The sequence below is a fragment of the Thauera sedimentorum genome (genome assembly GCF_014489115.1).
Classification (GTDB): domain Bacteria; phylum Pseudomonadota; class Gammaproteobacteria; order Burkholderiales; family Rhodocyclaceae; genus Pseudothauera; species Pseudothauera sedimentorum.
In genome coordinates this window covers 1,098,586-1,327,345 of sequence record NZ_JACTAH010000002.1, presented here as the reverse complement: position 1 = coordinate 1,327,345, position 228,760 = coordinate 1,098,586, and the positions used below count along the sequence as shown (strand labels likewise).

Annotated in this window: 207 protein-coding genes, 4 tRNA genes, 1 other RNA gene and 4 pseudogenes (1 of these 216 cut by a window edge); 77 read left to right on the top strand and 139 right to left on the bottom strand. The window is 66.2% G+C overall.

The window, feature by feature from the left end:
- The 7 genes from IAI53_RS16050 to IAI53_RS16020 form a co-directional block, all read left to right on the top strand.
- On the top strand, positions 1–91 hold the end of the coding sequence (locus tag IAI53_RS16050; RefSeq protein ID WP_187719145.1) for a YqgE/AlgH family protein. Its footprint begins 476 nt before the window's first position; only the last 91 of its 567 coding nucleotides appear in the window; its start codon lies beyond the left edge, outside the window; its stop codon occupies positions 89–91.
- A complete protein-coding gene (gene ruvX / locus IAI53_RS16045; protein ID WP_187719144.1) occupies positions 84–545 on the top strand; it encodes a Holliday junction resolvase RuvX in 462 nt (153 codons plus the stop codon). The genes IAI53_RS16050 and ruvX overlap by 8 nt, the downstream gene beginning before the upstream one ends.
- Positions 532–1,032 (top strand): bifunctional pyr operon transcriptional regulator/uracil phosphoribosyltransferase PyrR, encoded by a 501-nt coding sequence (pyrR, locus tag IAI53_RS16040; protein WP_187719143.1) that lies wholly within the window; start codon positions 532–534, stop codon positions 1,030–1,032. The genes ruvX and pyrR overlap by 14 nt, the downstream gene beginning before the upstream one ends.
- Positions 1,025–1,984 (top strand): aspartate carbamoyltransferase catalytic subunit, encoded by a 960-nt coding sequence (locus tag IAI53_RS16035; RefSeq protein WP_187719142.1) that lies wholly within the window; start codon positions 1,025–1,027, stop codon positions 1,982–1,984. The genes pyrR and IAI53_RS16035 overlap by 8 nt, the downstream gene beginning before the upstream one ends.
- 19 nt (positions 1,985–2,003) lie before the next feature.
- Positions 2,004–3,281, top strand: coding sequence for a dihydroorotase (locus tag IAI53_RS16030; RefSeq protein WP_187719141.1), 1,278 nt, complete (start codon positions 2,004–2,006; stop codon positions 3,279–3,281).
- Between the two features lie 231 nt (positions 3,282–3,512).
- Entirely contained in the window at positions 3,513–5,162 is a 1,650-nt protein-coding gene (locus IAI53_RS16025; protein WP_187719140.1) for a M30 family zinc metallopeptidase, read from the top strand.
- Positions 5,159–5,485 carry a hypothetical protein gene (locus IAI53_RS16020; RefSeq protein ID WP_187719139.1) on the top strand — a complete coding sequence of 109 codons (327 nt, stop codon included), beginning with the start codon at positions 5,159–5,161 and terminating at the stop codon, positions 5,483–5,485. The genes IAI53_RS16025 and IAI53_RS16020 overlap by 4 nt, the downstream gene beginning before the upstream one ends.
- Positions 5,486–5,539: 54 nt before the next feature.
- On the opposite strand, the gene IAI53_RS16015 is transcribed toward IAI53_RS16020, so the two are convergent.
- The 5 genes from IAI53_RS16015 to IAI53_RS15995 all read right to left on the bottom strand — a co-directional run bounded on the left by IAI53_RS16015 (position 5,540) and on the right by IAI53_RS15995 (position 9,700).
- Positions 5,540–7,189, bottom strand: coding sequence for an acetate--CoA ligase (locus tag IAI53_RS16015; RefSeq protein ID WP_187719138.1), 1,650 nt, complete (start codon positions 7,187–7,189; stop codon positions 5,540–5,542).
- Between the two features lie 74 nt (positions 7,190–7,263).
- On the bottom strand, positions 7,264–7,563 hold the full coding sequence (locus tag IAI53_RS16010; RefSeq protein WP_187719137.1) for a DUF167 domain-containing protein: 300 nt from the start codon (positions 7,561–7,563) through the stop codon (positions 7,264–7,266).
- A complete protein-coding gene (locus IAI53_RS16005; protein ID WP_187719136.1) occupies positions 7,560–8,141 on the bottom strand; it encodes a YggT family protein in 582 nt (193 codons plus the stop codon). The genes IAI53_RS16010 and IAI53_RS16005 overlap by 4 nt, the downstream gene beginning before the upstream one ends.
- A gap of 3 nt (positions 8,142–8,144) precedes the next feature.
- Positions 8,145–8,957 carry a pyrroline-5-carboxylate reductase gene (proC, locus tag IAI53_RS16000; RefSeq protein WP_187719135.1) on the bottom strand — a complete coding sequence of 271 codons (813 nt, stop codon included), beginning with the start codon at positions 8,955–8,957 and terminating at the stop codon, positions 8,145–8,147.
- 53 nt (positions 8,958–9,010) lie between these two features.
- Complete coding sequence (locus IAI53_RS15995) at positions 9,011–9,700, bottom strand: YggS family pyridoxal phosphate-dependent enzyme (protein WP_187719134.1); 690 nt, start codon at positions 9,698–9,700, stop codon at positions 9,011–9,013.
- A gap of 103 nt (positions 9,701–9,803) precedes the next feature.
- Between IAI53_RS15995 and IAI53_RS15990 the strand changes: the two genes are divergently transcribed.
- Both IAI53_RS15990 and IAI53_RS15985 read left to right on the top strand, forming a co-directional pair.
- Positions 9,804–10,844, top strand: a complete 1,041-nt coding sequence (locus tag IAI53_RS15990) for a type IV pilus twitching motility protein PilT (protein ID WP_187719133.1) — start codon at positions 9,804–9,806, stop codon at positions 10,842–10,844.
- 105 nt (positions 10,845–10,949) lie between these two features.
- Positions 10,950–12,083, top strand: coding sequence for a PilT/PilU family type 4a pilus ATPase (locus IAI53_RS15985; protein WP_187719132.1), 1,134 nt, complete (start codon positions 10,950–10,952; stop codon positions 12,081–12,083).
- Between the two features lie 111 nt (positions 12,084–12,194).
- Here IAI53_RS15985 and IAI53_RS15980 read toward each other — a convergent pair whose 3' ends face one another.
- Positions 12,195–13,361 carry a THUMP domain-containing class I SAM-dependent RNA methyltransferase gene (locus IAI53_RS15980; protein ID WP_187719131.1) on the bottom strand — a complete coding sequence of 389 codons (1,167 nt, stop codon included), beginning with the start codon at positions 13,359–13,361 and terminating at the stop codon, positions 12,195–12,197.
- A 139-nt stretch (positions 13,362–13,500) separates the two neighbouring features.
- On the opposite strand from IAI53_RS15980, the gene mobA reads away from it, so the two are divergent.
- Positions 13,501–14,091 (top strand): molybdenum cofactor guanylyltransferase MobA, encoded by a 591-nt coding sequence (mobA, locus tag IAI53_RS15975; protein WP_187719130.1) that lies wholly within the window; start codon positions 13,501–13,503, stop codon positions 14,089–14,091.
- Positions 14,092–14,103: 12 nt separating this feature from the next.
- Here mobA and IAI53_RS15970 read toward each other — a convergent pair whose 3' ends face one another.
- Together IAI53_RS15970 and IAI53_RS15965 are read right to left on the bottom strand one after the other, a co-directional pair.
- Positions 14,104–14,514, bottom strand: coding sequence for a CopD family protein (locus IAI53_RS15970; RefSeq protein ID WP_187719129.1), 411 nt, complete (start codon positions 14,512–14,514; stop codon positions 14,104–14,106).
- On the bottom strand, positions 14,505–15,398 hold the full coding sequence (locus IAI53_RS15965; RefSeq protein WP_187719128.1) for an NAD(P)H-binding protein: 894 nt from the start codon (positions 15,396–15,398) through the stop codon (positions 14,505–14,507). Before IAI53_RS15965 ends, IAI53_RS15970 begins: the two co-directional genes overlap by 10 nt.
- Positions 15,399–15,422: 24 nt before the next feature.
- Here IAI53_RS15965 and IAI53_RS15960 point away from each other — a divergent pair, with 24 nt between their 5' ends.
- The 5 genes from IAI53_RS15960 (at position 15,423) to IAI53_RS15940 (ending at position 23,550) form a co-directional block, all read left to right on the top strand.
- Complete coding sequence (locus tag IAI53_RS15960) at positions 15,423–16,439, top strand: CDP-6-deoxy-delta-3,4-glucoseen reductase (RefSeq protein WP_187719127.1); 1,017 nt, start codon at positions 15,423–15,425, stop codon at positions 16,437–16,439.
- Between the two features lie 4 nt (positions 16,440–16,443).
- Complete coding sequence (locus IAI53_RS15955) at positions 16,444–17,580, top strand: EAL and HDOD domain-containing protein (RefSeq protein WP_187719126.1); 1,137 nt, start codon at positions 16,444–16,446, stop codon at positions 17,578–17,580.
- A 66-nt stretch (positions 17,581–17,646) separates the two neighbouring features.
- Positions 17,647–19,143 carry a methyl-accepting chemotaxis protein gene (locus IAI53_RS15950; RefSeq protein WP_187719125.1) on the top strand — a complete coding sequence of 499 codons (1,497 nt, stop codon included), beginning with the start codon at positions 17,647–17,649 and terminating at the stop codon, positions 19,141–19,143.
- 165 nt (positions 19,144–19,308) lie between these two features.
- Positions 19,309–21,201: a sensor histidine kinase gene (locus IAI53_RS15945; protein WP_187719124.1), complete on the top strand. Its 1,893-nt coding sequence runs from the start codon at positions 19,309–19,311 to the stop codon at positions 21,199–21,201.
- Between the two features lie 171 nt (positions 21,202–21,372).
- Complete coding sequence (locus IAI53_RS15940) at positions 21,373–23,550, top strand: putative bifunctional diguanylate cyclase/phosphodiesterase (protein WP_187719123.1); 2,178 nt, start codon at positions 21,373–21,375, stop codon at positions 23,548–23,550.
- Positions 23,551–23,612: 62 nt separating this feature from the next.
- Here IAI53_RS15940 and IAI53_RS15935 read toward each other — a convergent pair whose 3' ends face one another.
- The 6 genes from IAI53_RS15935 to IAI53_RS15910 form a co-directional block, all read right to left on the bottom strand.
- On the bottom strand, positions 23,613–23,921 hold the full coding sequence (locus tag IAI53_RS15935; protein ID WP_187719122.1) for a c-type cytochrome: 309 nt from the start codon (positions 23,919–23,921) through the stop codon (positions 23,613–23,615).
- Between the two features lie 138 nt (positions 23,922–24,059).
- Positions 24,060–24,914: an NADPH-dependent 7-cyano-7-deazaguanine reductase QueF gene (gene queF, locus IAI53_RS15930; RefSeq protein WP_187719121.1), complete on the bottom strand. Its 855-nt coding sequence runs from the start codon at positions 24,912–24,914 to the stop codon at positions 24,060–24,062.
- A 283-nt stretch (positions 24,915–25,197) separates the two neighbouring features.
- Positions 25,198–25,683, bottom strand: a complete 486-nt coding sequence (locus IAI53_RS15925; protein WP_187719120.1) for an ATP-binding protein — start codon at positions 25,681–25,683, stop codon at positions 25,198–25,200.
- A gap of 54 nt (positions 25,684–25,737) precedes the next feature.
- Positions 25,738–25,962, bottom strand: coding sequence for a YgaP family membrane protein (locus IAI53_RS15920; RefSeq protein WP_102040883.1), 225 nt, complete (start codon positions 25,960–25,962; stop codon positions 25,738–25,740).
- Entirely contained in the window at positions 25,959–29,228 is a 3,270-nt protein-coding gene (locus IAI53_RS15915; protein WP_187719119.1) for an efflux RND transporter permease subunit, read from the bottom strand. Before IAI53_RS15915 ends, IAI53_RS15920 begins: the two co-directional genes overlap by 4 nt.
- Entirely contained in the window at positions 29,225–30,280 is a 1,056-nt protein-coding gene (locus IAI53_RS15910) for an efflux RND transporter periplasmic adaptor subunit (RefSeq protein ID WP_187719118.1), read from the bottom strand. Before IAI53_RS15910 ends, IAI53_RS15915 begins: the two co-directional genes overlap by 4 nt.
- Positions 30,281–30,504: 224 nt before the next feature.
- Here IAI53_RS15910 and IAI53_RS15905 point away from each other — a divergent pair, with 224 nt between their 5' ends.
- On the top strand, positions 30,505–31,038 hold the full coding sequence (locus IAI53_RS15905) for a hypothetical protein (protein ID WP_187719117.1): 534 nt from the start codon (positions 30,505–30,507) through the stop codon (positions 31,036–31,038).
- A gap of 19 nt (positions 31,039–31,057) precedes the next feature.
- Here IAI53_RS15905 and IAI53_RS15900 read toward each other — a convergent pair whose 3' ends face one another.
- The 3 genes from IAI53_RS15900 to IAI53_RS15890 are packed head-to-tail and all read right to left on the bottom strand — an operon-like array spanning position 31,058 to position 33,231.
- The gene (locus tag IAI53_RS15900; protein WP_187719116.1) at positions 31,058–31,441 is read right to left on the bottom strand and encodes a sirohydrochlorin chelatase; all 384 of its coding nucleotides are present in this window, start codon (positions 31,439–31,441) and stop codon (positions 31,058–31,060) included.
- Complete coding sequence (locus tag IAI53_RS15895) at positions 31,438–32,250, bottom strand: tRNA threonylcarbamoyladenosine dehydratase (protein ID WP_187719115.1); 813 nt, start codon at positions 32,248–32,250, stop codon at positions 31,438–31,440. Before IAI53_RS15895 ends, IAI53_RS15900 begins: the two co-directional genes overlap by 4 nt.
- 15 nt (positions 32,251–32,265) lie before the next feature.
- Complete coding sequence (locus IAI53_RS15890) at positions 32,266–33,231, bottom strand: MBL fold metallo-hydrolase (RefSeq protein ID WP_187719114.1); 966 nt, start codon at positions 33,229–33,231, stop codon at positions 32,266–32,268.
- Positions 33,232–33,343: 112 nt separating this feature from the next.
- On the opposite strand from IAI53_RS15890, the gene IAI53_RS15885 reads away from it, so the two are divergent.
- Positions 33,344–34,495, top strand: a complete 1,152-nt coding sequence (locus IAI53_RS15885) for a MalY/PatB family protein (RefSeq protein ID WP_187719113.1) — start codon at positions 33,344–33,346, stop codon at positions 34,493–34,495.
- On the opposite strand, the gene IAI53_RS15880 is transcribed toward IAI53_RS15885, so the two are convergent.
- The 4 genes from IAI53_RS15880 to IAI53_RS15865 form a co-directional block, all read right to left on the bottom strand.
- Positions 34,492–37,017, bottom strand: a complete 2,526-nt coding sequence (locus IAI53_RS15880) for a two-component system response regulator (protein ID WP_222948322.1) — start codon at positions 37,015–37,017, stop codon at positions 34,492–34,494. The two genes, IAI53_RS15885 and IAI53_RS15880, sit on opposite strands and share 4 nt — an antisense overlap.
- Positions 36,998–37,435 (bottom strand): response regulator, encoded by a 438-nt coding sequence (locus tag IAI53_RS15875; protein ID WP_187719112.1) that lies wholly within the window; start codon positions 37,433–37,435, stop codon positions 36,998–37,000. The genes IAI53_RS15880 and IAI53_RS15875 overlap by 20 nt, the downstream gene beginning before the upstream one ends.
- Positions 37,432–39,306 (bottom strand): PAS domain-containing sensor histidine kinase, encoded by a 1,875-nt coding sequence (locus IAI53_RS15870; protein WP_225433386.1) that lies wholly within the window; start codon positions 39,304–39,306, stop codon positions 37,432–37,434. Before IAI53_RS15870 ends, IAI53_RS15875 begins: the two co-directional genes overlap by 4 nt.
- 1,271 nt (positions 39,307–40,577) lie before the next feature.
- Positions 40,578–40,820, bottom strand: a complete 243-nt coding sequence (locus tag IAI53_RS15865; RefSeq protein ID WP_187719110.1) for a helix-turn-helix domain-containing protein — start codon at positions 40,818–40,820, stop codon at positions 40,578–40,580.
- Between the two features lie 70 nt (positions 40,821–40,890).
- Between IAI53_RS15865 and IAI53_RS15860 the strand changes: the two genes are divergently transcribed.
- Positions 40,891–41,346: a hypothetical protein gene (locus IAI53_RS15860; RefSeq protein ID WP_187719109.1), complete on the top strand. Its 456-nt coding sequence runs from the start codon at positions 40,891–40,893 to the stop codon at positions 41,344–41,346.
- 42 nt (positions 41,347–41,388) lie between these two features.
- Here the strand turns inward: IAI53_RS15860 and IAI53_RS15855 are convergent.
- The 3 genes and pseudogenes from IAI53_RS15855 to IAI53_RS15840 form a co-directional block, all read right to left on the bottom strand.
- Positions 41,389–41,909: pseudogene (locus IAI53_RS15855) on the bottom strand (integrase core domain-containing protein); the annotation flags it as partial.
- Positions 41,910–42,034: 125 nt separating this feature from the next.
- Positions 42,035–42,289, bottom strand: coding sequence for an AbrB/MazE/SpoVT family DNA-binding domain-containing protein (locus IAI53_RS15845; RefSeq protein ID WP_187719108.1), 255 nt, complete (start codon positions 42,287–42,289; stop codon positions 42,035–42,037).
- Positions 42,290–42,355: 66 nt separating this feature from the next.
- Entirely contained in the window at positions 42,356–42,574 is a 219-nt protein-coding gene (locus tag IAI53_RS15840; RefSeq protein ID WP_222948321.1) for a type II toxin-antitoxin system HicB family antitoxin, read from the bottom strand.
- A gap of 506 nt (positions 42,575–43,080) precedes the next feature.
- Between IAI53_RS15840 and IAI53_RS15835 the strand changes: the two genes are divergently transcribed.
- The gene (locus IAI53_RS15835; protein ID WP_187719107.1) at positions 43,081–43,284 is read left to right on the top strand and encodes an MbcA/ParS/Xre antitoxin family protein; all 204 of its coding nucleotides are present in this window, start codon (positions 43,081–43,083) and stop codon (positions 43,282–43,284) included.
- A 570-nt stretch (positions 43,285–43,854) separates the two neighbouring features.
- Here the strand turns inward: IAI53_RS15835 and IAI53_RS15830 are convergent.
- From IAI53_RS15830 to IAI53_RS15810, 5 genes and pseudogenes are all read right to left on the bottom strand, one after another.
- Positions 43,855–44,016, bottom strand: a complete 162-nt coding sequence (locus IAI53_RS15830; protein WP_187719106.1) for a hypothetical protein — start codon at positions 44,014–44,016, stop codon at positions 43,855–43,857.
- Positions 44,017–44,594: 578 nt separating this feature from the next.
- A complete protein-coding gene (locus IAI53_RS15825) occupies positions 44,595–44,879 on the bottom strand; it encodes a YnfA family protein (RefSeq protein ID WP_222948386.1) in 285 nt (94 codons plus the stop codon).
- Positions 44,880–44,908: 29 nt separating this feature from the next.
- A pseudogene (locus tag IAI53_RS15820) lies at positions 44,909–45,495 on the bottom strand (cation diffusion facilitator family transporter).
- 376 nt (positions 45,496–45,871) lie between these two features.
- Entirely contained in the window at positions 45,872–47,227 is a 1,356-nt protein-coding gene (locus tag IAI53_RS15815) for a heavy metal sensor histidine kinase (RefSeq protein WP_187719105.1), read from the bottom strand.
- 2 nt (positions 47,228–47,229) lie between these two features.
- Positions 47,230–47,916: a heavy metal response regulator transcription factor gene (locus IAI53_RS15810; protein ID WP_187719104.1), complete on the bottom strand. Its 687-nt coding sequence runs from the start codon at positions 47,914–47,916 to the stop codon at positions 47,230–47,232.
- Positions 47,917–48,085: 169 nt separating this feature from the next.
- Here IAI53_RS15810 and IAI53_RS15805 point away from each other — a divergent pair, with 169 nt between their 5' ends.
- The 7 genes from IAI53_RS15805 to IAI53_RS15775 all read left to right on the top strand — a co-directional run bounded on the left by IAI53_RS15805 (position 48,086) and on the right by IAI53_RS15775 (position 55,977).
- Positions 48,086–48,424: a DUF4148 domain-containing protein gene (locus IAI53_RS15805; RefSeq protein WP_187719103.1), complete on the top strand. Its 339-nt coding sequence runs from the start codon at positions 48,086–48,088 to the stop codon at positions 48,422–48,424.
- A gap of 613 nt (positions 48,425–49,037) precedes the next feature.
- Positions 49,038–50,306, top strand: a complete 1,269-nt coding sequence (locus IAI53_RS15800; RefSeq protein ID WP_187719102.1) for a TolC family protein — start codon at positions 49,038–49,040, stop codon at positions 50,304–50,306.
- Positions 50,307–50,323: 17 nt separating this feature from the next.
- Entirely contained in the window at positions 50,324–50,887 is a 564-nt protein-coding gene (locus IAI53_RS15795) for a hypothetical protein (protein ID WP_002931009.1), read from the top strand.
- Entirely contained in the window at positions 50,884–51,996 is a 1,113-nt protein-coding gene (locus IAI53_RS15790; RefSeq protein ID WP_002931006.1) for an efflux RND transporter periplasmic adaptor subunit, read from the top strand. The genes IAI53_RS15795 and IAI53_RS15790 overlap by 4 nt, the downstream gene beginning before the upstream one ends.
- Positions 51,997–52,011: 15 nt before the next feature.
- On the top strand, positions 52,012–55,131 hold the full coding sequence (locus tag IAI53_RS15785) for an efflux RND transporter permease subunit (RefSeq protein ID WP_187719101.1): 3,120 nt from the start codon (positions 52,012–52,014) through the stop codon (positions 55,129–55,131).
- A gap of 41 nt (positions 55,132–55,172) precedes the next feature.
- Positions 55,173–55,559 (top strand): hypothetical protein, encoded by a 387-nt coding sequence (locus tag IAI53_RS15780; RefSeq protein WP_002931002.1) that lies wholly within the window; start codon positions 55,173–55,175, stop codon positions 55,557–55,559.
- A gap of 64 nt (positions 55,560–55,623) precedes the next feature.
- Positions 55,624–55,977 (top strand): hypothetical protein, encoded by a 354-nt coding sequence (locus IAI53_RS15775; RefSeq protein WP_002931000.1) that lies wholly within the window; start codon positions 55,624–55,626, stop codon positions 55,975–55,977.
- A gap of 129 nt (positions 55,978–56,106) precedes the next feature.
- On the opposite strand, the gene IAI53_RS15770 is transcribed toward IAI53_RS15775, so the two are convergent.
- Together IAI53_RS15770 and IAI53_RS15765 are read right to left on the bottom strand one after the other, a co-directional pair.
- Positions 56,107–56,763 (bottom strand): DsbA family protein, encoded by a 657-nt coding sequence (locus IAI53_RS15770; protein ID WP_002930999.1) that lies wholly within the window; start codon positions 56,761–56,763, stop codon positions 56,107–56,109.
- Positions 56,760–57,185, bottom strand: a complete 426-nt coding sequence (locus tag IAI53_RS15765; protein ID WP_225433332.1) for a disulfide bond formation protein B — start codon at positions 57,183–57,185, stop codon at positions 56,760–56,762. Before IAI53_RS15765 ends, IAI53_RS15770 begins: the two co-directional genes overlap by 4 nt.
- Before the next feature lie 73 nt (positions 57,186–57,258).
- Here IAI53_RS15765 and IAI53_RS15760 point away from each other — a divergent pair, with 73 nt between their 5' ends.
- On the top strand, positions 57,259–57,681 hold the full coding sequence (locus tag IAI53_RS15760; protein ID WP_021249911.1) for a hypothetical protein: 423 nt from the start codon (positions 57,259–57,261) through the stop codon (positions 57,679–57,681).
- A gap of 94 nt (positions 57,682–57,775) precedes the next feature.
- On the opposite strand, the gene cadR is transcribed toward IAI53_RS15760, so the two are convergent.
- Positions 57,776–58,210 (bottom strand): Cd(II)/Pb(II)-responsive transcriptional regulator, encoded by a 435-nt coding sequence (cadR, locus tag IAI53_RS15755; protein ID WP_002930997.1) that lies wholly within the window; start codon positions 58,208–58,210, stop codon positions 57,776–57,778.
- A 157-nt stretch (positions 58,211–58,367) separates the two neighbouring features.
- Here cadR and IAI53_RS15750 point away from each other — a divergent pair, with 157 nt between their 5' ends.
- Positions 58,368–58,949 carry a cation efflux transmembrane domain-containing protein gene (locus IAI53_RS15750; RefSeq protein WP_225433331.1) on the top strand — a complete coding sequence of 194 codons (582 nt, stop codon included), beginning with the start codon at positions 58,368–58,370 and terminating at the stop codon, positions 58,947–58,949.
- A 374-nt stretch (positions 58,950–59,323) separates the two neighbouring features.
- On the opposite strand, the gene IAI53_RS15745 is transcribed toward IAI53_RS15750, so the two are convergent.
- Both IAI53_RS15745 and IAI53_RS15740 read right to left on the bottom strand, forming a co-directional pair.
- Complete coding sequence (locus IAI53_RS15745) at positions 59,324–59,539, bottom strand: DUF4926 domain-containing protein (RefSeq protein WP_187719100.1); 216 nt, start codon at positions 59,537–59,539, stop codon at positions 59,324–59,326.
- Between the two features lie 1,114 nt (positions 59,540–60,653).
- On the bottom strand, positions 60,654–61,322 hold the full coding sequence (locus IAI53_RS15740; protein WP_187719473.1) for an SOS response-associated peptidase: 669 nt from the start codon (positions 61,320–61,322) through the stop codon (positions 60,654–60,656).
- Between the two features lie 140 nt (positions 61,323–61,462).
- Between IAI53_RS15740 and IAI53_RS15735 the strand changes: the two genes are divergently transcribed.
- Genes IAI53_RS15735 through IAI53_RS15705 form a run of 7 tightly spaced genes read left to right on the top strand, consistent with a single transcriptional unit; the run spans position 61,463 to position 68,841 of the window.
- Positions 61,463–61,687 carry a hypothetical protein gene (locus IAI53_RS15735; RefSeq protein ID WP_187719099.1) on the top strand — a complete coding sequence of 75 codons (225 nt, stop codon included), beginning with the start codon at positions 61,463–61,465 and terminating at the stop codon, positions 61,685–61,687.
- Positions 61,680–62,138, top strand: a complete 459-nt coding sequence (locus tag IAI53_RS15730; RefSeq protein WP_187719098.1) for a LexA family protein — start codon at positions 61,680–61,682, stop codon at positions 62,136–62,138. The genes IAI53_RS15735 and IAI53_RS15730 overlap by 8 nt, the downstream gene beginning before the upstream one ends.
- Before the next feature lie 18 nt (positions 62,139–62,156).
- The gene (locus tag IAI53_RS15725; protein WP_187719097.1) at positions 62,157–63,434 is read left to right on the top strand and encodes a Y-family DNA polymerase; all 1,278 of its coding nucleotides are present in this window, start codon (positions 62,157–62,159) and stop codon (positions 63,432–63,434) included.
- Positions 63,435–63,489: 55 nt separating this feature from the next.
- A complete protein-coding gene (locus tag IAI53_RS15720; protein WP_187719096.1) occupies positions 63,490–63,786 on the top strand; it encodes a helix-turn-helix domain-containing protein in 297 nt (98 codons plus the stop codon).
- Entirely contained in the window at positions 63,783–67,565 is a 3,783-nt protein-coding gene (dsr1, locus tag IAI53_RS15715; protein WP_187719095.1) for an anti-phage defense-associated sirtuin Dsr1, read from the top strand. The genes IAI53_RS15720 and dsr1 overlap by 4 nt, the downstream gene beginning before the upstream one ends.
- 9 nt (positions 67,566–67,574) lie before the next feature.
- The gene (locus IAI53_RS15710) at positions 67,575–68,516 is read left to right on the top strand and encodes a DUF4113 domain-containing protein (RefSeq protein ID WP_187719094.1); all 942 of its coding nucleotides are present in this window, start codon (positions 67,575–67,577) and stop codon (positions 68,514–68,516) included.
- A gap of 58 nt (positions 68,517–68,574) precedes the next feature.
- The gene (locus tag IAI53_RS15705; RefSeq protein WP_187719093.1) at positions 68,575–68,841 is read left to right on the top strand and encodes a helix-turn-helix domain-containing protein; all 267 of its coding nucleotides are present in this window, start codon (positions 68,575–68,577) and stop codon (positions 68,839–68,841) included.
- A gap of 293 nt (positions 68,842–69,134) precedes the next feature.
- Here the strand turns inward: IAI53_RS15705 and IAI53_RS15700 are convergent, their stop codons facing one another.
- From IAI53_RS15700 to IAI53_RS15675, 6 genes are all read right to left on the bottom strand, one after another.
- Positions 69,135–69,587: a hypothetical protein gene (locus IAI53_RS15700; protein WP_187719092.1), complete on the bottom strand. Its 453-nt coding sequence runs from the start codon at positions 69,585–69,587 to the stop codon at positions 69,135–69,137.
- Positions 69,580–71,649: an integrase gene (locus IAI53_RS15695; RefSeq protein ID WP_187719091.1), complete on the bottom strand. Its 2,070-nt coding sequence runs from the start codon at positions 71,647–71,649 to the stop codon at positions 69,580–69,582. The genes IAI53_RS15700 and IAI53_RS15695 overlap by 8 nt, the downstream gene beginning before the upstream one ends.
- Positions 71,639–73,186, bottom strand: coding sequence for a site-specific integrase (locus IAI53_RS15690; protein ID WP_187719090.1), 1,548 nt, complete (start codon positions 73,184–73,186; stop codon positions 71,639–71,641). The genes IAI53_RS15695 and IAI53_RS15690 overlap by 11 nt, the downstream gene beginning before the upstream one ends.
- Positions 73,183–74,454, bottom strand: a complete 1,272-nt coding sequence (locus tag IAI53_RS15685; RefSeq protein ID WP_187719089.1) for a site-specific integrase — start codon at positions 74,452–74,454, stop codon at positions 73,183–73,185. Before IAI53_RS15685 ends, IAI53_RS15690 begins: the two co-directional genes overlap by 4 nt.
- Positions 74,455–74,584: 130 nt before the next feature.
- Positions 74,585–75,067: a single-stranded DNA-binding protein gene (ssb, locus tag IAI53_RS15680; RefSeq protein WP_187719088.1), complete on the bottom strand. Its 483-nt coding sequence runs from the start codon at positions 75,065–75,067 to the stop codon at positions 74,585–74,587.
- A 117-nt stretch (positions 75,068–75,184) separates the two neighbouring features.
- Complete coding sequence (locus tag IAI53_RS15675; protein WP_225433330.1) at positions 75,185–76,411, bottom strand: MFS transporter; 1,227 nt, start codon at positions 76,409–76,411, stop codon at positions 75,185–75,187.
- A gap of 120 nt (positions 76,412–76,531) precedes the next feature.
- Between IAI53_RS15675 and uvrA the strand changes: the two genes are divergently transcribed.
- Positions 76,532–79,375 (top strand): excinuclease ABC subunit UvrA, encoded by a 2,844-nt coding sequence (gene uvrA / locus IAI53_RS15670; protein WP_187719087.1) that lies wholly within the window; start codon positions 76,532–76,534, stop codon positions 79,373–79,375.
- Between the two features lie 81 nt (positions 79,376–79,456).
- A complete protein-coding gene (locus IAI53_RS15665) occupies positions 79,457–79,759 on the top strand; it encodes a hypothetical protein (protein WP_187719086.1) in 303 nt (100 codons plus the stop codon).
- 24 nt (positions 79,760–79,783) lie between these two features.
- Here the strand turns inward: IAI53_RS15665 and IAI53_RS15660 are convergent, their stop codons facing one another.
- From IAI53_RS15660 to IAI53_RS15425, 48 genes are all read right to left on the bottom strand, one after another.
- Entirely contained in the window at positions 79,784–80,167 is a 384-nt protein-coding gene (locus tag IAI53_RS15660) for a DUF2237 family protein (RefSeq protein ID WP_187719085.1), read from the bottom strand.
- Positions 80,168–80,219: 52 nt separating this feature from the next.
- Positions 80,220–81,251, bottom strand: a complete 1,032-nt coding sequence (gene galE, locus IAI53_RS15655) for a UDP-glucose 4-epimerase GalE (RefSeq protein WP_349771936.1) — start codon at positions 81,249–81,251, stop codon at positions 80,220–80,222.
- A gap of 85 nt (positions 81,252–81,336) precedes the next feature.
- On the bottom strand, positions 81,337–81,744 hold the full coding sequence (gene rplQ, locus IAI53_RS15650) for a 50S ribosomal protein L17 (RefSeq protein ID WP_187719083.1): 408 nt from the start codon (positions 81,742–81,744) through the stop codon (positions 81,337–81,339).
- 28 nt (positions 81,745–81,772) lie between these two features.
- Positions 81,773–82,753 (bottom strand): DNA-directed RNA polymerase subunit alpha, encoded by a 981-nt coding sequence (locus tag IAI53_RS15645; RefSeq protein WP_187719082.1) that lies wholly within the window; start codon positions 82,751–82,753, stop codon positions 81,773–81,775.
- Positions 82,754–82,793: 40 nt separating this feature from the next.
- Positions 82,794–83,423 (bottom strand): 30S ribosomal protein S4, encoded by a 630-nt coding sequence (rpsD, locus tag IAI53_RS15640; protein WP_187719081.1) that lies wholly within the window; start codon positions 83,421–83,423, stop codon positions 82,794–82,796.
- A 14-nt stretch (positions 83,424–83,437) separates the two neighbouring features.
- Positions 83,438–83,827, bottom strand: a complete 390-nt coding sequence (gene rpsK, locus IAI53_RS15635) for a 30S ribosomal protein S11 (RefSeq protein ID WP_187719080.1) — start codon at positions 83,825–83,827, stop codon at positions 83,438–83,440.
- A gap of 12 nt (positions 83,828–83,839) precedes the next feature.
- On the bottom strand, positions 83,840–84,202 hold the full coding sequence (gene rpsM, locus IAI53_RS15630; RefSeq protein WP_187719079.1) for a 30S ribosomal protein S13: 363 nt from the start codon (positions 84,200–84,202) through the stop codon (positions 83,840–83,842).
- Between the two features lie 53 nt (positions 84,203–84,255).
- Positions 84,256–84,369 carry a 50S ribosomal protein L36 gene (gene rpmJ / locus IAI53_RS15625; RefSeq protein WP_004258276.1) on the bottom strand — a complete coding sequence of 38 codons (114 nt, stop codon included), beginning with the start codon at positions 84,367–84,369 and terminating at the stop codon, positions 84,256–84,258.
- Positions 84,370–84,391: 22 nt separating this feature from the next.
- Positions 84,392–84,610, bottom strand: coding sequence for a translation initiation factor IF-1 (gene infA / locus IAI53_RS15620; protein WP_187719078.1), 219 nt, complete (start codon positions 84,608–84,610; stop codon positions 84,392–84,394).
- Positions 84,611–84,613: 3 nt separating this feature from the next.
- Positions 84,614–85,939, bottom strand: coding sequence for a preprotein translocase subunit SecY (gene secY, locus IAI53_RS15615; protein WP_187719077.1), 1,326 nt, complete (start codon positions 85,937–85,939; stop codon positions 84,614–84,616).
- A gap of 15 nt (positions 85,940–85,954) precedes the next feature.
- Positions 85,955–86,395 (bottom strand): 50S ribosomal protein L15, encoded by a 441-nt coding sequence (gene rplO, locus IAI53_RS15610; protein ID WP_187719076.1) that lies wholly within the window; start codon positions 86,393–86,395, stop codon positions 85,955–85,957.
- Positions 86,396–86,578 carry a 50S ribosomal protein L30 gene (gene rpmD / locus IAI53_RS15605; RefSeq protein WP_107494425.1) on the bottom strand — a complete coding sequence of 61 codons (183 nt, stop codon included), beginning with the start codon at positions 86,576–86,578 and terminating at the stop codon, positions 86,396–86,398.
- Between the two features lie 3 nt (positions 86,579–86,581).
- Positions 86,582–87,106 (bottom strand): 30S ribosomal protein S5, encoded by a 525-nt coding sequence (gene rpsE, locus IAI53_RS15600; protein WP_187719075.1) that lies wholly within the window; start codon positions 87,104–87,106, stop codon positions 86,582–86,584.
- A 12-nt stretch (positions 87,107–87,118) separates the two neighbouring features.
- Positions 87,119–87,472, bottom strand: a complete 354-nt coding sequence (gene rplR, locus IAI53_RS15595) for a 50S ribosomal protein L18 (RefSeq protein ID WP_187719074.1) — start codon at positions 87,470–87,472, stop codon at positions 87,119–87,121.
- A gap of 11 nt (positions 87,473–87,483) precedes the next feature.
- The gene (gene rplF, locus IAI53_RS15590) at positions 87,484–88,017 is read right to left on the bottom strand and encodes a 50S ribosomal protein L6 (RefSeq protein WP_187719073.1); all 534 of its coding nucleotides are present in this window, start codon (positions 88,015–88,017) and stop codon (positions 87,484–87,486) included.
- A 9-nt stretch (positions 88,018–88,026) separates the two neighbouring features.
- Complete coding sequence (gene rpsH / locus IAI53_RS15585) at positions 88,027–88,422, bottom strand: 30S ribosomal protein S8 (RefSeq protein ID WP_187719072.1); 396 nt, start codon at positions 88,420–88,422, stop codon at positions 88,027–88,029.
- Between the two features lie 13 nt (positions 88,423–88,435).
- Positions 88,436–88,741 carry a 30S ribosomal protein S14 gene (gene rpsN / locus IAI53_RS15580; protein ID WP_187719071.1) on the bottom strand — a complete coding sequence of 102 codons (306 nt, stop codon included), beginning with the start codon at positions 88,739–88,741 and terminating at the stop codon, positions 88,436–88,438.
- A gap of 7 nt (positions 88,742–88,748) precedes the next feature.
- Positions 88,749–89,288, bottom strand: a complete 540-nt coding sequence (gene rplE, locus IAI53_RS15575) for a 50S ribosomal protein L5 (protein WP_187719471.1) — start codon at positions 89,286–89,288, stop codon at positions 88,749–88,751.
- A 9-nt stretch (positions 89,289–89,297) separates the two neighbouring features.
- Positions 89,298–89,615, bottom strand: a complete 318-nt coding sequence (gene rplX, locus IAI53_RS15570; RefSeq protein ID WP_187719070.1) for a 50S ribosomal protein L24 — start codon at positions 89,613–89,615, stop codon at positions 89,298–89,300.
- A 12-nt stretch (positions 89,616–89,627) separates the two neighbouring features.
- Entirely contained in the window at positions 89,628–89,996 is a 369-nt protein-coding gene (gene rplN, locus IAI53_RS15565) for a 50S ribosomal protein L14 (protein WP_114649074.1), read from the bottom strand.
- A 144-nt stretch (positions 89,997–90,140) separates the two neighbouring features.
- Positions 90,141–90,410, bottom strand: a complete 270-nt coding sequence (gene rpsQ, locus IAI53_RS15560; RefSeq protein ID WP_187719069.1) for a 30S ribosomal protein S17 — start codon at positions 90,408–90,410, stop codon at positions 90,141–90,143.
- Positions 90,410–90,601, bottom strand: coding sequence for a 50S ribosomal protein L29 (rpmC, locus tag IAI53_RS15555; RefSeq protein WP_187719068.1), 192 nt, complete (start codon positions 90,599–90,601; stop codon positions 90,410–90,412). Before rpmC ends, rpsQ begins: the two co-directional genes overlap by 1 nt.
- A gap of 4 nt (positions 90,602–90,605) precedes the next feature.
- Positions 90,606–91,019 (bottom strand): 50S ribosomal protein L16, encoded by a 414-nt coding sequence (gene rplP, locus IAI53_RS15550; RefSeq protein ID WP_136385078.1) that lies wholly within the window; start codon positions 91,017–91,019, stop codon positions 90,606–90,608.
- Positions 91,019–91,789: a 30S ribosomal protein S3 gene (gene rpsC / locus IAI53_RS15545; RefSeq protein WP_187719067.1), complete on the bottom strand. Its 771-nt coding sequence runs from the start codon at positions 91,787–91,789 to the stop codon at positions 91,019–91,021. Before rpsC ends, rplP begins: the two co-directional genes overlap by 1 nt.
- Positions 91,790–91,798: 9 nt before the next feature.
- The gene (rplV, locus tag IAI53_RS15540; protein WP_187719066.1) at positions 91,799–92,128 is read right to left on the bottom strand and encodes a 50S ribosomal protein L22; all 330 of its coding nucleotides are present in this window, start codon (positions 92,126–92,128) and stop codon (positions 91,799–91,801) included.
- A 9-nt stretch (positions 92,129–92,137) separates the two neighbouring features.
- Positions 92,138–92,413, bottom strand: a complete 276-nt coding sequence (gene rpsS / locus IAI53_RS15535) for a 30S ribosomal protein S19 (protein WP_136349061.1) — start codon at positions 92,411–92,413, stop codon at positions 92,138–92,140.
- Between the two features lie 10 nt (positions 92,414–92,423).
- Complete coding sequence (gene rplB / locus IAI53_RS15530; RefSeq protein ID WP_187719065.1) at positions 92,424–93,251, bottom strand: 50S ribosomal protein L2; 828 nt, start codon at positions 93,249–93,251, stop codon at positions 92,424–92,426.
- Between the two features lie 6 nt (positions 93,252–93,257).
- Positions 93,258–93,563: a 50S ribosomal protein L23 gene (rplW, locus tag IAI53_RS15525; protein WP_187719064.1), complete on the bottom strand. Its 306-nt coding sequence runs from the start codon at positions 93,561–93,563 to the stop codon at positions 93,258–93,260.
- A complete protein-coding gene (rplD, locus tag IAI53_RS15520; RefSeq protein ID WP_187719063.1) occupies positions 93,560–94,180 on the bottom strand; it encodes a 50S ribosomal protein L4 in 621 nt (206 codons plus the stop codon). Before rplD ends, rplW begins: the two co-directional genes overlap by 4 nt.
- A gap of 11 nt (positions 94,181–94,191) precedes the next feature.
- Positions 94,192–94,836 carry a 50S ribosomal protein L3 gene (gene rplC / locus IAI53_RS15515; RefSeq protein WP_187719062.1) on the bottom strand — a complete coding sequence of 215 codons (645 nt, stop codon included), beginning with the start codon at positions 94,834–94,836 and terminating at the stop codon, positions 94,192–94,194.
- A gap of 116 nt (positions 94,837–94,952) precedes the next feature.
- Entirely contained in the window at positions 94,953–95,264 is a 312-nt protein-coding gene (gene rpsJ, locus IAI53_RS15510; protein WP_107494444.1) for a 30S ribosomal protein S10, read from the bottom strand.
- A gap of 52 nt (positions 95,265–95,316) precedes the next feature.
- Positions 95,317–96,507: an elongation factor Tu gene (gene tuf, locus IAI53_RS15505; RefSeq protein WP_187719061.1), complete on the bottom strand. Its 1,191-nt coding sequence runs from the start codon at positions 96,505–96,507 to the stop codon at positions 95,317–95,319.
- A gap of 27 nt (positions 96,508–96,534) precedes the next feature.
- Positions 96,535–98,634: an elongation factor G gene (fusA, locus tag IAI53_RS15500; RefSeq protein WP_187719060.1), complete on the bottom strand. Its 2,100-nt coding sequence runs from the start codon at positions 98,632–98,634 to the stop codon at positions 96,535–96,537.
- Positions 98,635–98,744: 110 nt separating this feature from the next.
- A complete protein-coding gene (rpsG, locus tag IAI53_RS15495) occupies positions 98,745–99,215 on the bottom strand; it encodes a 30S ribosomal protein S7 (protein WP_187719059.1) in 471 nt (156 codons plus the stop codon).
- 33 nt (positions 99,216–99,248) lie between these two features.
- Positions 99,249–99,626: a 30S ribosomal protein S12 gene (rpsL, locus tag IAI53_RS15490; protein WP_187719058.1), complete on the bottom strand. Its 378-nt coding sequence runs from the start codon at positions 99,624–99,626 to the stop codon at positions 99,249–99,251.
- 132 nt (positions 99,627–99,758) lie between these two features.
- Positions 99,759–103,973: a DNA-directed RNA polymerase subunit beta' gene (gene rpoC, locus IAI53_RS15485; protein WP_187719057.1), complete on the bottom strand. Its 4,215-nt coding sequence runs from the start codon at positions 103,971–103,973 to the stop codon at positions 99,759–99,761.
- Between the two features lie 90 nt (positions 103,974–104,063).
- Entirely contained in the window at positions 104,064–108,197 is a 4,134-nt protein-coding gene (gene rpoB / locus IAI53_RS15480; protein WP_187719056.1) for a DNA-directed RNA polymerase subunit beta, read from the bottom strand.
- A gap of 176 nt (positions 108,198–108,373) precedes the next feature.
- On the bottom strand, positions 108,374–108,748 hold the full coding sequence (gene rplL, locus IAI53_RS15475) for a 50S ribosomal protein L7/L12 (RefSeq protein WP_187719055.1): 375 nt from the start codon (positions 108,746–108,748) through the stop codon (positions 108,374–108,376).
- A 51-nt stretch (positions 108,749–108,799) separates the two neighbouring features.
- A complete protein-coding gene (gene rplJ / locus IAI53_RS15470; protein WP_187719054.1) occupies positions 108,800–109,303 on the bottom strand; it encodes a 50S ribosomal protein L10 in 504 nt (167 codons plus the stop codon).
- A 233-nt stretch (positions 109,304–109,536) separates the two neighbouring features.
- On the bottom strand, positions 109,537–110,235 hold the full coding sequence (gene rplA, locus IAI53_RS15465) for a 50S ribosomal protein L1 (RefSeq protein WP_187719053.1): 699 nt from the start codon (positions 110,233–110,235) through the stop codon (positions 109,537–109,539).
- 2 nt (positions 110,236–110,237) lie between these two features.
- Entirely contained in the window at positions 110,238–110,669 is a 432-nt protein-coding gene (gene rplK / locus IAI53_RS15460; RefSeq protein WP_187719052.1) for a 50S ribosomal protein L11, read from the bottom strand.
- Between the two features lie 111 nt (positions 110,670–110,780).
- The gene (gene nusG, locus IAI53_RS15455) at positions 110,781–111,314 is read right to left on the bottom strand and encodes a transcription termination/antitermination protein NusG (protein ID WP_187719051.1); all 534 of its coding nucleotides are present in this window, start codon (positions 111,312–111,314) and stop codon (positions 110,781–110,783) included.
- Between the two features lie 2 nt (positions 111,315–111,316).
- Positions 111,317–111,664, bottom strand: coding sequence for a preprotein translocase subunit SecE (gene secE, locus IAI53_RS15450; RefSeq protein WP_187719050.1), 348 nt, complete (start codon positions 111,662–111,664; stop codon positions 111,317–111,319).
- A 25-nt stretch (positions 111,665–111,689) separates the two neighbouring features.
- Positions 111,690–111,765, bottom strand: a tRNA-Trp gene (locus IAI53_RS15445).
- A 63-nt stretch (positions 111,766–111,828) separates the two neighbouring features.
- Positions 111,829–113,019, bottom strand: a complete 1,191-nt coding sequence (tuf, locus tag IAI53_RS15440) for an elongation factor Tu (RefSeq protein ID WP_187719049.1) — start codon at positions 113,017–113,019, stop codon at positions 111,829–111,831.
- Between the two features lie 70 nt (positions 113,020–113,089).
- Positions 113,090–113,164: transfer RNA gene (locus IAI53_RS15435), tRNA-Thr, on the bottom strand.
- 30 nt (positions 113,165–113,194) lie between these two features.
- Positions 113,195–113,268: transfer RNA gene (locus IAI53_RS15430), tRNA-Gly, on the bottom strand.
- An 80-nt stretch (positions 113,269–113,348) separates the two neighbouring features.
- Positions 113,349–113,433: transfer RNA gene (locus IAI53_RS15425), tRNA-Tyr, on the bottom strand.
- 320 nt (positions 113,434–113,753) lie between these two features.
- Here IAI53_RS15425 and IAI53_RS15420 point away from each other — a divergent pair.
- From IAI53_RS15420 to IAI53_RS15405, 4 genes are all read left to right on the top strand, one after another.
- Positions 113,754–115,112, top strand: a complete 1,359-nt coding sequence (locus IAI53_RS15420) for an FAD-binding oxidoreductase (RefSeq protein WP_432813925.1) — start codon at positions 113,754–113,756, stop codon at positions 115,110–115,112.
- A gap of 139 nt (positions 115,113–115,251) precedes the next feature.
- Positions 115,252–118,821, top strand: coding sequence for an indolepyruvate ferredoxin oxidoreductase family protein (locus IAI53_RS15415; RefSeq protein WP_187719047.1), 3,570 nt, complete (start codon positions 115,252–115,254; stop codon positions 118,819–118,821).
- Between the two features lie 40 nt (positions 118,822–118,861).
- Positions 118,862–119,623 carry a class I SAM-dependent methyltransferase gene (locus IAI53_RS15410; RefSeq protein ID WP_187719046.1) on the top strand — a complete coding sequence of 254 codons (762 nt, stop codon included), beginning with the start codon at positions 118,862–118,864 and terminating at the stop codon, positions 119,621–119,623.
- A 96-nt stretch (positions 119,624–119,719) separates the two neighbouring features.
- Complete coding sequence (locus tag IAI53_RS15405; RefSeq protein WP_187719045.1) at positions 119,720–120,430, top strand: nucleotide-binding protein; 711 nt, start codon at positions 119,720–119,722, stop codon at positions 120,428–120,430.
- A gap of 71 nt (positions 120,431–120,501) precedes the next feature.
- Here IAI53_RS15405 and IAI53_RS15400 read toward each other — a convergent pair whose 3' ends face one another.
- Positions 120,502–121,128, bottom strand: a complete 627-nt coding sequence (locus IAI53_RS15400; protein WP_187719470.1) for a response regulator — start codon at positions 121,126–121,128, stop codon at positions 120,502–120,504.
- Between the two features lie 185 nt (positions 121,129–121,313).
- Between IAI53_RS15400 and IAI53_RS15395 the strand changes: the two genes are divergently transcribed.
- The 3 genes from IAI53_RS15395 to IAI53_RS15385 all read left to right on the top strand — a co-directional run bounded on the left by IAI53_RS15395 (position 121,314) and on the right by IAI53_RS15385 (position 124,729).
- Positions 121,314–122,234, top strand: coding sequence for an ABC transporter substrate-binding protein (locus tag IAI53_RS15395; RefSeq protein WP_187719044.1), 921 nt, complete (start codon positions 121,314–121,316; stop codon positions 122,232–122,234).
- Positions 122,231–124,138, top strand: a complete 1,908-nt coding sequence (locus tag IAI53_RS15390) for an ATP-binding response regulator (protein WP_187719043.1) — start codon at positions 122,231–122,233, stop codon at positions 124,136–124,138. Before IAI53_RS15395 ends, IAI53_RS15390 begins: the two co-directional genes overlap by 4 nt.
- 150 nt (positions 124,139–124,288) lie before the next feature.
- The gene (locus IAI53_RS15385) at positions 124,289–124,729 is read left to right on the top strand and encodes a PhaM family polyhydroxyalkanoate granule multifunctional regulatory protein (RefSeq protein WP_187719042.1); all 441 of its coding nucleotides are present in this window, start codon (positions 124,289–124,291) and stop codon (positions 124,727–124,729) included.
- Positions 124,730–124,784: 55 nt separating this feature from the next.
- Here IAI53_RS15385 and IAI53_RS15380 read toward each other — a convergent pair whose 3' ends face one another.
- The 14 genes from IAI53_RS15380 to icmF all read right to left on the bottom strand — a co-directional run bounded on the left by IAI53_RS15380 (position 124,785) and on the right by icmF (position 151,649).
- Positions 124,785–125,678: an AEC family transporter gene (locus IAI53_RS15380; RefSeq protein ID WP_187719041.1), complete on the bottom strand. Its 894-nt coding sequence runs from the start codon at positions 125,676–125,678 to the stop codon at positions 124,785–124,787.
- A gap of 82 nt (positions 125,679–125,760) precedes the next feature.
- Positions 125,761–126,927, bottom strand: a complete 1,167-nt coding sequence (locus tag IAI53_RS15375) for a CaiB/BaiF CoA transferase family protein (protein ID WP_187719040.1) — start codon at positions 126,925–126,927, stop codon at positions 125,761–125,763.
- Between the two features lie 4 nt (positions 126,928–126,931).
- Positions 126,932–128,164, bottom strand: coding sequence for a phenylacetate--CoA ligase family protein (locus IAI53_RS15370; protein WP_187719039.1), 1,233 nt, complete (start codon positions 128,162–128,164; stop codon positions 126,932–126,934).
- A gap of 109 nt (positions 128,165–128,273) precedes the next feature.
- Entirely contained in the window at positions 128,274–129,110 is an 837-nt protein-coding gene (locus tag IAI53_RS15365; protein ID WP_187719038.1) for an ABC transporter ATP-binding protein, read from the bottom strand.
- Positions 129,111–129,277: 167 nt separating this feature from the next.
- Positions 129,278–130,606: an ABC transporter substrate-binding protein gene (locus IAI53_RS15360; protein ID WP_187719037.1), complete on the bottom strand. Its 1,329-nt coding sequence runs from the start codon at positions 130,604–130,606 to the stop codon at positions 129,278–129,280.
- Between the two features lie 93 nt (positions 130,607–130,699).
- On the bottom strand, positions 130,700–131,767 hold the full coding sequence (locus IAI53_RS15355) for a branched-chain amino acid ABC transporter permease (protein ID WP_187719036.1): 1,068 nt from the start codon (positions 131,765–131,767) through the stop codon (positions 130,700–130,702).
- An 86-nt stretch (positions 131,768–131,853) separates the two neighbouring features.
- Positions 131,854–132,780: a branched-chain amino acid ABC transporter permease gene (locus IAI53_RS15350; protein WP_187719035.1), complete on the bottom strand. Its 927-nt coding sequence runs from the start codon at positions 132,778–132,780 to the stop codon at positions 131,854–131,856.
- Between the two features lie 33 nt (positions 132,781–132,813).
- A complete protein-coding gene (locus tag IAI53_RS15345; protein ID WP_187719034.1) occupies positions 132,814–133,638 on the bottom strand; it encodes an ABC transporter ATP-binding protein in 825 nt (274 codons plus the stop codon).
- 10 nt (positions 133,639–133,648) lie between these two features.
- On the bottom strand, positions 133,649–135,613 hold the full coding sequence (locus IAI53_RS15340; protein ID WP_187719033.1) for an AMP-dependent synthetase/ligase: 1,965 nt from the start codon (positions 135,611–135,613) through the stop codon (positions 133,649–133,651).
- A 296-nt stretch (positions 135,614–135,909) separates the two neighbouring features.
- A complete protein-coding gene (locus tag IAI53_RS15335; RefSeq protein ID WP_187719032.1) occupies positions 135,910–137,622 on the bottom strand; it encodes a putative bifunctional diguanylate cyclase/phosphodiesterase in 1,713 nt (570 codons plus the stop codon).
- A gap of 155 nt (positions 137,623–137,777) precedes the next feature.
- Positions 137,778–138,737 (bottom strand): diguanylate cyclase, encoded by a 960-nt coding sequence (locus tag IAI53_RS15330; protein ID WP_187719031.1) that lies wholly within the window; start codon positions 138,735–138,737, stop codon positions 137,778–137,780.
- The gene (locus IAI53_RS15325) at positions 138,734–145,576 is read right to left on the bottom strand and encodes a response regulator (protein ID WP_187719030.1); all 6,843 of its coding nucleotides are present in this window, start codon (positions 145,574–145,576) and stop codon (positions 138,734–138,736) included. The genes IAI53_RS15330 and IAI53_RS15325 overlap by 4 nt, the downstream gene beginning before the upstream one ends.
- Positions 145,577–145,625: 49 nt before the next feature.
- Entirely contained in the window at positions 145,626–147,875 is a 2,250-nt protein-coding gene (locus tag IAI53_RS15320) for an NHL repeat-containing protein (protein ID WP_187719029.1), read from the bottom strand.
- 504 nt (positions 147,876–148,379) lie between these two features.
- Complete coding sequence (icmF, locus tag IAI53_RS15315) at positions 148,380–151,649, bottom strand: fused isobutyryl-CoA mutase/GTPase IcmF (RefSeq protein ID WP_187719028.1); 3,270 nt, start codon at positions 151,647–151,649, stop codon at positions 148,380–148,382.
- Positions 151,650–151,849: 200 nt separating this feature from the next.
- Between icmF and IAI53_RS15310 the strand changes: the two genes are divergently transcribed.
- The 4 genes from IAI53_RS15310 (at position 151,850) to IAI53_RS15295 (ending at position 156,575) form a co-directional block, all read left to right on the top strand.
- Complete coding sequence (locus tag IAI53_RS15310) at positions 151,850–152,833, top strand: AraC family transcriptional regulator (protein WP_225433328.1); 984 nt, start codon at positions 151,850–151,852, stop codon at positions 152,831–152,833.
- A 258-nt stretch (positions 152,834–153,091) separates the two neighbouring features.
- Positions 153,092–155,152 (top strand): PAS-domain containing protein, encoded by a 2,061-nt coding sequence (locus IAI53_RS15305; protein WP_187719026.1) that lies wholly within the window; start codon positions 153,092–153,094, stop codon positions 155,150–155,152.
- Entirely contained in the window at positions 155,149–155,868 is a 720-nt protein-coding gene (locus tag IAI53_RS15300; protein WP_187719025.1) for a response regulator transcription factor, read from the top strand. The genes IAI53_RS15305 and IAI53_RS15300 overlap by 4 nt, the downstream gene beginning before the upstream one ends.
- Before the next feature lie 230 nt (positions 155,869–156,098).
- Complete coding sequence (locus tag IAI53_RS15295) at positions 156,099–156,575, top strand: VOC family protein (protein WP_187719024.1); 477 nt, start codon at positions 156,099–156,101, stop codon at positions 156,573–156,575.
- A 150-nt stretch (positions 156,576–156,725) separates the two neighbouring features.
- Here the strand turns inward: IAI53_RS15295 and IAI53_RS15290 are convergent, their stop codons facing one another.
- From IAI53_RS15290 to scpA, 5 genes are all read right to left on the bottom strand, one after another.
- A complete protein-coding gene (locus IAI53_RS15290) occupies positions 156,726–158,126 on the bottom strand; it encodes a KamA family radical SAM protein (protein ID WP_187719023.1) in 1,401 nt (466 codons plus the stop codon).
- A gap of 544 nt (positions 158,127–158,670) precedes the next feature.
- Complete coding sequence (accC, locus tag IAI53_RS15285) at positions 158,671–160,662, bottom strand: acetyl-CoA carboxylase biotin carboxylase subunit (RefSeq protein ID WP_187719022.1); 1,992 nt, start codon at positions 160,660–160,662, stop codon at positions 158,671–158,673.
- A 22-nt stretch (positions 160,663–160,684) separates the two neighbouring features.
- A complete protein-coding gene (locus IAI53_RS15280) occupies positions 160,685–162,217 on the bottom strand; it encodes an acyl-CoA carboxylase subunit beta (protein WP_187719021.1) in 1,533 nt (510 codons plus the stop codon).
- 68 nt (positions 162,218–162,285) lie between these two features.
- On the bottom strand, positions 162,286–163,287 hold the full coding sequence (meaB, locus tag IAI53_RS15275; RefSeq protein ID WP_222948318.1) for a methylmalonyl Co-A mutase-associated GTPase MeaB: 1,002 nt from the start codon (positions 163,285–163,287) through the stop codon (positions 162,286–162,288).
- A gap of 10 nt (positions 163,288–163,297) precedes the next feature.
- Positions 163,298–165,463, bottom strand: a complete 2,166-nt coding sequence (gene scpA, locus IAI53_RS15270; RefSeq protein WP_187719019.1) for a methylmalonyl-CoA mutase — start codon at positions 165,461–165,463, stop codon at positions 163,298–163,300.
- Between the two features lie 348 nt (positions 165,464–165,811).
- Between scpA and IAI53_RS15265 the strand changes: the two genes are divergently transcribed.
- Positions 165,812–166,483 carry a GntR family transcriptional regulator gene (locus IAI53_RS15265; RefSeq protein WP_187719018.1) on the top strand — a complete coding sequence of 224 codons (672 nt, stop codon included), beginning with the start codon at positions 165,812–165,814 and terminating at the stop codon, positions 166,481–166,483.
- A 92-nt stretch (positions 166,484–166,575) separates the two neighbouring features.
- Here the strand turns inward: IAI53_RS15265 and paeA are convergent, their stop codons facing one another.
- The 4 genes from paeA to IAI53_RS15245 form a co-directional block, all read right to left on the bottom strand.
- Complete coding sequence (paeA, locus tag IAI53_RS15260) at positions 166,576–167,892, bottom strand: polyamine export protein PaeA (RefSeq protein WP_349771935.1); 1,317 nt, start codon at positions 167,890–167,892, stop codon at positions 166,576–166,578.
- Positions 167,893–168,071: 179 nt separating this feature from the next.
- Complete coding sequence (gene fumC, locus IAI53_RS15255; RefSeq protein ID WP_187719016.1) at positions 168,072–169,475, bottom strand: class II fumarate hydratase; 1,404 nt, start codon at positions 169,473–169,475, stop codon at positions 168,072–168,074.
- A gap of 146 nt (positions 169,476–169,621) precedes the next feature.
- On the bottom strand, positions 169,622–171,301 hold the full coding sequence (locus IAI53_RS15250) for a cation acetate symporter (protein WP_187719015.1): 1,680 nt from the start codon (positions 171,299–171,301) through the stop codon (positions 169,622–169,624).
- The gene (locus IAI53_RS15245; RefSeq protein ID WP_225433327.1) at positions 171,298–171,618 is read right to left on the bottom strand and encodes a DUF485 domain-containing protein; all 321 of its coding nucleotides are present in this window, start codon (positions 171,616–171,618) and stop codon (positions 171,298–171,300) included. Before IAI53_RS15245 ends, IAI53_RS15250 begins: the two co-directional genes overlap by 4 nt.
- A gap of 216 nt (positions 171,619–171,834) precedes the next feature.
- Here IAI53_RS15245 and IAI53_RS15240 point away from each other — a divergent pair, with 216 nt between their 5' ends.
- Positions 171,835–172,614 (top strand): enoyl-CoA hydratase/isomerase family protein, encoded by a 780-nt coding sequence (locus tag IAI53_RS15240; RefSeq protein WP_187719014.1) that lies wholly within the window; start codon positions 171,835–171,837, stop codon positions 172,612–172,614.
- A 9-nt stretch (positions 172,615–172,623) separates the two neighbouring features.
- Here the strand turns inward: IAI53_RS15240 and IAI53_RS15235 are convergent, their stop codons facing one another.
- Positions 172,624–173,430, bottom strand: a complete 807-nt coding sequence (locus IAI53_RS15235) for a sulfite exporter TauE/SafE family protein (RefSeq protein WP_187719013.1) — start codon at positions 173,428–173,430, stop codon at positions 172,624–172,626.
- 321 nt (positions 173,431–173,751) lie between these two features.
- Here IAI53_RS15235 and IAI53_RS15230 point away from each other — a divergent pair, with 321 nt between their 5' ends.
- The gene (locus IAI53_RS15230; protein WP_187719012.1) at positions 173,752–175,635 is read left to right on the top strand and encodes a methyl-accepting chemotaxis protein; all 1,884 of its coding nucleotides are present in this window, start codon (positions 173,752–173,754) and stop codon (positions 175,633–175,635) included.
- 115 nt (positions 175,636–175,750) lie between these two features.
- Here IAI53_RS15230 and IAI53_RS15225 read toward each other — a convergent pair whose 3' ends face one another.
- On the bottom strand, positions 175,751–176,566 hold the full coding sequence (locus IAI53_RS15225) for an IclR family transcriptional regulator (protein WP_187719011.1): 816 nt from the start codon (positions 176,564–176,566) through the stop codon (positions 175,751–175,753).
- Positions 176,567–176,712: 146 nt separating this feature from the next.
- On the opposite strand from IAI53_RS15225, the gene IAI53_RS15220 reads away from it, so the two are divergent.
- The 5 genes and pseudogenes from IAI53_RS15220 to IAI53_RS15200 form a co-directional block, all read left to right on the top strand.
- The gene (locus tag IAI53_RS15220; RefSeq protein ID WP_187719010.1) at positions 176,713–177,894 is read left to right on the top strand and encodes an acyl-CoA dehydrogenase; all 1,182 of its coding nucleotides are present in this window, start codon (positions 176,713–176,715) and stop codon (positions 177,892–177,894) included.
- Positions 177,895–177,896: 2 nt separating this feature from the next.
- Positions 177,897–179,090, top strand: coding sequence for a CaiB/BaiF CoA transferase family protein (locus IAI53_RS15215; protein WP_187719009.1), 1,194 nt, complete (start codon positions 177,897–177,899; stop codon positions 179,088–179,090).
- 236 nt (positions 179,091–179,326) lie between these two features.
- The gene (locus IAI53_RS15210; RefSeq protein ID WP_187719008.1) at positions 179,327–180,274 is read left to right on the top strand and encodes a TAXI family TRAP transporter solute-binding subunit; all 948 of its coding nucleotides are present in this window, start codon (positions 179,327–179,329) and stop codon (positions 180,272–180,274) included.
- Between the two features lie 173 nt (positions 180,275–180,447).
- Positions 180,448–182,490, top strand: a complete 2,043-nt coding sequence (locus IAI53_RS15205; protein WP_187719007.1) for a TRAP transporter permease — start codon at positions 180,448–180,450, stop codon at positions 182,488–182,490.
- Positions 182,487–182,801 (top strand): annotated as a pseudogene (locus IAI53_RS15200) (DUF1850 domain-containing protein); the annotation flags it as partial. The gene IAI53_RS15205 and the pseudogene IAI53_RS15200, both read left to right, overlap by 4 nt.
- A 178-nt stretch (positions 182,802–182,979) precedes the next feature.
- Here IAI53_RS15200 and ssrS read toward each other — a convergent pair.
- The 4 genes from ssrS to IAI53_RS15180 all read right to left on the bottom strand — a co-directional run bounded on the left by ssrS (position 182,980) and on the right by IAI53_RS15180 (position 185,251).
- Positions 182,980–183,160, bottom strand: a non-coding RNA gene (gene ssrS, locus IAI53_RS15195) — 6S RNA.
- 35 nt (positions 183,161–183,195) lie between these two features.
- Positions 183,196–183,492 (bottom strand): cell division protein ZapA, encoded by a 297-nt coding sequence (locus IAI53_RS15190; RefSeq protein WP_187719006.1) that lies wholly within the window; start codon positions 183,490–183,492, stop codon positions 183,196–183,198.
- A 20-nt stretch (positions 183,493–183,512) separates the two neighbouring features.
- A complete protein-coding gene (locus IAI53_RS15185; RefSeq protein ID WP_187719005.1) occupies positions 183,513–183,707 on the bottom strand; it encodes a hypothetical protein in 195 nt (64 codons plus the stop codon).
- Between the two features lie 32 nt (positions 183,708–183,739).
- On the bottom strand, positions 183,740–185,251 hold the full coding sequence (locus IAI53_RS15180) for a cobyric acid synthase (RefSeq protein WP_225433326.1): 1,512 nt from the start codon (positions 185,249–185,251) through the stop codon (positions 183,740–183,742).
- A 39-nt stretch (positions 185,252–185,290) separates the two neighbouring features.
- Here IAI53_RS15180 and cbiB point away from each other — a divergent pair, with 39 nt between their 5' ends.
- The 3 genes from cbiB to IAI53_RS15165 are packed head-to-tail and all read left to right on the top strand — an operon-like array spanning position 185,291 to position 188,140.
- On the top strand, positions 185,291–186,262 hold the full coding sequence (gene cbiB, locus IAI53_RS15175; RefSeq protein WP_187719004.1) for an adenosylcobinamide-phosphate synthase CbiB: 972 nt from the start codon (positions 185,291–185,293) through the stop codon (positions 186,260–186,262).
- Positions 186,255–187,241 carry a threonine-phosphate decarboxylase CobD gene (gene cobD, locus IAI53_RS15170; RefSeq protein ID WP_187719003.1) on the top strand — a complete coding sequence of 329 codons (987 nt, stop codon included), beginning with the start codon at positions 186,255–186,257 and terminating at the stop codon, positions 187,239–187,241. The genes cbiB and cobD overlap by 8 nt, the downstream gene beginning before the upstream one ends.
- The gene (locus tag IAI53_RS15165; protein ID WP_187719002.1) at positions 187,238–188,140 is read left to right on the top strand and encodes a cobalamin-binding protein; all 903 of its coding nucleotides are present in this window, start codon (positions 187,238–187,240) and stop codon (positions 188,138–188,140) included. Before cobD ends, IAI53_RS15165 begins: the two co-directional genes overlap by 4 nt.
- A 93-nt stretch (positions 188,141–188,233) precedes the next feature.
- On the opposite strand, the gene IAI53_RS15160 is transcribed toward IAI53_RS15165, so the two are convergent.
- Positions 188,234–189,382 carry a M48 family metallopeptidase gene (locus IAI53_RS15160; RefSeq protein WP_187719001.1) on the bottom strand — a complete coding sequence of 383 codons (1,149 nt, stop codon included), beginning with the start codon at positions 189,380–189,382 and terminating at the stop codon, positions 188,234–188,236.
- A gap of 466 nt (positions 189,383–189,848) precedes the next feature.
- Between IAI53_RS15160 and coxB the strand changes: the two genes are divergently transcribed.
- The 6 genes from coxB (at position 189,849) to IAI53_RS15135 (ending at position 194,596) form a co-directional block, all read left to right on the top strand.
- Complete coding sequence (gene coxB / locus IAI53_RS15155; RefSeq protein ID WP_187719000.1) at positions 189,849–190,988, top strand: cytochrome c oxidase subunit II; 1,140 nt, start codon at positions 189,849–189,851, stop codon at positions 190,986–190,988.
- 46 nt (positions 190,989–191,034) lie between these two features.
- Positions 191,035–192,621: a cytochrome c oxidase subunit I gene (gene ctaD, locus IAI53_RS15150; RefSeq protein WP_187718999.1), complete on the top strand. Its 1,587-nt coding sequence runs from the start codon at positions 191,035–191,037 to the stop codon at positions 192,619–192,621.
- 15 nt (positions 192,622–192,636) lie between these two features.
- Entirely contained in the window at positions 192,637–192,762 is a 126-nt protein-coding gene (locus tag IAI53_RS18485; RefSeq protein ID WP_225433380.1) for a cytochrome oxidase small assembly protein, read from the top strand.
- Positions 192,759–193,322 (top strand): cytochrome c oxidase assembly protein, encoded by a 564-nt coding sequence (locus IAI53_RS15145; protein WP_187718998.1) that lies wholly within the window; start codon positions 192,759–192,761, stop codon positions 193,320–193,322. The genes IAI53_RS18485 and IAI53_RS15145 overlap by 4 nt, the downstream gene beginning before the upstream one ends.
- Positions 193,319–193,528: a DUF2970 domain-containing protein gene (locus IAI53_RS15140; RefSeq protein WP_187718997.1), complete on the top strand. Its 210-nt coding sequence runs from the start codon at positions 193,319–193,321 to the stop codon at positions 193,526–193,528. The genes IAI53_RS15145 and IAI53_RS15140 overlap by 4 nt, the downstream gene beginning before the upstream one ends.
- Positions 193,529–193,744: 216 nt before the next feature.
- On the top strand, positions 193,745–194,596 hold the full coding sequence (locus IAI53_RS15135; protein WP_187718996.1) for a cytochrome c oxidase subunit 3: 852 nt from the start codon (positions 193,745–193,747) through the stop codon (positions 194,594–194,596).
- 376 nt (positions 194,597–194,972) lie between these two features.
- Here the strand turns inward: IAI53_RS15135 and IAI53_RS15130 are convergent, their stop codons facing one another.
- Positions 194,973–195,164: a twin transmembrane helix small protein gene (locus tag IAI53_RS15130; protein ID WP_187718995.1), complete on the bottom strand. Its 192-nt coding sequence runs from the start codon at positions 195,162–195,164 to the stop codon at positions 194,973–194,975.
- Here IAI53_RS15130 and IAI53_RS15125 point away from each other — a divergent pair.
- The 5 genes from IAI53_RS15125 to IAI53_RS15105 are packed head-to-tail and all read left to right on the top strand — an operon-like array spanning position 195,163 to position 199,196.
- Positions 195,163–195,909: an SURF1 family protein gene (locus IAI53_RS15125; RefSeq protein ID WP_187718994.1), complete on the top strand. Its 747-nt coding sequence runs from the start codon at positions 195,163–195,165 to the stop codon at positions 195,907–195,909. The two genes, IAI53_RS15130 and IAI53_RS15125, sit on opposite strands and share 2 nt — an antisense overlap.
- On the top strand, positions 195,887–196,516 hold the full coding sequence (locus tag IAI53_RS15120) for an SCO family protein (protein WP_225433325.1): 630 nt from the start codon (positions 195,887–195,889) through the stop codon (positions 196,514–196,516). Before IAI53_RS15125 ends, IAI53_RS15120 begins: the two co-directional genes overlap by 23 nt.
- A gap of 2 nt (positions 196,517–196,518) precedes the next feature.
- Complete coding sequence (locus IAI53_RS15115; protein ID WP_187718993.1) at positions 196,519–197,658, top strand: COX15/CtaA family protein; 1,140 nt, start codon at positions 196,519–196,521, stop codon at positions 197,656–197,658.
- Between the two features lie 4 nt (positions 197,659–197,662).
- A complete protein-coding gene (gene cyoE, locus IAI53_RS15110; RefSeq protein WP_187718992.1) occupies positions 197,663–198,562 on the top strand; it encodes a heme o synthase in 900 nt (299 codons plus the stop codon).
- A 34-nt stretch (positions 198,563–198,596) separates the two neighbouring features.
- A complete protein-coding gene (locus IAI53_RS15105) occupies positions 198,597–199,196 on the top strand; it encodes an SCO family protein (RefSeq protein ID WP_187718991.1) in 600 nt (199 codons plus the stop codon).
- 139 nt (positions 199,197–199,335) lie between these two features.
- Here the strand turns inward: IAI53_RS15105 and rpoH are convergent, their stop codons facing one another.
- The 9 genes and pseudogenes from rpoH to IAI53_RS15060 all read right to left on the bottom strand — a co-directional run bounded on the left by rpoH (position 199,336) and on the right by IAI53_RS15060 (position 206,816).
- Positions 199,336–200,187 (bottom strand): RNA polymerase sigma factor RpoH, encoded by an 852-nt coding sequence (rpoH, locus tag IAI53_RS15100; protein WP_187718990.1) that lies wholly within the window; start codon positions 200,185–200,187, stop codon positions 199,336–199,338.
- A gap of 73 nt (positions 200,188–200,260) precedes the next feature.
- Positions 200,261–201,208: an ABC transporter ATP-binding protein gene (locus IAI53_RS15095; protein WP_187718989.1), complete on the bottom strand. Its 948-nt coding sequence runs from the start codon at positions 201,206–201,208 to the stop codon at positions 200,261–200,263.
- A gap of 55 nt (positions 201,209–201,263) precedes the next feature.
- Complete coding sequence (locus IAI53_RS15090; RefSeq protein WP_225433324.1) at positions 201,264–201,920, bottom strand: hypothetical protein; 657 nt, start codon at positions 201,918–201,920, stop codon at positions 201,264–201,266.
- A 200-nt stretch (positions 201,921–202,120) separates the two neighbouring features.
- Positions 202,121–202,930, bottom strand: coding sequence for an ABC transporter permease (locus IAI53_RS15085; protein WP_225433323.1), 810 nt, complete (start codon positions 202,928–202,930; stop codon positions 202,121–202,123).
- A 161-nt stretch (positions 202,931–203,091) separates the two neighbouring features.
- On the bottom strand, positions 203,092–203,544 hold the full coding sequence (locus IAI53_RS15080; RefSeq protein ID WP_187718987.1) for a hypothetical protein: 453 nt from the start codon (positions 203,542–203,544) through the stop codon (positions 203,092–203,094).
- Positions 203,545–203,653: 109 nt separating this feature from the next.
- Positions 203,654–203,756, bottom strand: a pseudogene (locus tag IAI53_RS18810) (prepilin-type N-terminal cleavage/methylation domain-containing protein); the annotation flags it as partial.
- Positions 203,757–204,402: 646 nt separating this feature from the next.
- Positions 204,403–204,903 carry a hypothetical protein gene (locus IAI53_RS15070; protein WP_187718985.1) on the bottom strand — a complete coding sequence of 167 codons (501 nt, stop codon included), beginning with the start codon at positions 204,901–204,903 and terminating at the stop codon, positions 204,403–204,405.
- A complete protein-coding gene (locus tag IAI53_RS15065) occupies positions 204,900–205,199 on the bottom strand; it encodes a nucleotidyltransferase domain-containing protein (protein ID WP_187718984.1) in 300 nt (99 codons plus the stop codon). The genes IAI53_RS15070 and IAI53_RS15065 overlap by 4 nt, the downstream gene beginning before the upstream one ends.
- Before the next feature lie 213 nt (positions 205,200–205,412).
- Complete coding sequence (locus IAI53_RS15060; RefSeq protein WP_187718983.1) at positions 205,413–206,816, bottom strand: MBL fold metallo-hydrolase; 1,404 nt, start codon at positions 206,814–206,816, stop codon at positions 205,413–205,415.
- A 235-nt stretch (positions 206,817–207,051) separates the two neighbouring features.
- Here IAI53_RS15060 and IAI53_RS15055 point away from each other — a divergent pair, with 235 nt between their 5' ends.
- The gene (locus IAI53_RS15055) at positions 207,052–210,435 is read left to right on the top strand and encodes a hypothetical protein (protein WP_187718982.1); all 3,384 of its coding nucleotides are present in this window, start codon (positions 207,052–207,054) and stop codon (positions 210,433–210,435) included.
- Positions 210,436–210,493: 58 nt separating this feature from the next.
- On the opposite strand, the gene IAI53_RS15050 is transcribed toward IAI53_RS15055, so the two are convergent.
- The 4 genes from IAI53_RS15050 to IAI53_RS15035 all read right to left on the bottom strand — a co-directional run bounded on the left by IAI53_RS15050 (position 210,494) and on the right by IAI53_RS15035 (position 214,999).
- Complete coding sequence (locus IAI53_RS15050; RefSeq protein WP_187718981.1) at positions 210,494–211,873, bottom strand: sigma-54-dependent transcriptional regulator; 1,380 nt, start codon at positions 211,871–211,873, stop codon at positions 210,494–210,496.
- Positions 211,870–213,435: a sensor histidine kinase gene (locus tag IAI53_RS15045; protein WP_187718980.1), complete on the bottom strand. Its 1,566-nt coding sequence runs from the start codon at positions 213,433–213,435 to the stop codon at positions 211,870–211,872. The genes IAI53_RS15050 and IAI53_RS15045 overlap by 4 nt, the downstream gene beginning before the upstream one ends.
- Positions 213,436–213,678, bottom strand: a complete 243-nt coding sequence (locus tag IAI53_RS15040; protein ID WP_187718979.1) for a PP0621 family protein — start codon at positions 213,676–213,678, stop codon at positions 213,436–213,438.
- A gap of 148 nt (positions 213,679–213,826) precedes the next feature.
- The gene (locus IAI53_RS15035; RefSeq protein ID WP_187718978.1) at positions 213,827–214,999 is read right to left on the bottom strand and encodes a pyridoxal phosphate-dependent aminotransferase; all 1,173 of its coding nucleotides are present in this window, start codon (positions 214,997–214,999) and stop codon (positions 213,827–213,829) included.
- Between the two features lie 98 nt (positions 215,000–215,097).
- Between IAI53_RS15035 and mtnA the strand changes: the two genes are divergently transcribed.
- Both mtnA and IAI53_RS15025 read left to right on the top strand, forming a co-directional pair.
- The gene (gene mtnA, locus IAI53_RS15030) at positions 215,098–216,174 is read left to right on the top strand and encodes an S-methyl-5-thioribose-1-phosphate isomerase (protein ID WP_187718977.1); all 1,077 of its coding nucleotides are present in this window, start codon (positions 215,098–215,100) and stop codon (positions 216,172–216,174) included.
- Positions 216,174–216,836, top strand: coding sequence for a class II aldolase/adducin family protein (locus IAI53_RS15025; protein WP_187718976.1), 663 nt, complete (start codon positions 216,174–216,176; stop codon positions 216,834–216,836). The genes mtnA and IAI53_RS15025 overlap by 1 nt, the downstream gene beginning before the upstream one ends.
- Positions 216,837–216,917: 81 nt before the next feature.
- On the opposite strand, the gene IAI53_RS15020 is transcribed toward IAI53_RS15025, so the two are convergent.
- Together IAI53_RS15020 and IAI53_RS15015 are read right to left on the bottom strand one after the other, a co-directional pair.
- The gene (locus IAI53_RS15020; RefSeq protein ID WP_187718975.1) at positions 216,918–217,790 is read right to left on the bottom strand and encodes an NAD(P)-dependent oxidoreductase; all 873 of its coding nucleotides are present in this window, start codon (positions 217,788–217,790) and stop codon (positions 216,918–216,920) included.
- Entirely contained in the window at positions 217,787–218,668 is an 882-nt protein-coding gene (locus IAI53_RS15015) for an NAD(P)-dependent oxidoreductase (RefSeq protein WP_187718974.1), read from the bottom strand. The genes IAI53_RS15020 and IAI53_RS15015 overlap by 4 nt, the downstream gene beginning before the upstream one ends.
- 59 nt (positions 218,669–218,727) lie before the next feature.
- Between IAI53_RS15015 and ybiB the strand changes: the two genes are divergently transcribed.
- Both ybiB and IAI53_RS15005 read left to right on the top strand, forming a co-directional pair.
- On the top strand, positions 218,728–219,645 hold the full coding sequence (ybiB, locus tag IAI53_RS15010; protein WP_187718973.1) for a DNA-binding protein YbiB: 918 nt from the start codon (positions 218,728–218,730) through the stop codon (positions 219,643–219,645).
- A gap of 172 nt (positions 219,646–219,817) precedes the next feature.
- On the top strand, positions 219,818–220,324 hold the full coding sequence (locus IAI53_RS15005) for a disulfide bond formation protein B (RefSeq protein WP_187718972.1): 507 nt from the start codon (positions 219,818–219,820) through the stop codon (positions 220,322–220,324).
- A 125-nt stretch (positions 220,325–220,449) separates the two neighbouring features.
- Here the strand turns inward: IAI53_RS15005 and IAI53_RS15000 are convergent, their stop codons facing one another.
- Both IAI53_RS15000 and IAI53_RS14995 read right to left on the bottom strand, forming a co-directional pair.
- The gene (locus IAI53_RS15000; RefSeq protein ID WP_187718971.1) at positions 220,450–220,749 is read right to left on the bottom strand and encodes a PilZ domain-containing protein; all 300 of its coding nucleotides are present in this window, start codon (positions 220,747–220,749) and stop codon (positions 220,450–220,452) included.
- A 144-nt stretch (positions 220,750–220,893) separates the two neighbouring features.
- Positions 220,894–222,324, bottom strand: coding sequence for a TolC family outer membrane protein (locus IAI53_RS14995; RefSeq protein ID WP_187718970.1), 1,431 nt, complete (start codon positions 222,322–222,324; stop codon positions 220,894–220,896).
- A gap of 278 nt (positions 222,325–222,602) precedes the next feature.
- On the opposite strand from IAI53_RS14995, the gene IAI53_RS14990 reads away from it, so the two are divergent.
- Both IAI53_RS14990 and IAI53_RS14985 read left to right on the top strand, forming a co-directional pair.
- Entirely contained in the window at positions 222,603–223,244 is a 642-nt protein-coding gene (locus IAI53_RS14990) for a transglutaminase-like cysteine peptidase (RefSeq protein ID WP_225433322.1), read from the top strand.
- Between the two features lie 178 nt (positions 223,245–223,422).
- On the top strand, positions 223,423–225,375 hold the full coding sequence (locus IAI53_RS14985) for an EAL domain-containing protein (RefSeq protein ID WP_187718969.1): 1,953 nt from the start codon (positions 223,423–223,425) through the stop codon (positions 225,373–225,375).
- A 30-nt stretch (positions 225,376–225,405) separates the two neighbouring features.
- On the opposite strand, the gene IAI53_RS14980 is transcribed toward IAI53_RS14985, so the two are convergent.
- Both IAI53_RS14980 and IAI53_RS14975 read right to left on the bottom strand, forming a co-directional pair.
- Positions 225,406–225,732: a hypothetical protein gene (locus tag IAI53_RS14980; protein ID WP_187718968.1), complete on the bottom strand. Its 327-nt coding sequence runs from the start codon at positions 225,730–225,732 to the stop codon at positions 225,406–225,408.
- A gap of 71 nt (positions 225,733–225,803) precedes the next feature.
- A partial coding sequence (locus IAI53_RS14975) for a cadherin-like domain-containing protein (RefSeq protein ID WP_187718967.1) occupies positions 225,804–228,760 on the bottom strand: 2,957 nt, incomplete at its 5' end.

Below are 228,760 nucleotides of genomic sequence, written 5' to 3'. Positions count from 1 at the left end.
CGACCTGCCTCCGGAGGAACGGCTGGCTGCCGCGATGCAACAGCTCGGCATCGATTTCGCGAACCTCAGCGACGTGGCGGGGCATGCCTGAAGCTGCGCTCGCGTCCCTGCCCGCACGCGGCACCCTGCTCGGCTTCGACTTCGGACTCGCCCGCATCGGCGTGGCGGTCGGCGAACTCGAAACCGCCCAGGCCAGTCCGCTGACCACGGTGCATGAAGAAGCCGGCGCGCTGCGCTTCGCGGCCATCGGCAAGCTGATCGCCGAATGGCGACCGGTGGCGCTGGTGGTGGGCATCCCCGCCCATCTCGATGGTACCGAACACGACATGAGCGCGCGCTGCAGGCGCTTCGCCAACCAGCTGCACGGCCGCTTCGGCCTGCCGGTGGCGCAGGTGGACGAACGCCTGAGCTCGGCCGAGGCCGAGGGTCGCCTGCGCGACGCCGGCATGGGCCGCTGGCAGGAGCGCAAGGGAGTGCTCGACGCCGCCGCCGCACAGATCATCCTGCAACACTTCCTGGACGCACACCGACATGCCAAACCTTGATGCAGAAGCCCTCTGCGCGCAGCTCATCGAACAGATGCGCCCGCAGGTCAGCGCCGACACCGCCCTGGTCGGCATCCACACCGGCGGCGTGTGGCTGGCCGAACGCCTGCACCAGGCGCTGGGCCTGAAACAGCCGCTGGGCGCGATCGACGTCTCCTTCTACCGCGACGACTACGGCTCCAAGGGCCTGCACCCCCAACCGCAGCGCACCGAGATTCCGTTCAACGTCGAAGGCGCGCACGTGATCATCGTCGATGACGTGCTGTACACCGGCCGCACCACCCGCGCCGCGCTCAACGAATTGTTCGACTTCGGCCGTCCGGCCTGCGTCGAGCTCGCCGTGCTGGTCGACCGCGGCGGGCGCGAGCTGCCGATCGGCGCGCGCTACTGCGCCCACACCCTGCCCCAACCCCTGCCCGCCTCGCAGAGCCTGCAACTGGAACGCGCCGAGGACGGTACTTTCGCCCTGAGGTTGATCGATGCGTGACCCCCAACTGAACAAGCACGGCGAGCTGCAGCACCTGCTCACCCTGGACGGCCTGCCGCGCGAGATCCTCACTGCCATCCTGGACACGGCCGCGCCCTTCACCGAGGTCGCCGAACGCGAGGTCAAGAAGCTGCCGCTGTTGCGCGGCAAGAGCGTGTTCAACCTGTTCTTCGAGAACTCCACGCGCACCCGCACCACCTTCGAGATCGCCGCCAAGCGCCTGTCGGCCGACGTGGTGAACCTCAACATCAACACCAGCTCGGCCTCCAAGGGCGAGAGCCTGCTCGACACGGTCGACAACCTGTGCGCGATGCAGGCCGACATGTTCGTGGTGCGCCACGCCGCCAGCGGCGCGCCGGTGCTGATCGCCCAGCACCTGCAGGCCACCGGGCGGGAGCACATCCACGTGGTCAATGCCGGCGACGGGCGCCACGCCCACCCCACCCAGGGGCTGCTGGACATGTACACCATCCGCCACTACAAGCGCGACTTCACGAAGCTGACGGTGGCCATCGTCGGCGACGTGCTGCACTCGCGGGTGGCGCGCAGCCAGATCGGCGCGCTGCGCACTCTGGGCGTGCCGGAGATCCGCGTCATCGGCCCCAAGACCCTGCTGCCTACCGCGCTCGAGCAGTTGGGCGTGCGCGTCTTCCACGACATGCGCGAAGGGCTCAAGGACGTGGACGTGGTGATGATGCTGCGCCTGCAGAACGAGCGCATGAACGGCGCCCTGCTCCCCACTCCGCAGGAGTTCTACAAGGTCTGGGGGCTCACCGCGGAGAAGCTCGCACTCGCCAGACCCGACGCCATCGTCATGCACCCGGGGCCGATGAACCGCGGCGTGGAGATCGACTCCGCCGTGGCCGACGGCGCCCAGGCGGTGATCCTGCCGCAGGTCACCTTCGGCATCGCGGTGCGGATGGCGGTGATGAGCATGCTGGCCGGACAATAAGCAAGGACGCAGAACGCCAATGAGAATCCAGATTGCCAACGGCCGGGTGATCGACCCGGCAAACCAGCTCGACAGCGTCACCGATCTGTTCGTCGCCGACGGCCGCATCCTCGCCCACGGCCGCGCGCCGGACGGCTTCACCGCCGAGCGCGTGATCGACGCGACCGGGCTGGTGGTCTGCCCCGGCCTGATCGACCTCGCCGCGCGCCTGCGCGAACCCGGCTTCGAATACCGCGCCACGCTGGAGTCCGAAATGGAAGCGGCGATGGCCGGCGGCGTCACCAGCCTGGCGATCCCACCCGACACCGACCCCGCGCTGGACGAACCCGGCCTGGTGGAGATGCTCTGCTACCGCGCCAAGAAGCTCAACCGCGCGCACATCTACCCGGTCGGCGCGCTCACCATCGGCCTCAAGGGCGAGCGCCTGTCGGAGATGGCCGAACTGGTCGAGGCCGGCTGCGTGGCCTTCAGCCAGGCCAACGTGCCCATCGTGGACAACGCCGTGCTGATGCGCGCCATGCAGTACGCCGCCACCTTCGACTTCCGCGTCTGGCTGCAGCCCATCGCCCCCTTCCTGTCGCGCGGCGGTTTTGCGCACGACGGCGAATACGCCAGCCGCCTGGGCCTGCCCGGCATCCCGGTGGCCGCCGAAACCGTGGCGCTGTACACCTACCTGCAGCTGGCACAGGCCACCGGCGCACGCCTGCACATCACCCGCCTGTCCTCGGCCGCGGGCCTGCGCCTGATCGAGCAGGCGCGCGCCGACGGCATCGACGTGAGCTGCGACGTGTCGATCAACCACCTGCACCTGTGCGACCGCGACATCGGCCACTTCGACGCCAACTGCCACCTGGTGCCGCCGCTGCGCAGCGACGCCGACCGCGACGCGCTGCGCGCCGCGCTGGCCGACGGGCGCATCGACGCGCTGTGCTCGGACCACACCCCGGTGGACGACGACGGCAAGCTCACCCCCTTCTCCGAATCCGAGGCGGGCGCCACCGGCCTGGAGCTGCTGCTGCCGCTGACCCTGAAGTGGGCGCAGGAAGCCGATGTCGCGCTACCCGACGCGCTGGCCCGGGTGACCGCGGACGCCGCGAAGATCGTCGGCATCACCAAGGCCGGCCATCTGGCACCCGGCGCGCGCGCCGACATCTGCGTGTTCGACCCCGCGGGCAGCACCGCGATCGACCGCCAGACCTTGCGCAGCCAGGGCAAGAACACGCCCTTCCTTGGTCGCGAACTGCCCGGCCGGGTGCGCTACACCCTGGTCGAAGGCCAGGTGATGTTCGGCGAGTAAGACCACCGGTGTAAAGACGCAGGGTCGCTGCGGGAGCCCCGCAGCGAATTACCGGCACCTTGCGCACATGTTTCCGTTGTCTTGATTCTCCAGCCTGACATCAGCATCATGTCAAGGTCATTGCCTCGATCTCCATCCCGCCCGGCAGCAGGCTACGATGATCAGCAGTGATTCGAAGGCCCGACCACAAAGGCTGCAGCCCATTGGCTTCCTATGAGAACTTCCAGAACGATGAAATCTCGTCTCTTCCGATCGCACTACGTTGCTCTTGTCGTCGCATTGCTGACCGGTTGTGGGGGCGGCGGGGGAGGAGGGGGAGGAGGTTCGGCATCGCCCGGCACAGATACCCCTGCGCCCGCGCCGGTCACCCAGGACAATGCCTTCGTGGCGGACTGCAGCGGTGAGCATTGCGGCGCACAGGGCCCCACCGACTTCATTGGCAACGGCGTCGGGATCTGGCGTTACACCAATACGGAAACCAGTACGGTCGAGGTACCGGTAAGCCTGCTGGGCACTGCTGGACGTTCGGCAACACTGGTATTCACCAACAACAGTGCAGCGGGACAAATCATGTCTCAGGTTCCGCTGGCAAATCGCGTGGCGAGCGGCATGGCTCGTCAGGAACGCAGCAGCGAGAACGACCGCCCCTACAACATCATTCCACCCCGCATCCGCGACTACAGCCCTCCATTGGCGCGGGCTGCAGCTATGCCGGCACCACCGGATGAGCGCTTGTCCCTCACTCGGAAAGCCAACCTGCTTGGCAGCGGACGGACATGGAATGACATCGATCAGGGTTCGCGTGCGACGACGCTGCGTCGAACCGCACAGGCACTGGATGGGAGGCAAGTGAACCTCTGGCTGGAGGACGGCGAATCTGGCGAACAGCGCGTGAGCGATGCCCTGCTGGACACGCTGATCAACCGTTTCGCGCAGGGAAGCGATTCGATCTACAGCCTGACGACTAGCGTAGCCGGGCAGCCTTGGGGGCCTCACGAAATCCCAGGCCTGATCGACGGCGATCAAGCGATCGATATCGTATTGTTGAACTTCGACCGCGACGGCGCACCGTACGGACTCGTGGGCTTTTTCTGGGCACTCAATAATTTCACCCGCTCGGTCGAACCAGCATCCAATGAATCACTCGCTTTCTTCCTGGACACCGAAACACTCTACCTCGCAGGCGATGCGGGTCTGCGCATCCAGTTGGACACACTGGTGCACGAGTTCGTACACATGATCCTCTTCTACCAGCGCGACGTACTGATCGGTGCGCAGGCCGCTTTTGATACCTGGCTTGAAGAGCTTTCGGCGATGATGATGGAAGACCTGCTCAACTACCGTCTCGACCCGGCCTACAACGCAATGCAGCGTGACCACATCCCAGCTTGGCTGTCGACAGGCAACTTCAACTGCGATCTCACACTCTGGGACGAGAACTACTCATCCGACTGCTTCAGCTACGTAGTCCTCCGTCCTTTCGGCGGCTGGCTGCTCCGGCACTACGGAGTGGATTTCTATCGTGATCTGTTGTCAGATCATGGCAGCGAGGAGAGTTTCGATGTTCTCGATGGCGCCATTCGCAGGGCGGGCGGTGCAGGGCTTGCAGATGCGATCCGGCGCTGGGGTACTTCGCTCGCCCTGCTGCCTGGCGAGGCTTCTCCTCAAGGTTTTGGTTTTCCTGTCCGAGTCGACCAAGGTTTCACCTTGCCGTCAGTCAATGGACCGGACTACGTGGGCATCAGACGCATCCCTGCCACCCGCCCCTTCCTGCTCAATGCCTGGGGACATTTCCCCGCACTGCGCAGCGGGCTCGATGACAGCTATAGCGAAGTCATATCCGTACCGCCCCAGACAACGCTCAGCGTGATAGTGCAGTGAATCGTATCAACCGTCGTCGCTTCGTGAGTTTGGCGCTTGCATCGCTGACGGCAGCCTGCGCCTACTCAAATCCGCCTGTCACAACCCAAGAACTGACCGGTGTCCTTACGCTGAAGGGCAACGCCCCCAAGACTTACGCGGTACTCCGCACCGACGACCACCAGTTGTGGCAACTCCGCGGAATCGAACAATCGGACGCAGCCAACCTGCAGCAACAACGCATCGTGGTGGAGGGGCGCCCGGCCCTCCACCAGGGTGCAAGCTTGCTGCCGGTGTTCGAAGTCGAACGATACAGACTCATCTCCCCTGCCTCGGGCAAGTAGCCGGGCAAGAATGGTGGATGCGCCCTAATCCAGCATATCGACGCCCGACCAACTTCATCGACGACGCGCGCGCTCCTCTTCCATCAGGCGCAGCACGCGGCGCTGCACCTTGCCGGTAGTGGTCATCGGCAGCGCGTCGATGAACTCGATCTCCTTCGGATACTCGTAGGGCGCGAGCTTGCCGCGCACATGCGCCTGCAGCTCGGCCACCAGCGCCTCGCCCGGCTCGAAGCCGGCGGCGAGCACCACGAAGGCCTTCACCAGCGCGCCGCGCTCGGGGTCGGGCTTGGGCACCACCGCGGCGTTGACCACCGCCGGATGACCGACCAGGCAGTTCTCCACTTCCGACGGGCCGATGCGGTAGCCGGCGGCCTTGAACACGTCGTCGGCGCGCCCCTTGTACCAGAGGTAGCCATCCTCGTCCTGCACCGCCAGGTCGCCGGTGCGGCACCAGTCGCCGCTGTACTTGCGCGCGGTGGCCGCCGGGTTGTTCCAGTAGCCGAGGAAGAACACCGGGTCCGGGTCGCCATGCACGTCGCAGCGATTGACCGCCACCTCGCCGGGTTCCCCCGGCGGCAGCGGGTGGCCGGCGTCGTCGATCACCGCGACCTGATGGCCGGGGTAGGCGCGCCCCATGGAGCCCGGGCGTGCCGGCCAGTCCTCGCACGAGTTGCCGACGATGTAGTTGATCTCGGTCTGCCCGAACATCTCGTTCACGGTGATGCCGAGCGCCTCGCGGCACCATTCGAACACCGTGTCGCCCACCGCCTCGCCGGCGCTCATGATCGCGCGCAGCTTGAGATCGAAGTGCTCGCGCGGGCGCGGCCAGGCCTTCATCATCGCCTTCAGCGCGGTGGGGAAGAGAAAGGTGTTGGTCACCCGGTACTCGGCCATCAGGCGGAAGGCGGTGTCGGGCGAGAAACGCCCGCGCCAGGCGACGATGGGATGGCCGAAGTACAGCGTAGGCATCAGCGCGTCCCACAGCCCGCCGGTCCATGCCCAGTCCGCCGGCGACCAGAACACGTCGCCCGGGCGCGGAAAGCCGTTCTGGCTGGCGACGAAGCCCGGCAGGTTGCCGAGCAGCGCACGATGCGGGATCAGCGCGCCCTTGGGTGGGCCGGTGGTGCCGCTGGTGTAGATCAGCACCGCGCCGTCGTCGGCCCGCGTATCGGCCGCCTCGGGCATGACAGCGCCGGGCAGCGCCTGCCAGGCCGTCTCGCCTGCGCCCGCGGGCGGCTCGTCGACCACCACCAGTTCGCGCAGATCCGGACATTGCCTGCGCATCTCGCGCAGCGCCGGCAGGGCGGCGCCGTCACACAGGGCGAGCACCGCGCCGCTGTCCTGCAGGCGGTACTCGAGCGCCTCGGGGCCGAACAGCACCGACAGCGGCGTGGCCACCGCGCCCAGGCGGGCGATCGCCATGTAGGCCACCGCGGTCTCGAAGCGCTGCGGCATGACGATCGCCACCCGGTCGCCCGGCCCCACGCCCAACGCTGCCAGCCCGGACGACAGGCGGACTGCGGCGTCGTGAAGATCGGCATAGCTGTATTGCGCGCGGCCACCGTCGGCGTCTTCGGCATACAGCGCGATACGCCCCGACTCGCCCGCCCAGCGGGCGCAGCAGGCCTGAAACAGGTTGAAGCGCTCCGGGACCTGCCAGCGGAACGCGGCGTGCAGATCGGCGTAACGATCCACGTGGCTCATGATGTCTCCTCCTGATGGTGCTGCTCTTTTTCGGAGGAGGCTAACACGGCGCCGCGGGCCGTGGCAGCTGTGGTTCAGCCCAATCGGCGCAGGCGCCGCAAGGTTTCGTCGTCGACGCCTTCGACCTGCACGCGCTTGGCACGCGAGCTTTCACCGGACAGCAGGCTGACCGCGCGACGCGGGACTTCGCAGAATTCTGCGATGAAACCGCACAGCGCCAGGTTGGCCTTGCCGTCCACCGGCGGCGCGGCCAGGCGCAGCTTCATCGCCTCGCCGTGCAGGCCGGCAAACTCGGTGCACCGGGCATTGGGCTGGACATGCAGGCTGAGCACCACGCAGCCCTCGCCGGTCTGCCGCAACCAGGGAGTGCTCATCCGCCGAACAGCAGCGGCGCAAAGCTGCCGCGCAAGCCGGAAACCACCATCAGCACGATCTGCAGCACCAGCAGCAACACCAGCGGCGACAGGTCGACGTTGGCCACCAGCGGAATGACGCGGCGGAAGGGGCGCAGGAAGGGATCGGCCAGGCGATGGAACACCCCGGCTGCGGGCGCATGCGGGCTGACCCAGGACAGCACCGCCGAGATCAGCACCACCGCGAACACCAGGTAGATGGCCATGCGCGCGAGTTCGATCAGGCCCAGCCCCCACAGCCCGAGCAACACCCCGGCGGGATGACCGCCCAGCGGCACGCCGCGCAGGCTGAACTCGATGAACACGAACAGCGTCTGCAGCAGCCAGGCCGGCAGCAGGCTGGCCAGGTCCAGACCCATCAGCCCCGGCAGGAAGCGGCGCAGCGGGCGTACCAGCCAGTCGGTGGTGGCCAGCACGAACTGGCCGACCTGGTTGTGGAAGGGCACCCGCAGCCACTGCATGAAGAAGCGCGCGAGCAGCATCAGGGTCAGCAGCCCGAAGGCGACGTCGAGCACCAGCAGGAGGATGTTGCCGAGCATGGTTCAGTCCCTGCCCAGTTCGTCGCCGAGTTCGCGCCCGCGCGCCTCGGCCGCGCGCGCGGCGGCAACCAGGGCGTCGTGCCAGCCGGCCGCGGCCAGGCTGTTCAACGCGGCTTCGGTGGTGCCCCCCTTGGAAGTGACCCGCTCGCGCAGCACCGAGGCAGGTTCGGGCGACTCCGCGGCCAGGCGGGCGGCGCCGAGCACGGTATCGATGGCGAGCTTGCGTGCGGTGGCCTCGTCGAAGCCGAAGCCCTGGCCGGCCGCCTGCAAGGCCTCGATGAAGTGGAACACATAGGCCGGGCCGCTGCCGGAGATCGCGGTCACCGCATCCATCTGCGCCTCGTCGGCGATCCACACCGTGCTGCCCACTGCGGAGAGCACGCGCTCGGCCGCGTCGCGCCCGGTGCCGTCCACCGCCGGATCGGCGAACAGGCCGGTGATGCCGGCGCCGATCAGTGCCGGCGTGTTGGGCATGCAGCGCACCAGCCGACGGTGCCCGCCGAGCCAGCGCGACAGGTCCGCCAGGCGCAGGCCGGCAGCGATGCTGACCACCAGCTGCCCGCCGAGGCGGCCGGCCAGCGGCGCGAGCGCCGCCTTCATCTGCTGCGGCTTGACCGCCAGGACCAGCACATCGCAGGCCAGCGCCGCATCGTCCAGCGCTTCGATCGCTCGCACGCCGAAGCGCTTCGCCAGGCGCTCGCGGCTCTCCGCCTGCAGATCGACGACCTGCATCGCGCTGCCGAGGAAGCCCTTGTCGACCAGACCACCGATCAATGCCGCGGCCATGTTGCCGCCGCCGAGGAAGGTAATGTTCATGTCCGTACTCTGCTGCGTCGTGAAGAGTGAGGCTTGAGCACCGGGCGGTGTGCTCAAGCCTGACGCCTCTCGCCGAAGATCGCCGTACCCACCCTGACCATCGTGGAACCCGCGGCGATCGCGGCTTCCAGGTCGTGCGACATGCCCATCGACAGGGTGTCGAGCGCCAGCCCCTCGCCGGCCAGCCTGGCACGCAGTTCGCCCAGCACGCCGAAGCGCGCCGCCAGCAGCGCAGGATCGTCGGTCGGCTCGGGAATGCACATCAGTCCACGCAGTCGCAGCCGCGGCAAGCCCGCCACGGCCTGAGCCAGCGCCGCCGCATCGGCCGGCGCCACGCCGCTCTTGCTCGCCTCGCCGCTGACGTTAACCTGGATGCACACGTTGAGCGGCGGACGATGCACGTCGCGCTGGGCAGACAGGCGTTCGGCGATCTTCAGCCGGTCTATGCTGTGCACCCAGTCGAAATGCATCGCCACCTGCCGCGTCTTGTTGCTCTGCAGGGGGCCGATGAAGTGCCACTCCAGGCCGAGTTCGGCCAGCCCCTCGGCCTTGGCGCAGCCCTCCTGCACGTAGTTCTCACCGAAGGCGCGCTGTCCGGCGGCGGCCGCCGCGCGTACCGCCTCGGCCGGCCAGGTCTTGCTCACCGCGAGCAGCACGACCTCTTCCGGCCCCCGCCCGCAAGCCTGCGCCGCTGCCCGGATGCGGTCGCGCACGGCTTGCAAGTTGGTGGAGATTGATGTCATATAGCGCCTGCCCCGGCCCCCGAAAAACGGCCGGCAGAGTATAGCACCGGGCCGTTTTCCGCCCGCTTCGCCCGCATCCGTCGCAAGGCTCCGTACCCGCCCCATGGACATCACCGAACTGCTGGCCTTCTCGGTCAAGAACTCCGCCTCCGACCTGCACCTTTCCGCCGGCCTGCCTCCGATGATCCGGGTCCATGGCGACGTGCGCCGCATCAACCTGCCGCCGATGGAGCACAAGGACGTACACGCGATGGTGTACGACATCATGAACGACTCCCAGCGCAAGCAGTTCGAAGAGACGCTGGAGTGCGACTTCTCCTTCGCGGTGCCCAACCTGGCGCGCTTCCGGGTCAATGCCTTCAACCAGAACCGCGGCGCAGGCGCGGTGTTCCGGACCATTCCGTCCAAGGTGCTCACCCTCGAGCAGCTGAACGCGCCGAAGATCTTCAAAGAGATCTCCAACCAGCCGCGCGGCATCGTGCTGGTGACCGGACCGACCGGCTCGGGCAAGTCCACCACGCTGGCGGCGATGATCGACTACGTGAACGAGAACGAGTACGGCCATATCCTCACCGTCGAGGATCCGATCGAATTCGTGCATGAATCCAAGCGTTGCCTGATCAACCAGCGCGAGGTGCATCGCGACACCATGTCCTTCTCCAACGCGCTGCGCGCCGCGCTGCGTGAGGATCCGGACGTGATCCTGGTGGGCGAGATGCGCGACCTGGAGACCATCCGCCTGGCGCTCACCGCGGCCGAGACCGGCCACCTGGTGTTCGGCACCCTGCACACCTCGTCGGCGGCCAAGACCATCGACCGCATCGTGGACGTCTTCCCGGCTGCGGAGAAGGACATGGTCCGCGCTATGCTCTCCGAGTCGCTGCGCGCGGTGATCTCGCAGACCCTGCTGAAGACCAAGGACGGCAGCGGCCGGGTGGCGGCGCACGAGATCATGATCGGCACCCCGGCGATCCGCAACCTCATCCGCGAGAACAAGATCGCGCAGATGTACTCCGCCATCCAGACGGGCCAGAATGTGGGCATGCAGACCCTGGACCAGTGCCTCGCCGACCTGGTGCGGCGCAACGTCGTCTCCGCCGCGGAAGCCAAGGTGCGCGCGCAGAACAAGGACAGCTTCATGTAAGGGTTCCGCCCGGAGCTTCTTCCGGGCGACCGGCGGGGCCGCGCGCGATGCGGTCCGTGCATCGACAGGACAACACGGCCGGGCGCCCGGCCGGAGGAACGCAAGATGGAACGCGACCAGGCACTCAAGTTCATGCACGACCTGCTGCGGCTGATGCTGCAGAAGAACGGCTCCGACCTATTCATCACCTCGGGCTTCCCGCCGGCGATCAAGATCGACGGCAAGATCGTGCCCCAGTCCAATCAGGCGCTGTCGCCGGCGCACACCGCCGAGCTCGCCCGCGCGATCATGAACGACCGCCAGGCGGCGGAGTTCGAATCCACCAAGGAATGCAACTTCGCCATCTCGCCGGCAGGCATCGGTCGCTTCCGCGCCAACGCCTACATCCAGCAGGGTCGCGTCGGCCTGGTGCTGCGCACCATCGCGCAGAAGATCCCGACCTTCGACGAACTCGGCCTGCCCACCGTGCTGCGCGACGTGGCGATGGCCAAGCGCGGCCTGGTGATCTTCGTCGGCGGCACCGGCACCGGCAAGACCACCTCGCTGGCGGCAATGGTGGACTTCCGCAACGAGAACTCCTACGGCCACATCATCACGGTCGAGGATCCGATCGAATACGTACACGCGCACAAGAACTGCATCGTCAGCCAGCGCGAGATCGGCATCGACACCGACAACTGGGAGGCGGCGCTGAAGAACACCCTGCGCCAGGCGCCCGACGTGATCCTGATGGGCGAGATCCGCGACCGCGAGACCATGGACTACGCGATCGCCTTCGCCGAAACCGGCCACCTGTGCCTGGCGACCCTGCACGCCAACAGCGCCAACCAGGCCATCGACCGGATCATCAACTTCTTCCCCGAAGACCGCCGCCAGCAGCTACTGATGGACCTGTCGCTCAACCTGCGCTCGATGATCTCCCAACGCCTGCTGCCGATGAAGGGCCGCAAGGGCCGCGTGCCGGCGGTGGAGATCCTGCTCAACTCGCCGCTGATCGCCGACCTGATCTTCAAGGGCGAAGTGCCGGGCATCAAGGAAGTGATGAAGCGCTCACGCGAGTTGGGCATGCAGACCTTCGACCAGAGCCTGTTCGACCTCTACGAAGAGGACAAGATCAGCTACGAAGACGCGCTGCGCAACGCCGACTCGATCAACGATCTGCGCCTGCAGATCAAGCTCAACAGCCGCCACGGCGACCGCGACCTGCAGTCGGGCATCCAGCACCTGGACATCGTCTGAGCCGGGTCGCGCACGGCCCGCTTCTGTCGTGGGAGCGGCCTTGGCCGCGATGCGGCCCGTGGAACAAGGCAAGCCGCATCGCGGCCAAGGCCGCTCCTACACGCGGACGTCTCACGCCGGCGGGTTGCCCTCGTCCTTGCGCCGGTTCGAACCGGCGATCATGCGGTATTCGAAGAGCCGGCATTCCAGCGCACCGTTGAACAGCGGCGTGCGCTTGCTTGCCTTGAGCCCGATCAGCTTGGGCAGGTCGGGATCGCCGCTGAACAGATAACAACGCCAGCCGCTCCAGCGCTTCTTCAGCGCATCGCCCAGCTTGGGGTAGAGCGCAGCCAGCTCTTCCGCCTCGCCGATACGCACGCCGTAGGGCGGATTGGTCACCATCACCCCTTCCGGTGCCGGCGCGGCACGTTCCAGCGCGTCCATGCGATCCAGATACACGCAGTCGGCCAAGCCGGCCGCTTCCAGGTTCACCCGGCTGCGCCGCACCTGCTCGCCGACGATGTCCGAACCGTAGAGCGCCAGCCTGCGGACCGGCTTGCGACGCGCTTCGGCGGCATTGCGCAGCGCCGCCCAGGCGCCCTTGTCGAACTGGCGCAGGCGCTCGAAGCCGAAGCTGCGCCCCAGCCCGGGGGCGATGTCGAGCGCGATCTGCGCCGCCTCGATCAGGAAGGTGCCGCTGCCGCACATCGGATCGACCAGCGGCTCGCCCGGCTGCCAGCCGGTCAGACGCAGGATGCCCGCGGCCAGGTTCTCCTTCAGCGGTGCCTCCACCGCGGCACGCTTGAAGCCGCGGCGGTAGAGCGGATCGCCCGAGGTATCGAGGTAGAGCGTGACCGTGTCGCGGGTCAGGAAGGCGTGGATGCGCACCACCGGGTTCGCGGTATCCACGCTGGGCCGCCGCCCGGCCACGGTGCGGAAGTGGTCGCACACCGCGTCCTTGATGCGCAGGGTAACGAACTCCAGGCTCTTCAGCGGCGATTGCTTGGCGGTCACGTACACCCGCAACGTGTCGTCCGCGGTGAACCACTTCGCCCAGGTCGGCGCGTAGGCGATACGGTAGATGTCCTCCTCGCCGCGGTAACGGCCGCCGGCCACCCGCCACAACACGCGCGTGGCCAGCCGGCTCTCCAGGTTCACCCGGTAGCAGGTCGTCCAGTCGCCGCCGAAGGCCACCCCGCCGGGCACCGCCTGCGGCGCCTGCGCGCCCAGGGCGGCGAGTTCGTCGACCAGCAGGGGCTCGAGGCCACGCGGACAGGGAGAAAAGAACTGCTCGGACATGTGAAATCCAGAATGACATGCGCCCGGGCGGCAGGCGCCACGGGCGACAGATGGGCAAGACGCTTGCGATCGGCGCCCATTGTAGCGGGGCACTCCACGCTGCGGGCGGGTGTGGCGCAATGCCGGCTACAATCCGCCCATGAACCCGACCACGCCCCGCCCTCCGATCAGCGGCCTCGTCCTCGCCGGCGGCCGTGGCCTGCGCATGGGTGGCGTGGACAAGGGGCTGGTCGACTTCCGCGGCCGGCCGATGGCGGCGAGCGTCATTGCCGCACTCGCGCCGCAGGTGGACGAGGTCCTGATCAGCGCCAACCGCAACCTCGACACCTATGCCGGCTTCGGCCATCCGGTGTTCGCCGACGACCTGGCCGGCTTCGCCGGGCCGTTGGCCGGCCTGCACGCCGGACTCGGACGCGCACGCCACGAGCTGGTGGCCACCGCACCCTGCGACGCACCGCTGCTGCCCGCCGACCTGGTCGCCCGCCTGCTCGCCGCCCTGCTCGCCCACGACGCGGAGATCGCCGTGGCCGCCACCGGCGGACGCAGCCACCCGGTGTTCTGCCTGTGCCGCCGCACGCTGCTGCCGGCGCTGGACGCCTATCTCGCCGAAGGCGGGCGCAAGGTGGATGCCTGGCAGCGCAGCCGCCGGCGGGTGGAAGTGGCCTTCGACGACGTCGCGGAGGCCTTCGCCAACCTCAACAGCCCGGCCGACCTGCCGCCGGCCGGCTGAACGAGCGCCGGCTCAGAACGGCTTGAGCACCACCAGGAACACCACCACGAACAGCACCAGCACCGGCACCTCGTTGAACACGCGGTACCAGCGGTGGCTGCGGGTATTGCGCCCGGCGGCGAAGTCGCGCAGCAGCCTGCCGCAGTACAGGTGGTAGCCGATCAGGCCCAGCACCAGCAGCGTCTTGACGTGCAGCCAGCCACCGGCGAAGCCGTAGCCGAACCACAGCCACAAACCCAGGCCGACCGCCAGGATGCCCAGCGGGGTCATGAAGCGGTAGAGCTTGTGCTCCATCAGCTTCAAGCGCTCGATGGTGGCTGCATCGTCGACCATCGCGTGATTGACGAACAGCCGCGGCAGGTAGAACAGGCCGGCGAACCATGACACGACGAAGATGATGTGCAGGGCCTTGATCACGAGCATGGGTGGATTTTCTCCTTGGCAAGGGCGGCGCGAAAGCCTTCGCGCACCGTCGGGTATTTCAGCCGCACGCGCAGTTCCCGCAGGATGCGGGCGTTGGACAGCACGCGCGACTCGGACATGAAGGACAAGGTCATGGGCGACAGGCGGGCGGCGATTTCCGCGCGGCTCATGCGCGGCGGGCGCGGCAGGCCGAAGGTGTCGGCGGCCAGATCGAAATAGGCGCCCATCGCCATGCGCGTGTCGTCGACCGCGTTGTAGGCACGCCCGCCCTGCGCCCTGAACAGCGCCGCACAGGCAAGCCGGGCGAGATCGTCGGCATGGATGTGGTTGGTATGCACGTCCTCGGACGCATCCAGCACGGGATCGCCGCGGCGCAGGCGTTCCAGCGGCAGGCGGTCGGCCGCATAAATGCCGGGCGCCCGCAACAAGGCGACACGCACCGCGTTGCGCCGGCCGAAGACGCGCAGGCGGTCCTCGGCATCCACCCGGCGGCGCGCGCGCGCGGTCTGTGCGCGGCGCGGACGAGTCTCGTCCACCGCCTGGCCGGCGCAGTCGCCATATACGCCCGTCGTACTGATGTACACCAGGCGCCGTGGTACACTGCCGCGGCGCGCCAGCGCGGCCAGCAGGCGCGCGGTGCGCGGGTCCGAATCGCCCCCCGCCGGCGGCGGCGCGAAGTGGAGCACGGCCTCGGCCAGGCCACCGAGGCGCCGCAGGCTGTGACGGTCGTCGAGGTCCGCAATCACGGGAACCGCCCCCAGCGCCCGCCAGGTGGATGCGGCTGCGGGGTCGCGCAGGAGCACGTATACGCGAAAGCGGCGCACCAGCCAGGGCGTGGCACGCCGCGCGACATCACCAGCGCCGACGATCAGGACTCTCTTCATATAGCCAGGATTATCTCACGCAAGATGCCGTTCAAGATTTCGCTCCAGCCCGGCGGCCAGGAATTCGAAGCCGCCGCGGACCAGACCATACTCGATGCTGCGCTGGAAGCCGGCCTGTTGTTGCCCTACGGCTGCCGCGACGGCGCCTGCGGCGCCTGCAAGGGCCAGGTCCTCTCGGGCACGGTGGATTACGGCGCGCTGTCGGCGACCGCGCTGACCGACGCCGACCGCGCCGCCGGTCGAGCGCTGTTCTGCCGCGCCATGGCGCGCTCGGACCTCGTCCTCGAAGCGCGCAGCGTCACCCGTGCCGGCGACATCCCGGTCAAGAAGCTGCCCTGCCGGGTGCAGAAGCTCGAACGCCTGGCGGACGACGTGATGGTGCTCGAGGTCAAGCTGCCGGCCAGCGAGCAGTTCCAGTTCCGCGCCGGACAGTACATCGACTTCCTGCTGGCCGACGGCCGGCGGCGCAGCTTCTCCATTGCCAACGCCCCGCACGATGCGGCGCATCTGGAGCTGCACATCCGCCTGATCCCCGGGGGGCATTTCACCACTCACGTTTTCGAAGCCATGAAGGAGCGCGACATCCTGCGCTTCGAAGGGCCTCTGGGCAGCTTCTTCCTGCGCGAGGAGTCCGACAAGCCCATCGTCCTGCTGGCCGGCGGCACCGGCTTCGCGCCGATCAAGAGCATCGTCGAGCATGCCATGCACATCGGCCTCGCCCGCCCAATGGTGCTGTACTGGGGCGCACGCACGCGCGCCGGCCTGTACATGGACGAAATGGCACGCGGATGGACGCAGACATTGCCCCGCTTCCGCTATATTCCGGTACTCTCGGATGCGGGCGGCGATGACAGCTGGGACGGGAGAACCGGCCTGGTGCACCAGGCGGTCATCGAAGACCTGCCCGACCTGTCGGGGCACGAGGTCTATGCCTGCGGCGCCCCGGCCATGATCGAGGCGGCGCGGGCGGACTTCATCGCCCGCTGCGGCCTGCCCGAAACTGCGTTCTTTGCCGACTCCTTCACCTACTCGAACAGTTGATGCCATGAGCCAGACCACCATCCTCACCCGCGAGCCCGTGGTCAACAAGAACCGGGCGATCACCGCCAACCGGCTGATCGCGCACGGCCCGAACATCGGTGCGGTGGTGGACACGCTCAACGGCCTGGCGGACATCTGGCCGTCGCGCCATACCGTGTTCGTCTGCCTCGGGCGCCTGGTGCCGACGCCCGAGCTGATGAACTGGAGCGCGCCGCAGAACGCGATGGTGGAAATCCCGGTGCAGGCGCTCGCCCATCCGCAGACCCAGGCGCTGCTGCCGCAGCTGCGCGAGGCCGGCATCAGCACCTGCCTGAGCTGGTACGCCCCGGGCACTGCCCTGCCGGCCGACGGCGACTGGCGCTTCGTGCTCATGGACGCGCGCAAGAACCCCGCCCCCAACGGTGCGCCAGGCCTCAGCCTGGCCTGGGGCCTGTCCGATGTCGGCGCCTTCCAGAAGGCGGTCGGCGCCGGCTATGACGGCGCGTCCGGCTGGTTCTTCCTGCATGGCAACCCGCCGCCCAAGGAGTTGTCGCCGGCGCATGCGCAGATCGTCCGCCTGCTCAACCTGGTGCGCAACAACGCCGACATCAAGGACATCGAGGCGGTGCTCAAGCAGGACGTCGCCCTGTCCTACAAGCTGCTGCGCTACATCAACTCGGCCGGTTTCGGCCTGATGTGCGAGATCCAGTCCTTCCGCCACGCAGTCAGCATCCTGGGCTACGACAACCTCAACAAGTGGCTGTCGCTGCTGCTGGTCACCGCCAGCCGCGACCCGAGCGCCCCGGCGATGATGCAGACCGCCATCGCCCGCGGCCGCTTCATGGAGGAGATCGGCGCGCAGTTCTTCGACAAGTCCGAGCGCGACAACCTCTTCATCACCGGCGCCTTCTCGCTGCTCAACGTCCTGCTCGGCACCTCCATGCAGGCGCTGCTCGACGAGATGAACCTGCCGGCCTCGATCACCGACGCCCTGATCTCCGAACAGGGCGAGTTCGCGCCCTTCCTCAAGCTCGCCCGCCTGTGCGAGAGTTTCGATGGCGCGGCGCTGGCGAAAGCCGCAGACGAGTTGCACCTCGAGCCGGAACTGCTCAATCGCGCACACGTCACCGCGCTCGACTTCGCCGACAGCCTGCAGGGCTGATAGCGGCAATCTGGCGCGTTTCGTGCTTGGTCGTTCCGACCAAGAACCTGCCCCTCTGGAGTGCCCGTGAACAATCTCAGGATCGGCGCCAAGCTCGGCCTGCTGGTCGCGCTGGCCGTGCTCGGCTATGTCATCAACATCGGCGCCGGGCTGATCAGCCTGCGCGACGACCTGCTCGCAGACCGCATGCTCAAGACGCGCAACGTGGTCGAGGTGGCGCATGGCGTGGTGAGCCACTACCGGGCCCAGGCCGAGCGCGGCACGCTGAGCGTGGACGCCGCGCAGGCCGCGGCCCTCGAAGCCCTGCGCCAGTTGCGCTACGACGGCCAGGAATACTTCTGGGTCAATGACATGCATCCCAGGATGCTGATGCATCCGGTCAACCCGAAGCTCGAAGGCGAGGACTTGTCGGACATGAAGGACGCCGCCGGACGACGTCTGTTCGCCGACATGGTCGACACCGTGCGCACCGACGGTGCAGGCTTCGTGAACTATCTCTGGCCCAAGCCGGGCAGCGCCGAACCGGTCGCCAAGGTCTCCTACGTCGCTGGCTTCAAGGACTGGGGCTGGATCATCGGCTCGGGCATCTACGTGGACGACGTCGACGCGGCCTTCACGGATTCGGCGCTACGCCAGGGCGCGCTGGCCGCCGTCACCCTGTTGGTGATGATCGGCCTTGCCTGGGTCGTGGTGCGCAGCGTGGTCGTGCCGGTCCGGCGCATGCAGGCGGTGATGGAGACGCTGGCCGAAGGCGACCTCACCGTGCACGCAAGCAGCCGGAGCAAGGACGAGATCGGTCAGATGATGCGTGCCACCGAGCGCATGATCGGGCGGCTCAAGGAGATCATCGTGGAGGTGCTCGGCTCGACCGAAGCGCTCGCCAACGCATCCGATCAGGTCAGCCAGACTTCGCAGCTGCTCTCCACATCGTCCAGCAAACAGGCGGCCAGCGTGGAACAGACATCCGCCTCGATCGAGCAGATGGCCGCGTCCATTGCGCACACCAAGGACAATGCCGCGAGCACGCAGGAGATCGCCACCCGCGCCGCCGACGACGCACTCAAGGGCGGCGCGGCGGTGCGCGAGACGGTCGAGGCCATGCAGCAGATCGCCGCCAAGATCGGCATCGTCGACGAGATCGCCTACCAGACCAACCTGCTGGCGCTCAACGCCGCCATCGAGGCCGCCCGTGCCGGCGAGCACGGCAAGGGCTTCGCCGTGGTCGCCACCGAAGTGCGCAAGCTCGCCGAGCGCAGCCAGGTCGCCGCCCAGGAGATCGGGGAGCTCGCGGGCAGCAGTGTGGCGCTGGCCGAACGGACCGGCATGCTGTTCGACGAGATGCTGCCCAGCATCCAGAAGAACGCCGCGCTGATCCGCGAGATCGCCCAGGCTTCCGAGGAACAGGCGGGGGGCACCGGGCAGATCAGCCAGGCGATCGGCCACGTCGGCGAGGCCACCCAGGCCAACGCCAGCGCCTCCGAGGAGCTCGCCGCCACCGCCGAGGAACTGCACTCGCAGGCCATGCATCTGCGGGACACTATCGAGTTCTTCCGCGTGCGCTGAAACGGGCGACTGCCGGCTGCGCAATCGGTCACGCGGGCCGGTGGCGATTGCCGCTAGAATCCGCGCAGACCAACGACCCCGAGAGCCAGCCCGATGGCCCATCCGGTGCCGAGCGCGCTCCGCTCCATAGCGCCCCGCCTCGCGCCTTGCGGCGGGGACGCGCTGTTGCGTCTGCTCGATGCGCCCGAGCCCGACTGGCACGCCCTGGGCGAGCTGGCCTTGCGCGACGTCACCCTGTGCCTCCCCCTGCTGGCCGCACGCCCGCTTGAAGACGACGAAGCTTCCGAGCTGAGCACCGCCCTGGCCGCCCGCCTGGAGCTTGCCGGCGCCGCGGTGCTGCGCGCCTGGCTGTTCGAGGCTGCCCGGCCGGACCCAACCCACGCGTGCAGCCCCCCGGAGCTGGCCCGCGCCGCACTGGTCTGTGCCGAGTGCGCCCACCATCTCGCAGTCGAGAGCCACTACCCGCGACCACGCGAGGCCTATCTTGCCGGCATGTGGCTGGTGCTCGGCCGCGCGCTGTCCGCCGGCACGAGCCGCTCCGCCAACGATTGTGCGGCCGCCCTCGCCCACTCCTGCGGCCTTCCCTTGCCGGTGCTCGACGCCCTGCTCATCGAGCAAGCGCTCGAAGAGACGGTGAGCGCTGCCCACCCCCTTGCCCGAATACTGTGGTCGGCGAACCGCCTTGCCGGCGACCCCGCTTGCGCCACGGAGCCCCCGCTCGCCGCCATGACCGGTCTGCCGGCGGAGACACTGCTCAGCCTGCGCACGGACGTGGGCTTCATCGCTGCCCGGGACTCCGACGGAGCGCAGCCCCCGACGCCGTGGCCCGCCGCAGCCGAGTTGCCCGCCAGCCTGCGCACCGCGGCCCTGGCCGGGCTGCTGGGCAGCGCGTTCGCCACGCTGGACGAAGACCGCAGCGCCACCCGCCTCGGCTTTGCCTGCCGGCTGCTCCACGGCATCGACGCACCGCTCGTGCTGGTGGCCGGCGACGACGGCAAGCTGTCCGCCCAGCTGACGGCCAACGCCCGACTGCGCACATGGATCGCCGAACTCGCACTGGATCGCGACGACGACACCAGCATGATCGCCCGCGCCCTGCGCAGCCAGACGCCCACCACCCAGCGCTTCGGCGACGGTTTCGGCGGGCGCAGCCCGCGCGACTGGCAGATCGCGCGCTGGCTTGGTGCAGACGAGATCACCGCGCTACCGCTTGGGGCCGGCAGCCCGACGGCGGTAGCAGTATTCCCCTTGCCGCAGGACCGCCTGCCCCGCGCCGCGCAAGATCCCACGCTCGCCATCCTGCTTGCCCACGCGAGCGCGCACCTGCTTCGCCAGCAGGCGGAAAAACAGGCCGACGCCACCCGCGGCGACGCCCTGCGTGCCCGCTACCTGCAGCACGCACGCACGCTCGTGCACGAAGCGAACAACCCGCTGACCGTGATCCGCAGCTACGTCGGCCTGCTCGAACAGCGCAACCAGGACAACGCCTCCCTGCGCGGCGACCTGCAGATGATCGGCAACGAACTCGGGCGGATCGGCGAGTTGCTGGGCCGCCTGGCGACCCCGCCCGAAGGTGAGGATGCCGAGGCCCGGTCTTGCGACGTCGGCCGTCTGCTCGACGAGGTACAGGCCCTGTGCGCGACGCCGCTGTTTGCCCGCCACGGCATTCGCTTCGACCTGCGCAAGGCCGACGCCATCCCGCAGGCCGCCATGCCCGCATCGCAGTTGAGGCAAGTATTGCTGAACCTGCTGCGCAACGCTTCCGAAGCCTTGTCGCCGGGGGGGCGGTGCGCGCTGACCGTGCCCGGCCAACTGGTGGTCGATGGCCGCCGCTGCTTGGAGATCCGCCTGATCGACAACGGCCCAGGCCTGCCGCCCGAACGCCTGACCGACCTGTTCGGCACCGGCGCTTCGACCAAAGGCGGAGCACACCAGGGTATGGGATTGGCTATCGTTCGCGATATCCTTTCGCGCTGGCAGGCCAGCATCGTCTGCCGCAGCCAAGCTGGCGCCGGCACGAGTTTTCAGCTGTTCATTCCGGTCGAAGAGGGCCGCTGAACATGCAAATTACTTTAATAAGCAGCGTTAAACTTTTGAAATAAACCGAGAGTTTTGATAAGTTCAACAGAATAATCCGCCCAGCACCGTACTGGCGGGATGTGGTCGCAGACACACCGGCCAGGCGCCGGACCCAAGAACGCTCCATAACCAGCGCACCTCAGGGGGGTCATGGTTATCCCGGCAGAGCAACCCTTCTTCGACACGGCGGCCTCCTCGCGCAACGGGGTGGAACTGCCGTGCCGCATCCTGATCGTCGATGACGACGCGGCCTTGCGGCGCACCCTGCCACATGTCCTCGCGCAGGCCGGCCGGCAGTTCGACGAATGCGGCGCAGTGGGCGAGACGCTGGACCGTCTCGAGCGCCACAGTTACGACCTGATCCTGCTCGACTACCGCCTGCCCGACGGCAATGGACTCGCGGTGCTTGAATGGCTGGCCCAGCATCACCGCGAGGAGGCGGTGATCATGATCAGCGGCGAGGATGCGATCGACGCCGCGATCGGTGCGCTGCGCGGCGGCGCGGACGACTTCGTGCGCAAGCCCTACCACGTCGCACAGATCCAGCGCGCGGTGCAGAACGTCCTGCACCGCACCGCGCTGGAGCGCGCCAACCGGGCAATGAGCCAGCGCCTGCGGGCCTCCGAGCGCCTGCACCGCTACCTCGTGGAGAGTTCTCCCGACGTCATCTTCACCCTCGACGTCGACGGCCGCTTCAGCTACCTCAACCCGCGTGTCGACGAACTGCTCGGCTTCGAGCGCAGCCAGTTGCTCAAGCGCCCGTTCATGCTGCTGGTCATGCCCGAGGACCAGGACCGCATCCAGGCCCTGCTGCAGGCCTGTCGCGACGGCAACTCAACCGGGTTCAACGTCGAACTGCGCCTGCGTCGCAACCGCCACGCCCTGCAGGACGGCGAGAGCACCTTCGTCACCGTCGCCCTGAACGGCCTGCCGATGAACAGCCGCGACCGGGACGGCGAGCGGGGCATAGGCCTGTACGGCGTGGCCCGCGACATCTCGGAGCGCAAGCGGGCCGAGGAGATCATCACCTTCCAGGCCTACCACGACCAGCTCACCCGCCTGCCCAACCGCGTGCTGTTCCGCGACCGCCTCGAACTCGCGGTCGCCCAGGCACAGCGGCGGAGCGGCACCCTGGCGGTGATGTTCATCGACGTCGACCGCTTCAAGCTGGTCAATGACACCTACGGCCACGCCGAAGGCGACACCCTGCTGCGCAACCTGGCCGAGCGCCTGAACAGCACCCTGCGCCGGGGCGACACCCTGGCACGGCTGGGCGGCGACGAGTTCACCGTGCTGCTGCCGGACATCGGCCGCGCCGAGGACGCCGAGACCATCGCCCGCAAGATCCTCGATGCCCTCGCCACACCCTTCGCCCTGAGCGCGGGCGAGTTCCGCGCCTCGGTAAGCGTCGGCATCTCGGTGTACCCGCGCGACGGCAGTACGGCCGAGGATCTCACCAAGCATGCCGACGTGGCGATGTACAAGGTCAAGCGCTCCGGCAAGAACGGCTTCCGCTTCTTCGACGCCGAGCTCAACGCCCATCACCGGCAGCGCGTCTCGCTGGAGAACGATCTCCACGGCGCACTCGAACGCGAGGAGTTCGAGCTCTACTTCCAGCCGCAGGTATCGCTGGCGCAGCGGCGGGTGGTGGGCATGGAGGCGCTGCTGCGCTGGAACCACCCCTTGCAGGGCCAGATCGGCCCCTCCACCTTCGTGCCGGTCGCCGAGGAAACCGGCATGATCGGCGAGATCAGCCGCTGGGTACTGCACCAGGCGTGCCGCCAGCTGATGAAGTGGCGGGAGGCGGGGCACGTCGACCTGCGCATGTCGCTGAACCTGTCACCGCACGACTTCGACCACCCGGACATGGTCCAGGAAGTCCTGAGCATCGTCGACCGCTACCACATCCCCCCGGCCCACCTGGAGCTCGAGATCACCGAGAGCATGATGATGCAGGACACCGAGGCCGCAGCCGCCAAGGTACGCGCCCTGCGCGCCGCAGGCCTCGGGGTGGCGATCGACGACTTCGGCACCGGCTACTCCTCGCTGTCCTACCTCCAGCAGTTCCCTGTCAACTGCCTGAAGATCGACCGCAGCTTCGTGCGCGAACTGAGCGGCCCGATGATCAACCCGATCATCTCGGCGATCACCGGCATCGCCCGCGGCTTCGGCCTGCACCTGATCGCCGAGGGCGTCGAGCAGGTGGAGCAGGTACGGGTGCTGCGCTCGCTCGGCTGCGACACCATGCAGGGTTACTACTTCGCCCACCCGGCGGCGGCGACCGAGGCCGAACGCTGGTTGATCACGCCGCCCTGCGCACTCGCGTAAGACACGCCCACAAAAAAACCAGCCCGCAGGCTGGTTTTTTCTTGTCCGGTCGGTCCGACCGATTACTTCTGGCTCAGCACCCACTCGGCCAGCGCCTTGGCGTCGGCGTCGTTGACCTGCGGGTTGGGGGGCATCGGGATCTGGCCCCACACACCAACACCACCCTTCTGGATCTTGGTCGCCAGCTTGGCAACCGCGTCGCCCTGGCCGGCGTACTTGGCCGCGACGTCCTTGTAGGACGGGCCAACCAGCTTCTTGTCGGTCGCGTGACAGGCCAGGCAGTTCTTGGACTTGGCCAGTTCGGCAGAAGCGAAAGCCGGAGCGGCGGAGAGCAGGCCGGCGGCGACCGCGGCGGCAACGAACATCTTCATGGTTTCTTCCTCATGATGGTGGTGGTGAAACATCAGCCGATACTAAACCAGACGGGCCGTTCTTGCCTACCCTGAAGCTCACCGGCCCGGGCGACGACACGCCTTGATCCGCAAGGGAAAATCATCTGCCGCGACAGCTTACTGGCGTACTTCCATCGTATTACCCGGCCCGCTGCCCCCCGGGGTGGCCCGCCACGGGTTGATGTCCAGTCCGCCGCGGCGCGTGTAGCGCGCCCACACCAGCAGATCCCGAGGGGCGCAGCGCGCCATGATGTCGCAGAAAATGCGCTCCACGCATTGCTCGTGGAACTCGTTGTGGCCACGGAACGACACGATGTAGCGCAGCAGGCCGGCCCGGTCGATCGCCGCGCCCCGGTAGCGCACCGCGACCATGCCCCAGTCGGGCTGGCCGGTGACCAGGCAGTTGGACTTCAGCAGGTGCGAGTACAAGGTTTCCTCGACCTCCTCACCCGCCCGCCCGGCACGCAGGAACTGCGGTGCCGGCTGATAGGTGTCGATGTCGATGTCGAGTTCGTCCAGACATGCACCGGCCGGCAGTCCGAAGCTGCGCGCGGAGGACGCCCCCAGCGGCGCCACCTCGACCACCACCGGGGCGCCTGCTGCGGCGGACAGGTCGCGGCGGATGGTCGCGGCCACAGCTTCCGCGCTGTCGAAGCGGCTCTGGTTGAAGGCGTTCAAGTACAACTTGAGCGACTTCGACTCCACCAGCCGGGGGGAGTCGGCCGGCACCTCGAAACGCGCCAGCGCCACCACCGGCTTGCCGCGCAGGTTGAGCCACGACAGTTCGTAGGCGTTCCACAGATCTGCGCCGACGAAGGGCAGGGCCGCTGCCGCGATGCCCAGTTCATCGCGCTTGAGCTGGCGATCGATGGGGAACAGCAGTTCCGGCGCGTAGGTGTCGCGATAGGCCACGGGCTGGCCCAGCGGCGAGGCCTCGGCGCCGTGGGAAGCAGGCAGGAGGGAGTCTTTCATCCTGGAAACCGCAGTTGGACGCACCCGAGTGTGCGTCTGGCGGGCCGTCTGGCAAGGCGCGACGAAGCCGCATGGTCATCCCCTGCAATGAGGAGCAACGCAGCCAGGCGGACCGCCAGGCGTTCAATCGGGTGCGTAGCGCGCTCACCGATGCGGTGAGGCTGGGCGAAGGCAGGCAACACAGTATTCATCTGGCTTTCTGGACATCTACAAGCGGTCAACTGCGGCTTCCAGGATTGTGGGCGCAATTGTATGCGATGCTGTGCCGGAAACGCGGCCGGCTTCAGGCCCGCTGCGTGGCGGCGTCGAACACCAGCGCGCGCACGCGATTGCCGGGCGGCAGGAAGTACAGCTCGTCGAAGCACAGGCTGCGCGCCAGCGCGATGCCGCGGCCGTTGGGCGCCGCCGCACGGGCCGGATCGGCGGCCAGCCACGGACGCCAGTCGAAGCCCGCGCCGTCGTCGGCAATCTCGAAGCACCAGCCACCGGCCATCGCCCAGGCGCTCAGCACTACCTTCCGTTCGCGGAACGCCGGCATGTCCAGCCGCCTCGCGAGCTCGGCCTCCCACTGCCCGCCGGCCAGCAACTCGGCCTTGCGGACATGATCGATGCCGAGGTTGCCGTGCTCGATCGCATTGACCAGCAGTTCGAGCAGGCCGGGTTCCACCCGGGAGGGATCGGCACACACGGCAGCCGCCTCACGCGCCGCCTCGCGCGCCTCATCCAGGGCGCGCAGCACGCGCCGATAGCGCGGCGGTGCGTCGCTCACCGGCCGCTCATCCACGGTGGCGGATACAGCCGGTGCAGGCGGCCGCGGGCCATCTCAACAACCGCCCACGCTGTCCTTGACGCCCAATTTGCGCAGGATGTTCTCTAGCGGGCACAGGCCGGTGAAGCCGCTCTGGAACAGGTTGGCGCCGACGAAGGCGGTGAACCACAGGAAGTGCTTGCTGACGAACAGCGGCGAAGCCTCCACGCCGAGCGCGAGCGAAATCAGCACGAAGGCGCCGGCGAAGATGCGCACGTACTGGTTGGTGGTGAGCGTCATGCGGATTCTCCTTGCAGCATGCCGGCACGGCGGTGCATGGCGGCATAGTAGAGCACCGGGATGACCACCAGCGTAAGCACGGTGGACACCAGGATGCCGAAGATCAGGCTGATCGCCAGCCCGTTGAAGATGGGGTCGTCGAGGATGAAGAAGGCGCCGATCATCGCCGCCAGCGCGGTCAGGCCGATGGGCTTGGCGCGCACCGCGGCGGCGCGGATCACCGCCTCGGCGAAGGCCACGCCCTCCTCGAGCTGCTGGTTGATGAAATCCACCAGCAGGATGGAGTTGCGCACGATGATGCCGGCGAGCGCGATCATCCCGATCATCGAGGTGGCGGTGAACTGCGCCCCCAGCAAGGCGTGGCCGGGCATCACGCCGATGATGGTGAGCGGGATCGGCGCCATGATGATCAGCGGCACCAGGTAGGAGCGGAACTGCGCCACCACCAGCAGGTAGATCAGCACCAGACCCACCGCATAGGCCGCGCCCATGTCGCGGAAGGTCTCGTAGGTGACCTGCCATTCGCCATCCCACTTGAGCTGGTAGCCGGCGTAAGGATCTTCCGGTGCGCGGATGAACCATTCGCCCAGCTCTCCCGCGCGCCCCGGCCCTTCCAGCTGCAGGCCGGCCAGTTTGCTGCGGATGTCGAACATGCCGTAAAGCGGCGAATCCAGCCGCCCGCCCATGTCGCCGGTCACATAGACCACCGGCAACAGGTCCTTGCGGTGGATCACCTGCTCGCGCGCGGTTTCGCTCACCTCCACCAGTTCCGACACCGACACCAGGGCGCCGTCGCGCGCGCGCACCTTGAGGCGCAGCAGTTCGCCCACATCCGCCTGGCGGGTGGCGGGCAACTGGATGCGCACCGGGATCTCGTACTTGTTGTCGCCGCCGTGGATGGGGGTGACGTTCTCGCCGGCGAGCGCCAGGCGCACCACCTCGACGATGTCGGCCTGGGCCACGCCCATGCGCGCCGCCTTGGCCTGATCCACCCGCAGCACCAGCTTGGGCGCGGCCTCGTCCACCGTGTCGTCCACGCCATGGACGTCCGCGGTGGCCTCGAAGGCGGCGCGCACCTGCTGTGCAACGGCGAGCTGGCCGGCATAGTCCGGGCCGTAGACCTCGGCGACGATGGGCGAGAGCACCGGCGGCCCCGGCGGCACCTCCACTACCTTGGCGTTGCCGCCATTGCGCTGCGCGATATCGGTCACCGCCGCGCGCACCGCGCTGGCGATCTCGTGGCTCTGCCGCGCGCGCGCCGACTTGCCCACCAGGTTCACCTGGATGTCGCCCATCTCCGGCGCAGCGCGCAGGTAGTACTGGCGCACCAGGCCGTTGAAGTTGATCGGCGCGGCGGTGCCGGCGTAGGCCTGCCAGTCGGTCACCTCGTCGATCTTCGCGAGTTCGTCGCCGATCTCGCGCAGCACCCGGGCGGTGTCCTCCAGCGGCGTGCCCACCGGCATGTCGAGCACCACCTGGAACTCGGACTTGTTGTCGAAGGGCAGCATCTTGAGCACCACCCACTGCATCGCCGGCAGCGCCAGGGACACGGCGATCAGCAGCATCACCCCCAGCCACAGCATCCCGCGCACCCGCCCGCCGCGCTGCGCATCGAGCATCGGCCCCATGATGCGGCGGAACAGTCCGTCCAGCCGGCGGGTGAGGCGGTCCTCTCCACCGGCATCGTGCCCGCCGTGCCCGCGCAGCAGGCGCAGCGCCAGCCAGGGCGTGACCACGAAGGCCACCGCCAGCGAGATGAACATGCCCATCGAGGCGTTGATCGGGATCGGGCTCATGTAAGGCCCCATCAGTCCGGTGACGAAGGCCATCGGCAACAACGCGGCGATCACGGTGAAGGTGGCCAGGATGGTCGGCCCACCGACTTCATCGACCGCGCGGGGAATGAGTGCGCGCAGCGGCGTGTCCGGCTCCAGCGTCTTCCAGCGGTGGATGTTCTCGACCACCACGATGGCGTCGTCGACCAGGATGCCGATGGAGAAGATCAGCGCGAACAGGCTCACCCGGTTGAGGGTGAAGCCCCAGGCCCAGGAGGCGAACAGCGTCGCCGCCAGGGTCAGGGTGACCGCCACGCCGACTATGACCGCCTCGCGGCGGCCGAGCGCGAAGAGCACCAGCAGCACGACCGCCGCGGTAGCGAACACCAGCTTGCCGATCAGCTGGCTGGCCTTGTCGCTGGCGGTCTTGCCGTAGTTGCGCGTCACCGTGAAGTGGACGCCTTCCGGGATGATCGCCCCGCGCAGCGACTCGGCGCGCGCGATGAGCTGCTCGGCCACGTCGGCGGCGTTGGCGCCGGGCTTCTTCGAGACCGCCAGGGTCACTGCCGGGAACACTCCGTGCTCGGGCACGCCCGCCGCCTCCGCAGCCGCCCCGGTACCGAACCACACGTAGCGCGCCGGCTGCTCGGGGCCGTCCTCCACCGCGGCGACGTCGCGCAGATGGACCGGCTTGCCGTCGGCCACGCCGACCACCAGCCGGCGCACGTCCTCGGCCGACTCCAGGTAGGTGCCGGTCTGCACCAGCACCTCGCGGTTGTCCCGCACCAGCGCACCGGCCGGCTGAGAGGCGTTGGCCAGTTGCAACGCGGCGCGGATGTCCTGCGCGGTGACGCCGTGCGCATTCATGCGCTGGCTGTCCATGTCGACCCGAACCACGCGGTCGGGGCCGCCGATGGTAGCCACGTCGCGGGTGCCGGGCAGACGCTTGAGCTCGAGCTCCACCGCACGCGCCACCTGCTGCATCTCGAAGGCCGAGCGATCGGGGTCAGCGGTCCAGAAGGTGAGGCTGAGGATGGGCACGTCGTCGATGCCCTTGGGCTTGATGATCGGCTCGCCCACGCCCAACTCAGGGCTGATCCAGTCGCGGTGCGAGTGGATGGTGTCGTACAGGCGCACCAGCGCGTCCTGGTTGGGCACGCCGACCTCGAACTGCACGGTGATCACGGCCAGTCCCGGCCGCGACACCGAGTACACATGCTCGACACCGGCCATGCGCGACAGCACCTGCTCGGCCGGGCGCGCCACCAGGGCCTCCACGTCGCGCGCCGCCGCCCCGGGGAAGGGCACGAAGACGTTGGCCATGGTGACGTCGATCTGCGGCTCCTCCTCCTTGGGGGTGATCAGCGTCGCGAACACGCCGACCAGCAGCAGGACCAGGGCGATCAACGGGGTCAGCGCATTGCTCTGGAAGGCCCGCGCCAGCCGCCCGGAGATGCCGAAGGCGGCAGCGTCTCCCGTCTCGCGGCTCATCGCGACCGCCCCGCGGCGGCGGCGATACCGGCTGCCACCGGGTCCAGGGCAATGGTCTCGCCGGCCCGCAGGCCCGCCAGCACCTCGACCCGGCCGTCCGCGCCCGGCGCCCCGACACGCACCTGGCGGAGCACGAAGCGTCCGTCACCGTCGGCGACATACAGTGCGGTCAGCTCGCCGCGGCGCAGGACCGCTTCGCCCGGCACCATCAGCCGTGCCGCCTCACCGCCGAGCAGATGGACGCGGACGAACATCCCCGGCAGCACGCCCTCCACCGCGGGCGGCAGATCGACCCGCATGCGCAGGGTATGGGTACGTGCATCGGCGGCCGGCAAGACAGTCACCGCGGCCGCATCGATGAAGCGCCCGTCGTCCACCACTTCCACCCGCGCCTGCAGCGGGCGTCCTTCCAGCCCGGCGAACTGGCGCTGCGGCAAATCGACCAGGGCGCGCATGGCGCCCGGCTGATAGACGGTCAGCAAGGGCATGCCGGGCTGGGCCATCTCGCCCGGTTCGGCATGCCTGGCGGCGACCAGGCCGTCGAACGGCGCGCGTATTTCGCCATAGTCGCGGGCCACGCCCGCCTGGCTGCGGCCGGCTTGCGCCGCACGCATGGCGGCCTCGGCCGCATCCAGGCCTGCACGCGCCTGATCCAGTGCGGCCTGGCTGATGAAGCGCCGCTCGAACAGGGCCTGGCTGCGTGTGAAGTTGGCACGCGCGTTGATCAACGCGGCCTCGGCCTGCGCGACGCCCGCTTCGGCCTGGGCCAGGCCGGCGGCGGCCTCCTCGGCATCGATACGCACCAGGACCTCGCCCCGCGCAACGCGGTCACCGGCGTCGACCTCGTAGGCGAGGATGCGGCCCGGCACACGCGCCGCCACCACGCTCTGATGCACCGCCTCGATGCTGGCTTCGAAGGGCATCGACAGCGCTGACTGCGCCGCTTCGACGCGCAGGGTCGGTACCTCGGCCAGGGCCGGCGAGGCCACGCCCGCGGCAAGAAGAACGGCGCCGCACAGCAGACGCCTGACGGAATCGAAGATATCGTTCATGTTTATAAGTATCTTCTTATATAACACGCAGTGTCAATGTACGCGCACCCGTCCGGGCACATGCCGCCGTATCGGGAAAACCCTACAGCGGATAGGACCAGACCGACGCGGCATTGGTGGGGCGCGCCGATATTACGAGGGCATTGCGCGGAGCATCATACGCCCATGCCGGAGCAACCGCCGCCGGTGCAGCCAGACTTCGGGCGCGACTCAGGAGGTGCATCATGACGCAGGACAGCCAATCTGGATTCCGGAAACCTGACTGGTTCCAAGGTACGGCCGACGCATGGGCCGATCTCTTTGCGGTGGCCGGCGCGATACTCGCCAAGGAGCGACTGCGCAGGCGACGCCTGGTCGCCGGCCTGGCCAGCAGCGCCACACTCATCGTGCTGGGCGGCATCGGTCTTTCGCAAACGGTCCAGGCGCAGGGCACCGCCCACAATGGCTCGCTGCTGACCACCGCGGTGCTGATGCTGATCGTCTTCGTCGTGGTCGGCGGTTTCCAGACGCTGCGCTATCTCGAGCAGCACGCGCTCGACATCAACGACGAGCGCCGCCTGCTGGACCTGGCCCGCTGCGCACTGCAGGCCGGAGAGATCGATACCACCGCGACCGGCGAACCGCAGGAGTGCGCGGTGACCCGTCTGGTCCGGCGTGAAGCGGCGAGAATCCGCGCCGCGGAACAGAGCGCCCGCCGCCTGGCACCCGCCCTGTGGGGGGCCGGCCTGACCACCACGAGCGGACGCGAATACAACTGAGGCGCGCGCTCGAGGCGGCTCAACGCCCCCGCACAGCGCAGGCCAGCGCCGCAGCCGCCATGGCCGCCAGCACGCCCTCGTCCTCGCCGATGGCGGGCGCCAGGGTGAAATCGGTGCCCGCATGACGGCGCCTGGCGGCATCCACCAGCAGCGGCACGTCGCGCTTGAGGTGGCCGCCCTGAGCCAGAAACATCGGCACCACGGTCACCGCCCGCGCACCGTCCGCCACCGCGGCATCGACCGCTTCGTCCAGGGTCGGGTTCATGAACTCCATGAAGGCCAGTTCCACCCGCACTCCGGGCGCGCTGTCCAGCAGGCGCTCGCGCACCCGGCGCATCGGTCCCGCCCATTCCGGGTCGCGGGCGCCGTGGCCGAACAGGATGATCGCGCGATCGTTCTTCATGTCTTTTGCCTTTCGTGGGGCTCGCCATCCGGTCCGGCCGCGGCAAGCAGGTGTTCGACTGCCCGCGCGGCGGCGGCAAGGCCGACGCTGGCGGTCATCATCATGCTGGATCCATATCCCGCACAAGCCAGCCCCTGCGGCCCGCGGCCGCTGTCGCAGGCCTGCACCGGCCTGCGCAAGGGTTCATCCACGTAGACCGCCTCGATACCGAACTTGCGCCGCGGGTCGCGCGGATAGCCGTGCTCCCGGCGCAGGCGACTGCGAAGCTTGGCAAGCAGGGGGTCCTGCGTGCTGCGCGTGAGGTCATCCACGCGGATGGCGCAGGGGTCGGTCTTGCCGCCGGCCCCGCCGGTCATCGTCAGGCCGATGCCGCGCGCGCGGCACGCCAGCGCAATGGCGATCTTGGCATTCACGTTGTCGATCGCATCGACGACGTAGTCGAAACCCTGCAGCAGCGCGGTGGCGTTGTCCGGGGTCACGAACTCCTCGACCGGGTGCACCGCGATCTGCGGATTGATGGCGTGCAGGCGCTCGGCCATGGCGACCACCTTGGCCTGCCCCAGCGTGTGCTCCAGGGCGTGGGCCTGGCGGTTGATGTTGGATTCGGCGACGTGGTCGAGATCGATCAGGCTGAGCCGCCCCACGCCGCTGCGCGCCAGGGCCTCCGCGGTCCACGAACCGACGCCGCCGACGCCCACCACGCATACGTGTGCAGCGGCCAGGCGATCCAGCGCGCGGTCGCCATAGAGGCGTGCGATGCCGCCGAAGCGGCGCTGCGGGTCGACGTCGAACAACTGATCGGCATGCACGGGAGTACCGTCCGCTCAGACCGTCTCGGGCTCGGGCACGCGCAGGCTGTCGAGCCAGACGCCCAGACCTTGCGCGTTGAGTTCGAGGTCGTCGCGCAGCACTTCCAGCATCTCGCTCTCCGGCAGGGTCCAGCCCTGCCGCGCCGCCTCCTCGCGGGCGATCTGCTCGAGCCCGGCGAGAATCTCGACGTGGCGCGCCACCCCGTCGCCGCGCGCGGCGCGCGCCACTGCCACCTGGGTGTCGATCAGCCTGTGCAGGTCGGCAGCCAGGCGCGGCACATCGGTGACCCGGCTGTAATGGGTGAGGTACATGGCCTGCGGCCCGAAGGACAGCATGCGCTCGATCGAGGCATGCATCGCGTCGGGGTCGAACTGGGTCGGGGTGGTGGTCGGGTATACGAAGGCCCGCCCGTCCACATCGAGTTCGCGGTAGGACAGCCCGAAGGTATCGCCGGTGAAGAAGGCCTTTGCCACGTCGTCCCAGATGCAGATGTGGTGACGGGCATGGCCGGGCGTATGCAGGGTGCGGAAGCGGCGTCCGGCCAGTTCCAGAACCTGGCCGTCGCCCACTGCCTCGATGCGCTCGGGCGGCACCGGCACCAGGCGGCCATAGAGCGAGAAGGCACGCTCCGCGCCATAGACCGCGGCGGTACCTTCCCACAGGCGCTCCGGATCGGCCATGTGCCGCGCGCCGCGCGGATGCACCACCAGGCGTGCATTGGGCAGCGCGCACATCAGGCTGCCCGCGCCGCCGGCATGGTCGAGATGGATGTGGGTCAGCATGACCCAGTCGACCGCCTGCGGCGCAATCCCCAGACTCGCCAGCACCGCGAGCACCCGCGGCACCGAAGCATTGTTGCCGGTATCGACCACGGCCGCGCGTCCTTCATGGACGATCACGTGGATCGCGGCAAGCTGGGGGCGTCCGTATCCGGAATCCACTGCGTAAATGCCATCCGGGTGCGCAATCACGTCCTGCACGATGGTCTCCCTCCTCGTCACTCGAATAATTTGGCGCAATTGTATCCGCAGCCCGTACCGCCTGGACACGGGCAACACGGGGTTACACTGTGCGCAACGCGGAGCGCTGCACATGACGGAATACTTCGACTTTGACCGCCGGATCGACAGGGGTTCGCTGCCGGGCGAGAAATGGGGCCGCTACGCCGGCCGCGACATCCTGCCACTGTGGGTGGCGGACATGGATTTCGCCGCCCCGGCAGCGGTCATCGACGCCCTCAAGGCGCGCATCGACCACGGCGTGTTCGGCTACACCGACCCCTGGCCCGGCCTGGTCGAAGCGGTCATCGAGGGCATCGCCCGCGACCACGGCTGGCGCATCGAGCCCGAGTGGCTGGTCTGGCTGCCCGGCGTGGTCAGCGGACTCAACATCGCCTGCCAGGCAAGCGGCGAGGCGGGCGACGAGGTATTCACCGCCACGCCGGTCTATCCGCCCTTTCTCGCCGCGCCGGCCAACAACGGCCGCCGCCTGGTGAGCTGCCCGCTGGTGCACGACGGCACCCGCTGGGGCTGGGACCGCGAGGCGGTCGAAGCGGCCATCGGCCCGCGCACCCGGCTGTTCATGCTGTGCAACCCGCACAATCCGGTGGGCCGCGCCTTCGATCGCGACGAGCTGGCCTGGATCGCCACGCTCGCCGAACGCCACGACATGGTGATCTGCAGCGACGAGATCCACTGCGGCCTGGTGCTCGACGAAGACCGGCCGCACCTCCCGATCGCCGCCCTCGACGACGCGGTGGCCCAACGCAGCATCACGCTGATGGCACCTTCCAAGACCTGGAACATCGCCTCGCTCTACTGTGCGCTGGCGATCATCCCCAATGCCGCCTTGCGGCGCCGCTTCCGCACGGCAATGCGCGGCATCGTGCCGCATGTGAACCTGCTCGGCCTGGTGGCCTGCGAAGCCGCCTACCGCGATGGCGAAGCCTGGCGCCGGGCCCTGCTGGACGTACTGCGGAAGAACCGCGCTCGGGTCGATACCGCTCTGCGCGGCATGCCCGGCGTGCACAGCACCCCGCCCGAGGCCACCTACCTTGCCTGGCTCGACTGCCGGGACACCGGGCTCGACGATCCGGCCGGGTTCTTCGAGGCCGGCGGCGTGGGCCTGTCCGACGGCAGCCCCTTCGGCGCCCCCGGCTTCGTCCGCCTGAACTTCGGCTGCCCGCCGGCCACCCTGGACGCGGCGCTGGACCGGATGCAGCGCGCGCTGCGCAGCCGGCTTTAGCCGCCGCGCAGGAAACGTCGACCGAAGGCTTCGGCCGGCACCGGCGGGCTGCGCAGGTAGCCCTGGAAAGCGGCGCAACCCAGCTCGTGCAGAAGGGCGAGCTGCCCCTCGGTCTCCACGCCCTCGGCCTGCACCGTCATCTCCAGCGCCTGCGCCATGGCCACCACCGCGGCGGCGATCGCCAGGTCGTTGCGGTCGTCGGCCAGGTCCTTGACGAAGCTGTGATCGATCTTCAGCTTGTCGATGGCGAAGCGCTTGAGGTAAGCCAGGGAGGAGTAGCCGGTGCCGAAGTCGTCGATCGCCAGACGAACGCCGAGCGACTTGAGGCCGGCCAGCAGGGCCTCGGCCTGTTCGCCCTGGGCCATCAGGCTGCTCTCGGTGATCTCCAGTTCCAGGCAATGCGGCGCCAGGCCGGTTTCTTCCAGCGCCGCACGCAGCATGGCCTGGACGTCACTGCGCCGGATCTGCTCCACCGACAGATTGACCGCGATCGCGCCCGGCTGCAGCCCCTCGTCCAGCCACGCACGCCACTGGCGGCAGGCGGTGTTCAGCACCCACTCGCCGAGCCCGACGATGAGTCCGGTCTCCTCGGCGATCGGGATGAAGTCGCCCGGCGACACCATCGGCTCGCCCGGAGGCTGCCAGCGCACCAGCGCCTCGGCGCCGATCAGCGAGCCATCGGCAACCGAGAAGGCCGGCTGGTAATGCACGACGAACTCGCCGTTGGCCAGCGCGCGGCGCAGGCGGGTTTCAAGGTCCAGGCGCCTGGCGGCCAGGCGGGTGAGATCCTCGGTGTAGAAGCGGCAGGTGTTGCGGCCCTCGGCCTTGGCCCGGTACATCGCCGCGTCGGCATTGCGGATCAGCGCGAGATGATCGTCGCCGTCGTCCGGGTAGAGGCTCACGCCGATGCTGGCATGCATGAACACCTCGGCGCCGTCGCGCAGCACGAAGGACGGCTCCAGCGCGCCGATGATGTCGCTGGCGACCAGCGCCGCGCCCTCCGGCGCGTCGAGATCCTCGAGCAGTACCAGGAATTCATCCCCGCCGAGGCGGCCCAGGGTGTCCTCCTCGCGCAGGCGCGAGCGCAGGCGCGCCGCGACCTCGCACAGCAACTCGTCGCCGGCCGAGTGACCGAGGCTGTCGTTCACCGTCTTGAAGCGATCCAGGTCCAGGCACAGCACGGCAAGCCGCTGGCCCTTGCGCTGCGCCACCTCGATGGCGTGCTCCAGGCGCGAGAGCGCGAGCAGGCGATTGGGCAGGCTGGTCAGGGGGTCGTGGTGCGCGAGATGGCTGAGACGCGCCTCGACGTTGCGCAGTTTGCTGATGTCGGTAAACACCCCCACGTAGTGCGTCGGCGCCCCGGCTTCGTTGCGCACCGCGCTGAGTGTCAGCCATTCTGGATACAGCTCGCCGTTCTTGCGCCGGTTCCACAACTCGCCCTGCCAGTAGCCGGTTTCGAGCAGGGCGGCCCACATGCCCTGGTAGAACGAGCGGTCGTGCCGCCCGGATTGCAGGAAGCGCGGATTGCGCCCGAGCGCTTCATGCGGGGCGTAGCCGGTGACCTCGGTGAAGGCCGGGTTGATCGACACGATGTTGCCATCGAGGTCGGAGATCAGCACCCCGTCGTGCGTGCTGTCGACCACCGCCGCGTGCAGCCTGAGCTTGTCGACCGCCTCGCGCAGCGCTGCGCGCTCGCGCACGAGTTCGCCGTCGCGGAAGGCCTTGTCGAGCACCAGCGGCAGTTCGTTCAGGTAGCCGGGGTGCTTGACCAGATAATCGGTCACCCCCAGGCGCAGCGCCTGCGCCGCGATCTCCTCGCTGCCCTGCCCGGTGACCATCACGATGGGCACATCCAGCCCGCGTTCCTGGCGCAGGATCTTGGCCAGGTCGAGTGCATCCATGTCGGGCAGGAGGTAGTCGAGCAGCAGCACGTCGGCGCTGCCTGCGGCCCCGCCAGCGACGGGCAAGCGCCCAAGCACCGCGGCGGCGCTGTCCACCACCTCCAGCCGCAGGTGCGGGGCGGCCTGCGCTAGCTGCCGCGTGGTCAGGTCGGCATCGAAACGGTGATGCTCGGCGTACAGCACTCGTACCGGCCGGCTGCGGCAGTCGCGGAGATGGCGGGCGCGGACCTGTGCGGCGTTGAGGGTGGCCGGCAGGCGGCGCAGGTAGTCGCCGTCCTTGACCAGATAGTCGTCCGCTCCGGCCTTGAGCGCCGCCACGGCGGCGCGCTGATCGCCCGAACCGGTCAGCACCACGAAGGCGACCGGCAGCCGGCGGTCGCGTACCCAATTGAGCAGTTCGATGCCCGAACCGTCGGGCAGGCAGAGATCGGCCAGCACCACATCGACCATGCCCTCGCCGCCGAGGCGGTCGATACCTTCGGCCAGCGACCGCGCCAGGCGCAGTTCGACATCGGGCAGTTGCCGGGCGAAGCTGCGGACCAGCAGGTCCGCGTCGACCGGATTGTCCTCGACGTACAACACCCGCAGCGGGGACGAGGAATCAGCTTCGCGGCGGGACATTGAGTGCGCACCAGTAGAGTTCGATCTGCCCCGCCACGCCAACGAAGTTCTCGAAGCCGACCGGCTTGAGGATGTAGGAGTTGGCGCCCAGGCGATAGGCGTTGTCGATATCGGCGTCCTCGTCCGAGGTGGTCAGCACCACCACCGGCAGGGCCTGGCTGACCGGATCTTCACGGAACTGCCGCAGCACCTCCAGGCCATGGACGCGCGGCAGCTTGAGATCGAGCAGGACCACCAGCGGCAGCGGTTCGCCGGCCCGCCAGTGCGGCAGGAAATCGAGCGCTTCCTGGCCGTCGCGCGCCACCAGCAGGGGATTGACCAGGTGGCTACGCTGGAAGGCGCGCCGGGTGAGATCGAGATCGGCGGGATTGTCCTCCACCAGCAGGATCGGACGGACGGCGGGCGGCGGGGCACTCATTGCGGCAACTCCACATGGAACGTGGCGCCCTCGCCCGGCGCGCTCTCGGCCCACACCTTCCCGCCCATGCGGGTAGCCGCGCGCCGCACCATGGCCAACCCGATACCGGTGCCGCCATAGTCCTCGGCACGCTGCAGGCGCTGGAAGATCTCGAAGATGCGGTCGTGGAACTTCATGTCGAAGCCGATCCCGTTGTCCTGTACCCAGATATGGCAGCTACCCTCGGCGGCGGCGGCGCCGATGCGGACGAGGGGCGAGGCCGCATCGCGCGAGTACTTGAAGGCATTGTCGATCAGGTTGCGCAGCATCTGCGCCAGGCCGTCGGCATCGGCGCGCACGGTGATGTCCGGCACCTCCAGTTCCACACGCGCCCCGCCCTGCTCCAGTTCGCCGCCGCGCTCGGCAAGTATGCCACGCACCATGTCCGGCAGCCGGATGTCGCTGTTCTGCAGGTTGCGCCGCTCCAGCCGCGCATAGGCCAGCAGGTCGTCGATCAGGCGTCCCATCTGCTTGACGCCCGCACGGATGTTGCCGAGGAACAGCCGTCCCTCCTCGTCCAGTTGCCCGGCGTGGTCCTCCAGCAGCAGGTGGCTGTAACCATCGATGCCGCGCAGCGGCGCCTTGAGGTCGTGCGAGACCGAGTAGGCGAAGGTTTCCAGCTCCTTGTTGAGCGCGGCAAGTTCCCGGGTACGCTGCTCGACGCGCTCCTCCAGCTCCGCGTTGAGCTGCTTGAGCGCCTCCTGCGCGGCATGGCGCTCGCTGATGTCGGTGATCAGCCCCTCGAAGTGCGACACCTGCCCGGCCTCGTCGCGATGCACACTGGTGAGATCCTCGATCCAGGTATAGCTGCCATCCGCAAGGCGCAGACGGTACTCCTGGACGTACTCGTTCCGCCCGTCGGCCAGGTGCGCTGCGACCTCCTCGCCCACACGGGCGAGGTCGTCCGGATGGACCAAGTCGGCAAAGCGGAAGCCGGTATCGAGCATGTCCGCGACCCTGTAGCCCCAGCGATGGACGTTCTCGGAGACATAGCGCACCGGCCAGCCGTCGGTCGGCGCCCAGCGGAACAGCACGGTCGGGCTGGCTTCGACGACTTCGGCCGCGGCGGCCAGCGCCGCACGGTCGCGCTCGCGCTCGGTCACGTCCAGCAGCGTGCCGATGACGGCAGGCCGGCCATCGATGTCGATCCGCGAGCCGAACACCTCCACCGGGAACACGCTGCCGTCGCGCCGCCGCGCACGGAAGCCATAGTTCAGGTGCTGCACGCCGGCCTCCAGGCGCTGGCGCAGCATCTCGCGCACCAGCATGACGTCCTCGTCGGCAACCAGGTCGTCGACCGGCAGGCCTGCGATCTGATCCTCCGCGTAGCCGAACCAGTCGGCCAGCCGCGGATTCGCGTAGACGATCCTGCCGTCCTGGATCAGGTACACGCCGACCAGGGAACGCTCCACCAGACCACGGAAGCGGGCCTCGCTGGCCGCAATCGCCGCGGCCGACTCCTTCTGCGCCTGGAGGTCGAAACAGCTGCCGACGAAACCGATGAACTCTCCCGCCGGGCCGAAGACCGGCTCGCCGTGGTCGGCAACCCAATGGTAGGTGCCATCCCGGTAACGCAGGCGGTACTCCAGCGAGAAGGGCCTGCGTGCGGCGAACGATTCACGCCAGGCCGCCAGACAGGCCTCGATATCCTGGGGATGCACCCCCGCCGTCCATCCCTCGCCCAACTCCTGCTCCAGCGTACGGCCGGTGAATTGTAGCCAGGCACGGTTGAGGTAGTCGCGCTGCCCGTCGCTCCCGGCCCGCCAGATCGGGTTGGGCATGCCGTCGAGCAGATGCACGTGGAAGTCCCGCGACTCGACCACCGAGCGCATCAGCGCAGCCAGCCGCTCGCCGAGTTGCCCGAGTTCGTCGCGCCCGGTCACCGGCAGCGGCAGATTGCGGCCCTCGACCTGCGAACGGGTATAGGCCAGCAGTTGCTCGATGCGGTCGGTGAGCAGCAACTTGGCCAGGAAGCCGATTCCCACCGACAGCAGGAACACCGGGATGAGGACCACCAGGGTCTGCTCGAGGGCGCGGCGCAGGGCGTCGCGCTGGATCACCGCGGTGTCGGTGACGAGGACCAGCAGGCCGGTGCGCGGTTCGCCGGCCTGTCCTTCCTCCGTCTGCATGCGGACCGGGAACGCGGCCCACAGTCGCCTGCGCGCGTCGTCATCGAGCACCTGCCCGACCATCTGCTGCCGCGCACGATCGAACAGCATGGCGGGCGGAGGGTCGACTGCGGCGAGGCGCTGGCCGACGAGTTCTTCCGCGGTGGCGTGGCGCACCACCCCTACGTCGTCGACAAAGGCCGCATAGGCGAGATGCGGCAAGGGCGCCAGGCGCTCGACCAGGCGCTGCGCATAGCGCCCGTCACCCTCCTGCTGATCCGCTTCCAGACTGGCCGCCAGGCTGCCGCCGGCAAGCCGGACCACTTGGCGAATCTCCGCCAGAAGCTCGCCGGTATAGGTGTACATGATGAAGGTGAACTGCCCGCCCGCAACCAGCAGGCCGAAAACCACCACCAGCCCGAGCAGCAACTGGCGGAGGGACAGATTGACGTTCACCGACAGCCCCTCCGCCCTTGCGGGGGGCTGTCCGACGGGGCCGCTTCGCCCGCTCGCGATGGCGCGTATCGGTGCAGCCTCAAGCCCCCTTCTCGCTCAAGCATACTCATCCCACCCGTTAGCACATGCTGACGACGTGGGAGCAGTGTAATTCAGATGCCTGCGGCATCGAACCGGAGTTTGCGCACAAGGGAGAAAAATGCAACGGGCCGCCCGAAGGCGGCCCCTTGTGTCCGTTCGCTCGGCGCGGTGCTCACGACGGTTACGCTGACCAAAAACCGTAAACAACGTCTAAAACCCATACTTCTTATAGAAGTTTGAGACTTACGATCGCGAGTCCTGTAAACAAAGATCGAAATATCGTCGATTTGTTTACAGGTCATCCGCCCAAAGCAAGCACCGATAAGTGAATCGCCTCGGGCTTCATAGTACGTGTTCACGGCAACCAGAAATTTCAGCATGCGAAATTCAGAAAGCGGTGAACGGATGCCCGCTTGGCGTAGCACGCTAGATCAGCTACTTATGGCGCCGTATGGGGCCTAAGAAGAGTGCGAGTCAAATGTGGATAGATGCACACGTAGGCTGCACCCCAGGGCCGTTGCGATACGGCTCAGTACCAGTAGGGAAGGATTGGCGATACCACGCTCAAGTTGCGAAACATAGGTGCGATCGACATTTGCCGACAGGGCAAGGGCCTCTTGAGAAAGTCCAATATTCTCGCGGGCTTGGCGGAGCTCCACTGCGAGCGCCGACCGGATTATCTCAAAGCGTTGATCGTCCATCTGCGAACAATGCAACGCTTGAGATTCTCAATCCACGGAATATACTCTACAAAACCTATGGAGGTGTCTCATGATTCATACGTACCCCGAGGCCGAACTCCCTATACCACCGTCGCTTGCCCCCAACGGGGAGCGGAGTTGGCACTGGGTTGAGTTAGGCTTGATAGTCCCGCATTTTCTCGTAAAGGTTGAACTTCTTAGCCCTGAAGGCTGGATATCTCGCCACATCCTCACCACTGAGTTTCAGTTTGTCCTCGACAATTTGAACGAAGAACACGCCAGAGTAACGACTGTATATCTACTTAGCGGCTTCGAAGCCGATGGTGCTCAGCATCCTGCGTGCCATGAGATTTCGCAGGTTTGGGCGACCGATGACGATAATGATGCACTGATAGACTTGGTCTTTGTATTGAGAACCGGCGTGGTCATGGCTAGCCTGCCTTGGTTCAGACTGGCCTATGTCGACAGCAGCACGATGCGGCTTATTGCCGACCTGAGCAAAAATGCTGGACCTCATGTCCAATGAACTGGAGTAAAGTCGACGCCGCATCCAGGGCGAGGGCACAGATCAAGTAATCACCTGACACGGGCCCCGAGCCGGCGTTGTTCTATGCGGCCTCCGCGTCTCCGGGGGCTGTTCGGTGATACCGGCCAGGAAGGCCTGAATCGGCGTCCTGCCCTCCATCATGCGGCGTTGATGCGGTCGCTCATGGTTGTAGTGATGCAGGTAGCGGTCGAGGTCGCCTTGCATCTGCTCGACCGACTCGTACCACGTGGTGCGCCCGACCACCCGGATTTGTTCATCGAGCAAGGTGCGGTCCAGTCGTTCGACGAAGCCGTTGCTTTGCGGGCGCCGCACCGGGTAGTGCGGTGCTCGATGCCGTCTAACTGCAGGAACAGTTCGAACGGATGGTGATCGGGGCTTCCGCAGTACTCGCGGCCGTTGTCCGAGAGCACTGTTTCGATCCTCTCCCCATGTGTTTCGAAGAACGGCAGCACGTCGTTGTTGAGCACATCTACCTGACCTACTCGGTAAAGCTCATTGAGGGCAGCCCGATGAACAGCCTGACGGCCGTGGCGGTCGACCAAGCGACGCGCATTCCGGTCGAGAAATAGACTTCGGACTCAGCTGGCGGTGAACCTCGGGTAGCGACGGGCACCCCCACAAGCAGATAACATGGCCGGGGAGCGCGTCGCGTCCCCTTGATCGCCCATCAGCGGACGGCCTCCGCACCAACGAACGGCGCCGCATCCCAGGCGTTGATGTCCGAAGGCGCCGGAGCTTGCTCTTCGCACAGCGCCAGCAGCTCACCGAGTGAGTACTTCTTGGTTTGGGGCCTCAGCAGGAGGACGCCGTCCCTCTCCTCGGCCTTGAGTTGCTGGCCGACCTTCAGGTTCAACGATGCAATCAGGGTTGGCGGCAAGATGACCCCCACGGCCTTCCCCAAGCGACGAATCACAAGATCCATGGCTTCTCCAAGTATTGTTCGACAGCGACTGTATAGCAACAACGCCCCTTGGCACTGCGGATTCAATCAGTTGCTACAGCTACTCCGCGCCCCGATCAAGCTAAGACGGTACCCGCCTCCTCTCGACACTTCGTCGCCGCCTTCGAAGTAAAGCGTTAGCGCTTCTTGCAGATTTGCGACAGCGTCGCGCTCAGTAACCCCGTCACTTGCTATCTCAACATCAAGGCAGCAAGCGACGAACACGCCATCTTCGGGGACCACAACGTAGCGCAGTTCGCGTTCCATCTCGGTGATCCTAGCACCTGTCGTGCAAGTCGGCCGAGGACCGCTGTCAGCGGGAGCGGAGCCCGATTGACAGCCTCCGCTCGGTCCAGGAAACGGATGACCGCTCGTAGTACGGTTCAACTCCCGTCGTTGTATGATGACTCCGCTTGCCCCGCAGGCAGTTTCACTTTTCTGCCCAGTCGCTATCGCGCCTATTTGACGGGGAGGGTCAACGAGTGAACATTGACACAAAGAGCCGTCACGTCACCGCGGTTGGCGGTAACATCTATCTGGACTTGGGTTTCCGTGCAGACGAGGCAGCCACTCTGCAGGCAGGAACCAAGAGCACCATCGCGCAGAAGCTGGATCATGAAGCTCCTCCCGAACCGCTGGTCACCGCAACGGTTAGCGCAAAGTCCAACCGGTAGCTCCATGGAACGAGTTGGGCAGCACCTGATCTGCAGCCACATGCAGCGCCAAGTTTGCGGGGCAGGCGGATCTGCTCCCGCCGCGATAGCATTGGACCGATGACCCAGCCAATTACAGACCAAGCTGTTGTGATCCGACTCGCGAAAGAGGTCTTCGGTGGGGCCGAGCGTGCCGAAGCGTGGCTCCACACGGAAAACATCGTCCTGGACGGCAAGGCGCCAGCCTCGCTACTTGACACCGATGCCGGACGGCTTGAGGTCATCCGCATCATGCATGCGATTGCGCGCGGAATGAGCGCATGAGCCGCTCGATTACCAGCACATCAAGCGATCGGATCATCGCTCACCCTAGCTCGACCACGATTCCGATATCGTTCTGACCCGCCCGGGGATTTTCGGACCACAATCGCCAATTTCTTGTCCAGTTCCGCCTTGCTCGGTGACTCCCTACCCTTTTTCGGGACAAGTTCCGAGTTTGTGCTCACTTCGGCCGGTTGTGCGAATATTGAGAAGCACGGCGGACGCGTGGAGCCGATGCCCGTCCTGGGATCTTGCAAGCTGACGGCCGATCACGCCAAGCTCGACTTGTTCGCTCAGCGCACATCTCTTCACCTGCGTGTCGATGATGAGATGAAGGCGATGGGCCTCGCAGAAAGTTCCAGCGTCAGCCGATTGACGCTTGACCACTGCCGGGAAGGTGATTTCGCGGCGGAAACGGTCGCCGGGTCCGCGTTAACGCGGCAGTCGTCCTCAAGCTCGTTCTGGTCAAGATGGCGAAGCGATGATTGTTCCCTTCGGTGAAAGCACTAGGAATGGAAGGATGACATGATGCTAACCCGCGATGCTAGGCAAACAGTAGTCGAGCGTGCCGGGTCAGATTCTGACTTCGCCAGGGCGCTTCTCGCTGAAGCCGCCACCCTCTTTCTCAGCAGCGAGACGGTAGCAGCCCGGCTCATTCTTCGTGATCTCGTACACGCGACGGTCGGCTTTGAGTACTTGGCTGAACTCACTCACAAACCCATCAAGACTCTGCATCGCATGCTATCGTCCAAAGGCAATCCCGGCGTGGACTGCCTAGCGGCCGTCTTTGACGCACTTCGCAGCCGGCTAAAGGTGGCACTTGAGGTGCGGGTGGTCGAACCGGGAAAGCTGGCAAGTATGACGACGGCACACGAGCCCGGACTCCAAAGCAGTCGAATTGGCCAGGAGAGCACCAAGCATGAAAGGTAAAGCGTAGATCATTCAACCTGAGGTTCGTCCCAAGTCTTTCGCAGCACTGTTCACCGAACGGGTGCTATCGACCCCGTGCTGCCGTTCATTCAACCGAACGACCAATGACAAGTAACAGCATCAAGCCGCCGCCTGCTACGCAACGCTTACGAATAGCTAGCTGGCACGGCGGTAGCACAATTTGAATGTCGATGATGTAGGTCCGGGTAGTGCGGGCGCCCGGGGACTATCACCTTTTGGCGACTGGTTTGCCGCTGGCGCTGCGCTGCCCGAATTGTAGGCCGCCTGCATCTCCTGCCACCTGCTGGCAGTGGAGGGGTAAGGTTAAGAAGTGGCTGACCCGCGAGGCGGATTGAAGCTCATGGCATGCGGTTGCAAACACCCTACTTGGGCTGAAACGCGATGATGCTCATGCCCGCCAGCGTCACCACTACACCGGCGACGTCCCAGGCGGAGGGGCGGATTCCGTCCACCGTCCACAGCCATAGGATGGCGACGCTGATGTACATCCCGCCGTATGCGGCATAGACGCGGCCGGAGGCCGCCTCATGCAGCGTGAGTAACCACGCGAAGGCCGCCAGGCTCACCGCCGCAGGCAGAAGTAGCCAAACCGAGCCCCCCTTCTTGAGCCACAGCCAGGGCAGATAGCAGCCGACGATCTCGGCCATCGCTGTGACGAAGTAAAGTAGCAATGTCCTCACGCGGCTCCTCCGGCAGGGCTTTCCCGAAGCCCGGCGTGGTGATAGATCTCGATCGTTGAGTGGACGATCTCCTCGTGCACCGCCAAGCGGCTCCTCACAGCGTCGGGGGTGCGTGCGCGGTCATGCGTCACCACCGCGATGGCCAGCACCGAGGTGGCCGCGTCGGCGATCACGTGAAGGTAGGCGGATTTGAGCTTGAGGCCGTGATGATCGTGACCGTGTCCGTGTGAGTGGCCGTGATGGTGAGCCTTGCCCGGGATCAGCGCACAAACGACGGTGACGGCCAAGCCCAGGATGGCGACCGCGATGGCCTCCTTGTACTGGATGGGTTGCGGCGACACGATGCGTTCGATCGAACCGATGACCATCATCACTGCCACGCCGAGCAGGAAGATGGCGCTGGCGAAGCCTCCGAGGATCTCGATTTTCCAGGTGCCGAAAGCGAAGCGCGGATCGTTCGCGCAGCGGCATAGGCCAGCGCGGCAGACACGCCGATCGCGAAGGTATGCGGGCTCATATGCCAGCCGTCGGCCAGCAGCGCCATTGAGTTGAACCACCAGCCTGCGGTGATCTCGACAACCATCGCAACGGCAGTGATCCACATCACCACCGAGGTACTGCTTTTGGCAAGCGCATTGCCGCCATCGAAGACGTGATCATGGGTCCAGGTGGACGGGTTCTCGGTGGGCACGGCAAGGCTCACTTGAGGTAGCTGCGCAGGACGCCTATCAGATCCTCGGCACCCTTGTGCGTCGGCATCGTCGGTCATTGCGGAGTCTCCGAGGTGGGTGCTGACAGACACTTAGAACACGTCAGCCATCGGCGCCGCGCACGAAGGCGATCTGGTGCAAGTTCGTGGTGTCGAGCGCACTCTACCTGGCCACGTATCCATGTGACCCCAGCACTCTCGATAGTCAGTGCCGCAAAGAGGCAAAGTTCAGCCCTTTCAGCAATGCGCCTTATCTGTCATGAGGTGCTACCTCCATTTGGCTGCACCCGCACATGGCAAGGCCAACGCTCGTCGTTCCGGCAGCTGACCGCACAAAGGTGGCGCCGCCATGCATTCGCGCGATCGCAGCTACGATCGCCAAGCCGAGCCCGTGATTATGGTCGCGATGTTCGCGGGCCCCATCAACCCGATAAAAGCGGTCGAATAGACGAGGCAAATGCTCCGGGGGGATGACAGGGCCCGTGTTGCTGACAGACAGGCAAATGCGGCCATCCGTGTCCTGCTTGATATCGACCTCGATCACCGATCCGCGCTCTGCGAAACGGGTCGCGTTGGCGAGCAGGTTCGAGAGCGCACGCCTAACCAACCCAGCATCGACTGTGCCCATGCCGTCACCGCATAAGCGCGCAGTCACGCCGGCCTCCTGCATTGACGCTTCGTGGAATTCGATGACCTCGGACACCAGTTCGGCCAGGCTATCCACACGGTGGCGACGGGCGCGCTCCCCGCGATCGGCCCGGGACAAGAACAACATGTCATTGACCAGCCCCGCTAAAAGTTGAAGATCCTCGAGGTTCGATCCGAGCACATCGCGCAGTTCGGCGACATCGCGCTGACGACTCAGAGCTAGCTCGGTCTCACCAATCAAGGTCGCCAGCGGTGTGCGCAGCTCGTGAGCGACATCGGCGTTGAACCCTTCCAGTTGTTGATATGCGCGGTTCAATCGAACCAGGAGCGCGTTGAATTGTGTGACCAACGGCTGAAGCTCCTGTGCCTGGGCGGAGCCGTCAAGCGGCTGTCCAACGCTTTCCGGGCTTAGGGCCGCTGCTTGTCGAGCCAGGTCGCGAACAGGCAAGAGCGCTCTACGAACGAGCCATGCGCCGCCCACTGAGATGGCCGCCGCTCCACCAAGGGCGCTCGCGAGTAGCGTCCAGGCCAACTGCTCCAAAAGCAGCGCGTCGGCGCTGCTGTCGAGCATCAATTCGGCGCGCAGCATGGTTGTGGGCGACCATGGCACGGAGATTTCGAACTCATCCCGCCGCAGGATTGCGCCGGGGCTTGAACGCGCCGGAGTTGCGTACAGAGGAGCGTCAGATCCCTGGATCAGTCGTAACTCGAGGTTGGCATGGCCCACAAAGAAGTCGTCGAGCTTGTGGCGCAGGCTCGGCAACGCGTCACGCGTTGCGATCTCGCCGACGAGATGGCGCACTATGTCCCGCTTGTGCCGCAGTTCGTCCGTCTGCTTGTTGGAGAAATTTAGACTCGCACCCACGTAAACGATCGAGCAGACCAAGCCGAGCCCCAGCGAGGCCAGCACGACGAGCCACCACGATAACCAGCGGCTAAGCGAACGCGGATTGCGCATTCTCAGGGCTTCCGGTCCTCAAGGACGTATCCCATGCCGCGCACGGTATGCAACAACTTCTTCTCGAAAGCGTCGTCGATCTTGCCGCGCAACCGGCGCACCGCAACTTCGACCACGTTCGTATTGCTGTCGAAATTCATGTCCCACACCTGCGCTGCGAGCGCGGTACGGGAAAGGACCTGCCCTTGCCGGCGCAGCAGCAACGTCAGCAACGTGAACTCCTTGGCGGTCAGGTCGAGGCGCTGCCCGGATCGTGACGCCTTGCGTCGAACCAGGTCGAGTTCGAGGTCCGCCAAACGGAGCACCGTTGAATCCTGGCTATCCGAGCGCAAGGCACCGCGCCGCAACAAGGCCTGCACGCGAGCGAGCAACTCGGACAGAGCAAACGGCTTCACCAGGTAATCGTCGGCACCCGCCTGCAGGCCTCTGACCCGATCCTCGACCTTGTCCCGCGCGGTCAGCATCAGGACGGGTACGTGTTTGCCCCGACGCAGTTCTTGCAAGACGGCATAGCCATCCAGCCCCGGAAGCATGACGTCGAGGAGGACGAGGTCGTAATGCCCTTCGGTCGCGAGATAGCGGCCATCCGTGCCGCTGTGCGCGACATCCACGATGTAATTGCTTTCGGTGAGCGCCCTGCGTAGGTATTCGGCGAGCTTGGGCTCGTCTTCCACAACCAGAATCTTCATGCAGCGATTATCGGGGAGATGCCGAAACCATCACATTACGAAATCGTAATCTGGCAGTTCGCGATTCGACGAGGATGGACCCTTAAAGTCCGCGACGTGTTCGGTGCAAGGCGACGTCAAGTGGCTTATGCCGAACGCCACCTCTTACGTTGAACGAAGGAGTCTCGTCATGTCGAAAACCCGCACCACTGCCCTCTTTTCGCTTCTTGCTGCCGTCCTTGTCGTTCCTGCGGCTGCACAAGCCAGCTCGCTGTGGCATCCCGCTCCCGGCGAACAGGGGTTCACGTTTCATCCGGATCACTCCACGAGCACGAAAACCCGCGCCGAGGTGTTGCGCGAGCTCGAACAGGCAAAGGCCGATGGCAGCTATTCCTACCTGCAGCGTGGCCTCGCGGTGCCCTCGCGCGCTTCAGGACCCGGCAAGACTCGTGCAGAAGTCCTCAAGGAGTTGGTCGACATGACCCCGAAAGAGCGCGCGTACATGAATGAAATGTACAGTGCTCCTTAAGCCCTCTATCGGCGCGAAACGTCGGGCTGTCCAGGCGTTTCGCCCAGCGGGTTCTCGTAAAGCGCCGGTCGGTCTGCCCATTGGCACCACCGTTGTCGACGATAGCAAATCCTTATTGATAGAATCCGCGCAATGCGTCGTTGGCTTGCGATTTTCCTCTTGGTCCTGCTGCCTGCCCAACTGGGTTGGGCGGCGGTGGGCGTTTACTGCGCACACGAATCCGGTGCCGCAGCCGATCATTTTGGCCATCACGCGCATCGTCATACCGAAGACGACAAAGGCAAGGAAAAAGGGGGCTTGACGAAGGGCGCGCACGCAGACTGCGCATCGTGCCAAGTGGTCGGCTCTTCAGTAGTGGCGAGTGAGTCCGGCGCGCTTTGCCCACAGCATCAGGCGTCCCTCCCCATCGACATAACGCCTGCGTGCTCGCTTGCGGAACATCCCGCAGAGCCCGAACGTCCTAAATGGGCCTGCCCAGCCTGATCGGCAGGGCGGTCGCCTTCATTCCTTCTTGATGTTCCTACCGCTTTGAGCGGTGGGATCACGCGTCCATTGCGATCGCTCCGATCGCCCTCAGCCGATTCCCAGTGTCTTTCCATCAACGGAGAATTGGATGTTTCAGCAACTTCATCTCAAATGGCTGCCTGCGCTAATGCTCGGCCTTGCCGTCAACGGTGTCTGGGCGCAGCAGCTGACCCCCCCGGCCCCAAGTGCCGCCCTATCCCTCAAGCACGCTTTCGAGGCAGCATGGGCACGCCAGCCTGAAGCGCTGTCGCTCACGACTCAACAGGAAGCGGCGCAGGCGCGCCGCGACAGTGCCAACAGTTGGTTTGTCGAACCGCCCGCCCTTGAGGTAGCCGGTAAGACCGATCAGTTGGACAGCAATCGCGGGAGCCGTGAGTACGAGGTCGGTATCGCGGTTCCGATCTGGCTGTCGGGCGAACGTTCGAGCACTGCAGCCCTCGCCACTGCCGAAATAGCTGCCACGGCGAGCCGGGCTCGCGGCGCGCAGTTGCGCACCGCTGCAGCGGTACGCACAGCATATTGGGATTGGCAACGCGCGCGTGTAGATGTGACGCTGGCGAGGGCGGGTCTCGCGAACGCCCGCGAACTGGCCGCCGACGTGGCCAAGCGCATCAAGGCGGGTGATCTGGCGCGCGCAGATCAGCATCAGGCCGACGGTGTCCAAGCTACAGCTGAAGCCGCCGTCGCCGAGGCAGAAAGCGCCCTTGCAGATGCTGCACAGCAGTTGCGCACGCTCACTGGAATCGGGCCAGAACGCTCATCCGGCGGGGTGTCTGCGCCGGAGCCCGTCCCTTCCGCTGCGACACCGACACAGATTCTTGAGACGGCGCACCCTGCAGTGGCCGAGCTGCGTGATCGGGTCGACGTTGCGCGGCGCACGATGACCCTTGCCAGCGTTCAGGGCCGCGCGAATCCGGAGTTGAGTGTCACGACCACCCGCGAACGCGGCGCATCGGGTGAATCCTGGGAACAGACGGTCACGTTGGGCTTGCGCATTCCGCTTGGTTCCGGTTCGCGCAGCCGGTCCCGCGTTGCAAGCGCCAATGCAGAGGCCATCGAGGCCGAGGCGCAACTGCAGATCGAACTCGAACGTCTGCTGGCCGAAACAGAGATGGCGCACCAGCGCGTCGAATCGAGACGGCAGCAGGTCGCCGCTGCTGAACGGCGCTCCGACCTCGCACAGGCTTCACGCGGCTTCTTCGAGAAGGCGTTCCGCCTCGGTGAGGCCGATCTGCCGACCCGTCTGCGCATCGAATTCGAGGCGGCCGAAGCCGAACGCGAGCTCGCTCGCGCGCGTATTGATCTGGCAGCCGCCATCTCGGCCCAGCGCCAAGCGTTGGGCCTGCTTCCCGAATGAATAACAGGATCCCCAAAATGAAATCCACTCATACCCTCGCGGCATGGAGCCTCGCTGCAGTGCTTGCCGGGCTTGCCCCGCAAACGCTGGCCGGTGACGGACACGACCATGGAGAAGCGCCCGCGACCACAGCGGGCCCGGCATTGCCGCGATTTACCGCCGTCTCGGAACTCTTCGAGCTGGTCGGCGTAGTGAATGGCAAGAACGTCACCGTCTATCTTGACCACTTCGCTGACAACAGTCCGGTCAAGGACGCAAAGGTCGATCTGGAACTCGATGGGAAGGCCGTTGCGCTCACGCCCCATGCCGACGGTGAGTTCGGGGCCACGCTCGAGGAGACGCTCAAGCCGGGTGTCGTCTCTGTCACGGCAACGGTGATTGCCGGCCAGGACGCCGATTTGCTCGCTGGTGAGCTCGACTTGCATGAGACCGCCGCCGAGGCGCACGAAGAGGTTGCCGAATTGGACATTAAACCCTACGCAATTGGGGCAGGCGCGGGGGGGCTTGTGCTAGGCCTCATCGGCTGGATTGTGCTTCGCAAGGGGAATTCGCGTAATCGCTCGACTGGAGGTGCCGCATGAAGCTGAGCGTACTGTTTGCTGCGCTGGCGCTGGTATCGGCCAGTGCCTCGTGGAATGCCTTTGCTGGCGAAGGCCATGATCATGGCGATGAAGGTCCAGTTGTGGCAGGAGGCAATGGGCCACAACGGCAAGCCGATGGCAGTGTCTTTCTGCCCAAGCCGGCACAACGCCAGATCGGTGTTCGCACGTTGGTTACGGAAGCCGGCGAATTGCCGCGTACCACCGCGCTGGCCGGCAAGGTGGTCATGGACCCGAATGCCGGCGGAAAGGTGCAGGCCATGGTGGCTGGGCGCCTGGAGGCGGGCCCGCAGGGGTTGCCAAGCGTCGGTCAGGCCGTGAAGAAGGGGGTCGTGCTGGCTTACGTCAGTCCTTCGACGGACCAGATCGAGCGGTCTAACCAGATGGCGCAATTGGCCGAGCTGCACGCGGCCAGGGCCCTTGTGGAAAAGCGCCTCGCGCGTCTGAAGGAACTCGCCGACACGGTACCGCGCAAGGAGATCGAAGCGGCCGAAAGCGAGCTTGCCAGCCTGAAGGCTAGATCGAAAGCGATCGGTGGTGGCCTCAATGCCCGTGATGTCCTGACCGCACCCGTGAGCGGTGTGATCGCATCGACTAACGCCGTGTCAGGCCAGGTGGTCGATGCGCGCGAGCTCGTGTTCGAGATCGTCGACCCGAAGCGGCTGCGCGTCGAGGCGCTCTCCTATGATCCAGAAATGGCGGCGGATGTCGCCTCTGCAAGTCTTGCGGTCGGCGACCAGCGGATCCCGCTCACCTTCATCGGCGCCGCCCGCAGCCTGCGCGAGCAGGCCTTGCCACTCACCTTTGCAGCCGAAGGTGAAGCGCTGGCCTTTCTTGCCGTGGGGCAGCCGGTCGAGGTCTTCGTCCAGTCGCGCAGCACGCAGCAGGGTGTAAGCGTTCCCGCAGCATCGGTGCTGAAGAATTCGGCAAACCAAACCATCGTCTGGGTAAAGACGGCGCCCGAACGTTTCGAGTCCCGGACCGTCACGATCGCGCCGCTGGACGGTGTGAATATTGGGGTGACGTCCGGCCTCGAAGCCGGCGAGCGGGTCGCCTCCCGTGCCGCCACGCTGATCAACCAGATCCGCTGACGGGGAGTCTATCCGATGTTCAAGTGGCTACTCGACAACAGCCTTGGTAACCGGCTGCTGGTGATTATCGCCAGCCTGGTACTGATGGCCTATGGGGCGTTCACGCTTTCGCGAACACCCGTGGACGTATTTCCGGATCTCAACAAGCCGACGGTCACGATCATGACCGAAGCCGGCGGCATGGCGGCGGAGGAGGTCGAGCAACTCATCACCTTTCCGCTCGAGACCACCATGAATGGTTTGCCCGGCGTGGAGTCAGTGCGCTCTACCTCGAGCTCGGGGCTGTCCTTCATCTACGTGACCTTCGACTGGAGTACCGAGATTTTCCGCGCCCGGCAGATGGTGTCGGAACGCCTCTCAGCCATGGAGGAAGGGTTGCCTGAAGACGTGATTCCGCGCATGGGGCCGATCAGCTCGGTCATGGGCGAGATCATGCAGATCGCGATCCCGATCGACACGGCGAAGATCTCGCCGATGCAGGTCCGAGAGTATGCGGACTGGGTTCTTCGTCCGCGCCTGATGGCGATCCCCGGCATCGCGCAAGTCATCCCGATTGGCGGGGAGGTGCGGCAGTTCCAGGTTCAGCCCGACACCCGCCGTATGGCTGAGCTCGGTGTTTCGTTGGAGCAGTTGGAAGGGGCGATTCGAGGCTTCTCGTCGAACACCTCGGGGGGTTTTCTCGAACTGAACGGGCGCGAGTATCTCATCCGCCATCTCGGTCGGACCTCGAGCCTGGAGGATCTGAAGAACCTCGCGATCACTGCGCGAGATGGCCAGCCGATCCTGCTGCGTCAGATCGCATCCGTGACCTTCGCAGCGGCGCCCAAACGGGGGGATGCGGGCTTCGAGGGCAAACCGGCCGTCATTCTCGGCATTCAGAAGCAGCCTACGGCGGACACCATTCACCTGACTCGCTCGATCGAAACCGCGCTCGAAGAGATGAAGATATCGCTCCCGGCCGGGATGGATGCGCCGGAGGTGACCTTCCGGCAGGCGACTTTCATCGAGGCATCGATCAGCACGCTCAAGGGTAAGCTGATTGGCGCATCGGTGTTCGTTGCGGCAATCCTCTTCTTTTTTCTCGGCACCCTGCGCCCGACGATCATCGCGCTCACCGCGATTCCGGTGTCCATCTTCATGACGGCGTTGGTCTTCAAGTATTTCGGGCAGTCGATCAACACGATGACCCTTGGTGGTCTCGCGATTGCGATTGGCGGCTTGGTCGACGATGCGGTTGTGGGCGTAGAGAACGTGCTGCGCCGATTGAAGGAGGACCGCGCAAAGCATCACGACCATCGGCTTCACCCGATCGAACTCGTGGCGCGCGCAACGATGGAAGTGCGCTCGGCCATCCTTTACGCGACGATCATCATCGTGCTGGTGTTCTTGCCGCTGTTCGCGCTGCCTGGCATGGAGGGGCGGCTGTTCGTGCCGCTCGGCGTGGCGTTCATCGTCTCCACGCTCGCCTCGTTGGTCGTCTCGGTGACCGTGACGCCGGTGCTGTCCTTTTACCTGCTTCCCCGGATGAAGTCCCTCGATCACGGTGACACGCGCTTGCTCGCCTGGCTCAAGGCACGTTATCGCGGGGCGTTGCAGGGGGTGCTCGAGCACCCCAGGGCGGCCGTCACAGCGGGTGCGGTTGCGGTGGCAATTGCTGCCGCTGCGGTACCGTTCTTCCCCACGACCTTTCTGCCGCCGTTCAACGAAGGCACCTTGCTGATCGGCATGCGGCTCAACCCGGGCGTTACCCTGGCGGAGTCGACCGCGCTCGCGCAGCAAGCGGAAGTGCTCGTGAAACAGGTTCCCGAAGTGACGCACGTCGGGCGCCGAAGCGGGCGGGCCGAGCTTGACGAGCATGCGGAAGGTGTCCACGTCAGCGAGCTCGATGTGGGGCTGAAACCCGCCGGTGAGCTGAGCCGCTCAATGGGTGAGATCACCGCAGACATCCGGTCGCGACTGGTCAATCTGCCAGCTGCGATCGCGATCGGGCAACCGATCTCACATCGCATCGACCACATGCTGTCGGGCGTGCGCTCGCAGATCGCGATCAAAATCTTCGGCGAGGATCTCGACACCCTGCGCGGTCAGGCTGACCTATTGCGAACGCGGCTTGCCGCCATTCCGGGGCTCGCCGACCTGGAGATCGAGAAGCAAGTGCTCGCGCCGCAGATCAAGGTGCGGATCGACTATGCGGCCGCTGCCCGTTACGGGGTGCCGGCACCGCAGATTCTGGCCGCGCTGCAAAACCTCGTCGAGGGCGAGAAGGTCACCCAGATCGTCGAGGGTGGTCGACGGTTCCCATTGGTCGTTCGCCTACCGGAAACGGCGCGCTCGGTCGACGGGCTGGCTCAGATCCTGATCGAAACGCCGACCGGACATGTGCCCTTGTCGAAGCTGGCGTCGATCGAGGATGGTGACGGTCCGAACCAAGTGAGCCGGGACGACGGTAAGCGCCGCATCGTGCTTTCGGCCAATGCGCAACAGCGTCCGCTATCGGAGGTCGTCGAGGACATCCGTGCCGTCGTGGCCGACCTTAAGTTGCCCGAGGGCTACTTCATCACCCTCGGCGGGCAGTTCCAAGCTCAGGAAGAGGCATCCCGTTTAGTCGGGTTGCTTTCGATCATCTCACTCGTGCTGATGTTCGTCGTGCTTTACAGCCGCTACAAGTCGGTTCGACTCTCGGCGCTCATCATGGCGAACATTCCGCTCGCACTGGTCGGGGCGGTGATTGGACTGTGGATCTCCGGTCAGCCGTTGTCGGTGGCGGCACTCGTCGGCTTCATCACGCTTGCAGGTATTTCGGTGCGAAACGGCATCCTCAAGGTGAGCCATTACCTCAACCTGATGCGTATCGAGGGCGAGAGCTTCGACCACACGATGATCCTGCGGGGCTCGATCGAGCGCCTGTCGCCGGTGCTGATGACCGCACTGGTAACCGCGTTTGCGCTTGCACCGCTGCTGTTCGAGGCCGAGCGCCCGGGTACCGAGATCCTGCATCCGGTGGCCGTGGTGATCTTCTCGGGCCTCATCAGTTCGACCCTGCTGGATACCTTCCTTACCCCTGCAATGTTCTGGCTCTTCGGCCGCCGCGATGCAGAGAGTCTGCTCGACGATCGAAATGCCGAAGCATTCTGACGCTGCTTAACCCGCCTCATGCAAACCAGAAAGGAAAAACCATGAAGTTCTCAAAAGTCGTCGCCCTCGCTGCTCTCGTGTCTGTGGGCCCCACCTTTGCAGCCGACAAGCATGACCATGCTCACGAGCATGAATCGATGCATGGAGGCGTGGTGGTCGAGGTCAAGGATCTCGATCTCGAACTCGTTGCCAAGCCCGAGGTGATCCAGTTGCATCTTCGCGATCACGGCAAGCCTGTTGATGTGGCAAACGGCAGTGCCAAGCTCACGCTGCTGTCTGGCGCAAACAAGCAAGATGTCGAACTCAGGCCTGCAGGTGATCGACTCGAAGCCAAGGGTAGCTTCAAGGTCGGCGCCGGCACCAAGCTGGTCGCGGTTGTCACCCTTCCGGGCAAGCCTTCCACCACGGCACGCTTCACACTGAAGTGACTCCGCCCGACCGCCTGCGGCAACGGCGCGCAGGCGGTCACCTCAGGCGCTCGGCGGTAGCAAGATGAAAGCATTGATTGGGCCAGGACTGGCCTTGGTCGTCGCTGGTGGCTTGACCGGATGTGCGGCCGCCGTCGTGTATGAAGATAAGTACGCGCAGGGCGATGGCTGGCGCAAAGGTACTGTCGTCGAGATCGGCTTGGGCAAAGAGCTTCAACGGCCATCGTTCTATGACTGCAGAGATGAGACAGTCGGAGAGGCAAGTAACGTCACCTACGTGACAATCGCGTTCAAACGCAACGGCCATCCGTATGCGCGGACTGCGAGGCTGCCAGCTGAGCCGAAGTTGCAGGTGGGGGACAAGGTTTACGTGAACTTCAGGGACTGCACGGCAGCGATCCCGAAACGTAGTTCCTGATTTGCTCGGATCGGTCGAGCTCATCTGCGTTTTGTTCTCGGGCAAACCGGAGTCGTGCCTGTAAAGCTCGCCCCCGGTTTGCGGCCGCTGCTATCACGGAAAGCAGGCCAGCGAGCCCGAACGCTTCGATCACCGCTGTAATTTCCCCACTTCCTCGGCCACGAGGCGTGTGAGTTGTTCCGGACCGAAGCTGGGCAGACTGCGTCCGTTGACAAAGAAGGTCGGCGTCTTGCTGACCTGCAACGCGGTCAGATCCTCGATGTCCTGCGCGAGCACGGCCTGGATCTCGGGCGTTTCCATGTCCTGCCGGGCGCGTTCCATGTCCAGGCCGGCCCGAGCGGCTGCTTCGAAGGCGATGCCGATGTTGGGCGCCGCGTGGTCGGCCCACTCGGGCTGTGCGGCCAGCAGCGCCTCGAGCACCGGGGTATAGAGTCCCTGCTTGCGCGCAGCCTCGATCAGTTTCACCACCTGGTCCGAGCCGTGATGGAAGGGTGCATAGCGCAGCGCAAGCCGAACCTTGTCCGGATGCTGGGCCATGATCTGCTTGACGATCGGATAGAAGGCGCGGCAGGTCTCGCAGGCGGGATCGAAGAACTCGACGATGGTGACCGGCGCGTTCTGCGGCCCGATGATCGGGGTATGCATCCGCACGAGGCGGCTTCCTTCCACAGCGATGCGCGTGTCCTGTTCGGCCTGTGTGCGGTCGCGATAGGCATCCATGCCGAAGTAAAAGGCCAGGCCGAGGATCAGCAACACGGCGAGTGCCAGGAGTTTTCGTGTGTTCATTTACGGGTCCTTATCAGATAAATCGTCAAGGCGGCGGCGATGGCGAGGAAGGCCGCCAGCGATAGCCAGGGAATCTGGATGTCGCCAAGGATGACCAGGGCTTGCTGGCTGCACGAGGGGCCAGTGCCGCACGGCACCCACCACTGTGGCACCCAGCCGGCGATCAGTGCGCTGTGATAGGCGGCCAGCGCGAGACCAGCGAGCGCGAATGGGAGCGCATACACCGCACCGCGCCGGTCCTCGGCGAACACGGCCATGCCCAGAATGAGGGCGAGCGGGAACATGGCGATCCGCTGGTACCAGCACAGCACGCAGGGCGTCATGCCCATCACTTCACCGATGAAGAGCGCGCCCAGCGTGGATACCAGAGCCACGGCCCAGGCGGCCATCAGCCACCACCATTGGGTTCGTTTGTCGTGCATCGAGTCGATCTCGAGGGTTGGTTCCCAGGCTTCGGGAGGGGCGGACGCCATAGGCAGTGCCCGGACGTCCGCAATGGAGCACACCGCCGCTACCGTGCGGCGCGCACTCGAAGAAGAGGGGAAGACAGGGGTGGGCTGCCGCTCAGGCAGCGAGGCGCCACTTGGGGCGTTCAGGCTCGGTGACCAGCGCAGACGCGTTGAAGTCCCGCCCGGCGTCGACGAGGACATGGCCCAGTCCTGTCAATGGCAGACGACCCGCATCGAGCAGTGCAGCGCTCGCAAGGATCTGGCAGAAACCGCAGTCGGCGTGAAGTTGCCCTTTCATCCCTTCATCGCCTTCATCCACCTGACAGGTATGTGGATGGTGGTCGCCGTGGCTGGTCGCGAAACCGGCCGATTCCAAGCAGTACGCCTCCAGGCCCGCCGACGCGAACTGAAGCGGAACGAGCAGCAGGAAGAAAATGGCAAGCCAACGGTGCATGGGCGACGATTTTAACCCCAGCCCGTTGGCTGACGGCTCATATCGCGACCATGAACGTACCGGAGCGCTGGCACCCCACATTGTGGTCACTCCGCCACCGAACCGCAGATCATTGCGCATGCTCATCGTGGCACACACAGACATCCCCCCGCGTCGGCGCCTCGAGCTCATGCAGGATGCCGCATTGCGCCGCACGATCGGGTGCACAGCACTGGCTGCGCAGGGCGACGAGTTGGCGCTCGAGCATTTGCAGGGTGTCGAGACGCGCGCGGACACGGGTGAGTTGGGTGTCGATCAACGCGTCGACCTCAGCACAGTCGGTTGTGGGGTCGTCCACGAAGCGCAGCAGCTGCGCGACGTCGGCCAAGGCAATGTCCAGTGCCCGGCAGTGGCGGATGAACGCGAGGCGCTCAAGGTGCCCACCCGCGTAGGCCCGATATCCATTGGGGCTGCGGGAAGGCGCCGGGAGCAGACCGATCCGTTCGTAGTAGCGGATGGTTTCGGCCTCGACGTGCGCGGCCTTGGCCAATTCACCGATCTTCATCGCCTGCATCTCCTCATTGCGACCGCCCAACAGCTTAACCGCTTGACCCTGTAGTGGCTACAGGGTGTGTGATGCACCCCTCGCCCACGTTAAGGAGAAAACCATGGCCGGCTGTTGTTCCCACTCCACCTGCGATGCCAGCGCAGCGAGCCCGCGCTTGCGCCTGGCACTGTGGATTGCATTGATCGTGAATGCGGTGATGTTCCTGGTCGAATTCTTCGCCGGCCTTGCAGTCGGTTCGGTCGCCCTGTGGGCCGACGCCCTCGATTTCGCAGGAGATGCCGCCAACTATGCGCTGTCGCTGACGGTGCTGTCTTGGGGATTGATATGGCGGGCACGCGCGGCCTTGCTCAAGGGCGTGGCGATGGTGCTTTTCGGCGCCGTTGTAATGGCACGCGCCCTGTGGGCCTTCCAGCACGGCGTGACGCCGGAGCCGATCACGATGGGCGTGGTCGGCATCCTCGCACTGCTCGCCAACGCAGGGGTGGCGATGATGTTGTATCGCTTTCGCGCGGGCGACGCGAACATGCGTTCGGTATGGCTGTGCAGCCGCAACGATGCGATCGGCAATCTCGCGGTGATCCTGGCGGCGGCAGGCGTCTTCGGTACCGGAAGCGCGTTGCCGGACCTTGTCGTTGCACTGGTGATGTCCGGGCTCGCGCTGTGGTCGGGGCTTGTCATCGTCGCTCACGCCCGGCGCGACATCGGCGACGCACGACAAGTCCATCAGAAGGGATGAGGACAGCGGAGCGACGTGCTTGAGGCAATGACAGCTTTCGAGGCCCAGCGGCCATCAGGATGGCTGCATTGTGGAGAGGAGGACGGGCAGCTGATGGCCGAACGCAGCCATTTAGGAAGCTGTAACCTACTAGCTTCGGGCGATAAACGGTTGCATACACCATACCCGCCGGTGCCATTTGCCCTGCTCGCAGTCCCTCCATCGAGCGCTACACCACGCACAGGTCTCGAGTTAGCGGGGTGGCAGGTAAATAGCGGGATCTTGTCGCGGGTGGCGGCGTCGAAGAGGACGCGCTTCATCGGCGCGAGATACTCCGGGTCGCGGTGCGCCAGCACGTCGTCTAGGATGACCGGCGTGGGGCGGCCATGCTTCGGTTAACAAGTCGGCGGAGGCCAGGCGGGCGAGTACTTCAGTTCCATCAGTTGGTTCACAGGAATGGGCGCAATCGCGTGAGTGACGCCGTACAAGTCGGCGAACTCAACGAGAACATGGTCGCGATTCAACTCCTCGACCACCGTACCAACCTGCCCTCTCCCCACTCGCTGCTCAGGAAAAGCGCGTAGCGTGGCGACTACATCAAGGACCTTCATCGCGCTCTCCAACAATGACGGAAAGATTCACGTCCGGTTCGTTGGCGACTGTAGTGTACCGGTGCACAACTTGAGACAATCTGCCGGCCGGCTACCATGTCCATTCCTGAATCTGAGCGCCTAGGTTTTGATCGTCGCGCAAGAGCAGAGACGATCGTCCTGGACGTCCGTACTATGGTTCGGCGGCGGATGAAGGCGCCCTGGCCTGTGGCCGCCGGGCGCAAAGGGCTGCCGTGATGCAAGGAGGGGGCGGGCGCCCCGGAGGTCTCAAGTTCTCCCTGGGCCTCTGCCGCTGTTGCCTTTCCGATCCATCGGACAGCTGCTGATTGGTACAAGAACCGAAACGACGGATCAGACACGGGCCAGGACCGTGCTGCGGGCACTGGCAGCCCAGAACACCGCTACTCAAGCCGCTTGGCGATGCCCACGCCCATGAGTCAGCCATCGCTGCTACCAGGCCCCTTGAGCGAACGGTTCTTTACCGTCGGACCGGCAAGTACACCGCGACCTAGCGCCCCCAACGAAGAGGCTTCGCGCAGTGCTTGAGCAAAGGCCTCGCGTGTTCGCTCCTGATAGGCTCTAGCCGCCATCAGTCGGGCGTCCTCAAGCTCCTGGGACACTGCGGGTGACACGGTTCGCTTGCGCTTTTTCACGGGCTGGAATCCTTCGTACCTCGAAGCAGGACACTCGGACCGCAGCATGCTGAGGCTACGCACTCGACGACAGTGCCTTACCCATGCACCATGCGTCCCGACCACTTCGCGTCAGCGGTCTCAATCTTTCGGTAGCTCAGTTGAACTACCGGGGTACCGATCTCGCGCCGCTGAGTCGGAGCGATCCTCCTCACGGTGTGTGGATGCGTACCAAGCAAACCCAGCAAGGAACACAGTCGCCAAGAGCAGGCTAACTAGCGACACAAATGCCATCGCGACACTCCCGCTCCGTGTTGGATATTGAAGGGTAGCACAGGGCAATCGCACAACAACGTACCCCTCACTCAGCCACGCTCCTTTGCTGAGGGCACGCGATGCCCGTGTTGGGCACCGATCGCAACATGGCGACGCGGCGAACGATGGTACCGAGGGTCAGATTTAGGCGGATGCCGACCCCCTACTCATATTCGCTCGATTAGCTCAGCGCCCTCATTTCTGACGCTGCCAACGCCCTTGCCTACGGGGTGAAGCGCGAGCAGGCCGTCAGCAAAGGGCGCGAGTCGCGCCTGCAACGCATCTGGATCACTTTCTGGCTCCAGCCACGCAACGTAGGCGTCCGCCGCGAGGATGACCGGCATGCGCTCATGCAGCGGCTGCATGAGCGTGTTGGCATCGGTGGTCAAGATGGTGAAAGTGTCGATCCGCTTACCATCGCCCGGCCGACTCCAGTGCTCCCACAACCCCGCGAGCCCGAGAAGCGCATCATCGGCCGCATGGATGTAGTACGGCTGCTTGCCGCGCGTGAGCGCCTTCCACTCATAGAACCCATTGGCCGGCACGATGCAGCGACGCTTGCGATAGGCGGCCCGAAACGAGGGCTTCTCTGCCACCGTCTCCGCGCGGGCATTGATGAGCCGGTTACCAATGGATTCGTCCTTCGCCCAGGAGGGCACGAGGCCCCAGCGCAGCAGGTGCACAACGCGTTCGCCATCCGGACGCTGCCGGATAACCGGCAGCCATTGGGTGGGCGCTGCGTTGTAGCGGGCTTCGAACTCGATCTCGTCGTCCTTGGCATCGAACTGCTCGCGGATCCGGGAGATCGGGCCGTAGAGCGCGTAGCGACCGCACATGGTTGAACCCTCCGGCAAGTGCTTGATTGCCATCCTGATCCGGGCCGCGTGCTGCGACAAGGCCCGCAGCAGGGTGATGTGTGGTGGTTTGCAGTTGTTCGAACACTGAATAGAATTACAGTTCCGGAGACGCCCTCACCATGACCGCCACCCACCACACCTGTCCGCACTGCCATCGTCCGATCGCACTCGACCGCTTCGAGTACGCAACCGATGGCGAGCATTATTTCCGAGTGTGCCCCGAGTGCGACCACACCTTGTTGATGGTCGATGACGAAGGCTGGCCAGTGCGCGCCGAGACTCTCGGGGCAAAGACGTCGGTGCAGCCGTCCGCTATCCGTGTCCGGAGGCCGGTCGATGCGTGAAGGGTGTGTCACCTTGGATCTTCCCGCGGACCTCTTGCGCGCACCGCTCGATGCTCCAGGCTGTTGGATCCCCTTGGGGCTCACGCCGGTCTCGGCCGGGTTTCCATCGCCAGCGGAGGACTACGCGGACAAGCGTCTGGACATCAACGACTACCTGGTGCGTAACCCGGTCTCGACCTTCTTCTTCCCGGTGCGCGGAGACTCCATGCAGGGGGCGGAGATTTTTGACGGAGACATTCTGGTGGTCGATCGCAGCCTGAGCGCCCAGCACGGCCATATTGTCGTGGCCTTCGTGAATGGCGAGCGTCTGGTCAAACGCCTGTACTGTCGCGCGGGGCGAATGGCGTTGCTTGCCGAAAATCCGGCCTACCCGGCACTGGATCTGGCCGAGGGCTGCGACCTTGAGGTCTGGGGCGTGGTGATCGGCAAGTTCAAGCGGCTGCCGGCCTGAGTCTCACGGGGGCCTGCCGTGTTTGCGCTCGTCGACTGCAACAACTTCTACGCGTCCTGCGAGAAGCTCTTCGACCCTAAGTTGGCTGACCGTCCGCTCGTTGTGCTATCGAACAACGATGGCTGCGTGGTGGCCCGCTCGGCCGAAGCCAAGGCGCTTGGGGTGCCGATGGGGGAGCCCTGGTTCAAGATTCAGGCGCTCGCCCGCGAACACGGCATCGTGGCGTGCTCATCGAACTATGCGCTCTACGCCGACATGAGCAATCGCGTGGTCGAGATCCTCTCGGGCTTCTCCAGTTGCATGGAGGTGTACAGCATCGATGAGTCCTTCCTCGATCTCAGCGGTTTTACGGATCGGGTGGCACACGGCCAGCGGATCCGGCAACGGATCGCGCAGTGGCTGGGGCTGCCGGTTTGCGTGGGCATCGCGCCGACCAAGACACTCGCCAAGCTCGCGAATCACATCGCCAAGAAGGATCCAGCCTTCGAGGGGGTGTGTGATCTGGCGCAGATGAGGGTTGAGGAGCGCGATGCGCGCTTCGGACGGATTGAGGTCGGCGAAGTCTGGGGCGTCGGTCGGCGCTTTACTGAGCAGTTGGCTGCGATGGACATCCACACCGTGGCCGATCTTGCTGGCACCGACCCACAAGCCATCCGGCAACGCTTCTCGGTGGTGCTCGAACGCACGGTACGAGAGCTCAACGGTACGGCCTGCCTTGAGTTGGAGGAAGTGGCGAGCCCGAAGCAGCAGATCATGGCCAGCCGCTCATTCGGGCAGTGGGTGGAGGATCTGCCCACGCTCAAAGAAGCGGTAGCCGCATATACGAGCCGCGCGGCGGAGAAGTTGCGCCAGCAGAGCTGTGTCGCCGGTGCGCTCACGGTGATGATCCGCACCAATCCCTTCAAACCCGAAGCACCTCAGTACCAACGAAGTGTGACGGTGCCGATTCCCTTCCCCACGGACGACACGCGAGCACTGGTTGGCATTGCCACCCGTACGCTGGCTGGCATCTTTCGGGCGGGGTTCGTCTATCAGAAGGCAGCGGTGATGCTGAGCGAACTCAGCCCACGCACGCAACGTCAGGCCAGTCTCTTTGAGGACGATCAGACTAGCGCTTCAGACACGCGTGCTGCACCGCTCATGGCGGCACTTGATGCCATCAACCAGCGCTGGGGGCGCGGTACGGTCAGATCGCTTGCCGCAGGTGTCGCGCAGCCTTGGCAGATGCGGCGCGAGCGATTGTCGCCCGCCTACACCACCTCGTGGGACGGGTTGCCCATCGTCCGCGCGGGCTGAGCCGACTCGGATAGAATGCCAGAATTGCTATAAGCATAATTCCGAGGACGACGTGATGGCGGCCATTGACGCGACGAAGCAATCCAGGCGGCCGAAACTACTGTTCAGTTCGGGTGACGCGATCAGGGAATGCCGCCAGAAGCTCGGCATGAGCCAGACAGATTTCTGGCGGCCCATCGGGGTGACGCAAAGTGGCGGGTGTCGATACGAAACTGGGCGGAACATCCCGATGCCCCTGCAGCAGATCTTGCACCTGACCTATGGCACCGAAGAACAAGCGCAAGCGTTGTTGACTTGGCTCAGGGGCCAGAATGACCTGGACATTACAGTTGTCCAATGTGAGTGGCAATGAAATTTATCAAGAACGGCCCAGATATTCCCGAACGCCTGATACAGGCGCATGAGGACGGGCGAGTGGTTTTCTTCTGCGGCGCGGGTGTTTCCTACCCGGCAGGCCTGCCGGGCTTTTCCGATTTGGTGGCAAAGCTCTATACAGTCTTGGGGACGCCGCCAAACGCTATACAACAGGCAGCGATCAAGGCCAAACAGTTCGACACAGCCGTAGGCCTGCTGGAAGCGAACATTGTCGGTGGCCGCAAAGAATCCAGGGTACGGAAAGCACTAGCTGAGATTCTGAATCCCAACCTCAACGCTCCGAATGCAACCGCAACCCACGAGGCGTTGTTGACGTTATCTAAGACCCGCGAAGGTCGCACGCGTATCATCACCACCAATTTCGATCGCCTCTTCGAGGAAGTGATTGCAACGAAGTCACTGCAGATCGAGCGTTTTCATGCACCGTTGCTACCGGTACCCAAGAACCGCTGGGATGGTCTGGTATATCTGCATGGCCTCCTCACTCTAGCGCCGACACCAAACGATCTGGATCGCCTGGTCGTTTCCAGCGGCGACTTCGGCCTCGCCTATCTCACCGAACGCTGGGCAGCGCGTTTCGTCAGCGAACTGTTCAGAAACTACATCGTCTGTTTCGTTGGCTACAGCATCAACGACCCGGTATTGCGCTACATGATGGACGCGCTGGCCGCCGACCGGCTGCTCGGCGAGTCGCCACCGGAGATGTTCGCTTTCGGCAGTTACTCCAAGGACAAGGAAACGGAACGGGCCAACGAGTGGCGAGCCAAGAACGTCACACCTATTCTCTACCGCGAACACAATCGCCACGCCTACCTCCACAAGACCTTACGTGCCTGGGCCAAGACCTACCGTGACGGCATACGCGGCAAGGAACGCATTGTCGTCGAGTGTGCTATTGCTCGCCCCATGGCGAGCACCCAACAGGACGATTTTGTCAGCCGCCTGCTTTGGGCCTTGAGTGATCCCGGCGGTCTGCCCGCAAGGCGCTTTGCTGATTTGGACCCAGTGCCATCACTAGATTGGCTTGAGCCCCTGAGCGATGAGCGGTACCAGTATGCCGATCTGAGCCGCTTCGGCGTCCGGCCCAGATCGATCGTTGATGACAAGCTCACGTTCAGTCTGACCCGCCGACCTTCGCCTTATGAACTGGCTCCGTCGATGTGTTTGGTCGATGCCAGTGCGCGCAGCAGTCGCTGGGACGAAGTAATGCGGCAACTGGCACGCTGGCTGATCCGCCATCTTAACGACCCGGCACTGCTGCTTTGGCTGGTCAAGAGCGGCGGGCAGCTTCATAGCGAATTTGCTAGTCGGATCGACGGCCGTTTGGACGAGATTGTCAAGCTTGAGCAGGAGGGCAACATCGTCGCGTTGGAGCAAGTTCGTGAAACGGCGCCCAACGCGATCCCTGGACCGTTGATGCGCACCCTGTGGCGGCTGCTGCTAACTGGGCGGGTGAAATCGTGGTTGAACGACTTAGACCTATATCGTTGGCATGACCGCTTCAAGCGCGATGGGCTCACCGCCACCTTGCGCCTCGACCTTCGCGCAGCACTGACGCCACGTGTGTCGCTGCGAGAGTCCTTCCGGTTGCCTGAAGATCATCAGAAAGACACTGAACCTGCACGGGTTAAGGATCTGGTGGACTGGGAGATCGTACTTTCGACGGATCACGTCCATTCCAGCGTGCATGATCTGACCAAGGATGGGCGCTGGACTGCCGTATTGCCAGAACTGCTGTCCGAATTCAGTTTCCTGCTGCGGGACGCGCTTGACCTGATGCAGGAGCTCGGCGATGCCGAACCTAGGAGCGATCTGTCCTACATCCATCAGCCGTCAATCAGTGAGCACCCGCAGAACCAGGCTTACCACGACTGGACAGCGCTGATCGACCTAACTCGAGACGCGTGGCTTGCGACAGCAGCTCAATCTCCGACACAGGCAGCATTTGTGGCCGAGTCCTGGTGGCAAACACCTTACCCGCTGTTCCGGCGCCTCGCCTTCTTTGCCGCGGCGCAGGGTAACGTAATCCCCCTTCGGCGCGCTCTCGATTGGCTGCTGGCGGAGGATCACTTGTGGCTATGGTCCGAGGAAACCAAGCGGGAAACTATGCGGCTGCTAGTGGTCCTAGCACCGCAGTTCAATGCGTCGATGCTGCGGGAACTGGAGCTGGCCGTGGTCGCCGGACCTCCTCGCGAGTTGTTCGACGACGACATTGCACCTGAGCGCTGGAATCAATTCGTTGACCACGAAGTTTTTCTGCGGCTGGCAAAGATCACCGAAGCCGGCGCTGTACTGGGTACGACTAGCAAAGAAAGACTGGAGGAACTTTCGACCCAGTATCCGAAATGGCAACTGGCGCCAGATCAGCGCGACGAGTTTCCTTACTGGACGGGCGATGGTAATGAGTGGCGGAAATTCGTCGTCGCACCGCGACGTCGCCGTGAGCTAATCGAATGGCTCAAACAAGAGCCCAACGCAGACCCCTGGCAGGAGGACGACTGGCGGCAACGTTGCCGAGACAATTTTGCTACAACTGCATGTGCCTTGTACGCACTGACTAGAGTAGGTATCTGGCCTAAGGATCGCTGGCGCGAGGCACTGCAGGTGTGGTCAGAAGAACGGCTCCTGAACCGCTCCTGGCGTTTCTTCGCACCCGTTCTTACGGACGCCCCAAGTGATCTCCTGCAATCGCTCGCCTACAGTGTCAGCTGCTGGCTGCAAGCCATCGCTAATGCGTTCAAGGGCCACGATATGCTCTTCTTCAAGTTGGTTCGTCGTCTCCTGGCACTGGCGAGCCAGGACAACGCTAATACAGCCGAAGTAGTCATACGCACGATCAACCACACGGTTGGCCATCTAACAGAAGCATTGCTGCGCTGGTGGTATCGAGGCACGCTGGAGGACGGGCAAGGCTTGCCAGCAGAGCTCAAGCCTATATTCAGCGAACTCTGCGACACCAGGATAGACAAGTTCCGAGCTGGCCGCGCCTTGCTGGCAACCAATGTCATTGTGCTGTTCCGTGTCGACCGGGAGTGGGCGGCGCAGCATTTGTTGCCACTGTTCGATTGGCGCCGTTCCGAAGTCGAAGCGCTTGCAGCATGGGAGGGCTTCCTGAGGTCACCCCGCCTACACCGGCCCTTTATCGAAGCAATCAAGCCGGCTTTTCTGGACACGGCGCGACACTATGCGGTACTCGGCAACTACGGCGGACAGTACGCATCGCTGCTGACATTTTCCGCCCTCGACCCAGCCGACACCTTCACCACCGCCGAGCTGACGACCGCCACCCTCGCACTGCCACCGGATGGTTTGTCTGTTGCCGCGCGGGCTCTAGTGCGCGCGCTTGATGGTGCGGGCGATCAACGGGCCGACTACTGGAAAAACCGGGTCGCCCCATACCTTCACGCCATCTGGCCCAAGACCCGGGACAACGTTTCCCGGAAGATCGCCGATAGCCTCAGCCTTCTATGCATTGCGGCACGGGATGCATTCCCGGAGGCATTAGCGTTTCTGCATGCTTGGCTGCAGCCACTGGCACAACCTTTCTACCTAGTGCGTCGATTGAATGAAGCCAATCTTTGCAGCGACTTCCCTGAAGAGGCACTTGAGTTTCTGAGTCTGATAATAGGCGAGCAAACCCATTGGCCTCCCAGTGACCTAGGAGCCTGCCTGGAGGCGATCCAGACAGCGATGCCCGAACTGGCTGCTGACCCACGTTTTGAACAGCTCAGGGCCGACTATCTTAGGCATCGGTGAGGATAGAAGATGAGACCGAGCCGCTGGCGGTGCCGAAGGCGATCAATCAGTGCTGGTCGATGGGTAATCCCCGTCTGCGTTGGCATCGCCCCGACCAAGACGCTCGCGAAACTTGCCAATCACATCGCCAAGAGGGATCCCTGCTTCGAGGGCGTGTGTGACCTCGCGCAGATGGCGCCCGAGGCGCGTGCGTCGCGTTTCGCCGCTATCGAGGTGGGCGAAGTGTGGGGAGTAGGGCGCCGGACGGCCGAGCAGCTTGCAAGGATGAACATCCATACGGTCGCAGATCTCGCCCATGCCGATCCTCAAGCGATGCGCCGGTGCTTCTCGGTGGTGGTGGAACGCACGGTGCGCGAACTGAACGGCACAGCCTGCATTGCCTTGGAAGAGATGGCCCCGCCGAAGCAGCAGATCATGGCCAGTCGCTCCTTCGGGCAGTGGGCCGAGGATCTACCCACCCTCAAGGAAGCGGTGGCCTCCTACACGAGTCGCGCCGCGGAGAAGCTTCGCCAGCAGGACTGTGTGGCCGGTGCGCTCACTGTGATGATCCGCACCAATCCGTTCAAGCCCGAAGCGCCGCAGTACCAGCGATCTGTCACCGTGCCGCTCACCTGTCCGACCGACGACACCCGGGTGCTGGTCAGAATCGCCACACGCACGCTGGAAGGCATCTTCCAGGCAGGTTTCGTCTATCAGAAAGCGGGCGTGATGCTGAGTGAGCTCACCCCGCCCACCGCCCGCCAGGCAAGCCCATTTGGCGACGGGGAAGGGGAAAATGCGCGCGCCGGTCCGCTCATGGCCACCCTCGATGCGATCAACCAGCGCTGGGGGCGCGGAACGGTCAGGTCGCTTGCCGCCGGTATCACGCAACCCTGGCAGATGCGGCGCGAACAACTGTCGCCCGCATACACGACTTCCTGGGACGATCTACCGGTGGTGCATGGGGGCTAAACCGATACCCGAAAGATTGCTTATGATTGCAATCGGCATAGTTGAACAGAGCGAAAGAATGGCAGGCAACGACACGAAGAAGCAGGCCAAGCGACCACGGCTACGGTTCACCTCCGGTGAATCGATCAAAGCGTACCGTCGCGAACTCGGGATCAATCAGACCAACTTCTGGCAACCCATCGGGGTGACGCAAAGTGGCGGGTGCCGATACGAAACTGGGAGGAACATCCCGATGCCGGTGCAACTTGTCCTGCATCTGACCTACGGCACAGAAGCCGAGGTCGAACGGCTGCTGAGCTGGCTCAGGACGCAGAAGGAAAAGTGATGAGGTGGTTCGCGGCGCTTGCGCTGATCTGGGGCACGACGGCGAGTTCCGCGCCGCGTTGCTCGGCTTCGAACTGGACGATGAGCAAGACGACGAATGACGAAGGCGTAGCTGCGGTTGCCCTGGGACAGAGCCCGAGCCGAGGGTTGGACCATCAAATCCGGCTTTCGAAACGGACGTCGACCACGCTCACAGCTTAGCTACGTCCTATATGACGTATTTTTGGGGCTCGGCGAAAGTGGGTTCAGCAAGCTCGTGCGCGCCTTTCCGCGGTAGCGGCGACTTCAGCGCCCCTACCCCCATGTCGTCTTATGAGTGACTCTAGTAACTTCCCGGTCTACCCGCGGAAGGGGATTGTTTAGGTATTCCTTCGTTAAGCCCTTTAGATGCGCGTTGTAGGCCCACGTTACAAACTGCTCGAGCAAGCGCTCGTTTTCCACCTTCAGGCGAAGGTTCTCAGCCTCTACTCGTTTGAGTCGCTCCGCAATCGCCGCAAGCTCGATCGGAGATGGCTTCTGGGCACCTTCGCTGCCAGGAACTCTGCTGAGTCGCTCCTTTGCAACCTGATAGGCGATTTTAATACGTGGATGCCTATCAAGCGCCTGCCGCGTATAACGAACGTACATGCGCTTCTCAACCGCGTCAATCAGCTGGTCCCAGGTGAGCTTCCCAGACCATCCATCCAACACGCCGACAATAAGGCCGATGGCCGCATCATCGAGGTTCTTTGCGCGCCTTTTAGTCATTGCTCACCCTTTCAAGCAAAGCGGGCGGCCTATTATCCAAGAGGTTTGCCGACAGCTTGCCGTCCAAAGAGCCCCGGTCCTCCAACGCTTGTTGAATGCGCGTAACAGTCGGAATTCCAGACAACTGAATCACAGCTCCCATGGGAACGGATGCGTCATCGAGAATCGCGGCAAGCTGAGTTAGGCGCTCAATGGTCTTCTGGTGATGCTCCATCCAGCGTTCAGCACCATAATAACCATCCGCCGTCGCGGCTTCGGCGCGCGCAAAAAGATCTCGTGCCTCCGCAAGCCGACGTCTAACCATTGCCGCCTTGTGATCGTCGCCCTTCACGCAGACATGCTCGTTGCAGTTGATGCAGTCTGCGTTTTGCTCGCAAGGCATCATGGTGTAATCGTGCACACAGAAGCCGAAGTCTGTCGTGTGCGCGGTCGGAATCTTGAGACGGGCAAACTCGTCTCGCGAAATCGGGATGTTCTTGGGCAACCTAGCCAAGGGGCCGAACATCTGCGACTCGTCACCGATTGACTGGCGAATCTTCGCCACCATCTGGTCGGCGCTCACGTGGTTGTATGCCTCGTTCTGGCGGATGTCGATGCGTCCGGACCACTTTGCGATATCGAGCTGACTCATGCCGCCCGCCTGTGCCAGCGTATTCAGGTAATGACGGAACTGATGGGTAGTCACTTGAATTGCGGAACCGTCCGGTTCGCGGAAACCGAGGCGGTCAAACATGGAGTCGAAACCATGCTCACTTCTGGCTCCGAGTGCAGTGTTCACCTGATTGATGGTAACTGGATCAATGGCGCAACGGAAAGTTGCTTTATTCGGATGCAATTCGTTACGTCGCACGACAATGAGCGCATCCGAATACTTGAGTCCAATCTCTGCATTCAGCGCAGGGAAGCCGGCGGGAAGCTGATCCACAACAGCTTTTTCAACGTCCGCTAAGCGAACATTCAGCACCCTCGCTCCTGGCAATTTTAACAGCGGCACACCGTGCAAAGTGCACCATTGACGCGCCGAGTTACTGTTCTCAGTTTCCAACCAAAGTATCCGACGAACCTCTTCCATCGTCACAAACTCTTGGCACCTAAAATGCTCCAATTCCGGCGGCAGGTAAAGCGTTCGCGGATTCGATTCGTACCATCGCGCGATTTGGCGTGCGTCCTGCGTAACACGCTTGATTCGGGCGATAGCTTCCGCGACAACAGGAGCCATCGACGGAATAATCCATTTGACCGTTGGATCCGCGCCCTTGGCAGGAAACCACTTTAAACCATAGGCGTCTTTGCCGGAAGACGTCTTATCGTGCACTTCGCAATTCGCGGCAAGCAGGAGCACCTCGTTGATGCGGTCAGGCGCTGAACAGAGAATGGCTGCGATAGAAGAGAACAATTCATCTTTCGGCTGAGTTGCAATTTGAAATGCTTTGGGGAGCGCTTCCAGCGCAGCAAGAGACGGCATCTTCTCGGCACGGCGCCTGTCAAACTCCTGTCCAACGCGAACAGAATCTCGTGGCCGCTTAATCGGACTGCGCCACGTAAGCCGCGTCGCGGTCAAACGATGGTCTGACATGAACGCAGCGATCATCTCAAGCTGCGCGCCAATCCGATAAGCAGTAGTTTCGGCGAATCGCTCTGCGATGAAACGCGCAGCCCGATTTAACGTGTCGCCATCGACCCTCACGGGGTCCGAGTGCCCGCATTCCCTTAGGGCAGCGTCAAGGGCGCGTAGCGCAGTGACGCGAAATGCAGGGTTTTTGGTCGGGCGCATACCCTGCATGTATCGCACATATGCCTTTGCGAAGGACACAAATGGCTCGGCCATCTGTACTGAGTCCATCGCGTCCACAGTTTCTTGCGTGGAAAAGGAGATGCGGACCCGCTTCTTTCCGTGCCCCTTCAGCTTTACGGCGTCGGTCACGTCCCAGACGGCGTCCTCGAAGGGGAGGTCAACACCGAAGATGGTCAGCTGCGACCTACACATCGCGATAAACGCTGACAAGTTCGCGGAAGCGTCGACTTCGGCCTTCGGCGTAAAAAAAACGACGTCAGCAGCCATCGGCCGCCTCCTTCCGTACTTTTCGAACTCGCCTCACCACTTCCGCGACGGCCAAAATCGTCCGATCATTTATCTTTGCAATTCGTACGTCTGCCTCAGTCATGAGGCGCGCACGCTCTGCAATGAGGTATGCAAGGACCGCTTCGTGAGGCCCCTCGACCCACGCTTGAAAGCTGTTGCAGGTGTAGCAGGAAATTGGGGCCATGAAGCCGCATGATCCATTACGACCGCAGTTGCCCATGGGTTTAAGCTTGTCATCGAAGCGAGGGTCGATAATTCTACTGATCGGATCATCTCCGCGGATTGCTTCCGAATCGTCACTAATAATAGTGCCGGCAAAAGCCCGGGCCAACGGCGCCATGCGAAGAGCTACTGCGCGATCGATTCGTTCAACGATCTCTGGCGTCGCCTTCACGTAGACCCCCACATTCTGAGTGTCAGAGTGGTCAAGCAACTCGGCAATGATGAGTTCGCCGTGTCCCTCTTTGGCTGCCCGAGTACCTAGCGAATATCGGAAGCGAGTGGGGGTGATGTGCAGCTCCGTGCCAGTTCTTTCAGACCATACCTTGAGGGCTTTCACTACCTGGGTAAAACGCCTGCCGAGAGAATAGGATGTCATGTGGTAGGCCAACTCGAACGGTTGATCTACCGGTTTGCGCTCGGCCGGAAACAAAGGAGCCTGCTTCGGGTCTGCCAGAACAGCTTCGAAGCGTTGTTCGATCGTACGTGCGTATTCATAGAGCACGCGACCAAACGAAGGGGTTAAAAGACGCTCTTTCAATTCGTCGCGGTGCGTTTGGTTGTGCTGCTTTATCCGCGGAACTCGGACGATGTACTCGAGCGAACCGTCAACCCTTTGTGACGCGATTACATCGCAGATCTTCAGCAAAGCGAACTGTTGAGGTCTTTGACCGAGCAGAATGAATAGCCAAGCGAGGACGTAGTCTCCCAAGTCCAGGCTGCCGGCAGCATACGAACCGTTTAGCGCGTCCTGAATGGCCTGTATCTCAATATCCGAAAATGGTCCCGACTCAGGGTCCATCGTTAGGACAGCCTTACCCTTTTGCGCCCCTTTCAGGCGCACCTGCGTGAGGAATCGGAGAGCGTCCTCAGTGACACCCGGAATCTGTAAGGCGTGCCACTTTTTCAGACACGACGCTACCGCTCCCAAAAGGCACTCTTCACTGGGTCGTAACGACGATCTGTAATTGATGAGGTCGGTTCCGCTTATCTCATGGACCTCACCTCCGCGCTGCTCTGCGATGAAGTCAACGAGTCGACGTAGCTTATAAAAGTGCGACTTCAGCTGCCCTGCCGACGCGTGTTCCGCATACCAGACGAGAACCATCTTCATCGACTCAATAAGGGCAGGCGACGCCCACTCTAGCGACCCGAAATTTAGGCTGACTGTGGCTATGCCGTCGTGGAAAGTCCACCGCGTTGCGGTAGGATCGAATGGTGAGCCGTTGCGCGGCTTAGCAACACTTGGCAAACACCGCCTCGATTGGTTACTTGCGAAGCCCAAGTGGGTGCTCATTTTTTCGCCCGCTCGAATTGCACCGTTTGCATGGCTAGAGACACGGTCCGTGCCTTCCTTCGCGTGTGGCGTCGCGTGTAGGTGTGAGCGGTCTTTGATGTCGGCGACCAACCCATCAGAAATGCTCGCATCTGGTGCTCGTCATCGGGAGTTACTCCCGCCTTGTCCATGGCCTCCGAGAACCTGTCGTTCCATGTGTGCCGTAATACATGTGGCTCAAGGTTCTGAAACTCACCGGGAAAAGCCCTCCTCACTCCTGCGAATACGTCATTCAGTGCGCTTAGTGACATCGGAGCACCACTCCTATCCGCAACAATGAGGAACTCATGCCTCCGCGCGCCCCGCAATTGACTGCGTATAGAGGTGACGTAGCTGAGAGTAAGACTACACAACTGCGCGGAAAGCGGGATGATCCGGTCTCGCGTCTTTACCAGCGGTTGGTGCCTCCTCGGGTCACCGGGATCGTCTGAACGCCTTGCAATTGTGACTTGCTCAGCCCGGAAGTCGATGTCAGAAATTTTTACGTTGAGTAGTTCGCCCCGGCGCAAACCGAGGTCGCTCAGCCAGCGAATCAGTAGATAGTTCCGCACCTTGGCGTGACGACTCCGCCATGGATTCTCTGCAGCATCCGGTGACGCCACCGTAAGAAGGCGCTTAAGCACATCTGGCGGCAATCCTTCCCGCTGGCCGATGGAGTCCCGGTTTCGTTTGCCCGGCACCCTGGCGTCAAGGGTGAAACGACAACGCATCCATGCCGCTTCAAGAGCTGCCGGCCCTCCCTGCCTAGACAGATAGCCATTTACGAGCCAGCCGAGATAATCTCGAATCGCACGTATCCTATTTGCGGCAGTGGCGCTACACACTTGCTTGGCCGAATGCCGTTTTGGATTGTTCCTAACTTTCTCTAAAGCTGCATGAGCGACTCGTTGCGATGACTGTTGCTGTATTCCTGCAGCAGCAAGTAGGACACCGCCGGTAGGTTCCCTGCACAGGGCGCTCAGTGCATCTATCTCACCGACATCGAGCACACGACCTTCACGCATTCGCTGAGCCAAGTCGATATTTCTCACATCTAGAAAGAACAAGAGAAGCATCACCGAGCGCAGTGCATGTTCGATAGTGTTGGCCGCTTTATTAGTCGCCCTCAACTCATTGATGGAGTAGACGGTCGGCTCGAACACGGGCTCACCCGTCGCACGGGACACCAAGACTGGGAAGCGTTCGCCCGAGACGAGGACGATGGTCCTGACAGCAAGAGGATTGAGCATTTGTTTACGCTTTTTATGGTGAACGGCCTACAGCAGTATAGGCTTTACACGGGAAAAGCGTACACAAGAAAAAACGGAGCCACATCAAGGGCTCCGTTCTTATTGTTTACTATCTACTGCTTATCCGGCCCTAGAACGGGATGTCGTCGTCGAACTCGCCGAAACCGCCGCCACCCGCCGGCTTGCCCTGCGGGGCCGGCGCCGGTGCGCGCTCCTGGCGTGCAGGCGGGGCGTCGTAGCCACCGCCGCTGTCGCGCATCGGCGCATCACCGCCCTCGCGGCGGCCGCCGAGCATTTTCATTTCGTCGGCACGGATCTCGGTGGTGTAGCGTTCCTGGCCTTCCTTGTCCTGCCACTTGCGGGTCTGCAGGCGGCCTTCGACGTACACCTGGCTGCCCTTGCGCAGGTATTGCGCGGCGATCTCCGCGAGGCGGCCGAAGAACACCACGCGATGCCATTCGGTGGCCTCGCGCCGCTCGCCGCTGGCCTTGTCCTTCCAGGTCTCGGTGGTGGCGATGGTCACGTTGCAGATCGCGTCGCCGCTGGGCATGTAGCGGGTCTCGGGGTCGCGGCCCAGGTTGCCGATCAGGATCACTTTGTTCAGGGAGGCCATCCGGATTCTCCAGTTCTGGTGGGTCGCCCGGGATGACGGCCGGGCTTCCGAGTCTCAAGTTGATGGAGCCTGGGCTCCGGGAATACGCATGTCGTTTGCCGGCGCCCGCCGGCTGGGTCAGGCCCGGCGAGTGCCTGGCTCCCCGGCCGGTGCCACTGCCTGCACGCGCCGGGGCGGTGGATTCATCGTGGCGGCAGCGGCCAGCCACAGCAGCGCGAGCACCGCACATGCCAGGCTCGCCGAACCCGGACCGAAACGCTGCGCCAGCCAGCCGCCGAGCAGACCGCCGAGGAACAGGCCCGCCGACTGCAGCGTATTGTATACGCCCAGCGCGGTCCCCTTGGCATGTGCCGGTGCGATCTTCGAGATCCATGACGGCTGGGTGGCCTCGAGGATGTTGAAGGCAACGAAGAACAGCGTCAACCACAGGGCGAGCGGCCACAGTCCGTCGCCGAACAGCATGAGGCCCAGCTGCACGATCACGAGCAATCCGACCGCCGCCAGGAAGATCGGCTTCATCCACCCGCGCCGCTCGGCGAGGATCACCGCCGGCACCATGGCGATGAAGGACAGCAGCACCGCGGGCAGATACACCTTCCAGTGCTCGGCCACCGGCAAGCCGCCACTCGCCACCAGCGCGGCGGGCACCATGACCCACATGGTGGTCTGGATCAGGTGCAGGACGAAGACGCCGAAGTTCAGCCGCATCAGCTGCCCGTCACGCAGCACCTCGCCGAAACGCCCGGTGGCACGGGGCACCGGCGGGGCGGCGGGCACCACACGCACCACCACCCAGATCGCCGCAAGCGCCAGCGCGGCGGTGAACCAGAAGATGCCGGCCATGCCGATCGCCGCATAGAGCAAGGGCGCAACCACCAGCGACGCGGCGAACACCAGGCCGATGCTCGAGCCGATCATCGCCATGACCTTGGTGCGATGCTGGTCGCGGGTGAGGTCCGCGGCCAGCGCGGTGACCGCGGCGGAGATCGCCCCGGCGCCCTGCAGCACGCGTCCGGCGATGATCCACCCGATGCTGTCGGCCAGCGCGGCGACCGCGCTGCCAATGACGAACAGCGCCAGGCCGAAGACGATCACCGGCTTGCGACCGAAGCGGTCGGAGGCCGCACCGAAGGGAATCTGCAGGAAGGCCTGGGTCAGCCCGTAGGCGCCGATCGCCAGGCCCACCATCATCAGGTCGCTGCCGCCCGACACCGTGGGCGCGTGCACCGCGAACACCGGCAGGATCAGGAACAGCCCCAGCATGCGCAGCGCGAAGATCGCCGCCAGGCTGATGCCGGCGCGCCGCTCCTGCGGGCTCATCGTGTCGTGCTCGGGGGTGGACATGCGTCGGGAAGCGGGGAAGGCTGGCGGGAAAGGGCTGGATTCTATCACCGCGAGGGCAATTGGCCCTGCCGCGGCTTCTCTCTTATAGTGTCGGGTCGTCTTTTCCCTGCCCCCGGTTCCATGGACGAAATCCGCATCCGCGGTGCCCGCACGCACAACCTCAAGAGCGTCAACCTAGACCTGCCGCGCAACCGCCTGACGGTGATCACCGGGCTGTCCGGCTCGGGCAAGTCGTCCCTGGCCTTCGACACCCTCTATGCGGAAGGTCAGCGGCGCTACGTCGAGTCGCTGTCGGCCTACGCACGCCAGTTCCTGCAGCTGATGGAGAAGCCGGACGTCGACCTGATCGAAGGGCTGTCGCCGGCGATCTCGATCGAGCAGAAGGCCACCAGCCACAATCCGCGCTCGACCGTCGGCACGGTCACCGAGATCCACGACTACCTGCGCCTGCTGTTCGCCCGCGCGGGCACGCCGCACTGCCCGGACCATCCCGACCAGGCGCTGGAGGCGCAGAGCGTGTCGCAGATGGTCGACCACGTGCTGGCCCTGCCCGAGGACACCCGCCTGATGATCGTTGCCCCGGTGGTCGCGGGGCGCAAGGGCGAACAGCATGAACTGTTCGCCGAGCTGCGCGCCCAGGGCTTCGTGCGGGTCCGGGTCGATGGTGCCGTGCATGAACTCGACGCCATGCCGCCGCTGGAGAAGGGGCGGCGCCATACTGTCGAGGTGGTGGTCGACCGCTTCAAGGTGCGCGCCGACCTGCGCGGACGCATCGCCGAATCCTTCGAGACCGCGCTGACCCACGCCGATGGCCGGGCGATCGCGGTGGAGATGGACAGCGGCAGCGAGCATGTATTCTCGGCGCGCTTCGCGTGCCCGGTGTGCAGCTTCGCGCTCGGCGAGCTGGAGCCGCGACTGTTCTCCTTCAACAACCCGGCCGGCGCCTGCCCCAAGTGCGACGGCCTGGGACAGGTGGATTTCTTCGACCCGGCCCGGGTCGTCGCCCACCCCGAGCTGTCGCTGGCGGCCGGCGCGATCCGTGGCTGGGACCGGCGCAACCAGTTCTACTTCCAGATGCTCGCCAGTCTCGCGGCGCACTATGGCTTCGATCTCGACGCCTCGTTCGCCGAACTGCCCGAATCGGTACGCGAGATCGTCCTGCACGGCTCGGGGCGCGAGGCCATCGCCTTCCGCTACCTGTCCGACAACGGCCGCCTGGTGCAGAAGAGCCATCCCTTCGAAGGCATCATCCCCAACCTGGAACGCCGCTACCGCGAGACCGACTCGCTCGCCGTGCGCGAGGAACTCGCCAAGTACCGCGCCACCCACCCGTGCCCCGCCTGCCAGGGCACGCGCCTGCGCAGCGAGGCGCGCTGGGTGCTGATCGGCGGGCGTTCGCTGCCGGAGATCAGCCGGCTGCCGCTGGGCGAGAGCAGACGCTTCTTCGACACGCTGCGCCTGTCCGGCCATCGTGCCCAGGTTGCCGAGAAGATCGTCAAGGAGATTTCCGACCGGCTCAGCTTCCTGATCAACGTCGGCCTGGACTATCTGTCGCTGGATCGCTCGGCCGACACGCTGTCCGGCGGCGAGGCCCAGCGCATCCGCCTGGCCAGCCAGATCGGCTCCGGCCTCACCGGCGTGATGTACGTGCTCGACGAACCCTCCATCGGCCTGCATCAGCGCGACAACGACCGCCTGCTCGCCACCCTCGCGCGGCTGCGCGACCTGGGCAATACGGTGATCGTCGTCGAACATGACGAAGACGCCATCCGTACCGCAGACTATGTGGTCGACATGGGGCCGGGTGCCGGGGTGCATGGGGGCGAGGTCGTCGCCCACGGCACCCCCGCGGACATCATCGCCGCCTCGGGCTCGCTGACCGCCGACTACCTTGCCGGCCGGCGCGGCATTCCACTGCCCGAGCGCCGGCGCGCCCCGGACGACCGCTGGCTGCAGCTCTCCGGCTGTGCCGGAAACAACCTGCGCGAGGTCGACCTCGCGCTGCCGGTGGGGCTGTTCGTGTGCGTCACCGGGGTGTCCGGTTCAGGCAAGTCCACGCTGATCAACGACACCCTGGTGCCGCTCGCCTCCCGGCACCTGTACGGTTCCAACGTGGAGCCGGCGGCACACCGCGAGATCGCCGGCCTGGAGCATTTCGACAAGGTCATCAGCGTCGACCAGTCGCCGATCGGCCGCACGCCGCGCTCCAATCCTGCCACCTACACCGGCCTGATGACGCCGATCCGCGAGCTGTTCGCCGGCGTGCCCGAGGCGCGCGCACGCGGCTACGGGCCGGGCCGCTTCTCCTTCAACGTCAAGGGCGGACGCTGCGAAGCCTGCCAGGGCGACGGCCTCATCAAGGTGGAGATGCATTTCCTGCCCGACATGTACGTCCCCTGCGACGTCTGCCACGGCAAGCGCTACAACCGCGAGACGCTGGAGGTCCGCTACAAGGGCAAGACCATCTTCGAAGTCCTGGAGATGACCGTCGAGCAGGCGCTGGAGTTCTTCCGCCCGGTACCGGCGGTGGCCCGCAAGCTGGAAACGCTGGCCGACGTCGGCCTCGGTTACATCCGCCTCGGCCAGAGCGCCACCACGCTCTCGGGCGGCGAGGCACAGCGCGTGAAACTCGCCCTGGAGCTATCCAAGCGCGATACCGGGCGCACGCTGTACGTACTCGACGAACCCACCACCGGCCTGCACTTTCACGACATCGAACTGCTGTTGCGCGTGCTGCATCGCCTGCGCGACCATGGCAACACCATCGTGGTCATCGAGCACAACCTGGACGTGATCAAGACCGCCGACTGGATCGTCGATCTCGGTCCGGAAGGTGGCCACGGCGGCGGCACCATCGTCGCGGCGGGAACCCCGGAAGAGGTCGCGGCCCAGGGCCGGGCGCACACGGCCGGCTATCTTGCCCGCGCGCTCGCCGCCTCGACCGCAGCGGCCCGTTCGTCGTGAGGCTGCGAGCCGGCATCGCCGGGCTTGCATCGCGGACGGGACAGCGCGACGATAAGACCGTTGGAATTACCGGAGACGGCCATGGCCGACAAGACCCCCAGCGACCCCCAGGCCCGCTTTCTGGATCGTATCGAACGTCGGGTGCGCTACCTGAAGTCCCTGCAGGATGCAGGCATGGGCGTCTACCTGCCGGCGGACGAGCAGCAGCGCAACCGCGCCATCGAGCAAGTGGTGCGTAGCACCGCACGGCACAGCGAGATCGCCCTGCTCACTGCGGATACGCTGCGCATCGCCACCGACCGGGTACGCAGCCACCTGGAAGCCATGCAGCAGGTGCTGCCGCACGACGTGCAGTACCGCAACCGCATCAAGCGAGCGTGGTAGCGAGGACATTCCCGCCAGCGGGCATCAAAGGTCGATGGCGTGCGCCTGCAGCACCTCGAGGCTCACCACCTCGAGCGCCGAGCGATGAGTGGCGGCAAGCACCACCGGCGGCGCCACGCCCGCCTCGAAGGCCTCCAGCCAGCGGTGGGCGCACAGGCACCAGCGATCGCCCGGCTTGAGTCCGGCGAAGCGCATCTCCGGGCGCGGCGTGCTCAGGTCGTTTCCCCTGCGGCGGGAGAAGGCGAGGAAGTCCTCGGTCACCTTGGTACACACGACATGCCGCCCGAGATCATCGGCGCCGGTTTCGCAACATCCGGTACGGAAGAAGCCGGTCAGCGGCGCGTAACTGCAGGCCAGCAGCGGCCCGCCCAGTACGTTCTTCTGATTGCTGACGAGTTGCTCGCTCACGATGATCCCCTTGCCTACGCCTGCAACTCCGACCACAGCCAGCTGCCGGGGTTCACCTCTCGATTCCCCGGTAACCGCCCGGATTCATCGCCTGCCAACGCCATGCGTCGGCGCACATTTCGGACAGCCCGCGGCGGGCTCGCCAGCCGAGCATCGCCTCCGCGCGCTTCGGGTCCGCCCAACACGCGGCCACGTCGCCAGCACGCCTCTCGACGATCCGGTAGGGCACCCGTGCCCCGCTGGCCAACTCGAACGCCGCCACCACCTCGAGTACGCTGTAGCCAGTGCCGGTTCCGAGGTTCAGCTTGCTCAGCCCAGGTAGGGCGTCAAGACGCTGCACCGCGCGTACGTGCCCCTCGGCAAGATCCATGACGTGGATGAAATCGCGCACGCCGGTCCCGTCCACAGTGGGATAGTCGCCGCCGAACACCTGCAATACCGGATGTCTGCCGATGGCCACCTGAGCGATGTAGGGCATCAGATTGTTGGGCGTACCGTTCGGGTCCTCGCCGATCAGACCGCTCGGGTGTGCCCCCACCGGATTGAAGTAGCGCAGGATCACCGCGTGCCAGCGCGGGTCGGAAGCCACCAGATCCGCAAGCATCTCCTCGATGACGAGCTTGGTGCGGCCATAAGGATTGGTTGGCCCCAGAGGCGCGTCCTCGGTGATCGGCACCTGCTGCGGATCGCCATAGACGGTTGCCGATGAGCTGAACACGATCCGCCTCACGCCGCAGCGCTGCATCGCCTCGAGCAGCGCGAGGGCGCCACCGACGTTGTTGTCGTAGTAGCGCAAGGGCTCAGCCACCGAGTCGCCGACCGCCTTCAAACCCGCGAAGTGCAGCACGGTGTCGACCGGGTACCGCCCCATGAGCCGCTCGAGCCCTTCACGGTCCCGCACGTCCATCTGGTGGAAGCCAGCGAGTCGCCGTCCTGCAAGCTCCTCGACCCGGCGCAGCGACTCCCTGCAGGAATTGCTCAGATCGTCCACGACCACGACATCAGCGCCGGAATCGAGCAATGCGAGGCAGGCATGGCTACCGATATACCCTGCGCCCCCGGTTACCAACACATGTCCCGTCACCGCATTCTCCTGTCGAAGCAAGCTAAAAGCGTAGGCGAAAAAAAACCGGACAGGGTCCGGTTCTTTTATGTTGCTCGCGAACCTGTCAGGCCGCAGCTGCCTCGGTTTCCACCGCCGGCTCGTCCGCCTGCACTTCCGGACGATCAAGCAGTTCGACCAGAGCCATCGGCGCATTGTCGCCGTCGCGGAAGCCGAACTTCAGGATGCGCAGATAGCCGCCATTGCGAGTAGCGTAGCGCGGGCCGAGCTCGTCGAACAGCTTCACGACCATGTCGCGGTCGCGCAGGCGGTTGAAGGCGAGACGACGATTCGCCACGCTGGGCTTCTTGCCCAGGGTGATGAGCGGCTCGACCACGCGACGAAGCTCCTTGGCCTTGGGCAGGGTCGTCTTGATCACTTCGTGCTGCAGCAGCGCGTTGGCCATGTTGCGGAACATCGCCTGGCGGTGGCTGCTGGTGCGATTCAGTTTGCGAAGACCGTTACGGTGACGCATTTCATTACCTCACTTGACCGACTACCGTTCAACCGAGCTTTTCGAGCCCGGCCGGCGGCCAGTTTTCCAGTTTCATACCGAGGGTCAGCCCACGGGAGGCCAACACTTCCTTGATCTCGTTGAGCGACTTGCGACCCAGATTCGGGGTCTTCAGCAGCTCGGTCTCGGTGCGCTGGATCAGGTCACCGATGTAGTAAATGTTCTCAGCCTTCAGGCAGTTCGCCGAACGCACCGTCAGTTCGAGATCATCCACCGGACGCAGCAGCACCGGGTCGATCGTCTGCGCCTTCGGCTGCTCCACGTCGGCCGGGGTGCCCTCCAGATCGGCGAAGACCGACAGCTGATCCATCAGCACGCGCGCCGCGTAGCGGATCGCCTCTTCCGGATCGACCGCGCCGTTGGTCTCGATGTCGATCACCAGCCGATCGAGGTCGGTACGCTGTTCCACCCGCGCACTCTCCACAAGGTAGCTCACGCGCCGAACCGGGCTGAAGGACGCATCCAGCACGATACGGCCGATCGACTTCGAATCACCCAGCACCGGACGCACGTTTCCCGGGACATAACCACGGCCTTCCTCGACCTTGATCTGCATGTCCAGCTTGCCGCCGGGCCCGAGATGGGCGATGACGTGATCCGGGTTGATGATCTCGACATCGTGTCCGATCTCGATATCTGCCGCTGTCACCACGCCTTCGCCCGACTTGGCCAGACGCAGCGTCGCCTCACTGCGGTTGTGGAGCTTGAGCACCACACCCTTGAGGTTGAGCAGCAGGTCCACGATGTCTTCGCGAACCCCGTCGAGCGTCGAGTACTCGTGCAGCACGCCCTCGATGGACACCTCGGTGGGGGCATGACCCGGCAGCGAGGACAGGAGGATGCGGCGGAGCGCATTCCCCAGGGTATGGCCGAAACCACGCTCGAACGGTTCCATTGTCACGCGCGCCTGTACCGGCGAGACACTCTGGACGTCGATGATGCGGGGTTTCAGCAGAGCATTGCTTTGCATCAGCATTTCCTCGAATCTAGGGGAGCTTCACCGTCCCGGATCAACGGGAATACAGTTCGACCACCAGGCCTTCGTTGATCGTCGACGGCAGTTCCGCACGCTGCGGATAGGCCTTGAACACGCCCTTGCCCGCCTTGACGTCAACTTCCAGCCACTCGGGGAAGCCACGCGATTCGGCGGCCTCGATGGCAGCCTTCACGCGCAGCGAAGCACGCGCGCGCTCGGTCAGTTCGACCACGTCGCCCGGCTTGACCGTGTAGGACGGGATATTGGTGCGCTTGCCGTTGACCAGCACGCCGTTGTGACGAACCACCTGGCGCGCTTCGGCACGGGACGCGCCGAAACCCATGCGGAAAGCCACGGAATCGAGACGGCCTTCCAGCAACTGCAGCAGGTTCTCGCCGGTCTGGCCGCGGCGGCGGTCCGCTTCGGCGTACACCTTGCGGAACTGACGCTCCAGCACACCGTACAGGCGGCGGATCTTTTGCTTCTCGCGCAGCTGAACACCATAACCGGACAGACGCTGACCGGAGCGCTGGCCGTGCTGGCCGGGCGCGTAGGCGCGACGCTCGATGGCGCACTTATCGGTAAAACACTTTTCGCCCTTCAGGAACAGCTTTTCGCCTTCGCGACGGCACTGACGGCACTTGGGATCGAGATTACGAGCCACGTTTCAACTCCTTGTCAGATACGGCGCTTCTTGGGCGGACGGCAGCCGTTGTGCGGGATCGGGGTGATGTCGGTGATGCTGGAGATCTTCATCCCGAGCGCGTTCAGCGCGCGCACAGCCGACTCGCGACCCGGACCGGGCCCCTTGATCCGCACTTCCAGATTCTTCACGCCGCATTCCTGCGCAGCCTTCCCGGCAGCCTCGGCAGCGACCTGGGCAGCGAACGGGGTGCTCTTGCGGGAGCCCTTGAAGCCGGCGCCGCCGGAAGTGGCCCACGACAGCGCGTTACCCTGGCGATCGGTAATGGTGATGATGGTGTTGTTGAAGCTCGCGTGAACGTGCGCGATGCCTTCAGCGACGTTCTTCTTGACCTTCTTACGAACCTTTGCAGCAGACTTAGCCATTATCAGTTCCTATTACTTCTTGCCGGCGATGGGCTTGCGCGGCCCCTTGCGGGTACGAGCGTTGGTGCGCGTGCGCTGCCCGCGCATCGGCAGGCCACGGCGGTGGCGCACGCCACGGTAGCAACCGAGGTCCATGAGCCGCTTGATGTTCATGGTGACTTCACGACGCAGGTCGCCCTCGACGACGAACCTACCCACTTCGTCGCGCAGCTTCTCCATGTCCGACTCGGTCAGATCCTTGATCTTGGTCGAGCGGGCCACGCCAGCGGCGTCGCAAATCTTCTGAGCACGCGTACGGCCGATCCCATAGATGCTGGTCAGCGCGATCTCGGCATGCTTGTGGTTGGGAATGTTTACCCCAGCAATACGGGCCATCCGATTACCCCAAAAAGCGAAACATTAAATTTTAATGCCTGGGATTGACTTGATCAACCCTGGCGCTGCTTGTGACGCGGATCGGTGCAGATCACGCGGACAACGCCCTTGCGCCGAATGATCTTGCAGTTGCGGCACAGCCGCTTGACCGAAGCCTGGACTCTCATGTTCTTGCTCCTGTTTCTATATTCACTTGGTCCGGAACACGATCCGGCCCTTGGTCAGGTCGTAAGGCGTCAATTGCACGGTGACCTTGTCGCCCGGCAGGATGCGGATGTAGTGCATGCGCATCTTGCCCGAGATATGCCCGAGGACCATGTGGCCGTTTTCGAGCCGAACGCGGAACGTCGCGTTGGGGAGGTTCTCGGTGACCTCGCCCTGCATCTCGATTACATCTTCCTTCGACATCGCTTACCTGAGCGGAAGACCCGCACCCTTGAAGTTGGCCTTCTTCAGCAGGCTTTCATACTGATGGGACATCACGTAAGCCTGTACCTGGGACATGAAGTCCATGGTCACCACAACGATGATCAGCAGTGACGTGCCGCCGAAATAGAACGGTACGTTCCACTTCAGGATCAGGAACTCGGGCAGCAGGCAGACCAGGGTGATATACACCGCCCCTGCAAGCGTCAGCCGAGTCAGGATCTTGTCGATGTAGCGCGCGGTCTGGTCACCCGGTCGGATACCCGGCACGAAGGCGCCGCTCTTCTTCAGGTTGTCCGCCGTCTCCCGCGCATTGAAGACCAGCGCGGTGTAGAAGAAGCAGAAAAACACGATCGCCAGCGCATACAGCATCACGTAGATCGGCTGACCCGGAGAGAGCGTCGCGGCAATGTCCCGCAACCAGAACATCCCCTCCGAAGAACCGAACCACTGCCCCAGCGTGGCCGGGAACAGGATGATGCTGGACGCGAAGATCGGCGGAATCACGCCCGACATGTTGAGCTTCAGGGGCAGATGGGAGGATTGCCCACCGTACACCTTGTTGCCAACCTGACGCTTGGCGTAGTTCACCAGGATCTTCCGCTGCCCCCGCTCGACGAACACCACGAACGCGGTCACCAGTACAACCAGCACACAGATGAACAGCGCGGTGAAGGGATGCATCGCACCGGTTCGCACCAGTTCGAACAAACCGCCGATCGCGCTCGGCAATCCTGCCGCGATACCCGCGAAGATGATCAGCGAGATACCGTTGCCGATACCACGCTCGGTGATCTGCTCGCCGAGCCACATCAGGAACATCGTGCCGGTCACCAGGGTCGCGACGGTGACGAAGCGGAACATCAGCCCCGGATCGAGCACCAGCCCAGGCTGCCCTTCCAGCGCGATCGCCATGCCCAGCGACTGAGCCAATGCCAGCAGAACCGTGCCGTACCGCGTGTACTGCGTGATCTTGCGCCGACCGGCTTCACCTTCCTTCTTGAGCTGCTCGAGAGCCGGTACCGCGACGGTCATCAACTGCATGATGATCGATGCGGAGATATACGGCATGATCCCCAGCGCAAAGATGGTGAAGCGCGACAGCGCACCGCCCGAGAACAGGTTGAACACACCCAGGATGCCACCGGCCTGCGACTGGAACAGCTCGGCCAGTTTGTCCGGGTCGATCCCGGGCACCGGGATATGGGCACCGATCCGATAGACGATCAGCGCGCCCAGGAGGAACAGGATCCGGCGCTTGAGGTCGCCGAACTTGCCTGCACTCCCGAGCGTGGCGGAAGGATTGGCCACAACCTACCTCGACGCTTACTCAGCCACCGCGACGGAACCGCCCGCGGCTTCGATGGCGGCGCGGGCACCCTTGGTGGCGCCAACGCCACGCAGGTTAACCTTGCGCTTGATCTCACCGGACAGCACCACCTTCGCGGACAACGCGTCGGCGGGGACGATCCCGGCTTGCATGAGCACCAGCAGGTCCACGTCCTCAACCGGCAGCTTGTCCAGCTCGGACAGACGCACTTCGGCGTTGCGCGAACCGGTCAGCGACACGAAGCCGCGCTTCGGCAGACGACGCTGCAGCGGCATCTGACCGCCCTCGAAACCGGTCTTGTGGAAACCGCCTGCGCGGGACTTCTGACCCTTGTGGCCACGACCGCAGGTCTTGCCCAGGCCGCTACCGATGCCACGACCCACACGCTTGGCCGGCGACTTGGAACCTGCGCCGGGCTTGATGGTATTCAGCCGCATTTATGCCTCGCACTTCACCAGGTAGGACACCTTGTTGATCATGCCGCGCACCTCGGGCGTGTCCTGCAGCTCAACCGTGTGATTGAGACGACGCAGGCCCAGGCCGCGAACGGTGGCGCGATGGGACTGTTTGGTACCGATCACGCTCTTGACCAGCGTGACCTTGAGTTTCTTGTCGGACATCGCTTACCCCAGGATCTCTTCGACAGTCTTGCCGCGCTTGGCTGCAATCTCTGCCGGGGTGTTGACCGCCATCAGGCCGTTGATCGTCGCGCGCACCACGTTGTACGGGTTGGTCGAGCCGATGCACTTGCAGATGATGTCGGTGACGCCCATCACCTCGAACACCGCACGCATCGGGCCGCCGGCGATGATGCCGGTACCGCTCGGTGCGGGCTGCATCAGCACGGAAGCCGCGCCATGCTTGCCGATCACGGTGTGCTGCAGGGTGCCGTTCTTGAGCGACACCTTGGCCATCTTGCGACGCGCCTCGTCCATCGCCTTCTGCACGGCCACCGGCACTTCGCGGGACTTGCCCTTGCCCATGCCGATGCCACCGTCACCGTCACCGACCACGGTCAGCGCGGCGAAACCGAGAATGCGGCCGCCTTTGACGACCTTGGTCACGCGGTTGATCGCGACCATCTTCTCCCGCATACCGTCATCACGCTCCTCGGAGGCCTGCGGACGCTTGGTTTGCTGCTTAGCCATTCGATTCCTCGCTTAGAACTTGAGGCCGCCTTCGCGGGCAGCCTCGGCCAGCGCCTTGACGCGACCGTGATACAGGAAACCCGAGCGGTCGAACGCGACCTGCTCGATCCCGGCAGCCTTGGCGCGCTCGGCGATCAGCTTGCCGACCACTTCGGCCGCCTGCTTGTTGCCGCCGTTCGGCACCTGGGACCGCACTTCCGGCTCCACCGTCGAAGCGGCAGCCAGCACACGCGACCCGCAGCCGGAAATGACTTGCGCGTAGATATGGCAATTGGAACGGAACACGGTCAGGCGAACCGCCTTCAGCTCCGCGATCTTGGCGCGGGTTTTACGCGCACGGCGAAGACGAACTTGTTTTTTGTCCATGACGAACCGCCTTACTTCTTCTTGGTTTCCTTGAGCACCACCACTTCGTCCGCATAGCGGACGCCCTTGCCCTTGTAGGGCTCGGGTTCGCGGTAGGCCCGCACCTCGGCCGCGACCTGACCGACTTGCTGCTTGTCGATACCCTTGATCACGACTTCGGTCTGCGAGGGGGTTTCAACCTTCACGCCAGCGGGCATCTGATGCACCACCGGATGGGAGAAACCCAGCGAAAGATTCAGCTTGTCACCCTGCGCCTGCGCACGGTAGCCGACGCCCACCAGGGTGAGCTTGCGCTCGAAACCCTTGGAGACACCGGTCACCATGTTGTTGATCAGCGCGCGCATCGTGCCGGACATCGCACGGGCGTTCTCGGCGCCATCAAGGGCCTTGCACACCAGCGCGTCGCCTTCGCGAGTGACCGTAACAGACGGGTGAAGCGGACGGCTGATCGTGCCCAGCGGGCCCTTGATCGCAATCTCCGCCGCATTGATGGTGACCTCGACTCCCGCAGGGATGGCCACCGGATTCTTAGCTACACGAGACATGGCACCCCCTTAAGCGACGACGCAGATCACTTCACCGCCGACGCGGCTGGCGCGCGCGGCGCGATCGGTCATCACACCCTTCGGCGTGGACACGATGGCGACGCCGAGACCGTTCATCACACGCGGCAGATCGTCGCTACCCTTGTAGATACGCAGCCCGGGACGGCTCACGCGCTCGATGCGCTCGATGACCGGACGGCCGGCGTAGTACTTGAGCTCGACGTCGAGTTCCGGCTTGCCGCCGTTCTCGCGCACCACGTAGCTCTCGATGTAGCCTTCGTCCTTCAGCACGTTGGCAATGGCCACCTTAAGCTTGGACGACGGCATCGTAACGCTGCCCTTCTGGGCCTGCTGCGCGTTGCGGATGCGGGTCAGCATATCGGCGATCGGATCGGACATACTCATCTTTGATCTCTCCTTACCAGCTCGCCTTGGTCATGCCAGGCACTTCGCCGCGGAACGCAATCTCGCGCAGCTTGTTGCGGCACAGACCGAACTTGCGGAACACACCACGCGGCCGGCCGGTCAGGCTGCAGCGGTTGCGGGTACGCGTCGGATTGGCATTGCGCGGCAGCTGCTGAAGCTTCAGACGCGCCGCCATGCGCTCTTCTTCGGACAGGTTCATGTCCTTGACCTGCGCGACCAGCGCTGCACGCTTGGCGGCGAACTTCGCCACCAGCTTGCGACGCTTGTCTTCGCGATTGATCAGAGCCAGTTTCGCCATATCACCCTCAATTCTTGAACGGGAACTTGAACGCGGCCAGCAGCGCGCGCGCTTCCTGGTCGGTCTTCGCCGTCGTCGTGATGCTGATGTTCATCCCGCGGAGCGCGTCGATCTTGTCGTACTCGATCTCCGGGAAAATGATCTGCTCCTTGACGCCGAGGTTGTAGTTGCCACGACCATCGAAGCCCTTGGAAGCGATACCACGGAAGTCGCGGATACGCGGCATGGCCACGGTCACCAGGCGATCGAGAAACTCGAACATGCGCGGACCGCGCAGCGTCACCATGCAGCCGATCGGATAGCCGTCGCGAATCTTGAAGCCCGCGATCGACTTGCGCGCCTTGGTGGCCACCGGCTTCTGACCAGCAATCTTGGTCATGTCGCCGATCGCATTCTCGAGGATCTTCTTGTCGCCGACGGCCTCACCGACACCCATGTTCAGGGTGATCTTGGTGATACGCGGGACTTCCATCACGGACTTGTAGCCGAACTGCTTGAGCAGCTCGGGCACCACCGCTTCCTTGTAAAACTGTTGCAAGCGAGCCATTGCCACTCCTTACGCGTCCACCAGCTCGCCGTTCGACTTGAAGAAACGGGCCTTGCGACCATCCTCAAGCACCTTCACTCCGACCCGGTCAGCCTTCTGGGTCGCAGCATTGAACAGCGCGACGTTCGACACATGGATGGGCATCTCCTTCTCGACGATGCCACCCACCTCACCCTTCATCGGATTCGGACGGACATGCTTCTTCACGCGATTCACACCCTCGACCACCAGGCGCTCATCATCAACGCGACGCAGCACGGTACCGCGACGACCGCGATCCTTGCCGGTCAGCACGACCACTTCATCACCCTTGCGGATCTTGTTCATCTCGACGACTCCTCAGAGCACTTCAGGCGCCAGCGAGACGATCTTCATGAACCGCTCGGAGCGCAGCTCGCGCGTCACCGGCCCGAAAATACGGGTACCGATCGGCTCAAGCTTGTTGTTCAGCAGCACGGCGGCATTGCCGTCAAACTTGATCAGCGAACCATCGGGGCGACGCACACCCTTGGCGGTACGAACCACCACGGCGTTGTAAACGTCACCCTTCTTCACGCGACCACGCGGCGCAGCATCCTTCACGGTGACCTTGATGATGTCGCCAATGCCTGCATAGCGACGCTTCGAGCCACCGAGCACCTTGATGCACATCACCGAACGCGCACCGGTGTTGTCGGCGACGTCCAGCCTGGATTGCATTTGAATCATGAATTAAATCTCCAACTTATCCCGCTGCGCGGTCAGTCTTGGAACCCGTCCGGGTAGAAGCCCCGGAAGAGTTCCGGAGCAAAGACGAAAAGTATAACAGCTTGGCAATCGCTTGCCAAGCTGTTTCTACCTAAACATCAAAGCTCAGATGACGCGAGCCTTTTCCAGAACGCGCGTAACTTTCCAGCTCTTGGTCTTGGAGATCGGACGGCACTCCTCGATCTCCACCAGGTCGCCGGCAGCGGCACCGCCCACCTCCACGTCGGCGTGATACTTGGCCGAGCGGGTGATGATCTTGCCGTACAGCGGGTGCTTTACACGACGCTCCACCAGCACGGTGACCGTCTTCTGCATCTTGTCGCTCACCACGCGACCAACCAGGGCGCGGCGAACCTTCGCGGACTCTTCACTCATTACTGACCTGCCTTTTCACGCAGAACGGTCCGTACGCGCGCGATGTCGCGACGCACCTTCCCGAGTTGGCTCGTATTGCTCAGCTGCTGGGTCGCCAGTTGCATGCGCAGCGAAAACTGCGCCTTCAGCAGATCGAGCAACTCCTGATTCAATTCACCCGCGCTCTTGGCGCGGAGTTCACTCGCCTTCATGCTCTTACCCCACTTGGCGCGTCACGAACACGGTGTCGATCGGAAGCTTCGCGGCGGCAAGCCGGAACGCTTCACGGGCGAGCGCCTCGTCCACGCCATCCATTTCGTACAGCACTTTACCCGGCTGAATCTCGGCGACCCAGTACTCCGGATTGCCCTTGCCGTTACCCATACGGACTTCGGCCGGCTTCTTGGAGATCGGCTTGTCCGGGAAGATGCGGATCCAGATGCGGCCGCCACGCTTGATGTGGCGGGTCATCGCCCGACGGGCCGATTCGATCTGACGTGCGGTCAGACGGCCGCGGCCAGTCGCCTTGAGGCCGAACTCGCCGAAGCTGACCTTCGCACCGCGGGTCGCCAGGCCGGTATTGCGGCCCTTCTGCTCCTTACGATACTTCCTGCGCGTAGGCTGCAGCATCATTCACTCCTGCTTTCTTCTTGCCGGCCCGCGTCGCGACGGGCGGGACGACGGCCCGGACGGGCATCGTCACCACGCGGCGCGCCACGACGACCGCGGCGGTTGTCGGCTTCAGGCTCGGCGGCGACCGGCTGCTCGTTGCGGCCCAGTTGGTCGCCCTTGTACACCCACACCTTGATACCGATGATGCCGTAGGTGGTCTTGGCTTCCGAGACACCGTAATCGATGTTGGCGCGCAGGGTGTGCAGCGGCACGCGGCCTTCGCGATACCACTCGGTACGGGCGATCTCGGCGCCGTTCAGACGGCCGGAGCTCATGATCTTGATGCCCTGGGCACCCAGACGCATCGCGTTCTGCATCGCACGCTTCATCGCGCGGCGGAACATGATGCGCTTCTCGAGCTGCTGAGCGATGGAATCGGCGATCAGCTTGGCGTCGATCTCAGGTTTGCGGACTTCTTCGATGTTCACATGAACGGGCACACCGACGATCTTCTGCAGCTCGCGCTTGAGGTTCTCGATGTCCTCGCCCTTCTTGCCGATCACCACGCCCGGGCGGGCGCTGTACAGGGTGATGCGGGCGTTCTTGGCAGGACGCTCGATGATCACGCGGCCAACCGAGGCGTGCGCCAGGCGCTTCTTGAGGAAGTCGCGGACCTTCAGATCCTCGCTCAGCATGCGCGGGAACTCACGGCTCGGCGCGAACCAGCGGGAACCCCAGTCACGCGTGACCGCGAGGCGGAATCCGGTCGGATGGATTTTCTGACCCATAACTACTCCTTATTCCCCGACGGTCACGTACACGTGACAAGTGGGCTTGAGGATGCGGTTGCCGCGGCCCTTGGCGCGCGCGGTAAAGCGCTTCAGCGACATCCCTTCCTCGACGTGAATGGTCTTGACCTTCAGCGCGTCGATGTCGGCACCGTCATTGTGCTCGGCATTGGCGATCGCGGACTCGACCACCTTGCGGATGATCTTGGCGCCCTTCTTCGGCGAGAAGGCGAGAATGCTGAGCGCCTGATCAACCGGCTTGCCCCGGACGAGGTCAGCGACCAGACGACCCTTTTGGGCCGAGAGGCGCACCCCGCGGAGAATGGCTCTGGTTTCCATAGTGACTCCTTACCTCTTCGCCTTCTTGCTGGCGGCGTGACCCTTGAACGTACGGGTCAGCGCGAATTCGCCCAGCTTGTGACCGACCATGTTCTCGGTGACGTACACCGGGATGTGCTGACGACCGTTGTGCACCGCGATGGTCAGACCGACGAAATCGGGCAGTACCGTGGAGCGGCGGGACCAGGTCTTGATCGGGCGCTTGTCGTTGCCGCCCCGCGCCGCATCCACCTTCTTGAGCAGATGCGCGTCGACGAACGGGCCTTTCTTGATTGAACGTGCCATCTCTTACCCCTTAACGCTTGTGCCGACGCTGCACGATCATGGTATCGGTGCGCTTGTTGCGGCGAGTGCGGTAGCCCTTGGTCGGCTGGCCCCACGGGCTGCGCGGCACACCACCTTCGCCGGTACGGCCTTCGCCGCCGCCGTGCGGGTGATCCACCGGGTTCATCGCCACGCCGCGGACGGTCGGGCGGATACCACGCCAGCGGTTGGCGCCGGCCTTGCCGATCTTGCGCAGACCGTGCTCTTCGTTACCGACCTCACCGATGGTGGCGCGGCACTCGACGTGCACACGACGGATCTCGCCGGAGCGCAGACGCAGCTGGGCGTAGGAGCCCTCGCGAGCGAGCAGCTGAACCGAGGTACCCGCGGCACGCGCAAGCTGCGCGCCCTTGCCCGGGAACATTTCGACGCAGTGAATCGTCGAGCCGACCGGGATGTTGCGGATCGGCAGGGCGTTGCCCGGCTTGATCGGGGCTTCCGAGCCACTCACGATGGGCTGGCCGACTTCAAGGCCCTTCGGGGCGATGATGTAGCGGCGCTCACCATCGGCGTAGCACAGCAGCGCGATGTTGGCAGAACGGTTGGGGTCATACTCGATACGCTCGACCTTGGCGACGATGCCGTCCTTGTTGCGACGGAAATCGACCAGGCGATAGTGCTGCTTGTGGCCGCCGCCCTGGTGGCGGACGGTCACGCGACCAGCATTGTTGCGGCCGGCATTGTTGCTCTGCTTCTCGACCAGACCCGCGAAGGGACGCCCCTTGTACAGGGAGGCGTTGACCACCTTGACCATCGAGCGACGGCCGGCGGACGTGGGCTTCAGTTTAACCAGTGCCATGACTTATCACTCCCCAGCCGCAAAGTTGATTTCTTGGCCGGGCTTGAGGCAGACGAACGCCTTCTTCCAGTCCTTGCGACGACCGGTCATCCGGCCGAAACGCTTGACCTTGCCCTTCACGTTCGCGATCTGCACGGATTCAACCTGAACCTTGAAGAGCAGCTCGACGGCGGCCTTCACTTCCGGCTTGGTTGCATCGGATGCGACCTTGAACACGACTTGCTCGTTCTTGTCGGCGACATAGGTCGCCTTCTCGGAGATCTGCGGCGCGAGCAGCACCTGCATCAGACGCTCCTGGCTGTATGCACTCATTGCCACGCCTCCTCCATCTGGGCCAGCGCAGCCTTGGTGACCAGCACCTTGTCGAAGCGCACCAGGGAAACCGGATCGGCTTCCTGCACCTCGAGCACCAGCACGTCATTCAGATTGCGCGAAGACAGGAACAGGTTCTCGTCGAGCTCGTCGGTGATGACCAGCACGGACTCGAGACCCATACCTTTGAGCTTCTGCGTCAGCAGCTTGGTCTTCGGTGCCTCGACGCTGAAATTCTCGACCACGGCAAGACGGTCCTCGCGAGCCAGCTGCGAGAGGATCGACGCCACGCCGGCGCGATACATCTTGCGATTGACCTTCTGCGAGAAGTTCTCGTCCGGGGAGTTCGGGAAAATCCGGCCGCCTCCGCGCCACAGCGGGCTGGACGCCATACCGGCACGCGCACGGCCGGTACCCTTCTGGCGCCACGGCTTGCGGGTGGACTTGGCAACGTCGGAGCGCCCCTTTTGGGCGCGATTGCCCGAGCGCGCATTCGCCATGTAGGCGGTGACCACCTGATGGACGAGCGCTTCGTTGAATTCGCGACCGAACAGCACGTCGGACGCCTCAAGCGTAGCCGAGGGCTGACCCTGATCGTTCAGTAGTTTCAGTTCCATTACGCCCTCGCTCAGTTACCGGCCTTGACCGCAGGACGAACGACCACGTCGCCGCCCTTGGAGCCCGGCACCGCACCCTTGACCAGCAGCAGCTGACGCTCGGCATCCACGCGAACCACTTCCAGGTTCTGCGTGGTGCGGGTCACGTTGCCGTACTGACCGGCCATCCGCTTGCCCGGGAAAACACGACCCGGATCCTGCGCCATACCGATGGAGCCCGGCGCATTGTGCGAGATCGAGTTACCGTGCGAAGCGCGGTTGGAGCTGAAGTTGTGCCGCTTGATCGAACCGGAAAAACCCTTACCGATCGAGGTTCCGGTGATATCCACCTTCTGCCCGACGGCAAAGAGATCCACACCCACCACGTCACCGGCCTTGAGGCTGGCGAGCTGGTCGGCTTCGACGCGGAATTCCTTGAGGATGTGACCGGCTTCAACACCGGCCTTGGCGAGATGTCCGGCGAGCGGCTTATTGACGCGGCTCGCACGGCGCTTGCCAAAGGTCACCTGAACGGCGGAATAACCATCCACCTCAGGCGTCTTGATCTGGGTCACGCGATTATTGGACACATCCAGCACCGTCACCGGGATGGAACGACCATCCTCGGCGAAGACGCGAGTCATGCCCACCTTGCGACCGACAAGGCCTAGACTCATTTTCTTCTCCTGATCCCCGGTTACGATTGACCGGGCCCTATCAAACGAATTTTTTACGCCAATAGGCGCAAAGGCCGGATTATACCGGCCTTTGCGCTTCCACTGCAAGCAGGCGATTACTGCAGCTTGATCTCGACGTCCACGCCAGCCGGAAGATCGAGCTTCATCAGCGCATCGACCGTTTTGTCGGTCGGGTCGATGATGTCCATCAGGCGCTGATGGGTACGAATCTCCATCTGGTCGCGCGACGCCTTGTTCACGTGCGGCGAACGCAGCAGGTCGAAACGCTCGATGCGCGTCGGCAGCGGAACCGGACCGCGGACCACGGCGCCGGTGCGCTTGGCGGTATCGACGATTTCCAGCGCGGACTGGTCGATCAAGCGGTAGTCGAACGCCTTGAGACGGATGCGGATTTTCTGGCTTTGCATGGTATTTCCCAAAAAGAGCGAGGGTGCGGCGTACCGCACCCGGATGAAAGACTTACTCGATGATCTTGGCGACGACGCCGGCGCCGACGGTGCGGCCACCTTCGCGGATCGCGAAGCGCAGACCTTCTTCCATGGCGATCGGGGCGATCAGCTTGACGGTGATCGACACGTTGTCGCCCGGCATGACCATCTCGGTGCCTTCCGGCAGCGCGATCGAACCGGTCACGTCGGTGGTACGGAAGTAGAACTGCGGACGGTAGTTGTTGAAGAACGGGGTGTGACGACCACCCTCTTCCTTCGACAGCACATAGATCTCGCCGGTGAAGTGGGTGTGCGGGGTGATGGAGCCCGGCTTGCACAGCACCTGACCACGCTCGACGTCTTCACGCTTGGTGCCGCGCAGCAGCACGCCGACGTTGTCACCGGCCTGACCCTGGTCCAGCAGCTTGCGGAACATTTCCACGCCGGTGCAGGTGGTCTTGACGGTGGGCTTGATGCCGACGATTTCGATTTCCTCGCCAACCTTGACGATGCCGCGCTCGACACGACCGGTCACCACGGTGCCGCGGCCGGAGATCGAGAACACGTCTTCGATCGGCAGCAGGAAGGGCTTGTCGATCGCGCGCTCCGGGGTCGGGATGTAGGAGTCCAGCGCAGCGGCCAGTTCCAGGATCGCCGGCTCGCCGATCGGCGACTGGTCGCCTTCGAGCGCCTTGAGCGCGGAGCCCTTGACGATGGGAATGTCGTCGCCCGGAAAGTCGTACTTGGACAGCAGCTCGCGCACTTCCATCTCGACCAGCTCGAGCAGCTCTTCGTCGTCGACCATGTCGCACTTGTTCAGGAAGACGATGATGTAGGGCACGCCGACCTGACGGGCCAGCAGGATGTGCTCGCGGGTCTGCGGCATCGGGCCGTCAGCGGCCGAGCACACCAGGATGGCGCCGTCCATCTGGGCGGCACCGGTAATCATGTTCTTCACGTAGTCGGCGTGACCCGGGCAGTCCACGTGGGCGTAGTGACGGGTTTCGGTCTCGTACTCGACGTGCGCGGTGTTGATGGTGATGCCGCGCGCCTTCTCTTCCGGCGCCGCGTCGATCTGGTCGTAGGCCTTCGCCTCGCCACCGAACTTCCGCGACAGGATCGTGGTGATCGCCGCCGTCAGCGTCGTCTTGCCATGGTCAACGTGGCCGATCGTGCCAACGTTTACGTGCGGCTTGGTCCGCTCGAACTTACCTTTAGCCATGAATGCTTTCCTCGTTGATTCAGCAGATTACTTGCGATTGTTGATGACCGCCTCGGCCACGTTCTTCGGCGCTTCGGCGTAATGCTTGAATTCCATCGAATAGGTCGCGCGACCCTGGGTCAGGGAACGCAGCGAGGTCGCGTAGCCGAACATTTCGGCCAGCGGCACCTCGGCCTTGATCTCCTTCATGCCGCCGGGGATGTCGTCCATGCCCTGGACGATGCCGCGACGACCGGAGAGGTCGCCCATCACGTTACCCATGTAGTCTTCCGGCGTCTCCACCACGACCGCCATCATCGGCTCGAGCAGCACCGGGTTGGCGCGGCGCATGGCCTCCTTGAAGGCCATCGAACCCGCCATCTTGAAGGCGTTTTCGTTGGAGTCGACGTCGTGGTAGGAACCGAACTGCAGGGTGACCTTGACGTCCACCACCGGGAAGCCGGCCAGCACGCCGTTCGGCAGGGTGTCCTGGATGCCCTTGTCCACCGCGGGGATGTACTCGCGCGGCACCACGCCGCCCTTGATGGCGTCCACGAACTCGTAGCCCTTGCCCTGCTCGGACGGCTCGAGGTTGATGACGACGTGACCGTACTGGCCGCGGCCGCCGGACTGCTTGACGAACTTGCCTTCGACGTCGGTCACCGCCTTGCGGATGGTTTCGCGGTAGGCCACCTGCGGAGCACCCACGTTGGCTTCGACGTTGAACTCACGCTTCATGCGGTCGACGATGATCTCGAGGTGCAGCTCGCCCATGCCGGAGATGATGGTCTGGCCGGACTCCTCGTCGGTGCGCACGCGGAAGGACGGATCCTCGGCCGCCAGGCGGGACAGGGCGATACCCATCTTCTCCTGGTCGCTCTTGGTCTTCGGCTCGACGGCGACGTGAATCACCGGATCCGGGAAGACCATGCGCTCGAGGATGATCGGCGCGCTGGGGTCGCACAGGGTCTCACCGGTGGTGACTTCCTTCAGACCCACGACCGCGGCGATGTCGCCGGCCAGCACTTCCTTGATCTCCTGGCGCTCGTTGGCGTGCATCTGCAGGATACGGCCGATGCGCTCCTTCTTGCCCTTGACCGAGTTCAGCACGGTGGAGCCGGATTCCAGCACGCCGGAATACACGCGCACGAAGGTCAGCTGACCAACGAAGGGATCGGTCATCAGCTTGAACGCCAGCGCGGAGAACTTCTCGCCGTCGTCGGCACGGCGGGAGACTTCCTTCTCGTCGTCGTCGGTACCCTGCACCGGCGGGATGTCGATCGGCGACGGCAGGAAATCGATGACCGCGTCCAGCATGCGCTGCACGCCCTTGTTCTTGAAGGCGGTGCCGCACAGCATCGGCTGGATCTCGCAGGCGATGGTGCGCAGACGCAGGCCGAGCTTGATCTTATCTTCGGGCAGGTCGCCGTTCTCGAGGTACTCGTTCATCAGCTCTTCGGAAGCCTCGGCGGCCGCCTCGAGCATCTGCTCGCGCCACTTCTCGGCCTCGCCCTGGAGTTCGGCCGGAATGTCGCGATAGTCGAACTTCATGCCCTGGGAGGCCTCGTCCCAGATGATCGCTTTCATCTTGATCAGGTCGACCACGCCAGCAAAGGTGTCCTCGGCGCCGATCGGAATAACGATGGGCACAGGATTGGCCATCAGGCGGGTCTTCATCTGGTCGACGACCTTGAAGAAGTTCGCGCCGGAACGGTCCATCTTGTTCACGAAGGCCAGACGCGGCACCTTGTACTTGGTAGCCTGGCGCCACACGGTTTCGGACTGCGGCTGCACGCCACCCACGGCGCAATACACCATGCAAGCACCGTCGAGCACACGCATGGAGCGCTCGACTTCGATGGTGAAGTCCACGTGCCCCGGGGTGTCGATGATGTTGAAGCGGTGCTCGGGATAGTTCATCTCCATCCCCTTCCAGAAGCAGGTCGTTGCTGCGGAAGTGATGGTGATGCCGCGCTCCTGCTCCTGCGCCATCCAGTCCATGGTGGCAGCGCCGTCATGCACTTCACCGATCTTGTGGTTCACACCGGTGTAGAAGAGGATGCGCTCGGTCGTGGTGGTCTTGCCGGCGTCGATGTGAGCGGAGATACCGATGTTGCGGTAACGCTCGATGGGTGTCTTGCGAGCCACGGTGTATTCCTGCCTTTCCTGAATCGCGCCGGCGGCACGATTTGTTTGAATGTTGCGTTACAAAACAATCGAGCCCTTCTCAGGGCTCGAATCACTACCGGAACGAAGACTCAGAACCGGTAGTGCGAGAACGCCTTGTTGGCCTCGGCCATGCGGTGGACTTCTTCGCGCTTCTTCATCGCCGAACCGCGACCTTCCGCCGCCTCGAGCAGCTCCCCGGCCAGACGTTGGGCCATCGACTTCTCGGCACGCTTGCGGGCAGCCTCGCGCAGCCAGCGCATGGACAGCGCCATGCGACGGGACGGACGGACTTCGACCGGAACCTGGTAGTTCGCGCCACCGACGCGACGGCTCTTCACCTCGACGACCGGCTTGACGTTGGCGATCGCTGCAGAGAACACTTCCAACGGGTCCTTGCCGGCCTTGTTGGAGATCTGATCGAACGCACCATAGACGATGCGCTCGGCAACCGACTTCTTGCCGGCCTGCATGATCACGTTGATGAACTTGGACACATCCTGCGACCCGAACTTGGGATCAGCCAGGACTTCACGCTTGGGTACTTCACGACGACGTGGCATGACAATCTCTCGCTATTTATTAGATGCCGGCAATCAGGCTTTCTTCGGACGCTTGGCGCCGTACTTCGAGCGCGACTGCTTCCGGTCCTTGACGCCCTGCAGATCGAGGGAACCGCGCACGATGTGGTAACGCACACCCGGCAAGTCCTTCACACGACCGCCGCGGATCAGCACCACGGAGTGCTCCTGAAGGTTGTGACCCTCACCGCCGATGTACGAGATGACCTCAAAACCATTGGTCAGACGAACCTTGGCCACTTTACGCAGCGCGGAGTTCGGCTTTTTCGGGGTCGTGGTGTACACACGGGTGCACACACCGCGCCGCTGAGGGCACGCTTCCAGGGCCGGCACCTTGCTCTTGGTAACGGCGATTTCCCGCGGCTTGCGGACGAGCTGATTGATTGTTGGCATAGCTTAAGAATTTCCCAAAAAACCGAGGCAGCCGCTTCGGGCCGCCTCGGGCGGATTATTCCGGCTGAGACCGACTACGATTGGTCAGTCCACAAAAAGAGGCCGGAGTTTAGTTCAATACCCCGTTTCCCGTCAACTGGCTTCCACATCCTGACCTTCCACCGCAACGTTCTCGGTGGCGGGCCAGGCGTGTTCGGCAGCCAGGTCTTCTCCATCGCCCTGCGCCCGGCGGTTGCGATGGTACGCAAGGCCGGTACCTGCGGGGATCAGTCGACCGACGATGACGTTTTCCTTCAGGCCGCGCAGTTCGTCGCGCTTGCCCATGATCGCCGCTTCGGTCAGCACGCGGGTGGTTTCCTGGAAGGACGCCGCAGAGATGAAGGAGTCGGTGGACAGCGAGGCCTTGGTGATGCCCAGCAGCACGTTCTCGTACTGCGCCGGCAGCTTGCCCTCGGCTTCCATGCGGTCGTTCTCGTCCAGCACCTCGGAGCGTTCGACCTGCTCCTCGCGGATGAACTTGGTATCGCCCGGATCGGTAATGACCACGCGACGCAGCATCTGGCGGACGATCACCTCGATGTGCTTGTCGTTGATCTTCACACCCTGCAGACGATAGACGTCCTGCACCTCGTCGATGATGTAGTGCGCCAGCGCCTCGATGCCCTGCAGACGCAGGATGTCGTGCGGATCGGCCGGACCGTCGACGATGAGTTCGCCCTTGTTCACCACCTGCCCGTCGTGCACCATCAGGTGCTTGTCCTTCGGGATCAGGAACTCGTGCACCTGGCCGTCCGGCTCGGTGATCACCAGACGCTGCTTGCCCTTGGTGTCCTTGCCGAACGACACGGTGCCGGTGTACTCGGCCAGCAGGCCGGCGTCCTTCGGCGAACGCGCTTCGAACAGCTCGGCCACGCGCGGCAGACCACCGGTAATGTCGCGGGTCTTGGCGGATTCCTGCGGGATGCGGGCGAGCACGTCGCCCACGCCCACCTGCTGGCCGTCCTTCACGGTGATCAGCGAACCGACCTGGAAGGTGATGGCCACCGCGTGGTCGGTACCGGCGATCTTCATCTCCTCGCCGTTCTCGTCCAGCAGCTTGACCTGCGGACGCACGCCCTTGGCGGTGGAGGAGCTCGAACGGCGCTTGGCGTCGATCACCACCAGGGTCGACAGGCCGGTGACCTCGTCGATCTGCTTGGCGACGGTGACGCCTTCCTCGACGTTCTCGAACTTCACCGTACCGGCGTACTCGGTGATGATCGGACGGGTGTGCGGATCCCAGCTGGCCAGCTGCGTGCCGGCCTTGATCGCCATGCCGTCGTCCACCATCAGGGTGGCGCCGTAGGGCAGCTTGTGACGCTCGCGCTCGCGGCCCATCTCGTCGGCCACCACCAGCTCGGCGGAACGTGCGATGACGATCTTCTCGCCCTTCGCATTGGCCACATAGCGCATGTTGCCTGCGAAGCGGATGGTGCCGGTGGACTTGGCCTCCACACCGCTCGCCGACGCGGCCCGGGAAGCCGCACCACCGACGTGGAAGGTCCGCATGGTCAGCTGGGTGCCCGGCTCGCCGATCGACTGGGCAGCGATCACGCCGACCGCTTCGCCGGAGTTGACCATCTGCCCGCGGCCCAGGTCGCGGCCGTAGCACTTGGCGCACAGGCCGTAACGGGTCTCGCAGGTCAGCGGCGTGCGCACCTTCACCTCGTCGATGCCGAGGCTCTCGATCAGGTCGACCATGTCCTCGTCGAGCAGCGAACCGGCCTCGATCGCGGTTTCCTGGGTATCGGGGTTGACCACGTCCTCGGCACACACGCGGCCGAGGATGCGCTCGCGCAGCGGCTCGACGACTTCACCGCCCTCGATCAGGGCCTTCATGTTGAAGCCCTCGCGGGTGCCGCAATCGTCCTCGATGACCACCAGATCCTGGGTCACGTCCACCAGACGGCGGGTCAGGTAACCGGAGTTCGCGGTCTTCAGCGCGGTATCGGCCAGACCCTTACGGGCGCCGTGCGTCGAGATGAAGTACTGCAGAACGTTCAGGCCTTCGCGGAAGTTGGTGGTGATCGGCGTCTCGATGATGGAGCCGTCCGGCTTGGCCATCAGGCCCCGCATACCGGCCAGCTGGCGGATCTGCGCGGCAGAGCCACGCGCGCCGGAGTCGGCCATCATGTAGATCGAGTTGAAGGACTCCTGCTTGGTCTCCTTGCCCTCACGATCGGTCACCGGCTCGTGACCGAGCTGCTCCATCATCGCCTTGGCCACCTGGTCGCCGCAACGGCCCCAGATGTCGACCACCTTGTTGTAGCGCTCGCCATCGGTCACCAGACCGGAGGTGTACTGCTGGGCGATCTCCTTCACCTCGGCCTCGGCGGCGCGGATCAGCTCGTCCTTGAGCTGCGGCACCAGCATGTCCTTGACCGCGATCGAGATGCCCGCGCGGGTCGCCAGCGCGTAGCCGAACTGCATCAGCTTGTCGGCGAAGATCACCGTCGCGCGCAACCCGCAGCGGCGGAAGGAGGCGTTGATCAGGCGGGAGATCTCCTTCTTCTTCAGCGGCTTGTCGATGACGCTGAAGGGCAGTCCCGGGGGCAGGATCTCGGACAGGATGGCACGGCCGGCGGTGGTGTCGTAGCGCGTGATCTTCTCGCGGTGCTCGCCTTCCGGCGTCACCTCGATCTCCTTCAGGCGCACCGAGACGCGGGCGTGCAGCGAGATCTGCTTGGACTCGTAGGCGCGCTTCACTTCCGACACGTCGGCCATCAGCATGCCTTCGCCCGGGGCGTTCACCGCCTCGCGGGTGGCGTAGTACAGGCCCAGCACGATGTCCTGCGACGGCACGATGATCGGCTCGCCGTTGGCCGGCGACAGCACGTTGTTGGAGGCCAGCATCAGGGTGCGGGCTTCCATCTGCGCTTCCAGCGACAGCGGGACGTGGACGGCCATCTGGTCGCCGTCGAAGTCGGCGTTGAAGGCCACGCAGACCAGCGGGTGGAGCTGGATCGCCTTGCCTTCGATCAGCACCGGCTCGAAAGCCTGGATGCCGAGGCGGTGCAGGGTCGGGGCGCGGTTGAGCATCACCGGATGCTCGCGGATCACCTCTTCGAGGATGTCCCACACCACCGGCTCCTGGCTCTCCACCATCTTCTTGGCCTGCTTGATGGTGGTCGCGAGACCCATCAGCTCCAGCTTGTTGAAGATGAAGGGCTTGAACAGTTCCAGCGCCATCAGCTTGGGCAGGCCGCACTGGTGCAGCTTGAGCTGCGGGCCCACCACGATGACCGAACGGCCCGAGTAGTCGACGCGCTTGCCCAGCAGGTTCTGGCGGAAGCGGCCGCCCTTGCCCTTGATCATGTCGGCCAGCGACTTCAGCGGACGCTTGTTGGCGCCGGTCATGGCCTTGCCGCGGCGGCCGTTGTCGAGCAGCGAGTCGACGGCTTCCTGCAGCATGCGCTTCTCGTTGCGCACGATGATCTCGGGCGCCTTGAGCTCCAGCAGGCGCTTCAGGCGGTTGTTACGGTTGATGACGCGGCGGTACAGGTCGTTCAGGTCCGAGGTGGCGAAACGGCCACCGTCCAGCGGCACCAGCGGACGCAGGTCCGGCGGCAGCACCGGCAGCACTTCCAGGATCATCCACTCGGGCTTGATGCCCGACTGCTGGAAGGCCTCGAGCACCTTAAGGCGCTTGGAGAACTTCTTGATCTTGGCCTCGGAGCTGGTGGTCTCCAACTCGCCGCGCAGCTTCTCGATCTCGAGGTTCACGTCCAGCGTGCGCAGCAGCTCGCGGATGCCCTCGGCGCCCATCACGGCGTCGAAGTCGTCACCGTACTCCTCGACCTTGGCGAGGTAGTCGTCTTCGGTCAGCAACTGCGCGCGGTTCAGCGGGGTCATGCCCGGCTCGACCACCACGAAGGCTTCGAAGTAGAGCACGCGCTCGATGTCGCGCAGGGTCATGTCGAGCACCATGCCGAGACGGCTCGGCAGGCTCTTCAGGAACCAGATGTGGGCGACCGGCGAGGCCAGCTCGATGTGGCCCATGCGCTCGCGGCGCACCTTGGACAGGGTCACCTCGACGCCGCACTTCTCGCAAATCACGCCGCGGTGCTTGAGGCGCTTGTACTTGCCGCACAGGCACTCGTAGTCCTTCACCGGGCCGAAGATCTTGGCGCAGAACAGGCCGTCGCGCTCCGGCTTGAAGGTGCGGTAGTTGATGGTTTCGGGTTTCTTGACTTCCCCGTAGGACCAGGAACGGACCTTGTCCGGGGAGGCCAGGCCGATCGTGATCGCGTCGAACTCTTCCTCGTTCGGCAGGGTTTGCTTGAACAGGTCAGCGAGCAAGCTCTTCATCAATTTCTCCAGCGAGGAGTGGGGCCGGGCCGGCCGGCCGGATCGGGCAGTAATGCCTCCGATCCGAGCGGCCGGCCCGTGGCCGGATTCTTAGTAGCGGTCCAGGTCGATGTCGATCGCCAGGGAGCGGATTTCCTTCACCAGCACGTTGAAGGATTCCGGCATGCCGGCATCGATCTTGTGCTCGCCCTTGACGATGTTCTCGTACACCTTGGTCCGGCCGGTGACGTCGTCCGACTTGACGGTGAGCATTTCCTGCAGCGTGTAGGCCGCGCCGTAGGCTTCCAGCGCCCACACTTCCATCTCGCCGAAACGCTGACCGCCGAACTGCGCCTTGCCGCCCAGCGGCTGCTGGGTGACCAGCGAGTACGGGCCGGTGGAACGCGCGTGCATCTTGTCATCGACCAGGTGGTGCAGCTTCAACACGTGCTTGTAGCCCACGGTTACCTTGCGCTCGAAGGCCTCACCGGTGCGTCCGTCGTAGAGCGTGACCTGGCCGCCGACCGGCAGACCGGCCAGCTCGAGCATCTTGCCGATCTCTTCTTCCTTGGCACCGTCGAACACCGGCGAGGCGAACGGCACACCCTTGGACAGGTTGGACGCCAGCTCGACCACTTCGTTGTCGGCCAGCGAAGCAATATCTTCCGCCGTGCCGCTTTCGTTATAGATCTGCTCCAGCAGGCTGCGCACCTCCTGCACCGCGGCATTGGCCCGCATCATCCGGTCGATCTTCTGGCCCAGTCCCTTGGCGGCCCAGCCCAGGTGGGTCTCGAGGATCTGGCCGATGTTCATCCGCGACGGCACGCCGAGCGGGTTGAGCACGATGTCCACCGGGGTGCCGTCTTCCATGTACGGCATGTCCTCGACCGGCACGATGCGCGAGACCACGCCCTTGTTACCGTGGCGGCCCGCCATCTTGTCGCCGGGCTGCAGGCGGCGCTTGACGGCAAGGTAGACCTTGACCATCTTCTGCACGCCCGGGGGCAGCTCGTCGCCCTGGGTGAGCTTCTTCTTCTTGATCTCGAAGGCGCTGTCGAAGTCCTTGCGGGTCTTCTCCAGACCTTCGCGCACCGCTTCCAGCTGCGCGGCCAGGTCTTCGTTGGCCATGCGGATGTCGAACCAGTGGTAGGGCTCGAGCTGGTCCAGGTAGGCGTCGGTGACCTCGGTGCCCTTGGCGAGCTTCTTCGGACCGCCGTTGGCCTTCTGGCCGACGATTTGCCGGCGCAGACGGGCGAAGGCGTCGCGCTCGACGATGCGCATCTGGTCGGCGAGGTCGGTCTTGAAGCTGCGCAGCATGTCGTCGATGATCGACTGGGCACGCTTGTCGCGCTCGATGCCCTCGCGGGTGAACACCTGCACGTCGATCACGGTGCCGACCATGCCGGCCGGTACGCGCAGCGAGGTGTCCTTCACGTCGGAGGCCTTCTCGCCGAAGATCGCGCGCAGCAGCTTCTCTTCCGGGGTCAGCTGGGTCTCGCCCTTCGGCGTGACCTTGCCCACCAGCACGTCGCCAGCTTCGACTTCGGCACCGATGTACACGATGCCGGACTCGTCCAGACGGGACAGCTGCGCTTCACCCAGCGACGCGATGTCGCGGGTGATTTCCTCGGGTCCGAGCTTGGTGTCGCGGGCGACCACGGTCAGCTCTTCGATGTGGATCGAGGTGAAGCGGTCTTCGGCCACCACGCGCTCGGAGAGCAGGATGGAGTCTTCGAAGTTGTAGCCGTTCCACGGCATGAACGCCACCAGCATGTTCTGGCCGAGCGCCAGTTCGCCCAGGTCGGTGGAGGCGCCGTCGGCCACCACGTCGCCCTTGGCGATCTTGTCGCCGACCTTCACGATCGGACGCTGGTTGATGTTGGTGTTCTGGTTGGAACGCGAGTACTTGATCAGGTTGTAGATGTCGACGCCGACCTGGCCGGCGACGTTCTCGTCGTCATTGACCCGCACCACGATACGGCTGGAATCGACATAGTCGACCACGCCGCCGCGCAGCGCCTGCACCGCGGTGCCCGAGTCGACCGCCACGGTGCGCTCAATGCCGGTACCGACCAGCGGCTTCTCCGGACGCAGGCAAGGCACGGCCTGGCGCTGCATGTTGGCGCCCATCAGTGCGCGGTTCGCGTCGTCGTGCTCCAGGAAGGGGATCAGCGAGGCCGCCACCGAGACGATCTGGCCCGGCGCCACGTCCATGTACTGCACCTGGTCGGCGGTCGCCAGGGTGAATTCGCCCTTGTGGCGGCAGGACACCAAGTCGCCATCTAGCATGCCGTTAGCGTCGATCTCAGCGTTCGCCTGTGCGATGACGTACTGACCTTCCTCGATCGCCGACAGGAAATCGATCTGATCGGTGACCTTGCCGTCCGTCACCTTGCGGTACGGCGTCTCGAGGAAGCCGTGACGGTTGGTGCGGGCATACACCGCGAGCGAGTTGATCAGGCCGATGTTCGGACCTTCCGGGGTCTCGATCGGGCACACGCGGCCGTAATGGGTCGGATGCACGTCGCGCACCTCGAAGCCGGCACGCTCGCGCGTCAGACCGCCCGGGCCGAGCGCCGAGACGCGGCGCTTGTGGGTGATCTCGGACAGCGGGTTGGTCTGGTCCATGAACTGGGAGAGCTGGCTGGAGCCGAAGAACTCCTTGATCGCCGCCGAGATCGGCTTGGCGTTGATCAGGTCATGGGGCATCAGGTTGTCGGACTCGGCCTGCGACAGGCGCTCCTTGACCGCGCGCTCGACGCGCACCAGGCCGGCACGGAACTGGTTCTCCGCGAGTTCGCCCACCGAACGCACGCGGCGGTTGCCGAGGTGGTCGATGTCGTCGATCTCGCCGCGACCGTTGCGCAGCTCGACCAGCACGCCGATGACCGCCAGGATGTCCTCGTTCGCCAGCGTGCCGGCGCCTTCCTCGCCCTGCGGTCCGACACGGTCGTAGAAGCGCTTGAGCCAGCCGGGGGTCTTGTCGTCGATCTTCTCCGGGTAGGCGCGGCGGTTGAACTTCATACGGCCGACGGAGGACAGGTCGTAGCGCTCCTCGGCGTAGAACAGGCCCTGGAACAGCGCCTCGACGGCGTCCTCGGTGGGCGGCTCGCCCGGACGCATCATGCGGTAGATGGCGACCTTGGCCGCCCACTGGTCGGCGGTCTCGTCGATGCGCAGCGTCGAAGAGATGTACGCGCCGCGATCGAGGTCGTTCACATACAGGGTCTGAATGTCGCTCACCCCTGCATCACGCAGCTTGGCGAGGAGCTCTTCGGTGATCTCGTCGTTGGCCCGCGCGACCAGCTCGCCGGTCTCGGCATCGACGACATTGCGCGCCAGGATGCGGCCGAGGAGGAAGTCCTCGGGTACGGCCAGGCGGGTCACGCCGGCCTGGTCCAGCTCGCGGATGTGCTTGGCGGTGATGCGCTTGTCGCGCGCCACAATCAGCTTGCCGTCCGGCGCGGTGATGTCGAAGCGTGCCACTTCGCCGCGCAGGCGGTCCGGCACCACGGTGAACAGCACCGACTCGCCCGACAGATGGAAGTCGTCGAAGTCGTGGAAGGTCTCGAGGATCTCTTCCGGGGTCATGCCGATCGCGCGCAGCAGGATCGACACCGGCATCTTGCGACGACGGTCGACGCGGAAGTACAGGTAGTCCTTCGGATCGAACTCGAAGTCCAGCCAGGAGCCGCGGTAGGGGATGATGCGCGCCGAGAACAGCAGCTTGCCCGAGGAGTGGGTCTTGCCGCGGTCGTGCTCGAAGAAAACGCCCGGCGAACGGTGCAGCTGGGAAACGATGACCCGCTCGGTGCCGTTGATGACGAAGGAGCCGGTGGTGGTCATGAGCGGGATCTCGCCCATGTAGACCTCCTGCTCCTTGACCTCCTTGATGGTCTCCTTCGGCGCATCGCGATCCATGATCACCAGGCGCACGCGCGCACGCAGCGGCGAGGCGAAGGTCAGGCCGCGCTGCTGGCACTCCTTCACGTCGAACGCGGGCTCGCCGAGCATGTACTGGACAAACTCGAGCCGGGCGTTGCCACTGTGGCTGGAGATCGGGAAGATGGAGCTGAACGCGGCCTGCAGGCCCTGGTTCACGCGGGACTCCGGCGGCGTTTCAGCCTGCAGGAAGGCCGCGAACGACTCGATCTGGGTGGCGAGCAGGAAAGGCACATCCAGCACGGCTTTGCGCTTGGCGAAGCTCTTGCGGATACGCTTCTTTTCGGTGTAGGAATACGCCATGGATGCTCCGGGTAGAGGTCAGACGTCGGACAAACAAAAAACAGAAGACGGCGCCCCGAAAGGGTCTCTTGCCACCGGCACACCGGCCGGGACGCTGTATTCTGGCTTCCTGCGAGCAGAAAGCACGAAAGGGCCGGCGCTCATACGAGCGCCAGCCCCCAGGGGCAAACGCGAGATTACTTGATCTCGACCTTCGCGCCCGCGTCTTCCAGCTGCTTCTTCAGCGCTTCGGCGTCGGCCTTGGACACGCCTTCCTTCACAGCCTTCGGCGCACCGTCGACCACGTCCTTGGCTTCCTTCAGGCCCAGGCCGGTAGCGGCACGGACGACCTTGATGACCTCGACCTTCTTGTCGCCGGCAGCGGCCAGGATCACGTCGAACTCGGTCTTCTCTTCGGCGGCCGGAGCGGCAGCGCCGGCACCCGGAGCAGCCACGGCCATCGCGGCAGCGGACACACCGAACTTCTCTTCGAACGCCTTGACCAGGTCGTTCAGTTCCATCACGGTCATCGCGCTAACGGCTTCGAGGATATCTTCTTTGCTGATTGCCATTTCAAATCACTCCAAAATCGAAACTTATCTGAAAACGGTTGTGCAGAGCGCTCAGGCTGCCGCGCCTTCTTCCTCGCGCTTCTTGGCGAGGGCGGCCATCGCGCAGGCGAAGCCGGAAACCGGCGCCTGCATGACGCCCAGCAGGCGAGCAAGCAGCTCTTCGCGGCTCGGGATCGAGGCGAGCGCCTGGACGCCGGCCTTGTCGAGCACGTTGCCCGCATAGGAACCAGCCTTCAGCACCAGCTTGTCGTTGCCCTTGGCGAAATCGTTGAGCACCTTGGCGGCAGCCACCGGATCGTCCGAAATGCCATAGATCAGCGGACCGACCAGTTGGTCGGACAGCCCGGCAAACGGGGTATCGGCGATTGCGCGACGCACCAGGGTGTTCTTCAGCACACGCAGGTAAACGCCAGATTCGCGGGCCTTGGCACGCAGCACGGTGAGATCGCCCACCGCAATGCCGCGATACTCGGCCACCGCGATGGTCTGGGCGTTGGCAACCTGTGCCGACACCTCTGCCACTACGGCTTTCTTGTCATCGAGATTGAGACCCACGGGTCTTTCCTCCTTTCAAGTCCACACGCGAACCGCACTAAGGCGATCCGCACCCACGGCGACCTGGATCAGGAGAGCGGCCGAAACGACGACCTGTATCCTGTTCTGGGCTCACCGTCTGCGCAGGCCAACCGGATTGCTTAAGCGGAAGCGGACTCCCGCACCTGCGGTCTTTGACGATCCGCCCCGGAACCGAAGCCCCGGGGCGGCCCAAAGTTCTGTCTGCCGCCCTGTCAGGCGGCGGTAACGCTGCCCGGCTCGACGCGCACGCCGGCACCCATGGTGCTGGAGAGCGCAATCTTGCGCAGGTACACACCCTTGGAAGCCGCCGGCTTGGCCTTCACCAGGGCGTCGATCAGTGCGTTGAAGTTCTGCTGCAGTGCTTCGTCGGCGAACGAGGCGCGGCCGATGGTGGCGTGCACGATGCCAGCCTTGTCGGTGCGGTACTGCACCTGACCGGCCTTGGCGTTCTTGACCGCGGTGGTCACGTCCATGGTCACGGTGCCGACCTTCGGGTTCGGCATCAGGCCGCGCGGACCGAGGATCTGGCCCAGCTGACCGACGACGCGCATGGCGTCCGGCGTGGCGATGCAGAGATCGAAGTCGATGTTGCCGGCCTTGACCTGCTCGGCGAGGTCTTCGAAACCGACCACGTCGGCACCCGCGGCACGAGCGGCCTCGGCCTTGTCGCCCTGGGCGAACACGGCGACGCGCACGGTCTTGCCGGTACCGGCGGGCAGCACCACGGAGCCACGCACCACCTGGTCGGATTTGCGCGCATCGACGCCGAGATTCACGGACACGTCGATCGACTCGTCGAACTTGGCGGTGGCGCACTGCTTGACCAGCGCCAGCGCTTCGGTGACGGAATAGGTACGGTTGCGGTCAACCTTGGCACGCAGGGTCTGAACGCGCTTGGAAAGCTTGGCCATGATCAGAGACCCTCCACGGTGATGCCCATGCTGCGCGCGGAGCCGGCGATGGTACGCACGGCGGCCTCGAGGTCGGCAGCAGTCAGATCCTTCATCTTGGTCTTGGCGATTTCCTCGACCTGTGCACGGGTGATCGAGCCGACCTTGTCGGTATGCGGCTTCGGCGAACCCTTCTGGATCTTCGCGGCCTTCTTGATCAGCACCGAGGCCGGCGGGGTCTTCATGATGAAGGTGAAGCTCTTGTCGGCATAGGCCGTGATCACCACCGGAATCGGCAGGCCCGGCTCCAGACCTTGGGTCTGGGCGTTGAAGGCCTTGCAGAATTCCATGATGTTCAGGCCGCGCTGACCGAGCGCGGGACCGATCGGGGGGCTGGGGTTGGCCTTGCCGGCCGGCACCTGCAGCTTGATGTAGCCGATGATTTTCTTTGCCATTGAGGCATGCTCCTGTTATGAGTGCAAACGCGCCGGTCTTGCCGGCGCTCCTCGCTCGACCCGTCGTTGACGGGCAAATGCGGCGGACGTTCCCACGCCCGCCGCCTACGCTCAGGTTTTCTCGACCTGGGCGAAATCCAGTTCCACCGGCGTGGCACGACCGAAGATGGTCACCGACACGCGCAGCTTGCTCTTCTCGTAGTTCACGTCTTCCACCGAACCGTGGAAATCGGTGAACGGACCTTCCTTGACGCGCACCACCTCGCCGGTCTCGAACAGCACCTTGGGACGGGGCTTCTCCACCCCTTCCTGCATCTGGTGCATGATCTTGTCGACCTCCTTGTCGGAGATCGGCGTCGGCTTGGTAGCGGTACCGCCGACGAACCCGGTGACCTTGGGGGTGGACTTCACCAGGTGCCAGGACTCGTCGTTCATTTCCATCTCGACGAGCACGTAGCCGGGGAAGAACTTCCGTTCGGAGATGCTCTTCTGGCCGCCCTTCATCTCGACGACCTCTTCGACCGGCACCAGGATCTGGCCGAACATGTCCTGCATGCCGGCGCGATTGATCCGGTCGACGAGCGCCCGTTGAACGGACTTCTCGAACCCGGAGTAGGCGTGCACCACGTACCAGCGCTTCGTCATGATCACTTCCAGCCCAGAACCAGGTCGTACAGCACCCACTCCAGGCTCTTGTCGGTCAGCCACAGAAAGATCGCGATAACGACCACGAAGGCGAAGACGATACCGGTCGTCTGCACCGTTTCCTTGCGCGACGGCCAGACGACCTTCTTGGTCTCGACCACTGCTTCGCGCGCGAAATCGATGAAGCGGCGTCCCGGCTCGGACAGCGCGGCAACACCGACACCGGCACCCACACCAGCCAGAACCGCGAGGACACGCAGCACCAGCGGCTGTTCGCCAAGCAGGTAAAAGCCGACCACGCCGGCCGCAACCAGGGCGAGAGCCAGCGCGAACTTCAACTTATCGGCCATCGACGTTATCTGTATCCGGAAATAATGGCAGGGGCAGAGGGAATCGAACCCCCAACCTTCGGTTTTGGAGACCGACGCTCTGCCAGTTGAGCTATACCCCTGCAGCAGAGACTACGAAGCGCCCCTTTTCAGGGGCGCTTATTACCGGGCAATCCGGCTGTGGATTACTCGATGACCTTGGCGACGACGCCGGCGCCGACGGTGCGACCACCTTCGCGGATCGCGAAACGCAGACCTTCTTCCATGGCGATCGGGGCGATCAGCTTGACGGTGATCGACACGTTGTCGCCCGGCATGACCATCTCGGTGCCTTCCGGCAGCACGATCGAACCGGTCACGTCCGTGGTACGGAAGTAGAACTGCGGACGGTAGTTGTTGAAGAACGGGGTGTGACGACCGCCTTCTTCCTTGCTCAGCACGTACACTTCACCGGTGAAGTGGGTGTGCGGGGTGATGGAGCCCGGCTTGGCCAGCACCTGGCCACGCTCGACGTCTTCACGCTTGGTACCGCGCAGCAGCACGCCGACGTTGTCACCGGCCTGACCCTGATCCAGCAGCTTGCGGAACATTTCCACGCCGGTGCAGGTGGTCTTGACGGTGGGCTTGATGCCGACGATCTCGATTTCCTCGCCAACCTTGACGATGCCGCGCTCGACACGACCGGTCACCACGGTGCCGCGGCCGGAGATCGAGAACACGTCTTCGATCGGCAGCAGGAAGGGCTTGTCGATCGCGCGCTCCGGGGTCGGGATGTAGGAGTCCAGCGCAGCGGCCAGTTCCAGGATCGCCGGCTCGCCGATCGGCGACTGGTCGCCTTCGAGCGCCTTGAGCGCGGAGCCCTTGACGATGGGAATGTCGTCGCCCGGGAAGTCGTACTTGGACAGCAGCTCGCGCACTTCCATCTCGACCAGCTCGAGCAGCTCTTCGTCGTCGACCATGTCGCACTTGTTCAGGAAGACGATGATGTAGGGCACGCCGACCTGACGGGCCAGCAGGATGTGCTCGCGGGTCTGCGGCATCGGGCCGTCAGCGGCCGAGCACACCAGGATGGCGCCGTCCATCTGGGCGGCACCGGTAATCATGTTCTTCACGTAGTCGGCGTGACCCGGGCAGTCCACATGGGCGTAGTGACGGGTTTCGGTCTCGTACTCGACGTGCGCGGTGTTGATGGTGATGCCGCGTGCCTTCTCTTCCGGCGCCGCGTCGATCTGGTCGTAGGCCTTCGCCTCGCCACCGAACTTCTTCGACAGGATCGTGGTGATCGCCGCCGTCAGCGTCGTCTTGCCATGGTCAACGTGGCCGATCGTGCCAACGTTTACGTGCGGCTTGGTCCGCTCGAACTTACCCTTCGCCATGTCGAAACCTCTTGAATGTCAGTACCAGGAATAAGGAAACCTTCAACATCCAGGACGGAGAAGAGGGGAATGGTGCCCATGACGTGGATTGAACACGTGGCCTCTCCCTTACCAAGGGAGTGCTCTACCACTGAGCTACATGGGCACTGCCAAAACGCCTACTACTCTCACAACCTGGAGCGGGTGAAGGGAATCGAACCCTCGTCGTAAGCTTGGAAGGCTTCTGCTCTACCATTGAGCTACACCCGCGCACAACGCAGACGACCCGCACTCACCACATGCACCAGACTTCTCACATCACCAGGAAGACCCGGCGCACTACAGCTACTTGGTGGAGGGGGAAGGATTCGAACCTTCGAAGGCTGAGCCGGCAGATTTACAGTCTGCTCCCGTTGACCGCTTGGGTACCCCTCCAAGCGAGAAGCGCCGCACTATAGAGGCTAACGAGATCGCTGTCAAACACTTTCTCTCACACGTTCAACCGCGACCACCTCTCGCGACGACGTCCCGCTTGCACCATCTCCCGGCCATGATTCGCGACGTCTTCCCTTTTTAGCAGATGCACGATCCGGCGTACGCTGTATTACACCCTTCCGGGCACGTGGACCGCAGGACGCGGAGCGCCTGACGGACGATAATGCGCATTGTCAGTCGAACCCAACGCCCGCAGCATATGGAGCATCTGCATGAACACCCCAGTGGACAACATTCGCCGGCCCCTGCCACAGACTCTCGTGGACACGCTTTCGAGCGTGTTCGGCGCGCGCTTCACGACCTCCGAGGGCGTACGCGCCCATCACGGACACGATGAATCTCACTTCCCCGATGCGCTGCCCGACGCGGTTGTCTTTCCGCACAGCACCGAGGAGGTCGTCTCCATCGTCAAGGCCTGCGCCGAGCACGCGGTGCCGATCGTTCCCTATGGCGTCGGCAGCTCGCTCGAAGGCCACATCCTCGCCATCCGCGGCGGCATCAGCATCGACTTCTCCGAGATGAACCGGGTGCTCGCGGTACACGGCGAGGACATGGACGCGGTGGTCCAGCCCGGCGTCACCCGCAAGCAGCTCAACGCCGAACTGCACGGCAGCGGGCTGTTCTTCCCCATCGACCCGGGCGCGGACGCCTCGCTGGGCGGCATGGCCGCCACCCGGGCCTCCGGCACCAACGCGGTGCGCTACGGCACCATGCGCGAGAACGTGCTGGGCATGACCGCGGTGCTCGCCGACGGCCGGGTGATCCGCACCGGCGGGCGGGCGCGCAAGTCGTCCAGCGGCTACGACCTCACCAAGCTGCTGGTCGGCTCGGAAGGCACGCTGGGCCTGATCACCGAACTGACCGTGCGCCTGCACCCGCTGCCGGAAGCGGTCTCGGCGGCGATCTGCACCTTCCCCGACGTGGACGCCGCGGTGCGCACGGTGATCCAGACCATCCAGCTCGGCGTGCCGGTGGCGCGCATCGAGCTGCTCGACAGCCTCACCGTGACCGCGATCAACCGCTACAGCAAGACCACGCTGCGCGAGGCGCCGATGCTGTTCTTCGAGTTCCACGGTTCGCCCGCCGGGGTCGAGGAGCAGGCCGCCACCGTGCAGGAACTGGCACGCGACAACGGCGGCGAGGACTTTGAATGGGCCACCCGGCCGGAGGACCGCAGCCGCCTGTGGCAGGCTCGCCACGACACCTACTTCGCCTGCCTCAACCTCAAGCCCGGCTGCCGCGGCATCACCACCGACGTGTGCGTGCCGATCTCGCGCCTGGCCGAGGCGATAGCCGGCACGCGCGCGGACATCGCTGCCAGCGGACTCACCGCGCCCATCGTCGGCCATGTGGGCGACGGCAACTTCCACACCCTGATCCTGGTCGATCCGCAGGACGCGGCGGAGATCGAACGCGCCGAGGCGCTCAACCGGCACATCGTCGAGCGCGCACTGGCACTCGACGGCACCTGCACCGGCGAGCACGGCATCGGCTTCGGCAAGCAGGACTTCCTGCTCGCCGAGCACGGTGAAGCGGCGGTGGACGCGATGCGCCTGGTCAAGCAGGCGCTCGACCCGCACAACCTGCTCAACCCCGGCAAGGTGGTGCCGGGCCTCTGAACGCAAGCGGCATTAGGGTATCCAAGGATTGAAGCTGGCCGGCCCCGCGGTCTAGGCTGGCTTTGCTCGCCACGGCCGCCGCGCCCACAAGGCGCGCCGGCAGTACACAAAAAACGATTTTTGTGGAAGGAGACCCCTGATGGCCGAAGCCGATCCGCGCCCGCGCGCCGACACGCCAGCCCCCGCCGCGCCCAGCCTGGAAGACAAGTACACCACCGTCTCCGGACGCGTCTATCTCACCGGCTACCAGGCGCTGGTGCGCCTGCTGATGATCCAGAAGGAGCGCGACGCCGCCGCCGGGCTGAACACCGCCGGCTTCGTCTCCGGCTATCGCGGCTCGCCCCTGGGCGGCCTCGACCAGACCCTGTGGAAGGCGAAGAAGCACCTCGCCAGCCACGACATCGTCTTCCAGCCCGGCATCAACGAGGACCTCGGCGCCACCGCGGTGTGGGGCACCCAGCAGGTCAATCTGTCGCCGCAGGCCAAGTACGACGGCGTGTTCGCCATGTGGTACGGCAAGGGTCCCGGCGTGGACCGCTGCGGCGACGTGTTCCGCCACGCCAACGCTGCCGGCAGTTCGAAGCACGGCGGAGTGCTGGTGATCGCCGGCGACGACCACGCGGCGAAATCCTCCACCCTGCCCCACCAGACCGACCACTTCTTCAAGGCGGTGATGATGCCGGTGCTGGCCCCCGCCGGCGTGCAGGAGTACATCGACTACGGGGTGCATGGCTACGCCCTGTCGCGCTACTCCGGCTGCTGGGTGGCCTTCAAGGCGCTGGCCGACACGGTGGAGACCTCGGCCTCGGTGGACGTGGACCCGCAGCGCGTGCAGGTAGCGATACCCACCGACTTCGCCCTCCCCCCGGACGGCCTCAACATCCGCTGGCCCGACCCGCCGCTGGTGCAGGAGAAACGCCTGCTGCACTTCAAGCTCTACGCCGCGCTGGCCTACGCGCGGGCCAACGGGCTGAACCGCATCGTCATCGACTCGCCCGCTCCGCGCCTGGGCATCATCACCTGCGGCAAGAGCTACCTGGACGTGCGCCAGGCCTTCGACGACCTCGGCATCGATGAGCAACTGGCCGCGGAGATCGGCATCCGCCTGTACAAGGTGGGCATGGTGTGGCCGCTGGAATCCGATGGCGTGCGTCACTTCGCCGAAGGCCTGGACGAGATCCTGGTGATCGAGGAAAAGCGTCAGCTGCTCGAGTACCAGTTGAAGGAAGAGCTCTACAACTGGCGCGAGGACGTGCGTCCGCGGGTGATCGGCAAGTTCGACGAGAAGGGCGAATGGGCACGCATCGCGCGCTCCAACGGCACCATAGACCACGGCGACTGGCTGCTGCCGGCCGCCGGCGAGCTGACCCCGGCGATGATCGCGCGGGTGATCGCGGCACGCATCGGGCGCTTCTTCACCTCGGACCGCATCAAGGCACGGCTCGCCTTCCTGGAGGCCAAGGAGAAGGCCCTGGCCGAGCGGGTGTTCAAGATCGACCGCGTGCCCACCTTCTGCCCGGGCTGCCCGCACAACACCTCCACCCATGTGCCGGAAGGCAGCCGCGCGCTGGCCGGCATCGGTTGCCACTACATGGTGACCTGGATGCCCGAGCGGCGCACCGGCACCTTCACCCAGATGGGTGGCGAAGGCGTGCCCTGGGTCGGCCAGGCGCCATTCACCAACGAGAAGCACGTGTTCGCCAACCTGGGCGACGGCACCTACTTCCACTCCGGCCTGCTCGCCATCCGCCAGGCGGTGGCGGCCAAGGTCAACATCACCTACAAGATCCTCTACAACGATGCGGTGGCGATGACCGGCGGCCAGCCTCACGACGGCCCGCTGGACGTGCCGAAGATCATCGCGCAGTTGCAGGCCGAGGGCGTGAACAACATCGTCGTGGTCACCGACGGCACCCCGCGTGCCTACGGCCCGGCCGACCTGCCGCACGGCGTGCCGGTGCGCCACCGCGACGAACTCGACCGTATCCAGCGCGACCTGCGCGAGACTACCGGCGTGTCCGCGCTGATCTACGACCAGACCTGTGCGGCCGAAAAGCGCCGCCGCCGCAAGCGCGGCACCTTCCCCGACCCGGCGCGCCGGGTGTTCATCAACGAGGCGGTGTGCGAAGGCTGTGGCGACTGCGGGGTGGCCAGCAACTGCATGTCCATCCTGCCGGTGGAGACCGAGTTCGGCCGCAAGCGCCAGATCGACCAGTCCTCGTGCAACAAGGACTACTCCTGCCTCAAGGGCTTCTGCCCGAGCTTCATCACCATCGAGGGCGGCAAGCCGCGCAAGGGCAAGGCCCTGGCCGGCGACGAATCGCACTTCGCCGCGCTGCCCGAACCCGCGCTGCCGGCCACCGACCGGCCCTTCGGCATCATGGTCACCGGCGTGGGCGGCACCGGGGTGGTCACCATCGGCGCGCTGATCGGCATGGGCGCCCACCTCGACGGCAAGGGCGTCACCGTGCTCGACATGACCGGCCTGGCGCAGAAGGGCGGCTCGGTGTTCAGCCACATCCGCATCGCCGACCGGCCCGAGGACCTGCACGCGGTGCGCATCGCCGCGGGCGAGGCCAATGCAGTAATCGGCGGCGACGTCGTGGTATCGGCCAGCGTCGAGGCGCTGGCCAAGATGGCGAGCGGCCGCACCCGCGCGGTGGTGAATTGCGCCGAGACGCCGACCTCCGACTTCGCCCTGAACCCCGACTGGCAGTTCCCGCTCGAGCGCATGCAGGGGGCGGTGCGCGAAGCGGTGGGCGAGGAGCGGGTCGATTTCCTCGACGCCCAGCAACTCGCGACCACGCTGATGGGCGATGCGATCGCCACCAACCTGTTCCTGCTCGGCTTCGCCTGGCAGAAGGGCATGGTGCCGGTCTCACACGCCGCGCTGATGCAGGCCATCGAGCTCAACGGCGTAGCCCTGGAGATGAACCGCAAGGCCTTCCTGTGGGGACGGCGCGCCGCCCACGACCTGGCCGCGGTACAGCGTCACGCGCGGCCCGCCGAGGTGGTGCCGATCCGCGCACAGAGCCTGGACGACGTCATCCGCCTGCGCGAGACCTCGCTCACCACCTATCAGGATGCCGCCTACGCCGCGCGCTACCGCGCCCTGGTGGACAAGGTGCGCGCCGCCGAGGCGCGCGTGGCCGGCGACGGCTCCACCCGGCTCGCCGAGGCGGTGGCCCGCAACTACTACAAGCTGCTGGCCTACAAGGACGAGTACGAGGTCGCGCGCCTGTACACCGACCCGGCGTTCTGGGACAAGGTGCACGCCGCCTTCGAGGGCGACTACGAGGTGCGCTTCCACCTCGCGCCGCCACTCACCACGCACCCCGACCCCAACACCGGCCGGATCGCCAAGAAGGCCTACGGCCCCGGCATGATTAAGATCTTCCGCCTGCTCGCCCGTCTCAAGGGCCTGCGCGGCACGCGCTGGGACGTGTTCGGCTACAGCGCCGAGCGGCGCGCCGAACGCGCGCTTATCACACAGTACGAGCGCGACATCGCCGAACTGCTGGAATCGCTGTCCTTCCTGCGCCTGTCGCTGGCGACCGAGATTGCGGCACTGCCGGAGGGCATCCGCGGCTTCGGCCACGTCAAGGCGCACAACATGAAGGCCGCAGCCGCCCGGCGCGAGGAACTGCTGGCGCGCTGGCGTAGCGCGGAGGTGCCCGGCGCCCCCGAAGCGGCGCGCGTGGCGGCCTGATCGGGCTATGATCCGGGCCTCGCTTCCCTGAGGCCCGCCGATGCCCCCTGCCCTCAAGGCCCTCGCCGCCCAGCTCGGCGGCTGGGCGATCGCTTGGCTGCTGGCCCGCAGCGGCCTGCTGCCCGCCGGCCTGTGGGCGCTGGTTGCCGCGCAGGCCGCGGGCGCGGCGCTCGCTGCGGCCGCCCTGCGCAGCGCTCGCTGGTGGCTGCCCATCCACCTCGCGTTCACCCCGCTGGCGGTGCTCGCCCACGGACTGGGCCTGCATCCCGCGTGGTACCTGGGCGTTTTCCTGCTGCTGCTGGCGATCTACTGGACCAGTTTCCGCACCCAGGTGCCGCTCTACCTGAGCAACCGGCACACCGCTGCCGAGGTCGCGCGCTTGTTGCCTGCGGACCGGCCCGCCAGCCTGCTCGACATCGGCAGCGGCACCGGTTCGCTGCTGCGCCCGCTCGCCCGCCTGCGCCCGGACTGCCGGTTCACCGGCATCGAGGCCGCACCCGCACCGCACTGGGTCGCCCGCCTGCTCGGCCTCCGGCTGGGCAATCTGACGCTCGAGCGCGGGGACTTCTTCGCTGCGCCGTGGTCCACCTACGACGTGGTTTACGCCTTCCTCTCCCCGGTACCGATGGCTATGGTGTGGAAGAAGGCATGTGCCGAGATGCGCCCGGACAGCCTGCTGCTGAGCAACAGTTTCCCGGTGCCGGGAGCCGAACCGGCTTTCGTGGTCGAAGTCGCCGACCGGCGCCGCACCCGGCTCTACGCCTACCACCCGGCGGGGCCGGTACGGAAGGGATCGAAATAGGCCGCCTTCCGGCTGCTTTTCTGCCTCTTGCGTGGCGCCCCGGATGCCGATAATGGCATCGTGCGGTCGATGGGCCGCGAGTCAGGGAATGAAGTCATGGCTGAGATCATCTGCATCATTGGCAACAAGGGCGGTACCGGAAAGACCACCCTGTCGCACATGCTCTGCCAGGGGCTGGGGCTGCTCGGGCACCGGTCGGCCTGCGTGCTGACCGACACCTCGCGCGAGCCGCTGACCCCGGAGGGGCGGCGCTACATCACCGCCGACGCGCGCACCCGCGAAGCGCTCACCAAAGTGGTCGACAAGCTGCGCACGCTGGACAACTGGGTCGGCGTCATCGACGGCGGCGGCAACCGCACCGAGATGGACCGCAAGCTGTACGCGCTGTCCGACATCGTGCTGCTGCCCTTCCGCGAGTCGCACGAGGACATCCGCACCGTGCTGCGCGACCTGGAGATGTTCCCGCGCGCCTACGCGGTGCCTTCGCAGTGGCCGGCCAATGCCTGGCAGCGCGAGGCGGCCGACCGCAACGTCGCCCAGCTGATGGGCGCCTACCGCCACCGCATCCTCAAGCCGGTGGGGGCGCTGTCCGCCTCCAAGCTGCTGCTGCAGAAGCAGGTACCCGAGCAGTTGCCCACCCCGCTGGCCAACGCCTGCCGGGCGATTGCCCGCCAGGTGCTGCATGTGCTGGAAATCGACGTGGCCGACGGCGGCGAACTGATCGAGGACGATGAGGACGAGACGGTGCACATCCCGCCGGCCGAAATGCCGTTGCGCCTGAGCCAGGCGGCGCGCCGCTCGCACTGACCCGGATGCGCCGAGGCCCCGTCCGCTGACTGGCGGACGGGGCCTCGTTTTCAATGCCGCGCAGGACGCCCTTACAGGCGCGTGCCGTGGCGCGAGATGACCACCAGCGCCTGGGCGCGGTTGCTGACCTTGAGCGCACGGAAGATGGCCGACATGTGCACCTTCACCGTGCCTTCCGAGAGCCCCAGCAGATCGGCGATCTCGCGGTTGGTCTTGCCCTGCGCGAGCAGTTCCATCACCCGCGTCTGCGCCGGGGTGAGGCCGAAGCGTTCGTTCACCGGCGCTGCGGCACGCTTGCCGGCCGCGTGATCCACATCGGGCAGGTACACGCCGCCGTCCAGCACGGTGCGTACCGCGTCGCAGAGGACTTCGCCCGAACTCGCCTTGGACACGAAACCCGAGGCCCCGCCCTTGATCGCCCGGCGCACCGAAGACGGATCGTCCATCGCCGAAACGACGACCGCGGGCACGTCAGGGAAACGCTTGGCCAGCACCCCGAGCAGGGAGAAACCGTTCATGTCGGGCAACATCAGGTCGACCACCACCAGATCCCAGTCGTCATCGCCCTCCAGCCGGGCGAGCGCCTCGTCGGCTCCGCTGGCCTCCACACACGACATGTCCGGCGCCAGGCGCGACAGCGTCTGCGCAAGTGCCTCGCGCACCAGCGCGTGATCTTCCACGATGAGGATCTTGGTCACCATCTGCTCCAGGGTTCCGGCCGACCGTGCCGGCTGATGCGCGAAGCATAGCACGCAGCCCTGCGCGGATACATCACCCCCCTATCTCGCCGGCCTAAAGTTGGCGACAATCGGGCACCCGGCTTGCACAAAGCATAGCCCCCTTCCGCCCGGACCCGGCCTACCGGAACACTCGACCACCGCCCATGCCGCGCCCTTTCACCTTTCTTGTCCGCCTGCTCGTGCTGGTGCTCGCGCTGTGTGCGGGCGGAACGGCACGCGCCGGCGCACCGGTGCTGCTGGTACTGGGCGACGAGGGCGGTGCGCACGCGGCAACCGCGGAGGCCATTCGCCGGGCACTGCCGCCAGGCACCGCGGTAGATCAGACGAACTGGCAGGCGCTGGGCGGCGAGACGCTGCGCAGCCGGCGGGTCGTCGTCTCGATCGGCGGGCGGGCGGCCCAGGCCGTGGCCGAGGCCGCACCGTCAGCGGCGGTGCTTCACACGCTGCTGACCCGCGCCGGTTTCGCGCGCCTGCCGCCCGCTCCCGACGAAGGCGCGGCGTCGGCGATATTTCTCGACCAGCCGGCGTCGCGCCAGGTTGCGCTGATCCGCCTGGCCCTGCCTGAAGCGCGCCGCCTGGCCCTGCTGTCCGGGCCGAGCAGTGCCGAGCTGATCGACGAACTCGCCGCGGCAGCCCGCCAGCAGGGCTTCGAGCCGGCCCGCGCCACGGTGTCGGCCGACCGCGACCTCTTCCTCGCCCTGCAGCAGGTGTTCACCGAGCCGGCGGTACTGGTCGCCACGCCGGACCCGGCGGTGTTCAACAGCTACACGGTGCAGAACGTCCTGCTCACCGCCTACCGCCACCGCTCGCCGGTGGTCGGCTTCTCCCCGGCCTATGCGCGCGCAGGCGCCTTGCTGGCGCTCTATTCGACCCCAGAACAGATCGGCTCACAGGCCGCGGAAGCGGTCACCGCGGTGCTGGGCGGCGGCCGCCTGCCGCCTCCCGCTCCACCCAGGAGTTTCGAAGTGGGCGTGAACATGAACGTCGCGCGCTCGCTCGGCATCCTGCTCAGCGACGGCGAGACACTCGCCCGCAAGCTGCTGCGCCAGGAGGGTGGGCGATGAAGATCGACTGGGGCGTCCGCGCGCGTGTCATCCTCGCAGCCCTGCTGCCCATGCTGGCGCTGGCCGTGGTGCTGACCGTGTTCTACACCAGCTCGCGCCTGTCCGACCTCGAGGAGGCCCACGCCGCGCGCGGCCTGGCCCTGGCCCGCCAGCTGGCGGCGGCCAGCGAATACGCGGTGTTCGCCGGCAACCGCGAAACCTTGCAGCAGCTCGCCAGCGCCGTGCTGGCGGAGAGCGACGTGGTCGCGGTCAACATCATCGACCCGGGCGGACAGGTGCTGGCGCACAGCGGCCGCGGCGTGACCGCAGGCGGCAGCGACAGCGCAGCGCTCGCCCCGCGCGACCTGCTGCGCATCGTCGAACCGATCGAACCCAGCAACGTCCGGCTCGACGACGCCTTCGGCCTCGGCGAGGAAGCGCCCGGGGCGGCCAACCCTACCACCACGCCTGCGCTCGGCACCGTTGTGCTGGATGTGTCGCGCGAACGTCTCAAGGTACAGCGCAACGAGCTGCTGCAAGCCGCGGCGGTATCGGTGCTGCTGGTGCTGGTGGGCAGCCTCTTGCTGGCCACCTGGCTCAGCCGCGGGGTGAGCGGGCCGATCCGCAGCGTTGCGCGCGCGGTGGCGCGCATCGGCCAGGGGCGGCTGAGCGAGCGCGTGCCCGACACGGGCGGCGGCAGCCTGAAGCTGCTGTCCAACGGGGTGAACGAGATGGCTTCCCGCCTGGAGGAAATGCACGACAACATGGCCCGGCGGATCATGGAAGCCACCGCCGAGCTGCGCGCGCGCAAGGATGAGGCGGAGCAGGCCAACCTGGCGAAATCGCGCTTCCTCGCCGCCGCCAGCCACGATCTGCGCCAGCCGATGCACGCACTCGGGCTGTTCGTCACCGAGCTCGCCCAGCTCTCTCACGCCCCGCAGGCCCGCCATCTGGTGCAGAAGATCGCCGCCTCTGCCGAGGCCATGGAGAACCTGCTCGACAGCCTGCTCGACATCTCCAAGCTCGACGCCGGCGTGCTGCACCCCAACCTGCGGCCATTCCCGCTGCAGCCCATCCTCGACCGCATCGCCGCCGAACAGCGCGACGCGGCCGCCGCCAAGGGCCTGCGCCTGCGGGTGCGGCCGAGCAGCGCCTGGGCGCTGAGCGATCCAGTGCTGTTCGAACGCATCCTCACCAACCTCGCGAGCAACGCGATCCGCTACACCCACGCGGGCGCGGTCATGGTCGCCTGCAGGCCGCGCGGCGGGACACTGCGCGTCGAAGTCCGCGACTCCGGGGTCGGCATCGCTGCGGACGAGCAGGAGATCATCTTCCAGGAGTTCGTCCAGCTCGACAATCCGGAGCGCGCGCGCGACAAGGGTCTGGGGCTCGGCCTGGCCATCGTGCGCCGTCTCACCGACCTGCTCGGCCACCGCCTGTCGCTGCGCTCGGCGCCGGGCAAGGGCTCGGTGTTCAGCCTCGAACTGCCTGCGGCGGAGCCCGACCAAGCCCGCCCCGGCGCCGCGGCCGAGCGCAGCCCGGGCGACCTCGGCGGCTGGCGGATCGCCCTGCTCGAGGACGACCCGCTCGCCCGCGCCGGCATGCAGGGCCTGCTCACCACCTGGGGGTGCGAAGTACAGGCCGCCGCCACCCTGGACGAACTGCTCGCCGCCTATGAGGACGACGCCCTGCCGCCGGAGCTGCTGATCAGCGACTTCCGCCTGCACGGCCCGGCCGACGGCATCGAGATCCTCGCCTGCCTGCGCGCGCGCTGGGGCGCGGAGTTGCCGGCCGTGCTGATCAGCGGCGACACCGGCGCCGAAACGCTCAAGCGGGCCCAGGCCGCCGCCCTGCCCCTGCTGCACAAACCGGTCCGTCCTGCCCGCCTGCGCGCCCTGCTGCACCGCCTGCACGGCGGCCACTGAAGCGGATAACAATCGACTACGCAGGATGCATTCATGCGCATCCCCGTGCGCTTCGGTTAAGATGAAATCAAACGGCGCGCAGAAAGCGCGCGCGCCATCGCACCGGACGGCCGGCGGCCAACCGGGCCATTCACAGGGGGAGTACTTGCCATGTCACAGGAACAATCCGCCCAGGACCCGCTCGAATTCGTCCGCGGGATGTGGAGCAGCATGGGATTCTCGCTACCGGGCATGGTCACGCCCACGCTGGACATCGACGAACTCGACAAGCGCATCGCCGACCTGAAGGCCGTCGAGGGCTGGCTGAAGATGAACCTCAACATGCTGCAGATGAGCACCCAGGGCCTGGAGATGCAGCGCGCCGCGCTCGCCGCGGTGAAGGCGATAAGCGAGCATGCGCGGGAATCCGCTGAGCAGCAGGGCGGCGAGGACGAGACGGCCAATCCCTTCGCGGGCGCCGCCGCGATGTGGCCCTGGAACCTGATGAGCGGCGCGCCGCAGGCCGAAGCCCCGGCCGCCGCCGAAAAACCAGCGGCAGCGGCGCGCAAGAAGCCCAGCAGCCCGCGCAAACCCGCCGCCGGCAAGAAGTAGGCTGCAGCACTACGCAACGCCGCCAGCGGCCCGCGCAGTAGCCTTACTCACATTCTCAGCCGAGCAGGTGCAGCCAGACGCTCAGGCTGCCCACCCCGAGCAGGGTGGAGGCGGAGATCAGCCAGGCCACGCCCGGGCCGTCTCCGCCCATGCGCATGGCCAGGATGTAGGCGGAACTCGCCGACGGCAGCGCGGCGAACAGCACCAGCAAATCGAAGGCCGGCCCGCCGAGGCCGAGGGCCCGGCCCAGGCCCCAGGCCACCATCGGCATCATCGCCAGCTTGACCGCAAGCAGCCAGGCAGACCCGGCCAGCCGGCCGCCCACCTTGCCCCAGCGCAGCGCGGCGCCGACCGCCAGCAGGCCCAGTGCCACGGCGGCATCCCCCAGGCGTTCGAGCACCGCGGCGAGCGGCGCGGCCGGCTCCAGCCCGGCCAGATTGCACGCCAAACCGGCCAGGGTGGCGATCACCAGCGGATTGCGCGCCAGTTCGCGCCACAGCCCGCCCTGCCCGTGACGCGCGAGCACGCTGACCGCCAGGATGTTGGCGAAAGGCACCATCATGCCGCTCAGCGCCCCCATGGTCGCCACCCCCAGCGCGCCGTGCAGTTTGCCGGCGATGGCAATGCCGATATAGGTATTGAAGCGGTAGGCGCACTGAAGCCGGGAAGCGAAGGCGATGGCCGACAAACCCATCAGCGGGCGCCCCAGCCAGCCGAGCGCGAAGCCGGACAGCAGCACGCCCAGCCCGCCGGCAAACAGCGGCAGCATCCGACCCGGGTCTATCGTCACGCTGGCCAGCGCATTGAACAGCAGCGCCGGGAACAGCACGAAGTAGACCAGTTTTTCCAGCCCGGTCCACAGCGCGTCGGCGTCGAGCAGGGTGCGGCGCAGCAATGCGCCGAGCAGGATGAGCGAGAAATCGGGGAGCAGCAGGAGCAGGCTTTGCATCCGCGAAGCCTACCGCAGGCCGCGGCGCCGCGCGCTACGTAGGATTACGCAGCGCGGACGCGGGCCACCGCGCAGTTGGCGCTCAGATCACCCGTGCTGCGCGCAGGCGGGCGACCTCGGCGGCATCCAGGCCCAGTTCGGCGAGCAGTTCCTCGGTATGCTCGCCGGCGGCCGGCGCCGGGCTGAAGGACGCCGGAGCGTGCTCCGAGAGCCTCACCGGGGGGCCGAACTGGGTCACCCCGTCCACCTCGACGACCATGCCGCGGGCGTTCAGCTGCGGGTCCCGCAGGCTTTCCTGCAGATGCAGGACCGGGGTGACGCAGCAATCGACCTTGTCGAACACCGCGGTCCATTCGGCCTGGGTGCGCGAGCGGAAGATGGCCGCAAGCTCGGCGCGCGCACGCGCGCCCTGCTCGCCGGTCGCGAGATGCGCGGGCTTGAGGTCCGCGCGGCCGATGGTGTCGCAGACAAGATGCCAGAACTTCTCTTCGAGCGCCCCCACCGCCATGTGGCGGCCGTCGGCGGTCTCATACACGCCATAGCAGGGCACCCCGCCAGTGAGCAGATCCTCGCCGCGCGGCTTCACCGCGCCGTGGGCGAGGACTTCGGCGAGCGGGAAGATGGCGTGGGCAAAGGCGGCGTCGGTCATCGACACGTCGACATGGCGCCCCTGCCCGCTGGTACGCGCATCGATCACCGCCACCAGCAGGCCGACCAGGCCGCTCAGCGTGCCGCCCAGCAGGTCGCCGATCTGCAGGTTGGAGACGGCCGGCGCCCCGCCCGCGGTGCCGATCTGGTCGAGCACCCCGGCGTAGCCGATGTAGTTGATGTCGTGGCCGGCGCGCTGGGCGTAGGGGCCATCCTGGCCATAGCCGGAAATGCTGCAGTACACCAGGTGCGGATTGCGCGCGGCCAGCGCCGCGTAGCCCAGGCCGAGCTTGTCCATGACGCCGGGGCGGAAGCCTTCCACCAGCACGTCGGCGTCGTCCACCAGGCGCAGCAGGAGCTCGCGCCCGGCGTCCTGCTTGAGGTCCAGGCGGATGCTGCGCTTGCCGCGGTTGACGATGCGGTAGAAGTAGCTGGTGTCGCCGCGCATCGCCCCCATGCTGCGGGCGTAGTCGCCGGCGCCGGTGTCTTCCACCTTGATGACGTCGGCGCCGTAGTCGGCCAGGTGCTGGGTGGCGAGCGGGCCGGGCAGCAGGCGGGTGAGGTCCAGCACCCGCAGGCCGGCGAGCGGAGCGGCGCGCACCGTCTTACTCGTACTTGCGCAGATCGTCGATGACCTTGCCGTCGTTGGCCAAGCTGCCCGGTGCGCAAAGCACCACCTCGCCGCGCAGCTTGGTGACCTCGCGGATGGTGGCGGTGAGCTGCTCGGCCAGCGCCGCATCGGTGGCGCGGGTCTCGCAGTGCAGGGTCATGCGGTCGTTGAGCCCCGGGTTTTCCACCACCAGCCGGGCACGATCGACCTGCGGGTGGCGGCGGACGATGTCGGCTACCTGGCTGGGGTGCACGAACATGCCCTTGATCTTGGTGGTCTGGTCGGCGCGCCCCATCCAGCCCTTGATGCGCAGGTTGCTGCGCCCGCAGGGGGATTCGCCCGGCAGCAGCGCGGACAGGTCGCCGGTGCCGAAACGGATCAGCGGGTAGTCGGGGTTGAAAGTGGTGACCACGACCTCGCCGACCTCGCCGGGGGCAACCGGGTCGCCGGTGCCGGGGCGGACGATCTCGAGGATGATGTCCTCATCCACCACCATGCCCTCCCGGGCCGGCGTCTCGTAGGCGATCAGGCCGATGTCCGCGGTGGCATAGGCCTGGTAGGCCTGGATGCCGCGTGCGGCGAGCGCGTCGCGCTGGCTGGGCGGAAAGGCCTCGCCGGAGACGAAGGCCTTGGTGAAGGACGGCGCCACGCCGAGTTCCTCGGCCTTGTCGAGGATGATGCGCAGGAAGGACGGTGTGCCGGTGTAGGCCGTGGGCTGCAGGTCGGCCATCGCAGCGACCTGCTGCTCGGTCTGGCCGACGCCGGCCGGGAACACCGTGCAGCCGAGCGCATGCGCGGCGGTTTCCATCATCGAGCCGGCGGGCGTGAAGTGATAGGAAAAGGTGTTGTGCACCAGATCGCCTTCACGGAAGCCCGCAGCGAACAGCGCACGCGCCAGCCGGTAGTAGTCGGCCCGCGCACCTTCGGGTTCGTACAGCGGCCCGGGCGAGGCGAACACACGGCGGCAGTCGCGCCCCCAGCGGGCCGCGGCGAAGCCGCCGAAGGGGCGCGCCGCCTTCTGCTGCTCGAGCAGCTCGGACTTGCGGGTCACCGGCAGGCGGGCAAGCGCCTCGCGGGAGGTGATCGCCGCCGGATCGATGTCGGCGAGCAGGCTGGCGAAGGCCGGCGCATTCGCCTTGGCGTGGGCGATCTGCGCCGGCAGGCGGGCGAACAGATCGGCCTCGCGTTCGGCCTGCGGGCGGGTTTCGCGCTGGTCGTGATATTCCATGGAACTTTCCCGGTCGCCCCGCCCCCCCCGGGGCGGTACAACGAATGTCGGAAGCACGAGTGGGGGGCTGTATGCGTGCATGGCTTGCCGTCGTCTGTACTGCGCTGCGTCAGGAGAGCCAGCGCTTGCGCCGGCGGTAGTGCTTGACCTCGCGGAAGCTCTTGCGCCCCTCGCCCGACAGGCCGAGGTAGAACTCCTTCACGTCCTCGTTGTTGGCCAGGTCCTTGGCGGCCCCTTCCATCACCACGCGGCCGTTCTCCAGGATGTAGCCGAAGTCGGCGTAGCGCAGCGCGACCATGGTGTTCTGCTCGGCCAGCAGGAAGCTCACGCGTTCCTTGCTGTTGAGGTCCTTCACGATCTCGAAGATCTCCTCGACGATCTGCGGGGCCAGGCCCATGGACGGTTCGTCCAGCAGGATCATCTCCGGCTTGGCCATCAGCGCCCGGCCGATGGCGCACATCTGCTGCTCGCCGCCCGAGGTGTAGCCGGCCTGCGAACTGCGGCGCGTCTTCAGGCGCGGGAAGTAGTGGTACACCTTCTCCAGGCTGTCCTTGAGCTCGCCGCGCGAGATGCTGCGCGTGTAGGCACCGGTGAGCAGGTTCTCCTCGATGGTCAGGTGGCCGAAGCAGTGGCGCCCTTCCATCACCTGGATGACGCCGCGCTTGACCAGCTCGTTGGGCGTCATCTGGTCTACCCGTGCGCCCTTGAACTCGATGCTGCCCTTGGTGACGTCGCCGCGTTCGGCGCGCAGCAGGTTGGAGATCGATTTCAGTGTGGTGGACTTGCCCGCGCCGTTGGCCCCGAGCAGCGCAACGATGCCGCCCTGCGGCACCTCGAAGGACACCCCCTTGAGCACCAGGATGACGTGGTCGTAGATGACCTCGATGTTGTTGACGCTGAGGTAGGGCGCCGCGCTCGCCGCGGCAGTGGTGTTGGCTGTATTCATCTGTCGTGTCGCCTCTTGTCTCCGTCCCACCTCCCCGGAACATCCCGGAAAGGGTCTGCAGGCGGCACCGCTTCGTTCTCTGCGGCGCGATGCAGCCTGCAGACCCCCCCAAACGGGGGAGTCTTGCGCCGCGCGCCACCCGAGGCGGCGCGCGGCGCGTCACGCGATTACATCTCCTTGGAGCAGTCGCGCGGGGTGATGCCCTTCTCCTTGGCGTAGGCCGCCGCGGATTCCTCGATCATGCCGCGCACCAGCTGGCGGTCACCCGAGACCCAGTCGGACACGACGTTCCACTTGGCGCCGTCCCATTGCTGGAACTTCACCACGCCGGCGCCTTCGTGATCCTCGCAGCTCACCTTCAGCTCGGGCATGAAGCCATCGGCGCCCAGGGCGCTCAGACGGGCGTTGTCGATCTTCAGGTTCTCGAAGCCCCAGCGCACCTGCTCGCCGGTCAGCGGCTTGCCCTTGCCGAACTTCTCCTGGGCGGTACGGATGGCTTCCACGGTGATGATGCCGTGCACCACGCCACGGTTGTAATACACGCTGCCGACACGGGACTTGTCTTCCATATTGCCGACGTTCTTGCCGTACACGTGCTGCTGGATGTCCTTGATCACCGGGTAGTTGGCACCGGCCACGTTGAAGCCAGCGGCGGTGAAGCCCTTGGCGGCATCGCCCGCCGGCACGGTGTCTTCCTCGGCACCGGACCACCACACGCCGATCATCTTGTCACGCGGGAAACCGGTACGCGCGGCGGTGCGCAGCGCGGTCGGGTTCATCACGCCCCAGCCCCACAGCACCACGTAGTCCGGGCGCATCTGGCGGATCTGCAGCCACTGCGACTGCTGCTCGTTGCCCGGGTGGGCCACGGCGATCTTCTCGACGGTGAAGCCGTGCTTGGCGGCCAGCTTGTCCATGATCGCGTGCGATTCCTTGCCGTAGGCGGAATCGTGGTACAGCAGGCCGATCTTCTTGCCCTTGAGCTTGTCGGCACCGCCTTCCTTGCTGGCGATGTAGTTGACGATGGCAGAAGCCTGCGACCAGTAGGTGGTGATCAGCGGGAAGACCCACGGGAACACACGGCCGTCGGCCGCATCGGTACGGCCGTAGCCCATGGTCACCAGCGGGATCTTGTCCTCGGCGACCTTCTCCAGCACCGAGTAGGTGATGCCGGTGGACAGCGGCTGGAACACGGAATTGCCGGTGGCGCCCTTGTTCTTCAGACGCTCGTAGCACTCCACGCCACGGGCGTTGTTGTACTCGGTCTCGCACTCTTCCCAGGTCAGCTTGACGCCGTTGATGCCGCCGTCGCGCTGGTTGATCAGCTGCATGTAATCGATCCAGCCACCGTAGATGCCGGAGCCGCCGGCGGCGTAGGGGCCGACGCGGTAGCTGGGCAGGCCGATGAACTGCTCCTGGGCAGCGGCATAGCCGGTGGTCAGCAGACCGGCGGCGACGGCGCCGGCGACCAGGGTCTTGCGGAAACTGAACTTCATAACGTGCCTCCTCTCTTTTGATTGGTACCCTGCTGTAACGCTTTCATCCGGCCGGGAGCAGGGCCCGGCCTGGAATTCGAAATGATTTGCGGATCAGTGCGGGAACGGCCACAGGCGCAGCTTTTCCTTGGCAATCTGCCACAGGCGGGCCATGCCGTGCGGTTCGACGATCAGGAAGAAGATGATCAGCGCACCGAAGATCATCAGCTCCAGGCTGGAACCGAAGCCCGGCGGCAGCGCGGCGCCGACCGCCGAATGCAGCACCACGTTCAGGAAGATCGGCAGCAGCACGATGAAGGCCGCACCGAGGAAGGAGCCCATGATGGAGCCCACCCCGCCGATGATGATCATGAACAGGATGCGGAAGGACAGGTCGAGGTTGAAGCCTTCCGGCTCCACCGTACCGAGGTAGGTGTAGGCGTACAGCGCGCCGGCCACGCCGCAGTAGAAGGACGACACTGCGAAGGCCTGCAGCTTGGTGCGCATCAGGCGGATGCCGATGACCTCGGCGGCCACGTCCATGTCACGTACCGCCATCCACTTGCGGCCGGTGGTCGAGCGCACCATGTTCTTGGCGATCAGTGCCATCACCGTGACGATGACCAGGGTGAGCAGGTACTTGGCTTCCGGCGTGACGAAGGCGTAGCCGAGGATGTTCACCTCCTGGGCGGAGATCACCCCCGAGCTCGAGTAGTTGGAAAACCACGGGAACTTGACCAGCGCCCAGACGATGAAGAACTGCGCCGCCAGCGTCGCCACCGCCAGGTAGAAGCCCTTGATGCGCAGCGAGGGCAGACCGAACAGGATGCCCACCACCGCCGCACACAGGCCGCCGAGCACAACCGCCACGATGAACGGGATGCCATCGACGCGCAGCATGAAGTTGTAGGTGGCGAAGGCGCCCACCGCCATGAAGGCCGCCGAACCGAGCGAGAGCTGCCCGGCGTAGCCGGTGAGGATGTTCAGGCCCAGCGCGGCGAGCGAGAAGATCAGGGTGGGAATCAGGATGGCCTGCAGCCAGTACTGGTCGGCCACCATGGGCACCACCAGGAAGAAGAAGGCCATCAGCGCGATGAACCCGATGCGATCCTGGCGGATCGGGAAGATCTGCGCGTCTTCCTGGTAACTGGCCTTGAACTGGCCGGCTTCACGGTAAAGCATGCGTTGTCTCCGAGCTTATGTCTGTTGTTCGGTGTGCTCCCCTTCCCCGGGCTGCGCCCTGGCGGGCGCCCCCCGGGAGAGGGCGGTCACACTCTGTCGATATGCTTCTCGCCGAACAGGCCTTCCGGACGGATCAGCAGGAAGAACATCGCCAGGATGTACGGGAACCACGACTCGATGCCGCCGCCGACGAAGGGGCCGATGTACACCTCGGCGAGCTTCTCCGAGGCGCCGATGATCAGCCCGCCCAGGATGGCGCCCGGCACCGAGGTGAAGCCGCCGAGGATCAGCACCGGCAGGGCCTTCAGCGCGGTGAAGGTGAGCGCGAACTGCACCCCGCTGCGGGCACCCCAGATCAGGCCGGCGATCAGCGCCACGAAACCGGCAACGCCCCAGACGATCGCCCAGATGTGCTTGAGCGGGATACCCACCGACAGCGCGGCCTGGTGGTCGTCGGCCACCGCACGCAGGGCGCGGCCCACCCGGGTGTATTGGAACATCAGCGCCAGCACGACGAACATCACCAGGGCCATGCCCGCAGCGATGAGGTCGAACTTGGAGATGATCATGTTGTACTCGTCGAGCATCCACATGATCGGCTCGTCGGCAATGCCCAGTTCCAGGCCGCGCACGTTCGCGCCCCAGAATGCCTGCGCCAGGCCTTCGATGAAGAAGGTCAGGCCGATGGTGGCCATGAACAGGGTGATCGGCGGCTGGTTCACCAGCTTGCGCAGCACCACCTTCTCGGTGGCGATGCCCAGCACGATCATCGAGGCCAGGGCCAGCGCGAAGGCCAGCCAGAACACAAGACCGCTGCCCGGCTCGAGCCCGAACCATCCCGGCAACACCTCGGTGAAGCCGACGAAGGTCAGCGCGGCGAAGAACACCATCGCCCCCTGGGCGAAGTTGAACACCCCGGATGCCTTGAAAATCAGCACGAAACCGAGCGCGACCAGCGCATACAGCACGCCCGAGAGCAGGCCGCCGATCAGCACTTCGAAAAAGAACGTCATCGTTGTCTCCTTATCCTTCTGCCGTCGGCGTGCTCAGTGCGAGGTGCCCAGGTAGGCGGCGATCACTTCCGGATTGCTCTTGACCTCGTCGGGCGTGCCGTCGCCGATCTTCTTGCCGTAGTCGAGCACCACCACGCGGTCGGAGATGTCCATGACCACGCCCATGTCGTGCTCGATCAGCACGATGGTGGTGCCGAACTGGTCATTCACGTCGAGGATGAAGCGGCACATGTCCTGCTTCTCTTCCACGTTCATGCCGGCCATCGGCTCGTCGAGCAGCAGCAGTTCCGGCTCGGCGGCCAGCGCGCGGGCCAGTTCCACCCGCTTCTGCAGGCCGTAGGGCAGGCGCCCCACCGGGGTCTTGCGGATGCTCTGGATCTCGAGGAAGTCGATGACCTCCTCCACCTTCTTGCGGTGCTCGATCTCTTCCTTCTGCGCCTTGCCGAAATAGAGCATGTGCGACAGCAGGCCGGCGTTCATCTTCATGTGGCGGCCGGTCATGATGTTGTCGAGCACGCTCATGCCCTTGAACAGCGCGATGTTCTGGAAGGTGCGCGCAATGCCCTGGGAGGCCGCCATGTAGGGCTCCATCTCGCGGCGCTGCTCGCCACGGAAGATGATCTGGCCTTCCTGCGGGTGGTACACCCCGTTGATCACGTTGAGCATCGAGCTCTTGCCGGCGCCGTTGGGGCCGATGATCGCGCGGATCTCGTGCTCGCGGACGTCGAAGCTGATGTCGGTCAGCGCCTTCACGCCGCCGAAACGCAGCGAAATGTTCTGCAGGTCGAGGATCACCTCACCGATCCGGCGACCCGCGGCCGCCCCGGTGTCGGCTTGTGCCATGTCATTCATCATCATCCCTGTCTCCTCAAGCGGCCTGCTGCGCGGCGCGCGAAGCGAAGGTCTTGGCCTCCTCGATGCGCAGCGTGGCGGCGATCTTGCCCTCGCGGCCGTCCTCGTACTTCACCGGCGTCTCGATGTACTGCTCCTTGCGCCCTTCGTAGAGCGCGTCGATCAGCACCGCGTAGCGCTCGGAGATGAAGTTGCGGCGCACCTTGCGGGTGCGGGTCAGCTCGCCGTCGTCGGCATCCAGCTCCTTGTGCAGGACCAGGAAGCGCTTGATCTGGCTGGCGCTCATCATCGGGTCGGAAGCCAGCTCGGCATTGACCTTCTCGATGCCCTCGCGGATCAGTTCATACACCGCGTCCTGCTGCGCCAGGTCGGTATAGCCGGAGTAGGCCATGCCCTTGCGCTCGGCCCAGTTGCCCACGGCTTCGAGGTCGATGTTGATGAAGGCGGTGACGAAGTCTCGGCCGTTGCCGAAGGCCACCGCTTCCTTGATGTGCTGGAAGAACTTGAGCTTGTTCTCGATGTAGTTGGGCGCGAACATCGAGCCGTCGGTGAGCTTGCCCACGTCCTTGGCACGGTCGATGATCTTCAGGTGGCCTTCCTCGTCGAAGAAGCCCGCGTCGCCGGTCATGAAGTAGCCGTCGGCGTTGATCGATTCGGCGGTGGCGTCCGGGCGCTTGTAGTAGGCCTTGAGCAGCATCGGGCCCTTGACCAGGATCTCGCCGTTGTCGGCGAGCTTGACCTCGACGTTGGGTGCCGGCTTGCCGACCGAATCGAGCTTGATCTGGCCGTCGGGCTGCAGGCACACATAGGCGCAGGTCTCGGTCTGGCCGTAGAGCTGCTTCAGGTTGATGCCGATGGAGCGGTAGAAGCGGAAGAGATCCGGGCCGATCGCCGCACCGGCGGTATAGGCCACGCGGATGCGGCTCATGCCCAGCACGTTCTTCAGCGGCCCATACACGAACAGGTTGCCGAGCGCGTACTGGAAACGGTCGGCCGAGGACACCGGCTTGCCGTCGAGGATCTCGGCGCCGCAGCGGCGGGCGACCTCCATGAAGTGATGGAAGAGCTTGCGCTTGATCCAGCCGGCGTCCTCCATGCGGATCATCACCTGGGTGAGCAGGTTCTCGAACACGCGCGGCGGGGCGAAGTAGTAGGTCGGACCGATCTCGCGCAGGTCGGTCATCACCGTCTCGCCGGACTCCGGGCAGTTGATCGCGAAGCCGGCCACCATGGCCTGCGCGAAGGAGAACAGGTGATCGCCCACCCAGGCCATCGGCAGGTAGGAGAGGATGTCTTCCTGGTCGGTCAGGCGGTCGAACTCGACGCCGCCCTTGGCCGCGGCGATGAAGGCGCCGTGGGTCTGGCACACACCCTTGGGCTTGCCGGTGGTGCCGGAGGTGTACAGCATCACCGAGATGTCGTCCGGCGCGCCCTTGGCGATCTCGCCGTCGAGGAAGTCGCTCTGGTTGCGGTCGTGGATGCGACCCATCTCCTGCAGCTCGTCCAGGCCCATCAGCAGGGTCTGGGTGTAGTGGCGCATGCCGCGCGGGTCGTCGTAGACCACGTGCTCGAGGAAGGGCACGTCGGGCTGGATCTCCAGCATCTTGTCGACCTGTTCCTGGTCCTCGACCACCGCGAACTTGATCTCGGCGTCCTGCAGCACATAGACCATTTCCTGCGCCACCGCGTCCTGGTAGAGCATCACCGGGATGCCGCCCAGGCACTGGCAGGCAGCCACCGACCAGTACAGACGCGGGCGGTTGTCGCCGATCACCGCCAGGCGGTCGCCGCGCTTGAAGCCCAGCTCGGCCAGGCCGCAGGCGATGGCCCGCACGTTCTCGGCCACTTCGCCCCAGGTGTAGGTCTGCCAGATGCCGTATTCCTTCTCGCGCATCGCCGGCCGGTTGGGGCGCACCTTGGCGTGGTGCATCAGCAGACGCGGAAAGGTATCCAGCGCGGTTTGCCCGGTAGAGTCGGACATACCCAATCCTCCTTTGGTTGATTCTTGCCTGTCTCGTCGCCGGCCGGGCTTGTTGTTCTGACTTCCGGCCGGCCTGGTCCGCCGCGCCACCGGGGCGCAACGGGCCGGGTCTTCTCACGGCTGCAGTGTCGCAAGCCATGTTTGCGCAACTGTTTGCGCAATGTATCGAATTGTGAAGACACGGGATCTGGTGAGCGTGCAGGAGCGGCCTTGGCCGCGATGCGGCGCTTCCGGGTGCAAAGGAAGCCGCATCGCGGCCAAGGCCGCTCCTGCATTCCGGCAAGCCGACGGGGGTCTCAGTGCTTCCTTGCGAAGCGCGCCGCGTCCTCGATGATGAGCATCTCGGCCTGCGCCGCGGTGACCGGACGCGAGTACAGGTAGCCCTGGGCGAACTCCACGCCCAGCTCGCGCAGCAGGGCCTCCTGCTCGGGCAGCTCCACCCCCTCGCACACCACCGACCGCCCCAGCTTCTGCGCCAGGTTGACGATGGTCTCGACGAAGCTGCGGTCCTCGATGCGCTCATGCATGTGCATGACGAAGGAGCGGTCCACCTTGAGGGCGTCGATCGGCAGGCGGTGCAGGTAGGACAGGGACGAATAGCCGGTACCGAAGTCATCCAGCATCAGCTGCAGGCGGGTGCGCTTGAGCACCTCGAGCAGCTCGATGGCACGCTCGGCGTCCTCCATCATCGCGCTCTCGGTGATCTCCAGCTTCAGGTGGCGGGCCGACAGCCCGGTCTCGCGCAGGGTGCGGCGGATCTCCGGCAGGATGTCGGGATGCAGCAGCTGGCGCGCCGAAAGGTTCACGCTCACGGTGAGCGCCGGCCGGCGCGGGAAGGCGCGCTGCCAGGCGCGCATCTGCGTGCAGGCTTCGCGCAGCATCCAGCGGCCGATGTGCACGATCAGGCCGTTCTCCTCGGCCAGCGGGATGAACTCCGCCGGCGAGATCAGGCCCTGCTCCGGGTGGTTCCAGCGCACCAGCGCCTCGAAGCCCATCAGCCGGCCGTCGGCCACCCGCACGATGGGCTGGTAGTAGGCCTCGAACTGGTGCTTCTCCAGCGCGCGGCGCAGGTCCAGCTCCAGGTCCAGGCGGCGCAGGGCCTCCTCGTGCATGCCGCGGTCGAACAGCACGTAGCCGCCGCCGCCCTGTGCCTTGGCACGACGCATCGCCATGTTGGCGTCGCGCAGCATGACGTCGGCCTCCTCGTACTGCTCGCCGGACAGCGTGACCCCGGACGACAGGCTGGAGAACACCTCGTGCTCGTGCAGCTGGAAGGGCAGCACCAGCTTTTCCTGCAGGCGCTGGATGACGCGCACCGGCGAGGTGGCGTCGCGGATGTCCTCCAGCAGGATGCCGAACTCGTCGCCGCCCAGGCGGGCGACCATGTCGGTGGGGCGGGTGGCGCGGCGCAGCAGGTTGGCCACCTCGATCAGCAACAGGTCGCCGATGCGGTTGCCCAGGCTGTGGTTGATCACGCTGAAGCGGTCCACCCCGCAGTGGATCACCGCGAAGCGCAGGTCCTTGCGCCGCGCGGCGCGCTGCATGGCGTGGCCGACACGGTCAAGGAAGAGGCCGCGGTTGGGCAGGCCGGTGAGGCCGTCCACGAACACTTCCGGCAGGCGGGCTTCGTGGTCGGAGAGGTTGACGCCGGTCTCGTGCGCCGAAGCGTAGAACAAGCCCTGGTCGGGGTCGTAGCTCACGCTCCAGGCCAGGCCGACGTAACGGCCGTCGGCCTTGCGGCAGCGGCAGGAGAAACGCACGGTGGAGAGTTCGTCGCCGATGCGCCCGAGGCGCTCGACCACGTCGGTCCGGTCGAGCTCGTGCAGCACCTCGGTGAAGCGCCGCCAGCGCAGCTCCTCCTGCCCCATCCCGAGCACCTCGCGCCAGGACTCGCTCATCATCTGGATGATCCAGTCCTCGTCGAGGATCATCAGCAGCGCGCCGGGGAGGCGGAAGAACGCGCTTTCGGACGGCAAGATCTGCGGGGGCTTGCGGTAAATCTGCATCATGTAGGGGGGCGAGCCTCGAAAGCCGTAGTGGCAGCTGTGCCGTACCGATCCGCCTGCGGGCGCCGGCAGGCTCGGTGGCGTGTCGCCGGGATACTAACCCGCGCGGCGTCCTCCGCCCATCATGCAGTGCACCAAGAGCGGGCCTTGCAGGGCGGTTACTCCTGCTCGCACGGCGCGCGGCCGCCCGGGCTCGTCGCGCTGGCCTGCTCGTCCAGCCAGGCGATGCGGTTGCGCCCGAGACGTTTGGCTTCATAGAGTTGCCGGTCGGCCGCGGCGATCAGCTCGTTCGGCAGCCGCTCGCCATCGGCCGTGGTGATGCCGCCGACCGAGATGGTCAGGTGCTCGGCCACGGTCGAGTCTTCGTGGCGTATGGCCAGGGTCTCGATCGCGCGGCGGATCGTCTCGGCGACCTCGAGCCCGCCGTGCGCGTCGGCATCCGGCAGGATCAGCGCAAACTCTTCGCCTCCGTAGCGCGCGATCAGGTCCGCCGGGCGGCGCAGCGCCAGGGTGAGCGTGCGGGCGACGGTCTTCAGCACCTCGTCGCCGCGCGCATGACCGTAGCGGTCGTTGTACTGCTTGAAGTAGTCGATGTCGATCAGGGCCAGCGAGAAGGCCTGGCCGCTGCGCTTGCAGCGCCCGACTTCCTGGGCGAGGGCCTGGTCGAAGGTCCGCCGGTTGGGAATCTCGGTGAGGCCGTCGCGCCCGGCCAGCGTTTCCAGCAGCTTGCGCTGGCGCACGAAACGCAGCAGGTTGGACACCCGCGCCCGCACGATGGACGGGCTGAACGGCTTGCCGATGTAGTCGACCGCGCCCAGGGTGAGGCCATGTTCCTCGTCGACCACTGAACTCAGCGCGGTGATGAACATCACCGGAATGTCCTTGGTGGCATCGTTGGCCTTGATGCGGCGCAGCACCTCGTAGCCGTCCATCTCCGGCATCATCACGTCGAGCAGGATGAGGTCGATCTCGGCGTCGATGCTCAGGCGTTCGAGCGCCTGTTCGCCGCTCTTGGCCAGGATGACCTGATTCTCATCCTTGAGTACGGCTGCGAGTACCGTGCGGTTGACGCGTTCGTCGTCGACGATGAGGACGCGCTGCTTGTTGGCGTTCGTCATGTCACTGCCTTGTTTTCCAGGTTGGCGAGAAGGTCCTGCACCAGGGTGCCGGCGGTCTTGAATTCGACGTCTTCGATATGCGCGACGATGAGCTCGAGCTCATCCTGCCAGCCTGCGTATGCCGGGGTGTTCTGCAGGGTGGCGATGAAATCCTCGGCCTCCGAGTCGCCGGTCTCCAGCAGGCTTAGCAGGTGCCGGAGGCGTTCGGCCAGGCTGGCGCGCACCGCGTCCGACGCGGCAGCCTTGTCCGGCGCCGTCTTGGCGGGGCCTTCCGGGGCGGTGGCGAAATAGGCCTGCAGGGGCAGGCAGAACGCATCCAGCTCTCCGGCGAACTCGTCCAGGCAGGCATCGACATCCGGGGTGGCCGCGCGCAGCGCCTGCTCCAGCCGGCTTGCCGCGGCGGCCAGCGACTTGGCCCCCAGGGTGGAGGCCGCGCCCTTGGTCGAGTGGGCGGTCATCTCGGCCGTCTTCAGTTCGTGCTCGGCCAGCGCATTGCGAATGCCGCGCGCGGCGCCGGCGCTGTCGAAGCAGAACTCGCACAGCAGCTTGAGGAAGAGGCTCTCACTGCCGCCCGCGCGCTGCAGCCCGAAGCTGCGGTCGAAACCGGGAATCTCCGGCAGGGCCGGGGCCTTGTCGTCCTCGGCCGCGGCGGCGGCGTCGCGCAGGCCCTCGGTCGAACGCTGACCCGGCTTGATCCAGCGCAGCAGGGCATCGCGCAGCCGGTTGAGGTCGATCGGCTTGGTCAGGTGATCGAACATCCCGGCTTCCAGGCTCTTCTCGTAGTCGCCGGCCATCGCGTGGGCGGTCATGGCGACGATGGGCAGCCGCGAGAAGGCCGCTTCGGCACGGATGCGCCGGGTCGCTTCGAAGCCGTCCATCTCCGGCATCTGGATGTCCATCAGCACCAGGTCGTAGCGGCCGGTGCAGGCCATGGCGGCCCCTTCGCGGCCGTTCCCGGCCACGTCGACCCGCATGCCGAGCTGCTCCAGGAACTCGGTGGCGACCTGCTGGTTGATCGAGTTGTCCTCGACCAGCAGGATGCGCGCGCCGCGTATCTCCGCCAGCGACCTGCCGGCCTGGAGCATGTTGTCGCCGTCACCGGCGCTGCGCGCGGGGGGCGTGAACCCGAAGGTGTCGAGGATGGTGTCGTAGAGCAGCGATTCGCCGACCGGCTTGACCAGGAAGCCGTCGAGCCCGGCGTGGGCCGCCTCCTGCATCACCTCTTCGCGCCCGAAGGCGGTGACCATCAGGATGGCCGGGATGAAGTCGAGCTGCAGGTTGTTCTTGATGCGGCGGGTCGTCTCGATGCCGTCCAGGCCGGGCATCTTCCAGTCCATCAGCACCAGCCCGTAGGGCTCGAGCCGGTCGCGCCGCCGCGCCTCGATCATCTCCAGCGCCGCCTCGCCGGAATCGGCGGTATCGACGAGGAAGGATTTCCTGATCAGCATGTGGCGCAGGATTTCCCGCGAGGTGGCATTGTCGTCCACCACCAGGACCCACTTGCCGCGCAGCTCGGCGGGCGCGGTCGGCGCCTCGTCGGCCGGCGCCATGACACGCTCGAAGCCGACGTCGAACCAGAAGGTGGTGCCCACGCCCGGGCGGCTCTCGACGTCGAGCGTGCCGCCCATCAGTTCGACCAACTGGCGGGCAATGACCAGGCCCAGGCCGGTGCCGCCGTAGCGCCGGGTGATCGAGCCGTCGGCCTGCTGGAAGGGGCGGAACAGGCGGTCGAGCTGCTCGGCGCTCATGCCGATGCCGGTATCCCTGATCGAGAAGCGCAGGCGCGCCCGCTTGTCGTCGCAGTCGAGCAGCTTGATGCCGACCACCACATCGCCGCTGTCGGTGAACTTGACCGCGTTGCCGGCCAGGTTGATGAGCACCTGGCCAAGGCGCAAGGCGTCGCCGATCAGGCGGTCGGGCACGTCCTCGTCCTTGGCGAACAGGACTTCCAGGCCTTTCTCGTCGGCCTGGCCGACGATGACGTTGGACAGGTTGTCCATCACCTCGCGCAGGTCGAAGGGCGCCTGCTCGATGCTCATCCGCCCGGCCTCGATCTTGGAGAAGTCGAGGATGTCGTTGATCACGCCGAGCAGGGCGTTGGCCGAGCTGGCGATCTTCTTGGTGTAGTCGCGCTGCTTGGGCGAGAGCTGCGTACTCAGCATGAGCCGGTTGAGGCCGATGATGGCGTTCATCGGCGTGCGGATCTCGTGGCTCATGCGCGCCAGGAAGTCGCTCTTGGCCTGGGTGGCGGCCTCGGCTTCCTCGCGCGCCAGCTTGAGCGCCCTGGCGGTTTCGATGCGCTCGTCGATCTCCTGCTGCAGGCTGAGATTGGCCGCTTCGAGCTGGGCGGTGCGGGTCTGCACCAGCTGATCGAGCCGGTCGTGGATGCGCGCGTTCTCGACCGCGATCGCCATCTGCGAGGACAGCATCTCGAGCACATGGAGATGGTCGGTGGTGAAAGCGCCGCTGGCCAGATTGTTCTCGAGGTAGAGCAGGCCGGACAGCACCCCCTGGTGGATCAGCGGGATGCACAGGATGGAGCGCGGCTGCCTGTTCAGCACATGGCTGTCATGGGCAAAGCGCTCGTCCTCGACCGCGTTCTCGACGACCACCGCCCTGCCCGAGCGCGCCGCGAAATTCACCACCGAGCGCGCGATCGGCAAGCTCGCCGAGGCCTCCTCGCCGTTCAGCGGGAGCGCCTGCAGCTCGCTGAAATCGCCGGTTTCGGCCGACGCGCGGGCGGCGACGACCAGGGTGCCCTCCTCGTCGAGGATCAGGAAGCCGCTGTCCGCACCGGCGTTGGAGATGGCCAGATGCATCATCTTGCGCTTCAGCTCGCCGAGCTGGATCTCTCCGGCAAGCAGGTGCGAGGCCTCGATGACCGAGTCGATGTCGAACACGCTGGTCGTGGTGTGGTTCGAGGTGACCGAGTAGATCGCGGTATGGCGGGCCGCATAGGACTGCGTTGCCGCGGGCTGGGCCGGCGCCTCGAGCAGCGTGCCGCAGCGTCTGACCAGATCCTCCAGCTTGCGCCGGGCGCCCCACAGCTGATAGCCGCGGAAGGCGCGCCGCAGATGGACTGCAGCGAACTCTTCCTTGCCAAGTTGTAGCCAGAAGCGGCCGGCCAGCTCGTTGGCGAGCGCTTCATCCTGCACGAAGCCGCCACGCACCGCCGCTTCGATGGCCTTGTCGTAGGCGCCGATGGCCTCGCCGGTGCGTCCGTCCAGGCGCGCCAGTTCCGCCTCGACCAGGTCGAACTTGTGGCGGAAATTGGCCGGCGCGGACTGCGCCCAGCGTTCGAGCCGCTGCTGGTTGTCGAGCACGGTCGGGCGGTCGGGCGGCGCCCCGCCCTGCTCTTCGAGCGCCAGCAGGGTCAGCGAATGATAGAAGGCGAGATCGGCCTCGGTGATGTAGGAGCTGATGAACTGCGCGAGCGCGATCGCCTTGCCGAGACTCTCGTGGGCGGCGGTGTAGTCGCCGTACAGGTACTGCGCCTGGGCGCGGATGGTGTAGTAGAAGCCGAGCGAGGAATTGCTGCCGTGGGCGGCGCAGGCGGTGAGGAAGTCCGCCTCGCCCAGTTCCTCGAGGTCGAAACTCGTGGCCGCCGCAGTCTGCCCGGCCAGATTGGCAAAGACCGCGCGCCCGCCGAGTATCGAGTCGGTGGCCAGCACGTTGTTGACCTTGCGCGTGAATTCGAGCGCATCGGCGGCCGCGGTCAGTTGCTGCAGCAGGTTCGTGCCGCGATGGAAGCCGTTGATGATGCGCCCCCACATCAGCAGATAGCTGACGAACTGGTGCTCGCCGGCCTCCACGCCGGCCTGGATGCCGGGGTCGAGGTAGAGGTCGGTCTCGCCGACATGCCGCGCCCAGTGATTGACGAAGGACACCATGATCAGGCAGGCGCGGCACTTCAGTCCGTTGTCGTGATAGCGGTCGGTGAGCGCGATGGCCAGCCGGGCGAACTCGTAGCCTTCCTGGAACTCGTCGAAGTCGGCACACAGCACGCCGCCGAAGCTCGCATAGCCTTTCAGCGACTCCGGAACGTGGCCATGGCTCAGCGACAGGTTGGTCATCTTGGCGAGGAACCAGCCGTAGAGCTCGCGCTCGCCCGCGAAGTAGGCCGCGGTGTGGACCGGCATCAGCACCTTCATCGCCGTCCTGAAGGTCGGGTCCTGCATGTCCGGCAGGTCCACCAGCGAGGCGATGCTGCGCGTGGCGAGGACGGCCTTGATCGGCGCGATCTCGTCCTCGAGCGCCTGGCGCAGATTGCCGTGCGGCACCGTGATACCCAGCAGGGCCAAGGCTTCGCGCCCGGTTTCCACCGCCTCGGCATTGCGTCCGAGCATGGTGTATTCGGTGATCAGCAGCGCGCAGATCCCCGCCTGGTCGAGCGCGGAGCGGGCATGCCGGCGGACGTCGGCGATGTCGGCCATGGAGGCCTCGTACTCGCCGTTGAGGTAGCGCACGTTGGCGCGCGTCCTGAACAGCTCCAGGCTCAGCGCGTAGTGGCTCTCCCAGGCGTTCTCCGGCAGGCAGCCGGCGGCGGTGTCGAGATAGGCGAGCGCGGTCTGGTAGGCATTGGCCAGCTGGGCGCGTTGCCCGGCCTGCAGGTTGAGCTCCGCCAGGCGCAGGATCTCCCGGGCATCGGTGATTTGCTCGCGGCCGATGTTCAGGTGGTCGACCACCTCGAAGAGGCGCTCCTGGCGCTCCCGCTCGCTCAGCTTTTCCAGCAGCAGGCGGCCGATGTTCAGATGCACCGGCCTGCGCTCGTCCTCGTCGATCAAGGAGTAGGCGGCCTGCTGCACGCGGTCGTGCAGGAAGCGGAAGCGATCGTGCTGCTGGCCCTCGGACACCTCGACCAGCAGTTCCGCGCGCAGCGCCGGCATCAGTTCACCGAGCAGGCACTGGTGGTCCAGTTCGCCGATGATGGCCAGCGTCTCGGCGCTGAAGCTGTTGCCGATGCAGGCCGCCAGCTCGAGGACCTGCTGGGTGCGTTCCGGCAGTTCGCGCAGGCGGTCCACCAGCAGCTCGACCACGTTGTCGGTGATGTCGACGGCGACGATCTGCTCGACGTCCCAGTGCCAGCCCGAGTGCCCGCCGCCCGACGCCGCCGGGAGGAACTCGATGAGGCGCTCCTTGTACAGGGTCTGCAGGAACTGGCTGACGAAGAAGGGATTGCCCAGCGTCTTGTGGAGTATGAGCTCGGCCAGCGGCCGCACCGCGGCAGGCTCGGCGTGCAAGGTATCCGCGACCATCCGGGTGACGTCGTCGAGGCTCAGCGGGGTGAGCGTCAGCGAGGTGATCGGCGCCCTGTCCTCGCGCAGCTTGGCCAGCGAGATCATCAGCGGATGGTTCGGGCCCACCTCGTTGTCGCGGAAGGCGCCGATCAGCACCAGGTTCTTCATCTCCGCGCTGCCGATCAGGGTCTCGATCAGCTTGAGCGTGGCCAGGTCCGCCCACTGCAGGTCGTCGAGAAAGATCACCAGCGGCTTGCCGGGTTCGCAGAACACCTGGATGAAGCGCTGGAAGACCTGGTTGAAGCGCCGCTGCGCTTCGCTGGCCGGCAGTTCGCTGACCGCGGCCTGCGTGCCGATGATCAGCTCGGCCTCGGGTATGACGTGGGTGATCACCGCGCCGTTCTCGCCCACCGCCTCGAGCAACCGGCGCCGGACACCGGCCAGCGCCTCCTCGCTGAGCGCCAGGGTCTGCTGGATCAGTTCGCGCAAGGCCGCGACCAGCGCGCTGTAGGGCGTGTTCTTCTGGAACTGGTCGAACTTGCCGGAGATGAAGCTGCCGCCGTTGCGCGACATCGGCTTGTGGATCTCGCGCACCAGCGAGGTCTTGCCGACGCCCGAGTAGCCGCCGATCAGCAGCATCTGCCGTTCGCCCGCGCTGGCCGAGAAGGCCTGCAGGAGCCGGTCGATCATAGCCTGCCGGCCGTACAGATGCTGGGAAACCTGGAAGCGGTGGGGAACGTCGCTGCGCGCCAGCTCGAAGGCGGCGATCCCGCCGTGCTCCGCGAGTTGCCGGCGGCACTCTTCCAGGTCGGCCTGGATGCCCCAGGCGCTCTGGTAGCGTTCCTCGGCGTTCTTTTCCAGCAGCTTGTGGACGATGGCGGAAACGGCCGCCGGGATGCCCGGATCGATGTCGCTCAGCAGCGGCGGACGCTTGGCGAGGTGGCAATGCACGAACTCGGCCGGGTTGCTCGCGGAGAAGGGCGGCTGGCCGGCGAGCATTTCGTGGAAGGTGGCGCCGAGCGAGTAGAAGTCGGCGCGGTAGTCCAGCCGGCGGTTCATGCGCCCGGTCTGCTCCGGGGCGATGTAGGGCAAGGTGCCTTCCAGCGACTCCGGGGGAATCAGCGCCGGATTGAGGCGCGGCAGGCGGGTGGAGATGCCGAAGTCGATGATCTTCAGCTCCCCGCTTGCCGGGTTCAGGATCAGGTTGGCGGGGTTGATGTCCTTGTGGATGATGTCGGCCAGATGGACCTGGCCCAGCGCGCTGCAGATCTGGATCGCGGCATCGAGAAACTCGCCCACCGCGAAGCGCCGGCGGGCGATGCGCTCCTTGAGGGCTTCGCCGCCGAAATCCTCCAGAACCAGGAAGTGGCTGTTGTGATTGCGGCCGAAGCCGTAGGCGCGGACGACGGGAGCGATGTCCAGGGACTTCAGCAGTTCGTACTCGCGCACATAGCGATCCTGGCGCTCGCGGGTCAGCCCTTCTTCCTTGAGCATCTTGATGACCACGGGCTTCAGGTCGGCCTTGCGGTGGCCGCGAAAGACGATGCTGCTCTCGCTTTCGTAGAGCTTCTCGCGAATGCCGTAGTCACTGAACTGGTGCATCGATGTCTCCGCGTTGCCTTCTGCTGTGGCGGCCCTTCCCGGTGTCCGCTCAGTATTCGAAAACCTGGACGATGTTGTAGGTCGAGTCGGCGATGGACACCTGCCCGTCCTGCGCATGCATGAAGAAGGGCATCCACACGCCGCCCTTGTCCTGCGGCAGCTTGAACAGCGAGATGCCGCCTTCGAAATGCAGCGCATCCGCGCCGATGCGGAAGATCTTCAGCGCCCGGTTCACCAGGTCGTTGAGGATCAGGCGCTCGCCGTCGATCGCCAGGCTGGTCGGCAGCATGAACTTCTCGCCGTCCGCTTCGCCCTCTTCCCAGTAGCCCTGCCGGCCGTAGCACCACAGCGAATTGCCGTGGCGGTCGAACACGCAGATGCGGTTGTTGAACTGGTCGGTGACGAACAGGCGCCCCTGCGCGTCGAGCGCCACGTCGGTGGGCGTGAAGATCGGCTTGTCTTCGCCGGCAAGGTGCGCGCACTGCCAGACGAAGTTGCGGATGAAGACCACCTGGCCGGTCTGCAGGAGCTGCCACTTCGACATGCGGTTGTTGAGCGCATCGACGATGAACACCTCGCCGTCGTCGCTGACCACCATGCCCTGCGGCCCGCTCAGGCAGCCGTCGCCGTCACCCTGGATGCCGAAAGGCAGGCCGTAGTTGATCAGCCTGCCGAGCGGGTCGAGCTGGTACATGCTGACCATACCGAGATTGAAGTTGCCGACCAGGACGATGGGCGTGCCGGGACAGATCTGCCCGAACAGCGGCACGCGCGGATGGTAGACCGCCATCGCCAGGTTGCCGGGCAGGAAGTAGCCGCGGCTCGGCGAGCCGGCGGCCTCGAAGCGACGGTCCTTCTCGCGGTAGCCCTTGAACTGCCAGTTGCCGGCATCGACGTTGAGGTGGAAGCCGGCCGCGCGGTCGGCCGCGTGCGAGGCCTGCAGCAGGCTGCGCATCCAGCCGCCGAACCAGAAGTCGTACTGCTCGGCCAGGGTTTTGCCGAGGTTCATGTAGCCGCGCTGAATGGGGTTGTAGCGCAGGTAGTCGGGCAGTTCGGCGGGGCTGACGGCCGCCGCTGACGCATCGTGCTGCGGCCTGCGCTGCAGGCCCAGTACCGAGGTCACGCAGTTGAACTGCGGATCGCGACCCCGCCTGCCGGGCTGATCGCGCCGGCCGCCGACCGCGGCGGTCAGGGTCGCCTGGCAGTCTGGTTTGCCGAGATTGTCGATGCGCAGCTTGATGATGCGCGAAGTGAAGGGCTCGCTGACCAGAAAGATGTCGGCGGCCTCGCCCTGGCAGATGACATAGGGGCTGACCAGGGCCTCGTCTTCCAGCGTGTAATAGAGCGGGTCGGTCAGCGAATGCACCGGTTCCGCGCCGTGGTTCCAGGCCGGCCTGAGGCCCTGGATCGGGCTCAGTTCCTCGCCGTCCAGCGTATAGACCGAGATCGTGTTGGCGACGTGATCGGGCACGAAGACATGGTCGCCGATGACGTTCACGTCGCGCATGATGTTGAGCATGCCGATGCCGGTCGGCTGACCGAACTGGTGCGAGATCAGCGGCGTCTTCGCGGCGACGCTGTAGTCCGGGCCGATCGGCTCGCCCGCCGCGCACTTGAGGATCTCGTAGCTGCCGGTGTTGGCGATGTAGAGATTGCCGCGGGCGTCGGAACTCAGGCCCTGCGGCCAGTAGAGATCGTGACGCGAGCCGTCGGGGTCGATGAGGGTGCGGAAGTCCTCCACATAGGCGCCTGTCTCGTCGAAACGCACGCAGCGGTTGCGGATCGGCTCGGTCGGCGTGTGGAAGAACTCGTCATTGACGTAGATGCTGTAGCCGCCGCCGCTCCTGTTGGCGACCACGGTGATGCCGTTGGGGTCCTGCAGCGGCTCGAAGCCTTTGCCTTTCCGGTTGCCGAAGGCAAAGGCGAACTCGAAGCGGCCGGCCGCATAGTCCATGGCCACGATGCGCGAGTTGCCCATGTCGCTGATATAGACACGGTCCATCTCGGGATGCGGGCAAACATGGAAGGGCATCCGGAAATCGATGGCGCCATCCCCGGAACCGCCCGGGTCGGGGCAATGCAGGATGCGCAGGATGCGGGTCAGGCTACGGTCGAGGACGACCACCCGGTTGTTGCCGGTATCGCACACCCAGACCTGCTGGTGGCGGTCCATGCACAGGCCGACCGGGGAATTGAAGGTAAAGTTGGCGGGAACGCGTCCCGTGAATTCCTGGCTCTCGAGACTCGTCTGCCCGTAATGGGCGACATGCTGAAAGCGCCGGTCGAACCTGGCGTTCATCCTTCCTCCCTTGGATTTCCTGATCTCCTCGACGCCGGCGTTTTATGTACTGCTGACCTTGGCGTGGCGCACAAGTATATCGTCATCGGCACGATTCTCATGCCTGGGAAATCCCTGAAGTACGGGCGAGCGATGCGGGATTCGTCCGGGGGTGACGATCCGGGGGTGGCCTGGGGCGGGGTGTGGGCCGCGGCTCATGCGTGCCGAAATCGCCGCGGCCCACACCCCGCCCCAGGCTGGAAGCGAAGGGGCATCCCCCACGGCCGGATCGGCCGTGCTTTCGGCGACAGGCATGCCCACTCCCGTTCCAGCCGCGCGGGGGACGCGGCCACCAAACCCGCGAATCCCAACGGATCTCATCGCGGCCAAGGCCGCTCCCACATCCTTCCACTGGCGCAGTTGTGCGGCGGCGCCATGGAAAACGGCGGGGTACATGCCCCGCCGTCGTTGTTGTCCCGCCACCCTTGCGGGTCCGGGCTTGCTGTTCTCCCTTGACGGAAGTCCTTACATGCTGCGCCGGTACTGTCCGCCGACCTGGTAGAGCGCGCCGGTGATCTGCCCCAGCGAGCAGTAGCGCACCGCATCGACCAGCACCTCGAACACGTTGCCGTTGTCGATCACGGTCTGCTGCAGCTTGGCCTGCCACTTGGGCGCTTCGGCCTTGTTGCGGGCGTGGAAGTCGGCCAGGCGCTTGAGCTGCGACTGCTTCTCCTCCTCGGTCGAGCGTGCCAGCTCGATCTCCTGCTGGGCCTGGCCCTTGGGGTTGAGGAAGGTGTTCACGCCGATGATCGGGTAGGAGCCGTCGTGCTTCTTGTGCTCGTAGTAGAGCGACTCCTCCTGGATCTTGCCGCGCTGATAGCCGGTTTCCATGGCACCGAGCACGCCGCCGCGGCTGGCGATGGCCTCGAACTCCTTGAGCACTGCCTCTTCGACCAGGTCGGTGAGTTCATCGACGATGAAGCTGCCCTGGTTGGGGTTCTCGTTCTTCGCCAAGCCCCACTCGCGGTTGATGATCAGCTGGATCGCCATCGCGCGGCGCACCGATTCCTCGGTCGGCGTGGTGATCGCCTCGTCGTAGGCGTTGGTGTGCAGCGAGTTGCAGTTGTCGTAGATGGCGATCAGCGCCTGCAGCGTGGTGCGGATATCGTTGAAGTCCATCTCCTGGGCGTGCAGCGAGCGGCCCGAGGTCTGCACGTGGTACTTCAGCTTCTGGCTGCGCTCGTTGGCGCCGTACTTGTTCTTCATCGCCACCGCCCAGATGCGGCGCGCGACACGGCCGATCACGGTGTATTCCGGGTCCATGCCGTTGGAGAAGAAGAAGCTCAGGTTGGGCGCGAAGTCGTCGATGTGCATGCCGCGCGCCAGGTAGGACTCCACATAGGTGAAGCCGTTGGCCAGCGTGAAGGCAAGCTGCGAGATCGGGTTCGCGCCGGCCTCGGCGATGTGATAGCCGGAGATCGACACCGAGTAGAAGTTCTGCACCTTGTGGTGCACGAAATACTCCTGGATGTCGCCCATCATTTTCAGCGCGAACTCGGTGCTGAAGATGCAGGTGTTCTGGCCCTGGTCCTCCTTGAGGATGTCGGCCTGCACCGTGCCGCGCACGGTGGACAGGGTCCACGCGCGGATCTTGGCGTACTCGTCCTCGGTCGGCTCACGGCCGTTGTCGGCCTTGAACTTGGCCACTTGCTGGTCGATGGCGGTGTTGAAGAAGAAGGCCAGGATGATAGGCGCCGGACCGTTGATGGTCATCGACACCGAGGTGGTCGGGCTGCACAGGTCGAAGCCGTCGTAGAGCACCTTCATGTCTTCCAGGGTGGCGATCGACACCCCGGAGTTGCCCACCTTGCCGTAGATGTCCGGGCGCAGGTCGGGGTCGCAGCCGTACAGCGTCACCGAGTCAAAGGCGGTACTGAGGCGGTGCGCCGGCATGCCCTCGGAGACCTTCTTGAAGCGGCGGTTGGTGCGGAAGGCGTCGCCCTCGCCGGCGAACATGCGGGTGGGGTCCTCGCCCTCGCGCTTGAAGGCGAACACGCCGGCGGTGTACGGGAAGGAGCCGGGGACGTTTTCCTTCATCAGGAAGCGCAGGGTCTCGCCGTCGTCCTCGAAGTTGGGCAGAGCCACCTTGCGGATCTTGCTGCCGGAGAGCGACTCGCTGGTGAGCTTGGTGCGGATCTCCTTGTCGCGGATCTTCACCACGTACTCGTCGGCGGCATAGAGCGCCTTCTCGGTCGGCCACTGCTCCAGCAGCTTCTTCGCCTGCGGGGTCAGCTCGCCGTCCTTCCACGAGATCATCTCGTCGAAGGAACCGATGTCCTTGCCGCACTGCTCGAACAGCGCCTTGGCGGTCTTCAGCGACTGGCGCTCGCGGGCCACGCGGGCCTGCTGCTGCACGAGCTTGTGGTAGTCGCGCACGCTGTCGGCGATCTCGGCGAGGTAGCGGGTGCGCTCCGCCGGGACGATGGCGCGCCCCTTGGAGGAGGCCTTCACCGTCACCTTGGGCAGCTTGCCGGCCTTGTTCGCCTTGAGGCCCTTGTCGAGCAGTTGCGGGAAGATCGCCTGGTAGAGCGCGGTCACGCCGTCGTCGTTGAAACGCGCCGCCATGGTGCCGAACACCGGCATCTCGTCGGTGTTCTGGCTGAACAGCTCGCGGTTGCGCTGGTACTGCTTGCGCACGTCGCGCAGCGCATCCTCGGCGCCCTTGCGGTCGAACTTGTTGATCGCCACGAAATCGGCGAAGTCGAGCATGTCGATCTTCTCGAGCTGGCTGGCGGCGCCGAACTCCGGGGTCATCACGTAGAGCGACAGGTCGACGTAGGGCACGATGGCCGCATCGCCCTGGCCGATGCCCGAGGTCTCCACCACCACCAGGTCGAAGCCGGTGAGCTTGCAGGCGGCGATCACTTCCGGCAGCGCGGCCGAGACTTCCGAGCCGGTGTCGCGGGTGGCCAGCGAACGCATGAAGATGTGCTCGTGCTCGATCGCGTTCATGCGGATGCGGTCGCCCAGCAGCGCGCCGCCGGTGCGCTTGCGCGAGGGGTCGATGGAGACGATGGCGATCTTGAGCTTGTCTTCCTGGTCGAGGCGGAAGCGGCGCACCAGTTCGTCGGTGAGCGAGCTCTTGCCCGCGCCGCCGGTGCCGGTGATGCCCAGGGTCGGCACCTTGGTCTTGGCCGCGGCATCGATCAGCGCCTTCTTGACCTCGTCGCCGTAGGCGCCGTTCTCCAGCGCGGTGATCACCCGCGCCAGGGTGCGGCGGTCGCCGGCGGCCAGGCGCTTGAGGACGTCGGCGGCAGACTTGGGCGCCGCGCCGGTGAGGTCCTCGTCGGAACGTTCGACCACGTCGTTGATCATGCCCTGCAGGCCGATGGTGGCGCCGTCCTCGGGCGAGTAGATGCGGGTGACGCCGTAGTCGTGCAGTTCCTTGATCTCCGAGGGCACGATCACCCCGCCGCCGCCGCCGAATACCTTGATGTTCTCGCCGCCGTTGGCCTTGAGCAGGTCGATCATGTACTTGAAGAACTCAACGTGGCCGCCCTGGTAGCTGGTGATGGCGATGCCCTGCACGTCTTCCTGCAGCGCGGCATTGACGATCTCGCCCACCGAGCGATTGTGGCCCAGGTGGATGACCTCGGCGCCGGTGCCCTGCAGGATGCGGCGCATGATGTTGATCGAGGCATCGTGGCCGTCGAACAGGGACGCCGCGGTCACGAAACGCACCTTGTTCTTGGGCTTGTAGGGCGTCAGCTTCTTGGCCACGCTCAGATCGGTCATGTCGGTCTCCTCCGCGCAAATCGGGTAATTGCTCAATGGTAGAAGGCCCCCGCGGCGATTGCCATTGCCGTTGGCGCCGGCAATCGTGCAAAATCTGCCAATCGCGGAATATCGCCGCAGGCGCATCGATGCCCCCCGCTTCCTCCGCCCCTCCTCCACACCCCGCTCGCGCCGGAGGCCGCTCACGCGCCTCGGTTTCGATGGGTTTCGTCACCGGCATGCTTTCCGGCCTCGCCCGCCGGGGGCTGGACGCCGCCCCCCTGCTGTCCGCGGCGGGCGTCGACATTGCAGAGCCGGCCAGCCGGATTCCGGTGGAACGATACGCCGATCTGTACAACCGCATCACCCACGCGCTGGACGACGAGGGCTTCGGCCTGTTCGAGCGCAAGGTCGCGCCCGGCTTCTTCGAGTTCCTCTGTCGCAGCATGATCGGCGCCCCTACGCTGGGCGACGCGCTCGCCCGCGCCGCGCGCTTTCTCCGCCTGGCCCTGCCCGACCTCGCGCTGGAGGTCCGCCGCGAAGGCCTGCACGCCCGCCTGGAGATTCGCGAGACCCGTCCGCTCGCCCCTGCCGCCGGGGACCCGGGGCGGGTGTTCGCCTTCGAATGGCTGCTGCGCCTGGTGCACGGGGTGGCCTGCTGGTTCGCCGGGCGCGGCCTGGCGCTGGACGCGGTCGCCTTCCCCTACCCGCGTCCCGCCCATGCGGACGACTACGCGCTGGTCTACACCGCGCATTCCAGCTTTGACGCCGACCACCTGGTCGCCCGCCTGCAGGCCAACCTGCTCGACCTGCCGCTGCGCCGCGACGACGCCGCGCTGGAACGCTTCCTCGACGGCGCGCCGGGCCGCATCACCATGCTCTACCGGCGCGACCGCGAGGTGGTCGCGCGGGTGCGCGACGCGCTGCGCGATGCGCTGCCCGACACCCTCTCCGCGCAGGAGGTCGCCGCCCGCCTGCATCTGTCGGTGCGCACCCTGGCGCGCCGGCTGGGGGAGGAAGGCTCAAGCTACCGCGCGATCAAGGACGCCATCCGCCGCGACATCGCCATCGCCCGGCTGACCAAGACCCGCCAGCCCATCGGCGAACTGGCCACCGACCTGGGCTACGCCGACCCCTCGGCCTTCTACCGCGCCTTCGTCGGCTGGACCGGCGTGTCGCCGGAACAGTATCGCAACCGCCGGTAGGCAGCGAATCCGGCCGGGGCGGGTGTGTAGGAGCGGCCTTGGCCGCGATGCGGCGGCGGTTTCCTCGAAGGCCGCATCGCGGGCAAGCCCGCTCCTACGCAGGAACCCGGCGTTGACGCGAACGTCAATTATGGCGACGATGCTCCGCCGCCGTGCCGCGCCGCAGCGTGCGCGGACAGACGATTTGTGCAAGCCTTGGACGCCCTCGCCACGGGCGCATCGACTACAACAATAGGCATACGGAGAAGCGCAGCGCACATGGCCAAGCCGGCCGGCTCCACCGAGCCTCTCACCGCCCTCACCCCGGAACAGCGCCGGCGCTACGACCTGTTGCTGGCCGGACTGGACCTGCTCGACCAGGCGATCGCGGTCTTCGACGCCTCGCCCAAGCTGGTCACCTGGAACAAGGCCCTGCTGCGCCTGCTCGATTTCCCCGAGTCCCTGGTCCGCGTCGGCACGCCCTTCGAAGCCTTCGTGCGCTTCAACGCCGAGCGGGGCGAGTACGGCGAGGGCGACATCGAACAGCTGGTGGCCGAGCGCATGGCCTCGGCGCGCGCCTTCGAGCCCCACTACGTCGAACGCGCGCGGCCCAACGGCCAGGTGCTGGCGGTGCGCGGCGTGCCCATCCCCAACCTCGGCTTCGTCTCGCTGTGGACCGACATCACCGAACAGCGGCGCGCCGAGCGGGTCATCCAGGAACAGAACGCCCAGCTGGAGGCGCGGGTGCGCGAGCGCACCGCGGAACTGGAGCGCGCCAACCGCGAGATCGACCAGATCGCCGGCGCACTGCGCCTGTCCGAAGAGCGCCTGCGCCTGATCCTCGACGCCATTCCGGCGATGATCGCCCATGTGGACGCCGGCCAGCGCTACCGCTTCGCCAACCGCGCCTACGCGGAATGGTTCGGCGAGAGCAAGCAGGGCATCGTGGACAAGTCCATCGCCGAGGTCTTCGGCCCGGAAGCCTATGCGGTGATCCAGCCGCATCTGGCCGAGGCCGAACTGGGCGAGCGGGTCAGCTATGAGTACGCGCGCAAGAACGCCGAGGGGCGCACCGTCTATGCGCGCAGCGTGGTGGTGCCGGACGTCTCGCTGGAAGGCGGCTTCAAGGGCTACTTCGTGCTGTCGATCGACATCACCGAGCAGAAGGCCAGCCAGGCCGCCCTGGTGCAGGCGCAGAAGATGGAGGCGGTGGGCCAGCTCACAGGCGGCCTGGCGCATGACTTCAACAACCTGCTGTCCATCATCATCGGCAACCTGGCCGCCCTGAAGGAGCGCCTGCCCGCGGGCGACGCCGCCAGCGAATTCGTCGACCCCGCCCTGCACGCCGCCCAGCGCGGCGCCGAGCTGATCCGCCGCCTGCTGACCTTCTCGCGCCGTCAGACCCTGGAACCCTGCGCGGTGGAAGTGGGCGCGCTGGTGCACAACATGACCCAGCTGCTGGCCCGCACCCTGACCGAGAACGTCCGTGTCCATACCCGCTTGCCCGAGCAGCCGCTGCACGCCTTCGTCGATCCGCACCAGCTGGAGAACGCGCTGCTCAACCTGGCGCTCAACGCACGCGACGCCATGCCCGGCGGCGGCGACCTGACCATCAGCGTGATGGAGCGCCACATCCCCGACAGCCTGTCGATGCTGGTCGAACTGCCGGTGGGCGACTACGTGCAGATCGACGTCAGCGACACCGGCTGCGGCATCGAACCGGAAGCACTCGCGCGCGTGTTCGAACCCTTCTTCACCACCAAGACCTTCGGCCGCGGCAGCGGCCTGGGGCTTTCCATGGTGTACGGCTTCGTGCGCCAGTCGGGCGGCAACATCCGCGTACGCAGCACCCCCGGTTCCGGCACCACGGTCACCTTCGTGCTGCCGCGCACCGAGGCGAGCGCCGCGATCGAGCAGGCGGCCGACACCTCGCACGTCGGCCGCAGGCTACGCGAAGGGCCGGTGCTGCTGGTCGAGGACGAACCTGAAGTTCGGCGCATCATCCGCCTGCAACTCACCGAGCTGGGCTATCCGGTGATCGAGGCCCCCGACGGCCAGGAAGCGCGCAGCCTGCTGGAGAACGTCGAGGACATCGCCTTCCTGGTCACTGACACGGTCATGCCGGGGGGCTTGAGCGGGCGCGAGCTGGCCGCCCACGCCCGCAGCCTGCGCCCCGAGCTGCCCATCCTGCTGATCACCGGCTACGCCAGCGACGGCGCGCTCGACGAAGTCGCCGAACTCGACGTGCCGGTCTTGCGCAAACCCTTCGACCGCGCCACCCTAGACCGCGCGTTGCACGAACTGGAACAGGAATCCGCAAGGACGCCCGCCCGCACATGACCCGCCAAGACAACGCTTCGATTCTGGTCCTCGAGGACGAACCCGACATCGCCCGGCTGATCTGCAGCAGCCTGGCCGAGTATGGCTTCCGCTGCGAGCACATCGCCACCGGCCAGCAGCTGCTCGCCCGCGCCCGCCAGGCCGTGCCCGACCTGTGCATCGTGGACCTGGGCCTGCCCGACATGGACGGCATGCAGGTGGTGCGCGAACTGCAGGACGGCAGCCCGTGCGCGGTGCTCATCCTCACCGGGCGCAACGACGTCACCGACCGCGTGCTCGGCCTGGAGCTGGGCGCGGACGACTACATCGTGAAGCCTTTCGAGCCGCGCGAACTGGTCGCCCGGGTGCGCTCCATCCTGCGCCGCTACCAGCGCGCCGCGCCGCCCGAGGCGGCGCCCAGCGAACCCAACCTGGCACGCTTCGCCGAGTGGGCCTTCGACAAGGGCCGCCACGTGCTGGTCGCCCCGGACGCGCGCGAGATCGGCCTCTCGGCCGCGGAAGCCGCCCTGCTGCTCACCTTGCTGCGCCGCCCGAACAAGATCCTCAGCCGCGAGCAACTGCTCGGCGAGCGCGACGTCGACCCCTTCGACCGCAGCATCGACGTGCGCATCTCCCGCCTGCGCCGCAAGCTCGACGACGATCCGCAGAACCCGCGGCTGATCAAGACGGTGTACGGCGCCGGCTACCTGTTCTCCGCCCAGGTCGCCTGGGAATAGCTGAACCTTGATCGCGGCCAGTGCCGCGCCGCCGGACCAACAGCGCAGGCGCCGTGTAGGCGCGGCCTTGGCCGCGATGCAGCCTCCGGGGAAACAACCGCGGTCTCGCGGCCAAGGCCGCTCCTACATGGGATGGCACAGCGCGCAGCGGCGTCCGCTTGTGGCGCACGGCTCTCCGCTTTGCCATAATTATGAATTCTTAATCCAAACTCGCTTTCAGGAGTCCGCCCATGTCCGCACGTCCCTTCAAGATCCTCGGCATCCAGCAGATCGCCATCGGCGGCCCCAGCAAGAACAAGCTGCGCACCCTGTGGGTGGACATGCTGGGGCTGGAAGTCACCGGCAACTTCGTCTCCGAGCGCGAGAACGTGGACGAGGATATCTGCGCGATGGGCAAGGGGCCGTTCAAGGTGGAGGTCGACCTGATGCAGCCGCTCGACCCGGAGAAGAAGCCGGCGGTGCACACCACCCCGCTCAACCACGTCGGCCTGTGGGTGGACGACCTGCCCAAGGCGGTGGAATGGCTCAGCGCCAACGGCGTGCGCTTCGCCCCCGGCGGCATCCGCCGCGGCGCGGCCGGCTACGACATCACCTTCCTGCACCCGAAGGGCAACGAGGAGTTCCCGATCGGCGGCGAAGGCGTGCTGGTCGAACTGGTGCAGGCGCCGCCCGAAGTGGTCGAGGCTTTTGCCCGGCTCGCGGGCTGAGGCCTCCACAAACGGATCGCGGCCAAGGCCGCTCCTACCCGACGACGACCGAGCGTAGGAGCGGCCTTGGCCGCGATGCGGACTACGGAAGACGGACGCCCTGTTGCGGGCAAGCCCGCTCCTGCCTCCGTAACCGCAGGACCAGCCTGCTCAGGCGGCCGCGGCGGCCTGCAGCTTGGCCTCGCGGATGGCCGCGTACTCGTCCTCCCAGAACCACTTTTCCTCGCCGAAGGCGGGCTTCAGGTGGTTGAGCCAGGTGGCCTTCTCGTCGTACTTGGCAAAGAACGGCCGCTGCACCCAGTCCGGGTTGCGCCCCTGGATGAAGCGCAGCACGAAGACCTTCTCCCCGGCGATCTCGGCCACGCCCTGCACCTCGACCTTGCCCGGGCTGGCCGACATGCTGGGGCCGCGCACCGTGCGCGCCAGGCCGGAAACCTGCTGAATGGCCTCGCGGTAGATCTCCCAGGCACGAACCAGCGGCACCTCGAAGTAGTTGCGCGCACCGGTGTCGCGCTCGACGAACATGTAGTAGGGCACGATGCCCAGCTCAACTTCCTTCTGCCACAGCCGTGCCCACACCGCGGGGTCGTCGTTGATATGGGCGATCAGCGGCCCCTGGGCACGGATCATCGCGCCGGTGCCACGCAGGCGGCGGATCGCGGCCTGGGCGACCTCGGTATCCAGTTCCTTCCAGTGGTTGTAGTGCGCCATGATCGCCAGCTGCTTGCCCGACTCGACGACGCGCTCGAGCAGTTCGATCAAGCCGTCCGCATCCTCGGCGGAGACGAAACGGTGCGGCCAGAAGCTGAGCGCCTTGGTGCCGATACGGATCGTGCGGATATGGTCGAACTCGGGCGCCAGCAGCGGTTCGATGTAGCTCTTCAGGTGCGCGGTCTTCATCACCATCGGATCGCCGCCGGTAAACAGCACGTCGGTGACTTCCGGGTGGGTGCGCAGGTAGTTGTGCAGCACGGCGGCCTCGGAGCTGGCCATGCGCAGTTCCTTGTCGCCAACGAACTGGGCCCAGCGGAAACAGAAGGTGCAGTAGGCGTGACAGGTCTGCCCCTGGCTGGGGAAGAACAGCACCGTCTCCCGGTACTTGTGCTGGATGCCGTCCAGACGATGACCCTCGTCGTCGCGCGGCATGTTCATTTCCATCTGGTCGGCCGGGTGCGGGTTCAGCTCGTGGCGCACCTCGTCGACCACGCGGGCGAGTTCCTCCTTGGAAGCGCCGCTGCGCAGCAGTTCGGCCACGCGGTCGTAATGGGCCGGCGCCAGCATGCCGCGCTGCGGGAAGGTGAGCTGGTAGACGGGGTCGGCGGGGATGTTGTCCCAGTCGATCAGCTCGTCGATGACGTACTGGTTGACCCGGAACGGCAGCACGGAGGACACCACCCGCATCTCGAAGCGGGCCTCCTCGGACAGGCGCGCCAGCGGCGCAATGCGATCGAGGTCGCGCTGGGTATAGACCTTGAAGGGCGTCGGTTCAACACTGCCCCCGGCGCCGGAAATCGACCATTGCGGTTTGAGCGTCTGGATCTGAGCTTGCATGTGCATCTCCTCTGGTTCATCCGGGGCGCAGACACCGCCACGCCGCGCGCAGGGCACGCGGGACGGACTGGTTCACCGGAATGCTGTCGCCATGAGCTGCCCGCGCCGCATCGGCCGGGGCTCCTCACTGCAAAGTTCAGGAGCCTGTGGCTCCCGCTTCGTTGTATTGCCGGCTCCGCGCTGAGTCGTGGAGCAGGTGCTGGACCGATGCCAGCGGGCGGCGGTGCTTGGGGATGTCGCGGAAAGAAGAGGCGACCCGCCGCTGTTCTAGTCGGGGTTGCCACCGCAAGGTGGCAACCGATGGCGCCGCAATCTTATTGCACCAGATTGTTTTGTGCAAATATGACTGGACGCGAGCCCGAAAAGTTCGCCCGCTCGCGGCCCCGGTCCGTCAGACGCAGGCGGCACGCCGGGGGCGGGCCGCCCCTGTCTTGCAGGCTTGGAATGAAAAAAGGGCCTGCTTGCGCAGGCCCGTCCCTCGACAGGTACCCGCCGCAAGCGGCGGGTCTCCCTCCCCATCGAACGAAAAAGTTGCCGTCGGTGCTTACTCGAACTCGACGATGATCTCGTCCACCGCCAGGCTGGCGCCCGGCTTGGCGACGACCTTCTTCACCTTGCCGTCCTGCTCGGCCTTGAGGACGTTTTCCATCTTCATGGCTTCGATCACCGCGAGCTTCTCGCCGGCCTTCACTTCCTGGCCTTCGGCCACGGCGACCTCGCGCAGCAGGCCGGGCATGGGCGAGAGCAGGAACTTGGACATGTCCGGCGGCAGCTTCACCGGCATCAAGGCCTGCAGTTCGGCCCAGCGGGCGCTCATGACCATCAAGGTGGCCTGGGTGCCGTTGTGGTTCATGCGGTACTTGAGGCCGTTCTTTTCCATCTGCAGGGTGAAGGGACGACCGTTGACCGTGCCGTTCACCAGGATCTCGCCGAACTGCCACTCGGTACGCACCGCGAAGGTCTCGCCGCCCACGGTGACGTCGTAGCCGCCGGAAGCCGGCACCACGTTCACCACGGTGCGCTCCTCGCCACGGATCACGGTGTAGTCGTCGCCGACCACGCGCTCGTGGCCCGGCATCTGACCGGACAGTTGCGCATCGCGGTCCTCGAAGCCGCGGTGCAGCGCGGCGGCCACGGTGACGAACAGCAGCGGATCGTCGTGCGGCACCAGCGAGGCGTCGAAGCCCTGCGGGTATTCCTTGGCGATGAAGCTGGTGTCGAAGATGCCGGACATGAAGCGCGGGTGCTGCATCAGCGCGGCCTGGAAGGGGATGTTGGAGCTGATCCCGCGGATCACGAAGGCGTTGAGGGCCTCGCGCATGCGCTCGATGGCTTGATCGCGGTTGGCGCCGTGGGTGATCAGCTTGGCGATCATCGAGTCGTAGTACATCGAGATCTCGCCGCCGTCATACACGCCGGTATCCACCCGCACCTGGCCGTCGATCTCGGCCGGCGGCTGGAACTTGACCAGGCGGCCGGTGGAGGGCAGGAAGCCGCGGAAGGGATCTTCCGCGTTGATGCGGCACTCCATCGCCCAGCCGTTGATCTTGACGTCGGCCTGGCTGATGGTCAGTTTCTCGCCCGCTGCCACGCGGATCATCTGCTCCACCAGGTCGAGGCCGGTGATCAGCTCGGTGACCGGGTGCTCCACCTGCAGACGGGTGTTCATCTCCAGGAAGTAGAACTCCTTGGTCGCACCGGAGACCACGAACTCGACCGTGCCGGCCGACTCGTAGTTCACCGCACGCGCCAGCGCCACGGCCTGCTCGCCCATGGCCTTGCGCATCTCGGGGTCGACGAAGGGGCTCGGCGCCTCCTCGATGACCTTCTGGTGGCGACGCTGGATCGAGCAGTCACGCTCGTTCAGGTACACGTAGTTGCCGTGGGAATCGCCCAGCACCTGGATCTCGATGTGGCGCGGCTCGAGCACGTACTTCTCGATGAACACGCGGTCGTCGCCGAAGGAGTTGCGCGCTTCATTGACGCAGGAGGAAAAGCCCTCGAAGGCCTCCTTGTCGTTGTAGGCCACACGCAGGCCCTTGCCGCCGCCGCCGGCGGAGGCCTTGATCATCACCGGATAGCCGATGCCCTTGGCGATCTCCACCGCCTGCTCGGGGCCGGCGATCGGGTCGTTGTAGCCCGGAATGGTGTTGACCTGGGCTTCGATGGCGAGCTTCTTGGACTCGATCTTGTCGCCCATCTTGGCCACCGAGTAATGCTTGGGGCCGATGAACTTGATGCCTTCCTCTTCCAGACGGCGCGAGAACTCGGCGTTCTCCGACAGGAAGCCGTAGCCCGGGTGCACCGCCTCGGCGCCGGTCTGCTTGCAGGCGGCGATGATGCGGTCCATGACCAGGTAGGACTCCTTGGACGGCGCCGGGCCGATGCACACCGCCTCGTCGGCGAGGTCCACATGCAGCGCGTCGCGGTCCGCCTCTGAATACACGGCGACAGTCTGGATGCCCATCTTGCGGGCGGTCTTGATCACCCGGCAGGCGATCTCGCCCCGGTTCGCAATCAGAATCTTCTTGAACATGTTCGGTTTTCCTCCCCTGGGCTCAGAGCGGGATGTTGCCGTGCTTGCGCCACGGGTTGTCGAGTTGCTTGTCGCGCAGCATCGCCAGCGAGCGGCAGATGCGCTTGCGGGTGGCGTGCGGCATGACCACGTCGTCGATGAAGCCGCGGTGCGCCGCCACGAACGGGTTGGCGAACTTTTCCTTGTACTCGGCTTCGCGTGCGGCGATCTTCTCGGGGTCGTTCTTCTCTTCGCGGAAGATGATCTCCACCGCACCCTTCGGGCCCATCACCGCAATTTCGGCGGTCGGCCAGGCGAGGTTCACGTCGCCGCGCAGGTGCTTGGAGCTCATCACGTCATAGGCACCGCCGTAGGCCTTGCGGGTGATCACGGTGACCTTGGGCACGGTGCACTCGGCGTAGGCGTAGAGCAGCTTGGCGCCGTGCTTGATGATGCCGCCATACTCCTGGCTGGTGCCGGGCATGAAGCCGGGCACGTCCACGAAGGTGACCACCGGGATGTTGAAGGCGTCGCAGAAACGCACGAAGCGCGCCGCCTTGATCGAGCTCTTGATGTCCAGGCAGCCGGCAAGCACCAGCGGCTGGTTGGCAACGAAACCGACGGTCTGCCCTTCCATGCGGCCGAAGCCGATGATGATGTTCTTGGCGTAGTCGGGGGCGAGCTCGAAGAAGTCACCTTCGTCGACAACCTTGGTGATCAGCTCCTTCATGTCGTAGGGCTGGTTCGGGTTGGACGGCACCAGGGTGTCGAGCGACTCGTCCATGCGGTCGGCCGGGTCGGCGGTGGGGCGCACCGGCGGCTTCTCGCGGTTGGAGAGCGGCAGGAAGTCGATGAAGCGACGCAGCTGGGCGAGCGCCTCGACGTCGTTCTCGAAGGCCAGGTCGGCCACGCCGGACTTGCTGGTGTGGGTCACCGCGCCGCCCAGTTCCTCGGCGGTCACTTCCTCGTGGGTCACGGTCTTCACCACTTCCGGACCGGTGACGAACATGTAGGAGGAATCCTTCACCATGAAGATGAAGTCGGTCATCGACGGCGAATACACCGCGCCACCGGCGCAGGGGCCCATGATCATGGAGATCTGCGGGATCACCCCGGAGGCCATCACGTTGCGCTGGAACACGTCGGCGTAGCCGCCGAGCGAATCCACGCCTTCCTGGATGCGCGCGCCGCCCGAGTCGTTCAGCCCGATCACCGGGGCGCCGACCTTCATCGCGTGGTCCATGACCTTGCAGATCTTCTCGGCGTGGGTCTCGGACAGCGAGCCGCCGAACACCGTGAAGTCCTGGCTGAACACGAACACCAGGCGGCCATTGACGGTGCCGTAGCCGGTCACCACGCCGTCGCCCGGGATCGCTTCCGCGCCCATGCCGAAGTCGGTGCAGCGGTGCTCCTTGAACATGTCCCACTCTTCGAAGCTGCCTTCGTCGAGCAGCAGTTCGATGCGCTCGCGGGCGCTGAGCTTGCCCTTGGCGTGCTGGGAGTCGATGCGCTTCTGTCCGCCGCCAAGGCGGGCTTTCTGGCGCTTCTCATCCAGCTGGCGGATGATTTCGTGCATTGATGACCTCCTTACAGTTTCCGGTTGTCCGGCACGCCGCGCGTGCCGGAAGTGTGTGTCTCGTTACGTCAGTTCAGATGGTGCAACAGGCGCAGCGCGGCAGCCGACGGCGTGGTCTCGCCGCGCTCCACCGCCTCGGCCAGTTCCGGCAGCTCGGACCGCACCTGCGGATGGCTGCGGAAGCGGGCGCGCAGGCCGGCGTCGATCAGGTCCCACATCCAGGCCAGGGCCTGGTGGCGGCGCTTGGCGTCGAATTCGCCGCTCTTGCTCATGGTGGCGCGATAGTCGCACACGGTACGCCAGAAGTCGGCAATACCCTGCTTCCTGAGCGCCGACAGGGTGAGCACCGGGGGCGACCAGTTCGGGCTGGCCGGGCGCAGCATGTGCAGCGCGGTCTTGAGCTGGGCCTGCGCACGGGTGGTGGCCGCAACGTCGATGTCGGCCTTGTTCACCACCACCAGATCGGCCAGTTCCATGATGCCTTTCTTGATGCCCTGCAGGTCGTCGCCGGCATTGGGCAGCTGCAGCAGGCAGAAGATGTCGGTCATGTTGGCGACCGCGGTCTCGGACTGGCCCACGCCCACGGTCTCGACGATGATCACGTCGAAACCGGCCGCCTCGCACACCAGCATGGTCTCGCGCGTCTTCTCGGCCACGCCGCCCAGGCTGCCCGCCGAGGGGCTGGGGCGGATGAAGGCCGCCGGGTTCTGGCTGAGCAGCTCCATGCGCGTCTTGTCGCCGAGGATGGAGCCGCCGGTGAGCGAGGAGGACGGATCGACCGCCAGCACCGCCACCCGCAGACCCTGCTCGATGAGGTACAGGCCCAGCGCCTCGATAAAGGTGGACTTGCCCACCCCGGGCACGCCGGAGATGCCCACCCGCATCGCGCCGCCGGTGTGCGGCAGCAGCGCTTCAAGCACCGCGTGCGCGCGTGCCTGGTGATCGGTACGCTGCGATTCGATCAGGGTGATGGTCTTGGCAAGCGGGCGCAGCTGGCGCGCGCGGACGCCGTCGACCAGGGCCTGGTCGGCGGCATCCAGCTGCGGCGGCAGCGCCTGCGGTCCGTTCAACACCCTGGCCTCAGGCGCCGGCCTTGGCGGCGCGGATCTGCTTGAGCACCTCGCGGGCGGCCTTGGGGATGGGCGTACCCGGCCCGAAGATGCCCTTGGCGCCCGCGGCGTACAGCGCGTCGTAGTCCTGCGCCGGGATCACCCCGCCGACGAAGACGATGATGTCGTCGGCGCCGAGCTTCTTCAGCTCGCCGACGATCTGCGGTACCAGGGTCTTGTGGCCGGCGGCCAGGCTGGAGCAGCCCACCGCATGCACGTCGTTCTCCACCGCGTGGCGGGCGGCCTCTTCCGGGGTCTGGAAGAGCGGGCCGATGTCGATGTCGAAGCCCAGGTCGGCGAAGGCCGAGGCCACCACCTTGGCGCCGCGGTCGTGGCCGTCCTGGCCGAGCTTGGCGATCATGATGCGCGGGCGGCGGCCCTCTTCGGCCACAAACGCCTCGATTTCGGCCTTCAGTTCCTTCCAGTCGCTGTCGTTTTCCACCACGGCTCCATAGACGCCGGACACGGCTTGCGGGTTGGCACGGTAGCGGCCGAAGACCTTCTCCAGCGCGTCGGACACCTCGCCCACGGTGGCGCGCAGGCGGATGGCCTTGACGCTGAGGTCGAGCAGATTGCCCTCGCCGGTCTCGGCGCAGCGGGTCAGCGCATCGAGCGCCGCCTGCACCGCGGCATTGTCGCGGCTGGCGCGTACCTTGGCCAGACGGGCGATCTGCGACTCGCGCACCGCATGGTTGTCGATGTCGAGGATCTCGATCGGGTCTTCCTTGGCGAGCTTGTACTTGTTCACGCCGACGATGACGTCCTTGCCCGAGTCGATGCGCGCCTGTTTCTCGGCGGCGCACTCCTCGACCTTCATCTTGGCCCAGCCGGACTCGACCGCCTTGGTCATGCCGCCCATGGCCTCGATCTCCTCGATCAGCGCCCAGGCCTTGTCGGCCATGTCCTGGGTAAGCTTCTCCATCATGTAGGAGCCGGCCCAGGGGTCGACCACGTTACAGATGTGGGTCTCTTCCTGGATGATGATCTGGGTGTTGCGCGCGATGCGGGCGGAGAACTCGGTGGGCAGCGCGATCGCCTCGTCCAGCGCGTTGGTGTGCAGCGACTGGGTGCCGCCGAACACCGCCGCCATCGCCTCGATGGTGGTGCGGATGACGTTGTTGTAGGGATCCTGCTCGGTCAGCGACCAGCCCGAGGTCTGCGAGTGGGTGCGCAGCATCATCGACTTCGGGTTCTTGGGGTTGAACTGCTTCATGATCCGCCACCACAGCAGACGCGCGGCGCGCATCTTGGCGATCTCGAGGTAGAAGTTCATCCCCACCGCCCAGAAGAAGGACAGGCGGCCGGCGAAGGTGTCGACGTCCATGCCGCTGGCGATGCCGGTGCGCACGTATTCCAGACCGTCGGCCAGCGTGAAGGCCAGCTCGATGGCCTGGTTCGCGCCCGCTTCCTGGATGTGATAGCCGGAGATCGAGATGCTGTTGAACTTCGGCATGTGCTGCGCGGTGTAGCCGAAGATGTCGGCGATGATCTTCATCGACGGGGTGGGCGGATAGATGTAGGTGTTCCGCACCATGAACTCTTTCAGGATGTCGTTCTGGATCGTGCCCGAGAGCTTGTCCTGGCTGACGCCCTGCTCCTCGGCGGCGATGATGTAGCCGGCCAGGATGGGCAGCACCGCGCCGTTCATGGTCATCGACACCGAGATCTTGTCCAGCGGGATGCCGTCGAAGAGGATCTTCATGTCCTCCACCGAATCGATCGCCACGCCGGCCTTGCCGACGTCGCCGGTGACCCGCGGGTGGTCGGAGTCGTAGCCGCGGTGGGTGGCCAGGTCGAAGGCCACCGACACGCCCTGGCCGCCGGCGGCGAGCGCCTTGCGGTAGAAGGCGTTGGATTCTTCCGCGGTGGAGAAGCCGGCGTACTGGCGGATGGTCCACGGCTTGACCGCGTACATGGTCGGCTGCGGCCCGCGCAGGAAGGGCTCGAAGCCCGGCAGGGTGTCCGCATGCGGCAGGTCGGCGGTATCCGCCTGGGTGTACAGCGGCTTGACGGTCAGCCCTTCCGGGGTGATCCAGTTCAGATTCTCGACCTTGCCCTCCGGCGCATGCTTGGACGCGGCCTTGTTCCAGGCTTCGAGATCCGGCTGCGGATAGGTGGGCTGATTGGCGTTGGACATGACGACCCTCTCTGACACGTGTGCCGCCCGCGGGCGGCATGGCGATATATGTATGTTGCGGCGGGCGTGGCCCGACCCGTTTTCTGCCGGATGCGCGACGACGAGACCGCCCGCAGCAGATGCTACGGGCGGTCGCCGACGCCCCGGCGCGCGGCGCAGCCCCTCTCCACGTTTCGCGCGCCTTACGGGCGCGAAACCTCCCATGCTACGCCGCGCTGGGAAAGTTGACTTGTTGCAGTGAGCGAATAATACTTTATCCATAATTATGAATGCAATGGGGTGGCGCCCGGCCCACTTTGGGTCTATCTTCCGCCCACCCCGGCGCCCATCCGCACACCGACACCGCCCATGACTCCATCGCGCATCGCGCCCCTGGCGCTCTACCAGGAAGTCGCCGAAAGACTGCGACAACGCATCTTCTCGCACGAGCTGCCGCCCGGCACCTGGGTGGACGAGCAGGCGCTGGCCGAGCAGTACGGCATCTCGCGCACGCCCTTGCGCGAGGCGCTCAAGGTGCTGGCCTCGGAAGGCCTGGTGACGCTCAAGCCGCGGCGCGGCTGCTACGTCACCGAGATCTCCGAACGCGACCTGGACGAAGTGTTCACGGTGATGGCGCTGCTCGAAGGCCAGTGCGCCAAGGAAACCGCGCAGCGCGCCAGCGAAGCGGAACTCACCCGCCTCAAGCGCATCCATGCCGACCTGGAAGCGGCCGCGGAATCGGGCGACATCAACGGCTTCTTCGAGGCCAACCAGGCCTTCCACCACACCCTGCAGGAGATCGCCGACAACCGCTGGCTGCTGCAGGTGATCACCGACCTGCGCAAGGTCATCAAGCTGTCGCGCCACCATTCGCTGTTCTCGGAAGGCCGGCTGGAGCAGTCGCTGGCCGAACATCGCGCCATCCTCGACGCCCTGCTCGCTCGCGACGCCGACGGGGCGGAACTGCGCATGCGCGAACACATCAGCAGCGGCCGCGCGGCCCTGGCGCGCATCGCCGAAGCCAGGAATCGCGCCGCGTAACCGCCCCGGCCGCCGTTCCCTGGCGTAGGAGCGGGCTTGCCCGCGATGCGGCGGTCATTGCCCCGTAGGCCGCATCGCGGCCAAGGCCGCTCCTACGAACCCGTCACCCCAGGATCGCTCGCCCCGACCCGCGTCACCAGCACCTGGTCGATGCGGTAGCTGTCGATGTCCACCACCTCGAACTTGTAGCCGGCGTACTCGACGAAGTCGGTGCGCTTGGGCACCTTGCGCAGCATGTACATCAGGAAGCCGGCCACCGTCTCGTAGTTCTGGAAGCCCTCGAACACATCGATATCGAGCGCGGCCATGACGTCCTCGATCGGCGTCACCCCGTCGATCAACCAGGAGTTGTCGTCGCGGCGCACGATCAGCTCTTCCTGGAAGGGACTCACCAGGTCGCCCATCACCGTGCTCATCACGTCCTGCAGGGTCAGCAGACCGACCACCAGGGCGTACTCGTTGACGATGACCGCGAAATCCTCCTTGGCGTCGCGGAAGCGCTCCAGCGCCTCGAACAGGTTGAGCGTGTCCGGCAGCACCAGGATCTTGCGCACGATGGGCTCGGTGCGCAGCGACAGCTTCTGCCCGTTGACGATGCGCGGCAGGATGTCCTTGGCGTCCACATAGCCGATCACCGAGTCGATGCCGTCCTTCTCGCACACCGGGTACTTGCCGTGCGGGGTCTCGGCGATCTTGCCACGGATGCTTTCCTCGGCCTCGCCCAGGGTGAGGAATACGATGCTCTCGCGCGCGGTCATCGCCGACGGGATGATGCGCGAGTCGAGTTCGAACACGTTGGCGATCAGGTGCTGCTCCTGGTTGAGCAGCACGCCGGCCTGCGCCCCGGCGTCGGCCAGGGCCATGATGTCGTCCGGGGTGATGTCCTCGCTGCGCACGCTGGGCACGCCCAGCAGGCGGAAGATGCGGTTGGCCAGGCCGTTGAACACCCACACCAGCGGCGCGAACAGGACCACGCAGAACTGCATCGGCCGCACCACCGCCACCGCCACGCGTTCCGGCTGCACCATCCCGAAGCGCTTGGGCATCAGGTCGGCGAACAGCACGAAGAGCGAGGTCACGAACACGAAGGCGACCACGAAGCTGGCGGTCTCCAGCCACGGTCCGTCGTACACCGTACCCAGGGCCGCGGCGACATAGGGCGAGAGCGCCGACTCGCCGACGATGCCGCCGAGAATGGCCACCGCATTCAGGCCGATCTGCACCACGGTGAAGAAATTGCCCGGGTTGTCCTGCAAGGCCAGCACGCGCTGGGCATTCGGATGCCCGCCCTCGGCCATCAGGCGCAGCTTGATCTTGCGCGCCGCGGCGAGCGAGATCTCGGAAATCGAGAAGAAGGCGCTGACCGCGATCAGCACGAAGATGAGCAAGAGATGATTGAACAGCGACACGATGACTCCTTGCCGGCACAGGCGGACGCTTATGACGTCCGGCCGGCAGCAGAGTCTATCACCGCGCCATGTGGGGCGTTCGCAGGGTCCCATGTAGGAGCGGCCTTGGCCGCGATGCGGCCTACATGAAATCACCGCCGCATCGCGGCCAAGGCCGCTCCTACAGGAAGCCGCTCAGGTCAATCCCCGCGGTTGCGCGTCATCTCCACCGGCACCACCCAGCGCTCGTAGTCCTCGGCGCTCACCTTGCCGGAGGCCAGCGCCGCCTCGCGCAGGGTCAGGCCCTCCTTGTGGGCATGCTTGGCGATGGCCGCCGCGGCGTCGTAGCCGATGTGGCGGTTGAGCGCGGTGACCAGCATCAGGTTGGCGGCCAGGTTGGCCTCGATCTTCGCGCGCACCGGCTCGATGCCGCGCGCGCAGTGGTGCTCGAAGGCGGCGCAGGCGTCGGCCAGCAGCTCGATGCTCTCCAGCACGTTGTGCGCCATCACCGGCTTGTACACGTTGAGCTGGAAGTTGCCCTGGGTGCCGGCAAAGGCCACCGCGGCGTCGTTGCCGAACACCTGCACGCAGACCATGGTGAGCGCCTCGCACTGGGTCGGGTTCACCTTGCCCGGCATGATGGACGAGCCCGGTTCGTTCTCCGGGATGCTCAGTTCGCCGATGCCGCAGCGCGGCCCGCTGGCCAGCCAGCGCACGTCGTTGGCCATCTTCATCAGCCCGCCGGCCAGGGTGCGCAGTGCGGCCGAGGCCTGCACCAGCGCGTCGTGCGCGGCGAGCGCAAAGAACTTGTCCGGCGCGCTGACAAAGGGCTGGCCGGTGAGCGCGGCGATGCGCGCCGCGGCGGTGTCGCCGAAGCGCGGATGGGCGTTCAGCCCGGTGCCCACCGCGGTGCCGCCGATGGCCAGTTCGTGCAGGCCGGGCAGCGCCGCATGCACCGCGGCCAAGCCGAAATCGAGCTGGCTCACCCAGGCGCCGATCTCCTGCCCCAGGGTCACCGGGGTGGCGTCCTGCAGATGGGTGCGGCCGGTCTTGACCACGTCGGCGAAGCGCTCCGCGCGTTCGGCCAGGGTATTGCGCAGCACGGCCACCGCGGGGAACAGGCGCGCATGCAACTGTTCGACCACGGCGATGTGCATCGCGGTCGGGAAGGTGTCGTTGGACGACTGGCCGCGGTTCACATGGTCGTTGGGATGCACCGGCGTCTTGGCGCCCAGCGTGCCGCCCGCCAGTTCGATGGCGCGGTTGGCGATCACCTCGTTGGCGTTCATGTTGGACTGCGTGCCCGAGCCGGTCTGGAACACCACCAGCGGGAAGTGCCCGTCCAGACGGCCTTCGATCACTTCGTCGGCGGCGCGCACGACCAGCGCAGCGATGTCTTCCGGCAGTTCGCCCAGCTCGGCATTCGCTTCCGCCGCGGCGCGCTTGAGCACGCCCAGCGCGCGGATCATCGGACGCTGCCAGCGGAAGCGCGCCACGCCGATCGGGAAGTGCTCGATCGAACGCTGGGTCTGCGCGCCCCAATAGCGGTCCGCCGGCACCGCGATGGCGCCCATCGAGTCGGTTTCCTTGCGCGTCTCGTTCATGACCTACCTCCCGCCTGCCCAGATGACCATTGGAGCGTGGCACGCGGGTTTCGATCCGCCAAGAAAAAACCCCGCCGTGAGGCGGGGTCGGATGACACAGCGGGACAGGGACCGGCAGCCGCCGGTCCGCGTCGCCAAGAACAGGCTCAGTGCGCCGCGGCGCTCGCCGCACCCACGCCGGTCTGCGCGCGCACGTACTGGTCGCCGAAGGCCTGACGCTCGCGCTGGGCCTCGGCGCTCTTGTCGAGCAGCGAGACGAGGATCGCGGCCAGGAAGGCCAGCGGCATGGAGAACAGCGCCGGCTGGGTGTAGGGGAAGATGGGCGCGGCGTTGCCGAGCACGTCCACCCACACCGACTTGGACAGCACCACCAGCGCCACCGCGGAGAACAGGCCAAAGTAGCCGCCGGCCAGCGCGCCGCGGGTGGTCAGGTCCTTCCAGTACATCGACAGGATCAGCACCGGGAAGTTGGCCGAGGCGGCCACGCCGAAGGCCAGCGCCACCATGAAGGCGATGTTCATCTTCTCGAAGGCCATGCCCAGCAGCACGGCGACCACGCCCAGGCCGATGGTGGCGAACTTGGACACGCGCAGCTCGGTCTTCTCGCTGGCGGTACCCTTCATGATCACCCGCGAGTAGATGTCGTGCGAGATCGCCGAGGCGCCGGCCAGCGCCAGGCCGGCCACCACCGCGAGGATGGTGGCGAAGGCCACCGCCGACAGGAAGCCGAGCAGCAGGTTGCCGCCCACCGCCTGCGCCAGGTGCATGGCGATCATGTTGCCGCCGCCGATCACCTTGCCGCCCACCTCGCCGCCTTCGAAGAACTGCGGATTGGTGCCGACGATGAGGATGGCGCACAGGCCCATGATGGCGATGACGTTGAAGAAGTAGGCGACGATGCCCGAGGCGAACAGCACCGACTTGCGCGCTTCCTTGGCGTCGGTCACGGTGAAGAAGCGCATCAGGATGTGCGGCAGGCCGGCAGTACCGAACATCAGGCCGAGGCCGAGCGAGATCGCGGTCACCGGGTCGGCCAGCAGGCTGCCCGGGGCGAGCAGGTTGACCCCCAGCCGGTGGATCTCCATCGCGCGGTTGGTGAGTTCTTCGAAGCTGAAGCCGAACTGCGAGAAGCCCAGCACGGCCACGGTGGTGCCGCCGATGAGCAGCATGCAGGCCTTGATGATCTGCACCCAGGTGGTGGCGACCATGCCGCCGAAGGTCACGTACACCATCATCAGCGCACCGACCACGAACAGCGCCACGGTGTAGTCCAGGCCGAACAGCAGCTTGATCAGCTGGCCCGCGCCCACCATCTGCGCCACCAGGTAGAAGCACACCACCACCAGCGAACTGACCGCCGCCATGGTGCGCACCTTGCCCTGGTTGAGGCGATAGGAGGTGATGTCCGCGAAGGTGAACTTGCCCAGGTTGCGCAGGCGCTCGGCCATCAGGAAGAGGATGATCGGCCAGCCCACGAAGAAGGACAGCATGTAGATGTAGGCATCCACACCCTGCATGTACATCATCGCGGTCAGACCCAGCAGGGTCGCGGCGGACATGTAGTCGCCGGCGATCGCCAGACCGTTCTGGAAGCCGGTGATGCCGCCGCCGGCGGTGTAGAAGTCGGCGGTCGACTTGGTGCGGCTGGCCGCCCAGTAGGTGATGCCCAGGGTCAGCAGCACGAACACGAAGAACATGCCGATCGCGTGCAGGTTGAGCGGCTGCTTGGTGGTGGCCTCGACGGCCGGGCCGGCGAGCGCGGCCAGCGGCGCGGCGGCCAGCGCCAGCGCGGCGGCCAGGCGGGTGGAAAGGGCGCGAATCGTCATTGTTCGCTCCTCCACGCGGCGTTCACGATCTCCTTGTTGAGATCGTCGAACTCGCCGTTGGCGCGTCGCACGTAGATCAGCGTGAGCACCCAGAACAACACGAACTGCAGCAGGCCCAGCGCGATGCCGACGGTCAGGTTGCTGCCCTCGAACAAGCGCGTTGCGACGAGGTCCGGCGCGAAGGCCACCATCATCACGAAGCCGTAGAAGATCACCAGCACGATGGCCGACAGCGTCACCGCGAAGCGGGTCCGCCGTGCGACCAGTTCGGCAAATCGCGGATTGCTCCGGATATGCGCATACATGGAACTAGACATTTTTCCCTCCCTGAGAAAACAACGAAACAACGCCGTTTCCTCCACCATCCTCCTATGGACCGCCCCGTCTGCCGCGGAGCGTGTCGCGTGTCCAGCGCGGCGGATGATATATCATTCACAAGACTTCCATACGATTCCGTATGGGGTCATAAGAAAATGTTATCTGCACACGTCAGGGCCGCGCCCGCCCTGTACGCACACGCCCCCGGACCGCCCATGAACAGTCGCATCGAAGTCAGCGTCGCCGAGCAGGTGGCGACCGTCACCCTCTCCAATCCGGACAAGCTCAACGCGGTCAACGCAGCCATGTGGCGCGAGTTGCGCGCTGCCATGGAGCGGCTCGGCGCGGACGAAGCCGTGCGCTGCGTGATCCTCACCGGCGCGGGCGAAGCCTTCGCGGCCGGCGGCGACATCGAGGAATTCCTCACCGTGCGCGCCACCGTGGACGACGCCCTGCACTACCACGACGAGTTGGTGGCGCGCGCGCTGGACGCCATCCGCGGCTGTCCGATTCCCACGTTGGCGGCCATCCGCGGCGCGTGCATCGGCGGCGGGCTGGAGATCGCCGGCTGCTGCGACCTGCGCATCGCCGGCGAGTCCGCGCGCTTTGGCGCGCCGATCAACAAGCTGGGCTTCTCGATGTATCCGGGCGAAATGGCCGGCCTGCTGGACCTGGTCGGCCCGGCGGTGCTGCTGGAGATCCTGCTCGAAGGGCGCATCCTGTCCGCCCGCGAAGCCTTGCAGAAGGGCCTGCTCACCCGTGTGGTGGACGACGCGCAGGTGCTTGCCGAGGCGCAGGCGAGCGCCGCCCGCATCGCCACCGGAGCGCCGCTGGTGGCGCGCTGGCACAAGCAATGGGTGCACCGCCTGGCCGCCGGCGGCCCGCTGAGCGCGGCGGAGAAGCGCGCCGCCTTCGACTTCCTCGCCACCGAGGACTACCGCGAAGGTCTGGACGCCTTCCTCAACAAGCGCAAGCCGGTGTTCAAGGGGCGCTGAGGGCGCCGCTCAGCCGAAGATGCCGTACAGCATCTTCACGCACAGCGCCATCAGCACGCCCGCAAAGATCTTCTTCAGCGTCGCCACCGGCAGGCGGTGGGCGAGGCGCGCGCCGACCGGCGCGGTCCACATGCTGACCACCGCCACCAGCACCAGCGCCGGCAGGTAGACATAGCCCAGGGTCAAAGCCGGCAGGCCCTCGGCGCCCCAGCCGTTGACCAGGTAGCCCAGGGTGCCGGCCAGCGCGATCGGCAGGCCGATGGCCGCCGAGGTGCCGATGGCGTTCTGCATCCTGACGTTGCACCAGGTCATGAAGGGCACCGACAGCGAGCCGCCGCCGATCGCCACCAGCGCCGACACCCCGCCGATACCCACGCCGACCGCAGACAAGCCCAGCGGACCGGGCAGGTTGCGCGAAGGCTTGGGCTTGATGTTGGCCAGCATCTGCAGCGACACGTAGCCCATGAAGCAGGCGAAGAAGATCGCCAGCCCCTCGGTGCTGGCACGCGAGGCGACGAAGGTGGCGCCGAAGGTGCCGAGCAGGATGCCCGGGGTGATGCCGCGCACAATGTCCCAGCGCACCGCGCCGTGCGCGTGATGCGCGCGCAGACTCGCGATGGAGGTCAGCACGATGGCCGCCATCGAGGTTCCCAGCGCCATGTGCACCACGTTCTCGAGCGGAAAACCCTGGGCGAGGAAGAGCGTGGTCAGCATCGGCACCATGATGCCGCCACCGCCCACGCCGAGCAGCCCCGCGAAGAAACCGACGAAGGCCCCGAGGGCGAGGTAGGCCAGCCACCACAGATCGAAACTCATCGCGCATCCCCTGCCGGCCGGGCGACCCGGCGAAGGGGCGGATTGTGCCGCCGACACCGCCTGCTGTCACGCCCGCGCGCCAGGCCCGCGGTTTGACCTGGAACATTTCTCCACCCCGCCGCGGTCCGTTAGGATCGCGATCACGACCCTTGTCACGACCGGGTTTCCTGCCGCGTTCGCCTTGCAACGCACGCAGTGCATCCCGAAGGGCCGGCCTGCCATCAGGCCGCCGGATTAAAGCACCACCACCAGCGGCCGTAATCCTCTCGTACGCACGCGACCGATCAACAAGACAAAGACTTACCGGGGAGACCTGCCACCATGCTCGCGGCCATACGCAATGCTTCCATCCGCACCCGCCTGCTCGCCGCCATTGCCCTGCTGGTCGGCGGACTGCTGTACTTCGCCGTCGGCCAGGTGGTCGAGCGCGTCCAGACCGCCCGCACGCTGGCGACCATCGAGACCCTGTCGGCGGTTGCCGTCCGCTCCAGCGCGGTGGTTCACGAACTGCAGAAGGAACGCGGCCTATCGGCGGGTTTCCTGGCCTCGCGCGGCCAGCGTTTCCAGAGCGAACTGGCCAGCCAGCACGCGCTGACCGACCGCTACGTGGGCGAACTGCGCACCCTGCTCGGCACCGTGGATGCCGAGGCGCTGGGCAGCCGCTTCGCCGCCAGCCTGCAGGCCGCCGGCACCCAGCTCGACCGCCTCAACGACACCCGCGGACGCATCCGCGCGCTGTCGGCCAGCGGGGCGGACTCTTTCGGCTACTACACCGGCACCATCGAGCGCTATCTGGCGCTGATCACCACCATCAACCAGCTCAGCGAGCACAAGGCGGTCTCGCAGGCTATCCTCGGCTATGTGATGTTCCTCAACGCCAAGGAGCAGGCCGGCCGCGAGCGCGCCACGCTCAACGGGGTGTTCGCCGCCAATGCCTTCGACACCGCGCTCTACCGCCGCTTCCTCACCATCGTCGCCGCGCAGGACACCTACCTCGCCGCCTTCCGCGACTTCGGCAGCAGCACAGGGCTGGCGCTGTTCGACGAAAAGATGGCCTCTGCCGCAGCCCAGGAGGTCGACCGCATGCGCAAGGTGGCGCTGGAGCGTTCCGACATCGGCGGCTTCGGCGTGGAGCCGGCGGCATGGTTCAGGACCATCACCCAGAAGATCGACGACATGAAGCTGGTCGAGGATCTCCTGTCCGCCGAGCTGAACGCGCTGGTCGAGCGTCTGGCCGCCGAAGCGCGCGCCGACCTGTGGATCGCCGGCAGCCTCACCGTGGCCAGCCTGCTGCTCGCCCTGTGGTTCGCCTTCGTGGTGCGCGGCATCGTCGCCTCCTTGCGCCGCGCGGTCGCCTCGGCCGAGCGCATCGCCGACGGTGACCTGAGCGAGCGCATCGAGGTCGACCGCATGGACGAGACCGGGCAGCTGCTGCAGTCGATGAAGCACATCGTCGAACGCCTGGCCCACACCATCGGCGAGATCCGCGCCGCCGCCGACCAGCTCGCCGACGCCAGCGGACAGATCAGCGGCACGGCGCAGACCCTGTCGCAGAGCTCCAGCGAGCAGGCCGCCAGCGTGGAAGAAACCACCGCGAGCATCGAGGAGATCTCCGCCAGCATCGACCACACCAGCGAAAACGCGCGCACCACCGACTCCATCGCCGGGCACACCGCCAAGGAAGCCGCAGAGGGCGGCGACGCCGTACGCGACACGGTGAGCGCGATGCAGCAGATCGCCGAGCGCATCGGCATCGTGGACGACATCGCCTACCAGACCAACCTGCTGGCGCTCAATGCCGCCATCGAGGCAGCGCGCGCCGGCGAGGCCGGACGCGGCTTCGCGGTGGTGGCGGCGGAAGTGCGCAAGCTGGCCGAACGCAGCCAGCATGCCGCACAGGAGATCTCCGCCCTGGCGGCGAACAGCGTGAGCACCGCGGAACGGGCCGGCACCATGCTGGAGAAGATCGTCCCCGACGTGCGCCGCACCTCGGAGCTGATCCAGGAGATCGCCGCCTCCTCCACCGAGCAGGCCGCCGGCATCGGGCAGATCAACACCGCCATGGGCCAGCTCTCGCAGACCTCGCAGCACAACGCCAGCGCCTCCGAGGAACTGGCCGCCACCGCCGAGCAGATGGGCAGCCAGGCGCAGCAGCTGCACGAGCTGATGGAGTATTTCCGCATCGGCGACGACGCGCGGCACTGAACCCGGCCCGGCTGCCGGGCTCAGCCCCCATCGCGGCCACGGCCGCTCCTGCGAGGCAATGCATCTGTAGGAGCGGCCTTGGCCGCGACCGACATCCCTTCCGTCCGGACTGCGCCTACCCCTGCCCGGCCGCCGCCTCGATGCTGCGCGCGAGATAGACCAGGCGCGGCCCCAGATCCTTCTCGATGCGCTCGCGGGTCAGCGCATAGGCCGGGCCGCTGGCCGACAGCACCAGCAGGTCCTGGTCCGGGCACATCAGCGGCACGGCCACCGCGTTGGTCTCGCGGTTCCAGTCGCCCAGCGAGGTGCAATAGCCGTGCGCGCGGTACTCTTCGCCGGCCTGCGCCATGCCCTCGGCCACCGCCGGCCAGGCCTCCGGGTCGCGGCGGCGCACCTGTTCCAGCAGGAAGTCCCGCTCTGCCGCCGGCAGCGCGCACAGGAAGGCGCGCCCGATCGAGGTGGTGGCCATCGGCAACTGCATGCCGGTGCTCACCTTGAGGGTCACCAGCGAGCGCGGCCGGCAGTTCTCCAGGTAGATCATGTTGAGGCGGTCGCGGGTGGCGAGCGACACCAGCGCATGCGCGTACTCGGCCAGATCCTGCATCAGCGGGCGGGCAATCTCGCGCACGGTGACGTTGCCCAGCGCCGCATGGCCGAGCGCCAGCACCGCAGAAGTCACCCGGTAGCGCCCGGAGGCCTCGTCGGCCTTCAGGTAACCCAGCTGCACCAGGGTGTGGGTCAGGCGCGACACGGTGGACTTGGCCAGCCCGGTGCGCGCCGCCAGTTCGCCATTCGACAGCAGGCGGGTCTGGGTGGAGAAGCAGCGCAGCACCTCCAGCCCGCGCGCCAGCGCGGTGACGAACTGGCGATCGCCTTCGGTCGCCTCGACGATCTCGTCCGGCAGGGGCGAGCCAGGATCATTATTCTGCATAGCGGAACACAAACATCCTTGAGTTGAGCTTTCCTCGAAAGAGTAGCCGACAGCGCTTCCATTTCCAGGCAAATTTTGTCAGGATGATAGCACTTCTGCGAAACAGTGTTCTGCATTGCGGAACAACGAACAAACGAGGCAAAGACATGGCCGGCAATCCTTCCTTCCACTGGGACGACCCTCTGCTGCTCGACCAGCAGCTCACCGACGAAGAACGCATGGTGGCCGACACCGCGCGTGCCTACTCGCAGGACAAGCTGATGCCGCGCGTCACCGAAGCCTTCCGCCATGAGCGCACCGACGCGGCGATCTTCCGCGAGATGGGTGAACTCGGCCTGCTCGGCCCCACCATCCCCGAGGAATACGGCGGCGCCGGGCTGAACTACGTGAGCTACGGCCTGATCGCCCGCGAGGTGGAACGGGTGGACTCCGGCTACCGTTCGATGATGAGCGTGCAGAGCTCGCTGGTCATGGTGCCGATCTTCGAGTTCGGCAACGAGGCCACCAAGCGCAAATACCTGCCGAAACTGGCAACCGGCGAATGGATCGGCTGCTTCGGTCTCACCGAACCGGACCACGGCTCCGACCCCGGCTCGATGGCCAGCCGGGCGAAGAAGGTGGACGGCGGCTGGCTGCTCAGCGGCGCCAAGATGTGGATCACCAACAGCCCGATCGCCGACGTCTTCGTGGTGTGGGCCAAGGACGAGGAAGGCCAGATCCGCGGTTTCGTGCTGGAGAAGGGCTGGCAGGGTCTGTCCGCCCCGGCCATCCACGGCAAGGTCGGCCTGCGCGCCTCGATCACCGGCGAGATCGTCATGGACGGCGTGTTCTGCCCGGACGAGAACGCCTTCCCGGATGTACGCGGCCTCAAGGGCCCGTTCACCTGCCTCAACTCGGCGCGCTACGGCATCGCCTGGGGCGCGCTCGGCGCGGCCGAGTTCTGCTGGCACACCGCGCGCCAGTATGTGCTCGACCGCAAGCAGTTCGGCCGCCCGCTGGCCGCCAACCAGCTCATCCAGAAGAAGCTCGCCGACATGCAGACCGAGATCACCCTGGCACTGCAGGGCTGCCTGCGCCTGGGGCGCATGAAGGACGAAGGCACGGCCGCGGTGGAGATCACCAGCATCATGAAGCGCAACTCCTGCGGCAAGGCGCTCGACGTCGCCCGCCTGGCGCGCGACATGATGGGCGGCAACGGCATCTCGGATGAGTTCGGCGTCGCCCGCCACCTGGTGAACCTGGAGGTGGTGAACACCTACGAGGGCACCCACGACATCCACGCGCTGATCCTCGGCCGCGCGCAGACCGGCATCCAGGCCTTCTGCTGAGCATGAATCCGGGCGCGCTCTCCCATCTCAAGGTGCTCGACCTCTCCCGGGTGCTGGCCGGCCCCTGGGCCACCCAGCTGCTCGGCGACCTCGGCGCCGAGGTGATCAAGGTCGAGCGCCCCGGCGCCGGCGACGACACCCGCGCCTGGGGCCCGCCGTGGTTCGAGGCGGATGGCCGGCGGGAAGCCGCCTACTATCTGGCCACCAACCGCAACAAGCGCTCGGTGGCGATCGACATCACCCACCCGGACGGCCAGGCCCTGGTGCGCGAACTGGCGCGCGAGGCCGACGTGCTGGTGGAGAACTACAAGGTCGGCGGACTGGCCAAATACGGCCTCGACTACGCCAGCCTGCGCACAGTCAATCCGCGCCTGGTGTATTGCTCGATCACCGGCTTCGGCCAGGACGGCCCCTACGCCGAACGCCCCGGCTACGACTTCCTGCTGCAGGCCATGGGCGGGCTGATGAGCATCACCGGCGAACCGGACGGCCCGCCGCAGAAGGTGGGCGTGGCGCTCACCGACATCCTCACCGGGCTCTACGCCACGGTCGGCATCCTCGCCGCACTGGCCCACCGCGAGCGCACGGGCGAGGGCCAGCACATCGACCTGGCGCTGCTCGACGTGCAGGTCGCCTGCCTCGCCAACCAGGCGATGAACTACCTGGTCTCCGGCACGGCGCCGCAACGCATGGGCAACGCCCACCCCAACATCGTGCCTTATCAGGCCTTCCCCACCGCGGACGGCGACATGGTGCTGACCATTGGCAACGACCGCCAGTGGGCCGCCTTCTGTCAGCTCGCCGGCAAGCCGGAATGGGCCGGCGACGAGCGTTTCGCCACCAACGCGGCGCGCGTCGCCCACCGCCACACGCTGATCCCGCTGCTGCGCCAGACCACGGTGATGAAGACCACCGACGAATGGGTGGCCGCGCTGGAAGAAGCCGGCGTGCCGGGCGGGCCGATCAACGATCTGGCGCGCGTTTTCGCCGATCCGCAGATCGTCCATCGCGGCATGCGCACGGAGATTGACGGCATTCCGCAGGTCGCCAACCCGCTGCACCTGTCGGCCACCCCGCCGGCCTACCGCAAGGCGCCGCCGGCAGTGGGGGAGGACAGCGCGGCGGTGCTCGGCGCGTTGGACGGCATGGATGCGCAGCGGCTCGCCGCCCTGCGCGCGGCCGGGGTGGTCGGATGAACACCGCCGTTTCACACGTAGGAGCGGCCTTGGCCGCGATGCGGCCTGCGGAAGAAGGGGCGCCGCGATCGCGGCCAAGGCCGCTCCTGCGCACCACCGCCGGTTCGGGCAAATACGGATAGGCGAAACTTGACCCTTGGGGGCAAAGTCCCCAAGCTGACTGCGGCCGGGCGCCAGGTCCGGCGGGTATTGGCAGACAAAAGAACAAGCTTGATCAACCAGGTAGGAGACAAACCATGAAGTTGATTCGCACCCTCGGCCTTGCTGCGGCACTGATCACCACCGGCGCGGCGCACGCACAACAGCAGTTCGTCACCGTGCTCACCGGCGGCACCAGCGGCGTGTACTACCCGCTGGGCGTCGCCCTCTCCAAGGTCTACGGCGACAACATCCCCAACGCCCGCACCAGCGTGCAATCCACCAAGGCCAGCGCCGAAAACCTGAACCTGCTGCAGGCCGGTCGCGGCGAGGTCGGCTTCTCGCTGGGCGATGCGGTCTCCGCGGCCTGGACCGGCAACGAGGAGGCCGGCTTCAAGACCAAGCTCGACAAGCTGCGCGGCCTGGCCGGCATCTACACCAACTACATCCAGATCGTCGCCTCGGCCGATTCCGGCATCACCTCGCTGGCCGACCTGAAGGGCAAGCGCGTGTCGGTGGGCGCGCCACGCTCGGGCACCGAACTGAACGCACGCGCCATCTTCAAGGGCGCCGGCATGTCCTATGACGATCTCGGCAAGGTCGAGTATCTGCCCTTCGGCGAGTCGGTCGAACTGATGAAGAACCGCCAGCTCGACGCCACCCTGCAGTCCGCCGGCCTGGGCGTGGCCTCCATCCGCGACCTCGCCAACGCGATCAAGATCGTGGTGATCCCGGTCCCGGCCGAGGTCGTGGCCAAGATCGGCGACGCCGCCTATCAGCCCGCCACCATTCCGGCCAACACCTACGAAGGCCAGGGCACCGACGTGCAGACCGCGGGCATCCGCAACATCCTGGTCACCCATGCCGGCGTGCCGGACGACGTGGTGTATGGCATGACCAAGTCGATGTTCGAGAACCTCGACCAGCTCGTGGCCGCCCACGCCGCCGCCAAGGCGATCAAGGCCGAAGGCGCGGCCGACAACCTGCCGCTGCCGCTGCACCCGGGCGCGGAGCGCTACTACCGCGAAGCCGGCCTGCTGAAGTAAGCCCGCCGCCCGCGGCGCCCCCGCCGGACGGCCGGGGCGCCGCGCGCAGCCCGAATGTGGACCGCAGGCCGGCGAATCACGCCGGCTGCTGCGCCGCATCCGGGCTGCATTTCCACTCGCCGGCATCCCTTTCGTGACCGCCGCCGCACACTGCGGCACCGGAGCTGTCATCCATGACGACCAGTTCGCACGACGCCCCCGTCGTCCCCTTCGGCTGGGACAAGGGTCTGCAGGGCCGCGCCCTGTTCCTGATCGCCATCGCCTTTTCCACCTACCAGATCATCGTCGCGGCCTATCACCCGCTGTCGTCCCAGGTGGTGAGGGCGATCCACGTCGGCTTCATGCTGCTGATGAGCTTCGCGCTGCTGCAGAACTGGCTGCCGCGCCGCCAGGTGCCCGCGCTGGCCTGGCCGGTGGGCCTGCTTGCCTTCGGTCTGGCCTTCTACCACTGGATCTTCGAAGCCGACCTGATCGTGCGCGCCGGCGACCCGACGCAGCTCGACATCGTCGTCGGCACCATCACCCTGGTGCTCGTCTTCGAGGGCGCGCGCCGCATCATGGGCCCCGCCCTGCCACTGATCTGCGCGGCCTTCTTCGCCTACGCGATGTTCGGCCAGTACCTGCCCGGCGACTTCGCCCACCGCGGCTACGGCTTCTCGCAACTGATCGAGCACCTGACCTTCGGCACCGAAGGCATCTACGGGATCCCGACCTACGTCAGTGCCACCTACATCTTCCTGTTCATCCTGTTCGGCGCCTTTCTCGAGCAGGCCGGCATGATCCGGCTGTTCACCGACTTCGCGCTCGGCACCGTCGGCCATACCCGCGGCGGCCCGGCCAAGGTATCGGTGGTGACCTCCGGGCTGATGGGCACGATCAACGGCTCCGGGGTGGCCAACGTGGTCACCACCGGGCAGTTCACCATTCCGCTGATGAAGCGCTTCGGCTACCGGCCCGAGTTCGCCGGCGGCGTGGAAGCCACCTCAAGCATGGGCGGGCAGATCATGCCGCCGGTGATGGGCGCGGTGGCCTTCATCATGGCCGAGACCATAGGCGTGGCCTACGTGGAAATCGTCAAGGCCGCGATCATCCCGGCGGTGCTGTACTTCGTCACCGCCTTCTGGATGGTGCACCTCGAGGCCGGCCGCGCCGGCCTGCACGGCATTCCCAAGGACGAGTGTCCCGACCCCTGGGCCGCGGTGAAGAAGCACTGGTACCTGCTGCTGCCGCTGGCGGTGCTGGTCGGCCTGCTGTTCTCAGGCTACACCCCGCTGTTCTCCGGCATGGTCGGCCTGGCGCTCACCGCGGTGCTGATCCTCGGCGCCGCCGTGGCCCTGCGCCTCAAGGGCAATGCCTTGCGCGCCGCCTTCTGGATCGCGCTGGGCATCCTGTGCTCGGGCTTCTTCAAGTGGGGCATCACCGCGATCATGCTGCTGATCGCCGCACTGGTGGCGCTGTGCCTGCTGGTCCAGGGCGGACGCGCCACGCTGCACATCGCCGCCAACGCCCTGGCCGACGGCGCGCGCCACGCGCTACCGGTCGGCGTAGCCTGCGCCCTGGTCGGGGTGATCATCGGCGTGCTCACGCTGACCGGCGCGGCCACCACCTTCGCCAACGCCATCATTTCGCTCGGGCGGGACAACCTGCTGCTGTCGCTGATGCTCACCATGCTGGTCTGCCTGCTGCTGGGCATGGGCATTCCCACCATCCCCAACTACATCATCACCAGTTCGCTCGCGGCGCCCGCGCTGCTGGAACTGGGCGTGCCGCTGATCGTCAGCCACATGTTCGTGTTCTATTTCGGCATCCTCGCCGACCTCACCCCGCCGGTGGCCCTGGCCGCCTTCGCCGCGGCGCCGATTGCCGGGGTGTCCGGCATGCGCATCGGGGTGCAGGCGGTGCGTGTGGCGCTGGCCGGTTTCGTCGTGCCCTACATGGCGGTGTATGCCCCCGAGCTGATGCTGCAGGGCGCCCCCAGCGTCGTGGCGGTGGTGTGGATCGTGTTCAAGGCCCTGGTGGCCATCGCACTGTGGGGCGTGGCCTCGATCGGCTACCTGTGGCAGCCGGTGGGCTGGCCGCTGCGCATCTGGGCTTTCCTGTCCGCGCTGTGCCTGGTGGCTGCCTTGCCGATCACCGACGAGATCGGCCTGATCAGCACCGCGCTGCTGCTCGGCGTCCTCGTCTGGCAGAAACGACGGGCCGTCGCAGCCGCATGATCGGGCTGTGCCTCGCCAGCGGCGTGCTGACGGCCTTCGTCGCCACCCAGGATTTCACCCTGCGCTGGACGCACTCGATCGAGAAGATCCGCTGGGAAGAAGACTGGCAGGTGCGCATCGACGATGCACACACATCGGTTCTGCGGCTGGTCGAAGGCCGCATCCGCGGCTCCGGCGCCGGCATGGAGCCGCCGGAAGGCGCGCGGCTGATCGACGGCGTCTGGCACTACCCGGTGGGCCGCGACATGGCCGGGGTCGAGCTTGCACACAGCAACTACACTGCCGGCTACGAACTGTGCCTGCCCAGCGGCTGCCGGCCGCTGGCCGATTACCTGCCCGGCCTGCCGCCCGCGCCGGAGCAGGCGACCAGCATCCGCCTGTACGCCTGCAGCGCACCGCCGGAAGGCGCCGGTGCGCTGCAGGACACCCGCCGCCCGCGGGCGCCGTATACGCGCGAAGGCGCAACCCTTTCGAGTTGCGCCTTCAGTTTGGCCCCCCGCCTGTGCCGTCTCCGCCGGGCATCCTGAACCTGGGGTTCAGGGTGGTCGCACTCCCACCGCTTCAGGCTTCCCCTGTCGGGGCATGCACACCGCGGCCTTCAGGTTAGCAACCAAGTCTCTCGACTATTGGTTCAAGGAATCTACGACTTCGACGAACACTGCAGGGGATTGATCCTGCGGCACCTCATCCCGCCTGCGGGGCTGTTCAGAACAGCTTTTCCTGCTGGGCGAGCACCCCATCCAAGCGTGCCGACATGAGTCCGATTCTACGCTTGGCAGCAGGCATGTCAAACCCTCCGCCGCGTTGCTGCTGAAGGAATTCGTGCACGATGTTCAGCGCCGTCATCACGGCCAGACGTTCGCCGGAAGAGCCGGTTTTTCGCGCCAGTTCGGCGAGCTTGTCGTCGAGGAATTCCACCGCCGCAAGCAGCCCGTCGCGGTCTTCCGGCTTGCAGGAGACCTGGTACTCCTTGCCCAGCAGCTTGATGTCGAGCGTTTCCATGTCCAGCCCTTTTCCCCGGGTCAATCCTGCGGCAGTCTGGCCAGCAGGCCTTCGAGCTTGTCGGTGGCCAGGCGCAGCTTGTCGGCCTGGGCGCGGTTGTCCGCCTCGAGTTTCGTCAGCCGGCTGCGCAGCTCGCGGTTGTCGGCCTTGAGCCCTTCGCACAGGGTCACGATCTGCTCGATGCGGTTCTCGAGCTGGGTGAGTTCTTCTTCCATGGCGGCGATGGTAGAGGCGGCCCCAGGGGCGGTCAAGCAGCCATGTCGATGGGCTTGCGCAGGGCCTCGCCCGCCGCCCCGCCGAGGCAGTCGGCCAGCCGCCCGAGATCCAGCGATGCCGCCAGACTGTCGGCCAGACGGTCGAGGTCGGCCTCGCGCCGCGCGGCGAGATCGACCTTCTGCACGCCGGCCGCGCCGGCCCACGCCAGCAGCGCGGCGAGCGCATCCGGGTGATCGAACAGGCCGTGCACATAGCTGCCGAGCACCTGACCGTCGGCCGACAGCGCGCCGTCGCTGCGTCCGTCGGACAGGCGCAGCGCGGGGCGCGCCAGCGCCGCACCGCGCGAGATGCCCATGTGGATCTCGTAGCCGCGCACCGGTGCGCCGGCCACGCCTGCCAGGCAGAGCTCGCCTTCCACGTTGACGAGCTGTTTCTCCGCTTCGAGCACGGTGGCCATCTCCAGCCAGCCCAGGCCGTCCATGTCGCCGGCTGCGCCTTCCAGGCCGGCGGGATCTTCCAGGCGCTCACCCAGCATCTGGAAGCCGCCGCAGATGCCGATCACCTTGCCGCCATAGCGCAGGTGGCGGCGGATCGCCGCCTCCCAGCCCTGCGCGCGCAGCCAGGCGAGGTCCGCCTGCACGCTCTTGGAGCCCGGCAGCACGATGAGGTCCGCGGGCGGGATCGCCTGCCCCGGCCCCACCCAGCGGAAATCGACCTGCGGATGCAGGCGCAGCGCGTCCAGGTCGGTGTGGTTGGAGATGCGCGGATAGACCGGCGCAACCACCCGCAGCAGGGCTTCCTCCTTGTCGGCGCGCGCATCGCCCAGCGCGTCCTCGGCATCCAGGAACAGGCCGTGCAGGTAGGGCAACACGCCGAGCACCGGCCGCCCGGTGCGCGCCTCCAGCCAGTCCAGGCCGGACTGCAGCAGGCCGATGTCGCCGCGGAAGCGGTTGATCACGAAGCCCTTGACCCGCGCCTGCTCGGAGGGCGAGAGCAGCTCCAGGGTGCCGACCAGATGGGCGAACACGCCGCCACGGTCGATGTCCGCCACCAGGATCACCGGGCAGTCGACCGCCTCGGCGAAGCCCATGTTGGCGATGTCGCGATCGCGCAGGTTGATCTCGGCCGGGCTGCCCGCGCCCTCCACCAGCACACAGTCGTAACCCGCCACCAACCGTTGCCAGGATTCCAGCACCGCGGCCATCGCGGTGGGCTTGTAGTCGTGATAGGCGCGCGCATCGAGGTTGGTCACCGCCTTGCCATGGATGATCACCTGCGCGCCGATGTCGCTCGCCGGCTTGAGCAGCACCGGGTTGAAGTCGGTATGCGGCGCCAGCCCCGCGGCCAGCGCCTGCAAGGCCTGCGCACGGCCGATCTCGCCGCCGTCCACGGTCACCGCGGAGTTGAGCGCCATGTTCTGCGGCTTGAAGGGTGCGACGCGCACGCCGCGACGCGCCAGCAGCCGGCACAGGCCGGCGACCAGGGTGCTCTTGCCGGCGTCCGAGGTCGTGCCCTGCACCATCAGGGTGGCGGTGGTCTGCATCGCGTAGAATCCGGGGTCCGAAAAAGCGCCGATTATCCCATGGACGCCGCCGCGCTCCTTGCCGTCACCCTTTTCCTCAAGCTCGCCGCCGGCCTGCTGGCCGACCGCCTGCTGGGCGAGCCGCGCCGCTGGCATCCGCTGGTCGGCTTCGGCCGGCTGGCCAAGGCCATCGAGCGCGGCCTGCGGCGCGAAGGCGCCGGCGCCCTGCCGCAGCAGGCGCGTGGCCTGCTCGCCTGGATGCTGGCGGTGCTGCCGTGGGCGGGGCTGGCGCTGTGGCTGCGCGACCTGCACCCGGCCGCGCACTGGTTCGTCGACATCGCATTGCTGTGGTTCGCGCTCGGCGGGCGCAGCCTGGTCGAGCACGGCGAGGCGGTGGCCGCGCCGCTGGCCGCCGGCGACCTGGCCGCCGCGCGCGAGCGGGTGGGCTGGATCGTCAGCCGCGACACCAGCGCGCTGGACGCCGAAGGCGTGGCGCGCGCCGGCACCGAGTCGGTGCTGGAGAACGGCAACGACGCGGTGTTCGGCGCGCTGTTCTGGTTCATCCTGCTGGGCGGGCCGGGCGCGCTGCTGTTCCGCCTCGCCAACACCCTGGACGCCATGTGGGGCTACCGCACGCCGCGCTACCTGAATTTCGGCCGCGCCGCCGCACGCCTGGACGACGCGCTCAACTGGCTACCGGCACGCCTCACCGCGCTCACCTACGCCCTGCTCGGCAACACCGCCACCGCGCTGGCCTGCTGGCGCAGCCAGGCCGCGCAGTGGGACAGCCCCAACGCCGGCCCGGTGATGGCCGCCGGCGCCGGCGCGCTGGCGGTGCAACTGGGCGGCAGCGCGATCTATCACGGCCGCGTCGAGGAACGCCCGCCGCTGGGCAAGGGCCCCGCGGCCGACGCCGCCAGCCTGCGCCGCGCCATCCGCCTGGTGCGCCACGGCATGCTGGCCTGGCTGGGCGCGGTCGGCGGCGTCGCCCTCGTGCTGAGCCTGCTCGCCTTGGGAGCCGCCCATGCTTGAGCACGGCGGCCGACTGCGCGCCGCCGCGCGCCAATACGGCATCGCGCTGGCCGACTGGATGGACCTGTCCACCGGCATCAACCCCCTCGCCTATCCGGTGCCGCCGCTGCCGCCGGAAGCCTGGCAGCGCCTGCCGGAGGACGACGACGGCCTGATCGACGCGGCCGCCGCCTACTACGGCACCCGCGAACTGCTGCCGGTCGCCGGCTCGCAGGCCGCCATCCAGGCCCTGCCCGCGCTCATCCCCGGCGAGCGCGTCACCCTGCTCGAAACCACTTACGCGGAACACCCGCAGGCCTGGCGTACCCGGCGCCTGCGACGCTGCGCCGCGGACGCCGTGGATGCGGCGATCGACGACACCGACGTGCTGGTGCTGGCCAACCCCAACAACCCCACCGGCGAACGCTTCGGCCTCGCCCGCCTGCTCGACTGGCACGCCCGCCTCGCCGCACGCGGCGGCTGGCTGGTGGTGGACGAAGCCTTCATCGACGCCGACCCGGCCGGATCGCTCGCCCCCCATGCCGGACGTCCGCACCTGGTGGTGCTGCGCTCGCTCGGCAAGTTCTTCGGCCTGGCCGGTGCGCGGGTGGGCTTCGTGCTGGCGGAAGCCGCGCTGCGCGAGCGCCTGGCCGAGCAGCTCGGCCCGTGGGCGATCAGCGGCCCCGCACGACATGCCGCCCGGGCGGCGCTTGCCGATACCGCCTGGCAGCAGGCCGCCCGGCAGGCGTTGGCCGAAGCCGGCGAACGGCTGGCCACGCTGCTGCGCCAGCACCTGCCCGGCACCCCGCAGGGCACCGCCCTCTTCCAGTGGCTGCCGCATCCGCAGGCGGCCGCGTTGCACGAGGCGCTCGCCCGGCGCGCCATCCTGGTACGCCGTTTCGACACGCCGGCCTCGCTGCGCTTCGGCCTGCCGGCCGACGAGGCGCAATGGCGCCGTCTTGCCGAGGCCCTGCACGATCTCAAGGACACCTGCTCATGAACACCGCCCCGCTCCGTCTCGCCGCCCTCGCGGCCCTGCTTGCCGCCGCCCTGCCCGCCAGCGCCGAGCTGCGCATCACCGACGACACCGGCCGCGAGCTGGTGCTTCCCGGCCCGGCCGAACGCATCGTCAGCCTCGCCCCGCACGTGACCGAACTGCTGTTCGCCGCCGGCGCCGGGGAGAAAGTGGTGGGCGTGGTGGCCTACAGCGATTATCCGCCAGCCGCGCGTGCGCTGCCGCAGGTCGGCGGCTACACGCAGCTCGACCTCGAAGCGGTGGTCGCGCTGCAACCGGATCTGGTGGTCGCCTGGTCCAGCGGCAACCGCAACGCCAACCTCGACAAGCTGCTCGCCCTCGGCATCCCGGTCTTCCTCAACGAACCGCGCCGCCTCGATGACGTGGCCGACAGCTTGGAGGACATGGGCCGGCTGGCCGGCACCGAGCCCGCCGCCCGGGATGCCGCCGATCGCTTCCGCAGCCGCCGCGCCGCGCTCGCCGCCCACTACCGGGAGCGCCCGCCGGTGCGCATGTTCTACCAGATCTGGGACAAGCCGCTGATGACCATCAACGGCGAACACCTCATCTCCGACGCCATCCGCCTATGCGGCGGCGAGAACGTGTTCGCCGGCCTCGGCCAGCTCGCCCCGCGCATCGGCGTGGAGGCGGTGCTGGCGGCCAATCCGGAGGCCGTGGTGGCGAGCGGCATGGGCGAGGAACGCCCGGACTGGCTGGACCAGTGGCGCAACTGGCCGAAGCTCTCCGCAAGCGCGGCCGGCAACCTGTACTTCATCCCGCCGCAGCTGATCCAGCGCCACACCCCGCGCCTGCTCGACGGTGCCGAGCAACTGTGCGAGTTCCTGGAGGACGCGCGCGCCAAGCGCGGAGCCGCTGCGCGCTAGCGCTACTGGAGGGCCTGTAGGAGCGGCCTTGGCCGCGATGCGGCGTCGTTTCGTGGTCGGCGGGATCGCGGCCAAGGCCGCGCCTACGGTCGATCAGGCGCGATCGGTCGGGCTCCGGCCTTCGCGGCGGGCCCGGCGGTAGCTTCGCCGCCAGTTGCGCCCGGTGACGCTCCACCAATGGCGGTCGAAGGCCCATGCCAGCCGCGGCAGCAGGGCGGACAGATAGTGGATGGCCGCCGAGCGCTCGGGCGGCACCGCCTCGCACGCCGGCACGCGCAGTGCGCGCAGGCGTTCCGCCGGAGTGGGATGCAGGGAGGCGGCTTCCTCCTCGCCCCCGCGAAAACCGGCGTTCAGTACGCTGTGCGCATTGAAGCCGGCGCTGACACCCAGCCCCATTTCGCGGAACGGCCTGAAGCGGGGCTCTGGCGCCGAACTGCACTGCGCCATCACCTTGGGCCAGTAGTCCTCGCGCAGGAAGCGGTCCTTGGCGGACACCTCGATCAGGGCCTCGCCGAGCAGGCGCCGACCGACCACCCGGGCAGCGATTGCGTCGGCGGCGAACTCCTCCAGCCGCGTCATGCGCAACATGCCCAGCGTATAGCGATAGAAGCGTCGATCCAGCCAGGACTCGAGCAGCGGATGATAGTCGGCGATCTGGTCGGCCAGGCGCAGCCACCACGCGCGCAGATGCGCGCCGAAGGCGCCCAGCGCCCGCCGCTGCACCACCAGATGGCCGAACTCGTGCGCGAGCACGGCAAGAAACTGTCGCCGCGACAGGCAGTGCGCCAGCGGCAGGCCGATCATCAGGTGATATTCGATGCGGCCGAAGCAGCCGAAGCGCGGGCGCTGCAGCACCGCGGCGTTCATCTCGTCGGTGATCCACACGCCGTCGAGCGGCGGCACGCCCAGCCGCCTGGCGACCTCGTCGATGCGGTAGTGCAACGCGCCGGCCACGCCGCGCGGCAAGGGAATGCCCTGGGGTTGTGGCGCCGGGACCAGCGCAAGGACGAGGAGATGGCATACGCCGAGCGTCATCACCGCCGCGCCCAGCCAGTAAAGCGTGCGCCCGCTGGCATCCTCCGCATGCCACCCGGCCTGCAGGGCCCAGATCACCACGCCCACGCCGCCGGCCACCGCAAGGACGATGGTGACGAAGCCGGCGAGCGCGGTCACCGTCAGCCGGCGCGCCAGCCGGGCATGTACGACATCCAGGCGGGACCGCCCACGACAAGACGAACGCATACCCATCATCCGATGCAAAGTTCGCACGCACCATAGCCCGGACCCCGGGAGATGGTTTTGCGCAAAATCAACTGAATGTCCGTCATGGCGGCGTCCGCAACACCCGCGCAGCGCTCACCCGGATTGCTGCGCCCCCATCAGGGAAAACCCCAGTCATGCGGCGCCAGCCCTTGCAAGTCATGCGCTTTATCACATTGTGCACCGCACTCCTTTGACTTTTCTCAAGATTTCATATTGCGACCGCCAATTCCACTATGGCATGATCGTCGCAACCAGGCGGGATGGCCACCAACAAAAATTCGACGGCCCCCCGCATTTGAGGATCGTTCCGGCAAGCACCCGGGACGCCAGTGGCACCCGCTCCAGCCCCGACAGCCTCACCCTGGAAGCGGCCTCGTCCCGGTACGCGACGAGGGCCACCGTCCGTCTGCCGTTTGCCGAAACTGCATTCGATGGGGGTTGGGACATGGGTCTTGCCGCTCGCATTGCAGGTTCAACGCTTTTCCTCGCGCTTCCATACGCACTGGCCGGAGGTGCGCTCGCCCAGAGCCGCTACAACCTCCAGCCACCGGTCACCGAGGTGGCCGGGCAGATCTACGATCTGCACACGCTGATGCTGATCATCTGCCTGGTGATCTTCGTCGGCGTGTTCGGCGTGATGTTCTGGGCAGTGTTCCGCCACCGCAAGTCGCGCGGTGCGGTCGCGGCGAACTTCCACGAGAACACTTCGGTGGAGATCGCCTGGACCGTGGTGCCGGTGCTGATCCTGCTCGGTATGGCCTGGCCGGCCACCAAGACCGTGATCGCGATGAAAGACACCTCCGACCCGGACATCACCATCAAGGCCACCGGCTATCAGTGGAAGTGGGGCTACGACTATCTGCAGGGTGAGGGCGAAGGCATCCGCTTCGTGTCCAACATGTCCACCCCGCGCGAGCAGATCGAAGGCGCCGCGCCCAAGGGCGAGGCCTATCTGCTGGAAGTCGACAACCCGATGGTGGTCCCGGTGGGCAAGAAGGTGCGCATCCTCACCACCGCCGCGGACGTCATCCATTCATGGTGGCTGCCGGCCTTCGGCGTGAAGCAGGACGCCATCCCCGGCTTCATCCGCGACACCTGGTTCCGTGCCGACCAGGAAGGCGTCTACCGCGGCAACTGTGCCGAACTGTGCGGACGCGACCACGGCTTCATGCCGATCGAAGTACACGTGGTGTCCGCCGAGGCCTACAGCGCCTGGGTGAGCGAACGCCAGGCGGCGTCCGCTGCGGGCGCCGCCGACGACACCCGCGAGTTTGCCCTCGCCGAGCTCGTGGAGCGCGGCGCCAAGGTGTACGCCACCCACTGCGCGGCCTGCCATCAGGCCAACGGCCAGGGCCTGCCCCCGGCCTTCCCCGCACTGGACGGCTCGCCGGTGGTCAAGGGCGACACCGCGGCACAGATCGCCGTGGTGCTGGAGGGCCGCCCCGGCACCGCGATGGCGGCCTTCGGCAATCTGCTCTCCGACGCCGACATCGCCGCCGCGATCACCTACACCCGCAACAGCTGGAGCAACAGCAGCGGCGAAGCCGTGCAGCCGACGGACATCGCCGCAGCACGCGGCGGCTGAGCACTACCCGCAGCCGCCGCCCCGATCTCACGCAGGAGGAGTCAGCATGTCGGCCGTCACCCCGGACCAGCTGCACGACCACCATCATCACCCCGCCCCCGGCGGGCTGATGCGCTGGATCACCACCACCAATCACAAGGACATCGGCACGATGTACCTGATCTTCAGCTTCATCATGTTCCTCTCCGGGGGCGTGATGGCGCTGACGATCCGGGCCGAGCTGTTCCAGCCCGGCCTGCAGGTGGTACAGCCGGAGCTGTTCAACCAGCTCACCACCATGCACGGCCTGGTGATGGTGTTCGGCGCCATCATGCCGGCCTTCGTCGGCTTCGCGAACTGGCAGATCCCGCTGATGATAGGCGCCAGCGACATGGCCTTCGCGCGCATGAACAACTGGAGCTTCTGGCTGCTGCCGCCGGCGGCCATCCTGCTGATCGGCTCCTTCTTCGTGCCCGGCGGGGCCACCGCCGCGGGCTGGACGCTGTACGCGCCGCTCTCGGTGCAGATGGGCATGGGCATGGACATGGCAATCTTCGCCATCCACATCATGGGCATCAGCTCCATCATGGGGGCGATCAACATCGTGGTGACCATCCTCAACATGCGCGCGCCCGGCATGACCATGATGAAGATGCCGCTGTTTTGCTGGACCTGGCTGATCACCGCCTACCTGCTGATCGCGGTGATGCCGGTGCTGGCCGGCGCGGTGACCATGATCCTCACCGACCGCCACTTCGGCACCAGCTTCTTCAACGCCGCCGGCGGCGGCGACCCGGTGATGTACCAGCACATCTTCTGGTTCTTCGGCCACCCGGAGGTGTACATCATGATCCTCCCGGCCTTCGGCATCGTCAGCCAGATCATCCCGGCCTTCGCGCGCAAGCCGCTGTTCGGCTACGCCTCCATGGTGTACGCCACCGCCTCGATCGCCATCCTGTCCTTCGTGGTGTGGGCGCACCACATGTTCACCACCGGCATGCCGGTGGCCGGGCAGCTGTTCTTCATGTACGCCACCATGCTGATCGCCGTGCCCACCGGAGTGAAGGTGTTCAACTGGGTGGCCACCATGTGGCGCGGCTCGATGACCTTCGAGACCCCCATGCTGTGGGCGGTGGGCTTCATCTTCGTGTTCACCATGGGCGGCTTCACCGGGCTGATCTGCGCCATCGCGCCGATCGACATCCAGGTGCAGGACACCTACTACGTGGTGGCCCACTTCCACTACGTGCTGGTGGCCGGCAGCCTGTTCGCGCTGTTTGCCGGGGCCTACTACTGGCTGCCGAAGTGGACCGGCATCATGCCCAGCGAGGGCCTGGGCAAGCTGCACTTCTGGTGCTCCATCGTGTTCTTCAACATCACCTTCTTCCCGATGCACTTCCTCGGGCTGGCCGGCATGCCGCGCCGCATTCCCGACTACGCGCTGCAGTTCGCCGACTTCAACGCCCTGGCTTCGGTGGGCGCCTTCGGCTTCGGTCTCTCGCAGCTGATCTTCATCGCCGTGGCGGTGCGCTGCGCGCGCGGCATCGGCGAGCGCGCCACCGCCAAGCCCTGGGACGGCGCCGACGGGCTGGAATGGACCGTACCCTCGCCCGCGCCGCACCACACCTTCGAGACCGCTCCGGTCTTCCGCTGAGAACCCGTGATCACCATGAACCACCCGGCCACCCCGACCAACAGACGCCAGGCCAACCGCCGCACCGGCCTGCTGCTGGCCGCGCTGGCGCTGTTCTTCTTCGTCGTGGTGATCGTCAAGACCGGAGTGCTGAACCAATGAGCGCGCCCGCCACCGAGAACCGCCGGCTGCTGGTCCGCCTGGTGATTTCGGCGGTGGCGATGTTCGGCTTCGGCTTCATGCTGGTGCCCTTCTACGAGAAGATCTGCGAGGTCACCGGCATCAACAACCTGCTCAAGCCCGACCAGGTCGCGGAGAACACCCAGGTCGACAGCTCCCGCTGGGTCACGGTGCAGTTCGACTCCAACGTCCATGACCTGCCCTGGCAGTTCAGCCCACGCCAGCATTCGATACGCGTGCACCCGGGCGAGATGGTGCATGTGGACTACGAGGTCACCAACACGCGCGACTACCCGGTGGCCGGCCAGGCGGTGCCGAGCTACGGCCCGCAGCTCGCCGGCCAGTACTTCCGCAAGATGGACTGCTTCTGCTTCACCCAGCAGACGCTCGCGGCCGGCGAACAGCGCGTCATGCCGGTGGTCTTCGTCATCGACCCGGCGCTGCCGGCGGACGTGACCGTGATCACCCTGTCGTACACCTTCTTCGAGATCGCCGGGCGCCGCATTTCGGGAGACGGCGGCGGACCGCCGGGCAGTACATGAACAAGACGCCGGAGCCACCCCGGCAGGCGGGTTTCTTCGCCACCATGAAGGCAGTGCTGTGGTCCTTCGCCGGCATCCGCCGGCGGCACGACTACCACCGCGACGCCGAATCGCTGAACCCCAAGGCGGTAATCGCCGCGGGCCTGCTGGGCGGATTGGTCTTCGTGCTGGCGCTGGTGGCGGTGGTGAACTGGATCGTGCCGTAGCGGTTGGAGGAAGGCGGCCGCATCGCGGCCAAGGCCGCGATAGCGAACACAAAGAGCAAGAGGGGGGAGGCAAGGGAGGGCAGGCAGGGCGGTGCGGGCTAGGAGCGGCTCGTCCGCCCCAGCCTGTTCCACCGGGCCTGCAGCCCGGATGAAGCGCAGCGCAAGCCCGGACCGGTGCGGACAAGGGCCGCGCCGGCCGACAGAGGAGGCACGCAAATGACCGAGACACTGGAAAAGTACTTCGTTCCCGAGCCCTCGAAGTACCCCATCTTCGGCTCCATCGCCCTGCTGCTGTTCGGCGGCGGTGCGGTGATGTGGCTCAACGACGTCGGCGCCGGCCCCTGGGTGCTCGCGCTCGGCCTGGCGGTGCTGATCTATATGCTTTTCGGCTGGTTCGGCCAGGTGGTGCACGAGTCCGAATCCGGCCGCTACGGCAAGCGGGTGGACACCTCGTTCCGCTGGTCGATGGGCTGGTTCATCTTCTCCGAAGTGATGTTCTTCGCCGCCTTCTTCGGCGCGCTGTTCTACGCCCGCGTGCTGTCGGTGCCGGCTCTGAGCAGCGGGGACAACGAAGCACTGCTGTGGCAAGGCTTCACCTCGGCCTGGCCCACCGCCGGGCCCAACGCCGCCGACAGCTTCACGCCCATGGGCGCCTGGGGCATCCCGGCGCTGAACACGCTGATCCTGCTCACCTCAGGCGCCACCATCACCTGGGCGCACTACGGCCTGCTCAAGGACAAGCGCGGCCAGTTCAAGCTCGGCCTGCTGCTCACCATCCTGCTGGGCGCCATCTTCCTCGGCTTCCAGATCTACGAGTACCTGCACGCCTACGGTGACCTGAACCTGCGGCTGGATTCCGGCATCTACGGCTCCACCTTCTACCTGCTCACAGGCTTCCACGGGCTGCACGTGACCATAGGCGCGATCATGCTCACCGTGATGCTGGGCCGCGCCCTGGCCGGACACTTCACCGCCGAGCACCACTTCGCCTTCGAGGCCACCGCCTGGTACTGGCACTTCGTGGACGTGGTGTGGCTGATGCTCTTCATCGTGGTGTATTGGCTATAAGCCGGATGAAAAGCGGAGCGCCCCTTCCCGCTGCGTGGCGATCGGCCATTTCGGCCGCAGGAACGGGCCTGCCCGCGACTGCGGCCGTGGCACATGCCACTGCGGGGATCGCGGCCAAGGCCGCTCCTACAGACGGATCACACAATGCCCCCGCACCCCGGGCACAAGCTGTAGGAGCGGGCTTGCCCGCGATCGCGGCCGTGGCACATGCCACCGCGGGAATCGCGGCCAAGGCCGCTCCTACGGCCGGATCGCGCGGCGTCCCGGCACCCCGGCTACAAGCTGTAGGAGCGGGCTTGCCCGCGATTGCGGCCGTACCACATGCCACCGCAGGGATCGCGGCCAAGGCCGCTCCTACAGCAGGACCACTCGCCGGCTACAGCTTGCCGGTAATCAGCCCTGAGGCATAACCGAGCATGAGCAGTGTGAACAAGGTAATCGACAGCCCCACCCGCAGCGCCAGCGCGCGCGCGGTGCGCTGGCCACCCTTGTCGCGCAGCAGGAAGCCGAGGGCCGACAACAGGCTGCCGACGATGAGCACCAGAAACAGCACGACGACCACACGCATGGACACTCTCCCGGGGCGTTTCCGGAAGTTTAGCGTCCTCGCGCTGCCCCTGCTGGCCGGACTTGCCACGGTGCTGCTCACCGTCCAGCTGGGCAACTGGCAGTTGCGCCGCGCGGCCGAGAAGAGCGCGCTGCAGCAGGCCATCGAGCAGCGCAGCGCGCAGGCGCCCGCAGCACTCGGCCAGGACGATCCGCCGGAATGGACGCCGCTCGCGCTGCGTGGCGAATGGCACCCCCGGCATCTGTTCTACCTGGACAACCGCATCCACCAGGGGCGCGCCGGCTACCACGTGTTCGCCCCCTTCCATGACCAGGACAGCGGCCGCTGGGTCATGGTGGCGCGCGGCTGGATCGCCGCCGGCGCCGACCGCACCCGGTTGCCGGCCGTGACCACGCCAGACGGCCCCGCCGGGCTCACCGGCCAGGCCCGCGTGCCCGGTGAATCCTTCACCCTGGCGAACGACGGCGCGAACAGTGCCATGGACGGCGCCCGCTGGCAGGCCATCGACCTCGACGCCTGGCGCGCCGCCACCGGCCTGCCACTGGCGGGCTTCTACCTGCAGCAGACCGGCGCTGCCAGCGACGGGCTGGTACGCGACTGGCCGCGCCCGGACGCCGGCATCGACCGCCACCGCGGCTACGCGTTGCAGTGGTTCGCCATGGCCGTACTCGCCGCCGCCCTGACCGCCCTGTACCTGTGGCGCATTTTCCGGAGGACACAAGATGTCCAGCACCGTGCTGAATGATCCCCGCTCCGCACCGCCGCGCACACTCCCGCCCGCGGAGCGCGCCCGCGCCCGGCGCACCCTGCTGCTGCTGGCCCTGGTCTGCGTGCTGCCGGTGGTCGCCTCCTACCTGGCCTTCTACGTCTGGCAGCCGGACGGGCGGACGAACTACGGCGAGCTGATCACCCCCACGCCCTTGCCAACGGCCGGACTGCAGGCTGCGGCCGACCAGCCGCCGCTCACCGCAGCGGAGTTCGAGGGCCGCTGGACCCTGGTGCACGCGGGTCCTGCCGCCTGCGGAGAACCCTGTCTCGCCGCCCTGCACACCCTGCGCCAGGTCCGTCTCGCACAGGGCAAGGAGATGGAGCGCGTCGCCCGCGTGTGGCTGCTCACCGACCATGCCCCGGCCGCCGCCATCCCAGGCGAGGATGCCGACGGCCTGCGCATCGCCCGCATCGCCGCCGACCCCGCCTGGCTCGCCGCCCTGCCCGGCGCGGCGACCGGCGCGCACATCTACCTGGTCGATCCGCTGGGCAACGCGATGATGCGCTTCCCGCCCGCGGCCGACCCCAAGCGCATGGTCAAGGACCTGCAGCGCCTGCTGAAGTATTCCGCCCTGGGGAGGTAAGGATGGGGCTCTACCGCCGTCTCGTACTGCTCGCCCTGCTGCTCACCGCCGTGGTGGTGGTGTTCGGCGCCTATGTGCGCCTGGCCGACGCCGGCCTGGGCTGCCCGGACTGGCCCGGCTGCTACGGGCAGCTCAGCCCGGCGCACGCCGCCGACGACATCCGCGCCGCCCACGCCGCCGACCCGCACGGCCCGGTCAGCCTGCCCAAGGCCTGGAAGGAGATGGTGCACCGCTACCTCGCCGCCACCCTGGGCCTGGTGATCATCGCCATCGCGGTGCTCGCCTGGCGGCGGCGCGCCGAGCCCGGCAGCGCGCCCGGCGTGGCCATGGTACTGGTCGGCGTGGTGATCTTCCAGGGCCTGCTCGGCAAGTGGACCGTCACCCTGCTGCTCAAGCCCGCCATCGTCACCGCCCATCTGCTGGGCGGACTCACCACGCTGGCACTGCTGAGCTGGCTGGCACTGCGCGCGTACGCCGCGCCGCGGCGCCAAGCGAACCTCGCCGCCGGCGCTTCCGCTCCGCTGCGCCTCGCCGCCGCAGCCGGTTTCGTGCTGCTGGTCGGGCAGATCGCCCTCGGCGGCTGGACCAGCACCAATTACGCGGCGCTCGCGTGCACCGACTTCCCCGCCTGCCACGGCAGCTACTGGCCGGAGGCCGACTACGCCAACGCCTTCCACGTGGTCCGCGAACTCGGCATGACCGCCGACGGTGAGCTGCTGTCGCTGGCCGCACTCACCGCCATCCACTGGACGCACCGGCTTGGCGCGCTGGTGGCCGGCGGTTTCCTGCTCGTGCTGGGCGCCGCACTCATGCGCCGGCCGGGCAGCCGCGACGCCGGCATCGCGCTGCTCGCCGCGCTCGCGGTGCAAGTGGGACTGGGCATCGCCAACGTGCTCCTCAGCCTGCCGCTGCCGCTCGCCGTGGCCCACAACGCCGGCGCCGCGCTGCTGGTGGGGGTGATGGTGTGGGTGAACTTCACTCTCGCATGCACCCGCTCCCTCCCCTTCAAGGGGAGGGTTGGGGTGGGGATGGGTTCCAACCAACACACGGATCACCCCATCCCCCTCCCAACCTCCCCCTTGAAGGGGGAGGAGCAAACCGCCGCCTTGGCAGCTCTATCCTCTAACCCGCAGGAGGCCTGACGCCATGAGAACCCTCGCCCTCGGCCACCACCTCTCCGCCCGCCGGCTGCACGCCTACTACCTGCTCACCAAGCCGCGGGTGAACACGCTGATCGTGTTCTGCGCGGTGATCGGCATGTTCCTCGCCCTACCGGAGGGCCTGCCCTCACCGGCCACCGTGCTGGCGGCCACCATCGGCATCGCCGCCGTCGCCGGCGCTGCAGCAGCGATGAACTGCCTGATCGAGCAGCGCATCGACGCCCACATGGCCCGCACCCGCGGCCGCCCGCTGCCGCGCGGCGAGCTCGACTCCACGGAGGTCGCGGTGTTCTCGGCCGCGCTCGGCGGCAGCGGGCTGGCCATCCTCTACCTGCTGGTGAACCCGCTCACCATGTGGCTGACCCTGGCCACCTTCGTCGGCTACGCGGTGGTCTACACCATGCTGCTAAAGCCGCGCACACCGCAGAACATCGTCATCGGCGGCGCGTCCGGTGCAATGCCGCCGGTGCTGGGCTGGGCCGCGGTCACCGGCGAGGTCAGCGCCGACGCGCTGCTGCTCTTCCTGATCATCTTTGCCTGGACGCCACCGCATTTCTGGGCGCTGGCGCTCTACCGCACCGCGGACTACGCGCGTGCCGGGCTGCCGATGCTGCCGGTCACCCACGGCTCCGAGTTCACCCGCCTGTCGGTGCTGCTGTACACGCTGATCCTGTTCGGCGTCAGCCTGCTGCCCTTCGCCACCCGCATGAGCGGCTGGGTCTATCTGGCCGCTGCGGTGCTGCTGGGCGCGCGCTTCATCGGGTTTGCCTGGCGGCTGTACGTGGATTACAGTGACCCGCTCGCGCGGCGCACCTTCCGCTATTCCATCGTGTATCTGGCGGCCCTGTTCGCCGCGCTGCTCGCCGACCACTACCTGCCGTTCTGAACGTCGGGGCCGCCCGGCCCCGCCTTGCCCCCACATGCCCGCTTGCCGTCAACCGTTCGTCTTTATCGCCGCCCTGTTCGCGGCCGTCCTGCTCACCGCCTGCGGCGAACCGCCACCGAGCTTCCGCAACACCGACATCACCGGCGCGCCCTACGGCAAGAGCCTCGCGCTGACCGACCACAACGGTCAGCCGCGTACGCTGCAGGATTTTCGCGGCAAGGTCGTCACGTTGTTCTTTGGCTTCACCCAGTGCCCGGACGTGTGCCCGACCAGCCTGATGACCATGAACGAAGTCATGCGCCTGCTCGGCCCGGACGCCGAGCGGGTACAGGCGCTGTTCGTCACCGTCGACCCGGAGCGCGACACCCAGGCCCTGCTCGCCGAATACGTTCCCGCCTTCGACCCGCGCTTCCTCGGCCTCTACGGCACGCTGGCGCAAACCGCCGAGGTCGCCAAGGAATTCCGCATCTACTACCGCAAGAGCGGCGACACCAGCGGCATGAACTACACCATCGACCACTCCGCCGGCACCTACATCTTCGACCCGCAGGGCCGGGTGCGGCTGTACGTAAAGCACGGCGAGAGCGCGGAGAACATGGCGGCGGACATCCGCATGCTGCTGGCAGGGAAGTAGCGGGCCGGGCAGCCATTACTCGGCTGCGGGCCATGCAGGATCGCGTAGGAGCGGCCTTGGCCGCGATTGCGACGGTTCGGGGTGTAAATGACGCCGCATCGCGGCCAAGGCCGCTCCTACATGCGGCGTTCGCCGCGCCTTAAACCGCGGCGGCCAGCATCCCGCGCATCTTCTGCATCGCCTTGACTTCGATCTGGCGGATGCGCTCGGCCGAAACGCCGTACTCCGCGGCCAGTTCGTGCAACGTGGCGGAATCGTCTTCGTTCAGCCAACGCCGCTGCACGATCGCGCGGCTGCGCTCGTCCAGGCTGGCCAGCGCGCTCTTCAGACCTTCATCCTGCAGGCGGGCCATCTGTGCCTGCTCCAGCACTTCCGACGGCTCGGCGTGCGGGTCGGGCAGGTAGGCGATCGGGGCGAAGCGCTCCTCGTCGTCGTCGCTGCCGCCTTCCAATGGCAGATCGCGGCCGGTGAGGCGGGTTTCCATCTCCACCACCTCTTCCGGTTTCACCTTCAGCTGCGCGGCCACCGCCTCGACCTCGTCGGCCGACAACGTGCCGGTGTCCTGCTTGAGGCTGCGCAGGTTGAAGAACAGCTTGCGCTGCGCCTTGGTGGTGGCAATCTTCACCAGGCGCCAGTTCTTCAGGATGTATTCGTGGATCTCGGCCTTGATCCAGTGGATCGCGAAAGACACCAGGCGCACGCCGCGCGAGGGGTCGAAGCGCTTGACCGCCTTCATCAGGCCGATGTTGCCTTCCTGGATCAGGTCGGCATGCGGCAGGCCGTAGCCCAGGTAACCACGCGCAATCGCCACGACCAGGCGCAGGTGGCTCATCACCAGCTTGCGCGCAGCATCCAGATCACCTTCCTCGCGGAAACGGGTGGCCAGATCCACCTCTTCGCGCTCGGTGAGCATCGGCACACGGTTCACCGACTGGATGTACTGATCGATGCTGCCAGCGGCCAGAACCGGAAGCGACAGGGCTTGAGTCATGTGCAGGAACCTCCTTCGGAAGCGATTTTAGCACTCGGCCAATGAGAGTGCTAAGCGCACCGAAAGTTCTCCGCTAGCCGGCAGATGCGGCCGCCTGTGACGTGTCGCCGCTCATCGCCCCCGGCCCCAGCGCGCCTTCCAGCACCTGGAAGAACACCGCCTCCAGCGTCATCGCCGGCTTCACGGTGACGATGCGCCCGCCGTCCTGCTGCAGGCGCTCGATGAAGGCCGGCAGCTCGGCCTGCGCCAGTTCCAGCTCGAACTCGCCCTCGCGCACCGTCTGGGCCCCGGCGGCCAGCGTGGCCCCGCCCTGGTAGCGCACCAGATAGCGGTCGGCGCGCTCGGCCACCAGCTCGTGCGGCGCGCGGGTGGTGAGCAGTTGACCGCGATGGATGAAGCCGAAGCGGTCGGCGATGCGCTCGACGTCGTGCAGCACATGCGAGGTCAGGAAGATCGCCCCGCCCTGCGCCTTGTAGTCGGCGAGGATCTCCACCACGTCCTTGCGCCCCACCGGGTCCAGGCCGGAGAGCGGCTCGTCCAGCACCAGCAGGCGCGGCTGCACCACCAGCGCATGCGCCAGCGCCACGCGCTGCACGTTGCCCTTGGAGAGCTGGCGGATCGCACGCTTGGCGTACTCCGCCACCGAGAAGCGCTCCAGCCAGCGCATGCACCAGGCGTCGCGGTCGTCGCGGCGGATGCCGTACATGTCCAGCGCCATGCGCAGGATCTCGAGCGGGGTGAACTGCTCGTAGAGCGCAGGGGATTCCGGCACGTAGGCCACGCCCTTGCGCGAGGCGGCGTCACGGGCGGAGACGCCGTACAGGCGTACCTCGCCCTCGTAGTCGTCGATGACGTCCAGCATCACCTTGATGGTGGTGGACTTGCCCGCGCCGTTGGGGCCGACGAAGCCGAACACTTCGCCTTCGGAGACGGTGAAGCTGACGTCGCGCAAGGCCTGGACGGTTTTTCCGCGGGTGCGGAAAATCTTGCTGACAGAACTGAATTCGAGCGCCTGACTCATTTTTCGCCCATTGAAGCTGATGTTGGATCGCCGACGCGGGAGCATGGACAGCAATTCATTGCCGCCGCTCTGCACCGGGAATCTTCATTTCCCGCAGGCGAAACCGCCCGTCGACAAACTCATAGCCCAAGCGCAAGGGATCCTGCGGCAATACGGCCAGCACCCCACTGTCCAGCAAGGCCTGTGGATTGATGAGCGGCCTGCCGGTAGTCGCCTCGTACTGCGCCTGCGCCTCACGCAACACGATCAGGCCCTGCAAGCGCATGACCCGCTTGTCCAGCATTTCAATGAGTTTGTCGTCTACCGCCTGCTCGCGCTCTCGTTCCAGAAAGGCCAGTGCAGCGCGATCGTCCGCATACTCGCCAGCTTCAATCATGATGCCGACCCGTCTCATCGTGGCTGCATTCTGAGGACTCCTCGCACGCCCAGCTGCCATCTCGAGCGCACGACGGGCTTCCTTTGCATCGCGGTTAAAGAACCACTGATTGAAACCGTAGAAGAATGGAGGGAACTCATCCCATTGCCGGCAAGCCATCGCCCCACGCAGAACCTCAAGCCCCTCCGATGGCGCCCCCCCCCAAGGGAGCATCGCATTCGCCACGTAGTAGTTGTCCTCCTGGCAGGGATTTAGTTCGGCCACGACACGGTGCACACGCACCTGGAAGGAGGCACTCGCCGCCACCGTTGCCGGATCATCGTCGAGCGTCGCCATTGCGCGAATCGTTTCAAAGTTAGCAGCGAGGAAACGATCCCCCCCGTACAGCAGTATCTGCACAGGCGCAGCAACGACCACGCGGTCAGCAACTTTGGATTGTGGAGCACTTGCTGACGGCCCGCGAGCTACAGTGAGCAAGGCAAACGCTAGGAAGCCAACCATGGCGGCCACTAGACCACCCCTTCCCCGGGCTATGGTCATGCCATGCGCCTGCGTGTCAGCGCCCAGACCGCCAAACCGATGAGGGCAGCGCCATATGCCAAAGCACCTGCCAGATGCCAGGGCCACTGCTCAGGGAGAAGGTTCATCTGCCCATAGAGCGCAATCATGCGCACATCCAGTGCAGCGAGGTCGGGCAATAGATACCCCAACAAACCGAGCGAAGAACTATACGTCTCGGCATCCTGAACAAGCCATGTCTGGCGCTGGAGCATCTGAACAATGGTCGAGAACGAACGGGCAACCAGCATGAATCCCAAGGTGCCGATCAACACGAAGCTCGGAGTAACCGCCACAACGGCAAGAAGCACGGCCATTGCGATGATCACGACCAAGTCCACCAGTATGAAGCCGACTGTAAGCCAGTAATGCCATCCAAGCGCCACCGGCGTCGCCTGTTCATAGCCCCGAGCGAGCAAACCAACAAGCCCGGCCAGTGAGACCCCGAGAACACCTAGCAAGATGGTGAGCATGCAGCCCACAGCCAACAACCGACCGAGCAGAAAACGGTAACGCGGGCGAGGATAAGTCAGAGATGTCAGAAAGAGGCGGCGATCAAATTCACGTGAAACTAGTTCTTGAAGCAACAGAATGCCGATTATCGGCAATCCGAAGCGGATAACCGAAAGCCCCACATCAAGGGCAACAGTGGACGGCTGACGCCCACTGAATTGCGCCGCCATCCATGCAGCACCCAACACAACGACCACCAGCCACAAGGACATCGACGGGAAACGCGCTCTGGCAATCAAACGCAGCGCAACTGCAAGATCCGGGGCGATAGACATCCTAACGAACGAAAATGAGAGAACGAGGCAACGATAATGGCGTCGTAGCCAGCAAAGATCAAGACGGCCTGCGCATCGCTGCCACTAAAAAAGCCGCCGCGACGAAACGCCACGGCGGCTTCGGCCTCAGCAGTCAAAAAGCCACAAAATCTGCTCGTGGATCAGCCACCCCAAGCCGGGAGGGCGGACAGGGTACTCGCTTCACAACGCCCCGTCAGCGGCTGCTCCTGAATCACGCCGCCTTCACTGCTGGTAAAGAAGGCCTTGTACGACGGGTTGGGAGCATTCCTGCCGGCGGCAACATCGTCATCGGTGCATCCCGACCCCACGGGAACCTGATTACCCGCGGTAAGAGGGTCAGTATCAACGCAGGCCACACCGCCTTGGCGACTGCCGCCAGCGTGACACGCGCCAACCTGAACAAGATTGGTGGCTTCTTCGCAGAGATACGCGCCGGTCACACCAGACGAAGCACCAAGAACGACAGCCTCAGCCAACAGCACGCATTCAGCGGAGGTCACGTTAGCGTTCCCAGAGAACGTCGTTTGTGCCATCGCAGAACCCGAGATGCCGAACGCTGCACAACACGCAAGAGCGAGATTGATTTGTTTCATGAGAGAGCTCCTCAATATCAAGTGTGACGCGGTCAAATCATTGCAGCAGACATGACCGTGATCATGTTCTTGGTGTCCGCCTTCGCCGCAGAGTCATTCGCCTTGGCGCGATACTCGTTGAACTGCGGAATGGCGATCGCCGCCAGGATGCCGATGATCGCCACGACGATCATCAGTTCGATCAGGGTAAAACCCTTTTGCAGCTTCTTCATGAGAATGCTCCTCTTGGTAGTATCCGCGAAACAGATGCTTGCTCCGCTCACGGACAGTGTACGCACGACTCGTGCCAGCTCCGTAACCCGCTGATTCCCGGCATGCAGGCCAGCATCGGTGACACGATCAGAGCAAATAATGACAAGATCACGGTCAACATTGTCAAATGTTGACCTTGCCGGTCCGCAGTTTCGGACATGACTGACACGATGATAGTCGGCTGTCCGCGGATCGCTACCGCCGGCCCCGAGGGGTGGCTCCTTCGGTGGACTCCAATGTGAGGCGCGTTCCGGCTGGTCTTGGGGCCTGCATGCGCGGGCTCCGGGTTCTGGATATCCGGGGGCGATGGGGAGCTGCCCCAATTTCATGCAGCGCCTGTGGGAGCGGCCTTGACCGGGATTGCTGCCGTGCCTCGTACCACCATCGGAATCGCGGCCAAGGCCGCTCCTACAGGGGAGTTGGCCAATTGAGGCGGGGTTGTGTGGGTTCGACCGCTTCTGGCTCAGCGGCAGACGATCCGCCCGCTGCTCGCGTGTTCGATGCCGCGCGCGAGCGCAGCCTGCGCTCCGGCTTGAATGGCATTGAGGACGGACCTCGTTTTCCGGTCGCGGTTGATTGCCCCAGATACCCTGGCGTTACCTCCAGCTACGGGGTTCGCGTTTCGCGGTCCATCCACCCGCGCCGACCTGCCTCGGCGATCATGGCTTGCGCGGCGCCGGCCAGCAGGGAAACGCCGCAATGACCGGCCTGCAGCGCACCGACGAGTACGGCGGGGTCTTCGACATACTCGTGCACCATCTGGTTACGTAGTCGGCGCAACACCATCCAGTCTTCGGCGGAAGCAATCAGGCCGAGACGCTCGGCACGATCAAGATTGTCGATGGCGGCACCAGTCCGCTCACCTAGCGACTGCAGCAACAGCGGCAGCAACTTGTCTCCGATCGTGTCCTGCAAGCGGGCGAAGCGCCCCACGAAGGCTTCGACCCGCTCGGCGAGATCCTGGTCGTGCGCGAGGGCTTCGGCACGGTCCAGCGTGAATGGTTGGGCGAACAGCCGAGCATCGGTCGCTAGCAGGTGGCTGCACTCTTTCCCCACCACGCGGCAGAGAAAGGCAAGGCGGATGGCCAGTGCGGGATCAAGCGTCATAGCGGCAGGCCCCGGCGCTGAGCGACGTCGTGTATCGGGTAACGGCGCAGATTGGGGGCGGCGAGCAAGACATCCACCTGCCTCCCGTCCAGCGCACGGGAGATGCGCGCGGAAAGCCTGGCGGAAAGGACGGCAGGATTGTCGATCGGCTCGGGCAGTTCGACCATGAGGTCGACATCTCCCCCCCGCGCCGCGTCATCGAGGCGCGAGCCGAACAGGATCACGCGTGCTGCGTCGCCCGCAGTCTGGCGGACTACCCGGCGGATGGCGGCGGCCTGGATCGGTGTGAGTCGCATGGGGGCATTGTAGTACGCGCGGGTGATGAGGCGCGACGCGGCGGGATGCCGACGGCGCAAGGTACAAGGCCTGTAGGAGCGGCCTTGGCCGCGATTGCTGCCGTGCCCAGGGACACGGCCTGCCCCTTACCACCATATGAATCGCGGCCAAGGCCGCTCCTACAGGGGGCTGGACGATTGCGGCGGGGTTGTGTGGACTCGACCGCTTCTGGCTCAGCTACAGACGATCTGCCCGCTGCTCGCGTGTTCGATGGCGCGCGCCAGCGCAGCCCGCGCGCCGGCTTCGCCATGCACCAGCCGCACTTCGCGGGGCCAGTGGCGCATGCCGGTGACGAAGCGCACCAGGCTGTGCTGGTCGGCGTGGGCGGAGTAGCCGGCCAGAGTGTGGATGGCGGCGCGGATGTCGATGCGTTCGCCGTCCAGGTCCACATAGCCGCCGCGCGGGCCATTGCGCTGGATGGCGGCGCCGGGGGTGCCGGCGGCCTGGTAGCCGACGAAGAGCACGTCGTGGCGCGGGTCGTGGAGCATGGCCTTGAGGTAGTTCACCACCCGCCCGCCGGCGCACATGCCGCTGGCGGCAATGACCACCGCAGGCTCGCCGCTACGCGCGAGGCGGCGGACGTTGGCCAAATGGGCGTCGTGGCCGTCGATGGCGACGAGTTGGGCGAAGTCGAGCGGGCGGCGGCCCTGGCGGACGCGGGCACGGGCCTCGGCGTCCCAGTGGGGCTGCAGTTCGCGGTAGAGCGCGGTGAAACGGCTGGCGAGCGGGGAGTCCAGGTAGATGGGCAGGCGCGCCCAGCGCTCCGCCTGCCTCCCGCCGCTGCGGGACTGGCGATGCAGAATGTCTTCGAACTCGTAGAGCAGTTCCTGGGTGCGGCCGATGCTGAAGGCGGGCACGATGACCGTGCCGCCGTTGGCGATGGCATGCTCGACCGCGGCCTGCAGGCGCTGGCGGCGGGTGTGCCGCGATTCATGCAGGCGATCGCCATAAGTGCTTTCCAGCACGACCCGGTCTGCGCGCCAGGGCGGGCGCGGAGGAGGCAACAGCGGTGTCCAGGGCGCGCCGAGGTCGCCGGAGAAGACGATGCGCTCGGCTGCGGCACCCGCCGCGGCGACGTCGCATTCGACATAGGCCGACCCGAGGATATGCCCGGCGCGCTGCAGGCGGATGCGGCATCGCGCGCCGCGCTGCGTGGGAATATCGGCCCATTGCCTCCATGGCAACGGGCGCAGGCGCGCTTCAACCAGCTGCAGGTAGCGCTCGACATGGCGGGTGTCGCGGCTGATGCCGAGCGCGAAGGCATCGGCCAGCACCGTGGGCAACAACCGGGCGGAGGCCTCACTGCAGTAGATCGGCCCCGAGTAACCCGCGGCGAGCAGCCAGGGCAACCGGCCGACGTGGTCGATATGCACATGAGTGAGGACCAGCGCGCGGATGTCGCCGACCGGAAAGCGCACGGCAAGTGCGTCTTCACCGCTGCGGCCGTCCTGAGAGGTTTCGGCGCCCTGGAACAGGCCGCAGTCGATCAACAGGCTGTTGGCGGCGTCGATGCGCAGTTGGTGGCAGGAGCCGGTGACGCCGTCGTGGCCGCCGTGATGGATTAGCTCGTATGACATGCGCGCATTCTAATGCAATGCACTATGCATTCTGTTTCTTGACCCGCCGATCTACTGCGTGTGCGGCCATGACCATGACGGCGCCGATGGCGTCATCGACTTCCGAGCCGATTACATGACAAAGAACTAACACCGAACGATCTTCGATGCTGTACCCTCGCAGCGCATCCAATGCCATTGGCGTTCATCGACCTCAAGCGGTGAGGCCAACGGCCGGCACACATCGGAGAGAGCGATGGCGCAATCGAGGAAGAGGATTGGGGCTCTGCTGGTCTGCCTGCTGCTGGCGACCACCACCAGGGCAGAGGCGATCGACACCAGTGCGGAAGACGAGGCCGCGCGTCGCCTTGCGTGGGAAGAGGAGCAGGCAGAAAACGATGTGCGCGCCATGTTCGAGCGCCTGAACGCCCGGAGCGAGGAACTGGAGCGACGCGCGAACGAGCTGCCCTACCCGGACCCGGTCACCGTCGGCATCGAGAAACCGCGGCTGGACTGGCTGGAGAAGGAAAAGGCACGCTACGCCCACTTGCTCGACGACATGCGGGTCGACGTCTTGTTGGCACCGGTGCAGGTGCAGGGCACTGGCGTATCGCGTACGACACGCGCACTGATGGCCGAAAGCCTCGCTGCGGCGCTCCCGTCAGGCGTGCGAGTCGCCCCACCGTCGGTTGTCGCCCGTGCGACAGGCGATGGCCAGCGCCAGCTCGAGCGTGCCGACGTGATCGCCGTGGCCAACCGGGCGCACGCCCGGCGCATCATCTGGACGTATGCCGGCCATCGCTTCGACGGGCGCCTGCACTTGTACTTCGAGATTCAGGATCTTGGGGAACGCGGCGGTTTCCAGGAGACCGATCTGCGCCGGCCAGTGAGCATAGACCCGCTGCCGTTCGCTCTCGACGATGGCAACGGCCCGCTGCAAGTGTTCCGCGCACATCTACCGCAAATCCTGGCGGCCCTGGACTACCCCGCAGCGACCCCACACACCGTGTCCGTCACCCCCTTGCCGCAGCGATTTCCGGCAAGCCTGGGCGAGATTGCGCACGAAGACACCAAACCCGCCGCGCGCGCCCTCTACCTGCAGCTGCTGGCAGCGCTGGTGCCGGCCACGGATACACGTGGGCGCGAGCGCCTCTACGAACGCTCGCTGACAATCGCCTGGCAGATGCCACCCGCCCACCCCACCACCCGACTGCTGCTGGCGCGCGCGTACCACGGGCTGCACATGCGTCCCGCGGCGCTCGCCGTGCTGGCCGCCCCCGCAAGCGACGCGGAGCGCGCCCTGGTCGCAGCCTTGCAGGGCAACCTGCCCGAACTGGAGCGCCTCCGCCAGCGTATCGCCCTGTCGCCCTTGCGCCTGATGGCCGAGATCGACGCAACAGACATGCGCTTCGCGTATGAGGCCGAGTCCATCGCAAGCCACGCCGAACGCGAAACGCTGCTGGCATCCCTGCCCTCCCCGTGGCGAGATCTTGCAGCACGCCGCTTCGTGGCCAGTGACCCCACCGGGCTCAATGCCGTAGATCCGATGCCGGTTCTGGATCTGCTCGGTCGTGAGTTTCCACAGGCTGGGCCATCTCCAGCGGAGCGCATCAAGGGGCGCATGCTTGCCGGCCGCTGGCAGGATACCGGGATGGAGGTCGCCATTGCGCCTTATCTCAATCCCCTTGTCGCGCAGGTCGACAACATTCCGTGCTGTGCCGCCGACGCCAGTGGTCAGGCACGCGCAACCCGGCTCGACGTCCTCGACTTCCTGGTCGAATCGGCCATCGCGGACATCGTCTATGCGGCGCGGCGCAGGATCCGCGCTCAGGGGCGCTACCGAGACGGGCTGCGCGCGCTCGACGAGCTCGACGTCGTGTTCAGGGACCATCCCGAGTTGCTGAATGAGCGTGCATTTGCCGATGAACAGCTCGCCAGGAACGCCGAACCTGAACTGCAGCAATCCCTGCACCAGCGCGCCCTCGCCTCGCGAAGCAGGGCACAGTCGGCCGCAGCGTTCGGCGGCCTTCACCCCTCTGACATGCCCACGCACATCGATGGCCCGCCGCCTCACATACCAGGACACAAGGGCCACGAGGACACCACAGCACGCATACGCTACATCGGGCGCACAGCCCTTGCGCATGTCACCCACGACAGCCATATGCTGGGCAGCGTTTACCAGCAGCTCGAATCGGCTGCCGAACGTGAAGCCTTGCTGCAGGAGACTGCCGGCCGCTTCGACGGCAGTTCAGTGCCGCCGCTGCTGCTGGCCATGCTGGAGCACGAGAAAGGCCGACCTGCCCGCGCACGTGAAGTACTCGCCGCAGCGGCCCGACAGGGGCTGCCGTCATGGGAAGTCTATGAGCGTCTCGGTCGCGAGTATCTCTCCGAAGCGCGCTACGTCGAAGCAGCCACAGCCTTCAACAGCTATCCCGGGTTCAGCGGCGCGGCGCGGGTGCATCCGGTGAGCCGCGACAACCTCGCTTACCGGGTTGGTTCGCTGCTGTACTGGCGAGGCGAGCCGGATCTCGCCGCGCCGCTTTACCGTATGGCGGCAGGATCGGGCACCGGATCTGGGGCAAATCACACCAGTACGGCCCGCCTGGCGCTACTTGCCGGTGACTATCGAGCAGCCGCGATGGCCTTTCACGTCAACATGCGAAACTACGACTTCGCCTGGAGCTATCGCGACTTCTTCAGCCTGATGCATATGCTCGGGCAGGGCGGGACGGCCTGGGAAGGCTTTCTCATCACGGCGCATCGCCTGCAGGTTCCGCAGCTATGGCATGCCGCCCTCGTCGGCCACCGGCGCGAGGCCTTGCGCCCTGCCGAGTACGGACAATGGCTGCGCGACAATCGCTTTGTGCACGCCGAGCGGGTCGAACCCTGGGTGGCCGGATATCTCACCCTGGCGGCGGTCACCGACCGGATGCCCAGCGAGGACGCGCTGGCCGAACTCGGCCGCTTGCCCGCTCATGAGACGAGGATCCTGCTGCCCTTTGCGCAGGCATACCGGGCCATCCGCCAACACGATTTTGCCGGTGCGGAAGCGGTGCTGGCCGACACGCTGGACAAGATCGACCTACGCGGCCTGATGCGCGCACCATATCTGCTGCCGTACTACGCACTGGCCGCCGCGCAGGCCGGCAAGACGGAAGCCGCCCGCGCGCGCATCGACGCTGCGAAGCCGGCGATGGCCGACAACATGGACCTGCGTTTGGCTATTGCGGTGCTGGACGCGCTTAGCTGCAAGCCCAATGCCCCCGAGGGCTTCGCGCGCGCCTTCGCTCACCGCGTCTTTGCCGAGGACCGTCCGCTACTCGTGGAATACGAGTTTGCCGATCTGGCCATGTGGGCGCATGAACTGACCGGTGAGCCTGCCTATCGCGACTATGCGCTGAAGATGGCCCGCTTCAATCAGCGGGTTCAGCCCTGGGAAGCGTGGTCGCATGCACTCGCCGCCCTTCTGCTGGAGCCGGGAGAGGAGCGCAGCCAAGCCGCCCGCCGTGCGGTCTACCTCGACCCTCAGTCCGCATGGCTCGTCCGCCTACCGGCAAACGAGCTCGACGCCGCCCGTGCCGCCGTTCGTACCATGCCGCCGTTCATCCTGGTGGAGGAAGACGGCACAGGGATTTGAGCATGTGTCATTTCACCCGAGCGACGAACTCCTCAGGGGCGCTACTGCCGGAAAGTACTCACTCCATCCCCCACTTCTGCAGCCGGTAGCGCAGCTGCCGCAGGGTCATGCCCAACCGGCGCGCTGCGGCCGAGCGGTTCCAGCGGGTTTCGTCGAGCATGCGCAGCACGCGGATGCGTTCGTCGTCGCTGTCCTCGTCCTGCGCACCGGGGTCGTCGGGGGAGTCGAACTCGCCGGTATCGAAGCGGGGCATGGCGCGCAGCAGGCCTTCGGTGGGGTGCAGGTCGATGTCCTGCAGGCCGATCTGCTCGCCTTCGCACAGGGCGCAGGCACGCTCCAGCAGGTTCTCCAGTTCGCGCACGTTGCCCGGGAAGGGGTGGCGCTGCAGGGCGGAAAGCGCGTCCATGGACAGGCGGCGCGGGGCGGTGCCTTCGCGCTCGGCCAGGCGGGCGAGCACGTGGGCGGCGAGGTCCGGGATGTCTTCCGGGCGCTCGCGCAACGCCGGCACGCGCAGGGTGATGACGTTGATGCGGAAGTAGAGATCCTGGCGGAAGCGGTTGTCGGCCACCAGTTGCGCGAGGTCGCGGTGCGAGGCGGAGAGGATGCGCACATCCACCGGTTCCTCGCCGTGCGCACCCACCGGGCGCACGGCGCGCTCCTGGATGGCGCGCAGGAGCTTCACCTGCATGGCGAGCGGCAGTTCGGCTACTTCGTCGAGGAACAGCGTGCCGCCGCTGGCGGCCTGGAAGAGGCCCTGCTTGTCGCTGGCGGCGCCGGTGAAGCTGCCCTTCTTGTGGCCGAAGAACTCGCTTTCCATCAGCTCGGGCGAGATGGCGCCGCAGTTCACCGGCACGAAGGGGCCGGCCGCGCGCGGGCCGAGCGAGTGGATGAGGCGGGCGATGACTTCCTTGCCGGTGCCGGATTCGCCGTGGATGAATACCGGCGCCTGGTTGCGTGCCAGCTTGGCGATCTGCCCGCGCAGTTGCTCGAGCGCCGCCGAACGGCCAATGAGCTGGCGCCCGCCGGCATCGACCGCATCCTCGGCGGGACTGCGCAGCGCGTGGGCGACCAGCTCGCGCAGGCGCTTGAGTTCCACCGGTTTGGTGACGAAGTCAAAGGCACCCAGCTTGAGCGCGCGAATGGCGGTCTCGATGCTGCCGAAGGCGGTGATCACCGCGACCTGCAGGCCGGGCTGATGGCCCTGGATGTACTCGACCAGTTCCAGTCCGTCGCCGTCGGGCAGGCGCATGTCGGTGAGGCACAGGCGGTAGCGGCGTTCGTCCAGCAGCGTGCGCGCCTCGCCCACCGAGCCCGCGGTGTCGCAGGCCAGGCCCATGCGCAGCAGCGACAGCTCGATGAGTTCGCGGATGTCGTCCTCGTCGTCCACCACCAGCACATCGGCGGTGCGCGAGGACGCCCTGCGGTCTTCGTTGTTCATGGCTTGCTCCGGCCGGCGAGGATGAAGTGGGCGCCGGTATCGCTGGGCGCCAGTTCGAGCGCCGCGCCGTTGGCTTCGGCGAGTTCGCGGGCGATGTACAGGCCCAGCCCCGTCCCCTTGGGGTGGGAGGTGAAGAAGGGTTCGAAGATTTTAGCGCGGTCGCCCGGCGGGATGCCCGGGCCGTCGTCGGCAACGTGCAGGACCACGGTTCCGGGCTCGGGGGCTTCCGCCCGCAGTTGGATCGCCCCCGGGCTGCCGCTGCAGTAGCGCCGCGCATTGCCGACCAGGTTGGCGAGAATCTGCTGCAGGTGCGCGCGGTCGGCCGCGAAAGTGAGCGCCGGGTCGATCTCGATACGGTAGATCTGGCGCTCATCGTCGCGCCCGAGACAGGACTCCTCGACCAGGGCAACAATGAAGTCGCGCAGCGCGATGGCGTCGGGCAGCACTTCGTCGCGCCGGCCGAGCGCGAGCACGTCGCGCACCATGCGTTCGATGCGGCGCGCGTTGTCGTTGATGATGCGGATCAGGCGCGCCTGCATGTCGCCGCGCTTTTCCTCTTCCAGCAACTCCGCGGCCTGCGACACCGCCGACAGCGGATTGCGGATCTCGTGGGCCATGCTGGCGGTGAGCCGGCCGAGGGCGGCGAGCTTGGATTGCTGGATCTGGCGCTGGATCTCCTCGAAGTCGGTCAGGTAGATCACCGTGTCACCGCTGCCGCCCGCGCCGTCGCCGGCGCCGACCGTGCGGCAGCGCAGGCTGCGGCCGGCGCGCCCCATGCGGCCGAGCCCGGTGTCCTCGCAGCTGCCGTCGAGCATGCAGGCGGGCAGGGCCGGGTCCAGTTCGGCCAGCAGGGCGCCTTCGGCCAGGTCGATGCCCAGCAGTTCGGATGCGCGCGGATTGGCGTGGCGGATGCGCCCGTCCGCGCCGAGCACGATCACCCCGTCCTGCATGTCGCGGATGATGCGCTCGTTGATGGCCTGCTGGCTGGCGAGTTCGGCGCCTCGGCGCGCTGCCAGCGATTCGTTGGCCTGGGCGCGACGGGCGAGCAGACGGGCGACGATGGCGATGGCAAAGAAGCCCGCGCAGGCCATGCCGACCTGGAAGAAATCCCCCGGCGTGCCGCCGCTGACGAAGCGCCAGGCGTTCTCCGACAGCACCAGCACCGTGGCCAGCGCCGCATGGAAGAGCACCGTGCGCTCGCGCGAAACCAGGCCCGAACCGGCGAGCACCGCCATCATCAGCACCGGCAGGCCGCTGCGATAGCCGCCGCTTGCCCACATCAGCACTGCCAGCACGCAGATGTCGATGACACCCTGCAGGTTGGCGATGCGGTCGAAGCCGATGCGCCGCACCGCGTCGGGGAAACCCAGCAGCAGCACCGCGGCGAGATACGCGGCCGACACCGCGAGGAAGGTGCGCGGCGCGGCGCCGCCGAGGTTGAGTTCGTGACCGGCCGCCACGAACACCCCGGCGAGGATCAGGCGGAACAGGTTGAAGTAACGCAGCGACGCGCGGCGCGCCTGGTCGAACTCGCCGATGCCGGCCGTCGTCGCCTCGCTCATTCAGCCGCGCCTGGCACCCAGCTTGCGGTGCGCCTCGCTGCAGAAGAAATGTTCACCCGCCTGGACGCCTTCACTTTCCGGCACATGCACGCCGCAATGCGCGCAGGCCAGCATGCGCTCCGGCGTCTGCCGGCGCCCTTCGTCGGAGGCCCCGCCCCCCCGGCCGGCACGCGGTTTCTGCAGGGCGCGCCGCACCCACCAGATGACGATCAGGACGAGAATGAAGATCAGCAGATTGCGCACGGGGACACGCGGCGGTCAGGGAGAAATATGCGGGCGCAGTTTAGCATGGGGGTAGGGCCGGGGCCGGCACGTTTGCCAATGTAGGAGCGGCCTTGGCCGCGATGCGGCTCCCGGCAACACGAACATCGCATCGCGGCCAAGGCCGCTCCTACATGGCCGACTGCGTCAGTCGTGTGAGCCGCTCGCAGGCCTGCGCCAGGGTGTCCTCGTTCTTGGCGAAACAGAAACGCACCACGCGGTCGTCATGGCCATCGGCGAAGAAGGCGGAGACCGGAATCGCCGCCACACCGACCTCGCGGGTCAGGTACTCGCAGAAGGCGGTGTCCGGCAGATCGGAGAGCGCGTGATAGCGCGCAAGCTGGAAATAGGTGCCGCGCGAGGGCAGCAGCTCGAAACGCGAAGCGGCCATCGCGTTGCGGAAGAAGTCGCGCTTGTCCTGGTAGAAGGCGGCCAGGCCGAGGTGGCGGCTGGCGTCCGCCATGTAGTCGGCCAGGGCGTGCTGCACCGGGGTATTCACGGTGAACACGTTGAACTGGTGCACCTTGCGGAACTCGGCCATCAGCTCGCGCGGGCCGACCACGTAGCCCACCTTCCAGCCGGTGATGTGATAGGTCTTGCCGAAGCTGGAGACGATCAGGCTGCGCGCGGCCAGCTCCGGGTGGCGGGCACAGCTCTCGTGGCGGACGCCGTCGAAGACGATGTGCTCGTACACCTCGTCGGACACCACCACGATGCCGGTGTCTCGGGTGAGCGCGGCCAGCTGTGCCATGTCGTCCGCGCTCCACACCGTGGCGGTGGGGTTGTGCGGCGAGTTGATCATGATCATGCGGGTGCGCGGGGTGATGGCGGCAGCCACCGCCGCCCAGTCCGGACGGTAGTCGGGAGCGGACAGGCGCATGCGCACCACCGTGCCGCCCTGCAGCTCGATGGCCGGGGCGTAGGAGTCGTACACCGGCTCGAAGACGATCACCTCGTCACCCGGATGCACCAACGCCGCCACCGCGGTGAACAGGGCCTGGGTGGCGCCCGCGGTCACGGTGATCTCGCTGTCCACGTCGTAGGCGGTGCCGCAGAGCGCCTCGACCTTGCGCGCGATCGCCTCGCGCAGCGCGGGCACGCCAGCCATCGGCGGGTACTGGTTGGCCCCGGCGCGCATCCAGTGCGCGACGCGCTCGAACAGCAGGTCTTCGGCGTTGAAGTCGGGATAGCCCTGCGACAGGTTGATGGCGCCGCATTCCTGGGCGAGCCTGGACATGACCGTGAAGATGGTGGTGCCGACCTTGGGCAGACGGGAGGCGACGGGGGCGGGGAAGTTCGGCATGGCGGCGGGCACGACGGCGGGAAGGACTGGACGAACGATTGTGGCAGAGGCCGGTCAGCTTTGGAAACGGCCACACCGCACTTGGTAGAATCCCCCTCATGAGCTTCAAGCAACCCATCCCCACCATCCGCCGCGACGGCGACCGCGCCGTCATCCTCGACCAGACCCTGCTGCCGCACCGCACCGAATTGCGGCATCTGTCCTCCCTCGACGACGTGGCCCACGCCATCCGCAGCATGCAGGTGCGCGGCGCGCCGCTGATCGGCGCCACCGCCGCCTATGGCGTGGCGATCGCGATGACCCACGACGCGGGCGATCGCGCGCTGGAGACCGCCCTGGAAGTACTCGCCGCCACCCGCCCGACCGCGGTCAACCTGCACTGGGCGCTGGGCCGCATGGCCGCCCGCCTGCTCGCCCTGGCCCCGGTCGCCCGCGTTGCGGCCGCATGGGACGAAGCCGAGGCGATCCGCCTGGAAGACATGGAAACCTGCGCGGCCATCGGCCGCCACGGCCTGACGCTGATCGAAGCGCTCGCCGCCCGGCGCCCCGGCCCGGTGCGGGTGATGACCCACTGCAACGCCGGCTGGGTAGCCACCTGCGGCGCCGGCACCGCGCTGGCGCCGGTGTATGCGGCGCACGCGCGCGGTATTGCGGTGGAGGTGCTTGTCTCCGAAACCCGCCCGCGCAACCAGGGCCTGCTCACCGCCTGGGAACTGCGCGAGGCCGGGGTGGCGCACAGCCTGATCGCCGACAACGCCGCGGGGCTCCTGCTCGCGCGCGGCGAGGTCGACCTGGTGATCACCGGCGCCGACCGCGTGGCCGCCAACGGCGACAGCGCCAACAAGATCGGCACCTACCTCAAGGCGCTCGCGGCGCAGGACGCCGGCGTGCCCTTCTACATTGCCGCGCCCTTTTCCACGCTGGATTTCGCCTGCCCCGCCGGCAGCGCGATCCCCATCGAAGACCGCGACGCCGACGAGTTGCTGTGCGTGAACGGCGTGGATGCCGACGGGCACCTGCGGCAGTTGCGCCAGGCGCCGGCCGACACCGCGGTGCGCAACCCCGCCTTCGACGTGACGCCCGCACGGCTGATCCGCGGCATCGTCACCGAGCGCGGCATCGCCGCCCCGGGCGCGCTGCGCGAGCTCTACCCGGCCGAGGACGTGCCCGCCTGATGGATGCCAGCGCCGCCCAGCGCGAGGCCCTGCTCGCCACCGCCCGCGCGATGGGCGCGGCGCGCCTTAACGTCGGCACCGCGGGCAACGCCAGCCTGCGGCTCGGTTCCGACGGCAGCTACCTGATCACCCCCACCGGCCTGCCGGCCGAGGCCTGCAGCCCGGCGGACATGGTGACGATGTCGCCCGACGGCATCCCGCAGGGCACGCGAGCGCCCTCCTCCGAGTGGCGGCTGCACCACGACATCTACGCCCGCCGCCCCGAGGCCGGCGCCATCGTGCACGCCCATCCGCCCTTCGCTACCGCGCTGGCCTGCCGGCGCGCGGAAATCCCCCCCTTCCACTACATGATCGCGCGCTTCGGCGGCTCCACCGTGCGCTGCGCCGGCTATGCCACCTTCGGCACCCAGGCGCTGTCCGACCTGGCGCTGGCCGCACTGGAAGAGCGCTGCGCCTGCCTGCTGGCCAACCACGGCATGGTGGTGTTCGGGCGCGACACCGCGCACGCGCTGGCGCTGGCGATCGAGTTCGAGATGCTGTGCGAGCAGTACTGGCGCACCCTGCAGCTGGGCGAGCCGGCGCTGCTGTCGGATGCTGAGATGGCCGAGGTGGTCGCGCGCTTCAGCTGGTACGGCCAGCCGCAGGACCAGGACCGCAGCTGAAACGCTGCCCTGTGGGAGCGGCCTTGGCCGCGATGCGGCGCGTGGCAAGGACGGACATCGCAATCGCGGCCAAGGCCGCTCCTACACGGGGGCTTCGGCCTCCAGCACCCGCAGCAGGCTTGACGTGTCGTCCCGCCCCCAGCCGGCGGCCATCAGCGCGTTGAGCTGCTGGCCGGTCTGCGCCGCCACCGGCAGCGGCACGCCGAGACGACAGGCGTCGGCCAGCAGCAGGCCGAAGTCCTTGTGGTGCAGGCGGGCCTCGATGCCGGCGCCGAACTCGCGCGCCACCATGCGCTCGCCCATCAGCTCCAGCACCTTGGAGGCGGCCGAACCGCCCATCAGCGCGTGGCGCACCGCGGCGAGGTCCACCCCGTGGGCACGCGCCAGGTGCATGGCTTCGGCACAGGCCTGGATGGCGTTGACCATGATCATCTGGTTGCAGGCCTTGGCCACCTGGCCTGCCCCGGCTTCGCCCACATGCACGATGCGCTTGCCCAGGATCTCCAGCAGCGGGCGCACCCGCTCCAGCACCGCAGCCTCACCACCGGCCATGATCGCCAGCGCCGCCGCGCGCGCGGCCTGTTCGCCACCGGACACCGGCGCGTCCAGCCAGCCTATGCCGCGTTCGGCATAGCGGGCAGCCAGGTCGCGCGCCATGCCGGGGGCGATGGTGCTCATGTCCACGTGCACCGCACCGGGCGCAAAACCCTCGGCCAGCCCTTCCGGCCCGAAGGCCAGCGCCTCGACGTCCGCGCTGCTGGTGACGATGGTGATGACCACCTCGCAACGTGCGGCGAGCGCCGCCTGCGTGGCGCACACGTGGGCACCCCGCGCAGCGAGCGCGGTGGTCGCTTCGGGGCGGCGTGCCCACACCGCGAGCTCGTACCCGGCATCGAGCAGGTGGCCGGCCATGGGCGCGCCCATGGCGCCCAGGCCGATGAAGCCGAGCTTCACGCGCCCTCCCCGCCGCTCATGCGCTCGAGCAGCTTGAGCATGGCGATGGAATCGTCCTCGCCCATGCCGCTACCGACTAGCGCATTGAACATCTGCGCGGTGGCGGCCGACGAGGGCAGCGCGAGGCCGAGGCGATGGGCCTCTTCCATGACGATGCGCATGTCCTTCTGATGCATCCAGGCCTTGAAGCCGGGCTTGAAGTTGCGGTCCAGCATGCGCTGGCCGTGGTTTTCCAGGATGCGCGAGTATGCGAAGCCGCCGAGCAGGGCTTCGCGCACCTTGCCGGCATCCACGCCGCTCTTGGTGGCGAAGTTGAGCGCCTCGGCCACCGCCGCCACGCCCACGCCGGTAAGGATCTGGTTGCAGGCCTTGGCCACCTGGCCGGCACCCGAATCGCCGATCAGGGTCACCGACTTGCCCATGGCCTCGAAGGCCGGCTTCGCCTTGTCGAACGCACCCGCATCGCCGCCGACCATGATAGTGAGCGTGCCGGCAATCGCGCCGACCTCGCCACCAGAGACCGGCGCATCCAGCATGGTGACCCCGCGCCCGGCGAGCGCGCTGGCGATCTTCTGCGCCGCCGCCGGGGCGATGGTGCTCATGTCCACGTGGATGTGGCCGGCACCGGCGCCGTCGGCCACGCCATCCGGTCCCAGGGTAACCTGCTCGACGTCCGGGGCGTCGGCGACGATGCTGATGGTGAGCGGCGCGCGGCGCGCCACCTCGGCGGCACTGGCGCAGTCGCCGGCGCCGGCGTCGAGCAGCGGCTGCATCGATTCGCGCCGGCGGCTCCACACGTGCACCTTGTGGCCGGCCTTGATCAGGTTGAGCGCCATCGGGCGCCCCATCAGGCCCAGGCCGATGAATCCGACTTCCATGTTGTTCTCCTCTCTGTTCTCGCTGGCTCGCGGCACGGTTTCGGGCGGATAATGCCCGGATGAGCTACGCCCCAATCATCAAGGAAATCGGTCGAGGCGCCAAGGGTGCGCGGCCACTGGACGCCGCCCAGGCGCAGGACGTCTTCGGCGACATGCTGGACGGCAAGGTGCCCGACCTGGAACTGGGCGCCATCGTCATGGCGCTGCGCATCAAGAGCGAATCCACCGAGGAACTGCTCGGCTTCAAGCGCGCCATGGACGCCCGCACCCCGCAGGTCGCCGTACCCGCGGGTCCGCGCTGCGTGGTGCTGCCGACCTACAACGGCGCGCGCCGGCAGGCCAACCTGATGCCGCTGCTGGCGCTGCTGCTGGCGCGCGAGGGCGTGCCGGTGCTGATCCACGGCCGGCACGACTTCGAGAGCCGCACGAGCCCCTTCGAGCTGCTCGCCGCGCTGGGCATCCACCCTGCGGCCGATGCACAAGCTGCGGGCGCCGAACTGCGCGCCGGGCGCGTGGCCTGCCTCAAGCTCGACACCCTGCTGCCCGGCCTCGACCGCCTGCTGGCGCTGCGCCTGCGCATGGGCGTGCGCGGCAGTGCGCACACCATGGCCAAGCTGGTCGACCCATGCCGCGGGCACAGCGTGCGGGTGGTGGCGGTCACCCATCCGGAGTATCTGGAGCGCATGCACGGTTTCCTGTCCGCCGACGGCGGGCGGGCGATGCTGTTGCGCGGCACCGAGGGCGAAGCCTTCGCCAATCCGCGCCGGCGCCCGGAGATGAAGGTGTTCGACGACGGCGCGGCGCGCATCGCCTGGGCGGGCGAGGAAGGCGGCGCCCCGCCCTTGGCCGATCTGCCGGATTGCCCGGAGGTGGAAGCGAACGCTGCGCTGATCCGCGCCATGCTGGACGGCCGCACGCCGATCCCGCAGCCGGTGCGCGAGCAGGTGGAGGCGCTGGTGGCGCTGGCCCGCGCCTGATCCTGCGTAGGAACGGCCTTGGCCTCGATTGCGGCCTGAGATAAAACGACGCCGCATCGCGGCCAAGGCCGCTCCTACAACGGCGGCATCGCACTGCAGCATCTACGACGTTTGACTCATCCGGCGGTTGACCGCCTAAAATGAGCAGCTTTACCGACCGGGGCCCGCACCGATGCTCTCCCGCCTGTCCGCCCGCAACTTCTTCTTCGCGCTGTTCCTGTTCTGCGCCGGACTGCTCGGATTCGGTCTCTACCTCCAGCATTTCGAGGGGCTGGAGCCGTGCCCGATGTGCATCATGCAGCGCTATGCACTGGCGCTGGTGGGCGCGATCGCCCTGTTGGGCGCGCTGCACGGGCCGCGCAACGGCGGCGCCCGGGTCTATGCCGGGCTGATCCTGCTGGTGAGTCTCGCCGGCGGCGGCGTGGCCGCGCGGCAGAGCTGGATCCAGCTCTATCCGCCGGAGATCCCGGAATGCGGGCCGGGGCTGGAGTTCATGGTGGAGAGCTTCGGCCTGGCCGACGCCTTGCCGATGATCTTCCGCGGCGCAGGCGACTGCACCGCCATCGACTGGACCTTCCTCGGCCTGTCGATCGCCAACTGGTCGCTGGTGAACTTCACCCTGATCGCGCTGCTGGCCCTCTACCTGATGGTGCGCCGGCATATCCGGCGCTGGTATTGAGGGCTGACGACCGATCGCAGGCAAACCCGCTGTTGTAGGAGCGGCCTTGGCCGCGATCGTCCTGTGAGGAAGCAGGCCCCGGGATCGCGGGCAAGCCCGCCCCTGCCGAAAGCGGAGCGGGCGGCCTAGCCCAGCACCCGCACGATCGCCCCGCCAATCTCGTAGCGCCCGCTGCCTACCGCGTGGCAACGCTTGACCTCGAGCCTGGCAAGCAGGGGCGCAGCGCCGGTGGGTGAGCTCACCGACACTTCCAGCACCTCGCACTCGCCCGGCACATAGGTGGAATGCAGGGTCATGCCGCTGATGCTCAGTTCGATGCACTCCGCGGGCACGGTGTCGCCACCCGGCAGATGGATGGCGGCGGAGCAGCCGAGCGGGATGCGCCGGTCGAGTCGGCGTTCGGGAGGAGCGGCACGATCATTCATGACGAGAACCCGGGCAAGTTGGCGACCGGGCGATTGTAGCCTCCGGCGGGCGGATTCCGGCAGCCCTTGCGCACGGCGCACGGCGTGAACGGCACGGGGCGGCCCGCAGGCCGCCCCGTTTCAACCCTGACAAGCCCTAGCCGTTCAGCGGCCGGCGGCGCGCATGGCTTCGGCAAACACGGCTTCCTTGTCGATCTGCAAGGCCACCGGGGCTTCCGCCGGGCAAACCGAAGCCGGGTCGATCGGCGCGCCGTCATGGCCGATGTCGCCCGGGGCGGGCAGGTCCTCGCGCGCCACTTCCAGTGCGCGCATCAGCCGGCCCATGCCGGCCAGGGTGCGGGCCTGGGCGATCTGCCGGTCGGTTGCGGCGGCCACGTAGGCACGGCGGGCCTGGAAGTACTCGTTCTCGGTATCGAGCAGGTCGAGCAGGGTGCGCTGACCGATGTCGAACTGGCGACGATAGGCTTCGCGCGCCTTCTCGATGGAGAGCTGGTGCTGGTCGAGGTAGCGCAGCTGCTCTTCCAGGCGCTGCACGTCGTTATAGGCGATCGACAGGGTCTGGCGCAGATCGCGGCAGGCCTTCTCGCGCAGATCCCTGGCCTGGTTCAGCGTTTCGGCGGCCTGGCGCACGCGGGCGGAATCCGAACCGCCGCGGAACAGGTTGTAGGTGAACACCAGCTCGACCACGCCGTCGCGCGAGGTGCCGCTCAGACCGTCGAGGTTGCGGTCGACCGACTGGCGGGCACGCAGGTCGAGGCGCGGATGGAAGGCCGCGCGGCGCGCCTCCACCTGGGCCTGGCCGGCACGCACGTTCTGCACCGCGGCGTTCAGCGCGGGGCTCGCGGCGAAGGCTTCGCGCAGGGCCTCGGAGGCATCCGGGGGCAGCGCATCCGCGGTGAGCCGGACGCCGATCGGCGCGAGCGATTCCGGCGGCGTGTTGCCGACAATGCGCTGGTAGCGGGCACTGACGTCGTGCAGGTTGGACACTTCGGTGAGCAGGTTGGATTCGGCCAGCGCCAGGCGGCCGGTGGCCTGCTCCAGATCCACCCGGCGACCGACGCCGGCGCCGGCGCGTTCGGCGATCTGCTCGTGGATCTGCCGGTGCTGCACGTAGTTTTCCTGGGCGAGACGCACCAGTTCGCGATAGCGCAGCACGTCGGCGTAGGCGCGCAGCGCCTCGAGCGCGGCGCTCTCGGAGGCGTCGATCAGTTCGTAGTAGCGCGCCAGCTTGGCGTGCCCGAGCCGGGCGACCTCGCTGCGGGTGAAGAAGCCGTCGTACACTATCTGGTTGAGCGACAGCGTGGCATTGCGATGATTGAAGCTGTCGGTTCCCTGTCCCGGGCGCGTCTGGCGCTCGCGGCCGGAGCTGGCGGTGAAGTCCAGCTGGGGCAGATAGCCGCCGCGGGCCACGTTCTGCTCCTGCTCGGCCGCCCGGAAGGCGTGCCAGGAGGCCTGCACCTCCGGGTTGCCGACGACCGCGCTGCGTGCGGCGTCGCGCAACGCGTCCGGCACCTGGGCGGCGGCAACGGCGGGCAGGCTGGCGAGTACGGCAACGGCGATCAGTTTGCGAAACATCGGCGGGGGTCTTCCATGCGTGAGTTCGGTGAAAACAATCGGGCCGGCATAATCCTCCGACCCTGCCTAGATTGGGCAGCCCGGATGATAGGCGAGTTCTGCTGGGGGCTTTGCCAACTATTCGATGCTTTTGCAAATTTCCACGGTTCGGCGGATACCATGTCGGATAATTCGTCGAATCCGCCCATTGCATAGTCTCGATGCGTCATCGCAGGCCGATCAACTCCGCAACACGCATACCCCGGCCGGGCTGGAGCGCCCGCTTCGGCGCATGGGCCATGCATGCGGCCGTCGCGCTCGTGCTCGGCGCGGTAGTTGCCGCACCGGATTTCGACCGCATGCGGCAGGTGGCCCTGGAGCGTTACGGCGCCGACGGCGGCGACGCGGTGGACGCGTGGCGGGCGGCGCTGGCCCGGGCAGGCGAAGAGGTGGACGACATCGCCCGGCTGGACCGCGTCAATGCCTTCTTCAACCGCCGCATCGCCTTCGACGACGACGCGCGCATCTGGGGACAGGGCGACTACTGGGCCACGCCGCTGGAAACCCTGGGCCGGGCGGCGGGCGACTGCGAGGACTTCTCCATCGCCAAGTACCTGTCGCTGCGCCAGTTGGGCGTGCCGAACGAGCGCCTGCGGCTGATCTACGTGCGCGCGCAGATCGGCGGACCGCAAAGCGGCATCAGCCAGGCCCACATGGTGCTGGGCTACTACGCGAGCCCGGACGCCGAGCCGCTGATCCTGGACAACCTGATCGGCGAGATCCGCCCCGCCGGTCGCCGGCCGGACCTGCTGCCGGTGTTCAGCTTCAACAGCGAGGGCCTGTGGGTAGGCGGCGCCAGCGCCTCGTCGGCCGACCCGACCGCGCGGCTGTCGCGCTGGCGCGATCTGCTGGAGCGGGTGCGCAAGGAGGGGATGCAATGAGCCGCCCGCTACCACGCCCGCGCGCTTTCTCCCGCTTCCCGGATGCCGGCCCGCTGTCCGCCCACGGGCTGCACGCCTTTCGCACGATTTCACTTTCTCCCTGTCCCTCGCCGTTTGCCGGCGAGGGGATGGTCAGCAGGCCGCCTGGCGGCTTGCGCGGTATCGGAGCATTCAAGCCATGTCACTGATCAAGCAACTGTGGATCGCCATCGCCGTCGTCATGTCGCTGTCCTTCGGCGGCAGCCTGGTGGTCAGCACGCTGTCCGCACGTCACTACCTGGAACAGCAGATGCTGGTGAAGAACCTGGACAATGCCACCTCGCTGGCGCTGTCGCTGTCGCAGATGCCCAAGGACCCGGTGACCGTGGAGCTGCAGGTCGCCGCGCAGTTCGATGCCGGCCACTACCGCCTGATCCGCCTGACCGACCCGCGCGGCGAGCTCATCGTCGAGCGGGCCTACGAAGGCGGCGCAGTCGGCGCGCCGGAATGGTTCGCCCGCCTGGTGCCCATCGATACCCAGGCCGGCGTCGCCCAGGTGCAGGACGGCTGGCGCCAGTACGGCACGCTGTCGCTGGAAAGCCACACCCGCTACGCCTACGAATCGCTGTGGTCGGGCACGCTCATGCTGCTGGCCTGGTTCGTCGCCGGCGGTGCGCTCACCGGCCTGGCCGGCACCCTGCTGATCAAGTACATCACCCGCCCGCTCGGCCGTGTGGTGGCGCAGGCGGAGGCCATCGGCGGGCGGCGCTTCGTGACCACCGAGGAGCCCCGTACCGCGGAGTTCCGCAGCGTGGTGCGGGCGATGAACACCCTGTCCGACCGGGTGCGCAGCATGCTCAACGAGGAAGCGCGACGGCTGGAGCAATTGCGCCGCCTGCATCAGCACGACGAGCTTACCGGCCTGCTCAACCGCACGCAGTTCCTCAAGCAGCTCGACACCGCGCTGACCCGCGACGATGCACAATCGGGCGGCATGCTGGCCATCGCCCGCCTGGGTGAGCTGGAGCAGCTGAACCGGCTCCTCGGCCGTCCGCAGGCCGACCGCCTGCTGCAGGAGATCGGCGCCTGCTTCCAGGCGGTGGCCGAGGCGCACGAGGCCTGGGAGGCCGGCCGCCTGAACGGCACCGACTTCGCCCTGCTGGCCTGCGGCGCGGCCGAGGTCGATGAGATCTGCGCCCGCCTGCGCGCCGGACTCGACGGCATCATGGACGCCTGGGCAGCGCAGGCCGCGCTGCGCCTGCCGCTCGGGGCAACCCCGCTGGCCAGCGGCGAAGCGCGCGCGCATCTGCTCGCGCGGGTCGACGGCGCACTGGCCGCCGCGGAGCAGCAGGGTGAGCGCGCCTTGCGCCTTGCCGCCGCCGACACCGAACCGCCCGCCCACACCGATCTTGCCGACTGGCGGCAGGCCCTGCTCGCCGCGCTCGACACGGAGGGTGTGCAGCTGGGCGCCTATCCGGTCGTCGCCACCGATGGCCGCATCCTGCACTTCGAGGCGCCGATGCGCCTGCACGTGGACGGCCGCTGGCAGAACGCCGGCTACTTCATGCCCTGGGCCGCGCGCCTGGGGCTGATGGCCCGCCTCGACACCGCCGTCCTACAGGCCGCGCTGCGGCAGGTAGGCGAAGGCGAGCACGCGCTGGGCATCAACCTGTCGGTCGAATCCCTGCGCGATGCGGCCTTCCGCAGCGAGCTGTTCGCCAGCCTGCAATCGGCGCCGGCCGCCGCCACCCGCTTGTGGATCGAAGTGCCCGAGTACGGCGTGCTGCATCACCAGGCTGAGTTCCGCGCCCTGTGCCTCGCGCTCAAGCCGCTGGGCTGCAAGGTCGGCATCGAACACGTCGGCCGCCAGTTCGGCCGCATCGGCGACCTGCACGACCTGGGTCTGGACTATCTCAAGATCGATGCGTCCATGGTGCGCGGCATCGAAGGCGACGCCGGCAACCAGAACGTGCTGCGCGGCCTGTGCGTGGTGGCCCACGCCATCGGCCTGACGGTGATTGCGGAAGGGGTGTGCAGCAACGACGAAATCGACACCCTGACCGCCCTGGGGGTGGACGGCATGACCGGACCGGGCGTACGCGCCACCGATCCCGCAGCACGCGCGGCCGGCACGGAGCCGCTGTCCGAGTAAGCCCCGCGCGGGCGCGCGCAGGGCCGGCGGTCAGATCACGCCCGCGTCGTCGTCCAGCAGATTCAGCTGGCGCAGCGAGGCCCGCGCGCTGCGCCGCGCGTTGAGCTTTTCCTGCGCCGGCGCGGGCAGATCGGTAAAACGGATCACCGAGCGCTCGACCAGCAGGTCGATCACGTCCTCCAGCACCCGCACCAGCGCCAGATCGGAGGCCGCCAGCCCCTGGTCGCCGCTGACCAGCGCCTGGGCGAACACCGCCACCTCGGGCTCGTCGCCGGCGGCCTGCTCCCAGCCCGGCCCGTCCGGCTCATGGCCGGCGGCAACGATGCGACCCTGTTCGTCGCGTTTGATGTAAACCATCGGTTTCCTCGCAAGAAAGGCCCTCCCGCCTTGCGGCGGAGAGGGCCGTCCGGTTTCGCGCAGTGCGGCGGTCAGTCGATGATCAGCTTACCGGCATCCTGCAGTTGCTGCAGCGTCAGGTTGACGTTCTCCAGCACGATCACCTGCTCGGCGCCGGCGGTGCCGAGGTCGCCGGCGGTGTTCACGCTGACCACCGTGTTGGCGCCGTCCTGGCTCACCTGCAGGTAGTCGCCCAGCGTATCGCCACCGCCGTAGTTCTGCAGCAGATCGCTCAGGTCGAGCGCGTCGCCCTCGGCCAGGCTGAAGTCCTTCACGGTATCGGTGGCGGGCGTCGCTGCACTGCCCTGGTCGCCCAGATTCCAGGCGAACACGTCGGCGCCGACGCCGCCATACAGGGTGTCGTTGCCGGCCCCACCGACCAGCAGGTCGTTACCGCCCTGGCCGTAGAGGATATCGTTGCCGTCGCCACCACGCAGGGTGTCGTTGCCGCCCCGCGCATCGCCATCGACGTTGAAGCTCTCGTGGTTGGCGCGAACGTAGTTGAACAACTCCTCGTCCGTCGGTTCCGCTCCGTTCTTCAACTGAAGGAAGGTCCTGAGCGCCTGCAAGCCCGAACCGTCCGGCAGGTCCGCGGGCCTGACCGGGTTGCCATCCACACCCCACGGCAGCGCATCGGTATTGATCACGTCGCCGAAGATGATGTCGGCACCGGCGCCACCGTCGATCTCGTCGTCGCCGACGGCGACGGGGTCGAGCGAGGCCGATCCACCCTGCAGAGCCACCGTGAGTTCATCGGCTGTGTTGACGATATCGACTTCGCCTGCAGGGCCCGTGAGAACGTTCGGGCTGACCTGCGTGATGTTGTCGATATCGACCCGGTAGTTGCCGCCGGAGGAGGCATCCAGGACAGTAAATACGAAGCGGTAGGTGCCCGCATTCACCGCGTTCGTCGTGATGGTCTCGTTACTGGTGCTGCTGCCCGACCGTGCAGTCTCCCACGTGGAGCCGTTCCAGCGCTGCACTTCCCATTCGAAGGAGTCGTCACTGCGGCGGCTCGAGTGGTTTACATCGAACGAGAAGGTGGTGCCATCCGCGACGACTTCGAAGGACTTGCTCTCTACGATAGCGGCTTGCCCGCTGTCATTGGTCGTGTCGTCGATTCTCAGCGAACGGGCATTGCCGGAACCCGTGTATTCAATACTTCCGTCGCTGCCCGTCCGCACGGTCCAGTCCGACGTGGTACCCAACGGCCCTGCGTTGCTGGCGTTGAAGCTGGCCAGCACGGTGGACGTACCGCTGAACGTAACAGTGCTCGTTCCGGTCGACTCGGTATTGTCGAAGAACTTCAGATAGTTCTCGTTGATACCCGTCCCGACCCCGATCGCGTGTACGGTGCTCACCGCACTGAGCGATACAAAGGCATCCATCGACGCCTGCATCGTTGCAGCTGTCGTCGACGAACCATTCCCGAACTCACCGTTGGAGCCATAGCGAGTGGGCTCTCCGTCCGTCAGGAAGAAGGTCAGGTTCTGGTAGCCGTCTGTGTTCGAATGACCGAGCGCAGCCTGGCCGGAGAACCAGTCCACCGTCGTATCGAACGCGGCATCGTAGTTTGTAGAACCACTGGCGCTCAGTCCATTGATCCAGCCGATGAGCTCGTCGATATTGCCGGCGTTCAGATCTTGTACAGAACCGACCTCGGTCGCCGTCGTCGCGAACCGGATCAGGGAGACGTTTACCTGACCATCGTGAGTCGCGAGGTCATTGACCAGATTGAGCAGTCCCTCCTTGACCAGCGCCACGCGAGCGGACGACATGCTGCCGGACATATCCACGACGAGCGCGATGTTGTAGTCGGCTCCTTGCTGTACCGTGGTCAGCGTGCCACCGACATCGCCAAGAATCACGTCGTTGCCAGCACTGCCGTTGATTGCATTGTCGCCATTGTCGACCACGACAGTTAGGCCATCTTCGGCAGGCGGAGGCTCAGTACCACCGCCGCCCGGAAGCTGCCCCGGATTGACCCCCACCACGGTCACGGTCACGGTTGCCGTGTCCGTTCCACCTTCTCCATCTTCGATGCTGTAATCGAAGCTGTCGGTGGCCAGCAGCCCCGCTCCTAGACTATCGAACTGCCCGTTCGGGTCGTAAGAGAAGCTGCCATCAATGTTCAGCGTCAGCAGCGCACCGCTGGCCAGCGTAATCACCGCACCCGGCACGAGTGCCACACCGTTGACCTCAACGAGCGTCAGCGCGTCACCGTCAGGATCGTAGTCGTTACCCAAGATCCCTGTCGCCGCGTCAACAGTCAGCGTATCGTTCGCGGACAACTGATACACGCTGTTCGCCGATGCGGGCCCCGAACCGGAAAAGCCGGTCAGGTAATAGCCGGAGCTATCCCCTGACGTGTCGCCGTTGTGCGCCGCTTCGAAGCGAATGCTGTTGAACACCGTCGCACCGGTATCGATCGAGAAACTGCCTGAGTGGACTGGGTTCGCAAGATCGTCGAAACCGAAGCTCCCGCTGGCCACCTCGACTCCATCGTAATAGGCCACCCAACGGCCGGTCTCACCGATCCCGTTCTCGTTTGAATAGAGATTCGAGACAGAGAAGGTCGCCTGGTTGAGATTGCCACTGAAGCGCAACTCGATCGCTTCGCTGCGATCCGCGCTGTCGCTCTCGAGCTGGTTCGGCTCATACCCGCCAGCATCCCCAGTACGCGGCGATCCCGCCACGCCGAGAAGGTCGCCCGACTGCGTCAGCACACCGGCCGTACCATCCGCCTTCCACGCCAGAACATCGGTGGCCGCACCGTTGACATCCTCCGCGGTCCATCCACTGCCGAGAGCCCCAAGTGCAACCGAATAAGGCATTCCAGCAGGATCATCCACCGCCACCGGCGCCTCATTGACCGGGGTCACCCGCACGCGCACCGTCGCGGTGTCCGTGCCGCCGTTGCCGTCGCTCACCGTGTAGGTGAAGCTCGCGTTGCCGGTGAAGTCCGCCGCCGGGGTGAACACCACCTGGC

Coding starts and splice junctions, on each gene's coding strand:
- ruvX (WP_187719144.1), top strand. CDS start 84: ATGCCTGAAGCTGCGCTCGCGTCCCTGCCCGCACGCGGCACCCTGCTC.
- pyrR (WP_187719143.1), top strand. CDS start 532: ATGCCAAACCTTGATGCAGAAGCCCTCTGCGCGCAGCTCATCGAACAG.
- IAI53_RS16035 (WP_187719142.1), top strand. CDS start 1,025: ATGCGTGACCCCCAACTGAACAAGCACGGCGAGCTGCAGCACCTGCTC.
- IAI53_RS16030 (WP_187719141.1), top strand. CDS start 2,004: ATGAGAATCCAGATTGCCAACGGCCGGGTGATCGACCCGGCAAACCAG.
- IAI53_RS16025 (WP_187719140.1), top strand. CDS start 3,513: ATGAAATCTCGTCTCTTCCGATCGCACTACGTTGCTCTTGTCGTCGCA.
- IAI53_RS16015 (WP_187719138.1), bottom strand. CDS start 7,189: ATGAGCCACGTGGATCGTTACGCCGATCTGCACGCCGCGTTCCGCTGG.
- IAI53_RS16010 (WP_187719137.1), bottom strand. CDS start 7,563: ATGAGCACTCCCTGGTTGCGGCAGACCGGCGAGGGCTGCGTGGTGCTC.
- IAI53_RS16005 (WP_187719136.1), bottom strand. CDS start 8,141: ATGCTCGGCAACATCCTCCTGCTGGTGCTCGACGTCGCCTTCGGGCTG.
- proC (WP_187719135.1), bottom strand. CDS start 8,957: ATGAACATTACCTTCCTCGGCGGCGGCAACATGGCCGCGGCATTGATC.
- IAI53_RS15995 (WP_187719134.1), bottom strand. CDS start 9,700: ATGACATCAATCTCCACCAACTTGCAAGCCGTGCGCGACCGCATCCGG.
- IAI53_RS15990 (WP_187719133.1), top strand. CDS start 9,804: ATGGACATCACCGAACTGCTGGCCTTCTCGGTCAAGAACTCCGCCTCC.
- IAI53_RS15985 (WP_187719132.1), top strand. CDS start 10,950: ATGGAACGCGACCAGGCACTCAAGTTCATGCACGACCTGCTGCGGCTG.
- IAI53_RS15980 (WP_187719131.1), bottom strand. CDS start 13,361: ATGTCCGAGCAGTTCTTTTCTCCCTGTCCGCGTGGCCTCGAGCCCCTG.
- mobA (WP_187719130.1), top strand. CDS start 13,501: ATGAACCCGACCACGCCCCGCCCTCCGATCAGCGGCCTCGTCCTCGCC.
- IAI53_RS15970 (WP_187719129.1), bottom strand. CDS start 14,514: ATGCTCGTGATCAAGGCCCTGCACATCATCTTCGTCGTGTCATGGTTC.
- IAI53_RS15965 (WP_187719128.1), bottom strand. CDS start 15,398: ATGAAGAGAGTCCTGATCGTCGGCGCTGGTGATGTCGCGCGGCGTGCC.
- IAI53_RS15960 (WP_187719127.1), top strand. CDS start 15,423: ATGCCGTTCAAGATTTCGCTCCAGCCCGGCGGCCAGGAATTCGAAGCC.
- IAI53_RS15955 (WP_187719126.1), top strand. CDS start 16,444: ATGAGCCAGACCACCATCCTCACCCGCGAGCCCGTGGTCAACAAGAAC.
- IAI53_RS15940 (WP_187719123.1), top strand. CDS start 21,373: ATGGTTATCCCGGCAGAGCAACCCTTCTTCGACACGGCGGCCTCCTCG.
- IAI53_RS15935 (WP_187719122.1), bottom strand. CDS start 23,921: ATGAAGATGTTCGTTGCCGCCGCGGTCGCCGCCGGCCTGCTCTCCGCC.
- queF (WP_187719121.1), bottom strand. CDS start 24,914: ATGAAAGACTCCCTCCTGCCTGCTTCCCACGGCGCCGAGGCCTCGCCG.
- IAI53_RS15920 (WP_102040883.1), bottom strand. CDS start 25,962: ATGACGCTCACCACCAACCAGTACGTGCGCATCTTCGCCGGCGCCTTC.
- IAI53_RS15915 (WP_187719119.1), bottom strand. CDS start 29,228: ATGAGCCGCGAGACGGGAGACGCTGCCGCCTTCGGCATCTCCGGGCGG.
- IAI53_RS15910 (WP_187719118.1), bottom strand. CDS start 30,280: ATGAACGATATCTTCGATTCCGTCAGGCGTCTGCTGTGCGGCGCCGTT.
- IAI53_RS15905 (WP_187719117.1), top strand. CDS start 30,505: ATGACGCAGGACAGCCAATCTGGATTCCGGAAACCTGACTGGTTCCAA.
- IAI53_RS15900 (WP_187719116.1), bottom strand. CDS start 31,441: ATGAAGAACGATCGCGCGATCATCCTGTTCGGCCACGGCGCCCGCGAC.
- IAI53_RS15885 (WP_187719113.1), top strand. CDS start 33,344: ATGACGGAATACTTCGACTTTGACCGCCGGATCGACAGGGGTTCGCTG.
- IAI53_RS15880 (WP_222948322.1), bottom strand. CDS start 37,017: ATGTCCCGCCGCGAAGCTGATTCCTCGTCCCCGCTGCGGGTGTTGTAC.
- IAI53_RS15875 (WP_187719112.1), bottom strand. CDS start 37,435: ATGAGTGCCCCGCCGCCCGCCGTCCGTCCGATCCTGCTGGTGGAGGAC.
- IAI53_RS15870 (WP_225433386.1), bottom strand. CDS start 39,306: ATGCGCTCGGTGGTCGAGTCGCGGGACTTCCACGTGCATCTGCTCGAC.
- IAI53_RS15865 (WP_187719110.1), bottom strand. CDS start 40,820: ATGGACGATCAACGCTTTGAGATAATCCGGTCGGCGCTCGCAGTGGAG.
- IAI53_RS15860 (WP_187719109.1), top strand. CDS start 40,891: ATGATTCATACGTACCCCGAGGCCGAACTCCCTATACCACCGTCGCTT.
- IAI53_RS15845 (WP_187719108.1), bottom strand. CDS start 42,289: ATGGATCTTGTGATTCGTCGCTTGGGGAAGGCCGTGGGGGTCATCTTG.
- IAI53_RS15840 (WP_222948321.1), bottom strand. CDS start 42,574: ATGGAACGCGAACTGCGCTACGTTGTGGTCCCCGAAGATGGCGTGTTC.
- IAI53_RS15835 (WP_187719107.1), top strand. CDS start 43,081: ATGACCCAGCCAATTACAGACCAAGCTGTTGTGATCCGACTCGCGAAA.
- IAI53_RS15830 (WP_187719106.1), bottom strand. CDS start 44,016: ATGCAGAGTCTTGATGGGTTTGTGAGTGAGTTCAGCCAAGTACTCAAA.
- IAI53_RS15825 (WP_222948386.1), bottom strand. CDS start 44,879: ATGGCCGAGATCGTCGGCTGCTATCTGCCCTGGCTGTGGCTCAAGAAG.
- IAI53_RS15815 (WP_187719105.1), bottom strand. CDS start 47,227: ATGCGCAATCCGCGTTCGCTTAGCCGCTGGTTATCGTGGTGGCTCGTC.
- IAI53_RS15810 (WP_187719104.1), bottom strand. CDS start 47,916: ATGAAGATTCTGGTTGTGGAAGACGAGCCCAAGCTCGCCGAATACCTA.
- IAI53_RS15805 (WP_187719103.1), top strand. CDS start 48,086: ATGTCGAAAACCCGCACCACTGCCCTCTTTTCGCTTCTTGCTGCCGTC.
- IAI53_RS15800 (WP_187719102.1), top strand. CDS start 49,038: ATGTTTCAGCAACTTCATCTCAAATGGCTGCCTGCGCTAATGCTCGGC.
- IAI53_RS15795 (WP_002931009.1), top strand. CDS start 50,324: ATGAAATCCACTCATACCCTCGCGGCATGGAGCCTCGCTGCAGTGCTT.
- IAI53_RS15790 (WP_002931006.1), top strand. CDS start 50,884: ATGAAGCTGAGCGTACTGTTTGCTGCGCTGGCGCTGGTATCGGCCAGT.
- IAI53_RS15785 (WP_187719101.1), top strand. CDS start 52,012: ATGTTCAAGTGGCTACTCGACAACAGCCTTGGTAACCGGCTGCTGGTG.
- IAI53_RS15780 (WP_002931002.1), top strand. CDS start 55,173: ATGAAGTTCTCAAAAGTCGTCGCCCTCGCTGCTCTCGTGTCTGTGGGC.
- IAI53_RS15775 (WP_002931000.1), top strand. CDS start 55,624: ATGAAAGCATTGATTGGGCCAGGACTGGCCTTGGTCGTCGCTGGTGGC.
- IAI53_RS15770 (WP_002930999.1), bottom strand. CDS start 56,763: ATGAACACACGAAAACTCCTGGCACTCGCCGTGTTGCTGATCCTCGGC.
- IAI53_RS15765 (WP_225433332.1), bottom strand. CDS start 57,185: ATGCACGACAAACGAACCCAATGGTGGTGGCTGATGGCCGCCTGGGCC.
- IAI53_RS15760 (WP_021249911.1), top strand. CDS start 57,259: ATGGAGCACACCGCCGCTACCGTGCGGCGCGCACTCGAAGAAGAGGGG.
- cadR (WP_002930997.1), bottom strand. CDS start 58,210: ATGAAGATCGGTGAATTGGCCAAGGCCGCGCACGTCGAGGCCGAAACC.
- IAI53_RS15745 (WP_187719100.1), bottom strand. CDS start 59,539: ATGAAGGTCCTTGATGTAGTCGCCACGCTACGCGCTTTTCCTGAGCAG.
- IAI53_RS15740 (WP_187719473.1), bottom strand. CDS start 61,322: ATGTGCGGTCGCTACGCGCTCTACGGCCCGATCTCCCGGATCCGCGAG.
- IAI53_RS15735 (WP_187719099.1), top strand. CDS start 61,463: ATGACCGCCACCCACCACACCTGTCCGCACTGCCATCGTCCGATCGCA.
- IAI53_RS15730 (WP_187719098.1), top strand. CDS start 61,680: ATGCGTGAAGGGTGTGTCACCTTGGATCTTCCCGCGGACCTCTTGCGC.
- IAI53_RS15720 (WP_187719096.1), top strand. CDS start 63,490: ATGGCGGCCATTGACGCGACGAAGCAATCCAGGCGGCCGAAACTACTG.
- dsr1 (WP_187719095.1), top strand. CDS start 63,783: ATGAAATTTATCAAGAACGGCCCAGATATTCCCGAACGCCTGATACAG.
- IAI53_RS15710 (WP_187719094.1), top strand. CDS start 67,575: ATGAGACCGAGCCGCTGGCGGTGCCGAAGGCGATCAATCAGTGCTGGT.
- IAI53_RS15705 (WP_187719093.1), top strand. CDS start 68,575: ATGGCAGGCAACGACACGAAGAAGCAGGCCAAGCGACCACGGCTACGG.
- IAI53_RS15700 (WP_187719092.1), bottom strand. CDS start 69,587: ATGACTAAAAGGCGCGCAAAGAACCTCGATGATGCGGCCATCGGCCTT.
- IAI53_RS15695 (WP_187719091.1), bottom strand. CDS start 71,649: ATGGCTGCTGACGTCGTTTTTTTTACGCCGAAGGCCGAAGTCGACGCT.
- IAI53_RS15690 (WP_187719090.1), bottom strand. CDS start 73,186: ATGAGCACCCACTTGGGCTTCGCAAGTAACCAATCGAGGCGGTGTTTG.
- IAI53_RS15685 (WP_187719089.1), bottom strand. CDS start 74,454: ATGCTCAATCCTCTTGCTGTCAGGACCATCGTCCTCGTCTCGGGCGAA.
- ssb (WP_187719088.1), bottom strand. CDS start 75,067: ATGGCCTCCCTGAACAAAGTGATCCTGATCGGCAACCTGGGCCGCGAC.
- IAI53_RS15675 (WP_225433330.1), bottom strand. CDS start 76,411: ATGTCCACCCCCGAGCACGACACGATGAGCCCGCAGGAGCGGCGCGCC.
- uvrA (WP_187719087.1), top strand. CDS start 76,532: ATGGACGAAATCCGCATCCGCGGTGCCCGCACGCACAACCTCAAGAGC.
- IAI53_RS15665 (WP_187719086.1), top strand. CDS start 79,457: ATGGCCGACAAGACCCCCAGCGACCCCCAGGCCCGCTTTCTGGATCGT.
- rplQ (WP_187719083.1), bottom strand. CDS start 81,744: ATGCGTCACCGTAACGGTCTTCGCAAACTGAATCGCACCAGCAGCCAC.
- IAI53_RS15645 (WP_187719082.1), bottom strand. CDS start 82,753: ATGCAAAGCAATGCTCTGCTGAAACCCCGCATCATCGACGTCCAGAGT.
- rpsK (WP_187719080.1), bottom strand. CDS start 83,827: ATGGCTAAGTCTGCTGCAAAGGTTCGTAAGAAGGTCAAGAAGAACGTC.
- rpsM (WP_187719079.1), bottom strand. CDS start 84,202: ATGGCCCGTATTGCTGGGGTAAACATTCCCAACCACAAGCATGCCGAG.
- rpmJ (WP_004258276.1), bottom strand. CDS start 84,369: ATGAGAGTCCAGGCTTCGGTCAAGCGGCTGTGCCGCAACTGCAAGATC.
- infA (WP_187719078.1), bottom strand. CDS start 84,610: ATGTCGAAGGAAGATGTAATCGAGATGCAGGGCGAGGTCACCGAGAAC.
- rplO (WP_187719076.1), bottom strand. CDS start 86,395: ATGCGGCTGAATACCATCAAGCCCGGCGCAGGTTCCAAGTCGCCGGCC.
- rpmD (WP_107494425.1), bottom strand. CDS start 86,578: ATGTCCGACAAGAAACTCAAGGTCACGCTGGTCAAGAGCGTGATCGGT.
- rpsE (WP_187719075.1), bottom strand. CDS start 87,106: ATGGCTAAGCAGCAAACCAAGCGTCCGCAGGCCTCCGAGGAGCGTGAT.
- rplR (WP_187719074.1), bottom strand. CDS start 87,472: ATGGACAAAAAACAAGTTCGTCTTCGCCGTGCGCGTAAAACCCGCGCC.
- rplF (WP_187719073.1), bottom strand. CDS start 88,017: ATGTCTCGTGTAGCTAAGAATCCGGTGGCCATCCCTGCGGGAGTCGAG.
- rpsH (WP_187719072.1), bottom strand. CDS start 88,422: ATGAGTATGTCCGATCCGATCGCCGATATGCTGACCCGCATCCGCAAC.
- rpsN (WP_187719071.1), bottom strand. CDS start 88,741: ATGGCGAAACTGGCTCTGATCAATCGCGAAGACAAGCGTCGCAAGCTG.
- rplE (WP_187719471.1), bottom strand. CDS start 89,288: ATGGCTCGCTTGCAACAGTTTTACAAGGAAGCGGTGGTGCCCGAGCTG.
- rplX (WP_187719070.1), bottom strand. CDS start 89,615: ATGAACAAGATCCGCAAGGGTGATGAAGTGGTCGTGCTGACCGGCAAG.
- rplN (WP_114649074.1), bottom strand. CDS start 89,996: ATGATTCAAATGCAATCCAGGCTGGACGTCGCCGACAACACCGGTGCG.
- rpsQ (WP_187719069.1), bottom strand. CDS start 90,410: ATGAGTGAAGAGTCCGCGAAGGTTCGCCGCGCCCTGGTTGGTCGCGTG.
- rpmC (WP_187719068.1), bottom strand. CDS start 90,601: ATGAAGGCGAGTGAACTCCGCGCCAAGAGCGCGGGTGAATTGAATCAG.
- rplP (WP_136385078.1), bottom strand. CDS start 91,019: ATGCTGCAGCCTACGCGCAGGAAGTATCGTAAGGAGCAGAAGGGCCGC.
- rpsC (WP_187719067.1), bottom strand. CDS start 91,789: ATGGGTCAGAAAATCCATCCGACCGGATTCCGCCTCGCGGTCACGCGT.
- rplV (WP_187719066.1), bottom strand. CDS start 92,128: ATGGAAACCAGAGCCATTCTCCGCGGGGTGCGCCTCTCGGCCCAAAAG.
- rpsS (WP_136349061.1), bottom strand. CDS start 92,413: ATGGCACGTTCAATCAAGAAAGGCCCGTTCGTCGACGCGCATCTGCTC.
- rplB (WP_187719065.1), bottom strand. CDS start 93,251: ATGGCACTGGTTAAACTGAAGCCCACGTCCGCCGGCCGTCGCTCGATG.
- rplW (WP_187719064.1), bottom strand. CDS start 93,563: ATGAGTGCATACAGCCAGGAGCGTCTGATGCAGGTGCTGCTCGCGCCG.
- rplD (WP_187719063.1), bottom strand. CDS start 94,180: ATGGAACTGAAACTACTGAACGATCAGGGTCAGCCCTCGGCTACGCTT.
- rplC (WP_187719062.1), bottom strand. CDS start 94,836: ATGAGTCTAGGCCTTGTCGGTCGCAAGGTGGGCATGACTCGCGTCTTC.
- rpsJ (WP_107494444.1), bottom strand. CDS start 95,264: ATGCAAAGCCAGAAAATCCGCATCCGTCTCAAGGCGTTCGACTACCGC.
- tuf (WP_187719061.1), bottom strand. CDS start 96,507: ATGGCTAAAGGTAAGTTCGAGCGGACCAAGCCGCACGTAAACGTTGGC.
- rpsG (WP_187719059.1), bottom strand. CDS start 99,215: ATGCCACGTCGTCGTGAAGTACCCAAGCGTGAAGTCCTGGCTGATCCC.
- rpsL (WP_187719058.1), bottom strand. CDS start 99,626: ATGCCAACAATCAATCAGCTCGTCCGCAAGCCGCGGGAAATCGCCGTT.
- rpoC (WP_187719057.1), bottom strand. CDS start 103,973: ATGAAGAGCTTGCTCGCTGACCTGTTCAAGCAAACCCTGCCGAACGAG.
- rpoB (WP_187719056.1), bottom strand. CDS start 108,197: ATGGCGTATTCCTACACCGAAAAGAAGCGTATCCGCAAGAGCTTCGCC.
- rplL (WP_187719055.1), bottom strand. CDS start 108,748: ATGGCAATCAGCAAAGAAGATATCCTCGAAGCCGTTAGCGCGATGACC.
- rplA (WP_187719053.1), bottom strand. CDS start 110,235: ATGGCCAAGCTTTCCAAGCGCGTTCAGACCCTGCGTGCCAAGGTTGAC.
- rplK (WP_187719052.1), bottom strand. CDS start 110,669: ATGGCAAAGAAAATCATCGGCTACATCAAGCTGCAGGTGCCGGCCGGC.
- nusG (WP_187719051.1), bottom strand. CDS start 111,314: ATGACGAAGCGCTGGTACGTGGTGCACGCCTACTCCGGGTTCGAGAAG.
- secE (WP_187719050.1), bottom strand. CDS start 111,664: ATGGCCGATAAGTTGAAGTTCGCGCTGGCTCTCGCCCTGGTTGCGGCC.
- tuf (WP_187719049.1), bottom strand. CDS start 113,019: ATGGCGAAGGGTAAGTTCGAGCGGACCAAGCCGCACGTAAACGTTGGC.
- IAI53_RS15415 (WP_187719047.1), top strand. CDS start 115,252: ATGGCCGAAGCCGATCCGCGCCCGCGCGCCGACACGCCAGCCCCCGCC.
- IAI53_RS15410 (WP_187719046.1), top strand. CDS start 118,862: ATGCCCCCTGCCCTCAAGGCCCTCGCCGCCCAGCTCGGCGGCTGGGCG.
- IAI53_RS15405 (WP_187719045.1), top strand. CDS start 119,720: ATGGCTGAGATCATCTGCATCATTGGCAACAAGGGCGGTACCGGAAAG.
- IAI53_RS15395 (WP_187719044.1), top strand. CDS start 121,314: ATGCCGCGCCCTTTCACCTTTCTTGTCCGCCTGCTCGTGCTGGTGCTC.
- IAI53_RS15390 (WP_187719043.1), top strand. CDS start 122,231: ATGAAGATCGACTGGGGCGTCCGCGCGCGTGTCATCCTCGCAGCCCTG.
- IAI53_RS15385 (WP_187719042.1), top strand. CDS start 124,289: ATGTCACAGGAACAATCCGCCCAGGACCCGCTCGAATTCGTCCGCGGG.
- IAI53_RS15380 (WP_187719041.1), bottom strand. CDS start 125,678: ATGCAAAGCCTGCTCCTGCTGCTCCCCGATTTCTCGCTCATCCTGCTC.
- IAI53_RS15370 (WP_187719039.1), bottom strand. CDS start 128,164: ATGGAATATCACGACCAGCGCGAAACCCGCCCGCAGGCCGAACGCGAG.
- IAI53_RS15365 (WP_187719038.1), bottom strand. CDS start 129,110: ATGAATACAGCCAACACCACTGCCGCGGCGAGCGCGGCGCCCTACCTC.
- IAI53_RS15360 (WP_187719037.1), bottom strand. CDS start 130,606: ATGAAGTTCAGTTTCCGCAAGACCCTGGTCGCCGGCGCCGTCGCCGCC.
- IAI53_RS15355 (WP_187719036.1), bottom strand. CDS start 131,767: ATGCTTTACCGTGAAGCCGGCCAGTTCAAGGCCAGTTACCAGGAAGAC.
- IAI53_RS15350 (WP_187719035.1), bottom strand. CDS start 132,780: ATGACGTTCTTTTTCGAAGTGCTGATCGGCGGCCTGCTCTCGGGCGTG.
- IAI53_RS15345 (WP_187719034.1), bottom strand. CDS start 133,638: ATGATGATGAATGACATGGCACAAGCCGACACCGGGGCGGCCGCGGGT.
- IAI53_RS15340 (WP_187719033.1), bottom strand. CDS start 135,613: ATGTCCGACTCTACCGGGCAAACCGCGCTGGATACCTTTCCGCGTCTG.
- IAI53_RS15335 (WP_187719032.1), bottom strand. CDS start 137,622: ATGATGCAGATTTACCGCAAGCCCCCGCAGATCTTGCCGTCCGAAAGC.
- IAI53_RS15330 (WP_187719031.1), bottom strand. CDS start 138,737: ATGACGAACGCCAACAAGCAGCGCGTCCTCATCGTCGACGACGAACGC.
- IAI53_RS15325 (WP_187719030.1), bottom strand. CDS start 145,576: ATGCACCAGTTCAGTGACTACGGCATTCGCGAGAAGCTCTACGAAAGC.
- IAI53_RS15320 (WP_187719029.1), bottom strand. CDS start 147,875: ATGAACGCCAGGTTCGACCGGCGCTTTCAGCATGTCGCCCATTACGGG.
- icmF (WP_187719028.1), bottom strand. CDS start 151,649: ATGACCGATCTGAGCGTGGCCAAGAAGCTGACGCCCTACAAGCCCAAG.
- IAI53_RS15310 (WP_225433328.1), top strand. CDS start 151,850: ATGGGTTTCGTCACCGGCATGCTTTCCGGCCTCGCCCGCCGGGGGCTG.
- IAI53_RS15305 (WP_187719026.1), top strand. CDS start 153,092: ATGGCCAAGCCGGCCGGCTCCACCGAGCCTCTCACCGCCCTCACCCCG.
- IAI53_RS15300 (WP_187719025.1), top strand. CDS start 155,149: ATGACCCGCCAAGACAACGCTTCGATTCTGGTCCTCGAGGACGAACCC.
- IAI53_RS15295 (WP_187719024.1), top strand. CDS start 156,099: ATGTCCGCACGTCCCTTCAAGATCCTCGGCATCCAGCAGATCGCCATC.
- IAI53_RS15290 (WP_187719023.1), bottom strand. CDS start 158,126: ATGCAAGCTCAGATCCAGACGCTCAAACCGCAATGGTCGATTTCCGGC.
- accC (WP_187719022.1), bottom strand. CDS start 160,662: ATGTTCAAGAAGATTCTGATTGCGAACCGGGGCGAGATCGCCTGCCGG.
- IAI53_RS15280 (WP_187719021.1), bottom strand. CDS start 162,217: ATGCACGAAATCATCCGCCAGCTGGATGAGAAGCGCCAGAAAGCCCGC.
- scpA (WP_187719019.1), bottom strand. CDS start 165,463: ATGTCCAACGCCAATCAGCCCACCTATCCGCAGCCGGATCTCGAAGCC.
- IAI53_RS15265 (WP_187719018.1), top strand. CDS start 165,812: ATGACTCCATCGCGCATCGCGCCCCTGGCGCTCTACCAGGAAGTCGCC.
- fumC (WP_187719016.1), bottom strand. CDS start 169,475: ATGAACGAGACGCGCAAGGAAACCGACTCGATGGGCGCCATCGCGGTG.
- IAI53_RS15250 (WP_187719015.1), bottom strand. CDS start 171,301: ATGACGATTCGCGCCCTTTCCACCCGCCTGGCCGCCGCGCTGGCGCTG.
- IAI53_RS15245 (WP_225433327.1), bottom strand. CDS start 171,618: ATGTCTAGTTCCATGTATGCGCATATCCGGAGCAATCCGCGATTTGCC.
- IAI53_RS15240 (WP_187719014.1), top strand. CDS start 171,835: ATGAACAGTCGCATCGAAGTCAGCGTCGCCGAGCAGGTGGCGACCGTC.
- IAI53_RS15235 (WP_187719013.1), bottom strand. CDS start 173,430: ATGAGTTTCGATCTGTGGTGGCTGGCCTACCTCGCCCTCGGGGCCTTC.
- IAI53_RS15230 (WP_187719012.1), top strand. CDS start 173,752: ATGCTCGCGGCCATACGCAATGCTTCCATCCGCACCCGCCTGCTCGCC.
- IAI53_RS15225 (WP_187719011.1), bottom strand. CDS start 176,566: ATGCAGAATAATGATCCTGGCTCGCCCCTGCCGGACGAGATCGTCGAG.
- IAI53_RS15220 (WP_187719010.1), top strand. CDS start 176,713: ATGGCCGGCAATCCTTCCTTCCACTGGGACGACCCTCTGCTGCTCGAC.
- IAI53_RS15215 (WP_187719009.1), top strand. CDS start 177,897: ATGAATCCGGGCGCGCTCTCCCATCTCAAGGTGCTCGACCTCTCCCGG.
- IAI53_RS15210 (WP_187719008.1), top strand. CDS start 179,327: ATGAAGTTGATTCGCACCCTCGGCCTTGCTGCGGCACTGATCACCACC.
- IAI53_RS15205 (WP_187719007.1), top strand. CDS start 180,448: ATGACGACCAGTTCGCACGACGCCCCCGTCGTCCCCTTCGGCTGGGAC.
- IAI53_RS15190 (WP_187719006.1), bottom strand. CDS start 183,492: ATGGAAACGCTCGACATCAAGCTGCTGGGCAAGGAGTACCAGGTCTCC.
- IAI53_RS15185 (WP_187719005.1), bottom strand. CDS start 183,707: ATGGAAGAAGAACTCACCCAGCTCGAGAACCGCATCGAGCAGATCGTG.
- IAI53_RS15180 (WP_225433326.1), bottom strand. CDS start 185,251: ATGCAGACCACCGCCACCCTGATGGTGCAGGGCACGACCTCGGACGCC.
- cbiB (WP_187719004.1), top strand. CDS start 185,291: ATGGACGCCGCCGCGCTCCTTGCCGTCACCCTTTTCCTCAAGCTCGCC.
- cobD (WP_187719003.1), top strand. CDS start 186,255: ATGCTTGAGCACGGCGGCCGACTGCGCGCCGCCGCGCGCCAATACGGC.
- IAI53_RS15165 (WP_187719002.1), top strand. CDS start 187,238: ATGAACACCGCCCCGCTCCGTCTCGCCGCCCTCGCGGCCCTGCTTGCC.
- IAI53_RS15160 (WP_187719001.1), bottom strand. CDS start 189,382: ATGCGTTCGTCTTGTCGTGGGCGGTCCCGCCTGGATGTCGTACATGCC.
- coxB (WP_187719000.1), top strand. CDS start 189,849: ATGGGTCTTGCCGCTCGCATTGCAGGTTCAACGCTTTTCCTCGCGCTT.
- ctaD (WP_187718999.1), top strand. CDS start 191,035: ATGTCGGCCGTCACCCCGGACCAGCTGCACGACCACCATCATCACCCC.
- IAI53_RS18485 (WP_225433380.1), top strand. CDS start 192,637: ATGAACCACCCGGCCACCCCGACCAACAGACGCCAGGCCAACCGCCGC.
- IAI53_RS15145 (WP_187718998.1), top strand. CDS start 192,759: ATGAGCGCGCCCGCCACCGAGAACCGCCGGCTGCTGGTCCGCCTGGTG.
- IAI53_RS15140 (WP_187718997.1), top strand. CDS start 193,319: ATGAACAAGACGCCGGAGCCACCCCGGCAGGCGGGTTTCTTCGCCACC.
- IAI53_RS15135 (WP_187718996.1), top strand. CDS start 193,745: ATGACCGAGACACTGGAAAAGTACTTCGTTCCCGAGCCCTCGAAGTAC.
- IAI53_RS15125 (WP_187718994.1), top strand. CDS start 195,163: ATGGACACTCTCCCGGGGCGTTTCCGGAAGTTTAGCGTCCTCGCGCTG.
- IAI53_RS15130 (WP_187718995.1), bottom strand. CDS start 195,164: ATGCGTGTGGTCGTCGTGCTGTTTCTGGTGCTCATCGTCGGCAGCCTG.
- IAI53_RS15120 (WP_225433325.1), top strand. CDS start 195,887: ATGTCCAGCACCGTGCTGAATGATCCCCGCTCCGCACCGCCGCGCACA.
- IAI53_RS15115 (WP_187718993.1), top strand. CDS start 196,519: ATGGGGCTCTACCGCCGTCTCGTACTGCTCGCCCTGCTGCTCACCGCC.
- cyoE (WP_187718992.1), top strand. CDS start 197,663: ATGAGAACCCTCGCCCTCGGCCACCACCTCTCCGCCCGCCGGCTGCAC.
- IAI53_RS15105 (WP_187718991.1), top strand. CDS start 198,597: ATGCCCGCTTGCCGTCAACCGTTCGTCTTTATCGCCGCCCTGTTCGCG.
- rpoH (WP_187718990.1), bottom strand. CDS start 200,187: ATGACTCAAGCCCTGTCGCTTCCGGTTCTGGCCGCTGGCAGCATCGAT.
- IAI53_RS15095 (WP_187718989.1), bottom strand. CDS start 201,208: ATGAGTCAGGCGCTCGAATTCAGTTCTGTCAGCAAGATTTTCCGCACC.
- IAI53_RS15090 (WP_225433324.1), bottom strand. CDS start 201,920: ATGGCGACGCTCGACGATGATCCGGCAACGGTGGCGGCGAGTGCCTCC.
- IAI53_RS15085 (WP_225433323.1), bottom strand. CDS start 202,930: ATGTCTATCGCCCCGGATCTTGCAGTTGCGCTGCGTTTGATTGCCAGA.
- IAI53_RS15080 (WP_187718987.1), bottom strand. CDS start 203,544: ATGAAACAAATCAATCTCGCTCTTGCGTGTTGTGCAGCGTTCGGCATC.
- IAI53_RS15070 (WP_187718985.1), bottom strand. CDS start 204,903: ATGACGCTTGATCCCGCACTGGCCATCCGCCTTGCCTTTCTCTGCCGC.
- IAI53_RS15065 (WP_187718984.1), bottom strand. CDS start 205,199: ATGCGACTCACACCGATCCAGGCCGCCGCCATCCGCCGGGTAGTCCGC.
- IAI53_RS15060 (WP_187718983.1), bottom strand. CDS start 206,816: ATGTCATACGAGCTAATCCATCACGGCGGCCACGACGGCGTCACCGGC.
- IAI53_RS15055 (WP_187718982.1), top strand. CDS start 207,052: ATGGCGCAATCGAGGAAGAGGATTGGGGCTCTGCTGGTCTGCCTGCTG.
- IAI53_RS15050 (WP_187718981.1), bottom strand. CDS start 211,873: ATGAACAACGAAGACCGCAGGGCGTCCTCGCGCACCGCCGATGTGCTG.
- IAI53_RS15045 (WP_187718980.1), bottom strand. CDS start 213,435: ATGAGCGAGGCGACGACGGCCGGCATCGGCGAGTTCGACCAGGCGCGC.
- IAI53_RS15035 (WP_187718978.1), bottom strand. CDS start 214,999: ATGCCGAACTTCCCCGCCCCCGTCGCCTCCCGTCTGCCCAAGGTCGGC.
- mtnA (WP_187718977.1), top strand. CDS start 215,098: ATGAGCTTCAAGCAACCCATCCCCACCATCCGCCGCGACGGCGACCGC.
- IAI53_RS15025 (WP_187718976.1), top strand. CDS start 216,174: ATGGATGCCAGCGCCGCCCAGCGCGAGGCCCTGCTCGCCACCGCCCGC.
- IAI53_RS15015 (WP_187718974.1), bottom strand. CDS start 218,668: ATGGAAGTCGGATTCATCGGCCTGGGCCTGATGGGGCGCCCGATGGCG.
- ybiB (WP_187718973.1), top strand. CDS start 218,728: ATGAGCTACGCCCCAATCATCAAGGAAATCGGTCGAGGCGCCAAGGGT.
- IAI53_RS15005 (WP_187718972.1), top strand. CDS start 219,818: ATGCTCTCCCGCCTGTCCGCCCGCAACTTCTTCTTCGCGCTGTTCCTG.
- IAI53_RS15000 (WP_187718971.1), bottom strand. CDS start 220,749: ATGAATGATCGTGCCGCTCCTCCCGAACGCCGACTCGACCGGCGCATC.
- IAI53_RS14995 (WP_187718970.1), bottom strand. CDS start 222,324: ATGTTTCGCAAACTGATCGCCGTTGCCGTACTCGCCAGCCTGCCCGCC.
- IAI53_RS14990 (WP_225433322.1), top strand. CDS start 222,603: ATGCATGCGGCCGTCGCGCTCGTGCTCGGCGCGGTAGTTGCCGCACCG.
- IAI53_RS14985 (WP_187718969.1), top strand. CDS start 223,423: ATGTCACTGATCAAGCAACTGTGGATCGCCATCGCCGTCGTCATGTCG.
- IAI53_RS14980 (WP_187718968.1), bottom strand. CDS start 225,732: ATGGTTTACATCAAACGCGACGAACAGGGTCGCATCGTTGCCGCCGGC.